Here is a 221661-nt window from a genome sequence, read left to right as displayed (position 1 = left end):
CTCCTGGGTCGTCTTGATGGCGAGCGAATCCTTGAAGAAGGCGAATTCTTCGAGATAGGTCGGCATGACCGTCAGCACGACGTCCTTGTCGGCGAGTTCGTCGAACCAGCCCTTGAACTGCGGGCTCGCATAGAAGGGGTCCTTCTCGGCCGACTTATGGACGGGCAGCGCGCCGGTGCGCTTGTTCCACTCGATATTGCCTTCCGGGCCCTCCAGCGTTTCGATCAGCTTCCAGGAGAGGTCCTTGTTCTGGCTGGCGGCAAGAATCGACCAGCCGGCAAAGCCGATCGTGGTAAAGGCCTTGCCGCTCGGCCCCTTGGGCATGGTGGTCACGCCGAAATCCTCCGGCTTCATGCGCTGGGCGATCGCGATCAACGCGTCCGGATCCTGGTCGAGGAAGGCGCAGGTGCCGCTGTAGAAGCCGGCGACGATCTCGTTGAAGCCCCAGTTGACGCTGTCCTTGGGGGCGAGGCCGTTCTTGTAGAGGTCGATGACCCAGGTGAGGCCCTTGATCCAGCCTTCGCTGTTCATCGTCGAGGTGCCGTCCTCGTTGAAGAACTTGTTGTCGCCGGCCATGGTCGCGCCGAACATCACCCAGCCGTTGAGGCCGCCCGGACCGCCGCGCAGGCAATAGCCCGATTTGCCCGGCAGCTTGGAGACCGCCTCGGAAGCCTTGACGAAGTCGTCCATCGTCTTCGGCGGCTCGGCGACGCCCGCTTCGGAGAGCAGCTTCTTGTTGTAGAACATCGCCCGGAGATAGAAGCCGTAGGGCAGCATATAGGCGGTGTCGTTGACATCGCGGCCGAGTTCGAGCGCGCGCTCGGTGAGGCCGGGCGTGTGCTCCCACTTTTCGAGATAGGGCTCGAGGCTTTCGAGCATGCCGTTATTGGCGTAGAGCGACAGCCAGGTGTCCGGCATCTCCATGACGTCGGGGATTTCGCCGGCCGAGACCATGGTCGCGAATTTCTGGAAGGCTTCGCCCCAGGGCAGCGAAATGATCTCGACGGTCGTACCGGGATTCGCCTGTTCGAACTTGGCGACGATCGACTTCAGCGTTTCGGTGCGCTCGGGACTGGTGATGACCTCGACGAGCTTCAGCTTCGTATCGGCAAGGGCGCTGCCGGCCATCAGCGTGGCAAGCAGGGTGGCTGTGATCAGTTTCCTCATTTTATCGTTCCCTTTGTTCTCGCTGGTTGCGTGTTCGTCAGCCTGACGAAGCGGCTGTCATCGCCGCTTCGAGATCGCTCCAGAGGGCCTCCGTTCCCTCCAGGCCGACATGGAGCCGTACCGACCGCGGTGAAATGCCGAAGGCTGCCGCGGAATTGGGCTCGGCTTTCTGCGCCAGAACGACTTCGCCCGGCACGATGAGGCTTTCGTGGCCGCCCCAGGAGACGCCGAGCTTGAACAGTTTCAGGTGATCGGCGAATCGGCGCACGTCGACGCCTTCGCGGAAGATGAAGGAGAAGAGCCCGGAGGTGCCGGAGAGACCGGGAGGCAGATGGTTGCCGAGGCCCGGGTGGCAGACGGTTTCCACCAGCGGATGCTCGGCCAGGCGGCGGGCGACCGCGAGCGCCGACCGCTCATGTGCCTTCATCCGCACCGGCAGCGTGCGCATGCCCCGGATCAGCAGCCAGGCGTCGAAGGGCGAAAGCTTGCCGCCGAGATAGGGATAGGCTTCCGAACGGATGCGGCCGATCAGCTCGCCCGACCCGGCGACGACGCCGGCGACGACATCGCTATGGCCACCAAGATATTTCGATGCGGAGTGAATGACGAGGTCGACGCCGAGCGAGACCGGCTGCTGAAACACCGGGCTCGCCCAGCTGTTGTCGATGACCGTGACGATCCCCTGCCGGCGTGCAAGAGCCGCAAGCGCTGCGACATCGTGCGTGTCCATCACCCAGCTGGTCGGGCTTTCCATGTAGAAGAGCTTTGCGCCGGGAAGCGCCTTGGCAACCGCCTCTTCGTCGCGCCCGTCGACATAGGTGACCTCGACACGCATGCGCTTAAGATGCGTGCCGAAGAGTCGGAACGCATCGGGATAGACATGCTTCACGGCGACGATGCGGTCGCCCGGCTCGACGAAGGAGAGGACTGTGGAGGAGATCGCCGACATGCCGCTTGCGAAACCGATGGCGTCCTCGGCGCCTTCGAGCTTCGCCAGCATCTCCTCGAAATGCCTGACCGTCGGATTGAGGCCGCGGGTGTAGATGGGCCGCACGCGCTCTCCCCGATAGGAGGCGACCATCTCGTCATAGTCCTTGAAGGTGAAGAGCGAGGTCTGCACGATCGGCGGTACGACGGCGTCGAAAGCGTTGCTCTCGTCATGCGCGACGATAAGGGAGGCTCTCTCGAACGGATCGAGACCGTTGTTCATTTGGACATTTCCTTGATGTCTTCCTCGACGACCGCGAGGATCTTCAGCGTTTCCGCGCGGGCGGCCTCGGCGTCCTGCGCCGCGATTGCGTCGAAGAGCGTCCGGTGAAAGGGAAAGGAGCGCCTGGCGAAATCCGAACGGTCGAAGGGCTCGTCCCAGAAGCGTTCGAAGGCCTCGCGCATCTGCTCGAGCAGTTGTTTGAAGAGCGGATTGTGGGTCGCGTCGTAGATCGCAAGATGGAAGGCGAGGTCTTCCGGGCCGGACGTTCCCTTGGCGAGATGGACCCGCTCCATCTCATCGAGCTTCGTTTCGATGTTGACGAGGTCGGCCTCCGTGCGGCGCCGGGATGCGACCATGCCGGCCTCGACCTCGATGCCGCGCCGCACTTCGAGCGTCTGCAGAAGCGCGTCGCGAAGGTGCTCGGTGTCGAGCGCCAGCGGCATATGGATGGTCGCGTTGGAAATGGCGCGCAGGAGATAGGTGCCGCTGCCCTTACGCGCCTCGACGACGCCGAGCGCCTGGAAGTGGCTCAGCACCTCACGAATGGTGGAGCGGCCGACGGCGAGCGCTGCCATCAGTTCCCGCTCGGCCGGCAGCCGGTCCCCGGGGTTCAGCCCCGATCTTTGAATGAAATCGGCAAGAGCGGATATCACCTGCTGCGCCCGGTCTGCGGGCGGCAGGGGCAGGAGCATCGCTCTATCCCGCAGGGGCATCCGGTTCTCCCAAGACCAGAATTGGTCTGACATCTGAGCAATATGCTGGGAATAGGAGAGGTGGTCAAGGGGCAGATAAGCCGCAATTTTGCCCCTCACCCTAGCCCTCTCCCCGCGCGCGGGGAGAGGGGACACCCTTGTGTTCCGCCTCAGTCTCAATGGGTCAAAAACGGACTCGTCCCCTCTCCCCGCAAGCGGGGAGAGGGTTAGGGTGAGGGGCAAATCTGGGGTTCAGACCTGGTGGAGCAAATCCGAGGCTCATTTACCCCGCCAGCGCGAGCAGCTTGCCGATCGCCTGCTGATCGAAGCCGCCGATGCCCTCGCGGATGTCCGCGGCGATGGCTTGCGCCACGGCGTCCTCGTCACGCCTTCTCAGGGCCTCGATGGCCTCGCGGTGACGGTCGATGACATAGAATTCCGTGACGTGCTCCATGGCAATGCCGAGGATCGGCCCGAGCTGGAGCCAGAGGCTCTCGATGAGCGGCATGGCGACCTGATCGGGATTGGCCGTATAGATCTGACGGTGAAATTGCTGATTGGCGATCAGCGCCTGCGCCTTCTGCCCCGCGAGGATCGCGGCCTCGATCGTATCGTCCAGCGCGACGATGCGGTCTATCTGCCGGTCGGAGAGATGGGCGACGGCCCTGCGGGCGGCGTGGCTTTCAAGCGCGATACGAAGCGAGATCAGCTCCTCGAAACGCGCCGGCGTGATCCGCGGCACGACGATGCGCCGGTTCTCCAGAAATTGCAGGGCGCCGATCGAGGTCAGCTGACGCAGTGCTTCGCGCACCGGCGTAGGGCTGCTCTCCAGCGCGTTTGCGAGCCCGCGTATGGTGACGGAGGTTCCGGGGCGGAAGGCGCCCACCATGATCGCCTGCCTGAGACGCGCAAAGGCATAGTCGTGGGTCGTCATACCTTCCGGCCGATCAAGGGCGGGCAGGGCAAGGGTCTTCAAGACGGCGATTCCTCCCGCATCCAGGCGTTGGAACGAGTCGTTCCTGCCGACCCGGTGCAGCTTGACTTCAAAACTGTAACTATGTCAATTTCCGAAGAATGTGATCACAAAAAGAAATGCGATATGTCAATCGATGCGGACGACCCCGAAGTGTTCCAGTCCTGGCTTGAGCAGAACGGCCCGATAGAAAGTATCCAGGCGGTGATCTGCGACCTGAACGGCATCATGCGCGGCAAGCGGGTGCCGGTGGAACAGGCCAGGAAGGTGCTCGGCGGCGGCATCCGCATGCCGCTCTCGATCGTCGGCGTCGACGTCTGGGGTGAGGACATCATCGGCAGCGCGCAGGTCTTTGCGACCGGCGATCGCGACGGCATCTGCGGCGTCACGGGACGAGGGGCCCTGCCGGTCAACTGGACGTCGCGGCCGAGCGCGCTGGTTCCGCTCTGGCTGTTCGTCGAGAACGGCAGGCCCTTTCTTGCCGATCCGCGCCAGGCGCTAGCGGCGATCATGCGCGAATATCGCGAACTGGGGCTGCGCCCGGTGGTGGCGACGGAGCTGGAATTCTATCTCATCGATCCCGAGCCGGACAGCGCCGTCCCGCCGATCTCGCCCTATACCGGCAAGCGGCTCGATTCCGACGCGATCCTTTCGATCGACGAGCTCGACGATTTCGGCGAATTCTTCTCCGACGTCTACAGGGAGTGCGCGCGGCAGAACGTGCCGGCCGATGCGGCGATCGCCGAAAACGGCATCGGCCAGTTCGAGATCAATCTGCTGCACAGCGACGATCCGCTGAAGGCGGCGGACGACGCGATCTTCTTCAAGCGCATCGTCAAGGGGGTCGCCCGCAAGCACGGACTCGCGGCGACATTCATGGCCAAACCCTACGGCACCCGTTCCGGCAACGGCATGCACGTCCATTTCAGCCTGCTCGACGAGGAAGGCAACAACGTCTTCGACGACGGCAGCGACGAGGGATCGGCCGTGCTCAAGCATGCGGTGGCCGGCCTCCTGCGCGGCATGGCCGAGACGACGCTGATGTTCGCCCCGCACTTCAATTCCTACCGGCGGCTGCGGCCCGACACGCATGCGCCGACCTCGATTTCCTGGGGTTACGAGAACCGCACCTCGGCAATCCGCATCCCGGGCGGCAATCCGGCGGCGCGGCGGATCGAGCACCGCGTTGCGGGCGCCGACGCCAATCCCTATCTCGTCATCGCCGCGATCCTCGGCGCCGCGCTCGTCGGCATCCGCAACAAGTGGAAGCCGCCGGCGCCTGTCGAGGGACGAGCCTATGCGGCGGAGAAACTGCCCAAAATACCTGCCGATTGGGGGCAGGCGGTCGACGCCTTCGAGGCCGGACCGATCGCCGCCGAGATCTTCGATCCCGTGCTTCGCTCCATGCTGATCGCCTGCAAGCGCCAGGAGATAGCCGGCTTCGCCGAGCAGGTCACGGATTACGAATTCAGCGCCTACCTGGAAATCGTATGATGGCACGGAAGCAGAAATCCTATGCCGGCGACGGCAGCTACCCGGCGAGCTATTACGCCGCCTCGCGCAACATCATCCGCAATCCGGTCAAGCTGGAAGGCCGGATCGAAACCGACATCTGCATCGTCGGCGCGGGGTATTCGGGCCTGTCCACGGCCATTCATCTCGCCGAAAAGGGCTACAAGGTCACTGTGGTCGAGGGTGCGCAGGTGGGCTGGGGCGCCTCCGGGCGCAACGGCGGCCAGATCGTCAACGGCCTCAATGCCGGCCTGGCGACGATCGAGCGCCGCTACGGCGAGGATGCCGCCCGCTTCATCGGCGGCCTTGTGCAGGAAGGCGGACGGATCATCCGCCGGCTCGTCAGCCAGTATCGGATCGATTGCGATCTGAAGCCCGGCAATATCTATGCCGCCTATACCGGAGCCCACATGAAGGAGCTCGAGGCCAAGCAGGCGCTCTGGCGCAAATACGGGATGGACGATCATCAGCTTCTCGACCGCGAGGCGCTGCGCAAGCTCGTCAATTCCGAGGCCTATTGCGGCGGCATGCTCGACACCACCGGCGGCCATATGCATCCGCTCAATCTGGTGCTCGGAGAGGCACGCGCCCTCGAGGACCTCGGCGGCGTGATCTATGAGATGTCACCGGTGACCCGTGTCGACCACGAATCGGCCAGGCCGACGGTTTATACGGACGGGGGCGAGGTTTCCGCCCGGATCGTCGTGCTTTGCGGCAACGCCTATCTCGGCGATGCCGTGCCGAAGCTCGCCACCCGCGTCATGCCCGTTTCGACCCAGATGATCACCACCGCGCCTCTCGGCGAGGAGCTTGCCCATTCGCTGATCCCGAGCGACATGTGCGTGGAGGACGTTCGCTATATTCTCGATTATTTCCGGCTGTCCGCCGACAAGCGGATGATTTTTGGTGGCGGCACCGTCTATGGCGGTACCGACCCGGCGGATGTCGTGGCAAAACTCAGGCCAAATCTCGAAAAGGTCTTCCCGCGGCTCAAGGGCGTGAAGATCGACTATGCCTGGAGCGGAAACTTCGCACTTTCCTTCACGCGCGTGCCGCAAATGGGGCGGATAGGCAGCAATACCTATTTCGCCCATGGCTACAGCGGCCATGGCGTGACAGGCTCCCACCTCTTCGGCCGCACTCTTGCCGAAGCGATCGACGGCGACGTGTCGCGCTTCGATGTCTTCGCGAAGCTGCCCTGGTATCCATTCCCCGGCGGACGGATGTTCCGCGCGCAGTATTCCACTGTCGGATCGTGGTGGTACATGCTCAAGGACGCCGTCGGCTGGTAGCCGGGGCGATCGCTCCTGGGCATCAGATTCGCTGAGAAAACCGTGTATTCCGCACTGCCTGGCAGGCCGGTTAAACGAATTTTCATTTCTCGTTTGATCCGTGGGAAAAAATTATCTAGGAATTCGATCAAGAATATAGGAGAACAACGGCAACAGGCCAACGCCCCAACAGCGGAGAGACATAATGAACGCGACCAAGGCGATGACCCAATCCCGCTATACCGTCTACGGGGCTCGACCCGCCCGTCGTCCGACTGCCAGGCACTTTACCCACGCCATCGCGGTGGCTGCAGCCTTCACTTTCATCTGCGCACTCCTCATCGGCGCGTTCTGATTTCGCAACGGCTGCAGGTGCTCATGCATCTGCAGCCGTTCATCGGCCGGTGCCGTTTCTTCGACACGCTCCCTTCCGCTTTTACGCCCTTGTCCGCGTGCAGCCGCCGTCGTAGCCTTGCCGCCGGAAATCAGACGGGATGGAGGAGCGAATGCTCGACAAGCGGAAATTCTACATCGACGGCAAATGGGTTGAGCCGGCCACGCAGAACGATCTTCTGGTGCTCAATCCGGCGACCGAGAAGCCGATAGCGGTCATCTCGCTCGGCACCGCGGTCGACGTCGACCGGGCTGTTGCAGCCGCCAAGAAGGCCTTCGCAAGCTATAGCCGGACGAGCGTCGAGGAACGGCTGGCGCTGCTCGAAGAGCTGCTCGCGATATACAAGCGCCGTTACGATGAAATGGCCGACACCATCACGGCCGAACTCGGTGCGCCCAGAACGATGAGCCACGAGCAGCAGGCGGATGTGGGCGTCGGTCATCTGCAGGGCTTCATCGATGCCCTGAAGCGCCTGAAACTCAGGGAAAAGCTGCCGAATGGCGACACGCTCCTGCGTGAGCCGATCGGCGTCTGCGGTCTCATCACGCCGTGGAACTGGCCGGTCAACCAGATCGCGCTCAAGGTCGTCCCGGCGCTTGCGACCGGCTGCACCTGCGTCCTGAAACCCAGCGAGTTCACGCCGCTGAACGCCATGCTTTACGCCGAGATGATCGAGGAGGCGGGCTTCCCGGCCGGCGTCTTCAACCTCGTCAACGGTGACGGCATCCATGCCGGGGCGGCGCTGTCGAAGCACAAGGACATCGACATGATGTCCTTCACCGGTTCGACCCGGGCCGGTATAGCCGTCAGCAAGGACGCCGCCGATACGGTCAAGCGCGTCACGCTCGAACTCGGCGGCAAGTCGCCGAACATCGTCTTCGCCGATGCCGATATCGAGGAGCGGGTGACCGCCAGCATTCTCGAATGCTTCAACAATTCCGGCCAGTCCTGCGATGCCCCGACACGTATGCTCGTCGAGCGCAGCGCCTATGACGAGGTCGTGGAAATCGCCAGGCGCGTCGGCATGGAGGCGAGGGTCGGCGATCCGACGAAGGTTGGCTCCCATATCGGCCCGCTCGTCAGCCATATTCAGTTCGAGCGGGTGCAGGCACTGATCGAAGCGGGCGTTGCCGAAGGCGCGACCCTGCTGGCCGGCGGCCCCGGCAAGCCGGAAGGCTTCGAGACCGGATATTTCGTCCAGCCGACGATCTTCGCCGATGTCGACAATTCCATGCGGATCGCGCGCGAGGAAGTGTTCGGACCGGTGCTTTCGATCATTCCCTTCGATACGGAAGAGGAGGCGATCGCGATCGCCAACGACACGAATTACGGCCTCGCGGCCTATGTGCAGACCCGCGACCGCGAAAGGGCGGAGCGGGTGGCGTCGCGCCTCCGGGCCGGCATGGTGCACATCAACGGCGGTCCCCACCGCTACGGAAGCCCCTTCGGCGGCTACAAGCAGTCCGGCAACGGCCGGGAAGGCGGGATGTTCGGGCTCGAGGACTTCCTGGAGGTGAAAACGGTTCACCTGCCGGATGCGGCCTGACCGATAGTCTCTCCCACGGCCGCACGTTTTCGCGTGTGGTCGTTTTTCGCCTATCGGGCGAATTCGGCTGTCGCTCGCGGCGCGGTTCTGATAGCTGGCTTGCCGCGCGCCGGTTCTGCGGCGCGCTTCCCAGCCATCGGACATCGCCGTGACCCAAGCCGCCAGTTCCGCCGCTCCCCGTAACAGACTTGCCATGGCCGCGCTCATCATCGGCGGTGCCGCCATCGGCGGATCGCCGATCTTCGTGCGTCTCTCGGAAGTGGGGCCGATGGCCACTGCCTTCTGGCGTGTCGCGCTGGCGCTGATCCCGCTGGTGGCCTGGTCCCGGCTGCGCGGCGGTGCAGCCGCGGAGAAGCCCCCGCAGTGCTTGTCCGATTACGCTCAGCTTATCCTGCCGGGCGTGTTTCTCGCCATCGATCTCGCAGCCTGGCACCTTGCGCTCACCATGACCTCGGTTGCCAATGCGACGCTGCTTGCCAATCTGGCGCCGGTCTTCGTGACGCTGGCGGGATGGGCTCTGTTCCGCTCGGCGGTCAGCGGCATCTTCCTGGCCGGCCTCGCCACGGCGATCGCCGGCGTGGTGGTCCTGAAAGGCGGTCCGGCGGCACTCGGCGGCGGCGATCTCGCCGGCGATGGGATCGCCATCGTCGCGGCCGCGTTCTATGCCGGCTACATTCTCGCCATCGGGCGTCTGCGAAGCCGCTTCAGCACCAACCGGATCATGATCTGGAGCACCGCTTCGGCAGCCGTTTGCATGCTGCCGATGGCCCTGTTGACCGAGCAGTCGCTTTTCCCGCCGAGTGCCTTCGGCTGGGCCATGCTCTTCGGACTTGCCTTCGTGAGCCACGCCGGCGGGCAGGTGGCGATTACCTATGCGCTCGCTTTTCTGCCGCCGGCCTTTTCTTCGCTGACGCTGCTCCTGCAGCCGGTCGTGGCTGCGCTGCTCGCCTGGGTTCTGCTGAGCGAGCCGGTGGGCCTGATGCAGGCGATCGGCGGCGCGATCGTGCTGATCGGCATCCTGATCGCCCGCCGCGGCTGAACCACTCAGATACCCGGCAGCTCGAATCCCGCGAGGCGCTCTTCGAGCTTGAGGATCGTCGCCACGTCCGCATTGGCGAAGGCGAAGCGCAGATAGTTTTCCTGACCCTCGCCGAAATAGTCGCCGGGCAAGCAGAGGACGCCGGCGAGCTTCGCCAGCTTCTCGGCGACGAATTGCGACTCGATATCGGGGAAGGGGTGGCGGATATAGGCAAAATAGGCGCCGACGGCCTGCAGCTTCCATTGCGGCAGCCGGGTCATGATCGTCCTCAGCGCCTCGGCGCGGGCGGCGATTTCGGCGCGATTCGCAAGCCGCCAGTCGGCAAGCGCCGGTATCGCCCTCGCGACCGCCGCCTGCGGGGAACGCGGGGCGCAGATCTGGAGATTGTCCATGATCTTGGCGATCTGCTCGACCACCTGCGGTCCGGCGGTGATCGCGCCGAGACGATGGCCCGGAATGCAGAAGGACTTCGAGAAACTGTAGAGGCCGATGAAACCGTCCTCCCAGCCCGGCGTTCGAAGCAGGCCATGCGGCGCGGCGGCCGCATCCGGCAGGAAGTCGCGATAGGTTTCGTCCAGAATGAGCCAGGTTCCGTTCGCGCGGCAGAGCTCGTAGATGCGCTGCAGCAGTCCGGGCGGGTAAACCGCTCCGGTCGGATTGTTGGGCGAAACGAGCGCGAGTGCCCGGATGCCCGGCCGCAAGGCAGAGGCGATGGTCTCGACTTCGGGCAGGAAGCCGGCGCCCGCATCGAGCGGCGCAAGCTCGACATCGATCCCCAGCATCGCCAGTGTGGTCTCCTGGTTGAAGTAATAGGGATTGGTCATCAGCACCGTATCGCCGGCCCCGGCGACGGCCATCGCGGCACAGATGAAGGCCTGGTTGCAGCCCGAGGTGATGTGGATATTGCCGGCGGCGACCGCCGCGCCATAGAGCGCCGCCACATGCTCGGCATAGGCTTGCCGGAGTTCCGCTTCACCCTCGATCGCTCCGTAGCCCGTAAAGGCCGTCGACGCCGCGGTTTCGCCCAGCCATTTCAGCATGTCGGGATGAGCGGGATAGCCGGGCACGGCCTGGGAGAGGTCGATCAGCGGGCCTTTTGCCCCGTCATAGGCCTTCGCCCATGCGAGCACCGAGGGTATCGGCGGCGGCGAGAGCTTTTCGACCAGGGGATTGAAATGCGGCATGGCGGATTTCCTGTTGTTGAAGCGGACGGGGTTCTCAGCCCCGCATTATGATTTGATTTTGCGCTTCTGCGGACGTTCCGGACGCCGGTTGCGCGGCGCGGAACGGGGCTGAAGGCTCTTCGGCGTGGTGTTGCGGCCGGCATCTTCGGGCTTCGACATGCGGCTGCGAATGATCGTGCGGGCGGACATCTGCAGCTCCGGCATCGGGTCGCTTTCGAGAGCGGCAAACAGCCAGTCGATGAAAACGCGGACGATCGGCGCGGCGCGAACCTCGTTGCGGCAGGCGACGAAAAAGGCATCGTTGGCCGGAACCGTCAGGTCGAAGGGGGCGATCAGCTCGCCGCGGGCGATCAGGCTGCCGGCGGTGATCGTATCGCCGAGCGCAACGCCCTGGTTGTGGAGGGCCGCCTCGGTCGAAAGCCGCGCATCGCTCATGAAATGCTGGCGGCCGCGCTGAAAATCGATCGCGTCGGCTGCGGCGAGCCAGGTGTTCCACTCGCGGCCGTCGTCGCCATGCAGCATCATGTGGTCGCGGATATCCCGGATGGAGCGTAGCGGCCGCATGTTGAGGAGCGTCGGGCTGACGACCGGGAAAAGCTCGAGCCGGCTCCAGAGCCTCGACCAGCAGTCCTGCCAGTTGCCGTCGCCATAGAGCAGGCAGACGTCGACATCCGGGGAGTCGAGGTTCGCCTCGTCATTGGAGGCGATCAGCCGCAACTGGACATCGGGGAACTGCTCGGTAAAGAGGTGCAGGCGCGGAATCATCCAGAAGGAGAGCAGTGCCGGGACGCAGGTGACGGTGAGTTCCCCGCTCGTCGCGGGCCGCGTCATCGCCGCGGTTGCCGCGGCGATCTCGGCGAAGGCATGCGTCACGGCAGGCAGGAGCAGCGCGCCCTGCGGCGTCAGCCTCAGCCGCTTGCCGCCCCGCTCGAAAAGGGGCGCGTTGAAGGAGAGTTCGAGCGCGCGGATCTGATGGCTTACTGCGCCATGGGTGACGTTGAGCTCACGCGCCGCAGCGGAAACGGAGCCGCGCCGGGCGGTTGCCTCGAAGGCGCGCAGCGGATTCAGCGGAGGCAGGCGGCTCGACAAGAAGAGGCTCCGGAGAGGCGGCATTTATGTGAATTTTTCTCACATCAAACGCTATAACAATGTCAATTGCTTTTCCAGAAGAATTGTCTCCTAATATGCGCAACAAAGGCAAAAGCCGGGGAACCTGATCGCGCCGCTTCGGATCGGCACTACGCAAGTCGTGACTTGCGGTGCATCATGTGCCAGCCCCGGCCGAACGATACGGAGGTCCGGCGCATGGCTTGGGATGAACAGAAGCTCAACGAATTGAAGGCGAAATATGGCGAGAGCCATGGCGGCGAGCTCTTCGATCCGACCTTCCGCAAGGTCGCGGACAAGATTTTCACGAAGAGCGGCACGCGGCTGGCGCCCTATTCCGGCATTCCGACATTCCTGACCGCACCCCATATGCCGGTCGATGCCGATGACCCGGATTTCGGCAATCTTCAGGTGGCGATGATCGGCGTTCCCATGGATCTCGGCGTCACCAACCGCCCGGGTTCGCGCTTCGGACCACGGGCGCTGCGCGCGATCGAGCGGATCGGCCCCTATAATCACGTGCTCGGCTGCGCCCCGGTGCATGATCTCCGGGTCGCCGACATCGGCGATGTTCCCTTCCGCAGCCGCTACCGGCTCGAAATCAGCCACGAGGACATCGAGAAGCGGATCAGCCAGATCGTCGATGCTGGCGTCCTGCCGCTCTCCGTCGGCGGCGACCATTCGATCACGCATCCGATCCTCAAGGCCGTGGGCAGGAAGCAGCCCGTCGGCATGATCCATATCGACGCGCATTGCGATACCGGCGGCGCCTTCGACCTGACCAAGTTCCACCATGGCGGCCCATTCCGCAACGCCGTTCTCGACGGCGTGCTCGACCCGACACGCGTCATCCAGATCGGCATCCGCGGCTCGGCGGAATATCTGTGGGAGTTCTCCTACGAGTCCGGCATGACGGTCATTCATGCGGAGGAGGTCACCGGACTGGGTATTCCGGCGATCATCGAAAAGGCGAAGAAGATCGTCGGCGACGGTCCGACCTATCTCTCCTTCGATGTCGACAGCCTCGACCCGAGTTTCGCGCCGGGCACCGGTACGCCGGAAGTCGGAGGTCTGACGACGCGGGAGGTTCTGGAGTTGATCCGCGGGCTGAAGGGCGTCAATCTCGTCGGCGGCGACGTCGTCGAGGTGGCGCCGCAATACGACACGACCACCAATACAGCCCATGCCGGCGCCCAGGTGCTCTTCGAGATCCTGAGCCTGATGGTCTTCAGTCCGGCCGTTGCCGGCAAGGGCTGATGCGCGGATGAACGATCCGAAATCGATGCGCATGGCGGGCACGAGCGGATCACGATAATCTGATGCCAAATCACTCTCTTCGCTGAAGCGCAGCGGGGACAAAGTGCGCAAGGAATCAACTAGAACAAGGGAACGCGGCGCAAGCCGCCAAAAAACAAAGGAGACATGCGATGATCATCAATTCCATCAAGCGCCGCACGCTGCTCGGTGCGGGGCTTGCCGGCGCGTCGATGCTGGCGATGCCGGCAGTGCTGAGGGCGCAGGACAAGTCGCTGAAGGTCGGCGTCTATGGCGGCTACTTCAAGGACTCCTTCGACAAGAACATCTTCCCCGAATTCACCAAGGCAACCGGCATCGCGATCGAATCCGTCGCCGAGCCCACCGGCGAGGCATGGCTCGTCCAGCTCGAACAGGCTGCGCGCGCCGGCCAGGCGCCCGCCGACGTTTCCATGATGTCTCAGGTGGCGATGCTCAAAGGGCAGGCGACCGACCTCTGGACGCCGATCGACATGGCGAAGATCAAGAACGGCTCGAACCTGCTCGACCGCTTCGTCAACAAATATCCGGACGGCCGCATCGCCGGCATCGGCGCCGTTTCCTGGTACATCACGCTGGTGACCAACACCGACGTCTACAAGGAGGCGCCGACCTCCTGGCAGGCCTTCTGGGATCCGGCGAATGCCGACAAGCTCGGCCTCCTGGCGCTGGTCTCCAACTCCTTCCTGCTCGAAGTGACGGCCAAGACCTTCATGGGCGGCACCAATGCGCTCGACACCGAAGAGGGGATCCTCAAGACCTTCGAGAAGCTCGCCGACGTGAAGCCGAACGTCCGTCTCTGGTACCGCGACGAAGCCCAGTTCGAACAGGCCCTGAAGTCGGGTGAAATCCCGATGGGGCAATATTATCACGACGTGACCGGGCTCGCCGCGGCGGATGGTCATCCGGTGCGTTCCACCTTCCCGAAGGAGGGCGGCATCCAGGATTCCGGCTGCTGGGCGCTTTCGCGCGCGTCGCAGAAGGTCGAGGAAGCCCACATCTTCATCGATTACATGTGCCAGCCTGCGGTCCAGGCGACGCTCTCGCGCAAGGTCGGCACCTCGCCGACGGTCAAGCGCGAGTCCACCGATCTGACGGATAAGGAATTTGCCGCCGTCTCTTCGGACATCGAGCCGATCGTTCCGCGCTACGATCTCTACCAGACCAAGTCGGATTGGCTGAACCAGAAGTGGACGGAACTGATCGTCGGCTGAGGCCGGCCACGAGCCGCCGCCTCGGTATCCCGGGGCGGCGCAGCCAATTGCACGGACCTTAAACCGGAAGCGGTTTAGGGATAAGCTGATGTTGAATTTTTCAAAATGTCGCCGAGGCAGCGCGTCTGACGTGGCCGGTGACATCCGCGTATGACGCGCGAAACGGGGAACATATGTCGGGACTTGCCCTTCAAAACGTCGTCAAGGAATTCGGGTCGTTCAGGGCCGTCAACGATGTCGACCTGACGGTGCCGCACGGCACATTCGTCTGCATGCTCGGGCCGTCGGGCTGCGGCAAGACCACGCTCTTGCGCATGATCGCCGGTCTGGACCTGCCGACCTCGGGCTCCATAGGGCTCGACGGCGAGGACATCACCCGGGTTCCGACGCATAAGCGCAATCTCGGCATGGTGTTCCAGTCGCTGGCGCTGTTCCCCCACCTGACCGTCGGCGAGAATATCGCCTATCCGCTGCGCATCCGCGGCGCGCCGAAGGAAGACCAGAAGAAACGGGTCGACGAGCTGCTTTCGATGATCCACCTGTCGGGCTATGCCGACCGGCCGGTCTCGAAGCTCTCCGGCGGCCAGCGCCAGCGCGTTGCGATAGCCCGGGCGCTGGCGATCTCGCCGAAGCTCTTCCTGCTCGACGAACCCCTGTCGGCGCTCGATGCCAAGCTGCGCGAGGCGATGCAGGTCGAGCTCAGGCAGTTGCAGCAGAAGCTCGGCATCACCACCATCGTCGTCACCCACGACCAGCGCGAGGCGATGACCATGGCCGATACGGTCGTGGTCATGAACGGCGGCGAGATCCGGCAGGCTGCCTCGCCGATCGAGATCTACCGCCGGCCGGCCGACAGCTTCGTCGCCGACTTCATCGGACAGACGAACCTGATCGAAGCGGAGGCGGACACTTCGGGCCGCGTGACGGTGCTCGGTCAGCCGGTGCCGGGCCTGCAGTTGCCGCCGGGTGCGGCGAAGGCGATGCTTTCGATCCGCCCGGAAGACGTGCACCTGACCGCGCCGGGTGCCGGAGCGCTTTCCGGCACGGTGACCTTCGTGCGCGATCTCGGGGGCACGATCGAGACATTCGTCGATGTCGCCGGCCGGCAGATCGTAGCGGTCTCGACGCCGCGCGCCCGGCCGCAGGTGACGGTCGGCCAACAGGTCGGCGTCGCTCTCACACCCGATGTCTGTGTGGTGCTCGCCAGATGAGACGCGAACCGCCCCGGACCCTCGGCGACTACCTGCCGATCCTCTTCCCCGCGGGAATGCTGACGATCTTCTTCGTGGTGCCCTTCGGCACGATGATCGCAGTCAGTTTCTTTCAGCGCCAGCAGGGCGGCTTCTATACGCCGGCCTTCGTTTACGACAATTATGCCCGCTTCCTCTCGGCCTTCTTCGGCGGCGTGCTCGGCTTTTCCCTGATGCTGGCGATCGCGGTCGCCGCGTGCTGCGTGGTTTTGGCGCTGCCCTTCACCTACCTGCTCACGCGTATGGCGCGCCGGGTGCAGGTCGTGTGGCTCGTCGCACTGCTCTCCGTGCTTTCTCTCTCCGAAGTCATCATCGGTTTTGCCTGGTCCACCCTATTCTCGCGCACGGCCGGCATCACCAACATCCTCGTGGCGCTCGGGCTCATGGGTGAGGCGAAGGCGCTCACGCCGAGTTTTGCCGCTGTGCTGACCGGCATGGTCTATCAGGCCTTCCCCTATACCGTGCTCGTGCTTTTCCCCGCGCTCGTGCGCCTCGACCCGACGCTGACGGAAGCCGCCCGCACGCTCGGTGCCTCGCCGCTCAGGGCCTTCTTCACCGTCGTCGTTCCGGCGCTGAGAAACACGATCACCGCCACGCTGATCATGGTCTTCATCTTCGCGCTCGGCTCCTATCTCCTGCCGCAACTTCTCGGGCGGCCGCAGCACTGGACGCTGTCGGTGCTCATCACCGATCAGGCGATCTATCAGTCCAACATGCCCTTCGCCGCGGCGATGGCGGTGTTCCTCGTCCTGGTGACGCTTGGGCTGGTGGCGTTAACCGTCATCGCAGGACGGAAGGGAGAGGCCGCATGAGCACCATTTTCCGCAAGGTCTACTTCTCCCTGATCGGGCTCTTTCTCGCTTTGCCGCTGATCGTCGTCGCCGGCGTATCGGTCAACGCCAAGCAGACGCTCGCCTTTCCCCCGCAAGGATTTTCCACATCCTGGTACGGGGAAATCTTCCTGAACCCCGAATGGCGCAGCGCGCTTGTCGCGTCGGTGACGCTCGCGCTCCTTTCCGCCGCACTCGCCGTCGCGATCGCGCTGCCGCTCGCCTGGTTCCTGTGGCGGCGCGTCGCGCCATGGGCGAACATCTTCCAGCTTCTGGGGGTCGCGCCCTTCACGCTGCCGCCGGTCATTACGGCGCTCGGCCTGCTCACCTTCTGGGCGACGGCCGGCTTTTACGGCCAGCCCTGGACCGCCGTCGTCAGCCACGCGATCTTCTTCGTGACACTGCCGCTGGTCACGCTGTCTCTCGGCTTCACCTCGATCGATCGGTCGCTGGTCGAGGCGGCCTCGACGATGGGCGCAGATGACCGCACTGTCTTCCGCACTGTCGTTCTGCCGTTGATCCTGCCCTATATCGTTTCGGGCTATGCCTTCGCCTTCGTGCTGTCGCTCAATGAGTATATCGTTGCCTACATGACCGTCGGCTTCACGATGGAGACGCTGCCGATCAAGATATTCAACGCGCTTCGCTACGGCTATACGCCGACCATGGCCTCGGTGACGATCCTCTTCGTCACGACGGCCGCGGTCATCTTCAGCCTCGTCGCCCGCTTCGGAGACCTGCCGAAGCTGCTCGGCGCCATGTCGTCGGACGGAAAATGATGAAGCTCGCTGCCCTGCAGATGAAGAGCATTGGCGGCGACGTGGCCGCCAATCTCGCCCGCATCGGGCGGGCGGCGATCGGGGCTTCCGGCGAGGGTGCGAGCCTGCTCGTCGCCCCCGAGCTCGCAATCACCGGCTACGGCGCGGGGGAAGCCATTCGCAGGCTCGCGGAGCCGGCGGATGGGCGGATCGTTCGAGAACTTGGGCGCATCTCGCTCAAAACCGGCATCGCCATTGTGGCCGGATTCGCAGAGCAGGGAGCGGACGCCGTCTACAACAGCGCCGTCCATGTCGATGGCGATGCCGTCCCGGTTGTCTATCGGAAGTCGCATCTCTACGGCGATTACGAGCGCTCGCTCTTCACGCCGGCGGAGCCCTCGACGCGCCTGTTCAAACATCGTGGCGTCACTTGCGGCATGCTGATCTGCTACGATGTCGAATTCCCCGAAAACGTCCGTCGCCTGGCGCTTGCGGGTGCCGATGCGGTGCTGGTGCCGACGGCCCTCCCGGCCGGATGGTCCGGGACTTTCATCACCGACCACATGATCCGGACGCGGGCCTTCGAGAACCAGCTCTTCGTCGCCTATGTCAATCACTGCGGTTCGGACGACATGTTCTCCTTTGCGGGCCTCTCGCTGATAGCGTCACCGGATGGCCAGGCACTGGCAAAGGCCGGTTCCTCGGATGAAACCCTGATCATCGCCGAAATCGACCCCCAGGCATTTGCCATTTCGCGAGCGGAGAATACCTATCTCATGGACTTGAAACACGACTGATCTGCCAGATCGTTCTCAATCGGAGAACAATCTGTTCGCGCCGTCCCCTCTTTTGGAAACGCTCGGCCGGATCGATATTGTGCTCAACGGAAATGCCCGCTCTGCAGGCCCGCGCGTCTGACGCAAAAGGCGATGCAGCATAGCGATTAGGAGGCAATCATGAGCTTGCAACTGACTGGTATCCACCATCTGACCGCGATAACCGCCAATGCGCCGGAGAACCTGCGCTTCTACACGGGGACGCTGGGTCTCCGCCTGGTCAAGAAGACCGTCAACCAGGACGACACCACGGCCTATCATCTCTTCTATGCCGACGGGCAGGCGACCCCCGGCACGGATCTGACCTTCTTCGACTGGCCGGTCGGACGCGAAGGACGCGGCACGCACAGCATCTCGCGGACCGGGCTTCGGGTCGGCAGCGCCGAAACCGTGCGGTGGTGGAAGAGCCGTTTCGATGAGTTGGAGGTCGCTTCCGGTGAGGTGGCCGAAATCGACGGCCGCATCTCCCTCGATTTCGAGGACGGCGAGGGCCAGCGCTTCCGGCTCGTCGACGACGGCGGATTGGCGCCGTCCCACCCATGGGAAAGGAGCCCGGTTCCGTCCGAGCATCAGATCAAGGGCCTTGGGCCGATCACCATCAGCGTGCCGGACATCAGCAACACCGCGCTCGTGCTGACGCGTGTCATGAACATGGCCGAACTGCGGAGCTATCCGTCGCCGGATGGTGTCGGAGAGGTGCATGTCTTCTCGATGGGCGAGGGCGGGCCGGCGGCCGAACTGCATGTGGCGGTCCAGCCCGACCTGCCGGCTGCTCGCCAGGGGGCGGGCGCCGTCCACCACGTGGCCTTCCGGGCGCCGGATGTCGAAGCGCTGCACCAGTGGACGGAGCGGCTCGGCGAGTTCCGCCTGCCGTCGAGCGGCGAGGTCGAGCGCTTCTACTTCCGTTCGCTCTACTTCCGCGAGCCGAACGGGATCCTTTTCGAGATCGCCACCGACGGACCCGGCTTCGCCGTCGACGAGCCGATGGAAACCCTCGGCGAAAGCTTGTCGCTGCCGCCGTTCCTCGAACCGAAGCGGGCGCAGATCGAAGCGAGACTGAAGCCTCTCAAGTAACGGCTGCCGCTCTCGTCGGGCCGAGACATGGAGAGCCGGAAGCGATTCCGGCTTTCCTTTTGCCGCGAGCCCGCTAGTTTTTCGACTGACGCGGGATTTGCGCGGCATCGCGCCAGCGAAAGGAAATTGTCGTTCATGACCAAGCTTCTCGGCATATCGGGCAGTCTGCGGAAGGCCTCCTTCAACACCGCATTGCTCAAAGCCGCACAGGCGGTCGCGCCGGACGGGGTCGAATTCGAGACCGCGACCTTGCATGGCATTCCGCTATATGACGGAGACGTGGAGGCCGAAAGCGGCGTTCCAGCCGCTGCGGAGGCGCTGAAGCAGAAGATCGTCGCGGCGGACGGCGTCATTCTCTTCACGCCGGAATACAACAATTCGGTCCCGGGCGTTTTCAAGAATGCAATCGACTGGCTGAGCCGCCCGCCAGCCGACATAAAGAAGGTGTTCGGCGGGCGGCCGTTCGCGCTCGCCGGCGCATCTTCGGGAAGCTTTGGGACCATTCTCAGCCAAAACGCCTGGCTGTCGGTGATGCGGACGCTCGGCGCCGAAATGTGGTCGGGCAAGCGGCTGATGGTGCCGAAAGCCAACACGTTGTTCGACGGCGACGGACAACTGAAGGACGATCAGACCCTGGAGAGGCTGCGCGGCTTCGTACAGGCCTTCGCCGATCACCTGGCAATGAGGAACTGACGTAGCGTTCGAAACTGTGGAGCACGCCGACTTTCCGGCTGCCACCACCATTCCCGGTGAGCGGGGTGAGGGCTCTTGAAGCAAACCCCCTCCCTCTAACCGAAACGCGGGATCGTGATCGTAGCGATTCCCTCACAGGGGCGTCTTCGGCTCAGCCCGAAACAACCGCGGTTCGATCTTTTTGGTCAGGTGATTGGAAGACTGGTATCAAAAACCGCACCATTCAGACGCATCAACTGGTCCGTTCTCGCCGGGTCATCTTCGAACCGCTGTCCCGGCAATGTCACAAGATCACTCGATAAGACACGATCGAATAGGGCGTAGCAAACCTCGCCGTTATTGTGTCGGGACCTATAAGCAAGACCATCCAGATCCGGATAATCCTCATGCAATGCGAGCGCGAGCGCACGAGATGGTGCGTAGTCTGCCCCAGCACTGATGGACGCATCTACGCCGTGAAAGAGTAGCCCTTCGTCCATTAACTTTGCCAGAACTAATTGGCGATGCAGTCGAAGTGGTGTCCACATGCGCTCTTCCACGAACGCTCGCCGAACGATGCGGTTTGCAGGCCTACGAAGAACGGTCTCAACAAATGCCCCTTCGAGGCGTTGCGCGACGTACAGAAAGCGATACTGGCCCGCAGGCGCATCGAACCGGCCTTGGGGTGTCGCACCGGGCGCCGGCCCAAAGAAGATCGCACCATGAATCTTCTGATGGACGCGGACAACGACGTCGCCCGCGTCTAATGCAGCAATTCTTAATCCCGAGGGAAAGCGGGCTGTTGGCGCAGTATAAGCGGGCACTCCTCAAGCCTCGTCCATGCCAAGATAGGCTTTGGCCGCCGTTACGACTTCGTCAACGCGCCCTCCGGCAAGGATTCGCTGTGGTGTATCTGCCAAGTTCGGATCGGTGTCGATCAGAAACTGCAGCATCGACCAACGGCCGGCACCGCTGTCATCAAAGAGTTTGGTCACCTTGGCCAACCCCTCTAGCAGGCGGGTGTCGTTATCCACGGTAATGAACTGGAACTTGGGAAGAACGATTTCCGATCCGTGCATGAGACCGAATGCCGAGCCCAACTTGACCCGCTTGTGGAGGGCCTGCCGGGTCGTGCCGAGCATCTTCGCGCCCTCAGTTAGAGAGACCCCACCGCCGGAACGATCGAGAAGAGCAGTGCTGATGTTGAGGAACCTTTGGTCATCGCTCAATTCAATCGCGCTGGTTCCTCCCTCGACCTCCGCCAAGAGATCGGCCGAGAGCTGAAACTGGTCGGCGGCGAGATCTATGTGCTTGGCAAGCTCCGAGAATGCTCGGGGCCTATCATACTGGCACAACCGCAACAGCTCGGTACGAGCCGGTGTCAACTCGGTCAACAGAACGAAAGCATCGATAGCCAACTGCTCGGCGCGTGGGGTAGGGGTCCACCTGTGCAACAGAGCTTGTCGAACCTCCCTCGAACGCGCGAGACAGTCATCCACAATGTGCGAGTACCAGTTACGCCTTGTCTTGACGCGGTGAACCGATGAACGCTGATGCCGGGGAAGTTCGAAGTCCGACACTGATGCCTCGTGAAACGCAGCCCCCATAAGAAGTGCTGCCGAGTGGAGCCGCGAATTGAATACGAACACAAGTTTCAAGGTAGGGCTCGCCGAAACGTCAGGGAGAAGCGTCTCGCGAACGCGCATGTTCCAGTGACGAAACTCCTCACTGTCTGCCCAATGGTGGTTCAATCGCAATTGATGACCAGCCCACTTCTCAAGCCCTCGATCCATGTCTCCTGCAGTTGGACGGTCGAATACGAGACCGGCAAGGTACTGAGAGAGTGTCTGTCCTGCTTCTCGAGCGTGCAGCTCTGCAGCAGCGCGCACGACCGGATCTATGTCGGTCGCAGATCTTGTGTGTTCGCTCATGGCCTACTCACGGCTCTCGCCGTCACGAGAGCAGCACAGGGTTGATGGTTAGGTTGATATATGCAGTCGTAAGCGTGGTATATCAACCTCGAGCATCAAGCCATCAACAGCACCTCATGGGTAGGTTCCATTCCAACAGGACAGCGTTGGCGAAATGCGCCGGCTGTTCGCCATTTCTGCAGGGTTTCTTGGCGCGGGAGCCTCAGCGGCATCCGGGATTCCGACCGCTACGCTATGGACCCGTGATTTCAAGGCGTCAGGCGTGCAGTCGCCTTGGATCAAACTGCAGACCGACTATTGGGCCGGCCCACATCTAAATGCCGGATTCCGCGAGCCAGGGCCGGATGACGGCGATGTCTTCGACGCCTATTCCGTGACCGGTATCGAGGTCGACTTCCTCGAAATCGGCTCCGCTGGCCCTGAGCGCCGTCTTCAGTTCCGGTGCGTGTTTGCCGTAGGGATCGTCCTTGCCGGTGAGCATCAGCACTCTTGTGCCGGCGAGGTCCGGTTCCGGCGCGCTTTCGAGCGCCGCCATTGCGCGCATCATCACGGCGTTCCTGACGATGCCGGGGTGGAGAAGCAGCACGGCGGCGAGCAGGTTGGCGCCGTTGGAGTAGCCGATGAACACGGTCTTCTCCGGGTCGAGGCCGTAGCTCTCGCGCGCGCCCTCCACGAAGGCGGCAAAGGCTTCCGCTTCCGAGCGAATATCCTGCTGGTCGAATTTCGTCATCGAGAAGCGCCGGAACCAGCGCGGGAAACCTTCCTCGGCGCTGCGGCCGCGCACGCCCAGGAGAGTCGCATGCGGATCGAGCTGATGGCCGAAAGGCAGCATATCGATTTCGTTGCCGCCGCTGCCATGCAGCAGCACGAAGGTGCGATCGTTCGCCTTCTCCGGGCGGTGGAACCGATGGATGAAAGGAAGGTCGCGCTGCGGCACCCTGGGTTCGCCGGGCAGCGCAAATTGCGGCAGCCTGACCAGCGTTGCCGTGGGGTCGCTCGCCAGATGCGGGGGCAGGAACAGCGTCGTGCCGAGAGCATCCGGAGCTTCGTCGACGGTGAAGCCGGGCCCGTCCGTAGCGAGCTCGCAGAGCGCACCGCCAGGCTCGCGTACATAGAGCGAGAAGAAATATTTCCGGTCATGCGCATTGGTGGCGCCGGCGTGCTCCTGCTCGAGATCGGCTCTCACCGCAAGCACGGTCGCCTCATCCGGGGCGCGGAAGGCGATGTGGTCGATCGTGCCGGTGCCGGGGGCGGCACTCCAGAAGCCGCCGGCATCGCGGACATCGATCACGTCCCCGGACGAGGAAGTGAGGCGGCGGATGCTCTCCGTCGCTCCCGTCTCGGTGTAGCCGAAGTGGTTTTGAAGGAAGTGCGCCGTGTCCTTGGGTTTTTCCGTGAGCACCGTTGCGCCGCGTAAGCGGCGGATGGAGTCCGTTTCGGGGATGTCCCGGCCCGCCCAGGGCGCGGGCTCCGCAAGCGCGTTCGTTCCCACCAGCTTGACGATCACGCCGTCCGGATCCTTCAGACGCAGGACCGGTTCGCCGAATTCCTGCGAAGGGCCGGTCGCCTGGATATTGAACTTCAGCGCTCGCGTCATCCAGTAGCCGATGCTTTCGGGCGGAATGGCGAAGGCGATCTCGCTCGGCTGGCCGTAGCCGACCCGGCCCGGAGAGCCGTCCTCCCAGACCAGGAAACTCACGAGAGAGCCCGGCGAGCCCGCGGCGTCGCCGTAGAAGAGATGCAACTGATTGGGATCTTCGTAGCCGCCGGTCCGCTTGACGAGGTGCAGCCCCAGGAAGCCGACATAGAAATCGACATTGGCCTGTACCTTGCGGGCGATCAGGGTGATGTGATGAATGCCGCTCGTCACGGTTTGGTCCTCCCTGCCGTCGTCCCGGCGAGAAACGACTGGAAGGCCTCGCCGTAGTCCGGGTGCCAGCGTGAAAGCGGCGGCCGGTTCTCGACGATGTCTCCCGCTGCCCAAAGGATCCGCTTTTCATCCGTCGGACGCGCGACCTCGTTGTCGGGGCAAAGGATATAGAAGTCGCCGCGGGCAAGGCCCTCCATCATGAAGTCCACCGTCTGTTCCGGCGTCCAGGCGCCGGCCGGCTTTTCCGTGCGTCCTTGCGCGGTGAGGGACGTGTAGACGAAACCGGGGATCAGCAGATGCGCATTGACCTTGCAGTCCTCGGTATTGCGCAGTTCGTGCTGCAGGGCCTCGGTGAAGACCTTCACGCCCGCTTTCGAAAGGTTATAGGCGGGATCGCCGGGCGGCGTGGTGATGCCCTGTTTCGAACCCGTGTTGATGATGAGCGCCGGCTGCCCGTGGGCAATCATGGCCGGGGCAAAGATGCGCGAACCGTTGATAACGCCCCAGAGATTGACGCCGATCACCGCTTCCCAATTTTCGAGCGGGCCGAAGAGGGAACTGCCTGGCTGGACGCCGGCATTGTTCATCAGCACATGGACGTGGCCGAAGCGCTCGCGCGTCGCGCGCGCCAGGGCCACGAGGTCGTCCGCCAGCGACACGTCGGTCTCGATCGCAGCGACATCGCCGGAACCGCCCGGAGCCGCCTTCGCTACCTCGGCTGCCGCTGCCTGCAACTTCTCACCGCCGAGATCCGCGAGCACGACCTTCATTCCGAGGCTGGCGAAGCGCCGTGCCGAGGCAAGGCCGATGCCCGAGGCGGCGCCGGTCACGACGGCGACGTTGTTCTTGTCGATAGCGGAGTAGGACAACATGGGCTTCAATCCTGCTAGATCATGTTCATGAATTCAGGTCGGTCCCCAGCCTAAGTCACGGACCTGATCGACTCCAATATGTCAGAGCGGGATGCGGGCGGAAACCGCGCGCGTTCTTCCAATCCGCTCCAACAACGGGTAGAGGCAGACATAGGGTCTGGCCGCGGGCAAGTCCATGATGCGAGGCGGTGTTCACCAGCTTTCGTCTTCGACCTTGTCGTTCTTTTGCGCCATGCTACCTTGTGAAGTCCGCCCCCATCCGCTCCGGTCCGCCGGGCCTCGAGATACTTCATGATAACCGAAGGAAAATTCACCAAAGGCACGCCCTGCAGGGACTGTCCCTTGCGCCCGCTTCCGCTGTTCCGCCCGTTCAAGGCGGAAGAACTTGCATTCGTCTCCCACTTCAAGATAGGCGAACTCGCCTTCGGCGCGAGCGCGACGATACTCGCAGAAGGGGAGCAAAGCGAACATCTCTTCACGGTACTTTCCGGATGGGGCTTTCGCTACAAGATGCTCGATGACGGCCGGCGACAGATCCTGAACTATGTGATGCCGGGCGATATCGTCGGGCTGCAAGGCACTCTCATGGGCGAGATGCAGCATTCGATCGAGGCGCTTTCGCCGGTCGTTCTCTGCGTCTTCCAGCGTGACAGGCTCGCAGAATTGTACAGGGAGCACCCCGACCTCGCCTATGACCTGACCTGGATCGCAGCGCGCGAGGAGCGGATGCTGGACGAGAATCTGCTGAGCATCGGCCGCCGCTCCGCTGTGGAGCGGGCAGCCTACCTCATCGCCTTTCTCTACCAGAGGGCCGCCACGCTGGAACTCTTCAGCAGCGGTTGGAGCGTTATTCCCGTCACGCAGCAACATGTTGCCGACACGCTCGGCCTCTCGATCGTCCACACCAACAAGACGCTGAAGAAGCTGGCCGCCAGGGGTCTCCTGCGCTGGGCCGAGAAGGGCTGCGACGTCCACGACATCGACGGCTTGCTTGCGCTTGCAGGCTGGGACGGATTGAGCGAGCCGAAGCGGCCGCTGATTTGATGCGAAGCTTCATGCGTCAAATTACGTACAACATGTCTTTTTTAAATGCGCCCGGCCTACCGGGTGTCCTATTAGCCGCTTCTTTGAGGTCTCGAGAATCGAGGAGACCGAGGATGCAGATATAATGCCAGTCAGTCAGGTTCCGCCGGCCATCAAGTCAGTCCTCGTCCTCGAGGATAATTTCCTTATCGCACTGGACATGGAGGAGATGCTCGTCGCTCTCGGGGTGACGAGCGTTGACGTCGCCACCACCAAGTCAAAGGCGATGGAACTCATCGCGGATCATACGTACGATTTCGCAATTCTCGACATCAACCTGGGGGATGACACGAGCTTTGCCGTTGCCGATGCGCTGATGGCACGGGGCATCAGCTTCGGCTTCACCAGCGGCTACGGGGAACTGTTGGCGCTGCCCAGCCATCTTCGCGATGTCCCGAGGATCGACAAACCCTTCAGCGAGGGAACGCTCGGCAGCCTCATCGCCACGGCCGCCCCTTCGAGAGACATGTGACCGCGGTTGCGGGTCACGCCCTGCCGCGCGAGATGAACCAGGGATTGGCGAAGTCGCTGTCATCCGATTGATTGCGCTTGCCGTAGCCAAGCGGATTGCCCGCCATCGTCAGTGTTTCACCGCCTGCCGACCTCAGGATCGCGTCGCCCGCCGCGGTGTCCCACTCCATCGTCCGGCTGAAGCGCGGATAGATGTCCGCAATGCCTTCGGCCAGCAGGCAAAACTTCAGCGATGAGCCGACGGCCTCATGATCGCTGATGCCCTGATCGGTGAGGAAGGAGATCGTCTCGGGGCTGTTGTGCCAGCGGCTGGTAAGCGCCATCGGCCGGTCGCCGCAACGGCGGCAGCCGATGGTGGTCCATTCGCCCGTGACCTGTCCATCCTCGACCACCGCCTTCTTCGCCATGCCGGCGGCCGCCGAATAGATGAGGCCGAGAGCCGGTGCGTAGACGACACCGACGACGGGTGCACCGTTTTCTACGAGCCCGATATTCACAGTGAAATGGCTGTTACGTTCGACGAATTCCTTCGTGCCGTCCAGCGGGTCGACGAGGAAGAACCGCTTTCCGGCGATATCGGGAACGCGACCTGCGGCGACCTCCTCCTCCGCGACGATCGGAATATCCGGAAAGGCGGCGGCCAGATCGGCAAGGATGATCCGCTCGGCACGATGGTCCGCATCGGTCACGGGCGAGGCGTCAGCCTTGTAGGTGACAGCCGGACCGGCACGGTAAATTTCCAGGATGGCTTGTCCGGCGGCGAGTGCCGATGTTTCCAGTATGTCCAGCATTGCTTCCTGTTCTTGCGGTCGAGGCGATTCGCTTTGGAGCGCCTCGCCTCTTATCAGACGGGCAACGGCCACTGTAGCACTTGAATTGCTGCGCGGGTCACTTGCCGCGGCGGGCCCGGGGCTTCCCACCAAAGTAACGCGCCTCACTTCATTGCCGCTTTCAGCCCTTTGCTGCCGAAGTTGGCTATTTCGGAAGCGAATGCTGCTGAAATTTTCATTTTTCTGGCTCCAAAAGTGTCAAATCGATTTTATCGCGGAACAATTTGGTGGTGGCGCATTTTTTAGCTTTCATTTTCATTTGAAAGCGGTATGAAATCGGGCTTAGAGCATGCTCGAAAACGAGTATTAAAAAACAAGAGATCGGACCGACAGGATCCGGTCCAGGGGAAGATTGATGGAGTATTTTGTCCAGCAGCTCGTCAACGGGCTGACGCTTGGGTCTATTTATGGTATGATCGCGATCGGTTATACCATGGTCTACGGCATCATCGGCATGATCAACTTCGCCCACGGCGATATCTTCATGCTTGGCGGCTTTGCCGCATTGATCGTCTTCTTGCTTCTCACGACATTCATTGCCGGCGTGCCGGTTGTACTGGCGCTTTTGATCATGATGGTCGTCGGTATGCTGACGGCTGCGCTTTGGAACTGGACCATCGAGCGCGTGGCCTATCGCCCGCTTCGCGGCTCCTTCCGTCTGGCGCCGCTGATCACGGCGATCGGCATGTCGATCGTGCTGTCGAACTTCATTCAGGTGACGCAGGGTCCGCGGAACAAGCCGATCCCGCCGCTGGTCTCCTCGGTCTATGACCTGTTCGGCATCTCGGTTTCGCTGAAGCAGATCATCATCGTCGTCATCACGGCAATCCTGCTTTCGGTCTTCTGGTACATCGTCAACCGAACTCCGCTCGGACGAGCCCAGCGTGCGACCGAACAGGACCGCAAGATGGCAGCCTTGCTCGGTGTCGATGTCGATCGGACGATCTCGGTGACCTTCATCATGGGAGCCGCACTCGCCGCCGTCGCCGGGACGATGTACCTGATGTATTACGGCGTGGTCGTGTTCACCGACGGTTTCGCTCCGGGTGTCAAGGCGTTTACCGCTGCCGTTCTCGGTGGGATCGGCTCGCTTCCCGGCGCCGTGCTCGGCGGCTTGCTGATCGGCCTCATCGAGTCGCTGTGGTCCGCCTACTTCACCATCGACTACAAGGATGTCGCGACCTTCTCGATTCTCGCGATCGTCCTGATCTTCAAGCCGTCAGGTATTCTCGGACGACCGGAAGTCGAGAAGGTATAGTTCCATGGCAAATGTCGCATCCACAACCGCAAGCGCCGGCAGCGAGCTGACGGCGCGGGCGCTCCGCGAGGCTGTCTTTGCGGGCCTCATCACGCTCGGCATGTTCGTGCTCTTCGTCGGCCTCAAGACCGACCAGAACATCCGCAACGAACTCATCCTCACGCAGCGCTGGGGCCTGCTCGCGACCTTCGTGACCATCGCCATGGTTGGCCGCTTCCTCATGGTCGCCTATGTCCAGCCGCGGCTGGCGCAGCGCAAGGCGGCGAAGGCGGCCGCGCCCGATGTGGTGAAGGAGGAGACGTTCTTCAGCCGCAACTGGTCGAAGATCGCGGTCATCCTGCTGCTGATCTACCCACCGGTGATCGTCGCGCTCGTGGGCGTCCAGGGATCGCTGAAATGGGTCGACAATTTCGGCATTCAGATTCTCATCTACGTGATGCTTGCCTGGGGCCTCAACATCGTCGTCGGTCTCGCCGGACTGCTCGATCTCGGCTATGTGGCCTTCTATGCCGTCGGCGCCTATTCCTACGCGCTGCTCTCCAGCTATTTCGGCCTGTCCTTCTGGGTGCTGCTGCCGATTGCCGGCCTTCTCGCCGCCTGCTGGGGCGTCGTCCTCGGCTTTCCGGTGCTGCGCCTCAGGGGCGACTACCTCGCCATCGTGACGCTCGCTTTCGGCGAGATCATCCGCCTCGTGCTGATCAATTGGACAGAGGTCACGAAAGGCACGTTCGGCGTTTCCGGCATCGCCAAGGCGACGCTCTTCGGTATCAAGTTCGATGCTACGAAGGACGGCTTCGCGGCAATGATGGGCCTGCCGATGTCTTCGGCCTATTACAAGATCTTCCTGTTCTATCTGATCCTCGGCCTCGCCCTGCTGACGGCCTTCGTCACGATCCGGCTGCGCCGGATGCCGATCGGCCGCGCCTGGGAGGCGTTGCGGGAAGACGAGATCGCCTGCCGGTCCCTCGGTATCAACACCGTCACCACAAAGCTGACGGCGTTTGCGACGGGGGCGATGTTCGGCGGCTTTGCCGGTTCGTTCTTCGCCGTGCGTCAGGGCTTCGTCTCGCCGGAATCCTTCGTCTTCCTGGAATCCGCCGTTATCCTCGCCATCGTGGTTCTCGGCGGCATGGGCTCGCTGACGGGCATCGCCATCGCCGCCGTCGTCATGATCGGCGGCACGGAAATCCTGCGTGAACTGACCTTCCTCAAGATGATCTTCGGACCGACCTTCACGCCGGAACTCTATCGCATGCTGATCTTCGGCCTCGCCATGGTCGTCGTCATGGTCTGGAAGCCGCGCGGCTTCGTCGGATCACGCGAGCCGACCGCGTTCCTGCGCGAACGCAGGGCAATCTCCGGCAGCTTCACCAAAGAGGGGCACGGCTGATGGCCTTTGGGACCGACACCATGACAAAAGACCCCATCCTCAAGGTTGAACGCCTGTCGATGCGCTTCGGCGGTCTCATGGCCATCAACGACTTCTCCTTCGAGGCGGAGCGCGGCGAGATCACCGCGCTGATCGGTCCGAACGGAGCGGGCAAGACGACGGTGTTCAACTGCATCACCGGTTTCTACAAACCGACGATGGGCATGATCACCATGCGGCAGAAGTCGGGCGCCGAATTCCTTCTGGAACGGCTGCCGGATTTCGAGATCACCAAAAAGGCCAAGGTGGCTCGGACCTTCCAGAACATCCGCATGTTCTCGGGCCTGACGGTGCTCGAAAATCTGCTCGTTGCCCAGCACAACAAGCTGATGCGGGCATCCGGCTATACCATTCTCGGCCTGTTCGGCTTCCCGGCCTATCGCGAGGCATCCAGGGAATCGATCGAGCTCGCCAGGCACTGGCTCGAAAAGGCATCGCTGACCGAGCGGGCCGACGATCCGGCCGGCGACCTGCCCTATGGCGCTCAGCGGCGGCTCGAGATCGCCCGCGCAATGTGTACCGGGCCGGAGCTTCTCTGCCTGGACGAGCCCGCGGCGGGTCTCAATCCGCGTGAATCGCTCGCCCTCAATGCGCTGCTGCAGGAGATCCGCCGCGATACCGGCACCTCCATCCTGTTGATCGAGCACGATATGTCCGTGGTGATGGAAATATCGGATCACGTCGTCGTGCTCGAATACGGTCAGAAGATTTCCGACGGCAACCCGGACTTCGTGAAGAACGATCCAAGGGTCATTGCGGCCTATCTGGGTGTCGAGGATGAAGAGGTTGAAGAGGTGATCGGAGAAATCGAGGAAATCGAGGGCGAGCGTGGGGGGCCCGGACAATGACTGCGCCCCTGCTGCATGTGAGAAGCGTCGAGACCTATTACGGCAACATCCGCGCGCTGAACGGCGTCGACATGGAGGTCCATCGCGGCGAGATCGTTGCGCTGATCGGCGCCAATGGCGCCGGGAAATCGACGCTCATGATGACGATCTGCGGCAGCCCGCAGGCGCGCACCGGCTCGGTTCACTTCGACGGCCAGGACATCACGCGTCTGCCGACGCATGAGATCGCGCGTCTGAGGATTGCCCAGTCGCCGGAAGGGCGCCGGATTTTCCCGCGCATGACGGTGCTCGAGAACCTCCAGATGGGTGCGAGCCTCGACAATCTGAAGCACTTCAAGGAAGACGTCGAAAAGGTCTTCACGCTTTTCCCGCGGCTCAAGGAGCGGCAGGCGCAGCGTGGGGGTACGCTTTCGGGAGGCGAGCAGCAGATGCTGTCGATCGGCCGTGCGCTGATGGCCCGTCCGAAGCTCCTGCTGCTCGACGAGCCGTCGCTCGGGCTTGCGCCGCTGATCGTCAAGGGCATCTTCGAAGCGATCAAGGTGCTCAACAAGAACGAGGGACTCACCGTGTTCCTCGTCGAGCAGAACGCCTTCGGAGCGCTCAAGCTCTCCGATCGAGGCTATGTAATGGTCAACGGCCGTGTGACGATGAGCGGGTCGGGCAAGGACCTCCTCGCCAATCCGGAGGTTCGCGCGGCCTATCTCGAAGGCGGCCGCCATTGATCCGCCGCGTCTGGAGTTGAGTGAGATGCAGGGAATTCTCTACGAAGAAGCCTCGATCTGGCAGTTTTTATTCATCACCTGCGTTCTCGGGGGCTGGACGGCGTGGCGGACTGGCAAGAGCGTCGCGGAAAGCTGGGGTGGCGTTCCGCGGCTCGTGATTTATGTCGCGCTTTTGGGCTGGGGCATCCGCTTCATCCATCATGCGCTTTTCAACGGGACGATGTTCACCCTGCAATACTATATCGTGGACACGCTCGTCCTTTTGTTGTTTGCTACCGCTGGTTTCCGTTACTATCGGACCAAGCAAATGGCCAGCATGTACTATTGGCTTTATGAAAAAACCTCGCCTTTCTCCTGGAAGGCAAAATAAGGGAACAGCGCGTGCCGGTCCGCGCGGCCGGTGCGAAAGAACACCGGCGCAATGATGGTGGGCATTGCGCAGGCTTATGAAACGAGACCCGCTCGAATAATTGGGAGTAACAAGATGAAAAAGTCTCTTCTGTCGGCCGTTGCGCTGACAGCAATGGTCGCCTTCAGCGGCACCGCGTGGGCTGACATCCTGGTCGGTGTCGGTGGTCCGTTGACTGGTCCGAACGCCGCCTTCGGCGCGCAGCTCCAGAAAGGTGCAGAACAGGCGGCCGAGGACATCAATGCTGCAGGTGGCATCAATGGGGAACAGATCAAGGTCGTACTCGGCGACGACGTTTCGGATCCCAAGCAGGGTGTTTCCGTCGCCCAGAAATTCGTGGCCGATGGCGTGAAATTCGTCGTTGGTCACTTCAACTCGGGCGTCTCGATTCCCGCATCGGAAATCTATGCGGAAAACGGCATCCTGCAGGTGACGCCAGCCTCGACCAACCCGCAGTTCACCGAACGCGGCCTGTGGAACACCTTCCGCACCTGCGGCCGTGACGACCAGCAGGGCGCCGTTGCGGGCGCCTATATCGCGGCCAATTTCAAGGACGCGAAAGTCGCCGTCATTCACGACAAGACCCCCTATGGTCAGGGCCTTGCCGACGAAACCAAGAAGTCGATGAACGAAGCCGGCGTCACCGAGGCCCTCTATGAAGGCATCAACACCGGCGACAAGGACTTCTCCGCACTTATCGCCAAGATGAAGCAGGCTGGTGTCTCGATCGTCTATTACGGCGGTCTGCACACGGAAGCCGGCCTGATCATGCGTCAGATGAAGGACCAGGGCCTGAAGGCGACGATGATGTCGGGCGACGGCATCGTCTCGAACGAACTGGCCTCGATTGCCGGCGATGCGGTCGACGGCACGCTGATGACCTTCGCACCGGACCCGCGCAAGAGCCCGGCCGCCAAGGACCTCGTCGAGAAGTTCCGCGCCGCCGGCTTCGAGCCTGAAGCCTACACGCTCTATGCCTATGCGGCCCTTCAGGTGATCGCAGAAGGCGCCAAGGCCGCCGGCAACACCGATCCGCAGGCGGTCGCCGAAGCCATCAAGGCCAAGGGCCCGTTCAAGACGGCAATCGGCGAGCTCGGCTTTGACGAAAAGGGCGACATCACCCGCCCGGACTACGTCATGTACACCTGGAAGAAGGGTGACGACGGCAAGTTCAGCTACTTCCAGAACGAATAGTTCTTTTTCATAGGCAATCTGGAAGGCCCGGCGGCATACGCCGGGCCTTCTGCTGTTTGGAGCCAGCGAGATTGCTTGGAAGAGCAAATCGGACGATCAGAAGGGTCTAAGTGTTAGAGCGGGCTGAGGAAAAGTGTGTGCGGTTTTCCGGCCGCATCCCGCGTCTCGACTTCTTGGAATAGATCACGGCGATGTTTTTAGGTCGACCCGACCTAAAACATCGAGGCCATTTCTGATGCGCGTGCATGACGGTAATGATTTCGATGTCTCGCCCGACGCGATAGGGAATAATGTAGGGAATGTCTGTAAGCACGATTTCGCGAGTGCCTTTGATACGGCCGACCCGCCCCGTGCCGGGCAAGTCTGCGAGTGAGTCGACGGCCGCCACGATCCGTGCAACGACACGCGCCGCAGCATCGGGATTGTCCTTCTCGATAAACGCGCCGATATCATCCAGCCGCCGCAACCCCTGCAACGTCAGCGGATACGTTTTCCGCTCATGACTGACGGGCGGGCCTGACGTATTTCCTGACGACCTTTGCCACGTCTTCTTCATCAGCGAACTTGCCTCGATCGGCCTCCGCCAATCCGGCCTCGATTTCGGCAAGCTGCCATTCCTCGCGGGCGACATAATCCTCGATGGCCTGAGCGGCCATATAGGAACGAGAGCGGTCCAGTTTCTCAGCGATCTGCTCGAGTTTACTTGCTGTCTCGTCCGAAACGCGCACCGTGAATGCGGTCATGGGTCCAACTCCCGTGGTTCGATAGGACTGTTTGTGAACCACTCTGGTTTGTCAAGGTTCCATTCGAGAGCCGACGCTTCCTGTTCAATGACGCACTTTATCGCAGCAGCGACGCCCGGAGAGCCGCGATTTCTTGTTTCAGCCGGGCGACCTCTGCCGGCTCCATTCCCGTCGCATCGGCAATGCCGATCGGAACGCGGCTTGCTTTTTCCCTGAGCGCGCGGCCGGTCTCGGTCAGTCGCACACGCACTTGCCGCTCATCGGCCTTGTCGCGGTTCCGCAAAATGTAGCCCATGGCTTCCAGCCGCTTCAGCATGGGAGTGAGGGTGCTCGACTCCAGGAACAGCTTCTCGCCCAGACTGCCGACGGTCTGGTCGTCCTTTTCCCAAAGAGCAACCATCACGAGGTATTGCGGGTAGGTCAGGTCGAGCTCGTCGAGGAGCGGCTTGTAGACACGCGTGAAGGCGTGATTTGCGGAGTAGATCGCAAAGCACAGGAAGTTGTCGAGCTTCATGAGTTCCTCCGAGGAGGGGAGGTTTGTCTTCGCCATCGCTTCGGTCCCGGTTGTCGTGCCCACTAAAATAAATCGTTCGCGATATAATCGCAAGGTATTGACATCGGACGGAGCGCACGATAAATATCGCACACGATTTAATCGCCTTCGATATAAAATTGCGTTAGCGGTTGGATCGTGAATTTTGACCGGATTTCAGGGAAAGGAGCATTTCCAATGACCAAGTCTCAGGTGAAGACAACCACGAACGACGTCTCCCGCAGAGAAATTCTGGCAGGCGCAATCGGCGCCGCCACCGCCGCGGCCGCTCTCTCGGCCGCCAGCCCGGCCGGCGCCGGGGGTGAGCCGCCCGCCGGTGCGGCGGCCCCTGGAGCAACCGGCAGCAGGATCATCACGCGTGATGGCGTCGAGATCTACTACAAGGACTGGGGTCCGAAGGGCGGGCCTGTGGTCATCCTCAGCCATGGCTGGCCGCTTTCGTCGGATAGCTGGGAGGCACAGGCCTTCTATCTCGCCAATAACGGCTTTCGGGTCGTCACCCATGACCGCCGCGGCCACGGCCGTTCGAGCCAGCCATGGGACGGCAACGACATGGACCATTATGCCGACGATCTCGCCGATCTGATCGAAACGCTGGACCTCAAGGATATCTTCCTTGCCGGCTTCTCGACCGGCGGCGGCGAAGTCGCCCGTTATATCGGACGCCACGGCACGGCCCGCGTCGCCAAGGCAGGACTGATCTCGGCAGTGCCGCCCTTGATGGTCAAGACCGACGACAACCCCGGCGGTCTGCCAAAGGAGGTGTTCGACGGCCTGCAGGCCGCCAGCCTCGCCGATCGCTCACAGCTTTACCGGGACATCGCCTCGGGCCCGTTCTTCGGCTTCAACCGGCCCGGCGCGAAACCTTCGCAGGGCATGATCGACAGTTTCTGGCTGCAGGGCATGACGGCCGGTCACAAGAACGCCTATGACTCCATCGTCGCCTTTTCGCAGACGGATTTCACGGAGGACTTGAAGAAGTTCGATGTGCCGACGCTCATCATCCATGGCGACGATGACCAGGTCGTGCCCATCGACGCGGCCGCGCGTGCCTCCAAGAAGCTGGTCCCTCAGGCCGAGCTGAAGGTTTATTCGGGTGCTCCGCACGGCATCACGGATACCCACAAGGACCAGCTCAACAAGGACCTGATCGACTTCGCAAGGTCCTGAGACAGCGGGATTGCTGCAGGCAAAGCAGCTGAAAAGGGCACCGCCGGGTGCCCTTTTTGTATCTGACCGGCTACCCATCGGCTCGATTTCATGCACTATCCGGAAGGATTCCGGGAGACATATGATGACCGCCAAGCCGCGCATTCTTATCACTCGCCGCTGGCCGCAGGCCGTGGAGCGGGTTTTGGCCGAAAGGTTCGATACAGTCCTAAACGAGGAGGACCGGCCGCTCGACAGGAGCGCGCTCGCAGACGCCTTGCGCAATTTCGATGCGGTGCTGCCGACCGTCTCGGACCGGCTGCCGGCCGATGTTTTCACGGGCGGAGGTCTTCGCACCCGGATCCTCGGCAATTTCGGCGTAGGCTACAATCACATCGACGCCGGAGCTGCCAAGGAAGCCGGCATCGTGGTGACGAATACGCCCGGCGTTCTGACCGATTGCACTGCTGATCTCGCCGTATCGCTGCTGCTCGCCGCCGCGCGCCGGACCGGCGAAGGCGAGCGGCAGGTGAGGGCGGGCGCCTGGGAGGGGTGGCGGCCGACCCACATGATCGGAACGAAGGTGACGGGCAAGACGCTCGGCATCATCGGCTTCGGGCGCATCGGAAAAGCCATGGCGAAGCGCTGCCATTTCGGCTTCGACATGGACATCGTCTTCTACAACCGCTCCAGGGTAGCGCCGGAGGAAGCGGCGCGCTTCGGGGCCCGCCAGCTCGATACGGTCGAGGACGTGCTCAAGGCAGCGGACTTCGTATCGCTGCATTGCCCGGGCGGCGGCGAGAACCGGCATTTGATCAACGCGGCGCGCCTTGCGGCAATGAAGCCGGGCGCCTATCTCATCAACACGGCGCGGGGCGATGTCGTGGACGAAGAGGCATTGATCGAGGCCCTTGAGAAGGGCGTGATCCGCGGCGCCGGGCTCGATGTCTATGAGGCGGAGCCTGACGTTCCCACCCGTCTGCGAGCGCTCGAAAACGTCGTGCTGCTGCCGCATCTCGGCAGTGCCACGGAGGAGACGCGCACGGCAATGGGGATGAAGGTCGTCGACAACATCACGGCGTTCTTCGCGGGCCTGGAGCCGCCGGACCGGGTGACGTGATCTCGGCACTTCGGCAACGCGGTTCGGGCGAAGACCCGTCCGCAGGGGAGCTTCGGCAAACGTCCATGGAACCGGCAGCGATCATCGCACCGCAGCGGGCGAGGGGAGAGGGGCGGCTCGTCGCCAAGGCTGAAGGCGGCCGCACGCGCATCGCCGAGCTCTACCAGGAAGGCTGCGCCAAGATCCGTCTGCCGAAGACCTTCGATGCCTCGATGGAGGCCGTGCTCATCAATTCGTCGGGCGGCGTGACGGGCGGTGACCGGCTTTCCTGGGAGTTCAGGGCGGGCAAAGGCACGAAACTCACGCTGACGACGCAGGCCTGCGAGAAGGTCTACAAGGCAGCCGCCGGCACGGCCGAGATTGCGACGCGCATATCGGTCGCCGCCGGCGCTCACGTCGACTGGCTGCCGCAGGAGACGATTCTCTTCGATCGGTCGGCCCTGTCGCGGAGCCTCGAGGTCGACCTCGCCGCCGATGCATCCTTTCTCGCGGTGGAGGCCGTTCTGATCGGCCGCAAGGCCATGGGCGAGGAGGTGCGCGCCGGCCTCTTCCGCGACAATTGGCGAATTCGAAGCGGCGGCAGGCTGATCCACGCGGAGAACCTCGCCTTGGCCGGCGACATCGCGGCGCTTGCGTCCCGGCGAGCGGTGCTCGACGGCGCTGCCGCCTTCGCGACCCTCGTCTATGCCGCGCCGGACTGCGAGTCGCAGCTTTCCAAACTGCGCTTGGCGCTCGCGGGACATGCCCTGTCCGGCGTCAGCCATTACGACGTCGGCGGTCGCGGCAAGATCGTCGCCCGCGTTGCTGCGGCCGATGGGTTCGCGCTCAGAAAAATCCTCATCCCGCTCATTTCGCACTTGCGTAAAGACGCGTCAGTGCCGAAAGTCTGGACTCTCTGATCCCTGCAATCGATCTGGACGGCGACGCATGAATCTCACTCCGCGCGAAAAAGACAAGCTGTTGATTTCCATGGCGGCGATGGTCGCGCGCCGGCGGCTCGAGCGGGGCGTGAAACTCAATCATCCCGAGGCGATCGCCCTCATCACCGACTTCGTCGTGGAAGGCGCGCGAGACGGCCGTTCCGTCGCCGAGCTGATGGAGGCAGGCGCCCATGTTCTCACCCGCGATCAGGTGATGGAGGGCATTGCGGAGATGATCCACGACATCCAGGTCGAGGCGACTTTTCCCGACGGGACGAAGCTCGTCACCGTCCACGAGCCTATCCGTTAACGAGGAGGCACCATGCTCAGCCTGCGTCCGAACTGCGAATGCTGCGATCGAGACCTGCCACCCGATAGCGGCGATGCGATGATCTGCACCTTCGAGTGTACCTTTTGCGCCGGCTGTGCGGAAACGAAGCTTGGCGGGACTTGCCCGAATTGCGGCGGCGAACTGGTTCGGCGCCCGGTGCGGCCCGCGGCAATGCTGAAGAGATATCCGGCATCGACGGAGCGCGTCCTGAAGCCTCAGGGCTGTGCGCCCGAACGAGCCGCCTGAGGGGAACGAACATGATTCCAGGTGAGATTATCGCCGCCGCCGGTGAGATCGAGTTGAATGCGGGCCTCGAAACCGTCAGCATCGAGGTTGCCAACTCCGGGGACCGACCGGTGCAGGTCGGCAGCCATTATCATTTCGCCGAGACCAATCCGGGCCTGATCTTCGACCGTGACGCCGCGCGCGGCAAGCGGCTCGACATTCCTGCGGGTACGGCCGTCCGCTTCGAGCCGGGACAGACACGGCAGGTGACGCTCATCCCGCTTTCGGGAAAACGCGAGGTTTTCGGCTTCCGCCAGCAGGTCATGGGGAAGCTATGAGAGCGGCCGCTCCTGCTTTGAGCCTGTTGTTGTGCTGCACGGCTTCCGCCAATGCGCAACAGCCTGAGCCGGATTGCCGGAAGGCCGTGACCCAGATGGATCTCAACATTTGCGCCGATCAGGACTACCGGGCGGCGGATGCGGAGCTGAATAAGACCTACCGCCTTGCGGTCGCGGCCATGCAGGCGACCGACAAGGAGCTTGGCGACATCGACGCGGCTTACGCCGGAGCGCTCGAGGCACTGAAAAAAGCCCAACGGGCCTGGATCGGCTATCGCGACGGCCAATGCGAACTCGCCGGGTTCGAGGCGAGGGGCGGCTCGATGGAACCCATGCTGGTCTCCGGTTGCCTCGCAGAGCTGACACGCAAGCGCACCGCCGAGCTCAAGGAACTCATGGAATCTGCGGAGAATTGATCATTGCAAAGCGGCCGCGTCATCATGATCGTTGGCAATGGTGACGTGCCCGAGGGCGCTGCCGCGACGATCGATGCAGCCGATCTGGTGATCCGTTTCAACGATTGCCGCTCGGTCGGGAAGGGCGGCAGCAGGACCGATATCATCGCCGTCTGCAACACCGGCCGCCCGGCACTGTCCATGCTCGGCGGCGGGCGCTGGAAGACGAGTGCGGCGGTCCGGCAGGCACGCGAGCTATGGAGCGTCCGCTCCGGAGCCAGGTTCGCCGCGATGCGGGCAGCACTTGCCGGGACCCATCCGGATCTCGACGATTTCTGCGACGACTATACGGCCGGCTTCGAGAGCTTCGCGCGGGCTACGGCACGCAAGCACCGGGTCATCGCGGCCGAGACGCATGACCGGCTGGAGCGCGATCTCGCCCGCTTCGCGCCGTCGCCTTATGTCGCGCCGTCGAGCGGCCTGGTGGTGATTGCCGACATCGTGTCGAGCTTTGCCGCAGCCGGCGACGATGTCGTGCTTGCCGGCTTCTGCCATATCGGCTGGCAGTGGCACCCGTTCGCCGCCGAGCGCCGCTATGTCGATGCGCTCGCAGCGCAAGGGCGGCTTCGCCGACTTCATCCATTTGCCTCTTCAGATTTGCCCCAGGGAGCCTGATCCATGTCCTACAGAATGTCGCGCGCGGCCTATGCCAACATGTTCGGTCCGACCGTGGGCGACAAGGTGCGCCTCGCCGACACCGAGCTCTTCATCGAGGTCGAGAAGGATTTCACCACGCATGGCGAGGAGGTGAAGTTCGGGGGCGGCAAGGTCATCCGTGACGGCATGGGCCAAAGCCAGGTGACGCGCGAAGGCGGCGCGGTCGACACGGTGATCACCAATGCGCTTATCCTCGATCATTGGGGGATCGTGAAGGCGGATATCGGGCTGAAGGACGGGCGGATCGCGGCAATAGGCAAGGCCGGCAATCCGGACATGCAACCGGGCGTCACCATTATCGTCGGCCCGGGCACGGAGGTTATCGCCGGCGAGGGCAAGATCGTCACGGCCGGGGGCATGGACAGCCATATACACTTCATCTGCCCGCAGCAGATCGAAGAGGCGTTGATGAGCGGCCTGACCTGCATGCTCGGCGGCGGGACGGGACCGGCGCACGGTACGCTCGCCACGACCTGCACGCCCGGACCGTGGCACATCGCCCGCATGATCGAAGCGGCCGATGCGTTTCCGATGAATCTCGCCTTTGCGGGCAAGGGAAATGCGTCGCTGCCCGGCGCGCTCGTGGAAATGGTACTCGGCGGCGCGACCTCGCTGAAGCTGCACGAGGATTGGGGCACGACGCCGGCCGCCATCGACTGCTGCCTCTCCGTTGCCGACGAATACGACGTGCAGGTTATGATCCATACCGACACACTCAACGAAAGCGGCTTCGTCGAGGATACGATCGCGGCGATCAAGGGCAGGACGATCCACGCCTACCACACGGAAGGCGCCGGCGGCGGGCATGCGCCTGATATCATCAGGATCTGCGGCCAGCCGAACGTCATCCCGTCCTCGACCAATCCGACGCGGCCCTATACGGTGAACACGCTTGCGGAACATCTCGACATGCTGATGGTATGCCATCACCTGTCGCCCACCATTCCGGAAGACATCGCCTTCGCCGAAAGCCGCATCCGCAAGGAGACGATCGCAGCGGAGGATATCCTCCACGATATCGGCGCCTTCTCGATCATTTCCTCCGACAGCCAGGCGATGGGGCGGGTCGGCGAGGTGGCGATCCGCACCTGGCAGACCGCCGACAAGATGAAGCGCCAGCGCGGACGGCTCAAGGAGGAGACCGGCGACAACGACAATTTCCGGGTCAAGCGCTACATCGCCAAATATACGATCAACCCGGCGATAGCCCATGGCCTCAGCCATGAGATCGGCTCGCTCGAGGTCGGCAAGCGCGCCGATCTGGTCCTCTGGAATCCCGCCTTCTTCGGCGTGAAGCCCGACATGGTGCTTCTCGGCGGCACGATCGCCGCAGCACCCATGGGCGACCCGAACGCCTCCATCCCCACGCCGCAGCCGGTCCACTACCGGCCGATGTTCGGCGCCTATGGAAAGAGCCGGACCAACTCCTCCGTCACCTTCGTCTCGCAGGCGTCGCTCGATGCCGGGCTCGCCGGCAGGCTCGGCGTCGCCAAGGAGCTCGTCGCTGTCCAGAACACCCGCGGCGGCATCGGCAAGGCGTCGATGATCCACAACAGCCTGACGCCGCATATCGAGGTCGACCCGGAAACCTACGAGGTCCGCGCCGACGGCGAGCTCCTGACCTGCGAGCCGGCGACGGTGCTGCCGATGGCGCAGCGGTATTTCCTGTTCTAGGTTCTATAGCCCTTAGATCGTGGCACGATGCACGCCCGTGAGGTGCGCGACTTCCGCCACCGGCTCCTTGTCCTCATGGATGAGTTGGCGCGCGTGCGCGATCTGCTCGGCCAATAGGGTAGGGAAAGGGCCGAACCGCACGCCTCGCGCCTTCGCCGCGATCCGGCCGGCCCGCTCTCATCATCTAGCTACTGCATGTTTCCTTTAATCGTATCGGATTAAAGGACAAAAACATGCAGCAAATCAAAGTGCTACAGCGACCTTTGCGCGTCTGATAAGACGCGCGGCGCTGTAGGGCCGTAGGGCCGGCCCAGGATGGGTTTATAGGCTGCAACATTGCCTCTTTGCCGGCAACGCAGCAATCAGGCAATCGCCGCAAGCCCTCTTTTCTGAACAACGGTCAGCAATCGCAGCGCCGGCCCTCCCGGCTTCTTCACCCCGCGCTCCCAATCGGACACAAGTCCCTTGCTCACATTGAGGTAGCGGGCAAAGACAGGCTGCGAGATATGTTCACGCTCCCGAATGGCGCGAATTTCCTCCGGGGTCATTGGCTCCACGGCCGTCAAGCAGGCGTCGTCGAATTCGCGCATCGTCTGCTTGTCGATCGCGCCGGCTTCAAACAGGCTCTCCATGGTTTCATGAATGGCCGCCATTGCCTCACTCTTATACTTCTTCGCCATCTTCAACCTCCGAAAAGCGCCCTTTCCCGATCAGCACGGCCATTTGCGCATCTGATAGCGCAAGGAGTTCCTTCGCCATCTTCTTGAACAGGGCTTCTTCGCCGTCTTCAATGTTGGCCTGTTCACTCTTTGCAAAGCCGAAAACGAAGAATGCCCGCTGTTCCAGCCTAAACAGGATGATCGTGCGATAACCGCCAGACTTCCCTTGCCCCGCCCTCGCGACACGCTGTTTGATCACGCCGCCGCCAAGATCGGCGACAATCTGGCCTCGTTCGGCGCGGCGCACCGCGTCTATCAAGGCGGCGTCCGCGATCCTTTGCTTTCGAGTAAAACGCTCGAACCAAGCGCTCTTAAAAATTCGAACCGCCATCCTATCCGTCCATATATAACACAAAGCGTTACACTTCAAGGTGCGGTGCTGTCTGTGCAAATTGCCTCAATGCCAGCAATTACGTCTGTACTTTTTTCAGCAGTTGGCAAGCGCAGCTCGGTTGGTTGCCCTGCAGCCATGCGCCTTCCGCATGGCTGCCATGAGGGGCGGTGTGAATCGTCGCTTTGATGCTGCACTGCAGCGGAAATTTCGTTAGGAAGGGCACTCGATTTCCGCCGGCGCGCCTGTCCTCCCAAGACTGCGCCGCCGGCAGCCAGTTCTTAGGAGATGATGATGCTCGGCAGAAAAGTTCCCGCTGTAACCTTCCGCACCCGCGTCCGCGACGAGTCCGTCGGCGGTTCCAATCCGTTCCGCTGGCAGGACGTTACCTCGGACGACTATTTCGCCGGCAAGCGCGTCGTGCTGTTTTCGCTGCCGGGTGCTTTCACCCCGACCTGCTCGACCTACCAGCTGCCGGACTTCGAAAAGCTTACCTCCGAATTCCGGGCTCTCGGGGTCGACGAGATCTACTGCGTCTCCGTCAACGACGCCTTCGTGATGAACGCCTGGGGCAAATCGCAGGGCCTCGAGAACGTCAAGCTCATTCCGGACGGTTCGGGCGAGTTCACCCGCAAGATGGGCATGCTCGTCGCCAAGGATAATCTCGGCTTCGGCATGCGCTCCTGGCGCTATGCCGCCGTCATCAACAACGGCGTTGTCGAGCAGTGGTTCGAAGAGGAAGGCTACTCCGACAATTGCGACAGCGATCCCTACGGTGTCTCCTCGCCGCAGAACATCCTCGCGGCGCTGAAGTCCAAGAAGCTCGCCGCCTGATCCCGATTTTACCGAATCGATAAAGCCCCGGCTGCCGCAAGCAGGTTCCTGAAAATCCACGCGATTTTCGCCTTCTTGCTGGTGCCGGGGCTTTTTCTTGCTACAGTGAAGACTTCCAGGAGGAAGCGGATGTGGGGGCGCGAACCATGCACGTTTCCTCGTTTCACCGGTAAGGGAATGCAGAAATCCATGGTTTACATCATTGCATATCTGACGGCGCATGCGGGCAAGGGCGACGAGGTCGTGGCACTGACGACGCCGCTGATCGAAGCGACGCTGAAAGAGGCCGGTTGCGTCAGCTATGAGCTCTATCGCAAGCCCACGGATCCCGATGCGCTGGTGTTCGTCGAAACATGGAAGGACAGGGCGGCTATCGATGCGCATTTCGCCGAGCCGCATCTGAAGGCCTTCCAGACGGCGGCGGCGAATCTTTTGGCGAGCGCCCGCGTCGAGATCGTGCATCCGGAAAAGATCGAGGTGGTCTGACGTGCCCTATCGCTCGACCGAAGTTCTTTCGCCCGGTCCCGGCGAAAGGGCGCCGCTTCATCGCTTGACCCTGACGCATGAGCAGCGCCATCTGCGCCGCAAGCTCCTGCACCTCGAAAACGACGATGTGGTGATGCTGGATCTCAAGGAGCCCGTGATGCTCGCCGATGGCGATCTTCTGGTGCTTGAGGGAGGCGGCCATATCGAGGTGAAGGCGGCAGCGGAAGCGCTTTACGACATCCGCGCGCGAAACCCGCTGCACCTGATGGAGCTTGCCTGGCATCTCGGCAACCGGCACTTCCCGGCGGCGGTGGAAGAGGGGCGGATTCTGATCGCCCGCGACCCGGTCATTCGCGCGATGCTGGAGGGCCTTGGCGCGACCGTCGATGAAGTGAACGAACCCTTCCATCCCCTGCACGGCGCCTATCACCAGCACGGTCACGGCGATCACCACCGTCATGGCTGAGCATGCCGATACGCAGGCGCTCCTGCGTCTCGTTACCTGGCTCTCGCCCGCCTTTCCGGTCGGCTCCTTCTCCTATTCCGGCGGTCTGGAGCAGGCGATTCATGACCGGCTTGTCACCGGTGCCGACGATTTGCGGTTCTGGTGCGAAACGCTCCTGGATCACGGCACGACGTGGAACGACGCGCTGCTTCTGGCAGAAGGTTACCGTGCATGTGACGATGCCGCGCGGTTGATTGCGGCATCGGAACTGGCCGAAGCACTGGCCGGATCGCGTGAGCGGCATATGGAAACCATGCTCCTCGGCGAGGCGTTCCTGGCCGCCGTCGGCCACTGGCCGCACGCGTCGCTCGAATTCCCTGGCGCGAGGGCCGCCTATCCGGTGGCGGTCGGCGCGGTCGCCGGAGCGCACCGCGCCGGCCTCGAAGCGGCGCTCGCCGCCTTTCTCAACGCCACCATATCGAACGCGGTGTCGGTGGCCATCCGCTGCGGCGTTACCGGCCAGCGCGACGGGGTCGGCATGCTTGCGCGAATGGAGAAAACGATAGGGGCGGTGGCAACGCGCGCCGCGCGCGCCTCGCTCGATGATCTTGGCGCCGCGACGATCATCGCCGACATTGCCTCGCTGAGACACGAGATATTGCATTCACGATTGTTCCGCACCTAACGGAACAACGGACGGACTTCGAAAGGATAGAAAAGATGCCATCGAAAAACGGTCCTCTGCGCATCGGTATCGGCGGTCCGGTCGGATCCGGAAAGACGGCGCTGACCGACAAGCTCTGCAAGGCCATGCGGGAGAAATATTCCGTCGCGGTGGTCACGAACGATATCTACACCAAGGAAGATGCCGAGGCGCTGGTGCGCATGCAGGCCTTGCCTTCGGAGCGGATCGTCGGGGTCGAGACGGGCGGATGCCCCCACACAGCGATCCGCGAAGATGCATCGATCAATCTTCAGGCGATCGCCGATCTCAACCGCCGCATTCCCGATCTCGATGTCGTCTTCATCGAGTCGGGAGGGGACAATCTGGCAGCGACCTTCTCGCCCGATCTCGCGGATCTTACGATTTATGTGATCTCGGTCTGCCAGGGCGAGGAAATTCCGCGCAAGGGCGGACCGGGCATCACCAGGTCCGATCTGCTGGTGATCAACAAGAAGGATCTCGCCCCTTACGTCGGTGCCGACCTCGGGGTCATGGAACGCGACGCGGCCCGGATGCGAGCGGAAAAGCCGTTCGTGTTCTCGGATATGAAACGCGGCGACGGGGTGGAGCGGATCGTTGAGTTCCTGACGGTGCACGGGGGGCTCTAGATCACGATGTTTAAAAACATGAACGTGATCGATTCCAAGAGTTAGAGCGGGATGCGGGCGGAAAACCGCACGCACTTTTCCTCATCCCGCTCGGAACAGCTCTCGTCCTATTCCGCAGCCAGCGCCGGATGGCTGATGACCTTGCCGTCGGATTTGCGGCGCTTCTCGTCTTCGAGCGCCTTGATGCGCTCTTCGAGGCTCTCGATCGTGCTGCCCTGTTCGGCGGCAAGCTTGCTCAGCGCCTCCTGGTCGAGCGGCAGTTCCTCCTCGTCCTTCTTGCCGATGAAGCGGCCGAAAGCCCAGGCGAGGAGACGCGACAGGTCGTCCATGATCAGGAAGAAGGACGGAACCACGACGAGGCTCAGGACCGTCGAAACGATGATGCCTCCGATGACGGCGATCGCCATCGGTGCACGGAAGGAACCGCCTTCGCCGACGCCCAGCGCCGAGGGCAGCATGCCCGCGGACATGGCGATCGAGGTCATGACGATCGGACGAGCCCGCTTCCGTCCGGCCTCGATCATGGCGAGCGTCCGGTCCATGCCGTGATGCATCATCTCGATACCGAAGTCGACGAGCAGGATGGCGTTCTTGGTGACGATGCCCATCAGCATCAGGATACCGATCAACACCGGCATCGACAGCGCGTTCTGGGTCAGGATCAAGGCGGCTGCCACGCCGCCGATCGCGAGCGGCAGCGAGAACAGGATGGTGAAAGGCTGTATTACATCCTTGAACAGGAGGATGAGCACGACCAGCACCATCATCAGACCCAGCAGCATGGCGTTGCCGAAGCTCTCCTGCATCTCGGCCTGCACCTCGGCGTCGCCGCTTTCAAGGAACTGGACCGTGTCAGGCAGATCGGCGTCGGCGGCGATTTCCCTGAAGCGGGCCGATGCCGTGTCGAGCGCCACGCCGGCGGGCAGGTCGGCGCCGAGCTTGACGACGCGGTAGCGGTCGTAGCGCTTGATGGAACTCGGCCCTTCCGCATAGTTGATGTCCGCGACGCTCGACAGCGGAACGGTCGCTCCGGATGCCGTCTGGACCTTCAGGTTGCGGATCGCCGCCAGGTCGGTGCGAAAATCACGGTCGAGCTGCACCCGGATCGGGATCAGGCGCCCATCGAGCGCAATCTTCGTCAACTGCGCGTCGATATCGCCGATCGTGGCGATGCGGATCACCTCGGAGATCTGCGCCGTCGTGATGCCAAGGCGCGACATCTGCTCGTCGCGCGGCCGGATCTGCAGTTCCGGTCGGGGCAGCGCTCCCTCAGGGCTAACGTTGGCAAGCAGCGGATCTCGGCGCAGATCCGCTTCCAGGGTGGCGACCGCCTTGTCGAGATCCGCCTCGTTGCTGGAAAGCAGATTGAACGACAGATCACGCTCGCCGCGATCGTTGAGCTTGGTGACGCGGACATCGGGAATCGATCGCAATCGGGCGAAGATTTCCTTCTCGATCTCCGATTGCGGCTTGATCCGACCGGCCGGGGGCAGCTTCGGCAGGTATTCGCCGATCAGCGGTGTGCGGCCGATCACGTCGTTGACGACCTTGTTGATCAGCGAATGATCGAGCTTCTCGAGCAGCACCGTGACGGCAGCGCGTCGCAGTTCGAGGTCGCCCTTGGGCGAGGCGCCGCCGAGTACGAAGACGTTTTCCACGCCGTCGATATCCTTGACGCGATTGTAGATCTCGGTGGTGGTCCGGTCCGTATCCGCGAGCATTGCGTCCGGCGGCAGTTCGATGGACAGGCTGACGCGCGAGCTGTCTTCCGGCGGCAGGAAGCTGCCCGGGACGAAGACGAGCAGCGCGACCACGGAACCGACCGAGACCAGGATCGCCGCAAGCAGGGTGGAGTAGCGCGTGTACCAGCGCTTCGTGGTGAAGCGTACGAGGCGCGTGTACTGGCGCATCATGAAGCCTTCGTCGTCGTGATGCCCGCTGACATCCGAAGGCTTCATCAGGTAGGCGGCCATGACCGGCGTGATCAGGCGGGCGACCAGGAGCGAGAAGAACACCGAGACGGCGACCGTCAGGCCGAACTGGATGAAGTACTGTCCCGGAATGCCAGGCATGAAGGATACGGGCACGAAGACGGCGATGATCGTGAAGGTGGTGGCGATCACCGCAAGGCCGATCTCGTCCGCAGCCTCGATCGCTGCGCGGTAAGGCGACTTACCCATGCGGATATGACGCTCGATGTTCTCGATCTCCACGATCGCATCGTCGACGAGAATACCCGTCGCGAGCGTCATCGCCAGGAAGCTGACGAGGTTCAGCGAGAAGCCGAGCAGTTCCATCACCCAGAAGGTGGGGATGGCTGAGAGCGGCAGTGCGACCGCCGAGATCAAGGTCGCGCGCCAGTTGCGCAAGAACAGCATAACGACGATGACGGCGAGCACGGCGCCCTCGATCAGCGTATGAATCGCCGCTTCGTAGTTGCCGTAGGTGAAGTAGACCGAATCGTCCACCATCTCGATGGAGACATCCGGATGCTTCGCGCGGATTTCATCGAGCGTCTTGCCGACGGTTTCCGCGACCGACACTTCGCTCGCCCCCTTGGCGCGGAACACGGCGAAGGTGACGCCCGGCTGTCCGTTGAAGCGGGAGAACGACTTCGGCTCCTCATAGGTGTCGATCACCTTGCCGAGTTCCGACAGACGGACGAAGCGGCCGTTCGGCAGCGAGATCATCGTACCCGCCAGCGCCGTTACGTCGCGCGTGTCGCCCAATGTGCGGATCGCCTGTTCGCTGCCGCCGACCTGGCCGCGGCCGGAACCGAGGTCCATGTTCATTCGGCGAAGCTGGGCGTTGACGTCGGCGGCGCTGATGCCGAAGGAATTCAGACGGTCCTCATCGAGCTCGACCCGGACCTCGCGGTCGGAGCCGCCGTAGCGGTCGACACGGCCGATGCCGGTTTGGCCCTGGATGGCGCGCTTGATCGTGTCGTCGACGAACCAGGAGAGCTCTTCCAGCGTCATGCCGGGCGACGAGACGGAAAATGTCTGGATCGCCTGGCCTTCCACATCGACCTTGGAAACGATCGGCTCTTCGATCGAGGTCGGCAGGTCGCTTCGTATGCGGTCGATGGCATCCTTGACATCCTGCACGGCCTGCGTCGTCGGGACTTCCATGCGGAAGATGACGGCGGTCGTCGAAATGCCGTCGGTGATCGTCGACTCGATATGGTCGACGCCGGAGACGCCGGCGACCGCGTCCTCGATCTCCTTGGTGACCTGGGTTTCCAGTTCGGCGGGCGCCGCACCGCTCTGTGTGACGGCGATCGAAACGATCGGCACGTCGATGTTCGGGAAGCGCGTGATGGGCAGAGAATTGAACGACTGCCATCCGAGCACCACCAGCACGAAAAACGCCAGGATGGGCGCGACCGGATTGCGGATGGACCAGGCGGAGAAGTTCATGGTCTCATGTTCCCGTCAGTTGGTTGCCGGCTCGGCGGATTCGACCGGATTGATGCGGTCGCCATCGCGCACATAGGCACCGGCCTTCGCCACCGCCTGCTCACCCGGTTTGATGCCGGAGAGTATCTCGATGAATTGTCCGTCCTGGATGCCCGTTTCGACAGGTACCAGGCGCACGACGCCGTCTTCGACCTTGCGGACGATGGACTTGCCGTCTTCCGATGTAACGGCCGTTTGCGGCAAAACCACCGTTTCCTTCTGCTCCGCCACGATCACTGCGCTGGCATACATGCCCGCGCGCGCCTTGGATGCGTCGGTTAGGCTGATACGCACCGTGCCGAGGCGGGTCTGCGGGTCGACCGTGGGCGCGATCAACCGGATCTTCCCCTCGATCGTGGTGGTGCTGCCGGCAAGCTTGACCGTGGCTGTCTGCCCCACGGCAAGCTTGATGACATCGGACTCGGCGACATCGGCCCACATCTCGATTTCGCCGTCGCGAATGATCGCGAACAGCGGCTCGCCGCTGCCGCTGGCGATCGCACCGACCTTGGCGTTCTTTCGCGAGATGACGCCGCTGACCGGCGCCTTAACGGCGGTTCGTGCGAGACGCAGGTCGACGTCGTCTATCTGGGCCTGCACCACCTTGATATCTGCCGTTGCGACGCTCACCGACTGCTCGGCCGAGCGGACGCGTGCGCGGCCCGCGGCAGCGAGCGCTTTCAAGCGGTCGGCCTCGGCCGTCGATACCGTACCGTTCTTGGAAAGCTGCACGGCACGCTCTGCCACACGCGTCGCCTCCTCCGAATTGGCCGTCACTTCGGCAAGCTGGGCGTGCAGCTGGGCAAGCGACGCCTCGGCCTTTGCGAGATTGGCCTCGAGCTGGCTCTTCTGCAGGAGCAGCGCGTCCTCATTGAGCACGGCGAGCGTGCCGCCTTCCTCGACCCGGTCGCCGACATCGACGTTGAGCGATCGGATGGCAAGTCCATCGACCAGCGGAGAGACGTAGATCTCGTCCACCGCCTCGATCGAACCGGTCGCAATGACGCGGTCGGTAATCGCACGCTCCGTCGCTTCGGTCACGACGATGGATGGCGGCGCCTGTTTTTGCGGGGACTTGACGGCCTCTTCGGCCGAAGCGCTTACAAGCGCGGACAGGAGCATCGCTGCACAAGCGCCGACGAGAGGCAGGAGTTTCTGAGCCATAGGCCTGTTTTCCCGAAGCTGAAGCAAACATGCCCGATCACGCCCGCGCAGGGGCGAATATCCGGCCGCAATCACGCTATTTCACCTACAGCGCCGCGCGTCTTGCCGGACGCGCAAGGACCGCTGCAGCACTTTGAATTGCTGCCCGGGGCAGCGGTTTCAAACCACAGGCACCGGACGGGAAGAAAATTCCCTGATGGGCAACCCTAAAGAAATAAAGATTCCTCCATACGCTTGCCCTCCAGTCAAACGTTCCGGCCTATGTAGTCGCCGGAGCAAATGCTTACAAGAGCGGCGAAGCAATGGTGCCTCACTATTTCTACTGTCATGCGTCTTCGGATGCAATACGGGTGCAACCTGAAGGTAGTCTTAACAACCACGGCAGGATGCGAGATTTTCGCCGTTCGACAGCGAACCGTCCACGCTAAGCCATTGGAATCGAGCTTTTCTGGTGCCAGCGGGCTTCGGTCGGTGCGCTTCTCCAGGGTAGTAACGCTGCGACCTTTAACCACGGGGTGCGAGTTCTCGCTGCTGCGGCAAGCGGCACAACTCCGCTGGGGAGCGCGAGGCGAGGGCCACGCGCTCCTTCCGTTCGTGTGGAGTCCTACTTAAGCGCCGCGTCCGTGATGTCGTGCGTCCAGGCGCCTTCCGGCTCCTTGGATATGACCGGGTCGGAGCCGCCGGCCAGCAGCGACTGGACGGTGCGCTTGTAATCCGCCTCGTCGAGGGCGCCGCTGGAACCTGCAGTCAGCTTGGCGACTTCGCCCATCATGCGCTTCTGGTGCTTTTCCGTCTGCGCGCCGGTGGAGTCGTTCTCGAGTACGATATCGGCCGCCTCGTCCGGATTCTCCTCGGCATATTTCCAGCCCTTCATCGAGGCGCGGACGAACTTCACCATCTTGTCCTTGAAGGCCTCGTCCTTGAGCTTGTCCTCGAGCACGTAGAGGCCGTCTTCGAGCGTGGCGACGCCCTGGTCCTCATATTTGAAGGTGACCAGATCCTCCGGCTTGATGCCGGCGTCGATGACCTGCCAGTATTCGTTGTAGGTCATGGTGGAGATGCAGGCGGCCTGCTTCTGGATCAGCGGATCGACGTTGAACCCCTGCTTCAACACGGTCACGCCATCCGGTCCGCCATCCGTCGGGATCTTCAGGTGCGACATCCAGGAGAGGAACGGATATTCGTTGCCGAAGAACCAGACGCCGAGGGTCTTGCCCTTGAAGTCTTCGGGACCCTTCACTCCGGATTCCTTCAGACAGGTGAGCATCATGCCCGATGTCTTGAAGGGCTGGGCGATATTGACGAGCGGTACGCCCTTTTCGCGCGTGGCCAGCGCGGAGGGCATCCAGTCGACGATGACGTCGGCGCCGCCGCCGGCAATCACCTGCGCCGGTGCGATATCCGGGCCGCCGGGCTTGATTTCGACGTCGAGGCCCTCTTCCTCGTAAAAGCCCTTGTCCTTCGCCACGTAGTAGCCGGCGAACTGGGCCTGGGTCACCCACTTCAGCTGAAGTGTGACCTTTTCGGCGGCATTGGCATGGAAGGCGGCGAGCGAAAAGACGCCCGCTGCCAGCAGAGATGCAAGTTTCTTGTTCATTCCAGTTCCCTCTTATCGTTGCTTCATTGTCAGGTCCGGCCACTGCGGATGGACGGATGCCAGAAGGTGACGGCGCGTTCGATGAGCGCGACCACCCCGTAGAAGACGGAGCCAGCCACCGCCGCTACGGCGATTTCGGCCCAGACCATGTCGACATTCATGCGGCCCACTTCCGTGGAGATCCGGAAGCCCATGCCGACGATGGGCGTTCCGAAGAATTCGGCCACGATCGCACCGATTAGCGCCAGCGTGGAGTTAATCTTGAGAGCGTTGAAAATAAAAGGCCAGGCGGCCGGCAACCGGAGCTTGACGAGTGTCTGCCACCAGGAGGCGGCATAGGTGCGCATCAGATCGCGCTCCATGTGGCTGGCGGCTGCAAGCCCCGAAACCGTGTTCACCAGCATCGGGAAGAAGGTCATGATGACGACGACCGCCACTTTCGACTGCCAGTCGAAGCCGAACCACATGACCATGATCGGGGCGACACCGATGACGGGGAGGGCGGAGACGAAATTGCCAAGCGGCAGCAGCCCCTTCTGCAGGAAGGGCGAACGGTCGATGAGGATTGCGACGACGAAGCCGAGGCCGCAGCCGAGCGCGTAGCCGGTCAGCACGGATTTCAGGAAGGTCTGCCGGAAATCGGCCGCCAGCGTCGGCAGCGAATTGATCAGCCGCTGCCAGATCATCGAGGGCGCCGGCAATAGCACCGATGGAACGGCGAAGCCGCGGACGATGCCTTCCCAGAGGACGAGTATGGTGATGCCGAAGAGGAGAGGCACGGCAACACGTGCCGCGTTGTTCGCGGCGTCGCTTGCGAACTGCTTTCGGACCAGCCATTCGTTGACGGCCCAGGCAGCGAGCCAGAAGAGGATGGCGCCCGCGAGAGCGGCAAGGTTCATGGTTTTGCCCCCATGCGCTTCAGGACGGCCGTATGCGCCAGGCCGACGATCATGACGAGGACCGCGGCGAGTGCCGCAGCCATGAACAGCGCCGCCCAGATCTGTACGGTCTGTCCGTAATAGGACCCGGCGAGCAGGCGTGCGCCGAGTCCGGCGACCGCGCCGGTCGGCAGTTCGCCGACGATGGCGCCGACGAGCGAGATCGCGACGGCAACCTTCAACGAGGTGAAGAGATAGGGCATGGACGAAGGCCAGCGCAGCTTCCAGAAGGTCTGAGCGGGCGAGGCGTTATAGGTGTGCATCAGGTCGAGCTGGATCGTTTCGGGGCTGCGCAGCCCCTTGACCATGCCGACGACCACCGGGAAGAACGAAAGATAGGTGGAAATCAACGCCTTCGGAAGCAGGCCGGAAATGCCGATGGCGTTGAGCACGACGATGATCATCGGCGCGATCGCCAGGATCGGTATCGTCTGACTGGCGATCACCCAGGGCATGAGCGATCGGTCCATTGCGCGGTTGTGGACGATACCGACGGCCAGCAGCACGCCGAGCACCGTGCCGATGCCGAAGCCGAGCAAGGTGGCCGAAAGCGTGATCCAGGCATGATAGACCAGGCTGCGCTTCGAGCTGATCGCCTTATTGGCGGTCGTATCCCAGATCTCGGCGATCACTTGGTGCGGAGCAGGCAGCACCGGGCGTTCCTGGGCCATGGTATTGCGGAGGATTTCGGAAAAGCCGATCTCGGTGCCGGCGCGGGCGGCGGTATCCCGTTCGAAAGGTGCGTTCAGGAAGACCGATGCGACGTACCAGCCCGCGATCAACAGGAGGACGACGGTGGAGACGGGAAGGAGCTTGTCCTTGAGGAGGCTTTCCTCGCGCATGGTCAGGCCTCCCTTTCGCGCAACGGTTCGGAGCGCCAGTGGTACAGAATGTCCGGCAGGCCCTCCTCGTTGTCGCCGCCCGTTCTGCGCACCGGCAGGAAGCCCTCACGTTCATAGAAGCGCTGGGCGCCACCGTTGTGTTCAAATGTCCAAAGCGTGAGCTCGGATCTCGCGCGTTTCTTGGCTTCGCGGATGAGGGTGGTTCCGATTCCGACGCCTCTGTGCCGTTCATCCAGATAGAGCGCGGTGACGAAGCCATCCGCGGACAGAGCGAGGAAGCCGGCGATTTCGCCCCGACAGTCGGCGACGATGACGGGTCCGTTTGCAAAGACGCTTTCCCGGTAATGCCGCTCCACATCCTCCTGCGGGTGAATCCGCGGCATCCACGGTGTGGCGTCTATCCAGCGATTGAGAATACCGGCGCATGCCGGCATGTCCGCCAAGGTCGCATCGCGACAGCACACTTGAGCGGCGCGGCTACTCGTCATAGCTGTGCCCCGCTCTCAAGCCCTCGCGCACGCGATGCGCGATCTCGAGGAATTCCGGCGTTTCCCGAATGCCGAGCGGACGTTCCCTCGGAAGGGTCGATTCGATGACGTCCGTCACGCGGCCGGGGCGGGGACTCATGACGATGATCTTGGTCGAGAGGTAGACCGCTTCCGGAATGGAGTGCGTGACGAAACAGATGGTCTTGTCGGTGCGCGCCCAGAGCTTGAGGAGTTGCTCGTTCAAATGGTCGCGGACGATCTCGTCGAGCGCCCCGAAGGGCTCGTCCATCAAAAGGAGATCGGCATCGAAGGCCAGCGCCCGGGCAATCGACGCGCGTTGCTGCATGCCGCCGGAAAGCTGCCAGGGATATTTCTTGCCGAAGCCCGAGAGGTTGACGAGTTCCAGCGTCCGCTCGATCCGCGCCTTCCGGTCCTCGCTGGAGTAACCCATGATCTCCAGCGGCAGCGCGATGTTCTTTTCGATCGTGCGCCAGGGATAAAGGGCGGCCGCCTGGAAGACATAGCCATAGGCGCGCCGCCGGCGGGCCTCCTCCGGCGTCATGCCGTTGACGGAAATGGTGCCGGCCGTCGCCTTTTCGAGATCGGCGATGACGCGCAGAAACGTCGTCTTGCCGCAGCCGGACGGGCCGATGAAGGAGACGAAGTCGCCCTTGACCACGTCGAGATTCACGCCGGTAAGTGCATTGACCGGTCCGTCGCTGGTCTCGAACGTCAGGCCGAGGTTCCGGGCCGAGACCACGGAGGCGGGATTGGATGTCATGGACGGATTCTCATTATCGACTGCCTGTGTCAGACTGCTATCCGGACCCGCAACATGCAATGGCGGATTTGCCGGCGAGGTCGCCTGCTGTTGGTTTTTCAGCGTATTCTGGAGGACGGTCATGTCTCGATCACCCAATCCTGGCTGTCACGTGGTCCGCCCGGGCGAGTCCTTTGCCGGCAAGCAGGGGCTCGATTATTTCGAGGGTATTGCCACGGAAACGGTCGGCTCCACCGGCATCTGCATGCATCTCGTGACCATGCCGCCCGGTGCGCGCGCCAAGGCACATCTTCATGAGACCCACGAAACGGCGATCTACGTGCTCTCCGGCGAAGCGCACACCTGGTTCGGCGAGCGGCTCGAAGAACACGTGATCACCAGGACGGGAGATATGCTCTACATTCCCCCCGGCGTGCCGCACCTCCCGGCGAACCTCTCGGACGCCCCTTGCACGGCGGTGATCGCCCGGACGGACCCGAAAGGAAACGAGAGCGTCGTGCTGCTGCCCGAGCTCGACGGGCTGGTGCCCTCCTGACTGCCCGGGTACGGTTTTTTCTCTAAAGGCACAGGGCTGCGGCATCTCGGATCAGACGCCGCTTGCGGGAATGCCGCTGCGCTGCACCGCCCGTGGCGCCGTCACTTCCTTCCAGGTGGAAAGCGCGGTGCTGACCGCCGGGAAGGGATCGCGCCGGACGAATTCGCCGTGGCCCTCCTGCGTCTTCACGGTTCCTTCCTCGATCGAAACCACGCCGCGCGTCAGCGTGAAGCGCGGCAGACCGGTGACCGTCTTTCCCTCGAAGACGTTGTAGTCGATCGCCGATTGCTGCGTCTTCGCCGAGATCGTCTTGGAGCGCTTCGGGTCCCAGACGACAAGGTCCGCATCGGCGCCGACGAGGATCGCCCCCTTCTTCGGATAGATGTTCAGGATCTTGGCGATGTTGGTGGAGGTTACCGCCACGAATTCGTTCATGGTGATGCGGCCGGTCGCAACACCATAGGTCCAGAGCATCGGCATGCGGTCTTCCAGCCCACCGGTGCCGTTCGGGATCCTGGTGAAATCGCCGACGCCGAAGCGCTTCTGCTCGGTCGTGAAGGCGCAATGGTCGGTCGCGACCACCTGGAGCGAACCGGAGGCAAGCCCCGCCCAGAGGCTGTCCTGGTGAAGTTTGTTGCGGAAGGGCGGCGACATCACCCGGCGGGCGGCGTGGTCCCAGTCCTTGTCGAAATATTCGGTCTCATCGAGCGTCAGGTGCTGGATCAAGGGCTCGCCGAAGACGCGCATGCCCTTGGCGCGGGCGCGCCGGATCGCTTCATGCGCCTGTTCGCACGAAGTATGAACGATGTAGACGGGACAGCCGGCCATGTCGGCGATCATGATCGCGCGGTTGGTGGCCTCGCCCTCGACTTCTGCCGGACGCGAATAGGCATGTGCCTCCGGGCCGCTATTGCCTTCCGCCAGCAGCTTCGCCTGCAGTTGCGCCACCACGTCGCCGTTTTCGGCGTGGACCAGCGGCAGTGCGCCGAGCGCCGCACAGCGCTGAAAGGAGGAGAACATCTCGTCGTCGTCCACCATCAGCGCGCCCTTGTAGGCCATGAAGTGCTTGAAGGTGTTGATGCCCTTGTCCTTTACGATCGTCTCCATCTCGTTGAAGACCTGCTCGCCCCACCAGGTGATGGCCATGTGGAAGGAATAGTCGCAGTTGGCGCGCGTCGATTTGTTGTCCCACATGGTGAGCGCCTCGAGCAGCGACTGGCCGGGCGAGGGGAGTGCGAAATCGACGACCATGGTGGTGCCGCCGGCAAGAGCCGCGCGGGTCCCGCTTTCGAAATCGTCGGAGGAATAGGTGCCCATGAAAGGCATTTCGAGATGCGTATGCGGGTCGATGCCGCCAGGCATCACGTAGCAGCCCGTGGCGTCGAGCGTCTCAGCGCCGGAGAGATTCGGCCCGATTTCGACGACCCTGCCGCCTTCCACCTTTACGTCGGCCTTGTAGGTCAGGTCGGCCGTGACGATGGTTCCACCCTTGATGACAGTGCTCATTGGTTCGTTCCCCTGGATGGTGCTTTCGGCGGCTCGGGCCGCCTGCAGCGCCGCGCGTCTCAGACGCGCAAAGGACGCTGTAGCCTTTGAGTTGCTGCATGTTTTGTCCGTTGATCGGCTACGATCAAAGGAAACATGCAGTAGAAAAGGGCGGAACCACCGTCCCGCCCGCAAAACTCATTCCACGATTTCCGCCGTTTCGAGCACGGCGTGGAACAGGACGTCCGCACCGGCGGCCGCCCATTCCCTGGAGATATCCTCCGCCTCGTTATGGCTGAGCCCGCCGACGCAGGGGCACATGATCATCGTGGTCGGCGCGACCTTTGCGGCCCAGCAGGCATCGTGTCCGGCGCCGGAAACGAGATTCATGTGGCTGTAGCCGAGCTTCTCGGCGGCCCCGCGTACCGTCTCGACCAGCTTGGGGTCGAAGGTGACGGGGTCGAAATGCCCGACCGCCTCGATGGAACAGCCGACGCCGAGCCGCTCGCAGATTTTTGGCGCTTCGGCTTCGATCCGGGCGCGCATGCCGTCCAGTTTGGCCTGGTCGGGCGAGCGGATGTCGACGGTGAACACCACTTTGCCCGGCAGGACGTTGCGCGAATTGGGCGAAAACAACATCTGGCCGACGCCGCCGACGGCGCCCGGCTGGTTTTCCATTGCGACGGTCTGGACCATTTCGAGGATGCGCGCCATGGCGAGGCCCGCATTGACGCGCATGTCCATCGGCGTCGAGCCGGTATGCGCTTCCCTGCCGGTCAGCGTGAACTCCAGCCACCAGAGGCCCTGACAGTGCGTGACGACGCCGATCTGCTTGTTCTCGGCCTCGAGGATAGGCCCCTGTTCGATATGGTATTCGAAATAGGCGTGCATCTTGCGCGCGCCGACCTCTTCATCGCCGAGCCAGCCGATGCGCTTCAGTTCGTCGCCGAAGCTCTTTCCTTCGGGATCCTTGCGGGCATAGGCGTATTCGAGGGTATGGACCCCGGCAAAGACGCCGGAGGCGAGCATGGCAGGCGCAAAACGCGCGCCTTCCTCGTTGGTCCAGTTGGTGACGACGATCGGGTGCTTCGTCTTGATGCCGAGCTCGTTCATCGTGCGTACGGCCTCGAGGCCGCTCAGGACGCCGAGGACCCCGTCGAACTTGCCGCCGGTCGGCTGTGTGTCGAGATGCGAGCCGATATGGACGGGCAGCGCATCCGGATCGGTACCGGGTCGCGTGAGGAACATGGTGCCCATCTTGTCGACGCCCATGGAGAGCCCCGCCTCTTCGCACCAGGACTGGAAAAGCCGGCGACCTTCGCCGTCCGCATCCGTCAAGGTCTGGCGGTTGTTGCCGCCGGCAACGCCGGGGCCGATCTTCGCCATTTCCATTAACGAATCCCATAGACGGTCGGCATTGACGCGCCTATTCTCGCCAGATGCTGCCATGGCGTTCTCCTCTATTGTCGGCCAGTCCCTCCCCGGGATAGACCTCATGTTCCCGTCGGCCAAATCGGGGCCTTGTTGTGATGCCCTTCGATCAGGCGTTGCCTTTGTCGGCAATCTGACTGATAATTTGACCGGTTGGTAAACATTACAACTTCCGTGGCGGCACTCAAGCCGGAAAAAGAAAAAAACAGGAGTTGTTGCTCAAAAAAACGGCGCGTCCGATTTTTGGGCAGCCCGCGCCGGACGTCATATGCCTGGGGGTATGGACAGGGGACGAGATGGTACTTCCGAGAGCGGCTAGAACCCAGAGGCGCACGCGCATTCAGGAGGAGAAGGAGGAGCAGATCCTTGAGGCGGCGCTGGAGGTGTTTTCCGCAAACGGCTTTCGCGGTTCGACGATCGATCAGATCGCTGACGTGGCGGGCATGTCGAAGCCGAACCTGCTCTATTATTTCCGCACCAAAGAGGCGATGCATCGCGCGCTGATAGACCGCGTTCTCGACACCTGGCTCGATCCTCTGCGCGCGTTCGATGCCGAGGGCAACCCGGTCGCCGAGATCCGCAGCTATATCCGCCGCAAGCTCGAAATGGCGCGCGACTTCCCGCGCGAAAGCCGGCTGTTCGCCAATGAGGTCCTGCAGGGCGCCCCGCGTATCGTGGACGAGCTCAAGGGTCCGCTGAAGCAACTGGTGGACGAGAAGGCCGAGGTCATCCGCAGCTGGGCCAAGGCGGGCAAGATCGCAAAATGCGACCCTTATCACTTGATCTTCGCCATCTGGTCGACGACGCAGCACTATGCCGACTTCGACGTTCAGGTGCGCGCCGTGCTCGGCCAGGAGAATGCCGGCGAGGGGCGCTTCGAGGACGCCGCACGCTTTCTAGAGCGGCTGTTCGTCGACGGGCTGCAGGTGCGGGAGTAGGGGCTTTTTTTGGCGAGAAGCTTTGCGGCATGCCCCTCATCCGGCTGCCGCCACCTTCTCCCCGCAGGCGGGGAGAAGGGACAAGCGGCGCCGACTGAACCCCGCATTCACCGCCCGCCCGAGGGAGCGAGCGGGCGCGGCATATCCCTTCTCCCCGCCTGCGGGGAGAAGGTGGCGGCAGCCGGTTGAGGGGCAACAGAGACCGAGCGGGGTTGAGCCGGTTGGGTTCCCGAGGGATCCCCTTCATGAGCAGTATCCGCCGCCCCGGCGCGCAAGAGATATGTGCATGCCGTAGGCTTTCGACGGGGAGAAGGGACTCGCGGCTCGCGTCTTGCGTCTCTCCGTCCCCTCTCTCCCGCGCGAGGGGAGTGGGTGAGGGGCAAATCGGGGCTGGTCAACCCTGCATCGGCAGCGAAAGCGAGAGCTGCGCCGCGTCACCGATGATCCAGATTTCCAGAGTCGCCTTGCGGCCCCGCAGGCCGATTTCCAGCCGTCTGTGGCCTTCGAAGCTGAGGCCGGCGCGCTCGACCAGTTCGGCGGAAACGGCAAGCTCGACGTCGTGCTCCTTCGCGAGGCCTTCCAGCCGGCTCGCCGTATTGATCGTGTCGCCGACGACCGTGAGCGAGGTTGCCTGGCCGTAGCCCATTTCGCCGATGATTGCCGGGCCCGCGTGGAGGCCGATGGCGAGCCTCAGTGGCTGCTCGAGCTCCCCTTCGAAGGTCTGGTTGAGCGCCCGGATTCCCTGCGACAACCGGGCGGCGGCCGAAAGTGCCTGGCGGCAGGCCTCCGGCAGAGGGGTCTTCAGTCCGAAGATCGCGAGCGCCCCGTCGCCGATGAACTTGTCGACGACGCCACCGGAACCTTCGACGGCTTCGCCGACGACTTCGAAATAGCGGTTGAGCAGAAAGACCGTGTCGTAGGGCAACCGGTGCTCGGCGATGCGGGTGAAATCACGCAGGTCGCAGAAGAGCACGGCGACACGGCGCTCGCGTCCGCCGGCGTTCTGGCGGGCAAGCTGCGTCTTGATCCCGAGGCTGTCGGTGTCGAGGATGGGCACGACGCTCACATTGTGCACGGGGCGGAACTGGCAGGCGAGGCGTACGTTCTCGGGAGCGCCGATGCGGGTCAGCGTCGCGAGTTCTGCAGCTTCCGGCGGCGGCTGGCCTTCGAGCCCCTGCGTTATCCGCACGCGACAGGTGGAACAGCGCCCGCGCCCGCCGCAGACGGAAACATGAGGAATTCCGGCCGCCCGGCTGGCCTCCAGAACGCTGAAGCCGAGGCTGACGGCGGCGACCCGGCCGTCCGGATAACGAATGCGAATACGGCCGCGCGCCGGCAGGGCGCGCAGAACGAGGGTGCCGCCGATCAGGCTTGCGAAGCCGCCATAGAATGCAAGCCTGATCTTATCGAGGAGGGTAGGGTCGACGCGAGGCGCCTGGCTGGAATAGGCCCTGTCGCCGTAACCGCCATGTTCCGCGTAGTCGCGCTCCAGCGAACGGGCGCCGTTGACGAAGCCGAGCAGTGCGAAGATCGGCACCAGCAGGGCGACGGTATAGAGCAGCGTTTCGTATTTCGGAAACCAGGCGCGCCCTCGCATCCAGAACCAGGCGCCAAGACAGGCGTGACCCCAGACGACGATGAGCGCAAGCGACTGACGAGAGGTGTTGAACGAGCTTGACCAGAGGGTGCGCAGGATCGCGGGGTAGTCGGGATAAACACCTGAAAGAAGCGGCTCCACGCGGGCGGCGACCACGTGAGGCACGAGCAGAAAGGGCAGACTCAGGCCGAAGATGATCTTCAGGGCTTCGCCGACAGGCATGCGGAACGTTTGCCGCCGGTAGAGACTGTCGAGCGCCATCAGGAAATGCAGCAGCAGCGCGCCGTAGAGGAGGGTCGTTCCGGGAATGCTCTGCCAAACCGAGGTGAATATCCGCCGGCCCGTTTCCATCGCATCGATCGAGACGAGCCCGAGCGCGTGATTCGAGAAGTGCAAGAGCACGAAAACGCCGAGTACGGCCCCTGAGATCAGGTGCATCTTCTTGCGCGTGCTGGCGGATAGGATCGTCAAACAAACTTGCCTGGGTCTGGCGGCCTTGGAGCGGCTCGCTTCGGTGTCCTCCTTATTTACCAGATCATGGGTGCCGGCAACTTACGTTTTCTAAACGAACTGTTTCGCTTTTCGGGTGTTGCGCGGAGTGCGTGTTCCCATGCCGTCCTACTCCATGATGCGCGGCAATCCAGCGGCGAGTTTGTCGATCACCACCCGCAGCTTCGGCAGCATGTGTTGCGTTCGCGGCCAGACTGCATGGGCCTTGAAGATCAGACCCGGCCGGTCGGTGAGGACACGGACAAGTTCGCCTTTCTGCACGCGCTCGCGCACCAGCCAGCAAGGCAGCCAGGCAAGGCCGTGGCCGGCGGCAGCCGCATCGGCGATTGCGGCGAGATCGTCGAGCCTCAGCCGCGTTTGCGGCAGCACGATTTCCGCCGCCTTGCCGTCGGACGGAAAGGACCAGGATAGCGGCTCGCCTCCGCGGGCGTAGACGATGCCTTCATGTGCGGCGAGTTCGGCCACCGTCCTCGGCATGCCGTGCGCTTCGAGATAGGCAGGGGAGGCGCAGACGGTCATCCGCTGTTCCGCCACCGTGCGCATCATCAGGCCTGAGCCGTTACCGAGGGGGCTGTTGCGGATGGCCAGATCGAAGCCCTCGTCGAGAAGGTCTATGACCCGGTCATTGAAGGAGAGATCGAACTCCAGACGGGGATGCGACCGCAACAGGTCGCGAAGCAGCGGCGCCACGCATTGGCGGCCGAAGAGGACCGGCATCGAGATGCGCAGGCGGCCGCGAATTTCCCGCCTCCCGGATTCGAGGAGGTCTTCGGCCGTTCTGATTTCGCCGAGCGCTTTTTGGCAGCTCTCGTAGAAGAGCTGCCCTTCTTCGGTGAGACTCTGCGTCCGTGTGGTGCGATGGAAGAGGCGCACGCCGAGCCGCCGTTCGAGCCGGGAGACCGTCTTGCCCACGGCCGAGCGCGAAAGATTGAGCCGGGCGGCGGCGGCGGAAAAGCCACCGGCATCGGCAACTTCCACGAAAACCGAAATGCCGTCGAAGCGCTCCATGTATTGCGTCCTCCGGGGAACCAACGATGGGAAATCATATCGCAACCGAAGAAGAATATTCAACAGTATGCTCGCCTTACCGCAACAGATGAAAGGAACGAGCATGTCCAAATGGATGCAGGAATGGAGCACGGAGACGGTGGGCCCCCACGATCTCAAGCTTGCCGAACGGCCGGTGCCGGAGGCCGGCGAACACGATATAATCGTGCGCACGCTTGCCGTATCGCTCAACTATCGCGACAAACTGGTACTCGAGACCGGCATGGGGCTCGATCTCGCTTTTCCCTTCGTGCCGGCCTCGGATATGAGCGGAGTGGTCGAGGCCGTCGGCAAGAGCGTAACGCGTTTCCGGCCGGGCGATCGCGTGATCTCCACATTCGCCCCCGGATGGCTTGACGGCTTACGACCCGGCACCGGCAGGACGCCTGCCTATGAGACGCTCGGAGGCGCGCATCCGGGCGTCCTGTCGGAATATGTGGTTCTCCCTGAAGGCTGGTTCGTCGCAGCGCCGAAGAGTCTCGACGCGGCGGAGGCGAGTACCTTGCCCTGTGCGGGGCTGACCGCCTGGTTCGCTCTTGTCGAGAAGGGTCATTTGCGGGCGGGCGACCGTGTCGTCGTGCAGGGTACCGGCGGCGTTGCGCTGTTCGGATTGCAGATCGCAAAGGCGACCGGAGCCGAGGTCATCGTGACCTCGAGCAGCCGCGAAAAGCTCGATCGGGCTTTCGCGCTCGGTGCCGATCACGGCATCAATCGCCTGGAGGAGGACTGGGTGGAGCGCGTCTATGCGCTGACCGGGGACCGTGGCGCCGACCACATTCTGGAGATCGCCGGCGGCGCCGGGCTCGGCCAGTCCCTGAAAGCGGTCGCGCCGGACGGGCGCATCTCGGTGATCGGCGTGCTCGAGGGCTTCGAGGTCTCAGGCCCGGTCGGGCCGCTTCTCCTGAAGTCTCCCGTCGTGCAGGGTATCAGCGTCGGTCACCGCAGAGCGCTCGAAGATCTGGTCGGGGCCGTCGACCGCCTTGGACTGAAGCCCGTCATCGACATGCGTTACAAGTTCACCGAGGTCCCCGAGGCCCTCGCACATCTTGACCGCGGCCCCTTCGGCAAGGTGGTGATAGAGTTTTGACGCGATAGGAACGCGGAAGGCCGCCGGCGATGCCGGCGGCCTTCCGGTCTGACTTGTACGTCCTTCACTCGGCGGCCTGGCGGGCCATCGGGTTGTTCGGATGGGTCGTCCAGTTGGCGTAGTTCGGGTCGACCGGTTTCCCGGTGCGCCGGTCGAGTGTGCCGGCCGCGAGCGGCTCCATGGTGATGCAGTTCTCCACCGGACAGACATTGACGCAGAGGTTGCAGCCGACGCATTCCTCCTCGATCACCTCGAAATGGCGCACGCCATTGACGAATTGGGTGATTGCCTGATGCGAAGTGTCCTCGCAGGCGATATGACAGCGGCCGCATTTGATGCAGGCGTCCTGATCGATCTTCGCCTTGGCGATATAGTTGAGGTTGAGATATTGCCAGTCGGTGACGTTCGGGACGGCTCGGCCGCTGATGTCGTCGAGCGTCCGATGGCCCTTGGCATCCATCCAGTCGGAGAGGCCGGTGATCATCTCCTGGACGATCTTGAAGCCATAGGTCATTGCGGCAGTGCAGACCTGTACGTTGCCGGCGCCGAGCGCCATGAATTCGGCCGCATCCCGCCAGGTGGTCACGCCGCCGATGCCCGAAATCGGCAGGCCGTAGGTCTCCGGATCACGGGCGATCTCGGCCACCATGTTGAGCGCGATCGGCTTCACGGCCGGGCCGCAATAACCGCCATGACTGCCGCGGCCGTCGATCGAGGGCTCCGGCGAGAAAGTGTCAAGGTTGACGCCGGTGATGGAGTTGATGGTGTTGATGAGCGACACCGCGTCGGTGCCGCCGGCCTTGGCAGCGCGGGCGGGCTTGCGGATGTCGGTGATGTTCGGTGTAAGCTTGGTGATGACAGGCATGCGCGTGTATTGCTTGCACCAGCGCACCACCATTTCGATATATTCCGGCACCTGGCCTACCGCCGAGCCCATACCGCGCTCGGACATGCCGTGCGGACAGCCGAAATTGAGCTCGATGCCGTCGGCGCCGGTCTCCTCGACCAGCGGCAGGATCGCCTTCCAGGCGTTCTCCTCGCAAGGCACCATGATCGAGGCGATCAGGGCTCGATCCGGCCAGTTCATCTTCACCTGCTTCATTTCGCGCAGGTTCACATAGAGATCGCGGTCGGTAATGAGTTCGATATTGTTGAAACCCAGCAGCCGCCGGTCGGCGCCCCAGATCGCGCCGTAGCGCGGGCCGTTGACATTGACCACCGGCGGTCCTTCTTCCCCGAGCGTCTTCCAGACGACGCCGCCCCAGCCCGCCTTGAAGGCGCGCTCGACGTTGTAGGCCTTGTCCGTCGGCGGCGCCGAGGCGAGCCAGAACGGGTTCGGGGATTTGATGCCGACAAAATTGTTGCGAAGATCAGCCATTGTTCTCGTCCTCTCGATCCTGTTCTGCTTTCAAGCAACGGCGCTCGCCAGCGGCTGACCCACGGCGAAAGCCCGGTCGATCGATCCGGCGGCATCGCGTCCCATCGCGACGGCCGAAACGGTGAGGTCCTCGCCCCCGAGCACGCAGTCACCGCCGGCCCAGACCTTTTCCAGCGAGGTGCGTCCTTCCGAATCGACGACGATGCGTCCGCTTTCCATGCGAAGGGCGCCGAGGCCGGAGGCCTCGAAGGCCTGGCCGATGGCCTTGAAGATCTGGTCGGCGGCAATGATTCCGGTCTCGCCGGTCGTTGTCAGCTTCCCTTTTTCAAGCGTGGTGTAGTCGAGTTCGATGCCGGCGACCCGGCCATCCTTGACGGCGATGCGCTTCGGCTGCAGCCAGTGGCGGATGGTGACGCCCTTGGAAGCCGCAAGGTCCTGCTCGAATTCCGAGGCGTTCATGTGCTCCTTGCCGCGGCGATAGCAGATCGTCACTTCCTCGGCGCCGAGCAGCTTCGCCTGGACGGCCGCGTCGATCGCAGTCATGCCGCCGCCGAGCACCACGACGCGCCGGCCGACCGGAATGTCGGCTTTTGTCTTCGACTGGCGAAGTGCGGCGATGAAGTCGACGGCGTCCTCGACGCCTTCGGCATTCTCGCCTTCGATCCGCAGTGCATTGACACCTGCAAGACCGAGGCCGAGAAAGACGGCATCGAATTCTTCCGCCAGATCGGCAAGAGAGAAGTCGCGGCCGAGCGCCTTGCCGTGGCTGACCTCGATGCCGCCGACCGAAAGCACGTATTCCACCTCTCTCTGGGCGAAGTCGTCGACCGCCTTATAGGCGGCGATGCCGTATTCGTTGAGGCCGCCGGATTTTTCGCGCGCATCGTAGATCACCACGTCGTGGCCTTTCACGGCCAGCCGATGCGCGCAGGCGAGCCCCGCCGGCCCGGCGCCGACGACGGCGACCCTGCGGCCGGAACGAGCGGCGCGCGAATAGAACTGCTTGTTCTCCCGCATGGCGATGTCCGTCGCGTAGCGCTGCAGGCGGCCGATTTCGACCGGCCGCTCCTCGGCCGTGTTGCGTACGCAGGCCTCTTCGCAGAGCGTCTCGGTGGGACAGACGCGGGCGCACATGCCGCCCAGTATGTTCTGGTCGAAGATCGTCTTCGCCGAGCCGATCGGATTGCCCGTCGCGATCTGGCGAATGAAGAGCGGGATGTCGATGGAGGTCGGACAGGCGGTCATGCAGGGCGCGTCATGACAGAAATAACAGCGGTCGGCGGCGACCAGCGCCTCGTGCCTGTCGAGCGACGGATGAAGGTCGGAGAAATTGGCTTCGTACTCGGCAAGCGGCAGCCGCCCGCCGAGAATCCCAGATTGCGTCGTTCCCATTTTTGGCTCCCAATGTTTTCTCAGGATGAGGGAACGGTAACATGCTTTATTTTTTTATCAAACGGTAAAATTTCCTTCCAAACCGGCGTAAAAGCCTGAAAAACCGGACCTTGCCGGCGGCAAGGTGCGGCGCACATCTCCCCCCGTTTGACAGCGCATGGAAAATAGTGGCAGCAAATCAAGGGAAGGGAGCAGTCGATGGCACGCAAGGCGGAAAGCAGCAACAGGCTGGACGACGCAGCCCGCGCAGGCTGGCTCTATTATGTCGCCGGCCGTACGCAGGACGAGATTGCGTCGGTGATGGGAATTTCCCGGCAATCGGCACAACGCCTCGTGTCGCTTGCCATGGCCGAGCGGCTGATCAAGGTGCGCCTGGACCATCCGATCGCCGCCTGCCTCGAAATGGCGGCGCGTCTCAAGGAAAAATACGATCTCAAGCATGTCGACGTCGTCCCGAGCGATCCAGGTTCCGATTCGACCACCGTGGGCATCGCCGAGGCCGGGGCGGCGGAAATCGAGCGATGGCTGAAATCGGCCGAGCCCGTGGTGCTGGCGATCGGCACGGGCCGGACGCTGAAGGCGACCATCGACCAGCTGCCATCGATGGAATGCCCGCAGCACCGTATCGTTTCGCTCACCGGCAATATCCGGCTCGACGGGTCGGCCGCCTATTACAACGTCATCTTCAGCATGGCGGACACGATCAAGGCGCGGCATTTTCCCATGCCCTTGCCGGTTCTCGTCTCCTCGCCGGAAGAGCGGGAAGTCCTGCACAAGCAGAGCCTGGTGCAGATCGCCCTGGAACTCGGCGCCGAGGCGGACGCTGCCTTCGTGGGCGTCGGCGAACTCGGGCCCGACGCGCCGCTTTGCGAAGACGGGTTCCTGGCGCGCGATGAAATGGCACGGCTGATGGCGGCGGGCGCTGCCGGCGAAATCTGCGGTTGGATGTTCGACCACGAAGGCGTGCTCCTGCCCGACAGCATCAATGAGCGCGTCGCCTCGGTTCCGCTGCCGCCGCGCGACCGCGCGTCGGTCATCGGCATCGCCAAGGGCAGGCGCAAACACGAGGCGCTGCGCGCCGCACTCAAGGGCAGGATCATCAACGGTCTCGTCACCGATGAGGCTACGGCCGACTATCTGCTCCGGGTCTAGATCGCGCAGCCGGTCGCGGGACCGCGGCATCGACGCGCTTCTCCCGAAATCTCCGTAAAAAATGCGAAGCTAAAACATCTTCTTAGCCGCTCCCGCGCATCGCGGCGACAAATGCGGATTGACATTTCAGCTCAATCGGTGAGTAATTGCTCACGAGCAAGGCAAATGCTCAATTTCTTCTGGGAGGAAGTCGATGAATTTGAGAACTTTCCTGCTGGGCACGTGCTCGGCAGTTGCTCTGGCGGGTCTGGCCCAAGCGGAGACCCTGACCATTGCCACCGTGAACAACGGCGACATGATCCGGATGCAGAAGCTGACGGACGATTTCACGTCGAAAAATCCGGACATCCAGCTTGAGTGGGTCACTCTCGAGGAAAACGTGCTACGCCAGCGCGTCACGACCGACATCGCGACCAAGGGCGGTCAGTACGACATCATGACGATCGGCACCTATGAGGTGCCGATCTGGGCGAAGCAGGGCTGGCTCCTGCCGCTCGACGATCTCGGTCCCGAATACGACGTCGACGACCTTCTGCCGGCGATCCGCAGCGGCCTGACCATCGACGGCAAGCTCTATGCAGCACCGTTCTACGGCGAGAGCTCGATGGTCATGTACCGCAAGGACCTGTTCGAGAAGGCCGGTCTGACCATGCCCGATGCGCCGACCTGGGATTTCATCGCCGATGCGGCCCGCAAGATCACCGACAAGGGCAACGAGATCTACGGTATCTGCCTGCGCGGCAAGGCCGGCTGGGGCGAGAACATGGCTTTCCTGACGGCCACCGCAAACGCCTTCGGCGCCCGCTGGTTCGACGAGAACTGGAAGCCGCAGTTCGATCAGCCGGAATGGAAGAACGCACTCGACTTCTACGTCAAGCTGATGAATGACGCAGGCCCGCCCGGCGCCTCGTCCAACGGCTTCAACGAGAACCTGTCGCTGTTCCAGACCGGCAAGTGCGGCATGTGGATCGACGCGACCGTCGCCGCCTCCTTCGTGACCAATCCGAAGGAGTCGACCGTCGCCGACAAGGTCGGTTTCGCGCTCGCTCCAGACACCGGCCTCGGCAAGCGCGGCAACTGGCTCTGGGCCTGGAACCTCGCCATTCCGGCAGGATCGCAGAAGGCCGAGTCGGCGCAGAAGTTCATCGCCTGGGCGACGGGCAAGGATTATCTGAAGCTCGTTGCCGAGAAGGAAGGCTGGGCGAACGTTCCTCCCGGTACCCGCACCTCGCTCTATGAGAACCCGGAGTACCAGAAGGCGGCGCCCTTCGCGAAGATGACCCTGGACTCGATCAATGCCGCCGACCCCAAGAACCCGGCGGTGAAGCCGGTGCCCTATGTCGGCGTCCAGTTCGTGGCGATCCCGGAATTCCAGGGCCTCGGCACGGCGGTCGGGCAGGTGTTCTCGGCGGCCCTGGCCGGTCAGATGAGCGTGGATCAGGCGCTTGCCAGCGCGCAGCAGCTGTCGACCCGCGAAATGACCAAGGCCGGCTACATCAAGTGAGTTCCCAAGGAGCCGGAGCGTCTGCTGGAAACAGTGAACGCTCCGGCTACCTCCAGAGCGGGACGGGGAAAGGGGCAAACCCGCCTTCGATCCGCGTTCCGCTCTGACTTTTCCGATTCATGGCGCGCGTTCGCATGGCGATACGCTTGCCGTTTTTGAAGAACCGCGTCGACTTCACACGGGGGACGCCATGGCGACCTTGCACACCCGCTCCGCCGCGCGACTGATGATCGCGCCCTCGGTGCTCCTGCTCCTGGCCTGGATGATCGTGCCGCTGGCCATGACGATCTATTTCTCGCTGCTGCGCTACAACCTGCTGATGCCGGGAATGGAGGAGTTCGCGGGGCTTACGAATTACACCTATTTCCTCACCGACCCGGCCTTCTTCCAGGCGATATTCAACACGCTCGCCATCGTTCTCGGCGTGCTCTTCATCACCGTGGTCGGCGGCATCGGGCTGGCGCTTCTTCTCGACCAGCCGATGTTCGGGCAGGGGATCGTGCGCATCCTGGTGATCGCGCCCTTCCTCATCATGCCGACGGTGGCGGCGCTGGTCTGGAAGAACATGTTCATGAATCCCGTGAATGGGCTTTTCGCCTGGCTTGCCAAGCTTCTCGGATTGCAGCCCTTCGATTTTCTTGCCAATGCGCCGCTTCTCTCGATCATTCTGATCGTCGCCTGGCAATGGCTGCCTTTCGCCACGCTCATCCTGCTGACGGCGCTGCAGTCGCTCGACGAGGAGCAGAAGGAAGCCGCACAGATGGACGGCGCAGGCGCGGTAAGCCGCTTCATCTATCTCGTCCTGCCGCATCTCTCACGGGCGATCACGGTGGTCATCCTGATCCAGACGATCTTCCTGCTGTCGGTCTTCGCCGAGATCCTCGTCACCACCAATGGCGGTCCGGGTACGCAGAGCACGAATCTCACATTCCTGGTCTACGCCCAAGCCCTTCTGCAGTTCGATGTGGGCGGCGCCTCGGCGGGCGGGATCATCGCGGTCATCCTCGCCAACATCGTCGCATTCTTCCTGATGCGCATGATCGGCAAGACGCTGGAGGCTTGAGACCCATGGCACGCAACGTCTCTACCGGGCGCAAGCTCATCACGACCGTGGTGGCCTGGACGATCGGAATCCTGATCTTCTTTCCGATCCTCTGGACCTTCCTGACGAGCTTCAAGACGGAAGCCCAGGCGATCGCCTCTCCGCCGGTCTTCCTCTTCTTCGACTGGACGACCGAGAACTATTCCGAGGTGCAGAGCCGGTCGGATTACCTGAAGCACTTCATGAATTCGGTGATCGTATCCTTCGGCTCGACCCTGCTCGGCCTGTTGATCGCGATCCCGTCGGCCTGGGCGATGGCGTTCTCGCCGACGAAGCGCACCAAGGATGTGCTGATGTGGATGCTCTCCACCAAGATGATGCCGCCGGTCGGCGTGCTGGTGCCGATGTATCTGATATTCCGCAACTGGGGACTGCTCGACACGCGCACAGGGCTCGTGATCGTGCTGACGCTGATCAATCTGCCGATCATCATCTGGATGCTCTACACCTATTTCAAGGAGATCCCCGGCGAGATCCTCGAAGCGGCGCGCATGGACGGCGCCTCGCTCTCCAAGGAGATCATCTATGTGCTGACGCCGATGGCGATCCCCGGCATCGCCTCGACGCTGCTGCTCAACATCATCCTTGCCTGGAACGAAGCGTTCTGGACCTTGAATCTGAGCGCCGCGAAAGCCGCGCCGCTCACCGCGTTCATCGCCTCCTATTCGAGCCCGGAGGGTCTCTTCTACGCCAAGCTGTCTGCGGCCTCCACGATGGCGATCGCACCCATCCTCATTCTCGGCTGGTTCTCGCAAAAACAGCTCGTGCGCGGCCTCACTTTCGGCGCAGTCAAATAAGGCCGACGCGGTTCAAATAAGGGTAAGACCATGGGAAGCATCACTCTCAAGAACGTATCGAAGGTCTTCGGCGCCCACGCCGTCATCCCCTCGATAGACCTCGATATCACCGACGGCGAGTTTGTCGTCTTCGTCGGCCCCTCGGGCTGCGGCAAGTCCACGCTTCTGAGGCTGATCGCGGGACTGGAGGACGTCAGCGATGGCGAGATCGTCATCGACGGCCGGAACGCCACCGAGCTGCCGCCGGCAAGGCGCGGGCTTTCGATGGTGTTCCAGTCCTACGCGCTCTATCCGCATATGAGCGTGCGCTCCAACATCGCCTTTCCGCTGAAGATGGCGGGTGAGGACAAGGCCTCGATCGACAAGAAGGTCGAGGACGCGGCGCGCGTCCTGAACCTCACCGACTATCTCGACCGCAAGCCCCGCCAGCTTTCCGGCGGCCAGCGCCAGCGCGTCGCGATCGGCCGGGCGATCGTCCGCCAGCCGGAAGCCTTCCTTTTCGACGAGCCGCTGTCTAACCTCGACGCCGCGCTGCGGGTCAACATGCGACTGGAGATCAGCCAGCTTCACCAGCAACTGAAGACGACGATGGTCTATGTGACGCACGACCAGGTGGAGGCCATGACCATGGCCGACAAGATCGTCGTGCTCAACCGCGGCCGCATCGAGCAGGTGGGCTCGCCCCTCGACCTCTACCGCAGGCCAGACAATCTCTTCGTCGCCGGTTTCATCGGGTCGCCGAAGATGAATTTCGTCACCGGTGCGCCGGCCGCGGCCCATCAGGCCCACACGATCGGCATCCGCCCGGAGCATATTGCCCTTTCGAAGGATCAGGGCACATGGCGGGGCACGGTGGGAGTGGCCGAGCATCTCGGCTCGGACACCTTCCTGCACGTGAACGCCGACGGCATCGGTACTTTGACGGCGCGCGTCGGCGGCGACTTCGCGGTGACCCATGGCGATCAGGTCTACCTGACGCCCGATGCTGAGCGCCTCCACAGGTTCGATGAAAAGGGACTGGCAATTCGATGAAACGTCTTGAAGGAAAGAGCGCGCTGATCACCGGATCGGCGCGGGGTATCGGCCGCGCTTTTGCCGAAGCCTACGTGCGCGAGGGCGCCACGGTCGCCATCGCCGACATCGATATCGAGCGGGCGAGACAGGCGGCGGCGGAGATCGGGCCCGCGGCCTATGCGGTCCAAATGGATGTGACCCGGCAGGACTCCATCGACGCCGCGATCGCCGCGACTGTCGAACATGCCGGCGGGCTAGACATCCTCGTCAACAATGCCGCGCTCTTCGACCTCGCGCCGATCGTCGAGATCACCCGCGAGAGCTACGAAAAACTGTTCGCGATCAATGTCGCCGGCACGCTCTTCACGTTGCAGGCGGCCGCCAGGCAGATGATCGCGCAGGGCAGGGGCGGCAAGATCATCAACATGGCGAGCCAGGCGGGCAGGCGCGGGGAAGCTCTGGTGGCGATCTATTGCGCCACGAAGGCTGCAGTCATCAGCCTAACCCAGTCGGCCGGTCTCGATCTCATCAAGCACCGCATCAACGTCAACGCCATCGCTCCCGGCGTCGTCGACGGTGAGCACTGGGACGGCGTCGACGCGCTTTTCGCCAGATACGAGAACCGTCCGCGCGGCGAGAAGAAGCGGTTGGTGGGCGAGGCCGTTCCCTTCGGGCGCATGGGTACCGCAGAGGACCTGACCGGCATGGCGATCTTCCTCGCCTCGGCGGAAAGCGACTACATCGTCTCGCAGACCTATAACGTCGATGGCGGCAACTGGATGAGCTGAGGCTCGTTCGCGAAAGGATTGAAAGGATGGCGACCAAACTCTCCCTTGCCGCGCTCGACGCGGTCAAAGCCAGGGCCGGCGTCCCGAACTACGGCCGGCATGACCTTCGGGCCGGCATCGTGCACTTCGGCGTCGGCAATTTCCATCGCGCGCATCAGGCGGTCTATCTCGATGACCTTTTCAACCTGGGACGCGATCGCGATTGGGCGATCATCGGCGCGGGTGTCCTGCCATCGGACAAGGTCATGCGCGACAAGCTCGAAGCGCAGGATTTCCTGACGACGGTGGTCGAGCAGGACAACAACCGCACGGGCGCGCATGTCACGGGCGCCATGATCGCCTACCTCGAGCCCGGCGACACGCCCGCGATCGTGGCGCAGCTCGCGAGCCCGCTCATCCGCATCGTCTCCCTGACGATCACCGAAGGCGGCTATTTCATCGATCCGGCATCCGGCGTCTTCGACCCGGCGCATCCGGCGATCGTCGAGGATGCGCGCGATCCGGCGGCTCCAAAAACCGTCTTCGGCCTCATCCTGGCAGGGCTCGCCGAACGCCGCGCCAAGGGTATTCCGCCGTTCACGATCATGTCCTGCGACAATATTCCTGGAAACGGGGAGGTCACCCAGGCTGCCGTTTCCGGTCTGGCGCGCCTTTCCGATCCAGGCTTTGCGGACTGGATCGATGCCAATGTCGCCTTTCCGAACGGCATGGTCGATCGCATCACGCCGGCGACCGGTGCCCGCGAGATCGGCATCGTCGCCTCGCAATACGGAATCGACGATGCCTGGCCGGTCTTTTGCGAGGAATTCAAGCAATGGGTGCTGGAAGACCGCTTCCCGCAAGGCCGCCCGGCGCTGGAAGAGGTGGGCGTTCAGTTCGTGCCCGACGTGGCGCCGTACGAGCATATGAAGATCCGTATCCTCAACGGCGGCCATGCGGCGATCGCCTATCCGGCGGCACTGCTCGACATCCATTTCGTTCATGAGGCGATGGAGGAGCCGTTGATCGGCGCCTTCCTGGCAAAGCTGGAGCACGACGAGATCATCCCGGTGATCCCGCCCGTTCCGGACACGGATCTGAAGGACTATTACAAGCTCATCGAGACGCGTTTCTCCAATCCGAAGATCGGCGACACGGTCGCGCGGCTGGCGCAGGACGGCTCTAACCGACAGCCGAAATTCATCCTGCCGTCGACGGCCGACCGCTTGCGCCGCGGCGAAGACGTCGTCGGGTTGTCGCTCGTTTCGGCGCTGTGGTGCCGCTATTTCGCCGGCAAGTCGGACAGCGGCAAGGAGATCGTTTTCAACGACGCCAACGCCGACCGGCTGCATGCCGCCGCGGTTGCAGCGAAGGACGATCCAATGGCGTTCCTTGCGCTTTCCGACATCTTCGGCGATGTCGCGCAATCCGATCTCTTCCGCCGCCGTTTCGCTCACGCGTTGAAAGTGCTTTGGGAAAAGGGTACGCGTGCCACGCTCCAGCTTTATCTGGACGGAAACCTCGGGGAATGACGATGGTGGGGCACGCCTCCAGGCTGGTGATTTTCGATTGTGACGGCGTATTGGTGGACAGCGAACCGATTTCGCTCGGGGTCCTCGTCGACGCGCTCGCGGCTGCCGGCGTTTCGATGACGGCGGAGGAGGCGAGCGAGCGCTTCCTCGGCCGCAGCTTGAAGACCATGTCGACGATCCTGCACGAAGAACACGGACTTGCGACCGACGAGGTATTTCTCGAAGGCATGCGGACCCGGCTCTATGCACGGTTTCGCGAGGAACTGAGGCCGATCGCCCGCATACGCGAGGCGGTGGAAGGCCTGGGCACCGCCCATTGCGTGGCTTCGTCGAGCCAGCCGGAGCGCATCCGCCTCTCGCTGACCGTGACGGGGCTCATCGATCTCTTCGAGCCGAACATCTTCAGCGCCAGCATGGTGGCGCGCGGCAAGCCGGCGCCCGACCTTTTCCTGCATGCAAGCGCGGAGATGGGCTATCACCCGTCCGATTGCATCGTCATCGAGGACAGCCCGGCCGGCATCGAGGCGGCAAAGTCCGCCGGCATGCGCGTCTTCGCCTTCGCGGGGGGCAGCCACGCACGAAACGACCGCCACCGGCGGACGCTCGCCAGCCTCGAACCCGACGTGCTGTTTGACGACATGGGCGAATTGATACAGTTTGTCCGGCAATAGGGAGAGCAGGACGGGGCGGTTTTGCGGCCGCGTCGTCCCGCTCGGCGAAAATCCATCATTTTTCGGGACGGGGGCATCCATTGATGCGCGAATATGTCGTGGCGGTCGATATCGGAACCGGCAGCGCCCGCGCCGGCGTCTTCGATCGGCGAGGTAAGCTCCTGGCGCGGGCCGATCGGACGATTGCAATGAACCGTCCGGAGGAAAACCACGCCGAGCACGATTCAGAGGACATCTGGGCTGCGGTCTGCGGTGCCGTCAGATCGGCGCGCGAGAAGGCCGCTGTGCCGGCCGAGAGCATCGCGGCGATCGGCTTCGACGCCACCTGTTCGCTCGTCGTGCGCGATCGCGACGGCGCGCCGCTTTCGGTCAACCGTCAGGGGGAGGCACGCTGGGACACCATCGTCTGGCTAGACCACCGGGCGTTGGCGGAAGCCGATTTCTGTACGGCGACCAAGCATCCCGTTCTCGATCATTCTGGGCGGGTGATGTCGCCCGAAATGGAAATGCCGAAGCTGATGTGGCTGAAGCGCAACCTTCCGCAGCAATGGGAACGGGCGGGGTATTTCTTCGACCTCGCGGACTACATGTCCTGGCGGTCGACCGGGAGTACGGCCCGCTCGCGCTGTACGCTGACGGCAAAATGGAACTATCTCGCCCACGAGAGACGCGGCTGGCAGCAGGATTACCTGGAGCAGATCGGTCTTGAGGACCTCCTCGAACGTGGTGGATTGCCCGAAGAGACTTTGCCGGTGGAGCGCGCCGTCGGTCGCCTGAGCGCGAGCGCGGCGGAGGAGCTCGGGCTCGACACCGGATGCCAGGTCGCGCCGGGGCTGATCGATGCCTATGCCGGGGCGCTCGGCGTGCTCGGCGGCTTCGCGGACGCGCCGGCGAAGCTGGAGCGCCAGCTGGCACTGATCGGCGGAACTTCGAGCTGCATCGTCGCCTTTTCCAAGGACATGAAGCCGGGTTTCGGCATGTGGGGGCCCTATTTCGAGGCGGTCTTGCCCGGGCTCTGGCTCATCGAAGGCGGTCAGTCGGCGACCGGAGCGCTGCTCGATCATATCGTGCGGCTGCACGGAGGCGGACTGCCGCCGACGACCGAAACGCATGCGAAGATCATCGAGCGCGTGCAGGAAATGCGCGCGGTTCATGGCGTCGACTTTGCCCAGCGCCTTCACGTGCTCCCGGATTTCCACGGCAACCGGTCGCCGCTTGCCGATCCGCATGCACTCGGCGTCATCAGCGGGCTGCCGCTCGACTCCTCCTTCGATGCGCTGTGCCGGCTCTATTGGCGAACCTGCGTCGCGATCGCGCTCGGGATTCGCCACATCCTCGAGATGATGAAGGAAGCGGGCTACGAACTCGACACGCTTCACGTGACCGGCGGGCATGTACGCAACCCCCTGCTGATGGAGCTTTATTGCGACGTCACCGGCTGCCGGGTCGTCGCACCCCAGGCGCCAGACGCCGTTCTCCTCGGCACGGCAATGACGGCGGCCGTCGCCGGCGAGCTCTATCCGGACCTTGCCAGCGCCGGACCGGCGATGTCGTCGGCTGGAACGGAACGGCTCCCCGACCCGGCGCTGCGCCGCATCTACGACCGGGATTATCGGCGCTTCCTCGCGCTCTATCGCCATCGCGAGGAACTGGAGGCGATGGAGTGAACTGAGATGCGGGAAGGTGCAGATTTTCATCTGCAGATCTTGCCGATTGTCCGCGGAACCTTTTTTCGCCTCGTGCATTATGGCGATAACCGGACGGTGACGCACATCGCCCCCAATGTGACGTCGGAGGCATACCGCCGGTTGCCAACTCACATCCCCCCTCAGTGAGTTGCCAAAGCTCAGCCAGTGCCCTTCCCTCGGCACTGGCTGTTTTGCTTCGGGGTATGATCGCCGAGCGTGTTTGGGTTGTTGACGGTGGTTGCCATTGAACCTCATTCCTGTGACGAGCACAGGGATGAGGGTGAAAGCGACAGTTGCAGGGTATAGGGGAAGCTTGCGAGGCGATCCAGGGCCGATCGGCTCTGGATCACGCGCTTCGAATTCAGGCGGCTGCCTTTGTCGTCTCGTTGAAGAACAGCGCCTGGCTGATCAGGGCCTTCACCATTTCCGGATTGAAAGGCTTGGTGACGAGGAACGTGGGCTCGGGACGTTCACCCGTCAGGAGACGCTCCGGGAAGGCGGTGATGAAAATCACCGGAACGGCGGCCGTCTTCAGGATTTCGTTGACGGCATCGATTCCCGAGCTGCCGTCCGCGAGCTGGATGTCTGCGAGCACCATGTTCGGCTTCGTCGTCTCGTAGAGGGCGATCGCTTCGTCCTTGGTGCGTGCGATCCCGGTCACGCTGTGGCCGAGGCTTTCGACCATTTGCTCGATGTCGATCGCGATCAGCGGCTCGTCCTCGATGATCATGATCTCGGTTGCAACCTGACGGGAAATTTCCTGGGATGCGCGGTCGAGAAGTGCGGCCAGCTTGGCGGCGTCTACATCGAGTACTTCGGCGGCTTCCTGTGGCGTGAACGCTTCGACCGATACGAGCAGGAACGCCTGGCGTGCGAGCGGCGAGACCGCCGCGAGGTTGACGGATGCGCGCTGTTCCCAGGCAAAGGGCGATACCGGCTCCGGCACGAGGACGGAAGACGAGCCGAACATGGATGTGAAGAGACGGAACAACGCTACCCTGTCGCTGCTTGCTTCCGGAAAGATCGACGTGTCCGCGATAAGTGCCTCGAGCACGGCCGCGACATAGGCATCTCCAGAGGTCTGCGACCCGGTCAGGGCACGTGAATAGCGGCGCAGATAAGGAAGAAATGGAGCAATACGGGTGGACAATGTCATTCAGGGACTCCCTCGATCCATGGCGAAATATCGTTGCGGAAACGTTTCTCCGAAAAAATGGTTCCGCTTCGGAACATTTCATTTTTCCGAGGCGTTATGGTGCAGGCGAACTTTCAAGGGCGAAATTGCAACAATGAGATATACGACAGGGGCAGGGCGGATGATCGGTAAAAGTCCGTCCTCCGACGATCCGAATGCGCAGATTGCGGTGAAGCTGAAGGCCCTCTACCAGTCGGTGCAGGAGGAAGCGATACCGGCACGCTTTCTCGATCTACTGGAAAAGCTGGAAGCTGCGGAACAGCAATCGGCTCTGCAGGGCAAGGAGTAAGCGCCGGATGTCATCCGAAAACCAAGAGTTCAAGCGTGAGATGCTTGCCGCGCTGCCGAGCCTCCGCGCCTTTGCGATGTCGCTGATCGGGCGGCACGACCGGGCGGACGATCTCGTGCAGGACACGATCATGAAGGCCTGGGCCAAGCAGGATCATTTCGAGATCGGTACCAACATGAAGGCCTGGCTTTTCACGATCCTGCGCAACGAGCTTTACAGTCAGATGCGCAAGCGTGGGCGCGAGGTGCAGGACAGCGACGGCCACTTGACGGAAACGCTTGCACATCACCCGGAACAATACGGCTCGCTCGATCTGCAGGATTTCCGCCGGGCGCTCGAACAGTTGCCGCCCGATCAACGCGAAGCGATCATCCTTGTGGGGGCCTCGGGCTTCTCCTACGAGGAGGCCGCCACGATCTGCGGCTGTGCGCTTGGAACGATCAAGAGCCGCGTCAACAGGGCGCGTCAGCGGCTGCAGGAAATTCTACAGGTCAGGGGAGAAAACGACTACGGGCCTGACGAGACCTCCGCACCCATCACCTCGCGTGCCTTCGTTTCGTGAATCGATCCTGCAGCGCGGTCGTATCGGACGCGCAAGGGCCGCGGTAGCACCTCGATTTGTTGGATGTCCTTGAATCGGTAACGATTCAAGGACATATGCAGTAGAGCGGTGCCGGATAGCGGTGGCTCGGGAACGGAAGCGGGCATTCCGAGGGCTGCGTTCGATCGACGGAGCGCGGTCGCCATATTGCTCCAATTTGCTGTATGTTTTCATCCTTGGATCGGCTCCGGTCGAAGGAAACATTCAGCGGAGCCGAATTTCAGGTGCCTGCGCGAGTTTGGAGTTCAGGCCGGATGCGTGAAAAGACAGAGGCGATGCTTCCAGCGGTAGCGCAGGTGCTCGACGCGCCGGAGCGGCTCGGTGTCCTTCAGGCTGCCGTGCCGGACATGTCGGTCCCCGACGAGGATTTCGACGGGCTGGCGCGGCTTGCCGCGAGCCTTTTCGACGCGCCTATCGCTCTCGTCAGCCTGGTCGATCGCGAATGGCAATGGTTCAAGGCATGCATCGGAACGACGGAAACGCGGTCGCACGTTCGCGAGTCCTTCTGCGTTCATACGATTGCGGCAGGCGATGGCGGCCCCTTCCTCGTGCTTGATGCCTCCCGCCATCCGGCGTTCCGCCACCGCCGGGCGGTCGGCAGCCCGCCATTCGTGCGCTTTTATGCGGGCGCGCCGATTGTTCTGGACGGTCAGGCGATAGGAACCGTCGCGGTTCTCGATGTCGAGCCCCGGTCCGAGGTCTCGGCCAAACGGCAAAGCGAGCTGCAGCGCATCGCAGGTGTCGCCGCCTCGCTGTTCAAGCTGAAGGACGAGGCGCGCCGCCGTGCGCTCAAGGAGGCAGCGCTTTCGCGCGAGGAGCAGCGGCTCGCCATGGCGCTCGACGCGGCCAATGTCGGCAGCTGGCTCTGGGACATTCGCGCGGGTACGGTCTCCGGCAATGGCGCGATGATGCGCATGTTCGGCCTTCCGCCGGAGCGCACCGTCGGCGCCAAGGCGATTTTCTCCGCCATTCATCCCGAGGATCGCATCCCGACCTTCTCGAAGCTCCGTCAGGCGATGGCTGCCAACGAGGAATATGACGGCATGTTTCGCATGGGCACGAACGGGCGATGGCTTCTCGGCCGCGGCCGCGTGCACGACCGCGACAGCAAGGGCGCGCCGCTGAGCTTTCTCGGCATGACGATCGACGTCTCGGACCAGCAGGCGTCGGTAAACCGTACGCGGCTGTTGCTGAAGGAGCTCAACCACCGGGTCAAGAACACGCTTGCAATGCTCCAGTCGCTCGCCCGCCAGACGCTCCGGCAAACGAGTGACCCGGCCGAGTTCATGACCGCCTTTGCCGGCCGGCTTCAGGCGATTTCCGAGGCGCACGGGCTCCTTTCCGACTACGAATGGGGCACGATCCACCTTTCGGAACTGATTTCGAAACAGTTGCTGCCCTATGTCAGCGACTATTCCCAACAGGTCGAGCTGCACAAGGACGAGATCCTGCTGGGTCCCGACCAGGCCGTCGGGCTTGGACTGGTGCTGCACGAATTGGCGACGAACGCCGTAAAATACGGCGCGCTCTCGGTCCCGACGGGGAAGATCGTGCTGACCGCGCGCCGCGTGGTCGAGGACGGCGAGTCCGTGCTGCATCTCACCTGGACCGAAGTGGGCGGCCCGCCCATTCGCGAGCCGCGTCGCCGCGGTTTCGGCTCGATCCTGATCGAGCGCAGCCTGGACAAGATCATCGGGAGCTCGGTGAAAGTCGAATATCTGCCTGCGGGGGTCACGGCGTTGATCCGGCTGCCGCTTTGATGATTTGCCCCTCATCCGCCTGCCGGCACCTTCTCCCCCGCAAGCGGGGCGAAGGGGACTCGCGGCACGGTTCGCCCCTCGGTTATCAAGGAGGATGATTGGCCTGAGGCTTGTCCCTTCTCCCCGCTTGCGGCAGGGCTATCGCATATGAGCGATAAGAGAAGTGAGGAATTCGTCATCCCAGCCCGCCTTTTTAATTTTCCGGCGGATGGAGGCCTTGTCGGGGTGCGATCGCAAGAGGTTGAGAGCGATCTTGCGCAAGAACGCAATGTTCTGCGGGCCGTTGTCCTTGCGGTTTCTGGCGGCGTCCTCGTGGAAGTGGACATCCAGAACCCAATGCAGTTTGTTTTCGATTTGCCAATGGGTTCTTACAACCTCGATCAGCGCGCTCGGCGACATGGTGGTGGAGAGCAGGAAGTAGCGGACATGGCTGGTCAAATGGCCGTTGGTATGACGGCTTGTGGTCTCGACGCAGCCGATGGCCTGCAGGCCCGGAAAGTTGATATCGCCGGCAGCCACAACGCTGGCGCGGCGTGTCTCGGTGCGGTCATGGGCAGTCTCGGCTGCAATCTGGATGCTCTCGACGTGGCCGGCGTCCTCGATGCGGGCGAGCGCCTGGGCCAAGAGGCCGGGCTGGTTGGCCTTCAGTGCCAGAGCATAATCGCCGCCGGCAGCGAGGATGGCGCGGGCGGTGTCGGGCCGGCAATGCAGGGCATCGGCGGTGACGATAGAGCCCTCCAGTGCCAGCAGCGCGAGCGCATCGAGAGCCCCTTGCACCTCATTGCGGCCCGGCGCGAGCTTTTGGCCGATGACCAGACCGGGACCGGCAGCCCAGACATTGACGAAGTGGAGTGGCGTGGCCTTGGCGGCGCGCCGGTAGGCACCGCGCACCGCCTTGCCATCGATCGCTACCACCCCTTCGAGACCCTGCGCAAAGCTCGCCGTGAGACGGCGAAAGGCCGCATCAAAGGCATCCGGATCGAGATGGCGGAAGACGGTGGAGAAGGTGTCATGGCTGGGAATGCCATAGGGCAGCGGCACGATTGTCTTCAGCCATTTCTTCTTGGCAACGCCGAAATCGGCCATATCGGTACAGCTTTCCGCACCGCAGACAATCACCGCAACGGCAATGAACAGGATCGACGTCAACGGATGGCGCGCATTGCGACCGCGCGGATCTGGCAAATCTTCAAAGCAAGCGGCAAATCTACTCATCGAGACCTCCAAGGCAGCGGAGGACTTCATGAATCGATTTGCCGCAACAAAACAACCACTTATTCGCTATATGCGATTCCCCTGCCGCTTGCGGGGAGAAGGTCGCGGCAGCGGGATGAGGGGCCACCCAAGTGCGGAATTCCAAACTAACGATCGTCGCTGCGCTTGCGGCCCCGGCTCAGTCCGAGCAGCGCGGCAACGGCAATCCCGGTCGCCGCGCCCAGCAGCGGCTGCTTGCGCAGGATGCTTGTCACTGCGACGAGCGCAAGATTCGTCCGCATCGCCGAACGGCGCCGGCGTTCGTCGGCAAGCCGGCGGTCGCGGGCGTTCAGCCCGGCCATGACGCCGATGACGACTAGGGCGGTCACCACCAGGGCGGCGGTTACCGTCAGCGCTGCGGCGACGGGCGAATAGCGCGCCGAGAGAAGCAGGGCGATTGCGATCAGGGCGAAGACGTAGGCGCTGCCGAGAAGCACGGCGATGATGGCCCAGAGGACCGCATTGCGCTTATAGCGCGACGCCGCAGCGGCGGCGTCGAACGCAAGCAGGGCCGACAGGACAGTCCCGAGTGTCCCCATAAGGTAGCTCCCCTTCATACTCGGTCAACGCGATGCCTGGCAGGTCCTCATCGGCGCAGCAGAGCGGCTGCGATGAGGCCGATGACGGCTGCGGTGCCGAGTGTCGCAAGAGGATGCTCGCGTATCGTCCGACGGACCTCCCTTTCCGTATCCGCATAGCGGCCGCGCAAGTCGGAAAGCATCTGCTCGCCGCTCTCCATCAGGGCGTGCAGGTCGGTTTCGGCCTGGTCACGGGCGCCGCGCGCCTTGGCCTTTGCGTCACGCGAAGCCGCAGCGCCGCGGTCGGCAATCAGCGCCATGAGCTGCGCGATGTCTTCGCGTATTTCGTTCAGCTGATCCTCTACCGACGGGTCGATCGCGCTGCCGTTGCGCTTGCGGCTGCCCGAGCCTGAGAACATGCCTGTCGCCATTGTCTTCTCCCTCGCTGCTGTGCCGGCGCGAAACGGCCGGCATGTGATCGGTTCATGCGAATCGGCCGGCGAAGGCACACTCCCCGGCTCTTTTGTGCGCCCGATAGGACACGCGGCGGCGCGATGTACACGCCGGCATTGTAGATCAACGCATGAGGGAGGAATTTGTTTCGGTAAATCCTGACGTTGCCGCGGTGAGCTCAGCTTCACATCGTGGCGGACTGCGGCAATACGAACGGGATATCGTGTGCCGGAGCGACGCTCACCCGCATTCGGCAGCCGAAGACCGCTTCCATGGTCTCGTCGGTCAGCACGTCTTTCGGTGCTCCGCGCGCCCGGATGCGGCCGGCTTTCATCATCACGATCTGATCGGCAAACATCGATGTAAGGTTGAGATCGTGCATGACCGCGACGACACCGCCGCCGTCGGCGCAGAATTGGCGCGCAAGCCGCATGATCGTGAGCTGGTGGCGGATGTCGAGGCTCGATACCGGCTCATCGAGCAGGAGATATCGCGGTTCACCGGCTGCGACCGGGGCCGAGATCTGGCAGAGGACGCGCGCGAGCTGGACCCGCTGCTGTTCGCCGCCCGACAGCTCCTGGTAGAAGCGCCCCGAAAATCCGGCAAGATCGACGGCTTCGAGCGCCTGGTCGGCAATCCGGCCGTGGGCGGAAGCCTCGCCGCCGTTGGCCATGAGGCCGAGGCGCACGATCTCCCGAACGGTGAACGGAAAGGAAATGACGGTCGACTGCGGCAGCACGCCGCGCTTGAGCGCAAGCTCCCACGGTTTCAGGCTTGCGATGTCGCGACCGTTGATGGTGACCTTGCCGGCCAAAGGCGTGAGCTCGCCCGAGATCGCCTTCAAGGTCGTGGTCTTTCCCGATCCGTTCGGGCCGACGATTGCAGTCATTGCACCGGGGGCGGCATCGAGGGAGATGCCGTGCAGCACCTGTCTTCCGGCGAGGCGGACGGAAATATCGGATGCTCTGATCATGGCCGCAATCAAAGTCCCATGTTCGACCGGCCCCTGAGCAGCACCCAGAGAAAGAAGGGCGCACCCACGAAGGCGGTGATGATGCCGATCGGCAGTTCGGCCGGCGACACGATGGTGCGGGCGAGCATGTCGGCGAAGATCAAAAGCGTGCCGCCAAGCAGGGCTGAGGCCGGCAGCAGGTAGCGATGATCCGGGCCTATGACCAGCCGCAGGAGATGCGGAACGACGATGCCGACGAAGCCGATGCCGCCGCTGACGGCCACCGACGCGCCGGTGGCGCCGGCGACGCTGAAGACGGCAATGTTTTTCAACCGCTGGACCGGGACGCCCATGTGATAGGCAGCGGCTTCGCCGAGCGTGATGGCGTTGAGCCCGCGCGCCAGGAAAGGGACGACTGCAAGAGACACCAGGATGATCGGTCCGGCGGCGGCGATCTTGGTCCAGTTGGCGCCGGCAAGCGATCCGAGGCCCCAGAAAGTGAGATCGCGCAGTTGCTTGTCGTCCGCGATGAAGACGAGTACGCCCGTGACTGCACCGGCAAGCGCGCCCAGCGCAATGCCCGCCAGCAGCATCGTCGCGACCGACGTCTGGCCGCCGCGGGTCGCGATCCGGTAGAGCAGCAGCGTGGTGGCAAGGCCGCCGAGGAAGGCGCCGAAGGGGAGGGCATAGAAGCCGAAAACTGCGAAGAGCGGGCCAAAGGCAACGTCACCGAGCACGATCAAAAGCACCGCGCCGAGGCTTGCGCCGGAGGAAACGCCAACGAGGCCGGGATCGGCCAGCGGGTTGCGGAAGAGGCCCTGCATCACCACGCCGGAAACGGCTAGCGACGCGCCGACGAGCATTCCGAGCACGGCGCGCGGCAGGCGAATATCGAGGATGATGATGCGGTCGCGCGCGCTCATGGCCTGATCGGTCTCGCCGGAGAGCCAGCGAAAGATACTGGAAAGCGATGCATCCGCCGCGCCGGTCGTTATCGACGTCATGAACGTCGCCGCCGCAAGCACCGCCAGCACTGCGATCAGGCAACGCGCCAGGCCCGCCCGGTCTCCGCTGCGCCAGTCGCGGACGATCCGGGCGGCAAGTGCCGGCCTGCGCATCGCGCCTTCCATGGCCTCACTGCGAGGCATTGGTCTTCTTTCCGTAGATTGCGGCGTTCAGTTCGCGGATGGCACCTGCCGTGCGGGGGCCGAAGCCGAGCAGATGCAGCCCATCCATGCGGATCAGTGCCTTGTTCTTCGCAGCCGGGGTCAGGCTGAGCGCCGGAAGGGCGAAGAGTTCGTCGGGGCCTGCAGCGTGGCTCCCGCCGCGATTCATCATCAGGACTACATCGGGCTTGGCCTCGATGATCGCCTCCTCAGTCAGTGCCTTGTAGCCGGGCAGGGTGCCGACGGCGTTGACCGCGCCGGCAAGCTCGATGATGCCGGCGGCGGCGGTGCCGGTACCGGAGGCGAGAACCCTGCCGCCCTGGGTGCTTAGAATGAAGAGGACACGCTTGCGCTCGCCTTGCGGGCGAGCGGCACTGTCGGCCACGGCGGCGGCGAGATCCTTCTCCACGGATTGCGCGAGCGTTTCGGCCTTTTCCTTCACGCCGAGGAAAGCGCCGACCGCGCGGATCTTGTTGACGATGCCGTCCTTGTCATAGGTCTCGGGGACGCTGGTGAAGGGAATGTTCGCCTCTTTGAGCACAGCGAGCGCTTCCGGCGGGCCGCTGCCCTCGACGGCGACGATTGCCGTCGGATTGACTGCGAGGACGCCTTCGGGCGCCAATTGCCGCATGTAGCCGACATCCGGCAGCTTGGTTGCCGCCTCCGGGTAAACGCTGGTGGAATCGCGGCCGACGAGGCGGTTCTCCTCGCCGAGCGCATAGATGATTTCAGTAATCGCGCCGCCCACCGAGACGACGCGGGAGGTGTCCGGCTGCTCGAGCACCTCGGCCATCGCCGGGCGCAGGAAAGGCGGGGCTCCCGGCGCAAGCGAGGGCAGCACGAAGGGCGCCGACAGCGCGAAGGCCGCGAGGGCCATTTCCCAACGCCGAAGACGGCGGATAGCGAAGCCGTTCATCATTACTTCCTTTGAATCTATGCGTGTCGTCCCAAACCGCCGCCCGGTTGGGTGGCACCATCATGCCGCGACGACGGCTTCCAGACGGGGCATCTCCTCGACCAGGCTGCGCCATTCGGCCCTCTCCGAGGAACCTTCCTTCCGCTTCCCGAAAAACTGGATGATCATCTCGCCCTTGGCGTCGAGCCCTTCGAGGGAGGTCACGTGTCCGTCCGCCGTCGGCTTGCGCACGGCCCAGAGCTCGGCGATGTGGTCGGTGCGCAGATGCAGATGGAAGGTTTCGTCCATCACGTTCAGCCACGGCCCCATCGTGCCGATCTTGACGACCGGACCGGAATGAATCTGGATGACGCCGCCATTGCCGACGAAGCACATGATCGGCAGCGCCGTCTCTGCAGCACTGCGCATCATCATCTCGATGCAGGCCGTGTCGAGCCGCCAGGCGAAGTCGTCGCCGATCGCGTGCAGGGCCCGGCGCCGTCCGATATTGAGCTTGCGCAACATGCCGGGGAACTGATGCGTGTCCGTGAGCTTCGACCAGCGGTCGCGCAGCTCTGCCGTATCGACTGCGGCATCGACTGCATCGTCGGTTGCGGGCGCGCCGGCATCGGCGATGAAGTCCTGCGACTGGTCGTCCAGGCGAAGATCTTCGACCATCTTATCATAGGCGGCAAGGTTCGACTGGGGACGCAGATGAACCTTGTGGACGGCATGACCCCACTTGTCGAAGAACTGCAGGCTGCGGCGAATTTCCCCTTTCGCATCCGTCTTGGTCACGGCGAAACCATGTGCCCAGGCGCCGGGAAAGATGCGCAGGTCGATTTCGGAGCCAAGCACCAGAGCCGCGGCGTGTCCTTGCTTGATGTTCTCGTAGACGCCGACCTTTTCGTGGACGGCGCTTTCGTTGCGGGTAAGCGCAAGGACTTCGCCCAGCTCCTCGACGCGCTCGAGGAAGCGGCCGGCGCTGCTTTCGATCCGGACGGCGGTGAGGCCGCATTCGGCAGCGACGAGCGCTGCCTCCGAAATGCCGAGCTTCGCGGCGATGTCACGTTCGCGCAGCTTCGGATTCTCGGCGCGATAGGCCCGGATTTCGGACGGGGTGGGGCGCATGCTCTCAGTCATCGTCATCTCGCTACTTGTTCAGAATCAGCTTGCCCTGGCGGGTGATCTTCATCCGGTAGATCATCCCGTCGTGGGAAATGAGAATCTCGTTGTGGCCGCGGAAGAGGTCGTGGCTCTCGACGATCGGTTGCGGCCGGTTCAGCGGCGCCACGGTTTGCGGGGATCGTGGACTATCGTTGTCGTTCGGTGTCACGGTCTTGCCAATTCGCGAGTTGGAGACGAGACGAGCGCGTCATCCATTGGTCCCGCCCATTCCATTTAGTATCTTGACTTCATTACTCATATTTCTTTAAGGACGCAATACCGGAATGTTGCGGTCAACTTAAAAGCAACGCGCGCGGGGACCCAATGGACCGACGCGGACAGCGAGTGGTGTCAGGATGACTTATTTTTCCCGTTTTGCCTTTGCGGCCTGCGTAGCTCTCGTCACGGCAGGGGCAGCCCGAGCGCAGGATGCCGCCGCGCCGGCCGGCCTTGCGATCGAGCTCAACGAGATCGCGCCGTCGGAAAAAGGATGCAAGTTGACCTTCGTCGCCGGTAACGCGCTTGCTCAGTCGCTTTCGAAGGTTTCGTTCGAATTCGTGCTCTTCGATCAGAAAGGCCTGGTCGAGCGCATGGCCGTGCTCGATTTCAGGGATCTCCCCGCGGGCAAGACGAAAGTCAGGCAGTTCGATCTGCCGGGTACGAAATGCGAGGCGGTGAAGAGCGTGCTGATCAACGATGCACCGACCTGCGTCGGCGAAGGCGTCGACAAGAGCGCCTGCATGACCGACCTGAAGACCGGCTCGAAATCGGCCGTGGAACTCAAGGGCTGAGGTTCGCGTCCTCGAAATTGCCGGCGGAAGGCAAGACAGAATGAAACACATGGCGAAATGGGCGGCGGCGATCGGCCTTTCCCTACTGGCGCATGCCGGCGGGGCGATGTTGCTTGCGCCCGAAGAGGAAAAGGAGCTGGCGCTCATCGCCGGCGGCTCCACCGTGGAAGTGTCGCTGCTCGGCAATGCTTTCGAAGATACCGTCCAGGCGGGGGACCCATCCGAAGTGGTGGAGCCGGCGGAAGAGACGCCCGAGGAACTGAAGCCGACCGAAAGCGAACCGACGGAAGAGGTGGTCGAAGCCGTGGAGCCGGTGCCGACCGAGCCTGTCTCCCAGGAGCCGTCCGAGATGACGCCGACGGAAGCGGACGTCATCCTTCCCGCGGAAGAAATGCCGGCGAGCCAGGTCGAAGAATCAGACGTGATCGCAAGCATCGCTCCGGTCGAGACCGTCATTCCGCAGGAGAGACCGGACCCTGAGGAAGTCCTGAAGCCCGAAGTCGAGAAGGTTGAGCCGAAGAAGGAGCCGGCGAAGAAAAAGAAGGTCGTCCGGAAAAAGGCAGGTGAGGGCGGCACTCAGGCGAAATCGCAGAAAAAGGGCAAGGCCGACGGCGCAGAGACTGCCACGGCGGCTGCCGCCACGGGAGAAAGCCGGGGCGCCTCGCGGGAAATCGGCAATGCCGCGGTGTCGAACTATCCCGGCAAGGTCAGAAGAAAGCTGACCCGCGCTATTCGCTACCCGGCCGAGGCCAGACGGCAAGGCCTGCGTGGAGTTGCCCATGTCAGCTTTACCGTAACGTCCGGTGGTGGGGTGGCAAGGGTCGGCATAACGAAGAGCGCCGGTTCGCCCGTCCTTGATCAAGCCGCGTTGGAAACCGTGCGCCGGGCAGCACCCTTCCCAGCCATTCCCGCCGGGGCGGGGCGCGACAGATGGGAATTCAACATTCCGGTGGCCTTCACCCGGTGAAATCAGGCTGCGGAATCTGCTTCCGCGAGCAAGGAATATGCCGCGGGAGACAGACGCGAAAAATATGATTAAATCAATCATGTTTATACTTTACTCTCTCTATCAAGTTTTATAGGTTGCCTCCGTCACGCAACCGATCGGTGTGTGCCAAATCTGATTGGCGATGGACCGCAATGCCGGCGTCGCGGAGCAAGACGGAGACGACGGATGGGTGGCAAGCGGCACCAGAATTCAGGCAAGGGCGGCAAGGGCAGGGCGAAAGACGCGGCGAGCGCGCCGCAACCGAATGCCGGCAAGGTAACGCTCGAGGGCCGCAGCTTCCTCTATGTCGGCGGCCGCGACTGCCAGGTCGCGCATCTTCGCCAGATCGCCAGTTCCTACGGTGCGGAACTCATCCACCATGACGGCGGTTTACGAGAGGCGGTATCGCGCATCGATCGTGTCCTGCCCTCGGTCGACTGCGTCTTCTGCCCGATCGACTGCATCAGCCACGATGCGTGTCTTCGCGTGAAGACGGGCTGCAAGAAGTGGGGCAAGGCCTTCGTGCCGCTGCGCAACGGCTCGAAGTCGAGCCTCGAGCGGGCGCTTCAGGATCTGACCGGAAACGGCAGCGAGAATTGAACCTTATACGAGCGGTCAGACGGCATTCCTGCCGGCCGCATGGAGCTTTCAAATGCATGACGAGCGTCCCGATCAGATGACGATGATCGGTCTCCACAAACTCGCTTCTCAATTCGGTGACGGACTGGTCCCCGAGCTCTACGAGCTTCTCACGCTCCGGGCACGGATGCTGGAGGAAAACGACAACGTGACCGAGTTTCCCACCTGGCAGGCGCGCCCGCCGGCGAGGGATCCTCTCGGCCTTGCGCCGCCGAGCGAGGGAGCTATCCTGCCGTTTCCGCGAATGATCGCGCAGCCCGTCTCGCAAAAGAAGGCCTAGGAGAGTTAACGCATGTACTTCGCCATGAACCGTTTCCGTGTCGCAGCCGGTCAGGAGGAGGCCTTCGAGGCGGTCTGGAAGGCGCGCGACTCTTCTCTCTCGGAGATGCCGGGCTTCATCGAATTCCATCTGCTGCGCGGCGACAGCGTGCCGGAGGAAGGCTACACGCCTTTTATTTCGAAATCGGCCTGGGAGAACAGGGACGCCTTCATCGCCTGGACCAAGTCCGACAATTTCCGCGCGGCGCACCGAAGCGCCGGCGAAAACAAGGCAATGTATCTCGGTCCGCCGAAGTTCGAGGGCTTTACCGTCGTCGAGGGTGCCTGATCTTAGGCCTGTTGAGATTCTTCTATCGAAGGACTGCAGTCTCTCCGCTTCCTCATCTCTGTGCTTGTCACAGAGATGAGAGCAGCGCCGCGGCTGCGGCGCGGGGAATGTTTTTTCAGTCCAAGGACTTGGTCTGGCTGGATCCCCGTGACGAGCACAGAAATCGGCCCGCTTTCACCGAGCCGCGAAAATCCAACCCTTTGTTTTGCCAACGTTCAAGTGCAGCCGTCAGGCTTCGCCTTCCCAAAGCGCAATCTCTCATTCTCACGCATAGAATGGAAGAAATCAGGCCCTTCTCCCGCAACCTTGCCTTTCAGCAGCCCGATCGTGAACTTGTTTTGCGGAAGGGCAACGACCCGGGCAACAGGGACTGTTCCCTTGGCGATGACGACTTCTTCGCCCGCCTTCGCCGCCTCGATAAGTTTGGACAGGTTCGTTTTGGCGTTACGGATGGTAACCTGCATAGGAACCTCAATCAGCTAACCGGCCTACACATAGAGCATTTTTCGCCCGGGAATCCAGCCTCACTGCCTTCGAAGGCACCTAGCCTTTGAAGCTGCGCAGCTTTCCGGAAATACCCTACGTCTCACGCGTCCTCATCACGCTTCAGGGGCAGGAATGCCCCGATCGCGACGGCAAGCCAGCCGGCCATCATCGTCAGGCCCCCGAGCGGCGCTGACATTGGAAAGAGGCCGTGGCCCGAGAAATGGCGCATGGTAAGGTCTCCGGCGAAGAGTGCCGTGCCTGCCGCCAGCAGCAAGGCAGCGAGGGCGGCGGTGCGGAAGTGCGCCCATCCGGCATGAAGCGCGACCAGCGCCGGTGCGTGGGCGAGGCACATGGCCGATGCGCCGCCGAGAAGACGCGGATCGCCATGCGAAGCGGCGGCGGCACTCGCGACGCCGAAGAGGCCCATGAGGCCGGCGACGAAAAGCATGGTCGAGCGCAGCCTCCTGTTCGGCATCCTGGCTATTCCTTGTTCTGCATATGATGGGCGAGCCGGGTGATCGGCTCCAGAATGATCTCCCTCAGCTTCGGGTGGGAGACGGTTTCTTCGAGTGCGCGGGTGAAGCAGAAAAGCCATTCGTCGCGCTCGGCAGGCCCGATCCCGGCAATGAAGTGCCGGCGGCGCAGCATGGGATGGCCGCGTTTCTGCACATAGATCGGCGGTCCCCCGAGCCAGCCGGTCAGATATTCGTAGAACTTCTCCTCGCTGCCGGTCAGGTCCGGCGGGTGGACCGCGCGGCAGCGCGCAGCCTCGGGCAGGCTGTCCATCAGTTCGTAGAAGCGCTGCGTCAGAGCACGCACGGTGGCATCGCCACCGATCGCCTCGTAAAGCGTCGTCGTTTGCGGTTCCGTCATGGTCACAATCCTCGCCGGGATTGGTACAGCGCGCGACCCGGGCGGGCAATGGCTCGCCATTCCTTCACTTGCGGCTTTTCGGCGCGGCAGGCCTGCTCGTTAGGAGGAGGCGTGGAAAACGTGTCGCCTATCGCTCAAGCCAGTTTTCCAGACTAAGGCCACGAACGCGGCTGAACTCACGGATATTGTCCGTCACCAGCGTCAGGTCCAGCGCATACGCATGCGCGGCAATCAACAGATCGTTGGAGCTGATGGTCTGCCCCAGAGACTCCAATTCCGCACGAATGCTGCCATATCGGGTGTCGGCCGGAATATCCAATGGCAGCACCGGGACGATTTCCAGCAAGCTTTCGACCTTGGCGAGCAACTTCGCCGATCCCTTTTTTGCGCAACCATACCGCAACTCGGACGCGACGACGATGCTGGTGTAAATCTCCTTCGGGCCGATCCGTTCGATGCGTTGCGCAGCCGGTCCGAACGGATTGTGAATGACGTCGCTGATGATGTTCGTATCGAGAAGATACCCGTTCAAAAGATTTTCTCCGGCCGGGCGGGTATATCCTCAACATCCGGGAACCGGTCTTCAGGTCCGAGGGGAGCTTCCTTCTTCCACTCCGCGAGAAGCTCCACGATATCGGCTGGCCTGGCTATCGGTTCGATAATGAGTCTCGTTCCTTCGCGACGGATCAACACACGGTCTCCAGGCAACTCGAACTCCGCAGGAATACGGACTGCCTGGCTGCGGTTATTGCGGAACAGCTTTACTTCTTTAGGTCGCGATGACGGCAACGGGACGGGCATGGCATTCGTCTCCTTTGTATATGCCTAAATGTATATGCCGAACCGTGTCAGATCAAGTATGATCTGCCTCGGCGCGACAAACATCGCCCTGAAGAAAGTGACTTGACAAACCGTCCAGACGGTATGTTTATGGGCCATGACAAGCGCCCCCTCCAGGAAGAAGCAACCGCAACGCGTCCGCCGGCAATTGCTGGAGGTTGCGGCACGCCTGTCGCTGGAGCAGGGCATCGCCGCGGTGACCCTCGACGCCGTATCGCAGGCGGCGGGTGTCAGCAAAGGCGGGTTGCTGCACCATTTCCCCAACAAGCTGGCTCTGCTCGACGCCCTCTTCGATGACCTCGTCGCGCGCTTCGACAGCGCCCTCGACGAAGCGATGGCTGGAGATGCCGTCGAAAAAGGACGCTTTACGCGTGCCTATCTCGGCGTCTGTTTCGCGCTCGACGCGGAGGCGGAGGCGCAAGGCTGGCAGATGCTGACCATTGCGCTCCTGGCCGAGCCGCATCTCAAGGAGCGTTGGCGCGAATGCGTGGCGCGCCGCTCCGCGCAATTCGCCGCCACGGACAGTTCGCCAAGTTGCCTGCTCGCCCGCTTCGCCGCCGATGGCGTCTGGCTGTCGGATCTGATGCGCAGCCATGACATCGAAGCACCGACCCGGGCGATCCTGCTTCAGAAGCTCAACGCGCTTTCGCTGGAATAGAGGGCCAGACCGGTGCCGCTTTCCCATACTTCGATCGGAGACGTTCCTTGAATCCCGCCACGCTTTACACCGTTCTGGTGATCGCCATCGTCTTCGAAGTGCTCGGCACTTCCGCCATGCAGGCGGCGCAGCACTTCACGCGGCTGACCCCCACCGTGCTCATGGTTTTGTGTTACGCAGTCGCCTTCTTCTTCCTCTCCTATGCGCTGCGCTACATCCCGGTCGGCATCGCCTATGCGCTCTGGAGCGGCCTCGGGATCGTGCTGATCTCGATCGCCGGCTACGTGGTTTTCGGTCAGAAGCTCGATCTGCCGGCCATTCTCGGGCTGGCGCTCATCATCGCCGGCGTGCTCGTACTCAACCTCTTCTCGAAGTCCACGTTCCATTGAGCGCGTGAAGATCGCGGCCGGCTTCCTGCAAGTTTTCGCTACAGCCTATCCACTGAAATTCCCGGATATTCATTGAAATGCGCGATCCGTTTCAATAGCATCGCGCTTCGTCTCCGTCCGGACGCGAGGTGGCGATGTCCCATCCCGATCCCCTTGATATAACGAAGGAATATTTGGGAATGCAGGCGGTTTTCGACGGCCATAACGATGTGCTTTTGCGCCTTTGGCAACATGCACGCGGCGGTGCCGACCCAGTGGCGGAGTTTTCGGAGGGGACCGACAAGGGCCATATCGATGCGGCGCGCGCCAAGGCAGGCGGTCTCGCAGGCGGCCTCTGTGCGATTTACGTCCCATCCGGCGATCTGGTGCTCAAGACGCCGGATGAGAATGGCCATTACGCGACGCCCATGGCGGCGCCGCTCGACCACTTGCCTTCGCTCGCGACCGCCATGGAGCTTGCCGACATCGCGTTCAAGCTCGACCGCGCCGGCGCCTGGCGGCTTTGCCGCTCGGTTGAAGAGATACGTGCGGCGATGGCCGACGAGGTGTTTGCCGCCGTCCTGCATATGGAGGGCTGCGAGGCCATCGGGCCCGACCTCGCGGCGCTCGAGACCTTCCATGCCGCCGGACTTCGCTCGCTCGGCCCCGTATGGAGCCGCCACAACGTATTCGGCCATGGCGTTCCCTTCGCCTATCCGATGTCGCCCGATACGGGGCCCGGCCTTACCGAAGCCGGCTTCGAACTCGTGCGGGCCTGCAACCGGCTCGGCATTCTGATCGACCTCGCGCACATCACGGAAAAGGGTTTCTGGGACGTGGCGAAGACGACCGACCAGCCGCTCGTCGCCAGCCACTCCAATGTTCATGCGCTGACGCCAGTCGCCCGCAACCTGACCGACAGGCAGCTCGACGCCATCCGCGAGAGCCGCGGGCTCGTCGGCCTCAACTATGCGACGACGATGCTGCGCCCCGATGGGCAGGAGAACGCGGCGACGCAGCTTTCCGACATGGTCCGCCACGTCGCCTATCTGGTCGAGCGTATGGGTATCGACTGCGTGGCGCTCGGATCCGATTTCGACGGCGCAACCATCCCCGAGGAAATCGCCGACGCGGCGGGAAATCAGAAGCTCGTTGCCGCGCTGGAAGACGCCGGATATGGTGACGCCGAACTGGCAAAAATATGCCGGGAGAACTGGCTGAGAGTTCTGGGTCAGGCATGGCACGAGCCTGCCTGATCATCATGAAGAAAAGCCCGAGAAGGGTTAAAAGAGGGAAGCGCAACATGATGCATAAGCTCAACGGACGTTTTCGAGTTCTTGCCGCCTCGGCGGCACTCGCCATGGCGATGGGTGCGGCCCAGCCGGCCTTCGCGGAAACGCCGAAGGATACGCTGGTCGAGGGCTTCGCGTTCGACGACATCATCACCATGGATCCGGGCGAAGCTTTCGAGCTCTCGACCGCCGAGATGACCAGCAATACCTACAGCCTGCTCGTCCGGCTCGATCTCAACGACACGTCCAAGGTCGTCGGCGATCTCGCCGAAAGCTGGACGGTCTCCGATGACGGCCTGACCTATACGTTCAAGCTCAAATCCGGCATGAAATTCGCCTCCGGCAATCCGATCACCGCCGAGGACGTCGCCTATTCGTTCGAACGCGCCGTCAAGCTCGACAAGAGCCCGGCCTTCATTCTCACGCAGTTCGGCCTCACCGGCGACAATGTCACGGAAAAGGCGAAGGCCGCCGACGCGGAGACCTTCGTCTTCACGGTCGACCAGCCCTATGCGCCGAGCTTCGTGTTGAACTGTCTGACGGCGACGGTTGCTTCGGTCGTGGACAAGAAGCTCGTGCTCGAGCACGTGAAATCCGTGACGCCGAGCGACGAGTACAAATACGACAACGATTTCGGCAATGAATGGCTGAAGACCGGTTATGCCGGGTCCGGCCCGTTCAAGCTGCGCGAATGGCGCGCAAACGAGGTCGTGGTGCTGGAGCGGAACGAAAACTTCTACGGCGAACCGGCGAAACTCGCCCGCGTCATCTACCGCCACATGAAGGAAAGCTCGGGCCAGCGGCTCGCGCTCGAAGCCGGCGACATCGATGTGGCGCGAAACCTCGAACCCGGCGATTACGAGGCTGTCGGCAAGAATGCCGATCTGGCGACGGCGAGCGCTCCGAAGGGGACGGTCTACTATATCAGTCTCAATCAGAAGAACGAGACGCTGGCAAAACCCGAGGTACAGCAGGCCTTCAAGTATCTGGTCGACTATGACGCGATCGGCGCGACGCTGATCAAGGGCATCGGCGAGATCCACCAGAGCTTCCTGCCGAAGGGCGTGCTCGGTGCTCTCAACGAGAACCCCTACACCTTCGACGTCGCCAAGGCGAAGGAACTGCTGGCGAAGGCCGGCTATCCCGACGGCTTCACGGTCACGATGGACGTGCGCAACACCCAGCCGGTGACCGGCGTTGCCGAATCCTTCCAGCAGACGCTGGCGCAGGCGGGCGTGAAGCTCGAAATCATTCCGGGTGACGGCAAGCAGACGCTGACCAAGTACCGCGCGCGCAACCACGATATGTATATCGGCCAGTGGGGCATGGATTATTTCGATCCGCACTCGAATGCCGATACATTCACCAACAATCCGGACAATTCCGACGAAGGCACGAACAAGACGCTTGCATGGCGCAACGCCTGGGACGTTCCGGAACTCAGCAAGAAGACCAAGGACGCGCTCCTCGAACGCGACAGCGCCAAGCGCGCCGATATCTACAAGGAGCTGCAGAAGACGGTTCTGGAGAATAGTCCGTTCGTCTTCATCTTCCAGCAGACGGAGGTCGCCGGGCTTCGCGGCAACCTCCAGGGCTTCAAGCTCGGACCGAGCTTCGACACCAACTACGTCTGGAACGTATCCAAGGAATAGTCGAAAGGATCGTTCCCTTGAGCATGAGCGGGTTTGAACCCATGAGCGGGCGCCGGCGCGCCCGTTCCCGGAAGGCGTTTGTCGCGGTACTGCAGTTTCTCGTCGTCGTGGCAACCACCTATCTCGGCCTTCTCGCCGTCACCTTCTTCATCGGCCGCGTCATCCCGATCGATCCGGTGCTTGCCGTTCTCGGCGATCGGGCGCCGAATCACGTCGTGGAACGCACGCGCGAGGCGATGGGGCTCAACCTGCCGCTTTACCAGCAGTTCTTCATCTACTGCCGGCAAGCATTCACCGGCGACTTCGGGACTTCGGTGCTGACCACCAATCCGGTCATGGCGGATATCCGCCGCGTCTTTCCGGCGACCATGGAACTCGCGACGCTCGGAACGCTGATCGGTGCATTCATCGGCGTGCCGCTCGGCGTTCTCGCCGCCGTCAAGCGCGGCAGCATCGCCGACCAGGTGGTTCGCGTCATCGGTCTCGTGGGCTATTCCGTGCCGATCTTCTGGCTGGCACTGCTCGCGCTGCTCGTCTTCTATGCGCGGCTGCAATGGGTAGCCTATCCCGGCCGCATCGATATCGTCTACGAATACAGCTTCACGCCGGTTACCGGTTTCTACCTCCTGGACTCGGCCTGGCAGGGCCAATGGGATGTCTTCCGCGACGTCTTCCGGCACATCATCCTGCCGGCTTCGCTGCTCGGCTATTTCTCGCTCGCCTATATCAGCCGCATGACCCGCAGCTTCATGCTGAACGAGCTGCAGCAGGAATATATCGTTGCGGCGCGCGCCAAGGGGCTTTCTGAGGCGCGGATCATATGGACGCACGCGCTGCGCAATGCGGCGGTGCCGCTGGTGACGGTGATCGCGCTCTCCTATGCCGGCCTGCTCGAAGGGTCGGTCCTGACGGAGACCGTATTCGCCTGGCCGGGGCTCGGCCTCTACATCACCAATTCGCTGCAGAATGCCGACATGAATGCCGTTCTCGGCGGCACGATCATCATCGGATCGGTCTTCATCGCCATCAATCTCCTGTCCGATCTTCTCTACCGGACGCTTGACCCGAGGACGCGTGCCCGATGAGCCTTGCCACCGAAACACGCCCGACGACGCGCCGCGAGTGGCTGCTCTCAGATCGCCCGCAGTCGCGGACCCAGGCTCGGCTCGGCCGCGCCTATATGACCTGGCGGCGCTTCTCCGCCAACCGGCTTGCGGTGCTCGGCCTTTGCATTCTGCTGGCGCTCGTATTCGTTGCGATCTTTGCCGATGCGCTCGCGCCTCACTCTCCGGTCATCGGAAACCTTGCCGGCGCGCGGCTTCTGCCGCCCGGCAGCGAAGGTTACCTGCTCGGTACGGACGACCAGGGCCGCGATATTCTGTCCCGGCTGATACACGGTTCGCGGCTGACGCTCCTCGTCGTCCTTCTCGTCGCAATCATCGCGGCACCCGTCGGCCTGATCGTCGGCGCCGTCGCCGGCTATGCCGGCGGATGGGTCGACGCGGTCCTCATGCGCATCACCGACATCTTCCTCGCCTTTCCGAAGCTCGTGCTGGCGCTCGCCTTCGTCGCGGCGCTTGGCCCGGGGATCGAAAATGCGGTGATCGCAATCGCCATCACCTCCTGGCCGCCCTATGCGCGCATTGCCCGCGCCGAAACGCTGACGGTGCGCAATTCCGATTACATCGCCGCGGTGCGGCTGATGGGCGCGTCGCCGCTGCGCATCGTCTTCCGCCATGTCATGCCCATGTGCATGTCGTCGCTGATCGTCCGCGTTACGCTCGACATGGCCGGCATCATCCTGACGGCGGCTGGCCTCGGCTTCCTCGGTCTCGGCGCCCAGCCACCGCTGCCGGAATGGGGTGCCATGATCGCCTCCGGCCGGCGCTTCATCCTCGACCAGTGGTGGGTGGCGACCATGCCCGGCATCGCCATTCTGATCGTCAGCCTCGGCTTCAACCTGCTCGGCGACGGGCTGCGCGATGCGCTCGATCCGCGGGAGAGCGGCCAATGAGCGCGCTTCTGACCGTCGAGGACCTCCGGGTCCGGTTCCCGACGCGCACTGGGGTTTTCGAGGCGGTCCGCGGCGTTTCCTTTACCCTCGGGCGCGAGCGCCTCGGCATCGTCGGCGAAAGCGGCTCCGGCAAGTCGCAGACGGGCCGCGCCATCATGGGGCTGACGCCGCCGCATGCGGAGGTGACGGCGAAACGGCTTGCCTTCGAAGGGATCGACCTTCTTTCGGCCTCCCCGAAACTCCGGCGGGACCTGCGCGGCAAGCGCATCGCCATGATCCTGCAGGATCCGAAATATTCGCTGAACCCGGTGATGAGCATCGGACGGCAGATCGTCGAGACCTTGCGGCGGCACGAGAAGGTCGGCCGCGCGGAAGCGCGGGAGCGGGCGCTCGACATGCTCGCGGCCGTGCAGATCCGCGATGCTTCCCGCGTCTTCGACCTCTATCCGCACGAGGTCTCGGGCGGCATGGGGCAGCGGGCGATGATCGCGATGATGCTGGTTGCCGGTCCGGAACTCCTGATCGCGGACGAGCCGACCTCGGCGCTCGACGTGACGGTTCAGCTCGAAGTCCTCGCGATCCTCGACAAGCTGGTGGAGGAACGCGGCATGGGGCTGATCTTCGTGTCACACGACCTGCGCCTCGTCTCGTCTTTCTGCGACCGCGTTCTGGTGATGTATGCGGGCAGGATCGTCGAGGAGATCGCCGCGTCGGAACTCGGCAATGCCAAGCATCCCTATACACGAGGGCTCCTGAACTGCATGCCGGTGATCGGGGCGGATCGCCATCCATTGCCGGTTCTCGACCGCAAACCGGAGTGGGCGCTATGACCGAGGCCGTATCCGTCGAAAATCTGAGCGTCGTCTTCGACGAGTTCAAGGCGCTCGATGCCGTCAGCGTGGATGTCGCGAAGGGCGAGTCCTTCGGCCTCGTCGGCGAATCCGGCTCGGGCAAGTCCACCCTTTTGCGCGCCGTCGCCGGGCTCACCGCCGCAAGCGAGGGGACGATCCGCGTTTCGGGCCGCGAGGTTCGTGGCACGCGTCGTGACAAGGCCTTTTATCGGGCGGTGCAGATGGTGTTCCAGGATCCTTACGGTTCGCTGCATCCGCGCCAGACGGTCGACCGGCAACTGATGGAGCCTCTGGCGATCCACGGCATCGGAGACGGCGAGCGCCGCATCCTGAAGGCCCTGGACGAGGTGGGCCTCGGTTCCAGCTTCCGCTTCCGCTATCCGCACCAGCTCTCCGGCGGCCAGCGCCAGCGCATCGCGATCGCACGCGCGCTTATCCTGGAGCCCTCGATCCTGCTCCTCGACGAGCCGACCTCCGCGCTCGACGCGTCCGTGCAGGCGGAAGTGCTGAACCTTCTCGAAGAGGTGCGGCGCGACCGCGGCCTGACCTTCATCATGGTGAGCCACGACCTCGGCGTCGTCACGCACATGTGCGAGCGGCTGGCCGTGATGCAGAACGGCCGCGTGGTGGAGCGGCTGAGTTCGGCTGACCTGGTGGCCGGCCGCATTGCCGAGGAATATACGCGCAACCTGATGGTCGCGAGCAAGGGGTTCAGGCGGGAAGCGGTGGCACAAAGCGCGTAGGGAATGGACCCTCTGTTCAACCGGGTTGATACTCGACATTTTAGACCGGGATGATGGTCGACAGATTCTGGGTAGCCGCGGTCTGAACCCCCCCGTTGCCCCTCACCCTAACCCTCTCCCCGCGGTAGTGTGCTGAAGGTTCTGCAAATTCACTGAGAGAGGCGGTCATGGCAGGCTGGTGATGTTGACGTCACCTGATTCCCTGGAAGGAACGCCACCATGACCAAGACTGAAGGTAGGACAGCCAGCGCCGCCGTCAAAGACATTTTGCTTTCGAACCCCGATGGGCTGCGCGAGGTGATCCGCACGGTGATGCAGGAGGTGCTGGAAGCGGAGATGGACGAGGCGCTGGGAGCTGCGAAAGGCGAGCGCACGCCGGAGCGGCTCGGCTACCGTTCGGGCCACTATGGCCGCACGCTGATCACGCGGGTGGGCAAGCTCGAGCTGCGGGTGCCGCAGGATCGCTCGGGGCACTTCTCCACCGAATTGTTCGAACGCTATCAGCGCTCCGAGCGGGCGCTGGTGGCAACCTTGGCGGAGATGTATGTGCAAGGGGTGTCGACGCGGAAGGTCAAGGCGATCACCGAGGAGCTGTGCGGCCATGCCTTCTCGGCGTCATCGATCTCGGCGATCAACAAGCGGCTGGACGAGAGCCTGAAGGCCTTTGCCGAGCGCTCGCTTCAAGAGCCGTTTGCCTACCTGGTTCTCGATGCCCGTTATGAGAAGGTGCGCGAGGCCGGTGTGGTGATGAGCCAGGCGGTGTTGATCGCTGTCGGCATCGACTGGGACGGACGGCGGCAGATCCTGTCGGTCGAGATGGCCGGCCGTGAAAGCCGTTGCGCCTGGAAGGACTTCCTCGTCAGGCTGAAAGGGCGCGGTTTGAAGGGCGTCGAACTGGTGGTCTCCGACGACCATGCCGGTCTCGTCGCGGCAATTGGCGAGGTGATCCCGGAAGCTGCCTGGCAGCGCTGTTACGTGCATTTCCTCAGGAACGCCCTCGATCACCTGCCGCGCAAACATGGCGACGATTGCCTGCAGGAGCTTCGATGGCTCTATGATCGCCGCGACCTTGATGAGGCGAAGGCCGATCTCGCCGCGTGGCTGGGAAAATGGTCGGTCCGCTATCCGCGCCTGACCTCCTGGGTTGAGGAAACCATCGAGCAGACGCTGACCTTCTTTCGTCTGCCGCGCCAGCATCACAAGCACCTCAAGAGCACCAACATGCTGGAACGCCTCAACGAGGAAATCCGCCGCAGAACCTACGTCGTGCGCATCTTTCCCAACACCGAGAGCTGCCTACGCCTCGTCCGCGCGCTCGCCGTCGAAACCCACGAAAACTGGATGGAGGCCAATCGCTACATCAACATGGACGACCTGCGAGAGCACAAGAAACTCGCACTCCGTCAAGCCGCATGACCAGCACGCATGACCGCCCAATTTTGCAGAACTTGACGCACACAACCCTCCCCGCGCGCGGGGAGAGGGTTAGGGTGAGGGGCAGACCGAGGGGCAGGGCCTTGCTTCGGGACAATCTGCCCTGCGGGGGAGATGCGCGGCAGGGCAGAGGGGATATTGCTGATACCCACCCGGATCCCGCTCCAGATCACGATGTTTTTAGGTCGGATCGACTAGAAACATGAAGGTGTTCGGTTCCAACAAGTTGAAACGCGGGATGCAGGCGGAAAACCGCACGCACTTTTCGTCATCCCGCTCTAACCCCGCGGCAGCTTTTCCCGTCCGATCAGCGCGCCATGGTGGCCGATCACAGCGGCCGCAATACGGGCGGCGAAGGCGGCGGCATCAGCCGGACTGTCGCCGCTGGCAAGACGGGCGAGGAAGGAGCCGTTGAAGCTGTCGCCGGCGCTGGTCGTGTCGACGACGGCGGAAACCTGCGAGGCGGGAACGTGAACGCGTTCCTTGCCGGCAAAGCAGAGCGTGACGCCGTTCTCACCATCCTTGACCGCAACGTTTTCGGCGCCGAGCGCGCGATAGCGCTCGATCGTCGCTTCCACGGATGCATCGCCGAAATGCGTGGCCTCGTCGTCGAAGCTCGGCATCACCATCGTTGCCGCCCGGCCACCGGCTTCGATCGTCGCGCGCATCCGAGCGGCGTCGTCCCAAAGGCGCGGCCGGATGTTCGGGTCGAAGACGACCTGCCGTCCGCCCGCCTTTGCCCGCCGAAGCTCCGCAAGCAATGTTTCTGCCGCGTCCGGCGACAGGATCGCCAGGGTGATTCCCGAGAAGAACACCACATTGGCCGCCTCGATCGCCGCCCGGAGCCGATCGGGATCGTCGGCGAGCAGTTTGGCAGCGGAGGTCGAGCGCCAATAGGAGAAGCTGCGCTCGCCGTCCTTGAGATGGATCATATAGAGGCCGGGCGTCCGGCCTTCGATCTTGCGGATGTGCGCCGTGCCGACGCCGGTGCTCTCGATGAAGGCCAGCAGCTCGTCCGAGACGGTGTCGGTCCCCACGGCCGTGAAATAATCGACCGTCCAGTCCGCAGGCAGGAAGAGCCGGGCGTAGTAGGCGGTGTTGAAGGTGTCGCCGGCATAGCCCTTGCGCAGCATGTCGCGTTCCGCCTGCATGAGCTCCACCATGCATTCGCCGATCGAAAGCAGTTTCCCCGTCATTCAGTCCTCCCTTTCCGCTGATCCGAATTAAGCGCATGTCACTGCGCGAGCAAGCGAATGTTGACGGCGGCGTTTACTCGAAGAAGCGGTGAAGATAAATCTGGCATGGCTAAATCAATCATGGAGAGTTGCGCATGCCGGCGGCATCGGGATCTGACGAAAACTGGTGGCGCGGAGCGGTGATCTATCAGGTCTATCCGCGATCCTTCCAGGACACGGACGGCGACGGAATGGGCGACCTTCGCGGCGTCACCCGTCGGCTTCCCCATATCGCCTCGCTTGGGGTCGATGCCATCTGGCTCTCGCCCTTCTTCACCTCGCCCCAGGCGGATATGGGCTATGACGTTTCGGATTATTGCGACGTCGATCCCATGTTCGGCACGCTCGCGGATTTCGACGAGATGCTGGCGGAGGCCCATCGGCTGGGGCTCAAGGTGATCATCGACCAGGTGATCTCGCATACATCCGACCGGCACCCCTGGTTCGTCGAAAGCCGCTCGAGCAGAACCAATCCCAAGGCGGATTGGTATGTGTGGGCCGACCCGAAGCCGGACGGCACGGCGCCGAACAACTGGCTTTCAATCTTCGGCGGTCCGGGCTGGGAATGGGACGGGGTGCGCCGGCAGTACTACCTGCACAATTTCCTCTCCTCGCAGCCGGACCTCAACTTCCACAACCCGGAGGTTCAGGAGGCGGTGCTCGCGACGGTCCGCTTCTGGCTCGACCGCGGCGTCGACGGTTTCAGGCTCGATACGGCGAATTTCTATTTCCACGACCGGCTTCTGCGGGACAACCCGCCGCTGGTGCCGGATCCGGACGCGACGAGCCGCGATGCGCCGGAGGTCAATCCGTACGGAATGCAGGACCACCTATATGACAAGACGCAGCCGGAAAACCTCGATTTCCTGCGCCGGTTTCGGGCGGTGCTCGATGAATATGGCGGCCGCGCGACAGTGGGGGAGGTCGGGGACGGGTCACGCTCGCTGCAGACGGTTGCCGCCTATACGAGCGGCGGCGACAAGCTGCATATGTGCTATACCTTCGACCTGCTCGGACCGGAATTCACTGCGCGCCACTTCCGCCGCTGCGTCGAGAATTTCCAGTCGACGGTGACGGACGGCTGGGTCTGCTGGGCCTTTTCCAATCACGACGTGATGCGTCATGTCAGCCGCTTCGCGCTGCGCGAGGCCGACCGGGAGCGCGTGGCGAAGCTTGCGATCTCGCTGCTTGCCAGCCTGCGGGGCACCATCTGCCTTTATCAGGGAGAGGAGCTCGGCCTGCCGGAGGCGGAGCTTGCCTTCGAAGAATTGCGCGACCCATACGGCATCCGCTTCTGGCCGGCCTTCGCCGGACGTGACGGGTGCCGGACGCCGATGGTCTGGGAAAGAGAACTGTCGAATGCCGGCTTTTCCGCCGGAATCCCCTGGCTGCCGGTTCGCGATGGGCACCGGATGCTGGCGGTGGACGCGCAGGAGGGCGTGGAAGGGGCGGTGCTCGAGCACTATCGCCAGACCCTTGGGTTCCGTCGGGCGCAGTCCGCGCTGGTCGACGGAGACATGGTCTTCCTGGGCACCAACCAGGACCTTCTGGTCTTCACGCGGGAAAAGGACGATGAGCGGCTGCTGTTCGTCTTCAACCTGACCCAGGAGCCGCAGACGTTTCACCTCCCGACGACGCTCGTCGCCGAGCCGCATCCGATGCCCGGTTTTGCGCCGGTTTTCGCTGACAATGCGATAAAGCTCGCTGCGCTCGACGTTTTCTGCGGGAGGTTGCGTTAGAGCACTTCCAGGAAAAGTGTGTAACGGTTTTCCGTCCGGAAGTGCGTTAGATCAAACGGTTAGAGCATTTCAGTTTTTCCATGAAACAGTGAAGTGCTCTAGTGGAGTTGAGGTGCCGCTGCGACAGCGAATGCGGCACCCACTCGGGCCAGAGGGGGCTTTCCGGATGCCGCGCCTCGACCGTCACCCGATCAGCATGAACCTGTCCACATCCACCAACCCGCGGTCGGAAATCTTCAAATGCGGGATCACCGGCAGCGGCAGGAAGGCGAGTTGCAGGAAGGGCTCTTCCAGCGTGGCGCCCAGGGCGAAGGCGGCCTGGCGCAGATGGTGCAGGGTGTCTCGCACGCGCTCGTAAGGTTCGAGGCTCATCAGGCCGGCGACGGGCAGGGCGATCTCGCCGGTGACCTTGCCGTCATGGACGACGACGAAGCCGCCTTTGATCTCGCCGAGACGATTGACGGCAAGTGCCATGTCGTCGTCATTGACGCCGACGACGCAGATATTATGGCTGTCATGCCCGACGGTGGACGCGATCGCACCCTTCTTCAGGCCGAAGCCCTGGACGAAGCCATTGGCATGATTGCCGTTGACGCCGTGGCGCTCGATCACGGCAACCTTGATGATGTCCCGGTCGAGATCGACGCCGGTCCGGTTGCCTTCGGCGGGCAGGCGATACCGGCGGTGTTCGGTGATGATCTTGCCGGGCAGGACGCCGAGCACCGAAGTCTCGCCTTCGTTGTAGGGGAGGCCGAAGTCCGCGGCCTTGACTTCGCGTGCCTTGACGCTGTCGAGCCCCACCGGTTCGACCGGCTTGCGCCCGGCGAAGAGTGCATCCGTAACGCGCCGCCCGGCGGAAAGGACGAGTTCGGCCTTGCAGTTTTCCAGGCTGTCGACGATGACGAGGTCGGCGCGCCAGCCAGGTGCTACGAGGCCGCGATCGCGCAGGCCGAAGGCGCGCGCGGCGGAAATCGAAGCGGCGCGATAGATGGCGAGCGGCTCGACGCCGGCGCTTATAGCCGTGCGGATCATGTGGTCGAGATGGCCCTGCTCGGCGATATCGAGCGGATTGCGGTCGTCGGTGCAGAGAGCCAGATAGGGCGACAGCCGCTCGGTGAGGATCGGCATGAGGGCCTGCAGGTCCTTGGACACGGAGCCTTCGCGTACGAGGATGTGCATGCCCTTGCGTATCTTTTCGAGCGCTTCCTCCGCGCTCGTGCATTCGTGATCGGTGCGGATCCCCGCCGCGAGATAGCCGTTCAGTTCCTTGCCGCGGAGCAGAGGAGCATGGCCGTCGATATGCCCGTCCTGGAAAGCATCGAGCTTGGCGAGGCAAACCGGATCCTTGTTGACCACACCCGGGAAGTTCATGAATTCGGCAAGGCCGATTACCTTCGGGTGATGACGGAAGGGCGTGAGGCGCCCGACCGGCAGGTCGGCACCGGACGTCTCCAGGTGGGTCGCCGGCACGCAGGAGGAGAGCTGGACGCGGATGTCCATGACCGTCTCCATCGCCGAATCCAGGAAATACTGGATGCCTTCGGTGCCGAGCACATTGGCGATCTCGTGCGGATCGCAGATAACAGTGGTGATACCGAGCGGCAGCACGCAGCGGTCGAACTCGTGCGGGGTAACGAGCGACGATTCGATGTGGAGGTGCGTGTCGATGAAGCCGGGAACGACGATGCGGCCGGTAACGTCGATCTCCTCGCGGCCCTCATAGTCGCCGCAGGTACCGACGATGCGCTCGCCCGAGATGGCGATGTCGGAGGCGACGAGCTCGCCGGTGACGATATCGAAGAACCGCCCGCCCTTGAGCACGATGTCTGCCGGTTCACGGCCGACGCCCTGATCGATGAGACGCTCCAGCGCTTCGGACATGTGTGCACCTCGCCCTTGATATTGATTCACGACAATAACCCTCTCCCCGGATCCGGGGAAAGGGCTTCGCATCTGGTGAGGAACGCGTCAGATATTGTTCTTCAGCACGTCGCGCAGCTTGTCGAAAAGCTCGTCGATCTGTCGCTTTTCGATGATCAGCGGCGGCGACAATGCAATGATGTCGCCCGTGGTGCGGATCAGGAGGCCTTTCTCATAGGCCTTCAAGAAGGCCGAGAAGGCGCGCTTCGTCGGCTCCCCTGCGATCGGCTCGAGCTCGACCGCGCCGATCAGTCCGATATTGCGGATGTCGATGACATGCGGGCAGTCCTTCAGCGAGTGCAGCGCCTCCTCCCAATAGGGGGCAAGCTCGGCGGCGCGCGTCAGCAGGCCTTCTTCCCTGTAGGTGTCCAGCGTTCCGAGTGCCGCTGCCGAGGCGATCGGAGTGCCCGAATAGGTGTAGCCGTGGAAGAACTCGATAAGGTGTTCCGGCCCGGTCATGAAGGCATCGTGGATTTCCGATGTCACGAAGACCGCGCCCATCGGAATGACGCCGTTGGTAAGCCCCTTGGCCGTGGTGATGATGTCGGGCTTCACGTCGAAATATTGAGCGGCGAAGGGCGTGCCGAGACGGCCATAGCCGGTGATCACTTCGTCGAAGATCAACAGGATGCCGTGCTTGGTGCAGATTTCGCGCAGCTTCTGGAGATAGCCCTTCGGCGGGATGAGAACACCGGTCGAGCCGGCGACGGGCTCGACGATGACTGCTGCGACCGTGGAGGCGTCATGCAGGGTGACGATGCGCTCGAGTTCGGCTGCGAGATCGGCACCGTGCTCGGGCTCGCCGCGGCTAAAGGCGTTCTTGGCCGGCAGGTGCGTGTGTGGAAGGTGGTCGACGCCCGTCAGCAGCGTGCCGAACATCTTGCGGTTGGCGACGATGCCGCCGACCGAGATGCCGCCGAAGTTGACGCCGTGATAGCCGCGTTCGCGGCCGATGAGCCGGAAGCGCGAGCCATTGCCCTTGGCGCGGTGGTAGGCGAGAGCGACCTTCAAGGCGGTATCGACCGACTCCGACCCTGAGTTGGTGTAGAGAACGTGGTTCATGCCCTCGGGCGCGATATCGACCAGCCGATTTGCGAGCTCGAAGGCTTTCGGATGGCCGAGCTGGAAGGCCGGCGCGTAGTCGAGTTCGCCCGCCTGTTCGCGAATCGCCTCGGTGATCTTCGGCCGACAGTGGCCTGCATTGACGCACCAGAGCCCCGCGGTCCCATCGAGAACCGTCCGCCCGTCATGGGTGGTGTAATACATGTCCTTGGCGCCGACGAACAGCCGCGGCTCCTTCTTGAACTGCCGGTTCGCCGTGAAGGGCATCCAGAAGGCGCTGAGATCGTTGGGCGTGGTGTTCAGGCGGTTGGACATGTGTTTCCTCCTCGTCGAGTCCCGGCAATCCGGATTTGCCAGGCCGGATTCTTTACCCGCTGGTCAAACTATCAGCCCGCCGATGGGCGTCAAGCCAGGCGAAACGATCCGCTTTTCACGGCCTGGATCACGGCACTCAGCGTGTCCTTTCGGGTGTGTCCTTCGGTCGGGAGAACATGCCGTTCAAGGGGGCCGAGCGATGAGAGTTGCTGATGAAGCGCTGCGATGGGCACCGGGTCGGTCAACGTGTCCCCGCCGCGCTGCTGGCAGCGCCGGATGGCGACGTCGAGCGGCGGACGCAGAACGACGTAGTGAAGCGGTGCCGTGATTTTCCTGAATGGTTCCAGGAACCACGGTCCGACGATCCCGTCCACAACGACGAAATAGCCGCCATGTGCGTAGGTTGCGGCCACTTTCGTCAGCACATCGACGACGACGGCGTTTTGTTGGTGAGCTTCAGGCAAATAGGGCGGGATCGCCCCGTTCTTGATGAAATGCCAGAAGTCGTCGCAGTGAAGATGGACCTTCGACGATCCGGGCTCTGCCGCGAGCGCCTGCGCTGTCGTTGTCTTTCCGGAGCCGGGTGGCCCGGTGAGAATAAGAATTTCGCTCTCAAGGTTCATGGCTCGATCATGTAGCACGATGCTGCGGGCCAGTCAGCGACAGGACGGGAGAAGACTGCTCACCCGCCAAAAATGAAGCCCCGCGATCGGATCGGCGGGGCTTGAGGAGGCGGTGCTGTTCGGTCGAAGGACGTCTTGGGAGATTACGCCGATTTGCGAACGAGAGGCTTTTCTTCCACGGCATCGGTGTCGTCGCCGTAAATGTCGGATAGTGCGCCCAGAATCTTCAATACGGCGTCGGACGAGCTCGAATAATAGATCGTCTGTGCGTCACGGCGGGTGCTGACCAGATTCTGCGCACGAAGCTTCGAAAGGTGCTGAGAAAGAGCCGATTGGCTCAGCCCGACCTTATGGGCCAGGGCGCCAACCGCCATTTCCTCCTTGACGAGAGAGTCTAGGATGAGCAGGCGTTTCGGATTTGCCATGGCCGAAAGGAAACCGGCTGCTATCTCGGCGTCCTCGTGTTTTTCAGGCGGAAGAGGCTGCATCGTGTGCTCCATGCGAAAATTCATCACACGTAGTTATGATTGATGAAGCACGATAATTAGCCGTGATGCATAAAAGGGCAACCACCCCCTGCAAGAAATGGGGGTAGCTAAGATGCGATTAACGGTAAAGTTTTTTTAGAATTGGCCGTAATTCGGCCGCGTCGGCAAGGGGCGTCTCAAACTCCAGGCGGCGCAGACGGTCGCCGTCCGACAGGTCGAGCCCTGCCGAATCGATGCCGACGATCTTCCAGTCGCCTTCGGGTGCGCGGCAATGAGTGGTTGCATAATATCTCACGGCTTCGGCGTGATCGGCGTTCATGTGCTCGATCGCGCCGCCTTCCATCTCCGCGATCGCGGCCGCGGCCGGTGACGCGATGGCGAGATCCTCAGCTGTCAGCACATAGGCGCGGCCGAAGCCGCCATTGAGGCTTGCCCGCAATGGGTTGAGTCGGAAGAAGCCGAAGTCCGGAAAATCGACATAGAGTTTGGACTTGGGGTGCCGGCGAAGGAATCGTTCGCGAAGACGCAGGTGGAGCGCGCAATCCCGCGGGACGGCCTCCGCCTCGCACTGGACCGTCAGTCGCGGATGGGCGAGCGGGTCGCCTTTGCCCGGCTCGCCGGTCAGCAGCGAAGCACGCCGGTCCGCCGTGAGCGCTTGAGTATGGGTCGAAAGCCGCGACACCAAGATGACCGGCGTTCCGTCGATATCGATGCCCACGAGTACACGGCTGACGAAGGGGAAACCATCGCTCGCCGGCTCTATCGCGGCAAGCGCGCCGCTTCTCGCCGAACGAAGAAGCACCCGGGCAAGCTTGCGTGCTTCCTCGTCCGTCTCGCGCAGCACATTGGGTTTCTCGCTCATGATCGCCTCCTTCCGGCGGGCCGCGTCAACCTTTGTTGCGGTGGCGCGTCAACCCTTCGACGATGTTTTGCGCGTCGATGGTCCCGACGACGGAGCCGTTGTCGACCACACCTATGCTGCCCGGCTGGCGCGACATGGCGTCGAGAATATCGACGAGCGGCGTGGTGGGCCTGGCCGTTGCCGAAACGCCGGTATTGGCGGCGGCTCGCCCGACGCCGGTCTGCATCACATCCTTCGCCGTCAGCATGGTGATCGGGTTCATGTGCTGGACGAAATCGGCCACGTACTGATTTGCCGGCTTCTTCACGATCTCCTGCGGCGTCCCGCACTGGATGATCCTTCCGCCTTCCATGATGGCGATGCGGTTGCCGATGCGGAAGGCCTCGTCGAGATCGTGGCTGACGAAGATGATCGTCTTTTTCAGCCGCCGCTGGAATTCGAGCAGTTCGTCCTGGAGGCGCGTGCGGATCAGCGGGTCGAGAGCCGAGAACGGCTCGTCCATCAGCAGGATCGGGGCGCCGGTGGCAAAGGCTCTTGCGAGGCCGACCCGCTGCTGCATGCCGCCCGAGAGCTCGTTGACCTTGCGGTCCGCCCACTTGGCCAGGTTGACGAGTTCAAGCTGCTCGCCGACTCGCTTTCTTCGTTCGGCATCGGCAACGCCGGCCAGTTCGAGCCCGAACCCGACATTGTCCGCCACCGTTCGCCACGGCAGAAGCGCAAACTGTTGGAACACCATCGAGACCGTATGCATGCGGAAGTCGCGGAGCGACTTGGCGTTGCAGCGATAGGGGTTCAGCGATCCGTTCGCGGTCTTGACCTCGACCTCGCCGCGCACGACCGGCGCGAGGCCGTTGACGGCCCTGAGCAGCGTCGACTTGCCGGAGCCGGACAGACCCATTAGAACGAGGATCTCGCCTTCATTGATGGTCAGCGAAGCGCCGGCCACGCCCAGCACCAGGCCCGTGGCTGCACCGATCTCGTCGCGCGTCTTGCCCTGGTCGACCATCTGCACGGCAAGTTGCGGGTTCTTGCCGAAGATGATGTCGACGTTCTTGAAAACGACGGCGTCGCTCATGCGCCTTCTCCTTCATCGGACGAGCGGAAAAGACGGTCGAGAACGATCGCGAGAATGACGATACAGAGACCGGACTCGAATCCCCTGGCGATGTTTACCGTGTTCAGAGCCCTGAGGACAGGCACGCCGAGTCCGTCGGCACCGACGAGCGCCGCGATCACGACCATCGAGAGCGACAGCATGATGGTCTGGGTCAGGCCCGCCATGATCTGCGGCATGGCGAAGGGCAGTTCGACCTTGCGCAGCACCTGCCAGGGCGTCGCGCCGAAGGATTCGGCGGCCTCGACCAGCGCCGGCGGCGTCGAGATGATGCCGAGCCGCGTCAGCCGGATCGGCGCGGGGATGGCGAAAATGACGGTGGCGATCAGCCCGGGTACCATTCCCAATCCGAAAAGGATCAGCGCCGGAATGAGGTAGACGAAGGTGGGGATCGTCTGCATCAGGTCGAGGATCGGCCGCATGATCGAGTAGATCCAGGCACGGCGCGCGGCAGCTATGCCGAGGGGCACGCCGACGGCCATGCTGACGAAGGTTGCCGCAAGGACCAGCGCCAGCGTCTCCGTAGTCTCCTGCCAATAACCCTGATTCACGATCAGGAGCAGCCCGAGACAGGTGAAGGCGGCAATGCCGAGGGAGCGCCGGAACCACCATGCGAGCGCCGTCACGACGGCGATGATGATAAGCGGGTGCGGCGTCTGGAGGATGTAGAGCAGGACCGAAATGATCGCCGAAAGCACATTGGCGAGCTGGTCGAAGAACAGGTTGAAATTCGTCGTCAGCCAGTCGACGAAAGACTTCGCCCAGGCGCCGATCGGGATGGGGTTTTCAGTCAGGAATTCCACGAAACAGGGTCCCTCTTGCCAGGGTCAACACTCAGGTCGGAAGACCGGTGGAAAAAAGGCGGGGTGTTTCCCCGCCTCACTGCATTTCCCATATCGGAGCCGATTTGAGCATGGAACATGCAGCAATTCAAAATGCTACGCGTGATCTGCCGCCGATCAGAGGCCGAGGGCGGCCTTGACCGCGGCCAGCCCGTCGCCGCCATCCTTGGTCGTGACCCCCGCAAGCCAGGGTTCGATGCTCTGCGGATTGTCCTTCAACCACGCGGCCGCAGCTTTCTCCGGGTCTTCACCGTCGTTGAGGATCTTGCCCATGATCTCGTTCTCCATCTGGAGGGAGAACGAGAGATTCTGGAGAAGCTTGCCGACATTCGGGCATTCGGTCGTGTATCCGGCGCGCACATTGGTGTGCACCGTCGCGCCGCCGTAATTCGGGCCGAATACGTCATCGCCGCCGGAAAGATAGGTGAGCTTGAAATTGGCGTTCATCGGATGCGGTTCCCATCCGAGGAAGACGATCGGGTCGCCGGACTTTTCGGCGCGGGCGACCTGGGCCAGCATCCCCTGCTCGGAGGATTCGACGACTTCGAAGCCCTTGAGATCGAAGGTGCCTTTTTCGACCATGTCGATGATCAGGCGGTTGCCGTCATTGCCCGGTTCGATGCCGTAGATCTTGCCGTCGAGCTCGTCCTTGTGGGCAGCGATATCCTTGAAGTCCTTGATGCCGAGCTCCGCGCCCTTGGCATTGGTCGCAAGCGTGTATTTCGCGCCTGCGAGGTTTTCGCGCACCGTCTCGACGGATTTATCCTCGCGGTAGGGGGCGATATCCGCTTCCATGGTCGGCATCCAGTTGCCGAGGAAGACGTCGATGTCCTTGTTCTTCAGCGATGTGTAGGTAACCGGCACCGACAGCACCTTCACGTCCGTCTCGTAGCCGAGCGCCTCGAGGATGGTCGTCGCGGTCGCCGTCGTCGCTGTGATGTCGGTCCAGCCGACGTCGGAGAAGCGGACGGTTCCGCAGCTTTCCGGCTCGGCTGCAAAAGCGCTTCCGGCGGTCAGGGTTGCCATGCAAACGGCTCTCGCCAGCATGAATTTGAGAGAAAGCGTCCTTATCATCGTCGTCGTTCCCCTGCCTTGTGTTCTTTTTTTAGCCAAACACCAATGAAGCGCGAATTCAAGCGCCCTGGCGTTTAAAGAAGTGTATTGCCTCAGTACATTAACGGGATGCACAAAGCGACGCCTGATGTCGCAATGCCCGCGAAATGCCGGCCCGCCGAACCGATCAGCACTTGCGGGCCAAAGCATGTGCGTCCTTGCCGAAAACTGTGAGTCGCTGCGGGATGCTCTGGTCATCGGACGCGTGCCCCGTCATGTAGCGGGCACGATGTCCGGAGATGGGACCATGTCCAAACTTTATTTCAGCTATGCGACGATGAATGCCGGCAAGAGCACGCTGCTCCTGCAGGCCGCCTACAACTATCAGGAGCGCGGCATGCGCGTCGTGATGCTGATAGCAGCCTTCGACGATCGCGCCGGCCAGGGTCGCATCGCGTCTCGCATCGGGCTGGAATCGGAGGCGATCCCCTTCCGCGCAGAGGATGATCTCTATGGGCTGATCGAGCGCCTGAACGGCGACGGCTCCGGTGAAATCGCCTGCGTCTTCGTGGACGAGGCGCAGTTCCTCGGTGAAGATCAGGTCTGGCAGTTGGCGCGTGTGGCGGATCGCCTCGGCATTCCGGTCATGGCCTATGGCCTGAGGACGGACTTCCAGGGCAAGCTCTTCCCCGGCTCCATGGCCCTGCTCGCTATCGCGGATGAGTTGCGCGAAGTCAGGACCATCTGCCATTGCGGGCGCAAGGCAACGATGGTCGTCCGCCTCGACGGCTGCGGCAAGGTCATGCGGGAGGGCGCGCAGGTGGATGTCGGCGGCAATGAGAAATACGTCTCCTATTGTCGTCGCCATTGGGAAGACCGGATGCGCGAAGGCTGACGCGCAAGCCGACCGGCGGCGATGCGCCGGCCCTGCTGCCCTGCACTCGAAAAAGCGGCCACCGCCCTTGTCGTTCCGTGCTAAACATCCTTTATATAAGTGCAATCAAGGGCTGAAACGGTCCGGCGTGCACTGCTGGCTGGCTTGAGGGGAGAAGGCAATGGCGACGCTGCAGAATTTTGATACGGAGATCGAGAAGACCAGAACCGTCGTCAAGGACATGCGCAGCAAGCTCGAGCAGTCCGGCGTCGTTCTCGAGCAATTCGCCAAGGCGGACACCAAGCTCGGCGACGTCAATTTCGATATCGAGAACGCCCGCATCCAGGACGTCGTCAACCAGCAGAAGGTGATGGAAGCCAACATCGCCGATCTGATCATCGGACTGGAAGACGCGACCAATGTCTTCGGTGCCGAGTTCGAGAGCATGAAGAGCTATACCGGCTACGAGAAGTTCATCGGCATCTTCTCAAGGCAGAAGATGCAGCGCTTGCGCACCGATCGCGTGCGCAACATGTCGCTTGCAGGGAACCTGCAGGAACTGCTTTCGAAATCGGACACCATCGTCGGCATCCTCAAGGACCAGAAGGCGATCCTCGACCAGCGATACAAGACCTCCGAGCAGAGCCTCATCCAGGTGATCGAGCGCCGCAAGGGCACGATGGCGGCGCTGGAACAGACGCAGAAGCGGATCGAAGAGCTCAACCCGCTGCTGCTCGATATCGAGAACAGGATCGCCGCCTCGACAGACCAGAAGACCCGAACCGACCTCGAGGGCGAGCGCTCGCAGCTTGCGACCGAATACAACGAAAAGCAGGCGAAGGAGCAGGAGCTTCTGGCCGAGAGCCAGACGCTCGAGCGCTACACGGCCATGTTCCAGACCTTCGTCGATTCGCTGAACAACCAGATCGCCGCCCAGAACACGCTGATCAACAAGCTGACCATCGACACGGAACAGCGCATCGTTCTCTACAAGGCGCTGGAAGATTCGTTGAAGACGGCTGCGCAGCAGGACGTGGCACACAAGATCAACACGCTCGGCAGCCAGGTGGACACGGCCGCCGAGGAGACCATGGCCGGGATCGGCGCGGCCGCGCAGCGCCACATCGGCGACTTGCTCGAGATGCATGAAAAGAACATGCTTGCGACGCAGGATATCCAGCGGCGCAAGAAACTCGCCGACGACGCCTTCGCGCGCCGCTTCCAGACGGTGATGGACAAGCATAATGCCGCAAATTATGTGAAGCAGTGATCGGCAAGGCGGCAATGACCCGATTTCCGACCGCCTTTCGGCATTTGCCGGGAGAGCTGCCATGAATACCGCCATTTCTCCGGCCGTCAGGCAATATTTCGGCTCCATCCGCGCGGCGCTCGCAGGGCTCGAGCTCTTCCTCGGAGACCGCAATTCGCCGCTTTACCGTGACACAGTCGTCGGCGAGATCATCGTTCCCTATCTTGCCCGGCTGAAAGCCTCGATCGCCTGCTGGGAAAACCGGATCGGTTTCGTCGAACAGTTTCGCATCTCGCGCGCCGAAAGCGGCTTTCCCGTTTTCCAGAACGTGCTGGAACTCGAGAACGACCGGCAGAATGCGGAGAAGCGGCTTGCGAGCATTCCTTCCGCCGATGCGCTGCGCGAGGAGATGGTCGATTTCATCCTGAGGCAGAAGGCGTTCCCCGAGGCGCTTCAGGCGCGCATGGCCGAAAGGCTCTATCTGGAGCAGATCGGCAAGGGGGATATCTTTTCGCCGTTCGTGCTGCCGGAGACGATCCGGGTCGCGGTCAATTCGAAGACGATGCGGCCCTTGTACGTCGTTTCCTGGGGCGCGTTCGACGGCAGCCAGACGCTGCCGATGATCTATATGGCGACGATCGAGGATTCCTCGGAAAATATCGTCGAGATGCTGGTGACCGAGGATGGCAAGCTCAATCCGGACGTCCAGATTCCGCTGCCGGTCGGCGGCCTGCTCAATCCGGAGCTCGCAAGCCGTTTTGACGATTTCGCCTCCAAGAACAGCACCTATTCGCTGACGCCGGTGACGATCGCCACCAATCTCGACAGGGACTTCCCGGAACTGCATCCGAAGCAGCTTCGGCGGATCGTGCTCGGCCCCTTCTATTCGGCGGGCATCACCGAGAACAATGCGAGGATCAACGACATTCTCTCCAGGGTGCGCAAGACCGAGAATGCGTGGCTGCTCACCTGGACGGTGCAGGAAGTCTTCTCGAAGGCGGAGCGGCCGGCGACGCGCGGCTTCTGGTCCTCCACCCAGGCGCAGGAGGAGTTTCACATCGACACCGCCGATCTGGAGGCGGCGCGCATGGGGGTCAGCGCTTACGAGAAGCATGCCCTGGTGCCGCATGACGCGTACCAGGCGCTCTATGCCTCCGGCGAGGCCGCCCAGGTCTTCGGCGATTACAAGGTGCATGTCATATCCGGCAACCAGGTGGTGAGCGAGGTCTGAGCCATGGCATTGAACACGGGGCTGACGACGCTGCATGAGGACGAGATCGCCAGACATCAGGCGGTGGCGCAGAGCCTGGTCACCAAGCTTGCCATTGTCGAGCGGGACGATGGCGCCGCCGCCACACCGCTGGCAGGAACGGGGCGCCGTTTCGTCTCGACGGTCTCGACCGGCGGTCAGCGCCGCAGCCGCGAGGTCGAACTCGCACGCACCATCCAGGCGGTTCGCAGCGCCGATCCGCTCCTGTCGCCGGTGCAGCATTCGGTACTCTATCGCACCCGCCGCGGCATCCAGGTGGCGATGGCGGTTGCCGATGTCTTCGCGCGGCAGACGAGCCTTGAACAATTGCAGGCGCGTAACGCCACCGCGCCGCTGACCGGCGAGGATGCGGCTCATTTCAAAGCGCTGCTCTCTGCTTCGGCCTATATCGCCGCCTTCACGCTTGCCGCCTATCTCGGCGCGACGCTGCAGGGAGAGGGCGAACCGGTGGACGATGCCGCAGAGCCGGATTTCCTTTTCGACACGCCGCAGGATGCGCTGAAAACCATGATCGCCGGTCTCGACCGCAGCATTGCCGGTGCGCCGGACGAGCTCGCGCTGGTCGCACGGGCCCGGGCCTTTTCCCGCATCGCGATCGAGGGGCTGATTGCGCGCAAGGCGCGTTTCACCGGTCTGCAGAATTTCGAGAGCGTGCACATCCGGCTCGACCAGGACGATTTCACGCTCAACGGTTTCGACGTCGCGCCCGGGCAGAAGCGCAAGCCGCTGGTGATGACCTTCAAGAAGCCCGAGGAGATCATCGGCAACCACATCGCCAAGTACCAGGCGCTGAAGCTCGCCAAGATGCTGATGGCCTACGACTTCGACCGGCAGATGAACCCTTTCGTCGAACTCGGCGGTTTTCTGTTCACCTTCATCGGCGACGGCATGCCGGGCACCGGCAAGACGATCCTGATCCAGATGCTCGCCGGCATGCTGCACGAATATTGCGGCATCGCCGGTTATCCCTTCCATTACGAAAATTTCGGCGTCGACCAGATTTCCTCCTATCAGGGCAAATCGGGCCAGAATTGCAAGGAATTCGTCAACAATGTCGTGAACCCGCGGGCGATCGGCTTCGGCACGATCGACGATGTCGACCAGGTGGCGGCAAAGCGCTCCGACGACCGTGCCTCGGCCGGTCAGCACGAGGTGACGGCGGTGCTGATGGAGAGCTTCGCCGGCGCCTCGACGGTGGTGCGCGGCAACTGCACCTTCGGCATGTTCTCCAACTATCCGGAGAATGTCGACGACGCGCTGCGCCAGCGCGCCGGCGCGCGCTGGCTGGTCGACGGGCCGCAGACGGAGGACGACTATATCGACATCTTCGCGCTGCTCGTCGGCAAGAACCACCAGATCCCGCTCGGCGAGCATGATCTCTATGCCGGTCAGGAGATCAAGCGCGCCGTCTCGCAATCCTATGCCGCGCATGCGCGGCCGCAGGAGGAGGGGCTTGCCGCCGTCTGGGAACGCTATCAGAAGGAGAAGGGCAAGATCGCCACGCTCGCCGATGTCGGCGGCTATCTGCACATGATCAAGGAGGCGGAACCCCGCTTCACCGGGCGCGCGATCAGGAACATCACCGATGCCGTCAAGCTGAGGGCCATGGACGTCGAACTGCCCGACGACTGGTTCAAGGACGCCGGCTCGTTCATGCATAGGCCCTACGACGAGAAGAAGGCGATGATCGAGGAACTGCGAGGCCCGATCACCATCGACATGGTGCTGCAGGAAATCAACCGCTATGCCGATAGCGAGTTCCGCTACACCGACAAATCCGACGATGCGGCCGTCGGCGAGATCATCCGCCGCGAGCGCCAGCGCGAGAGGGCGGTCCGAGAGATCGAAACGATGAAGCGCGAGGGCAGGTGGCAGGGATGAAGGTTGTGTTTGCGGCATTTGCCTTAGGATCTGCTCCTCAGTCGGGTCCGCCCCTCACCCTAGCCCTCTCCCCGCGCGCGGGGAGAGGGGACACCGTTGCGGTCTGCCTCAGCTTTCACGGACAAGGTCGAACTCGTCCCCTCTCCCCGCCTGCGGGGAGAGGGTTAGGGTGAGGGGCATACTCGGCTTGAGGCGCAAACCTAGGGTGAGGGGCAAGAGGGCGGACCAAAAGAAATGAGAGGAGCGAACGAACGCAAGACAGAACGCGCGAGAGGTCTGCGGCAAAGCGACAACGATGCAGAAGCGCTCCTTTGGTCGGAGCTGAGAGACCGGCGTCTAAACGGCTTCAAGTTCGTCCGGCAGGTCGCCATCGGTCCTTACTTTGCTGATTTCGCCTGCCGTGATGAGAGGCTGGTCGTCGAGGTCGACGGCAGTCAGCATCAGATCGGCAGCGGCGATGCGAGGCGCGACAAGTTCATGGTCATGAATGGATGGAGTGTGCTCCGCTTCTGGAATACCGACATCTTCAATGACCGCGCCGCGGTACTGGAGACGATCGTGGCGGTGCTCGAGAGGCGGTTGGTGGGGGAAGTGAGGAGTGCGGATTTGACGTTCATTCCGGGGGAGAGGAAGAGATGAGTCCGGTGTTGAACTTGGCGTCTCGGTCTGCCCCTCTCTTCAGCCTTTTGCCCCTCACCCTAACCCTCTCCCCGCGCGCGGGGAGAGGGGACGCCGTTGTGTTCGATCGCACCCGACAACGCGCCCATGGGATCTCGTCCCCTCTCCCCCGCCTGCGGGGAGAGGGTTAGGGTGAGGGGCAAAAGGTGAGGGGCAAACAGGAGGGCAGAACGCTGAGGAGCATGGCCGCATGAAGCGCCTTTTGGAAGCGGAGCTCATCTATGGACGACTGCTCGATATTTCCGAGCCGCATCTCGTCGCGCGCTACAACAAGGCTCTCAAAGGCTTCGGGCTGAAACCGACGGCTCTCCAGCGGTTCAGCATCGACATGACCGGCTTCTCACCCGAAATCGCCGAGGAAATCGGCGACCGCGACTATCTGGATCCGAACCGGGTCAACCGGCGCTTCATCATTTTGACGCCGGCGCAGGCGGAGCTGCCGGTCGTGCACACGAGCTTCTCCAACACTGCGGCACTGATGCACGAATTCTTCAACGCCAATGGCCGCGCGATCAATGCGATCACCATCAAGGATGCGCTCTACGGCGAGATCGAGGATTCGGTCTCGGTCGTCGAGGACATTGACGATCTGCTTTCCATCAACGAAGTCCGCTTCCGGGTGCTTTCGGCCGAGGACATGCTCGGCAAGGCGACCGAACTGCGCGAGCTCGTGGACCGGCTGAAAAAGGTGCCGAACGCCTGGGCGGACGACGCGATGCTCGATCGGATGGTCGAACTCGCCAGGACGACCGGCGACATAAGGCAGAACGTGCTCGTGCCGGACGAACTCGTCTTCCGCCATGAGGCCTTCTGGGCCAATCACTTCGGCGGCGTCTACGTCTTCCTCGACGAGAAGACGACGACTGTCATCTGCGACCCCTCCGTGCCCGGTTTCCGCCGGTCGCGGCCCTGGCAGGTGAGCTACATCGCCATAACCGACCACGCCCGCATCTATGACTTCCTGGCGACGACCAACCGGCTGCAATTGCCGCAGGCATCCTGGGTGCAGGAGTCCGGCCTCTTCCAGCATCGCGCGGACATGGTGATCCGCGGGCTCGTCGACGCCGCCGACCCGAATGCAGACCTGATGAATGTCGACCGGATATGGCTGCAGACCTGGATCCACCGCAATGCGGCGCTCGTGGCGCGCGACGGGATTTACCCCTTCCTTCAGGAAATGGCGCGGGCGATCGCCGCGACGGGCACGGTCAGGATGCAGGACGTCGCCCCGGAGAACCGGTTCCTGCTCGTCCGGGCCGCCCCGCAGCATCCGGATCAATGGCTCGTCAACCGCCTGATCTCCGAACTCGTCCCGCGCGATTTCGTCTCGCGCTTCGTGTTCGACAAGCAAGGCTTCTACAAAGCCTATGAGGGCTACAGCGAAAAGTTCCGCGAATATGTTGTTGCGACACTGACCGGCACATATCTCAAGGACAAGGCCGCCTTCCGTCACAAGCTTTACGGTCTCAAAGAGGAATAAAACATGTTCGATCCGATCGTTGCGTTCTTCCAGCGTGTATTCACGGCGATCGGCCGTGGCATCGGATTGGCGGTGGCGTGGCTTCTCTGGCCGTTCGTCGCGCTCGGCAACTGGTATCGGGGACGAAGCTGGATCATCAAGGGGCCGATCGGCCTGATCCTCCTCTGCCTCGTGCTCTTCTACGCCTACTTTGTCTGGCAGACGCAAGCCTGGACGAATTTCGACCCGGACTATGTCGACCGATACAAGCTCGCCGACCGCAGGACGCCGGCCGGTTCACCCGTCAGCGGTCCGGGGGCAACAACGGGACAGTCAGGCTCCGCAGCTGACGCAAACCAGGCCGCGGCGGTCGCTCCTGCCGGCGCGGACAGTACGACCGAAGCCCTTGCCGTGGCGCAGCTTCCGGCCGGGACGGTCTGCCAGACTTCGGCCATCGTCGACGTGGCGGCCGACCTCATCGACCTCAATGTCAATCAGAATGCCTGGATATCGTCGATGCTCGGCTACAAGCTCGGCTTTTTCGGGATTGACTGGGACGACACGCCCTGGCTCGACAACAAGGCGTCCTTCCAGCGCGGCGTCAACCAGGCGGTGCGCCGCACGTCGGTGGAACTCGTCGATTCGCTTGGGCGCGTCCGTGGCACGTCGGGGGTCAACAACGAGCTCCAGAACGCGCGCGGAAGCATCCAGTTCGACGAGGAAACCTGGTATTTCGGCCTGAACCCCTTCGGCCCCAAAACCCCGACCCCGAGCTTCTACCGCTCGGCTATGCGCGACCTCAGGAAGTTCAACGTCTCGCTCGGCAAGTGCGAAGCGATCTTCGACGGCCGGTCCGACAACATGGTCGAATTCCTCGACCGGGTCGCGAACGATCTCGGCAATACCTCGGCGATCATCCGCGAACGTTCGGAGTTCCACAATGGCGGTTGGTTCGACACGCGGGCGGACGACCGCTTCTGGTTCGCCTTCGGCCAACTCTACGGCTATTACGGCATTCTCTCGGCCGCCGGTGCCGATTTCGAGAATGTCGTCACCCAACGCGGCCTGGCGCCGATCTATACCGAAACGATGAAGCAGCTTCGCGCGGCGCTCAGGATCCAGCCGCTCATCATCTCGAACGGGCGCGAGGACGGCTGGATCATGCCGACGCACCTGGCGACGATGGGCTTCTACATCCTCCGGGTTCGATCGAACCTCGTGGAGATGCGCGATATTCTTGCCCGTTGACGGGCGGCATGTCAGCGTAAGCGATAGGAAACAGAACTTGCGCATTTTCGCGGAGGAGGCGGGATGCGCGAGGCAAACTGGGGGGAAGCCGTGGGAGAGGTAAAGTCCGACATCGAGATCGCGCGCGCCGCGCGCAAGCAGCCGATCATGGAGGTCGGCGCGAAGCTCGGCATTCCGCCGGAGCATCTGCTTCCCTACGGCCATGACAAGGCCAAAGTCAGCGCCGAATTCATCGCGGCGCAAAACGAGAAAAGGAACGGCCGGCTCATTCTGGTGACGGCGATCAACCCGACGCCGGCGGGCGAGGGCAAGACGACGACGACCGTCGGCCTCGGCGACGGCTTGAACCGCATCGGCAAGAAGGCGATCGTCTGCATCCGCGAGGCGTCGCTCGGTCCCTGCTTCGGTATCAAGGGCGGGGCGGCGGGCGGCGGTTACGCCCAGGTGGTGCCGATGGAGGACATCAATCTCCATTTCACCGGCGATTTCCATGCGATCACGTCGGCGCATAATCTGCTCTCCGCCTTGATCGACAACCATATCTATTGGGGCAACGAGCAGGCGATCGACATTCGCCGCATCGCCTGGCGGCGGGTCATGGACATGAACGACCGGGCGCTTCGCCAGATCGTCGGCTCCCTCGGCGGCGTCGCCAACGGCTATCCAAGAGAGACCGGCTTCGACATCACCGTCGCCTCGGAAGTCATGGCGATCCTGTGCCTGGCTATGGACATCAAGGATCTCGAAAAGCGGCTCGGCAACATCATTATCGGGTACCGTCGTGACAAGAGCCCGGTCTTCGCCCGGGACATCAAGGCGGATGGGGCGATGGCGGTACTGCTCAAGGACGCGATGCAGCCGAACCTGGTGCAGACGCTCGAGAACAACCCCGCCTTCGTCCATGGCGGCCCCTTCGCCAATATCGCGCATGGCTGCAATTCGGTCGTGGCCACCACGACGGCGTTGAAGCTTGCCGACTATGTGGTAACCGAGGCCGGCTTCGGTGCCGATCTCGGCGCCGAAAAATTCTTCGACATCAAGTGCCGCAAGGCAGGGCTCACGCCCGATGCCGCCGTAATCGTCGCGACTGTCCGCGCGATCAAGATGAACGGCGGCGTGAAGAGGGAAGACCTCGGGAGAGAGAGCGTCGAGGCGGTCAGGAAGGGGTGCGCCAATCTCGGCCGCCACATCCAGAACGTCAAGAAGTTCGGCGTACCGGTGCTCGTCGCGATCAACCATTTCACCTCCGATACCGAGGCCGAGGTCCGGGCGATCAAGGATTATGTCAGAACGCTCGGTTCCGAAGCGGTTCTGTGCAAGCACTGGGCCGAGGGTTCGGCGGGCATCGAGGAGCTCGCTTACAAGGTCGTGGACCTCGCCAATGCCGGCCATTCGCAATTTTCGCCGCTCTACCCCGACGAGATGCCGCTCTTCCAGAAGATCGAGACGATCGCAAAGGACATCTATCACGCAAGCGAGGTGATTGCCGACAAGCTGGTGCGCGAACAGCTCCGGACCTGGGAAGACCAGGGCTATGGCGATCTGCCGATCTGCATGGCGAAGACCCAATATTCCTTCTCCACCGACCCGAACCTGCGCGGAGCACCGACGGGCCACGCCGTGCCGATACGCGAGGTTCGGCTGGCCGCCGGGGCCGGCTTCATCGTCGTGATAACCGGCGAGATCATGACGATGCCCGGCCTGCCGAAGGTGCCTTCTTCGGAGCGGATTCGGCTGAACGAGCAGGGGTATATAGAAGGTTTGTTCTGAGGTGATTCAGAGCTGGGCTGCTCCTCTCCTCGGGTTTAACCCGAGGACTAGCCCTCTCTCCCAGGCGGGGAGAGGGGACGAAGGCGGCGCCGCTTGTCCCTTCGCCCCGCTTGCGGGGAGAAGGTGCCGGCAGGCGGATGAGGGGCGGCCGCCCCCCTCAACGGCAATAGCGGTACCCGTTTTTCCGCTCGATGACATCCAGATGCAAGTGGTCTTCATGCGCCGCATCGCTCCCCGGATCGAGCACGGTCGTGAAATAAAGGCAGGCCGACGCCGTGACCGCCCGCTGGAATGCGCCGGTAAGGGTTCCGTCCTCGTCGCGGGGCTGGATCTCGACGGTCTTGCCGTCGCTGAGAGTGAACGAGGCGATGTCGACCGCGTTGCCGCGCGCATGTTCGGAGATCTTCCCGGTGTCTGCATTGTTCCTCAGGCGGCAGACATAGGTCGAGGCCTGGTTCAAGGCGGTAATGCGGGTCTCGGGGCTGAAGGCGCTGCTCGTGGCCGGGGCCGCCGTTTCCTTGGTCCAGCGGGCCAGCGCCAGCGCGGCTTCGCAGCGCATCACTCCCTCGGGCTTCAGGGTCACGCCCGGCAGGATCGCGCGGACCTCAATCGGCTTGTCGATGCCGCACCCCTTGCCGTCGTCGATGCGGTCTACTTCGGAAAAGCTGCTCCCGAGCGATTTGAGTTCGGAGAGACAGGACGCATATTCCTGCGGGTTTTCCTTTTCGATCACCAGGACCGGCACGGCGTCGAGGGCGTCGTCCTTCCAGCCTGGGGGTAGATCCCCGTCGGCGCGAGCATCATTCCCTGCCCGACCATTGGGCTTTTCCTCTGCATCGGCACCATTCGCCGGCGGCGTGGCGGGCTTGGGCGTCGGCGTCGGCTGATCATCGCCGCTCGAGGGTCGCGCCAAAGGCATCGGACCCCGTTCGGGCAGCGTTGCTCCCGAAACGAGAAACGCGACGATCAAAATTATCCCGGCGTGGCGCATGCAGGTCCTCTCCATCTCTCTGCGGCCCCAGTCGACGAAACGCACGAAGGAACGATCCTGTTTCAAATTGTGCTGAAACTGAGGACGAGGGCGGTTCGCAGGCTATGGAGATGGAGATCGGACCCTTAGATTTATATTGACAATCGCACTCATGTTTTCTTATGTGACGAAAATAAGGCGCGAATAGATCGCCTTGCCCAATTCCGCACTGCCCAGCCAGCCCTTGAGTTCGCCGCTCAACAGCAAGCCCGGCCAACACTTTCAAAGGACTGGTCCATGCTCAACCGGCATCATCGCCTGGCGCTTTTGGCTTGCACGGCATTCGTCACCCTCGCCGGAACAACATTTTCCCACGCGCAATCCACTGAAGCGCCAGCGGCGGCCGCCGAAAAGCAGGGGCGCGTGACGGTATTGAAGAAGCTCTCTGTCAAAGGAGGCCAGAAACAAGGCGTGGCCGATACGCCGCTCGCGGAACAGGTGACGGAGAAGGAGCTCGATAACAACCAGATTACGAGCTTCGAGGATCTGGGCAGGAGCCTCGAGCCGGGGGTGAACTTCAACCGGACCAGCGGGAGCGTCAACATTCGCGGCCTCGAAGGACCGCGGGTGCTTACGACGATTGACGGTATTCCCATTCCGTTCATTGATGACGGAGCGCGCGACTCCGACGGAGGCACAGACAGCTTCGACTTCTCGGCGCTTTCGACGATCGACATCGTCCGCGGTGCCGATTCCAGCCGCGCGGGCGGTGGTGCGCTCGGTGGCGCGGTGGTTCTCAATACCCTTGAGCCGGAAGATCTCATCGGCGAAGGCAAGACCTGGGGCGGAATCTTTAAATTCGCCTATGACGGCGAAGACGGCAGCCTTGGTGGGTCCGCTGCCGTAGCTGCGCGCTATGACAACACTGCGGTCCTCTTCCAGGGGGGGTACAAGAAGGGCAATGAGCAAGAAAGCAACGGCGATGTCGGCGGCTATTCCACGACGCGCACCGAGGCCGACCCCGCCGACTACGACCAGAACAATCTCCTGTTCAAGGGCCGGCAATATACCGACAGCGGCCATACTTTCGGATTCACGGCCGAGCGCTTTGATCGCGACAAGGACATCGACTTCTTGTCCGGCCAGAGCCTTACCGGCAATTACCGGCCGGGCGATTACGACAAATTGGACAACACCCGGCGCGAGCGTGTGTCGCTGGACTATGAATTCGAAGCCACCGATGACAACGCCTGGTTCGACAGCGCTTTCGCCACGATCTACTGGCAGCGCCTGCTCCGCGAAAGCGGTGCCGACGCCTACCGCAGCACCTCGGTGATCGGGGAATACTCCCGGCTCAACGAGGCGGAAGAAGAAGACTTCGGCGCCAGCGGCTATGTCGACAAGTCCTTCGACACAGGTTCCCTGCAGCACAAGGTCACGCTCGGCGGCGAGTTTGCCATCGGCAAGCTGCGTCAATATTCCTCGGGCGAGGACAGCTGCGACACGGCGCCCAGCCCAACCTGCAACTTCCTACACACAAACCAGTCGGACAGCCCCGACGTCGACAGCAGGAAGGTCGGTATCTACCTGCAGGACCGCATCTCGATCGGCGACGGGCCATTCGCACTGACACCGGCCCTCCGCCTCGACTGGTACGACTACTCGCCCGAGAATACGGCCGCTTATATGCGCAATCCCCTTTATGAGGGTTTGCCGCCGGGGCAAAGCGATCTGGCGCTGTCGCCGAAACTACTCGCGACCTATCAGGCAGCCGAAGAGGTCGAGCTTTTCGCGCAATGGGCCATGGCTTTCCGGCCGCCGACGGCCGAGGAACTCTATCTGACCTACGGTGCGCCAGGCAGTTATCTGAACATTGGCAATCCCAATTTGAAGCCTGAAACAAGCAATGGCTTCGAGATCGGCGCAAATCTTGGCGACGAGGAACTTGGCGGGGGTCTAAGGGTCTTCTACAACCGGTACAGGGACTTCATTGACGAGCGCCGATCTACCGATCCGACCGGGACCTATCCCCGCGGCATCACAGAGGCGATCAACCGTGCCAACGTCTCCATTCACGGTGTAGAGTTCTCGAGCCACAAGGTCTTCGCCAATGGGATTCATGTCCGCACCGCGCTCGCCTATGCCTATGGTCGGGATCTCGATACGGACGAGGTGCTCGGATCGGTGGCCCCGCTAAAGGGCGTGCTCAATGTCGGGTACGCCACCGAGACCTGGGGGGCAGACGTTATTCTAACCGCGTCGATGGACGTTTCGGATAAGTCGACCAACAATTTCAAGGCGCCGGGCTACGGCATCGTCGATGTCACCGGCTGGTGGGAGCCGGAGCAGATGCCGGGTCTCCGGGTGAACGCGGGCATCTATAACGTCTTCGACAAGACCTATTGGGACGCGATTAACACGCAGCATGACTCGTTTATTCAGCCGGCCAAGTACTATTCGGAGCCGGGCCGCACCTTTAAGATTTCGCTGACCCAGCGGTTCTGAGGAACGAACGGCAACGGCTGAGAGGGCGGCCCGCGGTGGCCGCCTTTTTTTAGCAGAGACAGATTGGGTTGGCGGTTTTCCCGCTTGCGCGTCATCGCAAGCCGCGCTAACACTTCCGCCCATGGCAAACACGCAGAACATTTCGATCTGGTGGTGGGCTCGCTGAGGCGGCCTTGACCAGTCATGCGTGATTGAGAGATGGAGCCGCCCGGAGATTTCGAGGCGGCTTTTTTCGTATTCGGGCCGCGTGGAAAGACCGGGCTTTTACGGAGCGAGACGAATGGCAGCGGTAATTCTGGAAGACGGCGCGGAGAGTTATACCACGAAGGGTGGCATCGTCGTCACCCGCAGGCGGCGTGAGGCATCCTACAGCGACGCGATCGCCGGTTATGTCGACCGGCTGGACGAACGCCGCGGCGCGGTCTTTTCCTCGAACTACGAATATCCCGGCCGCTATACCCGCTGGGACACCGCGGTGGTCGACCCGCCGCTTGCCATCTCCTCCTTCGGTCGCTCGCTCTGGATCGAAGCCTATAACGAACGCGGCGAAGTGCTGCTGGCGCTGATCGCCGAGGATCTGAAGTCCGTTGCCGACATCACGCTCAGCTCGCTTGCCGCCCGCCGCCTCGACCTCACCATCAACGAGCCCGATCGTGTCTTCACCGAGGAAGAGCGGTCGAAGATGCCGACGGTGTTTACGGTTCTTCGCGCGGTGACGAACCTCTTCCACTCGGAGGAGGACTCGAACCTCGGCCTCTATGGCGCCTTCGGCTACGACCTCGCCTTCCAGTTCGATGCGATCGAACTGAAGCTTTCGCGTCCGGACGACCAGCGCGACATGGTTCTCTTCCTGCCGGACGAGATCCTTGTGGTCGATCACTATGCGGCCAAGGCCTGGATCGACCGCTACGATTTCGCCAGGGAGAACCTTTCGACCGAGGGCAAGGCAGCGGACATTGCTCCCGAGCCGTTCCGCAGCGTCCACAGCATCCCGCCGCACGGGGATCACCGCCCGGGGGAATATGCCGAGCTGGTCGTCAAGGCGAAGGAAAGCTTCCGTCGCGGCGATCTTTTCGAAGTGGTGCCGGGGCAGAAATTCTACGAGCGCTGCGAAAGCCGCCCGTCCGAGATTTCCAACCGGCTGAAGGCGATCAATCCGTCGCCCTATTCCTTCTTCATCAATCTCGGCAACCAGGAATATCTCGTCGGTGCTTCGCCGGAGATGTTCGTGCGCGTTTCCGGTCGGCGCATCGAGACCTGCCCGATCTCCGGTACGATCAAGCGCGGCGACGATCCGATCGCCGACAGCGAGCAGATCCTGAAGCTCTTGAACTCGAAGAAGGACGAGTCCGAGCTCACCATGTGCTCGGACGTCGACCGCAACGACAAGAGCCGGGTCTGCGTGCCGGGCTCGGTCAAGGTGATCGGCCGCCGTCAGATCGAGATGTATTCGCGGCTGATCCACACGGTCGATCACATCGAGGGGCGCCTGCGCGACGATATGGACGCCTTCGACGGGTTCCTCAGCCACGCCTGGGCGGTGACCGTTACCGGCGCGCCGAAGCTCTGGGCCATGCGCTTCATCGAGAGCCACGAGAAGAGCCCGCGTGCCTGGTATGGCGGCGCGATCGGCATGGTCGGCTTCAACGGCGACATGAATACCGGGCTGACCTTGCGTACCATCCGCATCAAGGACGGGATCGCCGAGGTGAGGGCGGGTGCGACGCTCCTCTATGATTCCAATCCGGAAGAAGAAGAAGCCGAAACCGAACTGAAGGCCTCTGCCATGATTGCAGCCATCCGCGACGCGAAATCCGCAAACAGCGCCAAGTCAGCGCGCGATGTCGCCGCCGTCGGTGCGGGAGTCAGCATCCTGCTCGTCGATCACGAGGACAGCTTCGTCCATACCCTGGCGAACTACTTCCGCCAGACCGGCGCGTCCGTCACCACCGTGCGCACGCCGGTGGCCGAGGAAATCTTCGACCGGGTCAAGCCGGACCTCGTCGTGCTTTCGCCCGGTCCCGGCACCCCGAAGGACTTCGACTGCAAGGCGACGATCAAGAAGGCGCGGGCGCGGGACCTGCCGATCTTCGGCGTCTGCCTGGGGCTGCAGGCGCTCGCGGAGGCCTATGGCGGCGACCTTCGTCAACTGGCGATCCCGATGCATGGGAAGCCCTCGCGCATCCGCGTGCTCGAACCCGGCATCGTCTTCTCCGGCCTCGGCAAGGAGGTGACGGTCGGGCGCTATCATTCGATTTTCGCCGATCCGTCCAACCTGCCGCGCGAATTCGTGATCACGGCCGAAAGCGAAGATGGTACGATCATGGGCATCGAACACAGCAAGGAGCCGGTGGCGGCCGTGCAGTTCCATCCGGAATCGATCATGACGCTGGGCGGCGACGCCGGCATGCGGATGATCGAGAACGTGGTTGCCCATCTCGCCAAGCGGGCGAAGACCAAGGCAGCCTGACCTCCTGCGCGTCGGCTGGACCGGCTCGAGGCATTCGACCGTTTGACAAGCGGCCCGTGATCGCCCATATGGCGCCCATGATCCGCCTGCGCGAAAACCCGCGCGGGCGGTTTTGCATTTGAATGGCCTTGCATCTGCAACTCGTTTGCATCTGCAGGAGGAATGAAGATGACCGGAACCGACAATAGAACCATCCTGCGCCTCGCCTTCTGGGGCATCCCCCTGTCGCTGGGCGTGATGGGCCTTAAGATGCTCGCCTGGTGGGTGACGGGCTCGGTGGCGCTCCTGTCCGACGGGCTGGAATCTTCCGTCAACGTGGTCGCCGCGGTGATCGCCTATGCGATGATCGGCTATGCAGCAAAGCCGGCCGATGCCGACCACCCCTTCGGGCATCACAAGGCGGAATACTTCTCCGCAGTCATCGAAGGCGTGCTGATCGTCCTGGCGGCGTTGCTGATCATCTGGGAGGCCATTCCCGAAATGATGGCACCGGTGCTTCTGAATGCACCGACGCTCGGCCTCGCCATCAATTTTGCTGCCGGCGTCGTCAATGCGATCTGGGCCTATGTGCTCATCCGCGCGGGCAGCCGCCATCGCTCGCCGGCACTGAGTGCGGACGGCCAACACATTCTCTCGGATGTCGTGACCTCCGCGGGCGTGCTGGTCGGCCTTCTTCTTGCCATCGCCACGGGCTACGCGATCCTCGATCCGCTGCTCGCCGTGATCGTCGCGGGCAATATCCTGTTCCAGGGCTGGAAAGTGATTTCGCGCTCCGTCGACGGGCTGATGGACAAGGCGGTGCCGGCGGACGAGGAGGAGGCGATCAAGGCGGCGATCGCGGCCAATGCCGGCGGCTCTCTCGGCGTCCATGACCTGAAGACGCGTCAGGCGGGCCCGGCGATCTTCGTGGATTTTCACATGGTCGTGCCGGAGGCGATGGCGGTCGGTGACGCGCACGATATCTGCGACCGGATCGAGGACGCGATTCGCGCCGTGCATCCGGGCGCGGGGATCGCCATTCACGTCGAACCGGAAGGCGAAAAGGCGCACGGGGTGCGCGTCAAAGTTAGTGGAGCATCACGGAAATGACCAAGACTGACGTATCGGCACTTTCACAACTGGGGGCAAAGGTCGATCTGCCCCAAAGCCCGGAAGAGGCGGTGCTCGAAAGAGTGCCGAGCGGGCATGGCGGCACGGATTTCGTCGTCCGCTTTACGGCGCCCGAGTTCACCTCGCTTTGCCCGATGACCGGGCAGCCCGATTTCGCCCACATCGTCATCGACTATGTGCCTGACGGCTGGCTGGTCGAGTCAAAATCGCTCAAGCTGTTCCTGCATTCGTTCCGCAACCACGGCGCTTTCCACGAGGATTGCACGATCGAGATCGCCAAGCGCCTGGTTTCGCTGCTTTCTCCGAAGTGGCTCCGGATCGGCGCCTACTGGTATCCCCGCGGCGGCATCCCGATCGACGTTTTCTGGCAGACGGGAAACCCGCCGGAGGGCGTTTGGCTGCCGGATCAGGGCGTGCCGACCTATCGCGGACGGGGATGATGGCGTCTGCGCATTTGCAATGGCGGGCTTCATGAGCAGGCGCCACGCCGGTGACGAAATTCTGCTTCCGAAACTGCCCACGGGTCGGGAATGGACGCCGGTTCGTCACGGCGAATCCGGTGACCGCGTCTATCGTCGCAGCGACGGCGGCGCCTATGCGAAGATTGCGAGCGGCAAGGCCGCAGCACTGCTCGAGGGGGAGCGCGATCGTGTCGCCTGGCTGGCGCCGTTCCGCCTGGGCTCGCCCTCCGTCTGCGAGTGGATCGCGGCAGAGAATGAAGCATGCCTCGTCATCAGCGCGCTGCCGGGTGTGCCGGCAAGCGAGCTCTCCGCGGTCGACCTCAAGAAAGCCTGGCCGTCGATCCTGCGGCAATTGAAGCTGCTGCATGAATTGCCGACGGAAGCCTGCCCTTTCGGGCGGCGGCTCGCGTCGATGTTCGACCGGGCCGCGGATGTCGTCCGGCGCGATGCCGTCAATCCGGATTTCCTGGCCCCGGAGGATCAGAACACTCCGCCGGGCGAACTGCTCGACGCTCTGCGGGCCGAACTGCCGAGGCACCTGATCGACGAGCCTTCCGATCTCGTAATCTGTCATGGCGACGCATGCCTGCCGAACTTCATGGTCGATGCGGATACACACCGCAGCACGGGCGTGATCGACCTGGGCCGGCTCGGAACGGCGGATCGATACGTTGATTTTTCGCTTCTGCTTGGCAACGCTCGCGAAAGCTGGACCGGAGAAGCCGATGCGGAGGCCGCGCGGGACTGCCTCTTCGACATTCACGGGATCTCGGCACCGGACGAAGACCGTCTCGCTTTCTATCTTCGGCTGGATCCGCTGACCTGGGGATGAGCCGCCTGCCGCTTCAGACGGATTGACCTATTGATCAAGCCGAAGTGCTTTTGACAGGCCGATCTTTTCCAGTTCGGTCTGGAGTATCGGGTCGAAAGCGACCTTCCTCCAAAGCACTCGGTAGCCGAGATGCTGGTAGAGCTTAAGCGCCCGCTCGTTCCAGGCCGCCACCTGGATTGCGGCTTGCCTGTATCCACGCTCGGCGATTTGCGCTTCGAGCGCCTTTATGAGGGCCGATCCGGCGCCCCGTCCTTCGAAGGCGGGAGCCACCCAGATATCGCTGATGACGTCGTCATCGTGTTCGCGGGCGCCGAGACCGGCAGGCTCTCCGTCGAGTTCAGCGACGAGAATGCGAGGCCCCAGTTCCCGCACGAACGGCAGGAACGGGTTCTTCTGTTCGGTGGCCGCCGCAACATGTGCTGGTACAAGCGGCTTTATGCCTTTGCGCCAGGCTGCAAGGCCGATTTGAGCGAGAGCGTCCGCCTCCTGCGGCAGCGCGGCGCGAACCAGCATCATCCGACGATCAAGGTTGCGCCGGCTATGGCCATTATTCCGCCGACAATACGAGTGACGACGCCGCGGTCCGCAAGCCGCGCGAGCCCCATGCCGAGACCGATGCCGGCAATGTGCAGGAGAACGGTCGAGATCACGATGCCTGCTGCAAACGACCAGGTGCCGGCCATTCCCAATTCTCCGCCGTGGGCATGGCCATGGAAGAGCGCGAAGACAGAGACGACGGCTGCAGCGGTTGTCGCGTCGAGCCGGACGGCCACTGCGACGACCAGGCCGAGCGCCACGACGGAGGCGAGGATGGCCGGTTCGACAAAGGGCAGGGGAGCGCCCGCCCGGGCGAGGACGAAGCCGAGCACCATCGTTGCGACAAAGGCAGCCGGCACGCTCCACAGCGCCCTGCCGCCGATCTGGGCCGCCCAAAGGCCGACAGCGATCATCGCAAGGATGTGGTCGGCTCCGAACAGCGGATGGGAAAGGCCCGCCATCAGCGACCCGTGTTCGGCTGGATCGAGATGGGCGAAGGCCGGTGCGGATGAGCCGGCGAAGAGCGCGGCTGCGAGAAGGACGGATTTCTTCATTCTGGGCCCCCATACAGACATTGATGACCCGCTGATCTTATTGGGCTCCCATCGGCTGTCCATACGTCATTTGGCGGGCCCTGTTTACCATCGTGCCGAGGCCGGCGGTTCGAACCGTGTTAACGCCGCCGTTTGCATTGTTTTCGCCGTCGAGTCGCATTATCTGGTTGGAAGACATTTCATGAGGAGTCCGAAGAATGCGGAACGACGACGACCAGGAAGAAAAGAAGACCGAATTGCCCTTGGGCAAGGAGACGGAGGCGAACCTTTTCAAGTCGCGTTCGATTTTCATTTACGGGACCATCACCCAGGAATTGGCGCAGAAGGTCTGCTCGCAGCTCGTGGCGCTCGCCGCGGCCAGCGACGACGATATCCGCCTATTCGTCAACTCGCCGGGCGGCCATGTCGAATCCGGCGACAGCATCCACGACATGATCAAGTTCGTGAAGCCGAAGGTCTGGACCATCGGCACAGGCTGGGTCGCGTCCGCCGGCGCGCTCATCTATGTCGCCGCGCCGAAGGAGCAGCGCCTGTGCCTGCCGAACACCCGCTTCCTGTTGCACCAACCCTCGGGCGGCACGCGCGGCATGGCTTCCGACATCGAGATCCAGGCGCGCGAGATCATCAAGATGAACGAGCGTCTGAACCGGATCTTCTCCGAAGCGACCGGACAGCCGGTCGACAAGATCGCCAAGGACACGGATCGCGATTACTGGCTCGGTGCGGAAGAGGCGAAGGCCTACGGTCTCGTTTCGCGCATCGTCACCTCCATCGCGGAGATTTAGTCCGGGCGGCAAGGGGCGGCCGCTCATCCGCCTGCCGGCACCTTCTCCCCGCAAGCGGGGCGAAGGGAGCGGCGGCGCCGCCTCAGTCCCCTTTCCCCGCGCGGGGAAAGGGGCTAGTCCTCGGTTCAAACCCGAGGAGAGGGCACTCTTGCTCCGCTTTACCAAGCCGTGTATAGGCTTTTCCATGACTCAGGCTGACGCACACAAGATCGCAGCGATCTCTTCCGGACACGATGCCAATCGTGCTCCTGCGCGCGCCACCGCATCCCTTCTTCTTCTCGGCCTTATCCGCGGTTGCCGGGTTCGCTGAGGAGCGCCCGGCGGCCGAAAAGCCTTGCCGGCACCTGCTCCTCGAAATCCAGAAAAGCTGAACCAAATCGCGCGGCCCCCGCGGCATCGCCATCGCAATGTCCCGAATGATCGGCTATTGCATGCGGCAGGCTACGCTCAAGTGACGAAGAGAAGCTGCACATGATTTTGAAATCGCATTCCATCAAGACCGGCATGCCCGAGGCGGCTGTGAAATATCAGCCCTATCCGCAGATCGCGCTGCCGGATCGCACGTGGCCGTCAAAGGCGATCACCGAGGCGCCTATCTGGTGTTCCGTGGATCTGCGCGACGGCAACCAGGCGCTCGTCGATCCGATGGGTCACGACCGGAAGGCGCGCATGTTCCACCTCCTCCTGGACATGGGCTTCAAGGAGATCGAGATCGGCTTCCCGTCCGCGTCGCAGACGGATTTCGATTTCGCCCGCTGGTGCGTCGAGGAAGGCAACGTTTCCGAAGACGTGTCCCTGCAGGTGCTGGTCCAGTGCCGGCCGGAATTGATCGCGCGGACCTTCGAGGCGCTTGAAGGTGCGCACCGGCCGATCGTACATTTCTACAATTCGACGAGCGAGCTGCAGCGCCGCGTCGTCTTCGGCAAGGACGTGGCCGGCATCAAGCAGATCGCGACCGACGCCGCCAAGATGATCACCGACATGGCCGCGAAAGCGGGCGGCGGTTATCGCTTCGAATACTCGCCGGAAAGCTTCACCGGCACCGAACTCGAAGTGGCATTGGAGATTTGCAACGCCGTGATCGAGATCGTCCGGCCGACGGCGGACAACAAGCTCATCGTCAACCTGCCCTCGACCGTGGAGATGGCGACGCCGAACATCTATGCCGACCAGATCGAATGGATGTGCCGCAATCTCGACAATCGCGAGAACCTGATCGTCTCGCTGCATCCGCACAACGACCGCGGCACCGGCATTGCCGCCACCGAGCTGGGGCTGATGGCGGGCGCCGACCGTGTCGAGGGGACGCTCTTCGGCAATGGCGAGCGCACCGGCAACGTCGATGTGGTGACGCTGGCGCTCAACATGTTCACGCAGGGCGTCGATCCCAAGCTCGACTGCTCGGACATCGAGCGGATCAAGGAAGTCTACGAATATTCCAACCAGATGGTCATTCCGGAACGCCACCCCTATGTAGGCGAACTGGTCTACACGGCCTTCTCCGGCTCGCATCAGGATGCCATCAACAAGGGCATGAAGGCGATCAAACAGGCGAACAAGCCGACCTGGGAGGTACCCTATCTGCCGATCGATCCGCGCGATGTCGGACGCAGCTACGAAGCGATCATCCGCATCAACTCGCAATCGGGCAAGGGCGGCATCGCCTATATCCTGCAGGAGGACTACGGTATCAATCTGCCGCGCAATCTGCAGATCGAGTTCCGTGAGGAAGTCCAGCGCATTACCGACGAGGAAGGCAAGGAGCTGCCCTCGAAGCGCATCCATCAGCGCTTCATCGAAAGCTATGTCGAGCAGCCGGGCGCGCGCATCAAGTTCGTCGACCATCACACCTACCCGGCAGGCGAGCACAAGGGCCTGCGTGTCGTTGCCGCCGAAATCACTGATGGCGGCGAGACCAGGCAGATCGAGGGCAAGGGCACGGGCCCGATCGACGGCTTCATCAATGCGCTGTCGATCTATCTCGGCGTCGAACTCTCGGTGGCGGATTACTCCGAGCATTCGCTGCAGCATGGTTCCAACGCCGCTGCGATCGCCTATGTCGAGGTCGAGTATCCGGGCGGCAAGCTCTTCGGCGTCGGTATCAACACCAATATCGTGGCCGCCTCACTGGAGGCGATCGTCTCGGCTGCCAACCGCGTGCTGGACGTGACGGGGAAGTGACGCACTTGTCCTCGTGAGGGCCCCTTGCCCTGACCCTCTCTCCGCGTGCGGGGAGAGGGGGAGCGCCATTGAGCTTGATTTTTATAGGTGGGCTATCCGTTTCGGTATATAAGGATATCCGCGAAAGGATATCCTTATGGCTCTCTACATCAAAGATCCCACCGTGGACCGAATGGCGGAAAAACTTCAAGAACGCCTAGGTGTCCGCACAAAGACAGATGCTGTCCGCATTGCTCTTCAACACGAACTGGATCGTGTGGAGGACGAAATTCCGCTGCGCGAAAAGCTGGCCGCGTTGCGGCAACGGGCGCGCGACCGGCTAGGCCCGCCTGTTCACGGGGTTGATATGAAAAAGCTTATGGATGAGCTTTGGGAGGAGGGCGAGTGAGCTTCGTCGACGCCTCCGTCATCGTTGCGATATTGAACGAGGAACCCGGCTTTGAGGAATTGGAAAAGCGCCTGAGCGACGCGGACGGGAAGCTCTGCGTTTCGCCGCTCGTGCGTTTCGAGGCGGTCGCCGCACTCACGAGACTGCGCATCATCGCCACGAAGGGCAAAGCAGATCGCAGCGATTTGATTGGCGAAGCCCGTGAGTTGGTCGACAGCTTCATTCAGGCGCTCAGTGCAAGCGAGGTCACGATCGATTCCCACACGGGCGTTCGCGCCCTCGATGCGATGGCCCGCTACGGGAAAGTCGCGGGCCACCCGGCGGCCCTAAATCTCGGTGATTGTTTCGCCTATGCGGCCGCGAAGGAGTCTGGGCTGACCCTGATCTACAAGGGGAATGATTTCTCGCAAACCGACCTGGGTTAGAGCACTTCCGCCTTTCTCCGAAAAGCGGAAATGCTTCCAACATTGACTCATATGCGATAGCCCTGCCTCCTATGGGCAGAAGGTCGCGGCGGCTCGGGGCAGTTCCTCGGTGTTGATCAGTCTCAAATATTCGCCGCCACCGTTTCGGCAAGGTCCTGCAGAGCGGGATCGGATGACGGTCCGATCATCACGAATGAGACGCCTTCGCGTTCCCAGGAGACCAAGCCGAGGTCGCCGCGGATGGTCTCGCTGAATTCGTCGGATTGCTGTCCATCGCCTTGCTTGAGAAAGCAGATGGTGAAAACTTCTGCCTCGCGGTCACGATAGACGAGCTGGGCAACCGGCCTGCCGTTGGCGGCGAGGAGCCTCGCGCCTTCGAAGGACAATCCCTTGCGGTCGAGGTTGGGGACAGTGAAGCTCACGCCGACGCTTGCGGCAAGCCAGGTCTCGATCTCTGCCGCCTGCGTTCCCGGCACCTCGACCAGATGCTCCTTCTGGCGCGAAAAGATGCGGTGAGATCCGACGATATCGTCGATCCAGGGGCGGTCATCGGCCTGGTTCATCGGCTCGGCGAAATCCGTGGCGCTGCCGAGAATGAAGCCGGCGGCTCCGCCGAGCAGGAAAAGGGCGGTGGAAGCGGCGAGGATGCGCGGCCAGATGCGGGCGCTTCGCCTTGGAAGACTGGCCGTCGTTACCCGCTCCGACTTCGGGTTGATGCCGGGGCCTTGCTTTATCTGGCGTACCAGCGCCAGCGGCACCGGATCATGGAGGAAGTTTTCGAAAGCCCCGTTGCCGAAGGCGCTGCCCGACTTGAGCTTTTCGAGCAATGCCCTTGCCTCGTCGTCGCGTGCGAGAAGAGCGTCAAGTTCGGATTTTTCGCTTTCTGCGAGTTCGCCGTCGATATAGGCGGACAACCGCACCTCAAGCGCTAGCCCCTTCGTTTGCAGCAACGGTCAGGCCCTCCTTTCCGTATTTTCGGACAACATGGCTGCGAGCCTGAGCCGCGCCGTCGACAGTCTGCTCATGACCGTACCGACCGGGATGCCGAGGATCTCCGCCGTTTCCCGATAGCTGTGGCCTTCGACATTGACGAGGAGGAAGACGCTTGCCAGTCCCTCCGGCATGGACAGGATCATCTTCTGCACCTGATTGGCATAGGCGGCCTTTTCGGCCGTTGCTTCGACGTGCGGTTCGTCCCGCTCGAAAACGTCGACCGCACCGGCGCTGCGCACCTTGCGCTTGCGGATTTCGTCCACCCAGAGATTGCGGGTCATCGCATAGACCCAGCTTTCCAGCCGGCCCTCGCCGTTCCAAAGGTGACTGCGCGCGATTGCCCGCTCGCAAACTTCCTGGACAAGATCGTCGGCGTCATTGGCATTGCGGGCCAGCGTGATCGCGAAGCGGCGCAGTTTGGGCAGCAGGCCGACCAAATCCCGTCTGAAATCCTTCATTTCTGCCGCTGGGCGCATTGCTCTTCCAGTGAAACGTGCCGGATCGCGCGTCCATTCGCCATCCGGACGCACCATCAATGATATGGAACATTTGGTCCTAAGTCTGCAAGGGAAGAGCCGGAACGGAAAGAGGTTTTTGCGCCCCGGCAACGGTTTTCCCCACGGCGCCGCGCGTCCTTGAATCGCCCGGGATCGAAAGGCTTCCGGCGTTTCAGAAATACGTCGTTTCGGCGAGCACCACGCCGGTCGCGTCCGGGTTGATCGCGTAGCGCTCCCGGGTCAACCGCCAATCTCCGGGCTCGCCGTCGACGGAAAAGAGATTATAGGCGGCGACGGGCTTGCTGCCGCCGGGACCCTGCGAGGCGGATGCGATGCCGACGACCGGCACCGGCCCCGTATGCCCCTTGAGCCAGTGGAGCGTATTGAGATGCGTGTGGCCGTGCAGAACCAGCTCGGCCCCGCCCGCGGAGATGGTGGCAGCGAAACGGCGGATGCCGATCATGCGCTTGTGCATCGAGGTCGCGCCGCGGATCGGAGGGTGATGGATCATGACGATGCGGAACAATCCGGCTTCGCCGGCCTGGCGAAGGAGGTTGACCGTCGCGCGCGCCTGTCGCGGCCCGAAATAGCCGCTGGCGGCGAAAGGGGGAGTGGCCACAGCCGTCGAGCAGCCGATCAGCGCCACCTTGCCGCGCACCCGCATATAGGGAAAGCAGGCATGCTTCTTCATCCAGCCGCTGGGGCCGTCATCGCCGCGCATGAAGGGATACCATGCATGTGTGATCTTCTCGTATGCGCCGGGCACATAGGCGTCGTGGTTGCCCGGCACGACCGAGATTTCATTGGGGTCGCCCGCTTCCGCAAGCCATTCGGTAACCGCCTCGATCTCCAGGGAAGAGGCAAGGTTGACGAGATCTCCGGTAATCGCCAGGTGATCCGGATTGCGCACCTCGATGTCCTTCATCAGGCAGTCGAGCGTCCCGGGAAAGAGGTGGCGCACCCTGTTCCTGTGCCAGTTGACGAATCCGGTGATCCGCTTGGAGGCGAGTTCGCGCAGGGAGAGATCGGGCAACGGCCCCAGGTGGACATCGGATATATGCGCAAGTTTGAACATTAATCCCGTCTAGCGCATATTCCCGTGAAGGGGAATCAGTAATGGACTATTCCCGGACACCGCGAATGTGAGGAGAAGGCGTATGGACGAGAGCCGCGGGCCGGAGATGCCCTCCTGGCGGCTCCGCTTTCTGACGCGGTTTGCCCATGTTTATTTCGCCCTGGCGCGCGGCATGACGCTCGGCGTGCGGGCTGCCTGTTTCGACGATGAGGGGCGGGTCTTTCTCGTAAGGCATTCCTATCTGCCGGGCTGGCATCTTCCCGGCGGCGGACTCGACCGCAACGAGACGGCGGTGGAGGGCCTTGCCCGCGAGCTCAGGGAGGAGGGCAACCTCGTGCTGACGACGGCACCGCTGCTCTTTCAGGTCTACTACAACCGGCGCACCAGCAAACGCGATCACGTCATCTTCTTCCGCTGCGATAATGTCCGCCAGGAGCGGCCGAAGCGTGCGGATCTCGAAATCGCCGCGGCGGGCTTCTTTCCGCTCGACGACCTTCCGGCGGACACGACCCCTGCGACCCGGCGCCGGCTGGCGGAGCTTGCGGGAGACGTAGTGCCGGACAGGTTCTGGTAACGGCCGCATATCCCCTGACGAGGAATTCAGTGCAAGCTTGAGCAGGCGGCGGGTGTGGAAACCGCCGGCTGTTGGAGTGACTTCCGGTTTGTAAATGGATTACCGCAGAGGCCATCAGCGTTCGGAGTTTGAAAATTCCGACCGGGCAGTGACGGTGATCTTCTCGTCGTGTGGCAATCTTTCCGGCAGGTCCGCGCGATCAGCCACGACGATCCCGTGATCGGTCAGGAGAATGGCAAAGCGATCGCCCTGGCGGAGAACCCGGCCAGTGATGTCTTCGCCGGCGCGAGCAGTGCGGACAGGATGGTGTAGAGGCTCTTCGCCGCTCTCCCGCAAGTCGTCGAATGCGGATCGGATGGCCTCACGGCGGCCCGGCTTTATCGCGTCCTCGATCGCGTGCTTCATCAGGGGACTGGACGGGTCGTTCGTGGTTTCGATCGACGCCTCGATCATGCGCGGCATGGTTATGAGCGAAAAATCGATCGCGTGCCCGTAGTGGCGGCCCAACTCGGAAATAAAAGCCTCTTGAGCACGGCCGTTGCCCTCTCTGAATGGATGCACGTAGTTCGGTTCCGAGAGGACCTTTGCGGCCCGCTCGGCAAATTGCTCCGGCGTTGCCTTGCTAAGGGCCGAGGGATCTGCGATCGGCCTCAGCGCCTCGTTCAGACCCATTTCTATGCGTGAGCCGGGCAGGAAGGATGTGCCGCCCTTGAAGAGTCCGCCGACAGGCTCGACCCTCTGGCCGTCGACAACGGGACTCTCGTTGCGCGTATGCCCGGCCCATTCGTAGACGTCCTGAAAAATGTACCTGTGAACCGCCTTCAGGTGGGCCGTGTCGAAATTGCCGCTCGGTCCACTTCCCTGGTTTATCTCGACCAGCCCGATGTTGGTCAGTGCATACTCGGCCGGTCGAAGTTCGGAATGTGCCGTCAGGTTAGTTTGTTGCGCAAGACGCCCGTGCGATCTGGATCATCGGTAACGTCAGGGTAGGTGTAAGAGCCCTTCGGCTGTCCGCTTGCCATCGATTCCTCATGAAAAAGCCGCCCGGGAATGCAGGCGGCTTGTACAACTCATCGATCGACGATTAGGCGCGCTTGAAGCGCGTCAGCATCTCTTCGCGAAACTCTTCCGTGGTAATGTCGCCGGCGATAAAGCGGGCGTTGGCCGCCTCGAGCACCGGATCGTGAACATAACCCTGCCGGATATTGGCAGCCCGCGCCTGCTCGGTGGCCTTGCGGCGCTTCTCGATGGCTTCCGGAGAACGGTCCGGACGGCGGGAATGAACGTTCATCGGCAAATCTCCAGTTGCATGCTACCTTAACAGGGAAAATGCTGCAAATCCAGCATTTCGCCCGATTTTCCGATGTTTCGAAGGCGGGTTCGACCGTAACGAAACGGCGATGGAAGGCCGTGTCCGAATTCGGCGGGGAGGACGGACGCGTGCTGACCGCGCCGCCTATAGCCGGTCCCGCCCGTGCGGCGCTTCAAGGTCGAGCGCCGGCCCCACCGGCACGATGCCCGTGGGATTGATCGTCGTATGGCTGCGGTAATAATGCGCCTTGATGTGGTGCATATTCACCGTCTCGGCGACGCCCGGCACCTGGTAGAGCTCGCGCAGATAGCCGTATAGGTTCGGATAGTCCGCAATGCGGCGGATGTTGCATTTGAAATGTCCGACATAGACCGGATCGAAACGGACGAGAGTCGTGAACAGCCGCCAATCGGCTTCGGTCAGGCGGTCTCCCGTGAGATAGCGCTTGGACGCGAGGCGGTTCTCCAGTTCGTCCAGCATGGCGAAGAGGGCGGTGACGCTCTCCTCATACGCCGCCTGGCTGGTTGCGAAGCCGGCCTTGTAGACCCCGTTGTTGACCGCGTCGTAGATGCGCGCGTTGAGCGCGTCGATTTCCGGCCGCAGTTCCTGCGGGCAGAAGTCTTCCGTCGAGCCTGTCAGACGATCGAAGGCCGAGTTGAACATGCGGATGATTTCGGCGGACTCGTTCGAGACGATCGTGTTCTTCCGCTTGTCCCAGAGGACCGGCACCGTCACCCGGCCGGAATAGACCGGGTCGGCGCGCAGATAGACTTCCCAGAGCATGCGCGAGCCGAAGAGGTGATCGGCGGTGCCGCCGTTCTCGCCCCCACGATCCTCTCCCCCACGTTCTTCGCCCTTGAATTCCCAGCCGTTGGCCAGCATCAGGGGGTCGACGACGGAAAGCGAGATGAGGTCTTCGAGCTTCTTGAGCTTGCGGAAGATCAGCGTGCGGTGCGCCCAGGGGCAGGCAAGGGACACGTAGAGATGATAGCGGCCCGCTTCGGCCTCGAAGCCACCTTCGCCGGAAGGGCCGGGCGATCCATCTGCAGTGATCCAGTTGCGGAACTGCGATTCGCTGCGCTTGAAGTGACCGTTCGTTGCACGCGTGTCGTACCAGACATCCTGCCAGACGCCATTCACCAGCCTACCCATGGGCCAACTCCTTTCGATCGTTTGCTGGCGCCATAATTAGTGCTGAGAACCGCGGCCGATAGATGTGAAATTCCGAACAGTGCGTTTTACCCTTTGACTGGCGGCGTTTTTCTGCTATCGGCGGAACGGTAGCTCTTTCATCTGGGAAACGATCACCACCATGATCCTGTCGGGAAGCCTGCGACGACGCTGATGCTGCAAACGCCCATTCGGGGCGAGCCATCCTCCATGTCCGTTCGCATGCCGGTTCTCGACACATGAAAAAGCACGATCTCGTCTATCTGACCGAAGACGCATCCCACGACGCAGCCATCGAAATCATCAATGAAGAGGCCTTCGGGCCGGGTCGCTTCACCCGCGCCGCCGCGCGGATTCGCGAGCAGGGACCCCATGACCGGGCGCTCTCCTTCATCTGCGCCGATAATGGCGAAACGATCGCATCGGTCCGGATGACGCCGGTGACCGCCGGTTCGGTGAAAGGACATCTGCTCGGCCCGCTTGCCGTCCGGCCCTCGCACAAGAACCAGGGCATCGGCCGGGAACTCGTCCGCATTGCAGTCGAAGCGGCGCGCCGGAAGGGCTCCGAAGCGGTTATCCTCGTCGGCGATCCGCCCTATTACCAGCCGCTCGGTTTCGAGAAGGTGCGCCATGGCGCGCTCCAATTCCCGGGTCCCGTCGATCCGGCGAGGGTTCTCATCGTGCCGGTCGCGCCGGACGTTCACGCGCGGCTTGAAGGCATGATCGCCTGGCGGGATGACGGCGCCACCTGCCTCACCGCGCGCGCGGAGGCGCAAGGGGCGGCTGCCTGAAATCTCGCCGGCGTTTACCGGCCCTCGCGGTACCAGGTAGCCGAGATGAGGAAGAGCAGTGCCGCCAGGCCGAAGAGCCCCGCGAAAAGCGAAAGAGAATCGATGCCTTTCAGCACCGTCTCGTCGGTCATGCGCAGCGACAGGCGTTGATCGTCGGCGACGCGGACGGCGCCGCGAACGGGGAGGATAGACGGGAGGTCGACCGGTCCGTCGACGCTCGCCAGACGGCGGACCAGGCCCTTCGTCTTCTCCGCCCAGGGTTCGATCTTCTCTTCCGTGGAAATCGCCGCCTTGAATTCGGGCGCATCGACGTTGCCGACATGGACGAGCGTCGTCAGTTCGTCGTTGGCAACTTCGAAGAGGCCGATTTCATTGGTCTCGACCTCAGCCTTGTAGAGCCCCGGCTCGCCTTTCGTGAGCGTGACTTCCTGGGTCCGGCCGGAAGGATAGGTGAGGGTCGCCTGGCCGGGATCTCCTTCGATCGTCTGGCGCGTGATCTCGAGCGTCCGGCCCATCGCGCGGGCGGTAAGCGCCTCCTCTTCGAGCGCCGGTTCCTGCATCAGCCAATGCGCCGTGCGGCGATAGAGCGAGACATGCGGCCCACCCCCTTCGAAGCCGCGCGCCCACAGCCAACCCTGGTCGGAGAGCAGCATGGCGACACGCCCCTTGCCGACGCGGTTGAGGACCAGCAGCGGCTTGCCGTCTGCCGCTTCCATCACCGTCTGGCCGAGCGGCCTGTCCACATCGACGGTACGGAACCAGCGGCCCCAGGCCGGCGGTTCGTCCGCTGCCCCTTCGAGCCCGCGGGTGACCGGATGCTTCTTTCCTTCCTCCGAGAGCCGGGGGAAGAACGCCTTCTCGTTCATGACGCCGGTCGGCGTTGCCGGCAGCACCGCCGCAAGCGGGGTCGCGGCGATCGAATCGTCGCCGGCGTGCTCCGGCCCGGCGGCGATCAGCAACGCTCCACCGTTCTGCACGTATTGAGCGATGTTGTCGTAATAGAGGATCGGCAGCACGCCACGATGCTGGTACCGATCGAAGATGATGAGGTCGAATTCGCTGATCTTGTCGACGAAAAGCTCCCGCGTCGGGAAGGCGATGAGCGAGAGTTCGTTGATCGGCGTGCCGTCCTGTTTCTCCGGCGGCCGCAGAATGGTGAAATGGACGAGATCGACCGCGGCATCGGATTTCAGGAGGTTGCGCCAGGCGCGCTCGCCCGCATGCGGCTCTCCGGAAACGAGGAGCACGCGAAGATTTTCGCGGATGCCGTCGAGCACATGGACGGCGCGGTTGTTCGTCTCCGTCACTTCGCCGGCAACCGGATTGACGGCGAATTCCAGGATGTTGTTGCCGCCGCGCGGTACGGTAAAGGTGAACGGAACGTCCGTGCCGGGCTCCGCCTGCTCCGTGGCGATCTCGTTGCCGTTCAGGCGGATCGTCACCTCGGCGCTGCCGCCGGGAGCCGCGCCGTCGTCCACGACCCGAAAGGTCATTCTCTGCTGTTCGCCGACGATGCCGAAGCGGGGGGCGCTGACGATTTCGATGCGCCGGTCGAACTCGTCCGGCTTGCCGCTGATCAGGGCGTGGACGGGCGCATCGAAGCCGAGCTTCTGGTTGACATCCGGCACGTCGTGGATCTGGCCGTCGGTAATGAAGATGGCGCCGCCGACACGGGCGGGCGGCACGTCTGCAAGCGCCGTTGTCAGGGCGCCGAAGAGCCTGGTCGAGGGCGCCTCGGTTTCCTCGCCGTCGGCGGCTTCGACAATGCGCGCCTCGATCTGGGGGAAACGGGAAAGGCGTTCCTTGAGACCTTCGAGCGCCTGGTCCGTCTGCGCGCGGCGATCACCGTTCTCCTGGCTCTGGCTGCGGTCGACGACGACGGCGACAATGGTGGAGAGGGGTTCGCGTTCCTCCTGGAAGAGGACGGGATTTGCAAGTGCGAGGCAGAATGCTGCCAGCGCCGCCGCCCTGATCCAGGCTCCGCGAACGCCGCGCCAGATGCCGAGTGCCGCCAGAACGGCTGCGACAAGCGTCAGTGCCGCGAGATAGGGCCAGGCGAGAAGCGGCGAGAAATCGATTGTCATCGCCGGGTCCTCATTGTCCGAGCCGCTCGAGCAGGGCGGGCACGTGCACCTGGTCGGCCTTGTAGTTGCCGGTCAGCATGTACATCATGATGTTGACACCGGAGCGAAAGGCGTATTCGCGCTGCATTTCGTCCGGCGGCACGGTCGGCAGCAGTGCGACTCCGTTCGAATCCACTGCCCATGCACCGGCAAAGTCGTTGCCGGTGATGATGATCGGCGTCACCCCGTCGCCCGGTCGCGCCGGCCGGTTGCTCGGTTCCTCGCGACTATCGAGCTGGGATTCGATCCAGAGGGGGCTGCCGGTATATCGGCCGGGAAAATTCGTCAGCAGATAGAAGGCCTTGGTCAGGACATGGTCGGCCGGAACCGGCTCCAGCGGCGGTATGTCAAGATTGCCGAGGATCGCCTGGAGACGTTCGGTGTTCGCGCTGGTTCCGGTCGATGAAGAGCCGAGCGAGGAAAACTGATCACGCGTGTCGAACAGCACCGTGCCGCCCGCCCGCATATAGGCATCGATTCGGCTGACGGCTTGCGGGCTCGGCATGGGCGCGCTGGCGGAAATCGGCCAATAGATGATGGGGTAAAGGCTCAATTCGTCCTTGGAGATGTCAAGGCCGACGGGTGCGCCGGGCTCGAGCGTGGTGCGATAGGTCAGGAAGTCGGTGAGGCCTCTCAGCCCGTCTTCGGAAAGGCGGTCCACCTCTTCCTCGCCGGTGACCACATAGGCGAGGTGCGTGGTGTCCAGCCGCTCGAGGATGCGCTGGTCGTCCGGGCGCGCGTCGTCGGCATAGGCCTGCGGCGGGGCTAGGAAGAAGGTTCCGGCGAGGACCATGATGATTGCCGAAGTGGCCCTTGCCATCCGAGCGCGTGAAAAGACGCCACCCATGAAGAGAACGATCAGGGCGTCCGCGAGCAGCAGCAGGAGGGCGAGCGTCATCAGCGCCGGCTTCAGCGACCAGCTTTCCGCACCGGCCAGCCGCTCGGAGGTATGGGGGCCGGCGGTGGTCATGTCGATCCGCTTGAGCTCGGCGTCGCGCGGTAAGAGATTGAGCGCCGTGAAGCCGTCCTCGGAGCCGTAGAGCCCCGGAGGATTGTCGGCTGTCGCGGCCGGTGCCTTGCCGGGCACGATGTCGAGGGGACGGGCGTTGCCCGTCTCGGCGACGAGCACGCCATCGGCGTTCAGAAGCCGGTAGGGCGGCAAGGTCTGCGCCTTCACGGCCTTGCCGTCGCTGGCGATACCGCCGCCGCGCGAAAGCTGGACACTGCGGCGGAGCATCTCAACGAAATGGCCCGAGATCGGCAGGTTCGACCATGTGGCCTCGGCGCTGACGTGAAAGAGCACGATGCGGCCGGCCCCGCGTGTCGCAGTCGTGACCAGCGGTGTGCCGTCGGCGAGGTTTGCCCATGTGCGCTCCGCCAGATCGGCTGTCGGTTCGGCCAGAACCTGCCGCTTGACGAGAATGTCAGTGGGGCGGGCCATGCCGGCGAAGGGGCTGTTGCCGGGATAATCGGCGAGCGGCTGCGGTTCGGACCAGGAGAGCGCGCCGCCGAGCGCCCGTTCGCCCTGGCGAAGGGTGACCGGGACGAGCGGATCGTCGGCAGGTGCGGCTGCCAGCCGGGGGCCGGCGAAGCGGATCAGCGTGCCGCCATTGTCGATCCATTTCGCAAGCAGGGGGTAGGTCTCTTCCGGCAGCCGGCCGATGTCGGCCATGATCAGAACCGAGGGACGCTGCTCCAGAAGCTCCGGAATCGCAACGGCAAGATCGCTCTGGCGGGGCTCGACGAGATCGGCATAGGGGGCGAGCGCCCGATTGATATAGTAGAGCGGCGAGAGCAGCGGCTGCGACAGGTCACGTGCCTCGCCGCTCAACAGAGCCACGCGACGGCGGCGGAAGCCGTCGTCGAGGAGATGCTGGGCGCCGGCAGTCGCGGCTCCTTCGATGCCGATGCGGGCGAAGTCGTTGCGCAGTTCGAACGGGGCCTCGATCATCCCCTTGGCGGTCGCTGCGCCGGGTGCGAAATCGATCGTACCACTGGCGATCGCACGGCCGCGGGTATCGAAGGCAACGATGGGCAAGGAACGGCCGTCATCGGTCTTCAGCCGGCTCGCCGTCACCGACATGCCGCCGGACTCGTTGCTTGTCGCGGTGAGTGCCACGGCCTCGCTGCCGTCCGCTTCGATCACCTTGAGGCCGGCCGCGCCGATCCCGGCCAGTGCCTCCATCGTCTTGCCGTCGCCCCCTTCGATGCCGTCGGTGAGGAAGGCGACCGTTCCGGGAGGCGCGTCTTCGAAGGCCGCCTGCAAGGCCGCGATTGCGGAACCGCGGTCGGCAGGCAGCGGTTCGGGTCTCGCTGCCGCCAGCCGGTTGCGCGCAGTGCTCGCCGAGCCTGGCGTCGCGTCGTGCTGGCGCTCTCCGGTGAAGACGATCGAAACCGCAACATCCTTCGCCTCGGCGTCGTCGATCAGCGCCGAGGCGGCCTCGACACGCCGCTCCCAGTCGGGCGCCGTTGCCCAACTGTTGTCGATCAGCAGCGCCAGCGGCCCGGAGGTCGCGAGCGTATTGCTGCGCGGGTTGAAGACGGGGTCGGCGATCGCGAAGATGACGGCGGCGGCCATCAGCATCCTGAGAAGGGTCAGCCACCAGGGGCTTTTCGAGGGTGTCTCCTCGCGCTTCATCACCGAGGCCAGGATGCGCAGCGGCGGGAAGATTTCGGCCGCAGGTCTCGGGGGCGTCATGCGCAGCAGCCACCAGATCACCGGCAGTGCCACGAGTGCTGCCAGAATGGCGGGGTTGGCAAAAATGAAGGCGAGGCCGCCGATCATGAGAGCCCCCCATGGGCGGCTCGGCCCGGCATGCCTGAAAGATGCATATGCACCGCGACCAGAGCTTCCGACGCCGCCCGATCGGTTCTGTGCGGAATGAAGGTCCAGCCGAGATGGCGCAGGCTCGTGCCGAGGCTGTCGCGGCGGGCGCGATAGGCACGCTGGTAATCCTCACGCAGGATCTCGGCGCGCCCCGCGGTCAGCTTCTCGCCGGTTTCGGGCTCGGTGAACTCGGTTCTGCCGGCATAGGGGAAGACTTCCTCCGCCGGATCGGCGATCTCCACGACATGGCCTCGCAGGCCCCGGCGGGCGAGTGGTCCAAGTCGTTCCATCACCCGGTCGGCCGGGTCGAGAAAATCGCCGATCAGAACCAGGTCGCTGGCGCCGCGTATCATCCCGGTATCGGGCAGGCCCTCCGAAAGCGGACTATGGATGATTGCGGTTGCCAGCCGCTCGGCGGCATTGCGTGCCGAAACCGGCTCCATCACGCCGGGGCAGCCGATTCGCTCGCCGGAACGGGCGAGAATTTCGGCAAGCGCCAGCATCAGCACCAGAGCGCGGCTTTCCTTCGAAACGGCGCCGAGCGTCGATTTGTACATCATCGAGGGCGAGAGATCGGCCCAGAGCCAGATCGTGTGCGCTGCCTCCCATTCGCGGTCGCGAACATAGGTGTGGTCGTCCTTGGCGGAGCGGCGCCAGTCGATGCGCGAAAGGCTCTCGCCGTCGCTGTAAGGGCGGAACTGCCAGAAGTTCTCGCCGATGCCGCGCTTGCGCCGGCCGTGCCAGCCGGTGATTACCGTGTTGGCGATCCTGCGCGCTTCGACGAGACAGTCTGGCACGAGCATCGCGCGCTGCTGCGCGCGCGACAGGACCTCACCGGACGGGGTACGCGCGACAATGTGCCCGATCGAGGCCATGCGTCAGCCCTTGGCCCGCTTCACCAGGTCGGCGATGACGTCGCGCACCGACATGCCCTCGGCGCGGGCGGCGAAGGTCAGCGCCATGCGGTGCTGGAGAACCGGCTCGGCGAGCGCAAGGACGTCGTCGATCGAAGGGGCAAGCCGCCCGTCGTAGAGCGCGCGGGCGCGGGCGCAGAGCATGAGCGCCTGTCCGGCGCGCGGACCCGGTCCCCAGGCAACATTCTTGTCGGTGTCGGCATTGCCGTTGCCGGGGCGTGCGGAACGTACCAGCGCCAGAATGGCGTCGACCACCTTCTCGCCGACAGGCATCTGACGGATCAGCCCCTGGACCTGCTGCAGGCGGCCTGCGTCGATCACCGGCCGCGCCTCGGTTTCTGCGAGGCCGGTCGTCTCCAGCAGGATCTGTCTTTCGGCAGCAAGCTCGGGGTAGCCGACATCGACCTGCATCAGGAAACGGTCGAGCTGGGCTTCGGGCAGCGGATAGGTGCCCTCCTGCTCCAGCGGGTTCTGGGTTGCGAGCACGTGGAACGGCTGTGGCAGGTCCTTGCGGTCGCCCGCGATGGTGATGTGATACTCCTGCATCGCCTGCAGCAGGGCCGACTGCGTGCGCGGCGAGGCGCGGTTGATCTCGTCGGCCATCAGGAGCTGCGTGAAGATCGGGCCAGGAATGAAGCGGAAGGAGCGATGACCGGCCGCGTCCTGGTCCATCACCTCCGAACCCAGGATATCGGAAGGCATAAGGTCGGGCGTGAACTGAATGCGGCTGTTGTCGAGCCCGAGAACGGTGCCGAGCGTGGCGACGAGCTTGGTCTTGGCGAGCCCCGGAACGCCGACAAGCAGCGCGTGTCCGCCGGAAAGTACCGCGAGCAGCGTCTGTTCCACGACGCTCTCCTGACCGAAAATGACCTTGCCGATCTCGGCGCGGACCAGCGCGATCTCTCCGAGCGCCGCCTCGGCTGCGGCGACGATCGCCTTTTCGTCGGCCAGTTCGGTCGCGCCTCTCATTACACTCATTGCAAGTCTCCCGGTCGTCCGCTTCTGGATCGATCGCCGATGCCGGCTGTCCAGTTCCTGTTTTTCAATTTAGACCCCGCGGGGCGGCTGACAAGCCGCCGCCGTCGCACTATCTCGTGAGCTTGACACCAAAGCCTGAAACATTGCGTTCCAGGCGCGAATGCGGACATATGCGCCGAAGCGAGCTTGTGGTGCATACCCGACGCTACAGCGCCGCGTCTTATCAGACGCGCAAGGCTTGCTGTAGCATTTTTAACTGCTGCATGCTTTGTCCTCGATCGGCTGTGATCAAGGGAACATGCAGCAGGCAACGGCGTCATGCTTCGGACGCAAGATCGAGACCAAACGGGACGGAACGATGGCAGAAGCCAAGATTCAGCAAACGGGCGATGCGGCCGGCCTGGCGGCGCTGATCGCACGCGCTGCCGGGCAGACGGGCGGCGAGGCGAGAGGGTTGCCGCCGGTCGACCGCTGGAATCCGCCGTTCTGCGGCGACATCGACATGGAAATCCGGGGCGATGGAACCTGGTTCTACATGGGCACGCCGATCGGCCGCCAGCCGCTGGTGAGGCTGTTCTCGACCGTGCTTCGCAAGGACGACGACGGCAAGACCTACCTCGTCACGCCTGTGGAAAAGGTCGGCATCCGGGTCGCCGACGCGCCGTTCATCGCCGTCGAGATGAGCGTGACCGAGAAGGACGGCGACAGGGTGCTGACCTTCCGCACGAATGTCGGCGACGTGGCGGAGGCGGGGCCGGAGCATCCCTTGCGCTTCGTCATCCACGGCGACAATCGCGAACTCAAACCCTATCTCCATGTGCGCGGGCGGCTGGAAGCGCTCGTCTCGCGACCGGTGATGTACGACATCGTCGAGCTCGGCGAGACCATCGCGGTGGAAGGGGTGGAGATGTTCTGCGTCAGATCGGCCGGAGCGATCTTCCCGATCATGCCCGCGGCCGAGCTGGAAGCTTTGTCCCGATGAGCAGTCACCCATACTCCGCCGACGAATTCCGTCGCCGCGCGCTGCAGCAGGCGGGGGGGCCGATCGAGACTTCCTGGCGCAATCACGGCGACTTCCTGCTGAACCCGGGCATCGTATCCTATCTCGAGTCCCTGCATCTGAAGGACGCCGCAGTCCTCGTCCCCGTCGTCGACGACGGCGAAGACGCCAGCGTCATCTTCACCCAGCGCACCTCGAATTTGCGCAAGCATTCCGGTCAGGTCGCTTTTCCGGGCGGTGCGGTGGATCCGGAAGACCACTCCATCGAAGTCGCCGCGCTCCGCGAGGCCGAGGAGGAGATCGGGCTCGATCCGCGTTTCGTCGAGACGGTCGCGCGGCTGCCGCATTACATGGCCATGTCCGGCTTCCGCATCACGCCGGTGCTTGCGGTGGTTCAGCCCGGCTTCGTGCTCGAGCCCAATCCGGAGGAAGTGGAGAGCGTGTTCGAGGTGCCGTTGTCGTTCCTGATGAATCCGCGAAATCATGGACGAGGAAGCAGTCACTGGCAGGGCGCTGAGCGCTATTTCTATCGCATGCCCTATGGCGAAAGGAACATCTGGGGGATCACCGCGGGGATCGTCCGCATGCTCTATGAAAGGCTCTATGCATGACTTCCATTGTCGCCGAGCGCTGGTTTCAGGCTCCTCATCTGCGCCGCATCTTCGACCTGTTGAACGCCGATGGCGGCGAGGTTCGGGTCGTCGGAGGCGCGATCCGCAACAGCCTCATGGGTTTACCGGCCGGTGATGTCGACCTGGCAACCACCTGGCGTCCCGAGGAGGTGACCGAGCGGGCGGGGGGCGCCGGCATCAAGGCGGTGCCGACGGGAATCGACCATGGCACCGTGACGCTCGTCATCGAAGGTGTTCCCTATGAGATAACGACCCTGCGCCGCGACGTCGCGACCGACGGGCGTCGCGCCGAAGTGGCCTTCGGGACCGACTGGAAAGCGGATGCGGAACGCCGCGACTTCACCATCAACGCACTCTATGCCGGTGTGGACGGCGAGATCATCGACCATGTCGGGGGCCTCGGGGACATCGAGACGCGGACGGTGCGTTTCATCGGCAGCGCGGCCGAACGCGTGGCGGAGGATTATCTCCGTATTCTTCGCTTCTTCCGTTTCTTTGCGCATTACGGCAGCGGCCGTCCGGACGCCGAGGGCCTGAGGGCCTGCGCCCAGGCCCGCGCGAAGCTCGCCACGCTTTCCGCCGAACGCGTGTGGACGGAGACGAAGAAGCTGCTTTCGGCCGACGACCCGGGTCGCGCGCTCCTGTGGATGCGGCAGGCGGGTGTCCTGAGCGAGATACTGCCCGAGACCGAGAAATGGGGCATCGACGCCATCCCGGCGCTGATCGCGGCGGAGAAGAGTTTCTCCTGGAGGGCGGACCCGCTCCTGAGGCTTGCGGCGATCGTCCCGCCGGACGCCGCCCGGCTCGAGGCCATGACCAAACGTCTGCGGCTGTCGAAGGCGGAGAGCGCTTACCTCGACCGGTTCGCCGAAGCGCCGGAAATCGCCGCTACTCTTGCGGATGCGGCGCTCGACCGCCAGCTCTATCGCCATGGCACAGAAGGCATCGTCGTCCGGCTGAGGCTTGCACTTGCCTCGGCGCGCCGCAAGGCCGAAACCGATCCGGCATTCCTTGCCGACAGCGCGTCCTTTCATCGGCTCCTTGCACGGGCGGAGAAATGGCAGCGACCCGTCTTCCCGTTGAACGGTGCCGATGTCCTCAAACTGGGGGTTCCCGCCGGTCCTAAGGTGGGGGAGGTGCTGGCAGAGCTCGAAGCCTTCTGGGTCGAGCGCAACTTCAGCGTCGAGCGGGCGACCCTCGTCGCCCGGCTCGAGTCGATGGTGCGGTCGGGTTGAAACCGGTTCGGGCCGCGGTCAGGCGACCTTGGTTTCGTCGACGATGCGGGCCTTGATGTTGTCGACCATGTTTTCGCGGATGATCGTCTCGCCATGAGTCTCGCGCATGTGCTCGACGACCCGGCGCACGATTTCCGCATCATTGTCAGCGCGGGTGTGCCAAGCGCAACCCGGGACGAGCGAACCGCATTCGAATAGGCGCATGGTGTTCCTCCTTCCTACAATCGGCAAAGCCTCCCCTAGAAAAGCCTAGCATCAACCCGCGCTCTCGCCAAATTGTTCCGGCCCGGACCCCGAGCGAAGAAAATCCTGTAAACGGGCACTTTGTTGGTGCTATGCCTGTGGCAATAGAGGATCCAGCAAAGGCCGCATTCACACATGACCGCTGTTCAATCGGAACTGATTTCCGCTATCAGAAGCATTCCGGACTATCCGAAGCCCGGCGTCATGTTCCGTGACATCACGACCCTGCTCGGCAACCCGCGGGCATTCCGCCGGGCGATAGACGAGCTCGTCCACCCCTATGCCGGTACCAAGGTCGACAAGGTCGCCGGCATCGAGGCGCGCGGCTTTATCCTGGGCGGCGCGATTGCGCACCAGCTTTCGGCCGGCTTCATACCCATTCGCAAGAAGGGAAAGTTGCCGCACGACACGGTGCGGATCGCCTACAGTCTGGAATACGGCGTGGACGAGATGGAAATGCACAGGGACGCGGTCGCTCCCGGCGACAAGGTGATCCTCGTCGACGACCTGATCGCCACCGGCGGCACCGCCGAAGGCGCCGCCAAGCTCCTGAAGCAGATGGGTGCGGACATCGTCGCAGCCTGCTTCATCATCGATCTGCCTGAGCTCGGCGGACGCAAGAAGCTCGAAGCGCTCGGCGTCAATGTGCGCACGCTCATCGAATTCGAGGGGCATTGAGCCCACCGGTTCATAGGCTAGGACCAAACAGCTGGCCCCGGCCCTTCAAGCGAATTCGATGACCTTGCTCTCGAAGCGGATGACCGGCTCGCCGTGCTGGTTCTCGCCCTCGCAGAGGATCGTGTTGATCCGCCAGCCGGGTCGCGAGGCGACGATCCGGGCCTCCAGTAGAGTGACCGCATAGGTGATCGTGTCGCCGGCATAGACCGGCTTCAACCACCTGAGTTCCTTGAACCCGGGCGAGGGGCCGAGCTTCGGCGCGTGCAATCCCTCGGCTGCAAGGCGGCGGATCTCCTCCTTCCAGAACCGCAGGAAGCACTGCATCCAGCCGGCGCTGGTATGCCAGCCGGAGGCGCAAAGGCCGCCGAAAAGCGACTGTCTCGCCTGCTCCTCATCGACGTGGAAGGGTTGCGGGTCGAAATCGCGGGCGAAGCGGACGATGTCCTCCGCGGTGAATGTCAGGCTGCCGGTGACGACCTTGCGCCCGGCCTGGTAGAGCTCCTCCAGCGTCATCATGCGCGCGCCTCCCCATTGCGGCGCCTGAACATGACGGAGCATTCCGAAACCGCCACGGCTTCGCCGCTCTGGTTCTCGATCTCGTTGCGAAACTTGACGAGGCCGATCGCGGGCTTGGTTTTCGACGGGCGCGCCTCCAGGACCAGGCTGAAGCCTGAAAGGATATCTCCGGCAAGGACCGGCTTCTTCCACTCCATGAAGTCGATGCCCGGTGAACCTTGCGAGGATGAATTGCCCAGAAAAGCCTCGATCATCATCCGCATGCCGACCGCGCTGGTGTGCCAACCGGAAGCGGCGAGGCCGCCGAGAATGCTGCTCTTGCCGACCTCTTCGTCCAGATGCATGGGCTGCGGATCGAACTCACTGGCGAAGGCGATCATGTCGTTGGCCTGCATCAGGACCGGGCTGTAGTCGAAACGCCGGCCCTGAGTGAAATCCTCGAAATACAGCATGCCTCATTCTCTCCTTTACGCCGCGGCGCGTCCTGACAGACGCACGAAGACCCGCCCTTACGTGGCTTCAGCCTGGCCGATTTTCCAGGTTGCGCATGTCGATTGTTCATTGGATCACCTCACTGAAAGTCGTGCGTGGCAACTTTTCCGGCAAGGATCCGCCCGTGACAGATTTGAACAAGGCCCTGGCGGCAGCCGCCGAAAAGGGACTCATATCAGCCGATCGTGTCAATGATCTTGATGCTTTTATTTCGGCGCGGGAGTGATTGCCGGATCGGCAAGGGCCGTAGCAAGGCGGCCATGACGAGACACTTTGGGCATGCCGTCCGGCGTTCGCCGCCCATGCAGGTTCTGCAGCTGGATCACGATGATTTTAGGCCGGGCCGACCTGGAATCATGAACGTGATCGGTTCTGACAAATTGAGACGCGGGACGCGGGAGGAAAACCGCACACAGGTTTTCCTCATCCGCTCTATGTATTGAACCGGAAATGGATGACGTCGCCGTCCTGAACGACGTATTCCTTGCCTTCGTCGCGAGCCTTGCCGGCCTCCTTCGCGCCGTTTTCGCCGCCATAGGCGATATAGTCGTCATAGGCGATCGTGTTGGAGCGGATGAAACCGCGCTCGAAATCCGAGTGGATGACGCCGGCGGCCTGCGGCGCCTTGGTGCCGCGCGGGATCGTCCAGGCGCGCGTCTCCTTCGGTCCAACCGTGAAATAGGTGATGAGATCGAGGAGCTTGTAGCCGGCGCGGATCAGCCGGTCGAGGCCGGCTTCCTCGAGACCGAGCGCCGCGAGAAATTCCTTCGCTTCCTCTTCCGGCAGCTGCGCGACTTCGGACTCGATCGCCGCCGAAATGACGACCGTTTCGGCGCCCTGTTCCCTGGCCATCTTCTCGACGGCGCGCGTATGCTCGTTGCCGGTCGCCGCGTCGCTTTCGGCGACGTTGCAGACGTAGAGCACCGGGTGCGAGGTGAGCAGGTTGAGGCTCTGGAGAATGCGCAGTTCATCGGCGTCGAGCTTGGAAAGCAGGGTGCGCACGGGCTTGCCTTCCTGCAGCAGCTTCAACGATGCTTCCATGATGGGAAGCTGCGCCATCGACTCCTTGTCCTTGCCGGTCGCACGCTTGCGCGTCTGTTCGGCACGCCGTTCGAGGCTGTCGAGATCCGCGAGCATCAGCTCGGTCTCGATGGTGTCGGCGTCTTCGACCGGATGGATACGGCCTTCGACATGGGTGATGTCGTCGTCCTCGAAACAGCGCAACACGTGCACGACGGCATCCACCTCGCGGATGTTGGCGAGGAACTGGTTGCCGAGGCCCTCGCCCTTGGACGCGCCGCGCACCAGCCCGGCGATGTCTACGAAGGAGATGCGCGTCGGGATGATCTCCTTCGACTTGGCGATGTCGGCGAGCTTGCGCATGCGCGGATCGGGCACGGCGACTTCGCCGGTGTTGGGCTCGATCGTGCAGAACGGATAGTTCGCCGCCTGCGCCGCCGCCGTCTTTGTCAGCGCGTTGAAGAGTGTGGACTTGCCGACATTCGGCAGCCCGACGATACCGCATTTGAAGCCCATGGCTGAAACCCGTCGTTCCTGATTGCTTGGCCGTGGCTATGGGATAAAGGAGAGGGACGGTCAAGCTTTTCGCGCATTTCCGATTGCCTCCGGAGGCGAGTTTCACTTGAATGCGCGGGATCGGAGGGCGATATTGGCAATACTCGACGCGGAAAACGCAGCGCGGTTTGCCACCCCGCAGCCGGCGCGGCCGCCAACGCTTTTCTCATGTCATCGACGGCGGATTATCGATGAGCGACAATGATGTAGCCGCAAAGCGCCTGACCAAGCCGAAGCTCGAGCGGCCGAAGCTCTACAAGGTCCTGCTCGTCAATGACGACTTCACGCCGCGGGAATTCGTGGTCATGGTGCTCAAGGCCGTTTTCCGCATGAGCGAGGAGGCGGGCTACCGCGTGATGATGACGGCTCACAAGATGGGCACTTCGGTCGTGGTGGTGTGCGCGAAGGATGTCGCGGAGACCAAGGCCAAGGAGGCAACCGACCTCGGCAAGGAGGCGGGCTTTCCGCTGCTGTTCACGGCAGAGCCGGAGGAGTGAGGCGGCGGCCGGCGCGGTTGGAGCGGATGCGGGCGGAAAACCGCTCCCACTTTTCCTAATCCCCTTTCGGCCCGAACATCTTCTTCAGCATGTCGGCCATAGGGCCCGTCACCGGCAGCTTTTTCGGCTGGGCCGTGTTACGTGCCTGATGGATATGGGATTGCGCCGCCTGCTTCTTCACAGCGACGGGCTTTTCCGTCTCGGGCTTGCCCCCCGTTGCCAGTGCGATCTTGTTCATGAGCTGCGAATCCTCGCCCTTCACCAGCATCGCGGCATTGTCGGCGATGGCCTCGAGAAGGAGCGAAAGCCAGGCCTGGTCGGCCTTGGCGAAATCGCCGAGCACATGCGCGTGGACCAGATCCTTGACCCCCGGATGGCCGATGCCGAGCCGCAAACGGCGGTATTCCTTGCCGCAATGGGCGTCGATGGACTTGATGCCGTTGTGCCCGCCGTGGCCGCCGCCGGTCTTGATCCGGGCCTTGCCGGCGGGAAGGTCCAGTTCGTCGTAGATGACGACGATGTCCCTCGGCGCAAGCTTGTAGAAGCGCATCGCGTCGCCGAGGGCTTCGCCGGAGAGATTCATGAAGGTCTGCGGCTTCATCAGCAGGACACGTTCGCCGTCGATCTCGCCTTCGGAGACCTCCGACTTGAATTTCCTCGACCAGGCGGAAAAGCCCTGGCGCCGCTGAATGGCGTCGACGGCCATGAAGCCGATATTGTGGCGGTTGCCGGCATATTTCGGGCCGGGATTGCCAAGTCCCGCGATGATCAGCATGCGGCCAAACTCCTGCATTCGCCCTGTGGCGAGATATTTGAGTGGGGAGGGGATTTGCCCCTCATCCCGCTGCCGCGACCTTCTCCCCGTCATGACGGGGAGAAGGGACAACCGGCCCGCTCTCAGTCCCCTCTCCCCGCCAGCGGGGAGAGGGCTAGGGTGAGGGGCAATCGCCACACCCAGTTTCCTTCAGCCCAAAATCACCGCCATCACCCAAAGTCAACGGCTATTTTCCGATACCACTTTATCCGGTTCGCGCGCGGGCGCAGCATTTGACGGGCAAAAGAAAACCCGCCCCACGAAAATGGGACGGGTTTCTTTCACTCGGGGCGCGGCATGGCCCGGATCGGGCGGCCGCTTGAAGCAGAGATCAAGCCTCTTCTTCGCCGCCCTCGGCTTCTTCAGTCGGTTCGGCTTCCTGCGTGCGGCCGGTGATCGTGGCGACCGTGAAGTCGCGATCGGCGATGACCGGGGTCGCGCCTGCGGGGAGCTTGACGTTCGAAATGTGGACGGTGTCACCGATCTTGAGGCCGGTGAGGTCGACCGTCAGGGATTCCGGAATGTTGTCCGCGGAAACGTTCAGCTCGACTTCGTGACGAACGATATTCAGTGCGCCGCCCTGCTTGAGGCCCGGGGACTTCTCTTCGTTTTCGAAGTGAACAGGAACCTGAACGGAGACCTGGCTGCCCTTCGAAACGCGAAGGAAATCGACGTGCATGGTGAAGTCGCGGACCGGATCGAGCTGATAGTCCTTCGGCAGGACGCGGATCTTCTCGCCGTTGACGTCGATCGTCGCAACGGTGGTCATGAAACCACCGGCATGGATCTTCATCGTCACGTCCTTGGTGGACAGCGCGATGGAAAGCGGGGGCTGCTTGTCACCATAGATGACAGCCGGAATAAGACCGTTGCGGCGAAGTTCACGGGAGGACCCCTTACCAACCCGATCGCGCGTCTCGGCCTTGAGCTCGTAAGTTTCGCTCATAGGTAGACCTTTCTGTGTTATTTGGAGAGTTCGTCCGTCAAAGGCGGAAAAACCTGAAGCCGCCGGGCGGCTTCATCCGCGTTGCCTCCAAGGGTGTCTGCGCGGACGCGGGGTCCATAGCCGAGAACGGACTTAAATGCAAGGCGCGGCGTTAGGCCGAGCACGCATCACGCCTTACGCTTGGCGAAGCGCGCCAGCGCCAGCATCAGGCCGCCCGCGACAAGGCCCCAAAAGGCCCCGGACACGCCGGCGAAGCCCACGCCCGAGGCAGTGACGAGAAAAGTGATGGCGGCTGCTTCGCGCGTCTCGGCATTCGTGAAGGCGGCAACTGCGGAGCTCGAGAAGGCGCCGATCAGCGCGAGGCCGGCAACCGCCTCGATCAGCACCGATGGCGCGAGGCCGACGAAGGTCGTGACGGCTCCGGCCAGGAGGCCGAAGACGACGTAGGCGATGCCGGCATTGATCGCCGACCAGTAGCGGCGGGCGCGGTCGGGATGGGAATCGGAGCCGGCGCACATCGCCGCGGTGATCGCCGCAAGATTGACCGCATGTCCGCCGAAAGGTGCGCTCAGCAGCGTGAAGAGCCCGGTCGTGGCGAAGAGGGGACCCGGATCGGGGTGGTAGTCATTCACCTTCAGGACCGCGATGCCGGGAATGTTCTGCGAGGCCATCGTGACGATGAAAAGCGGAAGAGCGATGCTGATCAGGGCGGAGGTGCTGAAGGAAGGCGAAACGAACTCGGCCTGCGGAACGAGCGCGGCGGAGAGCCCGGCCAAGGCGCCCTCCGGCATGTCTATCCCAAGCGCGACGACAAGAACGAAGGCGATGAGCGCGGCCGGGACGGCATAGAGCCTGCTGACGCTGCCGACGACCGCCCAGGCAAGAACGATCGGCAGGCCGAAGAGGGGATTGAAGGCGATCGCCTTCACCGGCGCGAAGCAGAGACTGAGGAGCACGCCCGCAAGCATCGCATTCGCCAGCGCCGGCGGAATGGCAGACACGATCCTGCCGAGCGGCTTCCACAGGCCGGCGATGATGATCAGCAATCCGCAGACGAGAAAGGCGCCCACGGCGGCGTTGAATCCGCCCTCCACCACGCCGGAACTCGCGAGCAGGGCCGCGCCCGGCGTCGACCACGCGATGCTGACGGGAAGCCGCGTGACGGTGCTGACGAGGATGGCGCAGACACCCATCGAGATCGACAAGGCCATCAGGCCGGAGGCCGCCTGCGCCTCGTTCGCGCCGACGCCGGTAAGGCCGTGCAGAACGACCGCAAAGGAGCTGGCAAAGCCCACGAATGCAATCAGCACGCCCATGAACAGGCTTTGGACGGAGAAATCACGAAGCATGGCTGACAACCGGATGTTGCGACGAGTCGGGAATATCGTTTCGAGTAGCACATCATCCGGCCTGTCGATACCGCCTGTCGGTACAGCCCTGCCGAGTGCCCTTGGTGCGGGGAGAAAGACTTTAGTCAGGGTGGACCTGCCGCTGGATCGATGTCTATAGTTAGAAAGGGGGAATATGCCGTTGCAGAGTTCGGCGCCCGTTTGCGCCGCAGAACGCTGTCCAAGCGGAGGAGGAAGCGTGGATTCTTTCCGCGCGCTTCGCTTGTGAGCGTCGATCAGCCACGGGTCGGTTGGCCCGGTCGCCGCGATCCAGGGAGGGAGCGAATGCCTTCAATCAGGGACCACTCCGAGCGGGTCTACCGCATCGCACATCAGTCTTCCGCTGCGGTGACTTCGCCGGTCGCTGCATCGTGGCGCCGTTGCATGACGCTGCACGGCCTGGCGCCGGAGGAAGCGCGTTCGCCCTGGCGTCTTTCGGAGATCGAGTTCCGGCAGGCGCGCGAAAGCTCCGGCGCCCTCATCGCAGAGGCGGCCGGCGAGCTCGACCGGCTATTCGCCACTGTCGGCAAGGCCGGGTGCTGCCTGCTGCTTACCGACGGAAAGGGCGTTGCACTGGAACGACGCGGGGCCGGCGGCGACGATGCGGACTTTCGCGGTATCGGGTTGTGGTCGGGAACCGTGTGGAGCGAGGCGAGCGTCGGGACCAATGGCATCGGTACGGCGATCGCGGACGAGCGTCCGGTCCTCATCCAGCGCGACCAGCACTTCCTCAGCCGCAATATCGGCCTGAGCTGCGCCACGGCGCCGATCCGTGACGAGAGCGGCAAGCTCGCCGCGGCGATAGACATCTCCACCTGCCGTGACGACGCATCCGAGGCGACGCTTTCGATCCTCTCGCAGGCGGTGCGCGATGCCGCGGCGCGAATCGAGGCCAATCTTTTCCGCCGCGCTTTCGTCGGCGCCCGCATCGTTCTCGTACCCGTCGACCGGGCGGGACCTGCACTGCTTGCGGTCGACCGTGACGATCTCGTTCTCGGCGCGACGCGGGCTGCCCGGCTGTGGCTCGGGCTCGACGACGAGCGTATCGCCGCCGGCGTCCCGGCTTCCGACCTGCTTCAGGAAGACCTCCCGGGCGAGGGCGGCGAATTGCCGGACGCGGAACGTGCGGCGCTGCGCCGCGCGCTCTCCCGGGCGAAGGGCAACGTGTCCATGGCGGCCGATCTCCTCGGCATCAGCCGCGCGACCCTCTACCGCAAGATGAAGCGATTGGCCCTGAACTGACAGCATCGCGATGGGCGAGGGGACTTCGCGGGGTGCGGCTTGTCCCTTCGCCCCGCTTGCGGGAAGAATGTGCCGGCAGGCGGATGAGGGGCAGCTCCCAGCGGACGATGCTGCGACGCAGCAGCGCAGCAGGCGCCCACCTGTCGCAATTCTGAAACAGTCGGTGCCATCAACCGCGGCGCCGCCCTACCGGAAAAGCGCATTCGGCCTCACTCTCCTTCCACAGCAACCGCACCGCTGTCTTTTCCAAGGGAGGAAGTCCATGCTGCATCAGAAGATCGTCGAGAACCCCTACAAGCAGAAATACGGGAACTTCATCGGCGGCGAATGGCGCGAACCCGTTGCAGGCCGCTATTTCGACAACACGACGCCGATCACCGGCGGCACGCTTTGCGAGGTCGCGCGTTCGGACGCCGCCGACATCGAGATCGCCCTCGACGCGGCGCACGCCGCAAGGGAGAAATGGGGCCGGACCTCGACGACGGAGCGGTCGAACATTCTGATGAAGATCGCCGCCCGCATGGAGGACAATCTGGAGCTTCTGGCACGGGCGGAAACCTGGGACAACGGCAAGCCGATCCGCGAGACGATGGCCGCCGACATTCCGCTGGCGATCGACCATTTCCGCTATTTCGCGGCCTGCATCCGTGCGCAGGAAGGCTCGATCGGCGAGATCGACCACGACACCGTCGCCTACCATTTCCACGAGCCGCTCGGCGTCGTCGGCCAGATCATTCCCTGGAACTTCCCGATCCTGATGGCCGCCTGGAAGCTTGCGCCGGCGCTTGCCGCCGGAAACTGCGTCGTGCTGAAGCCGGCTGAGCAGACACCGGGCTCGATCCTCGTCTGGGCGGAACTCATCGGCGACCTCCTGCCGCCGGGTGTCCTCAACATCGTCAACGGCTTCGGCCTCGAAGCGGGCAAGCCGCTCGCCACCAGCCCGCGCATCGCCAAGATCGCTTTTACCGGCGAGACGACGACCGGACGGCTGATCATGCAATATGCCAGCCAGAACCTCATCCCGGTCACGCTGGAGCTCGGCGGAAAGTCGCCGAACATCTTCTTCGCGGACGTCGCCAGCGAGGACGACGACTTCTTCGACAAGGCGCTGGAAGGCTTCGCCATGTTCGCGCTGAACCAGGGCGAGGTCTGCACCTGCCCGAGCCGGGCACTGGTACAGGAGAGCATCTACGACCGCTTCATGGAGCGGGCGGTAAAGAGGGTCGAGGCGATCCGGCAGGGCAATCCGCTCGATGAAGCAACCATGATCGGCGCCCAGGCTTCGAGCGAACAGCTCGAGAAAATCCTCGCCCATATCGAAATCGGCAAGGAGGAAGGTGCCGAGGTGCTGACCGGCGGCGGGCGCAACGTGCTCGAAGGCGATCTTTCCGGCGGCTACTACGTCAAGCCGACCGTGTTCCACGGCCACAACAGGATGCGCATCTTTCAGGAGGAGATTTTCGGGCCGGTCGTGTCGGTCACGACCTTCAAGACGGAAGCCGAGGCGCTGGAAATCGCCAACGACACGCTCTACGGGCTTGGCGCCGGCGTGTGGAGCCGCGATGCCAACCGCTGCTACCGCTTCGGCCGCGCGATCGAAGCCGGCCGGGTCTGGACCAATTGCTACCACGCCTATCCGGCGCACGCCGCCTTCGGCGGTTACAAGCAGTCCGGCATCGGGCGCGAGACGCACAAGATGATGCTGGATCACTATCAGCAGACGAAGAACATGCTGGTCAGCTACAGCCCGAAGGCTCTCGGCTTCTTCTGATCCGGCCGCTGTATCTTCCCTGTATGCGGGCGGGGCCGTGCAATCGTCCTCGTTCCGCGCCAGCCTGATCCCTCCCGGCGGGCTCCCGATGCTTCATCGGGGGCCTTCCGGCTTCTGCGAATGAGGAGATGCAAATTGAGCGACGGTGCAACGGAGCCGCGCGTGCTTGCGACGGATGCGGCGATCGACCTCATCCGCGAAATCCGGCGCGATCATCCGGATATACTCTTTCATCAGTCGGGCGGCTGCTGCGACGGCTCGTCGCCCATGTGCTACCCGGCGGACGATTACATCGTCGGCGACAACGACGTGAAGCTCGGCGAGATCGACGGCGTGCCCGTCTATATCAGCTCGAGCCAGTACGAGGTCTGGAAACACACGCAGCTGATCATCGACGTCGTGCCCGGCAGGGGCGGCATGTTTTCGTTGGATAACGGCCGGGAGAAGCGCTTCCTCACCCGCTCGCGCCTGTTCGGTGGCGGCGAGGTTTGCCTGGTGCAGCCCCGCGGCTGACCACGGGAAATTTGTTCGCTTTTTGTTCGTTTCATGTTATCGCTGGTCATCTTCAAACGGCGGATGACGGGGCATGGAAAAGCAGCAAGACAAGCATCTGAAATTCCGCGCCTTGCACGATCGCGAGGGCGCTTTCGTAATTCCCAATCCCTGGGATGCAGGTTCTGCGCGCATTCTCGCGGCGGTCGGCTTCGAGGCGCTGGCGACGACGAGCGCCGGGCTTGCCTTTTCCATCGGCCGGAGGGATTCGGCGGCGGCTCTTGCGCGCGACGTCATATTGCAGAATGCCCGCGATATCGTCGAGGCGACCGAACTGCCTGTGTCCGCGGATCTGGAGGACGGCTTCGGTAAGGATCCCCTGTGCTGCGCCGAAACGATTTCGCTGGCGGCAGGCGTCGGGCTCGTCGGTGGCTCGATCGAAGACGCAACCGGTGATGCCGCCGATCCGGTTTTCGAGTTCGGCCTGGCCGTGGAACGTGTTGCCGCCGCCGCGGAGGAAGCCCGCAAGCACCCCTTTATCCTGACCGCGCGGGCCGAGAACTTCCTGTGCGGGCGGGCCGATCTCGACGATACGATCCGGCGCCTCGTCGCATTCGAGGAGGCCGGTGCGGATGTCCTCTATGCGCCGGGGCTTCCTGACATCGAAGCGATTCGCACGGTCTGCTCTGCCGTCAAACGCCCGGTCAATGTGGTCATGGGGCTCGCCGGGCAGGTCTACACAGTGGAACAACTGCAGGAGGCGGGCGTGAAGCGCATCAGTGTCGGCGGCTCTTTTGCACGGGCGGCCCTTGCGGCACTCATGAGCGCGGCACGAGAGGTCAAGGAGCACGGCACTTTCACCTATGCGAAAAGTGCCATGCCCGCCCGTGAGGCAGCATCATATATGCTGGACGTCAAAAGGTGATGCCGGCCGCGTCTTGACGAGACGCTCGGCGTCGTAAACGTCAATCGAACAGGCTCGATACCGATTCTTCCTGGCTCGTGCGGCTGATCGCCTCGCCGAGCAGTGCGGCGGTCGAGATCACACGGATATTGTGCGCCGACTGCACTGCCGTCGTCGGCTGGATCGAATCGGTGATCACCAGTTCTTTCAGCATCGAGGACGTGACGCGCGCGACGGCGCCGCCGGAGAGGACGCCGTGGGTGATATAGGCGGTGACGCTGGTCGCACCGTTCTTCAGCAGTGCCTCGGCGGCGTTGCAGAGCGTACCGCCGGAATCGACGATATCGTCGATGAGGAGGCAGTCCTTGCCGTTGACTTCGCCGATGACGTTCATGACTTCCGATTCACCGGGGCGGTCGCGACGCTTGTCGACGATCGCCAGCAGACAGTCCAGCCGCTTGGCGAGGGCCCGGGCACGCACGACGCCGCCGACATCCGGCGAAACGACCATGACGTTCTTGAGATTGTAGTTCTCCTTGACGTCTCGCGCCAGGATCGGAATGGCGTAGAGGTTGTCGGTCGGGATATCGAAGAAGCCCTGGATCTGGCCGGCGTGCAGGTCGAGGGTCAGAACGCGGTCGGCACCGGCTTCGGTAATGAGATTGGCGACCAGCTTGGCGGAGATCGGCGTGCGAGGACCGGGTTTTCGGTCCTGCCGGGCATAGCCGAAATAGGGGAGCACGGCGGTTATGCGGCGAGCTGAGGAGCGACGAACCGCGTCGATCATGATGAGAAGTTCCATCAGATGATCGTTTGTGGGGAAGGATGTCGACTGGACGATGAAGACGTCCTCGCCGCGCACGTTCTCGCCGATCTCGACGAAGATTTCCTGATCGGCGAAGCGCCTTACTGTGGCTTTGCCGAGCGGCAGGTTGAGATAGTTGCAGATCGCTTCGGCCAGCAGCCGGTTCGAATTGCCTGCGAAAACCTTCATTGACGGTCCGCCTTGAGCTGGCGCGGCCACGTCCGGTCGTCCGGGGGGTGGGTTCTCCGCGCAGATTCCGTGAGCCATTCCGATTGCGGGCAATCACTGCGGACGGCCGCTGTCAGAGCTGATCGGCCGCTTTTTAGCGTCCTTGAAGGTGAATGCAAGGGGATTGCTGCGGCGCAGCGCTCAATATCCGAAAAACTTTGCGTCAGCCGGCTAGGATGACGGCGATTCCGGGCCGGTTGGCCGAAAATCGGAGAACGCGGGCAAGCGGAGCCCGAGCGGAGGCGCTATCCCGCGGTCGACCGACGCCATTCGACATAGGCGTCGATCGTCTGGCTGGCGATCGCCTCCATCGTTTCTGCCGGGACGGCGCTCCAGGGGTCGGCCGCGGTCTTTGCAACGGAGTCCTGTCCCTGGATGCGGTGCAGGCGATTGCCGCTGCCGTCGAGTATGTCCCAGACATAGACGACCGTCGTCTTGCCGCCGTCGTTGAGCGCTGAAAAATATCCCTTGAGGATATGGTCGCTGGTTTTGTCGGTGGAGCTTTTGATCGCGAGCCCCTGGCTGCGCGCCGAGGCGCCGAGCTGCTTCGAGAGCGGCGTGACTGCCTGGACCGGCGCGCCGATGATCGGCAGAAAACGGATTCCGCCCGAGCCCGTCGTAGCTGCTGCAGGCGATGCGGCGGCTTGCTGCGTTTGCGCGGGCGCCTGCGTCGTTTCGACCGGTGTGGGCTGCTCGCCGCCATTCTCTTGCGTCGCTTCTTCCACAGGCGGTGCCTCATGCCGAGCGATCTGGGTCGGCGCCGCCTGAGGCTGCATCGTCTGTACCGGTGCTTCACCGCCGGCGAGACGGTTAGCCTGGCCTTCCAGCGTGCCGGCCGGGTCGGTGTAGTCGCTATAGCCGACATTGCCGCTCGCGTGCTGCGGAGGCGGGCCCGAAATGTTCGGCTGCGCCGCGAAGGCGGCCGAGCGGCCCGGCGGCACGCTTTCCACCGGCATCACCGCGGTCTGCGCCGACATGGCGTCGAGATCCGACTGGGTCACCGGAGGGGAGCGGAAACTGCCTTCGCCCACGTCCACCTGCGGGATCAGGGCGTCTGTCGTGTTGCAGCCGGCCAAGGCTGCGGCAAGGCCAAGGCTTGCGATCGGATTGATCTGCTTGCGCATCGTTCCCACCGTCTCCGCTCGAACATCCCGGCGCCGGATGCGGCGGCTGCAGCGCCGGCGCCCCCTATTGGACGCGCAAAGGTCGCTGCAGCAGGATCAGCCGCCGGCGCGTTCTTCACTTCCGACGGAAATCATAGGGCGATTTCCTTACGCAGATATGAAGTCCAGTCCGTAGCGCGAGAGCGGGCGGGGGGTGTCGGCCGTGGTGAGATAGGTCTGGCCGAGCGTCATGGCGGTGCCGCTGTCCGAGTCCATGATGATCATGTGGACGAAGAGGGACATGTCCGGCTCGATCTCCTGCGGATTGCCGATATGGAACATCTGGTGCTCCATCCAGGAGGGCGAGAAGCGTGCGCCGAGCGAATAGCCGCAGGCGTTCAGACGGTGCCGGGCAAGGCCGCGCTCGTCCATGATCTTGGCATGCACGTCGAAGACGGTACCGAAGGTATTGCCGGGTCGAAGCACCATTTCGATAGCCTGGATCGTTTCCCGGCAGGCGCTGTAGAGCTCGCGGTGGCGGTTGGTGGGCTCGCCGATCACGACCGTGCGCATCATCGCCGCATGGTAATGGGCGCTGACACCGGCCCATTCGAGCGTGAGCTGATCATTGGCGTCGAGGTTTCGCCGGCCCGCCTTGTAGCGGCAGAGCAGTGCGTCGGCCCCGGAACCGATGATGAACTCATTGGCCGGATAGTCGCCGCCGCCGGCGAAAACGGCGCCCTGCATGGCCGCGAGGATATCCGCCTCGCTACCGCCCGGGCGGATGAGCGGCAGCGCCGCGTCGAGCGCGTCGTCGGCAAGGCTCGCCGCCTTCTCGACATGAGCGATCTCCGCCGGGCTCTTGATCAGACGCAGGCGGCTGACGAGCAGCGACGCGTCGACCAGTTCCCCGAAAGTGGAGAGCTGGTGGTCGACGAGGCGCGCCGTTCTTCCGGTCATGCCGTGCGTGTCGTATTCGACGCCGATGCGGCGGCCGAGGAGATCGAGTTCGCTGAGCAGGTTCTTGAGGTCCATGGCCGGATCGGCATTGACCCGATCCACCCATATTTCGATGCGCTCGATGTTCGACGTATGACGCGCCTGGCGCAGGTCGGCCGAACGGGTGAGCAGGACCATCGAACCATCCCGCTTGACCACGAGCGACTGGAAGAAGCAATAGCCGAAGGTGTCGTAGCCGGTCAGCCAGTACATGCTCTCCTGCGCGAAGAGCAGTATCGCGTCGAGCTTTTCTTCCTGCATCTTGGCCGTGAGCCGCGCCAGGCGGGCCGCATATTCTTCTTCGGCGAAATGAAGCGCCATCTCAAACCTCCCGTATGGAAATCGCTGATATCTGCCGCCCGTAATCAGGCTCCTGCCTGTGCGTCGTTCGGCGATAGGAGAAGAAGCGGTCTTCGTCCGCATAGGTGCAGATGCCGAGATTTTCCGCAGTCACGCCGGCCTCGGCCAGCCGCCGGACCGTCAATCCGGGAAGGTCGAACATGGCATGGCCGTCGCGGCCCGACGGCGTGAAAAACGACGCATAGCTTGCCTCAGTGGCGACGAAGCGGGCTACGAATTCGGGGCCGACCTCGTAGTGGCTCCGGCTGATCGACGGTCCGAGGCAGGCGATGATGCGCTCGCGGCGGGCACCGAGCGAGATCATAGCCTCGATGGTGCTTTCGAGCACGCCACCGAGCGCGCCCTTCCATCCGGCATGGGCGGCACCGATCACGCCTGCTTCCGGATCGGCGAAAAGGACCGGGCCGCAATCGGCGGAGAGAACGCCGAGGACGATGCCGGGCGTTGCCGTCACCAGCGCATCGGCATCCGGCCGCGCGCCGTCGTAACCGGCGTCGACGATGATCGCGTCAAGCGAATGGACCTGGTGCACCGTGGCAAGCCGTCGTGGCTCGGCGCCGAACCAGCGGGCGACCCGGGCTCGGTTCTCGCCGACCCGTTCCCGCTCGTCGTTCGAGCCGAGACCGACATTCAAACCGCGGTAGATGCCCTCGGAAACGCCTCCCTGGCGCGTGAAATAACCATGTGCGATTGCCGGGCCTGCCTTTGCGCCGAAGAGCGGGCTCTGCACAGGGGATAGCGAGGCATCATCCTGCATTCGGTGTTTTCGCCCTCGTGTTTTTCTAAGCTTCGTTGGAATTGAGGGCGCGTTGCGGCCCGTCGACTTGCAGCTGATTTGCCGGCGCGATGTTGACCCGGCAGGCGGGGACTGTCAATTGCCCTGCCGGGGCGAGGGACCCGAGGCGGCGCACGGCCGGCTTTAAGACGCCTTCTTCCGGAAGGGCGCCAAGGCGACTTCCGGACTGCTTACCACCAGCACCTTGAACAGCTCTCCCATCTTTCCCGCGCCGGAGCCCGCAAGCCGCTCGGCATCGTCGCGGATGCTTTCCTGAGTCGTCTCGTCCTTGTCCCGGCCGAGGGTCGCGGCGCGTTCCAGGAGGCCGAGGCCGACCAGGAAATCACCCTGACGGGCAAGTCCGTTGATCTGCACGCCCTCCGCTTTCGCACGGCTCGCCAACTGCTCGAAATCGACATGGCTGGTCAGGTCGGCGAGACCGGGATTGGCAAGCGGCGGATCATATTCGTGATTGCGGACGGCCTGCAGCGTGTCGCCGTAGCCGGTCGCCAGATGGCCGTAGTCGATAATGATCGCCGTGCCGCCGCCGGCGCGGAGGCGCTCGCAGAGCGCGGCCATCACCGCGTCGCGGGCGGGGGAGATCTCGAAGATCGTGCCTTCCGCGACGGCTGGCGCGGGAGAGGGCAGCAATGCGGGATCGACGCCGGCAATGCCTGCAGCAAAGGTCAATCGGCCCTCCGCATCGAGGCCGACCATGCGCTCACGGAACCCTTGTGCGGTCCGCACGAACTGACGGATCGGAATTGCGTCGAAAAGTTCGTTCGCAGCCAGGAGCAGGAATCCGGAGGGGAGGCTGTCGAAGCTCTCATGCCAGCGGACCTTGCCTTCGTGTTCGGCCAAGGTCTCGGCCTGCAGCCTGCGAAGCCGGTCGCTGGTTTCGACGAGATGAACGGTCGCTGTCCGGTATAGTGCCGGCGCCAGCCGCCGGATGACGCGGAGCATGTCGGACATCATCGTGCCGCGGCCCGGACCGATCTCGGCGATAATCGCGTCCTCAGGCGTGCCGTGCTGCTGCCATGCATGCACGAGGAATATGCCGATCATCTCCCCGAAGAGTTGGCTGATCTCCGGCGCGGTGGTGAAGTCGCCCGCCCGTCCGAACGGTTCGCGGACGCGATAATAGCCGTGCTGCGGATCGGCAAGGCAGAGGGAGAAATAGTCGGTCACGCTGATCGGCCCGTTGGTCCGGATCAGCGCCTTGATCTTGTCGGCGAGACGATTCGTCATGACTTGTCCAGTCAAGCGGCGGCAGCCGCGCTGCGCGCCCGCGCAATGGCCCAGATTCCGACCAGTGCCATCGGCAGTGAAAGCACCATGCCCATGGTAAGCCAGTCCCCCGCAAGATAGCCGATCTGTGCGTCCGGTTCGCGGAAGAACTCTACGAAAATGCGGCTCGCGGCATAGCCGCAGACGAAGATGCCGGTGACGAGGCCGGGCATTTTCAAGGCTCTGCGGCGATAGACGAACCAGGCGAGCACGACGAGAAGCACAATGCCCTCCAGGGCCGCCTCGTAAAGCTGACTCGGATGGCGGGCGAAGGGGCCTCCCGTCGGGAAGACGACCGCCCAGGGCATCGAGGACAGGCGGCCCCAGAGTTCTCCATTGATGAAATTGGCGATGCGCCCGAAGAAGAGCCCGATCGGCACCACTGCTGCCACGACGTCGAACAGGCTCCAGAGGGGGATCGCGTTCCTTCGCGCAAAGATGATTATCGCCAGGGTCGTGCCGAGAAGGCCCCCATGGAAGGACATGCCGCCGTTCCAGAACTGGATCGCGCGGACGGGATTCTCGAGGATGGAGCCGAGATCGTAGAAGAGGATGTAGCCGATGCGCCCGCCAAGCACGATGCCGCCGGCCGCCCAGAGCAGGAAGTCGTCGAGCTGCGCCAGGTTGAAGGGGGCGGTGCCGTTGCGCCAGAGCGAAGCGTTCTGGATTATGCGGCGCGCATAGAGCCATCCGAGCAGTATACCCGCGACATAGGCCAGCCCGTACCAGCGCACGGCGAGCGGCCCTATCGTGAAGATGACGGGGTCGATTTCGGGGAAGGGTAGGATGGCGAGGCGGGTCGCGATTGTTTCCAAGGTCTTCTCTCGTGCCGGACCGATGATTTCGGCGGAACATGACGAGCGAATCCGGCGCGGTCAAGCACCGCTGCCGCCGCGCAACGACGCCCCAGCCTCTTTCGAACGTAGAAAGGCGGCCGCAGCACGCTATACTGCCCCATTGCCTCATCGCGAATTCAAGGGTCCTGGAGAACGATGAGCGGCGTCGCGGACGTCATTTTCCTTGCATCCTCACTCCGGGGACCCTACCTGAAATCATGAGCTCCGCCGCATGTGGCGGGATGGAAATGGAGACCGGAAAGATGAGCACAGGCGCCAACCGTATTCTCGATGATCTCGCCCGGCTGATGACGGATGCGGCGGGCGCGGCCCAAGGGGTGCGGCGCGAGGTCGAGGCGGCATTCCGGGCGCAAACCGAAAACTGGCTGAATTCGCTCGATGTCGTGAAGCGCGAAGAGTTCGAAGCGGTCAAGGAGATGGCCGCACGGGCACGGGACGAAAACGACGCTCTCCTTGCTCGCATCGAAGCGCTGGAAGCACGTTTGGCCGCGACCGGTCCGGCGGCCGCCGACATCACGACGGGCAAGTAAAAGAACCTGCCTCACGCCGGCCTTCGATCGTCGTCGACCATCGAACCGCGTGCCTTTGCGGTTCTCACGGAGGCGGATGCGGCGCGGGGCCAATCGGTCACCCCGCCGTCGCCCGACGCATTTCACTTCGCTGGCGTCACGGTTAACAAAAACTGAAAAGTTTTCCACCTGTGGACACTGGCAAAAAACCTTTATCGCAGAGTCGTTTAAGCAGCCGCGCTGAATCAGAATCATAGCGCGGGGCGCTATTCTTCCCGGCAATTTTTAGGCTCAGGGGCTGGCACGCTGACTCTGCCGTTATACACTGATTTTAAATGATGATTCGACACGGACCATGCAAGCTCCGGGCAGGGTAAGTAAGCCAGGATAGTCGCAGGTCCAGCAATCATAGTGTGTTCGTATCCGGTACTGGGTTTGCAGTGTTGCGTCCTGTGAGCGTGACTTTGCGCGCCTTAGCCGCGCCTTTAGGGTGATGCATGAGCCTTTTGGAAATGGAAGCCGAGCGCCAGTCCAACCCGGTCGATATGATCGAGTTCGTTGCCGCGAACAATGACTGGTCCTTCGAGCGATCCGGCGAAGACGAGATCGCCATGACCGTCGAAGGCAGGTGGGCGGACTACCATGTTTCCTTTTCCTGGATGGAGGAGTTCGAGGCGCTGCATCTGGCGTGCGCCTTCGACATCAAGGTGCCGGACAGCCGCGCAAACGAGGTGATCCGGCTTCTGTCCCACATCAACGGTCAGGTGCTGATGGGCCATTTCGATCTTTGGCGCCAAGAAGAAGTCATCATCTTCCGGCAATCTCTGTTGCTCGCCGGTGGAGCGGAACCGACCAACCAGCAGGTCGAGGTGCTCCTTTCGAACGCGCTCGACGCCTGCGAGTCCTATTTCCAGGCGTTCCAGTTCGTCGTTTGGTCGGGCATGGATGCGCAGCGCGCGGTCGACGCGGTATTGTTCGAGACCGTTGGGGAGGCATGAAGTGAGCATTGCCGTTTCGGGTCCGATTGTGCTCGTCGGCGCCGGCAATATGGGCGGCGCCATGCTCGCGGGCTGGCTGAAAAGCGGAGTGCGTAGCAGCGACGTTCTCGTCATCGATCCGGGCCCGTCACCGGCGATGGCAAAGCTCCTGGCGGATAGCGGTGTGCAACATGCGACCTCCGCTCCGGCGGGCGGTAAGGCGGGCGTGATCTTCCTCGCGGTCAAGCCGCAGGTGATGGAAACGGTGCTGCCACCCCTGAAAGGGCTCGTCGGTCCGCAAACCGTGATCGTTTCAGTGGCCGCCGGCAAGACGCTGGGTTTCATCGAGCGGCACCTGGGTGAGGCGGCGACGGTGCGCGCAATGCCGAATACGCCGGCCATGATCGGACGCGGTGTGACCGGCGCCTTCGCGAATGCTCGCGTCAGCGAGGCCCAGTGCGCGCTGGTGCATGATCTGCTGAAGGTCAGCGGCCCGGTCGAATGGGTCGGGAGCGAAGCGGATATCGATGCCGTGACCGCCGTCTCCGGCAGCGGCCCGGCCTATGTCTTCTATCTCGTCGAGTGCATGGCGGAGGCCGGGCGCAAGGCCGGACTCGAGGCGGACCTAGCCATGCGTCTTGCTCGGGAAACCGTCGCGGGGGCTGGTGAACTCCTCCATCAGTCCCCCGACGATGCAGCGCGCCTGCGGCAGAACGTCACTTCGCCCGGCGGTACCACGGCGGCTGCGCTGGCGGTATTGATGGCGGATGACGGCATGCAGCCGCTCTTCGACCGGGCCATTGCGGCGGCGCGCAAGCGCGCGGAAGAGCTGGCCGGGTAATTCCTGGCGAGACAGCGTGTCCCGCAATTCACTCTGAAGTTGTCGCAATCGTTCACGCTTTTGGTCGTATGTCGAATCAGCCCATCGACGTGATCCGGGGAACATTCATGACCGAAATCATTTCCTATGCCGATTTCGAGCGCGTCGACATTCGTGTCGGTACAATCGTAGAGGCGGAGCCCTTTCCCGAGGCACGCAAGCCGGCAATCAAGCTCAAGATCGATTTCGGCCCTGGCATCGGCATCAAGAAATCCTCCGCGCAAATCACGGTGCACTACAGGCCCGAGGAACTCGTCGGCAGGCAGGTTCTGGGTGTCGTCAATTTTCCGCCGCGCCAGATCGGCCCCGTTCGTTCCGAGGTGCTCACGCTCGGCTTCGAAGACGAGGCCGGCGCGATCGTGCTCGCATCCACCGACAAGCCGGTGCCGAACGGCAAGAAGTTGATGTGATCTTCCCCGTATTTACGTCGGCACACGCACCGTCGCTCGCAGGCCGCCGAGGGGGCTGTCTGCGAGCGTGACATTTCCGCCATGGCTGCGGGCGATGTCGCGGGCAACGGCGAGGCCGAGGCCGGTGCCGGAACTGTCGAGATTGCGGGCCTCGTCCAGACGGAAGAACGGTTTGAACACGTCTTCGCGTGACCGTTCGGGAATGCCCGGTCCGTCGTCATCGACGGTGATGGTCAACCATTTCGCGCTCTGGCGCGCCTCGATGTGCACGGTGTTCGCATAGCGATAGGCGTTGGACGCGAGGTTGGAGACGAGCCGCGTGAAGGCGTTCGGCCTCACGTGAATTTCGTTCTCGCCCTGGATCGCGGTTGTCAGCGTCTTGCCATACAGCTCCGCCTCCGCCGCAAGCCTGGCCATCAGATCGCTGAGTTTCAGCCGGCCGACATCCTCTTCCGCGTCTCCTCGGGCGAAGGCGAGATAGCCTTCCAGCATGTTCTGCATGTCCTCAACGTCCTGGTTGAGGCTCTCGAGGTCCGGATTGTTGCCCACAAGTGCCAGCTGCAGCTTGAACCGGGTCAGGATCGTCCTCAAGTCGTGGCTGACGCCGGTCAGCATCGCGGTGCGCTGTTCGATCTGGCGCTCGATCCGCTCGCGCATCAGGATGAAGGCGAGACCGGCGCGCCGGATTTCATTGGCACCCCGCGGTGCGAAATCGTCGATCTTCTGTCCCTTGCCGAAGCTCTCCGCTGCGCTTGCCAGCGCCAGGATCGGCCTGATCTGCCCGCGCAGGAAGAGAATGGCGATCGTCAGCAAGACGAGCGATGCGCCGACCATCCAGACGAGAAAGATGTGTGTGTTCGATGCATAGGCCTGATTGCGGCGGGCATAGACCCTGAGAATGCGGTCGTCTTCAAGCTTGATGCGGATTTCCACGATCTTCGAATTGCCGACGGTATCGATCCAGAAGGGACGCCGGATCTGGTCCGAAATCTCCTCGCTGAGGATCTGGTCGAGGATTTCGAAGAAGGGCTTGGGACGCGGCGGCGGCAGCTCTCCGCCCGGCTCGACGGTTATGTTGAGGTCGAGCTGATCGCGGGCGATGCGGACGATCTGGTCGATATCGCCCTCCCGCGGGAAGGTCGTGATCAGGTCGACGATGGCGGCGATGTCGTTGGTCACCGCCGAGGAGAGGCGCTGGGTGACGAGTTGCCAGTGCCGCTCCATGAACACGAAGGCGACCACGGACTGTAGCAGCACCATCGGGATGACGACGATCAGAATCGAGCGCGCGTAAAGACCCATCGGCAGCCGGCGCCGCAGCCAGCGGACCACGCGCTTCCAGCCGCCGTCCGCGGGTGTCGTTCCTTCGCGCTTCAAACCGTCAAAGCTTGCCATGGCCCTTGATCCGGCCCTCGTTTCTGGCCCATCGTCAGTCAACGCTCAGCCGGTAACCGATGCCGCGAACGGTCTGCAGCCATACGGGGTTGGAAGGATCGTCCTCGATTTTACGCCTTAGCCGGTTTATCTGCACGTCGATCGTGCGCTCGCCGACCTCGGCGTCGTCGCCGATCAGCTCGTGGCGCGGAATGGTTTCGCCGGCGCGCTGCGAAAACAGCGTCATGATCTCCTGCTCACGGTCGGTGAGGCGAATATGGTCGGCCCCGCGGCGCAGTTCCTTGCGCACTACCGAGAAGGTGTAGGGCCCGAAAATAACCTGATCGACCTTGTGTGTCTGTGTCGGCTGGTTGCGGCGCAGGATGTTGTTGATGCGGAGCACGAGTTCGCGCGGCTCGAAAGGCTTCGGCAGGTAGTCGTCGGCGCCCGCCTCCAGCCCTTCGATGCGCGAATTCGCCTCCGCCAGGGCCGTCAGCATGATGATCGGCACGGACTTGATCTGCCTGAGACTTTGCGTCAGAGCGATGCCGCTTTCCCCCGGCATCATCACGTCGACGACCAGAAGATCGAAATCGATGCCTATCAGCTTTCGCCGGGCCTCGTCGGCATCGGCTGCCGTCGTTACGCGAAATCCCTGTTCGACCAGATAGCGGTTGAGCAGGTCGCGGATGCGCCGGTCATCGTCGACGACCAGAAGATGCGCCGCATCGTCGGAGACTGTCGCCTTTGCTATCATCATTCGGTACCCTCATTGCCGGTCAAGCCGGAAAGGCTGCGCCAAAAATGCCGGAGACCGTGCAGCACATGCGCCGCGGTCACCCATTCTCATTCAAGGGGCTACCCGTTTTGCCACGAACGACGAGCCGACGTCCAATCAGACGCGCACAGGTCGCGTAACATTTTGAATCGTTGTGTGACTCTCGGGCGCCTTCCCTGCAGCGCCGCACGTCCGGCGGCCGCGCAATGGCCGCTGTAGCACTTAAGCCGCTGCATGTTTTTCTCCTTCAATGGGCGAGGATCAAACGAAACATGCAGTGGATCAGCCCGCAACGTCATTCATCATATTGGCGAGAAACCGCTTCACGGTTTCCCGCGCACCCGGTCCGGCCTTTGCCAATGCATCGGCTATGCGGCGGGACTGTGGCTCGGCAAGCGCCCGCGCCAGGGCCTGGCCGTCCGGTGTCGTGTAGAGCATGCGCTGCCGCCGGTCTTCGGGACCGGTCACCTGCCGGATATAGCCGGAATCGATCAACTGCTTGAGGACGCGGGCAAGGCTCTGCTTGGTGATCTTCAGCGTTTCAAGAAGATCCGCGACCGTCATGCCGGGTTCGCGGTTGACGAAATGCACGACGCGATGATGCGCGCGGCCGAATCCGCTCTTCTCGAGAATGGCGTCCGGGTCGCCGGTGAAGTCGCGATAGGCAAAGAAAAGCAGCTCGATGATCTCGAAATCTATCGTGTCCACATCTTCGCCAGCGCTGTCGCTTATGCTCTTGTCCCTGATCTGGCCGACCACGCGGTCATATCCTTTCAATCGAAATGCCGTTCGAAACATACCGCAATATATGTCAGTCTGGTTGACATATTTCCATCGAGTCGCAGGCATCCAGATCGAAGACGTGCAAATTTACGCATATCGCGCCTCGGCGATACGCAGAAAAGGCGGCCGCAGCCGCCTTTTGCCTTGCGATGGATGTCGCCTGAAGGCTCACGCCTGCTTGCCGACGAACTGCCCGACAATGCCGTTGAGAACGCCGCCGCCGATGAGGGCGCCGATGGCCTGCATGGCCAGACCGGTCGCGGCGGCCTCTCCGCCAAGCATCTGGATCAGGAACCCGCCGCCGAGGCCGCCGATGGCTCCGACGATCGTGCGTGCCACGACTCCGAATGCCTGCTGCTTCAGCATGGCGCTGGCCGCGTTTCCGCCAGCTGCCCCCGCAATCAACTGGGTAATGATAGGCACTAATGCTTCCATCGATCCCTCCGTCCTGCGACCCCTCATCCAGAGCCGCGACATACCGGACAACCCGGCACGGGAAGGTTGAAGCCGAAGGGGAGATTTGTCAATTTTGCCACCACTGGTGTCGGCCACAGGTGACGATCCGGAAGCGGGGCTGGGGGATAGTCGTTTGAGTTGTTTCGGGAATTCGTTTCGGGGCGCGCGAGAGGGCACGAGGAGCCGCGAAGCCGCACCACTCGTGCCCTCTACTCTCGGCGCGTTTTGGACGGGTGATTCGCCGTGACGCAGCGTTTTGCAATTGACGCTGCGCCACCATGCCTTTTCCCTTTTCGCCTGACGCTCAGCGATAGACGTAGACGACCCTTCTTGTGCCCGGATCGACAAGGACGGGCTGGCCATTGATGGTCACGTACTGATACTCGTAATCAGGAATGGGCTGGACGGCCACCGTGTTCGGCAGCGTGGCACCGACCACGGCTTCGCCCTCTACATAGACGGTGTCGACCGGATTCTCGGTGATATAGGTGCGCACCGTGGGAGGCGGAGTCACCGCTTCGACCTCCTCGACCGGACCCACCAGTTCGAGCGGTTCGGACGGCGCCACCACGGTCTCGCCCTCATAGGCGACCGTAGGGACCGAGAGTTCCGTGCGGCGCTCCTGGATAATGGCGGTCGTGCCGCCCATGTCCGTCGCCAGGTAACGGGCGTAAGCCCAGCCGCGCAGGCCGTTGACGTCTATGCGGCACCAGTTGCTTCCCTCCATGCAGCCATCGAGCACGGCAGCGCTGCCGCGTGTGGCGACGCCGACCGCAGGGTATTGGGGGCCCGGTCCGGCACGCACATTAAGGTCCGTCAGCGTCGTTGCGCTCATTTCGGCATAGGCTGCGGGAATGGCGGCGAGCATCGCACCGGCTGCCAAAGCCGCTCTGAGCGAGGCCGCTTTGAACAGAGTCGGAGAGAGAGTCTTCATCATCTTGCTCCTCTTTCATTTGCAGGCCAGAACGCGCCGCGCCTCAGGGATGTTCCCCCCGTGACATCACGAAATGTGAGGATGAAACATATTGCCGTCGTCAAGCGTTGCCCGGGCTGACGGAAGCTGACGAAGTCTTCCCTATATTGTTCGCCGGCAATGCGCGGCCGATTTATCGATTTCTGCCCGACACAGGCTGGCTCCAGCCGGGAGTGACGAGATGCAAGGTGAGTTATCGGACGATGCCAAGCTTGCTGCCAAGCGGTTGCGTCCGCTGGTGGTGGTCGTCGTGACAGCGAAGCTCGTGGTTTCGGTGCTGCTGCTCGCGACGGTGCAATATTCGCCGCCGGCTTCGGAAATCGTGGCACTGCGCTGATTTGCGCTGTCATACCGCTCGCTTATCGCTATAGCTGGGAAAACGGCCTGGATCGGGAAGGGCTTCTCACTTCCAGGCCACCTCACGAGCAAGAGCGAGGCATGGTCCGATGTTACAGGCAGGCATTATCCCGGTAACGCATTTCGAGCAGAACTGTACGGTCCTGTTCGATAGCGAGACCAAGGAAGGCGTGGTCGTCGATCCCGGCGGCGACGTCGACATCATCCTGCAGACGATCCGCGAAAACGGCATCGCGTTGAAGGCTATCTGGCTCACACACGGCCATATCGATCACGCCGGCGGCGCCAAGGAATTGAAAGAAGCACTGGGGCTCGACATTGTCGGACCCCACAAGGACGACCTGCCGCTGCTCGAACGCCTGGAGGATCAGGCGGAGCGCTTCGGCCTCGCGATGAAGGTTCAGAACGTCGTGCCGGACCGCTGGCTTGAAGAGGGCGATACCGTCTCCTTCGGCGACCACGTTTTCGAGGTCTTGCATTGCCCCGGCCATGCGCCCGGTCATGTGGTCTATTTCAACCGGGCACAAAATTTCGCCCATGTCGGCGACGTGCTTTTTCACGGCTCCATCGGCCGTACCGACCTGCCGGGCGGCAATCATCAGCAGCTTCTGGATTCGATCCGGGACAAGATACTGCCACTCGGGGACAATGTGGGCTTCATCTGCGGCCACGGCCCGGGCGGGCAGATCGGCGAAGAGCGGCGCACCAATCCGTTTCTGCGCGGTCTTTGACCGGTGCGAAAATGAAAAGGGCGCATGACTTCTCCAGTCATGCGCCCTTTCGGTTCGTACGCGGCGGCTTTCAGCCGGCGTTGCAGAAATGGCTGCGGCCGTCATAGCCGACGAAGGTTCCGCTGTCCGGATTGAACGAGCGATAGCGCTGCGAGCAATAGCGATACCAAGCCGGTGTCCAGGGCTCGAGGCCGTAGGTCTCGACCGCCACCGGACGATAGACGGGCCGATAAACCGGGCGCGGACGATAGACGGGGCGGGGCTCGTAATAGTCGGGCTCCGGATCGATATAGACCCGCTCGCCGTAATAGCGCGGCGGCGGCGGCGAGGCGATCGCGCTGCCGATGAGCGCGCCCGCGGCCAAGCCAACTGCGCCCGCTACCCATGCATCGTCGTTATTGCGATGGCGGTGCCCTGCCTGGGCGGTGCCGAAGGTCGGGATAACGATGGCGGCCGCGGCGACCGACAGGACGGCTGCTTTGATGAATTTGTTCATGGGCTTCAATCCTATGCATGCGACCGGATGGTTTCCGGATTTCATGATGAACAAAGTCTATATAAGCCAAACTGAACGGAGCCTGAACGAAAAAACCCGGCAGAACTGCCGGGCTCGAACTTAACTTTCAGCAGAGAACAGCGTTAGCCGACGATCTGCAGGTTGACCGCCTTCGGTCCCTTGCCGCGGCGATCCGGCTCGGTGTCGAAGGACACCTTCTGGTTTTCCGTGAGACCGCTCAGGCCCGAGGCCTGCACGGCAGAAATATGTACGAAGATGTCCGCGCCACCGTTTTCAGGCTTGATGAAGCCAAAGCCCTTGTCTGTGTTGAAGAATTTTACAGTGCCAGTCTCGGCCATGCGTCAGGTCCTTTCTCTCCACCCGCGTTGCGGGCAGCATTGCAGTTTTGCCCGATATGGGCGTGGGGGCAGTTCTCGACAATTGAGGAAAGGGTCCTGGTTATCGCGACCAGCCGCAGGAAGGAATAACAGCCTCCCCCCGTTGGCCGCCCGGAGTGGGTTGCGTCTCCGGCCCGCTTTTATTCAAGATCTTCCCGTGTTCGCAGATTGCCCGAACACAGTAAGAGTGATGGGTTTATTTTGAATTGGCAAGCAAAACTTTTCTGACGAGGTATTGCGTCTTCTCATTGCTCAAAAAGAGGTCAGTTGGTCGTTTTGACTCGCGTATTCAAAAAGCATTGCAAGCTGTTGAATTCAAAGCTTTTCGACCTAAGATTAGGGCGCGGCAGGATCATTTGCGCCAAATTCCGTCGCTCATGGGTATGCCGCAACTTTGTGCAGCCTGGTTTCCCGGTCCAAGCGGCTGATATCGCTTGTCGTTCACGCAGCGCACGGTTCCGAGGGACCATCGCCTTCATGCCTACAGAAAAACTGCAGGATATATTGCCGGCTCAAGCGAAATTCGCCGTTCCAAGCAAAATTGAGGGGTTTCGGAGAGTATTAGTAGTATTAACCCGGGCGCCAAGCGCGCGGAGAAATTGCACGGAACGGCCAGCAGAAGCCGCTGTTCAGACAGCGGCTTGCGCGGCCTCGCGACGTTTCTTCGTCAGTTCCGGCACGAGCTCGACCGCAAGCATCGCCAGGAAGATGACGGCGCAGCCGACGTAGCCGACCGGAGTGATGCTCTCGCCGAGCAGCAGCACCCCGAACAGGGCGGCGAAGAGCGCTTCGCTCGAGAGGAAGATGGCAGCCTGCGGCGCCGTCGTATAGCGTTGGCCTACGACCTGGCAGATGAAAGCGATGCCGCTTGAAAAAATACCGGCGTAGAGGATCTGCGGGAGGGCGCCGTTGATCGCATCGAGGCTCAGCGGCTCGAACAGGCCGGCCAGTACGCAGCCTGCAACGGCGCAGACGGCGAACTGCGTCATCGACAGGAGCATCGGCCGGCCCGTGGCCGGAGCGAACAAGCCGACCAACATCAGCTGAACCGCCCAGAACAGGGCGCAGACGATCGTCAGCATGTCTCCGCCGGTCAGCGCCGAGAGCGCGCCGCCGCTCAGGAGAAAGATGCCGAAAGCCGCGAGCAGGGCGGCCGGCCAGATGACCCAGTGCGGCCGGCGGCGCAGGAACACGACAGTCAGTACCGGCACGAATACCACGTAGAGCCCGGTCAGGAAGCCGGAATTGGTGACGGTGGTGGTGAGCAGGCCGTATTGTTGCGTGACGGCTCCGCCGAAAAGCGCCAGTCCGACGAAGACGAAGTTGCGCATGGCGTTTCGCGGCAAGGGCGTAGCGGCCTGCTTCTTTTCAAGGAGTGCCAAGGGCAGTGCCACGAGTGTCGCGATCGCAAAACGCAGGCCGATGAACCAGAGCGGTCCGATCGCGTCCATCGCCGTCGACTGCGCTACGAAGCCCGCACCCCAGATTGCACCGGAGAACAAGAGGAAGAGATTGGCTTGAATGCGAGTCACCGCTTGGCTCCGGGGTCGTGGTCCTGCTCACGGGAGGCGCGCGATCTTCGCGCCATATTCCGCGACTTTCGAGAATCACCCCGAAGCCATGTTGCTCAGGTGATTGCGACCTCGCTCTATCAGTTGCGATTTTTGCGGGCAAGCCGCTCCGTGTTGCCGTCAGGCCCGACAGCCGTTCCCCAGCGGGCTCATTGCGTCGGAGCTTTGGAGACCCTGAGCACTGCGCCGTCCTCCTCGTCGGTGACCATGATCAGAGCCCCGTCGGAAGCGACGATGACGTCGCGGATGCGGCCGAATTCTCCGTCGAACAACCGTTCCTCGTTGGTGACGGCGCCGGTCTCGTCGCGGTCCAGGCGGGCAAGCAACTGGTACTTCAGTGCAGCGACCAAAAGGTCGCCGTTCCACTCCGGAAACATGCTGCCGCGGTACACGGCGATCGCGCCGGGCGCAATCGATGGGTCCCAATAGAAGAGCGGCTGCTCAAGACCTTCCTTCGCGGTGCCTTCGCCGATCTCGACTCCGGAGTAATCCTTGCCGAAGGTGATCACCGGCCAGCCGTAATTTCTGCCCGGCTGCGGGTTGTTCACCTCGTCGCCGCCGCGCGCGCCGTGCTCGACGGTCAAGAGCTTGCCGCCTTCGGGGTCGAAGGTGATGCCTTGGGGGTTGCGGTGCCCTATGGACCAGATTTCCGCCAGCCCGCCGGTGCCGCCGCGATAGGGATTGGAGGCGGGAATGCTGCCGTCGGCGTTGATGTGGAGGATCGAGCCGGCATGGTCGCGGGAGTCCTGGGCGCGTTCGCCTTCGCCGCGATCGCCGATGCCGAAGAACAGGCTGCCGTCCTTGTCGATGGCGATGCGCGACCCGAAGTGCTGCCCCTTCCGGGTGAACTTGTTCATCCGGAAGATCTCCTTCACTTCCGTCAGGCTCTGCTCGTCCTGCGAAAGAGCCGCCCGCACGAGGACGGTGCCGTAGCCGCCATCACCGCGGACGGAGAGAGTGAGATAGAGTGTCCTGTTCGTTGCGAATTGCCGATCGAGGGCGACGTCCAGAAGGCCGCCCTGGCCGTGTGCGGCCGCTGTGGGCACCCCCTTGATCGCAGCCGACAGCTTGCCGTCGCGCAGGATGCGCAGCCGGCCCGGTCGTTCGGTGACGATCAGCGCCCCGTCGGGCATGGCTTCGACCGCCCAGGGATGCTCCAGTCCGGAGGCAAGCGTCTCGACGAGGACGGTTCCTGTCTGCGTGGGAAATTCCCGCGTCTCCTGCGCGGCGGCAGGGGACGAGGCGAAGGCGAGAAAGAGCGAGACTGCAGCCGCCATCGGGAATGCAAATACTGTTGCTATGTCCCTTGAGCCGCCAGCATTCCAGCGCGTGTGCCGCATCGCATTCCTCCGGTCCGTCCGTCTGCGAATATGCATCGTGCCGTCTCGGAGGTCCGAACGCGCGAGCAACGCACAAACTGGAGCGGCACGCACCGGCCTTCAAGTCAAATCGGATCAAAACGGCTTTATCGCACCGACCCTGTGGTGAGCGGTCCCGGCGCTTCTCGGATCGCCTCGAGGCGCGTCGGCTGGGGTTCGCGTTCCGTCGCGGGAGGATGTCGTGCTTCGTTTCTCTGGAGCAGGTACTGCGCGACCTCGTCTTTGGCCTTCATGTAGAAGCCTTTACCGACGAGCATCAGGCCGGCAAGGGCGAAAAGGGCGACAATGGCCACGACGACCGTCTGGATCGCCGACAGTCGTGCGAAGAGGTCGGCGCTCGGCTGCGACCCGTTATCGTTGTCAGCCATGGCGCCCGGCCTCGGACTGGACGTGAGCCGTCGCGGGCTGCTGCCCGATGTCGGCTTGCGTAGTCACCTGCGTCATCAATCCGAGGACCATCACGATGCAGGCCGCAAGTGCGGCGAGCGCGATATAGAACCCCCAGCGTGCCTCGTTGCGGCGGGTGCGCGAGGCGGCGACTTCATCATCGAGAAACATAGCATACCCCCAAGATGCCGATGCATCCGCATCGCGAAATGGCGCTTGGAAATCGGCTCTTGCGGGACGGAATTGCGGCGCGCTGAGACAGTTGTTGTGGCGAAAAAAAGGCACGCTCGGCCGCGAAAAAAGCGGCGGAGTGTCCGGGCGGAGGCGCGTCGACCGGTGTGCGTCGGCAGCCGCTCGGCCGCATGAGGTCAACCGGTTTCGATCGATTGCTTTGATCGCACCTATGAAACTTTGTCATGGTGACGCATTTTGCGCTGCCTTGCCGCCGTTTTTCGCCTGAAGCGCTTGCAAGACCGGGCGTCTTTCGACATAGACCTAACCGCTATGGAACCCCGGTTTTCCGTTCCGTAGCGCCTCACGCCGTCTCGAAACGATCAGGAAACACACCATGGCCTTCCTTGCCGATGCCCTTTCCCGTGTAAAGCCTTCCGCCACCATCGCTGTTTCGCAGAAAGCCCGCGAGTTGAAAGCGAAAGGCCGCGATGTCATCGGCCTCGGCGCAGGGGAGCCGGACTTCGACACGCCTGACAACATCAAGAAGGCCGCGATCGACGCGATCGATCGCGGCGAGACGAAGTACACGCCGGTCTCCGGCATTCCGGAACTGCGCGAAGCCATCGCGAAGAAATTCAAGCGCGAGAACAATCTCGACTACACCGCGGCGCAGACGATCGTCGGCACCGGCGGAAAGCAGATTCTCTTCAACGCCTTCATGGCGACGCTCAACCCGGGCGACGAAGTGGTGATTCCGGCACCGTACTGGGTCTCCTATCCGGAAATGGTGGCGCTGTGCGGCGGCACACCCGTCTTCGTCCCGACCAAGCAGGAAAACAATTTCAAGCTCAAGGCCGAGGATCTCGACCGCGCGATCACGCCGAAGACCAAGTGGTTCGTCTTCAACTCGCCGTCCAACCCCTCGGGTGCGGCCTATTCGCATGAGGAGCTCAAGGCGCTCACGGACGTTCTCATGAAGCATCCGCATGTCTGGGTCCTGACGGACGACATGTACGAGCACCTGACCTATGGCGACTTCAGGTTCGCGACCCCGGTCGAAGTGGAGCCCGGCCTCTACGAGCGCACGCTGACGATGAACGGCGTCTCCAAGGCCTATGCGATGACCGGCTGGCGCATCGGCTACGCGGCCGGGCCGCTTCATCTCATCAAAGCGATGGACATGATCCAGGGCCAGCAGACTTCGGGCGCCGCCTCGATCGCGCAGTGGGCGGCCGTCGAGGCGCTCAACGGTCCGCAGGACTTCATCGGGCGCAACAAGGAGATCTTCCAGGGCCGCCGCGATCTCGTCGTCTCGATGCTGAACCAGGCCAGGGGCATTTCCTGCCCGACGCCGGAAGGCGCCTTCTACGTCTATCCGTCCTGCGCCGGGCTGATCGGCAAGACCGCGCCTTCGGGCAAGGTGTTCGAAACGGATGAGGATTTCGTCTCCGAGCTTCTGGAGACCGAAGGCGTGGCTGTGGTCCACGGCTCGGCCTTCGGCCTCGGCCCGAACTTCCGCATCTCCTACGCGACTTCCGAGGCGCTGCTGGAGGAGGCCTGCCGCCGCATCCAGCGCTTCTGCGCCGCCTGCAGATAATTCTCCTGCAGACCGACATGAAGAAGCCCGCCGTCACCGGCGGGCTTCTTCATGTTCAGAGCTTGATTCAGCGATCTGCCAGTCCGATTCAAGCAGCAGTCCTACCCCATTGAAACAGAATCATTTTCGCTTCCGGATCACTTCGACGACGGCGGAGATGTCGTCGCCGTGGCCGCCACTGTCGACGCGGTCGCCCGCCAGCCGTAACATGGGTCGCATGAAATCGGGGGCGACGCCCTGTTCTTCGCTTGCTCTCACGATGTTCTCGAGCGCGATCTTCTGCATGGCGATGTTGGAGACGACATCGCGGCCGTGCATGCCGCTATCGATCTTGCCGGCGAGATCGGGCAGGGTACCGCTCATCGCCTCGATCCAGGGCAGGAGCAGCGGCAGGAAGTCGACTGCCTTGCCTCCGGCGCTGGTCACCAGCGCGCTCGCGTGCAGGAACCCTGAGAAGAGCCCGTACATGCCTGATAGCAGCGCTATGTCGTAGAGCGAAGCCAAACCCTCGTCCTCACCAAGGTGACGGCTTTCGGCAAGGGCTTCGAGGGTTGAACTGTGCCGATCGAATAGCGCACGCGAGCCGCTGTAAAGGATCAGGGCGCCGGCCCCGCCGATCATCGGCGGGATCGCCATGATCCCCCCGTCGAGATAGATCGCTCCCCTTGCCGCCAGCCACGTGCCGAGTTCCCTGGCGTCACCCGGCGTGCCGTTGGTCAGGTTGAGGAGGTCACGGCCGGCAAGCGCCTCCTGCGCCTGTTCCAGGACCGCACGTGCGGCGGGGTAATCGACGAGGCAGAGGATGGTGAGCTCGCTCGCCGCAATTGCTTCGGTCGGGCTTTCCGCGATCTTCGCACCGGCGCCGGCAAGCGGCTCGGCGCGCGATCGCGTCCGGTTCCAGACCGTGACGGTATGGCCGTTCTTGAGAAGCGTTCGTGCAAGCGCCGTACCCATGGCGCCCAAGCCGAAAATTGAAATGCTGCTCATTGATTGTACCTTTCTCGAAATCATTCAGGCGGCGGTCGAGAGCTTCTGGCCGAGACCGCCGTCCACGGCGAGTTTCGCCCCGGTCGTGAAGGTCGCCTCGAAGGCGAGGAAGAGCACGGCGCACGCCACTTCATCCGCGGTGCCGTTGCGCTTCATCGGCGTGATGTTGTCGCCGAGCGTCTTGAACTCGGCGCGCTCGGCTTCGGTGATGCCGGCGACGCCCTTGGTCGGCGTATCGATGAAGCCGGGGCTGACGCTGTTGACCCGGATACCGCGCGGCAGAAGCTCGGCGGCGAGCACGGATGCGAAGGAGACGAGTGCCGCCTTGCTTGCGCTGTAGACGCTCATGCCCGGATGGCCGCCCTCGTCGGCGACGGAGGAGGTGAAGACGATCGATCCGCCTTCGCGGATCAGAGGCGTCAGCCGCTGCACGGTGAAGAAGGCGCCCTTGGTGTTGACGGCAAACTGGCGGTCATAGGAGGCCTCGCTCACCTGATCGAAGGGCTCCAGTTCCGAGACGCCGGCATTGATGTGCAGGAGATCGATCGCTCCGAGCGTCTGACCGGCGGCCGCACCGAGCACGGCGATTTCGTTGAGATCGGCGATGTCCGAGCGCAGTGCATGCACGCGCGGGCCGAACTCCTCCCTGATGCGGGCGATGTTGCTCTCGTTGCGGCCCGTGAGCAGTACCTCGGCGCCGCCCTCTACAAGCCGTCTCACGGTCGCCAGGCCCATGCCGTGGGTCCCGCCGATGACGATCGCCTTCTTTCCCTGATAGTTGCCCATGTCCGTTTCCTTTCGGTTCAACAATGATGATGAATAGATGCACTTGTGGACGAACTTGTGCTAGATGGCTCTGTGTGGACCTATCGTCCATGTTTGTGGATGATGGAAAGCCATGGCCAATCTCAACGACTTCACGTTCTTCGTTCACGTCGTGGACCACGGGGGGTTCGCGCCCGCCGCGCGCGCGTTGAACCTGCCGAAATCGACGCTCAGCAAGCGCGTGGCCGAACTCGAAAAGGATCTCGGCGTGCGGTTGATCAACCGCACGTCGCGTCATTTCGCGGTGACCGAATCCGGCAAGGATTTTTACCGCCACGCGGCGGCGATGATGATCGAGGCGGAAGCGGCGGAGAATGTCGTCAGGGGCAGACTTGCCGAACCGAGCGGCACGGTGAGGATCACGGCTTCGGTGCCGACCGCGCAGCTGTCGCTGGCGCCGCTCTTGCCGCAGCTCGCACTTGCCTATCCGAAGCTGCGCGTGACGCTGCATGCGACGGACCGCTTCGTCGATGTCATCCAGGAAGGCTTCGATCTTGCCGTGCGAGATCATTTCGCACCGCTGCCGGATTCCGGCCTCGTCCAGCGCCGCATCGGATTCCAGGCTAAGCTGATCGTCGCCTCACCGCTCTATTTGCAAGGGAACGGCACTCCCGAACGCCCGGAGGATCTCGATCATCATGATGGGCTGCTCACGTCGCTGGCGTCCGAAGGCTGGGTGATGGAGCGCGCCGATAGGTCGACCGTGTCGGTCTCGCCGAGGCCGCGTTTCGTGGCCGACGAATCCCGCGTCCTGCGAGAAGCAGCTCTCGCGGGTCTCGGCATCACCACCCTGCCCGGCAAGCTTTGTCAGCAGGAGATCGAAAGCGGCACGCTTATCCGCATTCTTCCCGAGTGGACCGCCGGCAAGGTGATGACGACGATCTTGATGCCGCACCGGCGCGGGCAGCTTCCCTCCGTGCGGGCAACGGTCGATTTCATCGCCGAGCGTCTCGTCGACGGCTGATGCAGGAAGGCCCGCACGAGGCGGGCCTTGAGAACAACTCAGCGCTCGGCGAGTGCCGGTTCGCCTTTCTTCTCGCGAATGAGATTCAGGAAGCGGCGGAAGAGATAATGGCTGTCCTGCGGGCCTGGCGATGCTTCCGGGTGATGCTGGACGGAGAAGACCGGTCTGCCGTCGACGCGCAGGCCGCAATTGGTGCCGTCGAAGAGCGAGATGTGAGTCTGTTCAACACCTTGCGGAAGCGAGTTCGCATCGACCGCGAAGCCGTGGTTCATCGAAACGATCTCGACCTTGCCGGTGGTGTGGTCCTTGACTGGGTGGTTGGCGCCGTGGTGTCCCTGGTGCATCTTCTCGGTCCTGGCACCGAGCGCCAGTGCCAGCATCTGGTGGCCGAGGCATATGCCGAAGACGGGGATGTCCGTCTTGAGAAGGTCCTGAATGACCGGCACGGCATATTCGCCCGTCGCGGCCGGGTCGCCCGGGCCGTTCGACAGGAAGATGCCGTCCGGCTTGAGCGCCAGGACTTCCTCGGCGCTCGTCTGAGCCGGGACGACGGTGACACGGCAGTTCAGGTCGGCGAAGAGGCGGAGGATGTTGCGCTTGACGCCGTAGTCGAGAGCCACGACGTGATAAGCGGCGTCGGTCTCGCCCAGCGTCGAGTATCCCTCGTTCCAGACCCAGGGCTTCTCGTTCCAGCGGTAGGACTGGCCGGAAGTGGCGACCTTGGCGAGATCGAGGCCCTCGAGGCCGCTCCAGGCCTTTGCCTCGGCTTTCAGCGCCTCGACGTCGAAGACGCCTGCCGGGTCGTGGGCGATGACGGCGTTAGGCATGCCGTTTTCGCGTATCCAGGCCGTCAGCGCCCGGGTGTCGATGCCGCAGAGCCCGATGATGCCGCGCGCCTTCAGCCAGGCGTCGAGGTGCTTGGCTGCGCGGTAGTTGGAAGGCTCGGTGATGTCGGCCTTGAAGATGACGCCGACGGCACCGTGGCGGGCGGCAGGCGTCAGATCCTCGATGTCCTCGTCATTGGCGCCGATATTGCCGATATGCGGAAAGGTGAACGTGACGATCTGCCCGAGATAGGAGGGGTCGGTCAGGATTTCCTGGTAACCGGTCAACGCCGTGTTGAAACAGACCTCGGCCTGAACCTTCCCGGTCGCGCCGATGCCCTTGCCTTCGATCACCGTGCCGTCGGCCAGAACGAGCAGGGCAGTGGGTTTCTGGATTGTCCATGCGGGTGTCGCGGTCATCGTCTCTATCCCGTTGTGGCCGAAAGCGAGGCTTGAAAGCCGGTCGGTTCAGGGCCATTTCAGATCGCATGCGGCATGGCGCGCGGAAACCCCGCGGGAGAAAGTTCATGCCGATGTACGTGCAGGTGCCGGAAAATAGCCAAAGGCTCTGGCAAGGTCAACCAGCCGCTGTGAATTGTATGGAAATAAAATGCCTTATAATTCAATCGGTTGCCAAAGACGTTTGATTGTACCTGCCGCACTGGTTTAAGACGATGACAAAAGAACGCATCGAACCGGCCCCGCAGATAAAGCCCTGGGGTCGGTTTCGACATGGAGTTAAGACATGCGCGAGCATTTCGCCAATGCACTGAAAGAAGCCCTCAAGGCCAAGGATACCCGGCGCGTCTCGACCGTCCGGCTCATCCAGGCCGCGATCAAGGACCGCGACATCGCCAATCGCGGCCACGGCAAGGACCCGGTCGGCGACGACGAGATCCTGCAGATCCTTGCGAAGATGATCAAGCAGCGCGAGGAATCGGCCCGCGTCTATGACGAGGGCGGGCGGCCGGAGCTTGCCGAGCAGGAGCGGCAGGAAATCGCCATCATCAACCAGTTCCTGCCGGAGCAGCTTTCCGAGGAAAAGGTCAAGGAAGTCTGCGCCAAGACCGTCGCGGAAATCGGTGCGCACGGGCTGCGCGACATGGGCAAGTGCATGAACGCCCTGAAAGAGCGCTATCCGGGCAAGATGGACTTCGGCAAGGCCTCCGGGGTGGTCAAGGACCTCCTGAAGTAAGCCGCAGCGCCCGCTTCGGCGGGCGCGCCTTCCCTGGGCGGCTGGCGGCAAACGACCCGCGCCGCGCCGGCCGACAAGCGTTACCCCCTTGGCTTTAGCACATGCCTGTGAATAACGGGCAAGGCGCAGGCTGCCTGTGGCTTCCTTCGGCCATGCAGCTTATATGGAGGTTTGCGTGCATGTCGTTGCCCGAAGCCGCTGCACGGGCTCGGGCGACATGCAGTAGAGGTAACCATGCGCTTTTCACCGTCCTTTCTCGACGAGATACGCGACCGCGTCCCCATTTCGGACGTGATCGGCAAGCGCGTCACCTGGGACCGGCGCAAGACCAATGTTTCGCGCGGCGATTATTGGGCCTGCTGCCCGTTCCACGGCGAGAAATCGCCGAGCTTCCACTGCGAGGATCGCAAGGGCCGCTATCATTGCTTCGGCTGCGGCGTTTCCGGCGATCATTTCCGCTTCCTGACCGAGCTCGAGGGCATGAGTTTTCCGGAGGCCGTGCAGCAGATCGCCGATCTGGCGGGCGTCCCGATGCCGCAGCCGGACCCGCAGGCCGAGCAGCGCGAGCGCGAACGTACGAGCCTGCTCGACGTCATGGAACTGGCGACGCAGTTTTTTCAGGATCAGCTTCAGACGGCGAACGGGGCAAAGGCGCGCGCCTATCTGCGCGAGCGCGGACTGACCGGCCGCACGATCGAGACGTTCCGTCTCGGTTTTGCACCCGACAGCCGCAATGCGCTGAAGGAGTTTCTGGCCGGCAAGGGGATCGGCAAGGAGCAGATCGAGGCCTGCGGCCTCGTCGTGCACGGCGACGGCATTCCGGTCTCCTACGACCGCTTCCGCGACAGGATCATGTTCCCGATCCCGTCCGCGCGAGAAAAGGTGATCGCCTTCGGCGGGCGCGCCATGTCGCCGGACGCCCCGGCCAAATATCTGAACTCCAACGAGACCGAGCTCTTTCACAAGGGCAATGTGCTCTTCAATTTCGCCCGCGCCCGGCGGGCCTCGCAGGGTGCCGATGGCGCAGGCACGATCATTGCCGTCGAAGGCTATATGGACGTGATCGCGCTTCATCAGGCGGGGATAGAAAATGCCGTTGCGCCGCTCGGTACGGCGCTTACCGAAAATCAGCTCGATCTATTATGGAAGATGACGACCCAGCCGGTGCTCTGCTTCGACGGCGACGGCGCCGGTGTCCGCGCCGCCCATAGGGCCGTCGATCTCGCGCTGCCCCATTTGAAGCCGGGCCGGTCCGTGCGCTTTGCCCTGTTGCCGGAGGGCAAGGACCCGGACGATGTGGTGCGCCATGACGGACGCGAGCCCTTCGACAAGGTGCTCGCCAATGCCCGCTCGCTGGCCGACATGGTCTGGCAGCGCGAGGTGCAGGGCGGGGATTTCGACACGCCGGAAAAGCGCGCCGAACTCGAAGCGCGGCTGCGGCAGGTGACCTCGGTAATCGCCGACGAGAGCGTGCGCCGCCACTATGGGCAGGACATGCGCGACCGCCTGAATGCGTTTCTCCAGGGGAGCGCGCCGTTCAGAGGCGAAAGGCGGCCGTTCGAGCGGGGCGGGAGGCAGGCGGGCAGGCAGGGCGGCAGGGGCTGGTCGCCGGCTCCCAATCCGGTCATGGGCGCGGCCGTGGAGGCTGGGACCGCCGGTAGTTCCAAACTCAATCAGATGCTGAAGGCCGGCGGCTCGCTTCGCCCGCCGGTACTTCGCGAGAGCGTGCTTGCATTGACGATCGTCAATCATCCGCAATTGCTGTTCGACGAATATGACGAGATCGCCACGATCGAATTCGACCACCGTGATCTGCAGCGCTGCTGGGCTGCGGTTCTGAACGCCGCGGCGGCGAACGGATTGCGGCTGACGCGGGAAACCCTGATGGAGCAGCTTGAGGCGGAGGGTTTCTCAGCGCTGATCGGCGCCCTGGACCAGCAGGTGCGCTATGCGCGGCTCTGGACGGCAACGGCGGCGGCGGCTCCGGAGGATGCGCGCGAAGGTTATCTCCAGGCCCTGACGCTTCATCGGCGGACGAAGGCGCTGCTCTGGCAGAAGCGGGAGCTCGAGCGGGAGATCGCGGAAGCCACGGCCTCCGAAGACGTGGAGCAGGGTCAGCGGCTCGTGCGCGCCATGGAGGAGGTGCAGCTCGAGCTGCACCGGATGGACAAGCTCGAAGCGATCATCGAAGGCTTCGGCGTGCTTTCCGGCCGCGTCAAGGGGCCGGCGGCTCGGTAGCCGATACTCTCACGACGGGCAGGTTGAGCAGCGGACCGAGCGGGTTTGCCTTCGATCAGCCGCGGCTCCATACTGCGTGCTCCCGATGAAAGCGATTCCATGCCCGAAAGCCACAACACCGGCCGCCTGTTCGAAACGGAAGGCGTCAGCAATCCCCTCGATCTCCTGAAGCGTATCTACGGTTATTCCACCTTCCGCGGCCAGCAGCAGGCGGTCGTCGACCATGTGGTTGCCGGTGGCGATGCCGTCGTGCTCTTTCCGACGGGGGCGGGAAAATCGCTCTGCTTCCAGATCCCGGCGCTCTGCCGCCGGGGCGTCGGCATCGTCGTTTCGCCGCTGATCGCCCTGATGCGCGATCAGGTGGAAGCGCTGAAGCAGCTCGGCATCCGGGCCGCGGCACTCAACTCTTCATTGACGCGGGGCGAGGCGATTGCGGTCCGCCGCGCACTTTCGAGAGACGAACTCGATCTCCTCTACGTGACGCCGGAGCGCGCCGTCACCGATGGCTTCGCCGAAATGATCGCCGATGCCGATATCGCCCTTTTCGCGATCGACGAGGCCCATTGCGTATCGCAATGGGGACATGACTTCCGCCCGGAATATCGCGGCCTCGGCTGCCTCGCCGAGCGCTTTCCCGGTGTGCCGCGCATCGCGCTTACCGCCACCGCGGATCCCCACACGCGCGACGATATGATCGAGCGGCTGGGACTCGGCGGGGCGCGCGTTTTCGCTTCCAGCTTCGACCGCCCGAATATCGCCTATGAGATCGTGGAACGCGATCAGCCTCGCCAGCAATTGCTGCGCTTCCTGTCGCGCTTCAAGGATGCAAGCGGCATCGTCTATTGCCTGTCGCGCGCGAAGGTCGAGGACACGGCGGAATGGCTCGATGCACAGGGCATCCGTGCGCTTCCCTATCATGCCGGCATGGAGCGGGCGGCGCGCGACGCGCATCAGGATGCATTCCTCAAGGAGGAAAACCTGTGCCTCGTCGCAACCGTCGCTTTCGGCATGGGAATCGACAAGCCGGATGTGCGCTACGTCGCCCATCTCGATCTCCCGGGCTCGGTCGAGGCCTACTACCAGGAGACGGGGAGGGCGGGTCGCGATGGTCTGCCTTCTGAAGTGTGGATGGCCTATGGCATGGCGGATGTCATTCAGCGCCGGCGGATGATCGACGAGGGCGGAGCGCCCGAGGAAATCAAACGCATCGAGCGGGCGAAACTCAATTCGCTGCTTGCCATCTGCGAGACGGCAGGCTGCCGGCGCCAGGCCATCCTCGCGCATTTCGGGGAGGCTCATCCGGGCGGCTGCGGTCATTGCGACACCTGCCTGAAGCCGGTCGAGACCTGGGACGGCACGGAAGCGGCGATCAAGGCCCTTGCCGCCGTCTACCGCACCGGAGAGCGCTTCGGAACCGGCCATCTGATCGATGTGCTTACCGGCAGCGTCAACGAGAAGACGGAGCGCTTCGGCCATGTCGACATGCCGGTCTTCGGGGCCGGCAAGGACCTGCCGGCGCGCACCTGGCAATCGATCTTCCGGCAACTGCTCGCCGCAGGGCTGATCTCCGTGGACCACGGCGCCTTCGGAGCGTTGAAGCTCGAGCCCGAGGCCCGCAGCGTCTTTCGCCGCGAACGGCAGGTGCTCTTCCGCAAGGACCGTCCGAGTTCCGGCAAGGCCAAAACCGCACGCGGGTCGAAGCCGACCAGCGAACGATCGGACCTCGCGGGATCCGATCTCGAGCTGTTCGAGCGGCTCCGGTCCGAGCGCCTGTCTCTCGCCCGCGAGACGGACGTGCCGCCTTATGTCGTCTTTCCGGATACGACCCTGATTGCGCTTGCCAAACGGCGTCCGCGCGATTTCGAGGAGCTGCTCGACGTTCCCGGCATCGGCGAGAGCAAGCGGGAGAGATATGGCGAAGCGTTTCTCGCTGTGATCGAGGCGTTCGAGGGCTAATGTCGAATGATCATCCGCCCCTCATCCCGCTGCCGCGACCTTCTCCCCGCAAGCGGGGCGAAGGAGAATCGGCATCAGCACGTGGCGTCGAAACAAATTCCATGAGCGGTGCCATCGTGTTAGTCCTCTACGGCGCCGCGCGTCTTATCAGACGCGCAAAGGTCGCTGTAGCACTTTGATCTGCTGCATGTTTTTGTCCTTAATCGTATACGATAAAAGGAAACATGCAGCAGACGGTGATGTCCTTTGATCGCGAGCACCCAGCCATGACCACGGCCTTCCTCTCCCATCTCCGTTCGGAACTCGAAGGCCTCAAGCAGGCCGGGCTCTACAAGTCCGAGCGTGTCATCACCTCCAAGCAGTCGGGCGAGATCGAAGTCGCTTCCGGCGAGCGTGTCCTGAATTTCTGCGCCAACAACTATCTCGGCCTCGCCGACAGCGAGGAGCTTGCACAAGCGGCGAAAAGCGCGCTCGACCGTTACGGCTACGGCATGGCGTCGGTGCGTTTCATCTGCGGCACGCAGGAGGAGCACAAGGAGCTCGAAGCGCGCATATCCTCCTTCCTCGGCATGGAGGACACGATTCTCTATTCCTCCTGTTTCGACGCGAATGGCGGTTTGTTCGAGACGCTGCTGGGCGAGGACGACGCGATCATCTCCGACGCGCTGAACCATGCCTCGATCATCGATGGCGTGCGCCTCTCCAAGGCCAGGCGCTTCCGTTATGCCAACAACGACATGGCAGCACTGGAAGAAGAGCTGAAGAAGGCGGAAGGCAGCCGTTTCAAGATGATCGCCACCGACGGCGTCTTCTCGATGGACGGCATCATCGCCAATCTCCAGGGCGTTTGCGATCTCGCCGAGAAATACGGCGCAATGGTCATGGTGGACGACAGCCATGCGGTCGGCTTCGTCGGCAAGCATGGGCGCGGCTCCGCCGAACATTGCGGCGTCGAAGGACGGGTCGATATCATTACCGGCACGCTCGGCAAGGCGCTTGGCGGCGCTTCGGGCGGGTATACGTCGGCGAAGGCCGATGTCGTCGAGTGGTTGCGCCAGCGATCGCGGCCCTATCTGTTTTCCAATACGCTCGCGCCCGTCATCGCCGCCGCTTCTCTCAAGGTTTTCGAGCTGATCGAAAACGGCGACGCTCTGCGCAACCGCCTTTACGCAAACGCGGCGCTCTTCCGGAGCGAGATGTCCGGCCTCGGCTTCACGCTTGCCGGCGAGGGCCATCCGATCATTCCGGTCATGCTTGGGGATGCGGCGCTCGCACAGGAGATGGCGGCGCGCATGCTGAAGAAGGGCGTCTACGTCGTCGGCTTCTCCTTCCCGGTGGTGCCGAAAGGGCAGGCCCGCATCCGCACGCAGATGTCCGCCGCGCACAGCGAAGCGGATGTCCGCCGTGCCATCGCGGTCTTCGAGGAGGTGGGCCGCGAACTGGGCGTGATCTAATTGGCACAGGCGAGGATCGAGCGATGACCAACATGATGAAGGCACTGGTCAAGACGAAGCCGGAGGTCGGGCTCTGGATGGAGCGCGTGCCGGTGCCGGAAGTCGGGCCGAACGACGTCCTGATCCGCGTCAGGAAATCGGCGATCTGCGGTACCGACGTCCACATCTGGAACTGGGATCAATGGGCGGAGAAGACGATCCCGGTGCCGATGGTCGTCGGACACGAATTCATGGGCGAGGTCGTCGAGGTCGGGCCAGCCGTGAGCAAGCATCATGTCGGCGAGCGGGTTTCCGGAGAAGGTCACATCGTCTGCGGCAAATGCCGCAATTGCCGCGCGGGCAGGGGGCATCTCTGCCGCAACACGCTCGGCGTCGGCGTCAACCGCCCCGGATCCTTCGCCGAGTTCGTCTGCCTTCCCGAATATAATGTCGTGTCGATCCCCGACGACGTGCCGGACGAGATCGCCGCAATCTTCGATCCCTTCGGCAACGCCGTGCATACGGCGCTCTCCTTCGATCTCGTCGGCGAGGACGTTCTGGTCACCGGTGCCGGGCCGATCGGCATCATGGGGGCGATGGTGGCCAAGCGTTGCGGTGCCCGCAAGGTGGTGATCACCGACATCAATCCCGTTCGTCTCGATCTCGCGCGCAAGCTCGGCATCGACCACGTCGTCGACGCGTCGAAGGAAAATCTTGCCGACGTCATGCGGGTGATCGGCATGACCGAGGGCTTCGATGTGGGGCTGGAAATGTCGGGCGCGGCGCCCGCTTTCCGCGACATGATCGACAAGATGAACAATGGCGGCAAGATTGCGATCCTCGGCATTGCGCCGGCGGGCTTCGAGATCGACTGGAACAAGGTCATCTTCAAGATGCTCAACCTCAAGGGCATCTATGGCCGCGAAATGTTCGAGACCTGGTACAAGATGATCGCCTTCGTCCAGGGCGGGCTCGACCTCTCGCCGATAATTACCCACCGTATCGGCATCGACGATTTTCGCGACGGCTTCGAGGCGATGCGCTCGGGCAATTCCGGCAAGGTGGTGATGGACTGGTAGACGGAGCCGCAGCCGCGATCGATTGCCAGGGCATTCTTCCGGAAAAACCGTGCAACCCTTGTCTTTCTTTGGGGCGCTCCTACATGTTGAGCGAAAGCTGATAAACAGCGCAAAAACCCGTCCATGAGCGTTTTTTGCCAATTTAGGCGGTTTTTCGCCGGAAACGCTTGACGGGATCAAAAATTCTGGGAATCACCATTTCAAGCAGAAATGGCGACATGGTACGGCGGATAGGAAATCATGCCAGGGACGTTTCAGTGGCAGGACTGTCGAAGCTTGCCCGTTCATCGCTGTCGTGGTTAATCAGGAATTAAATATCATCCCGTTACGTCAGGGGAAATAATCGGTGGCGGGTACGCGGCGTGCCCGGACCTCCGAGTGGCATTGATTACCGGGCGCCGGCCGGTTGCGACAAGGAAAGCGACGAATAAATGGCAACAAAAGTCAAAGAAAACGAAGAAGCCGACGTTGAACGTGAAGGTGCACCGGACGGTCCGCTTCTCGATCTTTCCGACGATGCTGTCAAGAAGATGATCAAGGCCGCCAAGAAGCGCGGCTATGTGACCATGGACGAGCTCAACTCCGTTCTGCCCTCCGAAGAAGTGACTTCCGAGCAGATCGAAGACACGATGTCCATGCTTTCCGACATGGGCATCAACGTCATCGAGGACGAGGAAGCCGAGGAGGCTGCCGCCAGCGACGACGATGACGGCGCCGACGAGGGCGAAAGCGAAGGCGGCGAACTCGCGCCTGCTAGCGGCACCGCACTTGCAGCCAGCAAGAAGAAGGAGCCGACCGATCGCACCGACGATCCGGTGCGCATGTATCTGCGCGAGATGGGCTCCGTGGAGCTTCTCTCGCGCGAAGGCGAAATCGCCATCGCCAAGCGTATCGAGGCCGGCCGCGAAACGATGATTGCCGGGCTCTGTGAGAGCCCGCTTACCTTCCAGGCGTTGATCATCTGGCGCGACGAGTTGAACGAGGGCCAGACGCTGCTGCGCGAGATCATCGATCTCGAGACGACCTATTCCGGCCCCGAGGCAAAGGCTGCACCGCAGTTCCAGAGCCCGGAAAAGATCGAAGCCGACCGCAAGGCGGCGGAAGAGAAGGAAAAAGTCCGCAGGACCCGAACTGCGGCGAACGACGACGACATCACCAATGTCGGCGGCGAAGGCCAGGCACCCGAGGAAGAGGAGGAGGACGACGACGAGTCGAACCTCTCGCTCGCCGCGATGGAAGCGGAACTGCGCCCGCAGGTGATGGAGACGCTCGACGTCATCGCCGAAACCTACAAGAAGCTCCGCAAGCTGCAGGACCAGCAGGTGGAAGCGCGCCTTGCCGCGACCGGCACTCTGTCGCCGGCGCAGGAGCGCCGCTACAAGGAGCTGAAGGACGAGCTGATCAAGGCCGTGAAGTCGCTGTCGCTCAACCAGAACCGCATCGACGCCCTGGTCGAGCAGCTCTACGACATCTCCAAGCGCCTGACGCAGAACGAGGGCCGCCTCCTGCGCCTGGCCGAATCCTATGGCGTCAAGCGTGAGGCGTTCCTGGAGCAGTATTCCGGCGCCGAGCTCGATCCGAACTGGATGAAGTCGATCAGCAATCTCGCCGGCAAGGGCTGGAAGGAGTTTGCCAGGGCCGAGAACCAGACGATCCGCGACATCCGCCAGGAGATCCAGAACCTTGCGACGGAGACCGGCATTTCCATCGCCGAGTTCCGCCGCATCGTATCCATGGTGCAGAAGGGCGAACGTGAAGCGCGTATCGCCAAGAAGGAGATGGTCGAAGCCAACCTTCGTCTGGTGATCTCGATCGCCAAGAAGTACACGAACCGCGGTCTGCAGTTCCTCGATCTGATCCAGGAAGGCAACATCGGTCTCATGAAGGCGGTCGACAAGTTCGAGTATCGCCGCGGCTACAAGTTCTCGACCTATGCCACATGGTGGATCCGGCAGGCGATCACCCGTTCGATCGCCGACCAGGCCCGCACGATCCGCATTCCGGTGCACATGATCGAGACGATCAACAAGATCGTCCGCACCTCGCGCCAGATGCTGCACGAGATCGGCCGCGAGCCGACGCCCGAGGAACTGGCGGAAAAGCTCGCCATGCCGCTCGAGAAGGTGCGCAAGGTCCTGAAGATCGCCAAGGAGCCGATCTCGCTCGAAACGCCGGTCGGCGACGAGGAAGATTCGCATCTCGGCGATTTCATCGAGGACAAGAATGCGTTGTTGCCGATCGATGCGGCCATTCAGGCGAATCTGCGCGAGACGACCACGCGCGTGCTCGCCTCGCTCACGCCCCGCGAGGAGCGCGTGCTGCGCATGCGTTTCGGCATCGGCATGAACACCGACCATACGCTGGAAGAAGTCGGCCAGCAGTTCTCGGTTACCCGCGAACGCATCCGGCAGATCGAAGCGAAGGCGCTGCGCAAGCTCAAGCATCCGAGCCGTTCGCGCAAGTTGCGCTCGTTCCTGGACAGCTGATCCCTAGACCTTTTCATCGATGACAAAGCCGGGCCCAGTGCCCGGCTTTGTTATTTCGGCTCTACTCCCGGTGCAAAACCGTACGTCATTTTCCTCGAATTGCTTTATACTTTGCGTCCCGAGGCCGCACATGAATGCGCGAATGCGCGCCGGCCTTTTTCAGATACAGGGCATCTTGAGCGCCTTCGGCCGAAGGCGGGATGCTTTGCGGGAGGTGTGAGATGACGACTTACGTTCTGCTTCTCAATTGGACTGAGCTCGGTATCAGAAATGTGCGCGAGTCCCCGAAGCGGCTCGACGCGGCAAGGAGGCAGCTCGAGGAGATGGGCGGTTCCTTCAAGGACTTCTACCTGACGATGGGCGAACACGACATGGTTGCGATCTGCGAAGCGCCTGACGACGCAGTCGCTGCGCGGTTCGCTATCACGCTCGGCATGAACGGCAATGTGCGTACGCGTACGCTGAAGGCCTTCCCAGAGGCCGCTTACCGCGAACTGATCGGCACGCTCTGAGAGAGCGCTTCCGGATCGCCCCTCATCCGCCTGCCGGCACCTTCTCCCCGCAAGCGGGGCGAAGGGGACTCGTGGCGCCTGCCGCAAATATTCTCCCCCACAAGGGGGGAGACGACAAGCGGCTTGACCTTCACCTATCCCAAACGATGCCGTCGGCAGACCGTATTGGAAGCGAAAGCCAGGCGGTTTCTCTCCGTGGCAACGGCTCCCGCCAGAGGAGCAGATCCGCATATGCCCTAGCCCGCAAGCGAGCTCGAGGGTTATTCCTCGGGTTAAAGGGGGTAGTGTGCTGAAGGTTCTGCAAATTCACTGAGAGAGGCGGTCATGGCAGGCTGGTGATGTTGACGTCACCTGATTCCCTGGAAGGAACGCCACCATGACCAAGACTGAAGGTAGGACAGCCAGCGCCGCCGTCAAAGACATTTTGCTTTCGAACCCCGATGGGCTGCGCGAGGTGATCCGCACGGTGATGCAGGAGGTGCTGGAAGCGGAGATGGACGAGGCGCTGGGAGCTGCGAAAGGCGAGCGCACGCCGGAGCGGCTCGGCTACCGTTCGGGCCACTATGGCCGCACGCTGATCACGCGGGTGGGCAAGCTCGAGCTGCGGGTGCCGCAGGATCGCTCGGGGCACTTCTCCACCGAATTGTTCGAACGCTATCAGCGCTCCGAGCGGGCGCTGGTGGCAACCTTGGCGGAGATGTATGTGCAAGGGGTGTCGACGCGGAAGGTCAAGGCGATCACCGAGGAGCTGTGCGGCCATGCCTTCTCGGCGTCATCGATCTCGGCGATCAACAAGCGGCTGGACGAGAGCCTGAAGGCCTTTGCCGAGCGCTCGCTTCAAGAGCCGTTTGCCTACCTGGTTCTCGATGCCCGTTATGAGAAGGTGCGCGAGGCCGGTGTGGTGATGAGCCAGGCGGTGTTGATCGCTGTCGGCATCGACTGGGACGGACGGCGGCAGATCCTGTCGGTCGAGATGGCCGGCCGTGAAAGCCGTTGCGCCTGGAAGGACTTCCTCGTCAGGCTGAAAGGGCGCGGTTTGAAGGGCGTCGAACTGGTGGTCTCCGACGACCATGCCGGTCTCGTCGCGGCAATTGGCGAGGTGATCCCGGAAGCTGCCTGGCAGCGCTGTTACGTGCATTTCCTCAGGAACGCCCTCGATCACCTGCCGCGCAAACATGGCGACGATTGCCTGCAGGAGCTTCGATGGCTCTATGATCGCCGCGACCTTGATGAGGCGAAGGCCGATCTCGCCGCGTGGCTGGGAAAATGGTCGGTCCGCTATCCGCGCCTGACCTCCTGGGTTGAGGAAACCATCGAGCAGACGCTGACCTTCTTTCGTCTGCCGCGCCAGCATCACAAGCACCTCAAGAGCACCAACATGCTGGAACGCCTCAACGAGGAAATCCGCCGCAGAACCTACGTCGTGCGCATCTTTCCCAACACCGAGAGCTGCCTACGCCTCGTCCGCGCGCTCGCCGTCGAAACCCACGAAAACTGGATGGAGGCCAATCGCTACATCAACATGGACGACCTGCGAGAGCACAAGAAACTCGCACTCCGTCAAGCCGCATGACCAGCACGCATGACCGCCCAATTTTGCAGAACTTGACGCACACAACCTTAAAGGGGTGAGGGGCAGACCACCTTCGCCTACGCGTAAAAACCGATCCTTAAGATTTACGTCTTATCAACCTCTCGCAAACGAGAGGTTCCGCGATGCGTTGGGTTTTTGTCGTCGTCCTCCTGTTGTTGGCCGGCTGCGGAACGGTGCCGAGAGAGACCCGGAACGCCTGTGCGGTTTTCGAGCAGCGAGATGGTCTTTTCAACAATTGGCGCCGGGCTGCTTACGCGGCAGAGCGCGAATATGGCGTGCCCGTCCCGGTGCTGATGGCGACGATCTATGCGGAGTCCGGCTTCCGCCATAATGCCAGGCCGCCGCGGACGAAGCTCCTCGGCTTCATCCCGTGGACAAGGGTCTCTTCAGCCTACGGCTATTCGCAGGCGCTTGACGGCACCTGGGCGCGCTACCAGGCCGAGACGGGCCGATGGACGGCGCGCCGGTCGGATTTCGGCGACGCGATCCGCTTCATCGCCTGGTATCACAATCAGAGCCACCAGCGGAACGGCATCGCCCTGAACGACACCTACAGGCTCTATATCGCCTATTATCACGGCCACAGCGGCTATGCCCGCGGCAACTGGAGCGATACGGCAAAGGCCGGCGCCAAGAGAGCATCCGGCATGGCCGCGAACTACGCGCGCCAGCTGCGCGGCTGCGGCTCGTGACGCGAGCGGGTGACGGCAGCCATCAAAATGTCGTTCCCCTGTCGGAACCTGTGCTCTTCGATCGTCCTGGTGATGTCTTTCAACACGTGGAGGAGACGAAAATGGCGTATGTGGACGGTTTTCTCGTTGCAGTACCGACGGCCAACATAGAGGCCTACAAGAAGCTGGCGAGCGCGGCGGGCGCGGTGTGGAAGGAGCATGGCGCGCTCAATTACGTCGAATGCCTCGCAGACGACGTGCCCTATGGCGAACTCACATCATTCCCGCGCGCGGTTCAGGCAAAGGACGACGAGACCGTCGTCTTCTCGTGGATCGTCTACCGGTCGCGTCAGGACCGGGACGCGATCGTCGCCAAGGTGATGGCGGATCCGAGACTCCAGGGCGACGAATGGAAGTCCATCTTCGATGGAAAACGCATGATCTATGGCGGGTTCGAGCCCTTTCTCGAATTATAGGATCGGCGTTGCCGGCTGCTGTACGATCCGCCCATCATGGAGCGAACCGGATGCCGGGCGGGCCCCGTACGTCTCTGGACAAGCGGGGCCACACAAAGCAGGCGGAGGGGGAATGGCGCAGACCGTCATAACCATATCCACGAAGGGGCAGGGGCTTTACGAGTTCACCGCCGAGGCTGACGGCTTCGTGCGTGCGTCCGGCGTGGCCGAGGGATTGTTCACGGTGTTCGTCCGTCATACTTCCGCTTCGCTGATCATCCAGGAGAACGCCGATGCGGACGTGAAGCGTGATCTCCATGCCTTCTTCCACCGGCTGGTGCCGCCGTCCTCCGATCCCTCGATGAGCTGGGTCGTCCACACCATGGAGGGGCCGGACGACATGCCGGCGCATATCAAGGCGGCACTCACGCAGGTTTCGCTCGGCATTCCCGTCATGCAGGGGCGCCTGGCGCTTGGAACCTGGCAGGGGCTTTATCTCTTCGAACACCGCGACCGGCCGCACCGCCGCGAGATCGTCCTGCATCTCGGCAGCTGACGAGGCGCAGGTCCGGCAGTAACCGTCCGGGCGGACGTTGCCATTTTCTCTTTCCGCGCCGCCCGCGCTCTGCGGTAGAGTGAAGCGGAGGCCAATTCGGAGGAGAGAATGACAGACGCCCAGACGATAGCCAGCCATTTCATCGAAGCTCTGAACGACCGCGACTTCGACACGCTTTCACGCCTCGTCGGCGAGGACGTCGCGTTCGACTCGCTGACCGGGGAGCGGACCCTCGGCGCCGGCGCGCTCAGGAGCTGGGTGATGAATTATTTCCGCCATTTCGACGAGAGCTTCGGCGACGTCGTGTTGATGCGAGACGCCGCCGGTGAGCGCGTGGCGGCGGATACGACCGCGCGCGGCACCTACCGCGAGACGATGGCCGGCTTTCCCGAAGCCTCCGGTCAGGCCTATTCCATTGCGAGCGTCTTCGTCTTCGAGATCGAGGACGGCCTCATTGCGCGCCTCAGCCACTACCGCAATAGCCGCCTCTTCGAGCGGGAGCTCGCGGGTTGAGCCCGATCTAGCCGTTTGACCCAACGCACCTCCGGACGGAAAACCGTTACAAATTTTTCCTGGAAGTACTCTTTCCTGCCGGATCAATAACTTAGCCTGCCGGAAAGCGCCGGGGGATGAAGCGATTCGTCGCGCGTCAGGGGCGTGATCAACCTGAATACTGCATGAACGGAGGGTTCCGGTGCCGTTCAGTTTGGCCGGCCTATGTTTGCCTCAATCGTCAACCAGAACCGCTTCGTCACACCGGAGAAAAGCAATGAAAAAGTTCCTCGTTAACGCCGCCGTCGCTGCCGTGATCGGATTGACCGGTCTGGTTTCCACGGCCTCGGCTCAGTCGCTCACCCTGGAATTGGGTCCGGGCGGCGGCGTCCACTACCGCGACCACGACCGCCACGACGACTGGCGCGATCGCCGGCACTACGACCGCCGCGACCGTCGCGGTCGCTGTGCACCCGGCCTCGCGGTCGACAAGGCACGCGACCGTGGCCTTCGCCGCGCCTATGTTGCGGATGTGACGGGTCGCCGCGTCGTCGTCGAAGGCCGCCGTCACGGCCACCGCCAGGCGATCGTTTTCGCCAACGCCCGCGGATGCCCGATCATCGGCCGCTGGTAAATCCACGGATTTCCGTCCCGTTCCCCCGGCCGACGGAAATGGAGCCCTCACGCCCTGGCGTGGGGGCTCTTTGCTTTGCGACCGCGTTACTGATTGACGGCGAAGGTCACGTTGACGGTGACGTTGTAAGCATTTTCGCCGGTCGCCATCGGAACCGAATCGGCGGCGGCAAATTCCTTGGCCATGCTGCGGACCACGGGGATCGGCTCGGGCCGGGAGGGCTGCTCCGCGATCTCGATCACGCGTCCGAGCGAGACCCCCGCCGCCTCGGCCAGAACCTTGGCCTTGTTGATGGCGTCAGCGACCGCGGCTTTGCGGGCTTCCGTGATCACGGCATCCGGCTTGTCGTTGGTGAACTCGATCCCGCCGCCCTGATTGACGCCGAGGGTGACGGACTTGTCGAGGATCTCGCCGAGCTGCCCCAGATCCCGCACGCGCACGCCGACGCCGTTGACGACCTGATAGCCCACCAGTTCCGGCGGCCGATTACCGCCGTCATTGTTCGGCGGATAGTGATACTGGGGATTGATCGAGAAGCCGCTCGTCTGCAGATCGCGCTCGGCGATCCCGGCCTGCTTCAATGCCGAGAGCACGTCTGCCATCGCCTTGTTGTTGGCATCGAGCGCTTCGCGCGCGGTCTTGGCGTCCTTGACGACGCTGAGCTGCAGGATCGCCATATCCGGAGCGGTCGTCGAGCGGCCCTCGCCGGAGACCTTGATCACCGCCTGACGGCCCCTGACGCCGTCCGGACGCCCCTTGCCATCCCCCTTGCCGGCGGTGCTCTCCTGCGCCGCCGCTGCGGCTGCAAAGGCACCGGCAAAGGCGGCTGCGACTGCGGCGACATGAACGGTACGGGCAATGCGTGTAGAAAACATGGACGTTTCTCTCCGGTTGTTTATCCTCGATTCCATGCTTACCGATTGTGTAGCTATTGCGGCAATGGCTTGTCGGCAAAAAGGTTTTACGCTAGAGCCTGCACAGCGGACTGCCATTGGTCCGCAACCGCCGGCGAAGACGGCAGGGCCTGTAGCTCAATGGTTAGAGCCGGCGGCTCATAACCGCTTGGTTGGGGGTTCGAGTCCCTCCGGGCCCACCAAACCTTTAAAAATCAAATACTATCGGCATTTCTTCAGTTAATTTTACGGCGGGAACGCAAACCCCAGATTGTGGTGCCTTCCGCTTCTGAACTCTTGCTCTACCATTGGTTACGGTCGCTTTATTTTTCAATTACTTATGTAAGCCATCCGGACTCACCAAACCTTTATTGACCCGCAGTCCGCGCGGTACTCTTCGTCTTGGCGGGGCTATTTTTATTCCGGCAATAGCCGGCCGCACACGCGCGTCCACGGGTTGCCGGGGTGCATTGGGGCCTCGTGAGGCAAAACGGATAACCCCATTATAAAAAAGTGCAAATACTCCATTACTATCCCCTTTGTCTCCTTGATCTATACCTTTTCTATCCGTACATTTGCCGTATGGATTATGAATTTGATCCGGCTAAGAGCGCCAGTAACCACGAAAAGCACGGCATCGATTTCGAGGCCGCCCAGGAGCTTTGGCGTGACGAGCGGTTGCTCGAGGTTCTGGCGAAAACGGAAGACGAGCCGCGCTTTCTGGCAATCGGCAAGATCGGCGGGAAGCACTGGACGGCGGTTTTCACCTATCGCGGATCGGTCCGGCGGATCATATCGGTTCGGCGCGCCCGGAAACAGGAGACGGAATATTATGAAAGCCTCTGAGTTTGATAAGCGCTTTGACGCTGGCGAGGATATCGACGCCGAGATCGACTGGGGAAAGGCGCAGCGGCCCAATCTGGAGGTTAGGCGCGTGAACGTTGATTTCCCCGCGTGGGTGGTTGACGGACTGGACCGGGAGTCTCAGCGCCTCGGGATCACCCGCCAAGCGCTGATCAAGGTTTGGATCGCCGATAAGCTTGGGGCGCATTGATGGGCACACGCAAGGTAGGCCGACAACCCCGCCGTGCGCTGTCGGCCACGACATGCGGGAAAGCGGGGCGGTTGGTTCTGGTCTAAGGGGTGGGGGATAGACCGGCGGCCGGCATTTGCGAGGGTGTTGGGGGCGGCGGGCGAAATACGCGCTAATAAGTACCCATGGGAACAAACAGGGATGTTGGCGCGATGCCTGAACAGAGCTTGCATGAACGTGGCTTTACTCATCGGTTGCCGCTTGCAAATCACGGGATTTCGATTTTACGCCAGCCGGTTTCAGCAATACGCTTCACCGACGAAATGCTGGAGAATCGCTATGAACCGCGCGCTTGCATTCACAGTAGCCGTCCTGACCTGCTCTCCGCTGTCGGCGCAGGCCCAGGACACCTCCATGAGCTTCTTCGTCACCAGCGCAAATCCGGGCAGGGGTGGCGACCTCGGAGGCCTGGCGGGAGCCGACGCATACTGCAATTCTTTGGCGATGGCGAGTGGTTCGACGGGCAAGACCTGGAGAGCCTATCTATCCACCGACACCGAGAACGCCAGGGATCGGATCGGAAATGGTCCCTGGTACAACGCCAAGGGCGAGAAGATCGCTGACGATGTCGCCTCGCTTCACAGCGACAACAACAACTTGTCCAAGCAGTCGGCTCTCAACGAGAAAGGCGAAGTCATTCCCGGCCGTGGCGACAGCCCGAACCGCCACGACATCCTGACCGGCTCGAAACCCGATGGAACCGCCGCACCGGAAACCTGCGGAAATTGGACAATGGGCGGTGCGGAAGGCGCGGCGATCGTCGGCCACAGCGACCGCACGGGCCTGGACGATTCCGATGCGGCGAAATCCTGGAACTCGTCGCATTCGACAAGAGGCGGCTGCTCGAACGAGGCATTCAAGGGAACCGGCGGAGACGGTCTCTTCTACTGCTTCGCAAGCAATTGAGGATAACATGACTGCGCAACGGCTGCCGGTCCATCGTTGACTACGTCGCGCGGACGACCCAAAGCTGCTCACGGCCATAATGAGGCGGCGACCTAGTCACCCGGAACTGTAATTCGTATCATTAATTAAAGTAGTTCTGAAGGATGATGCGATGGTGGGCCGGGTGGCGGACGAGGTTGTTCTGAGCGCGGAAGAACGAGTCTTCCTGGAGGCGCAGGTTCGACGACACAAAGCGGTGCGGTCGCTGTCGGACCGGTGCCGGATGATCCTGCTCTGCGCCGAGGGCCTTCAGAGCAAGGAGGTCGGCGCGCAGCTCGGGGTGCATGAGCACACTGTCGGTGGCGGCGGCGTTTTGTGAAGGACCGGATCGAGGGCCTGACCGACGAATATCGTCCTGGCCGGCCCCGCACGGTGTCGGACGCGCAGGTAGCCGAGGTGATTGAGCGCACGCTGAACAGCACGCCGAAGGATGCCACGCACTGGTCGATCCGCAGCATGTCCGCCGAGATGGGTCTTTCGCACACAACCATCCGCCGGATCTGGGCCGCGTTCGGCTTGCAACCGCATCGGAGTGAGACGTTCAAGCTTTCGACCGACCCGCTGTTTGTCGACAAGGTTCACGACATCGTCGGGCTCTACCTCTCGCCGCCGAACCGGGCTATCGTATTGTGCGTGGACGAAAAATCCCAGATTCAGGCGCTGGATCGGGAGCAGCCGGTGCTGCCGATGGCACCGGGTGTCGCCGAGCGGCGAACCCATACCTACACCCGCCATGGCACGACATCACTGTTTGCTGCGCTCGACATTGCGACCGGTGCCGTGATCGGCAAATGCTACAAGCGCCACCGGGCGACCGAGTTCCTGGACTTTCTCAAACAGATCGACCGGCACATGCCGGAGGGGCCGGACGTGCATATCGTCATGGACAACTATGCCACCCACAAGACACCCAAGATCAAGGCCTGGCTGGCGCGCCGCCCGCATTGGCATGTCCACTTCACACCGACCTCAGCAAGCTGGATCAATCAGGTGGAACGCTGGTTCGCCGAACTGACACGCAAGCAACTGCAACGCGGCGTCCATCGCTCCACCGCTGATCTGGAGGCGGACATCGCCGCCTTCATCGAGGTGCACAACGAAAACCCCAAGCCCTACAAGTGGGTCAAATCCGCCAACGAAATACTCGCATCCGTCAAACGCTTCTGCCAGAAAAGCCAGCAAAAACAATGTGCCGAACTTTAGATTCGGGTGACTAGCATCAATTCATCCGCACCGACGAGGGCGTTTTGGGATGCTCGCAACCAGAGTTCACGCACTTGCAACATGAGGCAATTCGGGCTTGATATTCGTCAGGATTCCCTTTGTCTCTGAAGCAGCCATGCCAAAATTCGACTCCTACGTGATCTGCACTTCTCCGCGCAGCGGCAGTACGCTTTTGTGCAAGCTGCTGGCGGCGACGGGCATCTCCGGGAACCCCGGGTCCTACTTTCATCGCCCCTCGATTGCCGAATGGCTGGCCTACTTCGAACTGGCCGCAGACGCCTCAAGGCCCGAGGCCGATATTCTGGCTACGATATTTCGAGCGGCAATCGCCAAAGGAAGCGGCGATACCGGCATCTTCGGCCTGCGGCTCCAAAGACATAGCTTTGATTTCTTCGTCCAGAAACTGGCAGTCCTGCACCCGGAACGCTCCAGTGATTTGCAACGAATTGAAGCGGCCTTCGGACGGACACTTTTTCTGCATCTCACTCGGCTCGACAAGGTTGAGCAGGCTGTCTCGTTGGTAAAGGCCGAGCAAACCGGGCTGTGGCATGCAGCTCCGGATGGAACCGAGCTGGAACGGACCGCGCCGCCAAGTGCACCTGTTTACAACTCCGATGAAATCCGAACCTGGTACGAGAGATTTGCAGCCTATGACCGGGCCTGGAACGACTGGTTCGAAATGCAAGGAATTGAGCCTTTTCGGATCGCATATGAGGCGCTGTCAGCCGATCCCCTGGGGAGCCTGCGCAAAGTACTGAGCCGACTGGGATTGAAGTGTGAGGCCGCAAGCGGCATCACACCCGGTGTCGAAAAGCTAGCCGACGCCACCAATCATGAATGGGCAACGCGTTTCCGTTTGGAGCACAATGTCGCTTGAATGGTTGACCCGAAGGAGTTCAGGTCAAAAAGGGCATGATATCTACGCCGTCTCCTGGAAAGACTGTAATATGCGGGTGGTCCTGGAACAGCCGCGCCGCGGCCTCGATGCTTTCCGCCTCGACGACAAGGTAGCCGCAAAAGGGGTTCACGGCAGCGGCGACGCCGTCCTTGGTCACGCGCGTCGTCTTGCCCACCATGCCACCACGATCGAGGATGGATGCGGCGTTTCTGTCCTCCCACGCTGCCCACTGTTCCAGGCCGACGGCATCGATCGCGTCCTGCTCGGCCTTGGGCAGGCTGCGGAAAGAGGCGAGGTCTTCGGGCTTCATGGTGTACACGGCTAGAAAACGGGGCATCGGCGCTCTCTTCGTGGTGGTAGATGGGTACAAACTTACACTCTGTGCGGCCGAAGTCACCCGCTTGCCGCCACCAATCGTGGTCGGGAGATAGGCAGCTTCCGGCCCAAAGGGGACTTTCGTTAGATCAGCACTTCGTCGCGACCGTCCCCCAGCCGTTATATCGCAAATTGAAACGCGTTTCGATTTTCAGCGCATTCACAGTCAGGCGATCAATTGTGGAAGGCATGGCATCCGACTGCACCGATAAGTCGATGGCTGTTTCACCGTCCGGCGTTTGCACGGACTGGATGACAGTGAAGCCGAGGTCAGCAGACCGTGCGGAAAACTCTGATACTCCTGACGTAGAGCCAACAAAGCGAAGGTCGATTGAGCGAACAGCAGAAGCGCAATCCCCGTTTCCGCGCAAGCTGGAGAGCACATCAGCGTCAGCCGCTCGCTCGGCCTTCAGCCGAGCCTCATCGACCCCGACGGGATCGAGTATTGCCGCCATAACTACACCGAACAGAATACCTTGAAGCATTCCTTCCAGTAGAGCGGTTTGACTACCGGTGCAACTGATGTGAATTTCGGACGTCCGCTAATGGCGCAAAGCGGTCGGTTACCGATTATCGAAGAAGTCCATCGCGTCCGAACTCCTCCCACCCGGCCAGGTTGGAGGCGGCGTCTCCGTGTTCGGTTTCGGAATTTGACCCGCCCTTGGTGGTGTTTCTCAACGTCCGCGTCAACTTCGCCTTATACGCAGCCCGTCTGCGATTTTCGGCGGCAGCCGCCGCGTCTTCCTCGCGCCAATCTTCGACGACGCCTCGATCGAGAATGTCTCCGACAATCCTCGGGTCGAAGACGTGAAATGTTATCTTCCTGGCGCGCCCGCGCAGCTTGACCGTTCGCGTTCCGGCGCTTGGCAAGCGACCGTCGGCCAGCCAGCGATGTCTTTCGCTCGTCTTGATCGTAAGGATGTCCTCGATCTCGCGCGGAATCACCGGAAGGGTCTCGATGTTTACCAACGCCTTGACGACGACAGCCGATGCGGCATGGAATTCAGCCTTCTCGCTTGCGGGCATCATAAGCGTGAGCTCGCGACCATCGAGATTGAGCGACTTCTTCGTGGCATGCGGAAGCCGTGCGCGAATTTCCAGAAGGATGCCCTTCATGCGGACAGATGAACCCAATGTTGCCGCTGGCGGCAGCACCCATGTCTTGAGCAGCTCGATGTGGTTCTTGTCGTGTTTCGGCATGACGCCTAGATGGGTCGCTTCCTTTGGATCGTCAATGACGTCATGCTGTGGAGACAGAGCGTCCTCTAGGGTCAAGCCGAAAAATGTGGTAAGCGCCAGCCAACCAGCAATAACAGGAATGTAATGGTGAGCGAACCGACCGTCGCGGATGCAACAAACCGCATTTATGAATCGCTCCAAGCGGACAATGCCGACCTCGACGCGCATATCGCGACCCTCAAGGCAGCGTTGGCGCGGGAGGGGTTGAAAGAGGCCGTCTTTGACCCGGCCAGGCTCGCGCAGAACAACCGTTCTGGCAGGAAGCTGATGCAGGCCTACTTTCGGCAGCGCGGCGTAACGGTCAAATACTCGGCTTCGTGAAGCCGTCCCATGTCGTCAGACAGGCCGTAGTAGACGGTTGACCTGATCACCCAGCTTTGGCCTTCGAACGCGAATTGCTGACCGATCAGCAAGCAAGGCTTCATGACCATCATGTCCCAACCACAGCGGCAGCTTTACGCCATCTCTGACCTTCGTGATCAGCCTGCCTTCTGCGCAACGGTCGCGGACCGGATTTGGAGGGCCTGGTGGCAAGGAGCAGGCCATCCACTGGAACACGTGACAGACCACATGCAGGAAATGCTGAACGACAACGCGCTGCCCTTCGGTCTCGTGGCCCATGATGGGGGGCGATATCTCGGATCGACGCTCATTATCTCCTGCGACCTGGACGAGCGCCCGCAATACGCTCCTTGGGTGGCTGCCGTGTGGGTCGAGGTTGAACATCGGGGTAGGGGAATAGGCAGAGCTCTCGTCGGACGCGCAGCCGAGGCGGCGTTCGATCTGGGCCACGACATCGCCTATCTCTGCGCGTTGCCGGAAAAGCGTTCCTTCTACGAAGGATTCGGATGGCGTCGCCTCGAAGAAAACGTCGGTCCGCATGGACTGACGGTTCTTACGCGTTCCCGCGAGTAAGCTCCAATTTCGACCCGTTGGAGACGTTCCCCCAAAGCAGCTTATCGCTGCGAACGCGGCGGTTACCCACCACGCCTCGATGCAGGCCATGGATGGGCCAAAACGACGATGATCTTGTGCTCGCTCGTTCGCGGATGGATGAGAACTTCCTAACCTAAGCTTCCCCGTAACCTTCCGGAGCGATGACGCTGAGGGAATTGGCTTAGATGTTCGTGAATGATCTTCCAGACATTCGCATCTCTACGAAGGATAGTTGTTCCTCGCCCACCGCCTTCCAGAGCGCTACCATTTAAACTGCCCTCCACCGGAAGTGCTGCGGGGAGCGCAGCCGGCCGATTGGCGTGCTGCATCGCATTCTTCGCACCCTGCCTCTATCGGATGCAGGAAGACGAGTGGATCGCGGGCCAGTCGATCCGAGGCTATCCTCACTATGTCGCGGGAGCGGATCAGGCGGGCTTGAGCATGGCCGACCGGGCCTTCCCGCTGCAAGCCCTCTCGCCTCAGCCAGGCGTCGGCGAGGTTAAAGTTCTGGCAGCAGTGATCGTTCTCGCGATAGTCGACGCGGATCGGCTTGCCGTTATCGAGGACCGTACAGTGTCTCGGCACCCCATAGGGAACCTTCGCGATCAGCTCGGCGAGATGCAGCGTGGTGTCCGAATCGTGTTCGACACCGAGGAGGAGCACTTGTCCATCGAGTTCATGGATACGCCCTATCGGACTTGCGGGAGCGTGCGGGGGCAGGGGCAGGCTGTCTGATGTGATGCGTGCGGCAAGCGGGCCCGTTGCCGCAAACGCGAACGGATGGTCGCTGCGCGTCACATTCTCCAGACGCCAGAAGGTGTCGGCGACTATTCCAAGGTCGGGTGTGGCAGGTGTCGCCGCCGGGTCGAACGGCTCGTCGTCGAGACCCGACCATGATGGCATGACGAGCGTGCCCTCCGGACCAATGGCGGCGCGCAGAGCGGCAATCACGCCAGGCGGCCCGCCTTCGACAGGCCGGACGCTGCGAAAGGAACAGTGAACGAGCAGGACGCCTCCAAGCTTCACCCCGAGCGCAATGAGTTGGTCAACGATTTCCGAAGTCCGCCATTCATTTTGTTGCGTCATGGATTGCCTATTGGTAACCGCGTGGGCTGGCATTCGACAGCAAAAAGCGCGCTTGTTTGGGCCAAGCGCGCTCCGGCGAACGATCTGCAGCGGGGTTACGGCACCCTCGATCGATCCCGTTGATGATAGCATCAAAACGGCCGGCGAACAACGATGCGGAAGCTCCGCGGACGCCGCTCGGGTTGCGCCCTTTGCAGATATAGGCGGCCATGAGTTGCCATGTTCCGGCTTTTCGAGCATCTTCGCATTCGGGCTGCATGCGTTGCCGCATCGGGCTGGGAAGTGAACAATGGGACGGGCAGGTATGGCTCCGGGCGTCGCAGCCGCACATCCGGAGGTATGAACCGTGCCAATCGGTGGCGGATGCCTGCAGAGATCGCGGGCATGCTCGGCGTCCTCTTTCCATTCTCCAGCGATGAGCCGTGGGGCGGCGATTGGTTGCAGCGTGCGCTTTGATGTTCGTGCCGAAGGGGCAGGAGAGGGTTGGGTGAACGAGATGTCGACGGTCTCGCCGGTCGCCGGGGGCGCTTCCACTATTCAAGCCATTTGAGGTTTTCGTGGCGGGGCCGCATTATCGTCTGCAGACATTCGGGGAATTGCGGCTGGTCGATTCCGGCGGCGTGGCTGTGGCGTGTCCCGAGCGGGGGGCGCTGATACTCGCCTATCTCTGCGTGTCCGGGGAGAAAACGGCTTCCCGTGAAAAGCTCGCAATGCTGATCTGGCCCGAGCGGGAAAAGAGCGTCGCCTTCAAGAACCTGCGGTCGACCTTGTGGCGCATGCGCCACCTTGCTGCGGATACGGGACCGCTCATTACGGCAACGGAAGCCGAGGTTACGCTGGGGGAGATTGCCTGCGACGTCGGCGGTTTCCAGGCGCTGGAACGTTCGGAGGAGGCGTTCCGCACCGGGCTTCGGTTATGGCGCGATGGGTTTCTCGCAAGCGCGGATGTGCCGCCGGGCCGCTATGCGGATTGGGTGGGAGAACAGCGGCGCCTGTTCACGCAGTTGCTGCGCGCGGCGCTTATCGGCGGCGAAGAGCGGTTTGCCGACAGGGCGCTGCTGCGGACCGCGTGCATGCACTTCCTCGAGCTCGATCCGACGGATACGGCCGTGCGTCCGATCCTGGAGCGGATGACCGGCGGGGGTCTGGTCGTCGGGAGCGGTCAGCCGGACAGGGCCCGGCTGCGGCAGGGTGCCTTTGCCGGAGAGCCCGCAAGGGAGGCGAGTGCTCCGCCGGTTGCGCCGGCACCCCGTGTCGCGCTGCTTCCGCCGGCGGCCTTCGGCAGCGATCCGATGCTTCACGCAGTCAGCGTGGCCGTGGTCGAGGACATCACGATCGGGCTATGTGCGCAACGATCGATGTCCGTCGTTGCTCCCTACACGGCGGAGCGCATACGGGATGCCGCGGACAAGGCTGCGTTCCTGGAAAAGCATGGCGTTACCTATGCGCTCGACTGCCGCATGTCGGACCAGGGGCTCTTCACGCAGCTCATTTTTCTGCCGTCCGACGCGATCGTCTGGGCGGAGCGGTTTGCGATATCTCCGGTCGGTCTCCTGCAGCAACGCCAGGAAATCGCCTTTCATGTCGCCCGGGCGGTGACGGAGCAGGTCGAGACCGGCCGTGCCGCGCGTATCGACTATCTGGCCCATCCGGAGGCCTATTACGCCTATCTCGCCGGCCTGCGAAACCTCTCCAGCGTGGGTCTTCCCGAAATCCGCAGGGCACGCGGCGATTTCAGGGCCGCGCTCAAGCACAAGCCGGATTTTGCTCCGGCGCTGAGCGGGATGGCGCGCACCTATGCAATCGAGTGGATCCTGACTGCCCGCGGCGACCGGGAACTTCTTTCGGTGGCGGAGCATCACGCCAAGGGGGCGATCGAAAGCAATGAGGACCTGCCCGGAGCACACCGCGAGTTCGGTGTCGTCAAGCTCTATCAGGGTGATCTCGACGAGAGCCTTGCGGCGCTGGATCTCGCCGAAAACTTGAGCCCGCATTATGCCGACGTGCTTTACAGCCACGCCGACACGCTCGTTCATGTCTCCCGCCCGCGCGAGGCGCTCGACAAGCTCGCCAAGGCGCTTTCGCTCAATCCTCTGGCGCCCGACACGTATTTCTGGAGCGCTGCCGGTGCCAGCTATTTCCTCGAAAACTATCAGGACGCGATCGGCTACGTTCAGAGAATGAAGGACAAGTCGCCCGGCGACAGGCTGCTTGCGGCAAGCTGGGCGATGCTCGGCGACCAGAAGAAAGCACGGGCGTACCGGATGCGGGCGTTGAAGAGCAATCCGACGTTCGACGTCGATAAGTGGCTTGCCGTCGTTCCGATGAAGGAACAATGGCAGAAGGACCTCTATCGTGAGGGGCTGAAAAAAGCGGGGTTTTGAGGATGAGGGATAGCGATATGGCGAAAGTTGTTGTGATAGGCATTCCCGGCGAGCCGGGTCTGTGGCTGGCGGACCTGGGGAACGGAACCGTCAGGCCGCTCGATCAGGTGACGGGCGACTTGGCCACGGCGAACAAGCTCCGTGCACAAGGGGGGACGATCGTCAAGAATGTCGACCTCGCAGTGGCTGTGTCCTCCGCCGACAAGGTGTTTTCGGGTCATTTCGACGGGTGACCGGTCCCGACATCGGGGGTGGGGCCGGCTTGCGCAATGAATATTCCGATCGTGTGCTGAGCCCGGAAGAGACCTTCGAACGTGTAAAGCCTCTGCTTTCCGGTTTCGGCATAACCCGTATCGCGAGGCACACGGGACTCGACAGGACCGGAATCCCGGTCTGGTGCGCCTACACGCCGAATGCACGATCCATCGTGGTTGCACAGGGCAAAGGGCTGACGGATGCGGAGGCGAAGGTTTCTGCCGTCATGGAGGCGCTGGAGCGCGCTGTTGCCGGCGAACCCGCGGTCGAAACCATAATGGCCACAACCCGGGCCCTGCGGGCGTCCGGACGGACCGCGGACCCGCTTCCGGGGCTGATTGCGGCCGGGCAGGAGGAAATCGGTCCGGACGAGGAATTGCCATGGGCCGCCGGCTCCGATCTGATCTCCGGCCGCGAGGTGCTCGTGCCGCTCGCAGCGGCGCTGCTGGACCGTACCCGGCCTTCGCGTTTCTGGATGTCGTCGGATGGGCTCGCATCGGGAAATTCCATCCAGGAAGCGACATTGCACGGGCTGCTGGAGCGCATCGAGCGTGACGCTAATGTCCTGTGGGGCGTGTCTGGGCCGGAGAGCCGTTACCAGCAATGCGTTGCTTCCGAGGGGTTCGGCGATGCAGCGCTGAATAGTCTCGTCGAGCGCATAAGAGCCGCGGGTCTCGATCTCCGGCTTTTCGACATTACCAGCGACATCGGTATTCCCTGCTTTCTGGCATTGCTCGGCCCCTCCGACATCGCCATCAGGGACGATGGTCGTTTCGTCGATGTGACAAGCGGCTGCGGGGCGCATGTCTTTGCCGTTCGCGCGGCGATCAGAGCGGTGACCGAAGCGGCGCAGTCGCGGCTCACCTTCATGAGCGGCGCTCGGGACGATGTCTTTCCCGAAACCTTCAGCCGGCCTTTGCCGGACTCGACCCGCCAGGCCTTCCTCGCGGGGCCGTGCCGGCATGCGCCGGCGGCGCCGCCTGCGGGCGGCGATCTGGACGCGCTCATGCGCCACACCATCGATCATCTAAAGGATGCCGGTGTGCAATCTGCAATTGTGGTTCGCCTGTCAGCCGAAGCTCTGCCGTTCGCGGTCGTCAAGATCTTCGTCCCCGATCTTGAGAACCCCGACGGTGAAAGAGCACGCCGTTTCGGTCCGCGCGCGCTATCCAAAGCGCTCGCATTTTGAAGGAGCAGACCCGCAAGGCGCCTGGCGAGATCCGGCGCGAAACTCTACCGATGCGTGTGCAACGCTCGTGCAACGCGCGGAAATTCCGAAGTCGTTTATAGTCGATGTCAGGGAAGCGCACGGAATGGGGGTTCAAATGGGTAATCATCCTTCGTCCTTGACGGACACCGAAACGGAACTTGCGAGCATCGCCAGAATGCTGAGCCACATTCGCGATAGCGCCCGCGCATTGGACGCTCAGGCCGTCGAATATTGCGTCGAGATGGCTCTGCAGGCCGTTGCCAACGAGTTGCAGGATCGCAGCGAGCTCGTCATCGCGGCCGCGGGCTTCAACGCCAGAACGCACTCGTTGCAATAGCAGCGGTCGCGGGCTCGCCTCGCAAAGCGCGGTGCGGACAATGTTGCCGAGCGCGTCGGTCAGCGCGGGGAAGACTGCAATCTCTTCCTCATCTCTGTGCTTGTCACAGAGATCCAGCAGCGCCGCGTCTGCGGCGCGGGGAAGAGTTCTTTCAGCCCAACGACTTGGGCTGGCTGGATTCCTGTGACGAGCACAGGAATGAGGAGATCAAAAAAGCCGCGGCGGGTATCCCGAATCTCAACACGCCTTGGAGCGGAGGCGATCTATGGTCGGGCGGGGAAAAAGCGCGCTGCGGGAAGACCCGCGGCGCGTTGCTCACATCTAGCGATCCAGCTCCGGGTAGACCCTGTCGAGAAAACCCGGCCGCAGCTTCTCGCCTATCATGCAGTCTGCCGCAGCTTCGCCGGCCGCCAAACGGAGCGCCGGCTCGGGTGTCAGGCCGCTTACTTCCAGGATAAGCTTCTGGCGGATTGCGATCGCGAAATCCTCGGGTTCATGGACGGGCAGGACGAAGGAGCCGGGGCCGCCGATGACGCATTCGGCGTAATACTGGTCGAGCGGCCCGGTCGAGACCGACGGGCGGATGAGGATCGCAAGCCCATTGATGATGATCCCGCGCGATACGGCATCGTTGCGGGCAGGCGTGACCGGCGGCCCGGTATTGTTGGGCCCGTCACCGGAGACGTCGATGACCCGTCGCGCGCCCGAAAAGGCGTTCGAATCGATGAGGCCCGTGCCGAAAAGAATCGCATTGGAGATCGAGGTGCCGCGCCGCGTCCCGATCGGCCGCGCCTCCAGCTTGGCGGCGAAGGCTTCGGCGTCGGCAGCATTTTCGATCACCTGCCAGTTTACGACGGAGGCCTCGTTTACGAGCCCTGCCCATTCGAAATAGCCGATGGCGATCCGCCCGAGGAGCCCGCCCTGGACCGCATTGATGAAATCCGGGTGCCGCAGCGCCTGCAGATAGCCGGAGCGCTGCACGCGTGCCTCCTCCATGTCCATCGAGCCGGACATGTCGACAGCCAGCAACAGCTCCACGTCGACGTCGGCGGCCATGGCTGCCGTCTGTATCGGGCTCCCGCTCAGAGCCAGGATCAATGCTATCGTGCCTAACATCGCATCAGCCAATCATCGTGGATCACGCGTCGGGCGTTCTGCCCCTCTATCCCGGGCACCGCGATTTGCCGTAAAACCGGCCTCGGCCTCCGGGCCGATGTAATCCGATGAATGTACCACAGGATTGGAAATCGGCGACTGCCGGCGCGACGCGGGCCTACAATATTCGGTGATCGCGGCAAGAGCTGCGCGACCCGCCGCACCGTCACCGACGTCACCGAAGAATAGGCCACCATGTTTCACACCAGGCGGAACTCGGATATCGCATGCGTCGAGCGGCTGCAGCGCGCGGCGTTCGGCTACTTTCTTCGATATTCCGACACGGCAACCGGTCTGGTGGCCGATACGTCTCGCAAGGGTTCTCCGTCGAGTATCGCCGCCACCGGCTTCGGGCTCGCAGCCTATCCGGTCGCGGTCGAGCGCGGCTGGATCGGTCGGGCGGAGGCCGCCCGGCGTGTGCTGACCGCCCTCGCATTGTTCGCGGCGAGCCGGCAGGAGAGCGACGCGCGGGCAACCGGCTATCGCGGCTTCTATTATCATTTCCTCGATATGCGGTCGGGAGAGCGCGCCTGGCGCAGCGAACTCTCGACGATCGACACCGCGTTGCTCCTCGCCGGTGCCCTGGCCGCGGCGGCGTATTTCTCCGGCTCCGGCGAGCAGGAGAGGGAGATCAGGAGCCACGCGGCGTTTCTCTACGAAAGGGCAGACTGGAACTGGGCGCTCAATGGCGGCGATACCGTCACAATGGGTTGGCGCCCGCCCGGACGCTTCCTGAAGCACCGCTGGCGGGGCTACAGCGAGGCGCTGCTTCTTTATATTCTGGCGCTGGGTTCGCCAACACGGCCGATCGTGCCGCAGAATTACGACGCCTACACCGCGGCGCATGAATGGCTCACGCTCGATGGGGTGGCGCATCTCCACGCCGGCGCGCTCTTCGTCCACCTGTTTCCGCAGGCCTGGATCGATTTTCGCGGCGTTCGCGACCGGGGGATGCGTGAAAGGGACAGCGACTATTTCGAAAACTCCCGCCGCGCCATCAGGCTGCAGCGCGCCCATGCCGAGGAGAATCCTCATGGCTTCGCAGGTTACTGCAGCGATCTCTGGGGGTTCAGCGCCTGCCACGCGCCGAAAGGCTGGCTGAGGCTTCGCGACGGGCGGCGGCAGAGATTGCTCGGCTACGAGGCACGTGGCGCACCATTCGGCGCCGATGACGGTACGCTCGTTCCATGGGCGTCACTCGCCGGTCTGCCGTTCGAGCCGGACGCATGTCTTGGCAGCCTTTCTCACCTGATGTCGCAATATCCCGCGCTCGTTAATGAGGGTTGCCTTCCCGGCGGCTTCAATCCCAGCCTGCCGGGGGACGGCCCCGAGGGCTGGGTGGACGACAGAATCGTCGGACTTGACCAAGGGCTCGTGGTCATGATGATCGAGAACTGGAGAAGCGGCCTGATCTGGGAACTGACGCGCAGCATTCCGGCCTTCAGCCAGGGGTTGAGCAGGGCCGGCTTTGCGGGCGGGTGGCTTTCGTCGACGCTGCCTCGAGTCTGAAACGAGGGAAGCGGCCCGTAGCGGCTTCGTTCCCGTCTGGAGTGCCGCAATGGTTGCCCTTGTTCCTGCGCTGGCTTTTGCCGCCGCGATCGGATCCGGTCTGATGGCCGGGCTCTTCTTCGTCTTCTCGGTCTGCATAATGCAGGCGCTGTCGCGGCTCCCGCCGGATCAGGGGGTCGCCGCGATGAACGCCATCAACGTGGTCATCCAGAATCCGCTGTTCCTCTTCGCCTTCATGGGAACGGCGCTGCTTGGCCTCATCCTCCTCGTCATGGCCTTCATCTGGGGCGGGCAGGGGAGTTATCTGTTGGCAGCCGGCGGGCTCGTCTATCTCCTCGGCACGCTCGCGGTGACTATCGTCATCAATGTCCCGCTGAACGACGCGCTTGCCGCCGCCCCTGCCGGCCGGGCAGCCGCCGAGCTCTGGCAGCAGCGCTACCTGACCGACTGGGTCCGCTGGAACCACGTGCGCACCATCGCCTCGACAGGCGCGCTCGCCCTCTTCGTGCTCGGCTTCGCCCGGATCTAGCGCACTGCCGGACGGTTTTCCGTCCGCAGCCGGGTTGTTTTGAAGAACCGGATCAGCGCCCGGCATAGCGTGGCTCTCGCCGCTCTTTCCAGGCGGCAAGCCCTTCCTTGAGATCATGGCTCGGAACCATCCGTGCGAATTGCTCGCTTTCGCACAGCAGACCTTCTCCGATCGCCATGTTGAGGCCACGCGCCACGGCGGTGATGATGGCGGCGGTGGCAAGAGGCGAATGGCGAATGATGCGACCCGCAAGCGCTCGGGCCGAGGCGATCAGTTGCTCATGCGGCACGACGGCATTGACGAGCCCCATGTCCAGCGCGCGCTGGGGCGAGAACGCATCCCCGGTCAGAAGCAGCTCGAGCGCACGCTTCCGACCCGCCAGGCGAGGCAGTCTCTGAGTGCCCCCGAATGTCGGCGGCATGGCAAGCTTGATTTCCGGCTTGGCAAAGCGCGCCCGCTCGCTCGCGATCGCGAGATGCACCGCTTCGGTCACCTCGCAGCCGCCACCATAGGCGAGACCGTTGACGGCAGCGATCACAGGCTTCGGAAAGGCCTCCAGGCGGTGCGTGAGCTGCTGGCCCCGCCGGACAAAATCGCGGGTGGCAGCGTTCACGCCCTTGGCCACGCTGCCGGAAAATTCGTGGATGTCGCCGCCTGCGGAAAAGGCGCGATCGCCGGCGCCGGTGAGGATGACCGCCTGCACCGTCTCGTCGATCTCGATACGATCGAGAAGGGCTAAAAGCCGACCGATCAGTTCGTAGTTGAGCGCATTCAGCTTTTCGGGCCGGTTGAGGGTCAGGAGGGCGATGCCGGCCGAAATTTCGATGAGAACCGTGTCGGACATGAATTGTCTCCCATCATGTATTGACGAGCGGAGGCTAAGTCGGCGACACAGGAATGTATATTCACTAGTCGGTATACATGGCTCATGACGACGGCACCGAACACACGCGAACGCATCGTTTCCGCCGCTTCCAAGCTGTTCTATGCCGAAGGGATCCGCGCCGTCGGTGTGGACGCAGTCGCCGAGGCGGCCGGCGTGACGAAGCGAACGCTCTATTATCACTTCAAAAGCAAGGACGACCTGATTGCCGCCTATCTCGAAGGGCGTGATCAGCCGAACCTCAAGCTCTTCCAGAAATGGTTCAGCGAAGCCGAGGGCGGCGTGGCATCGAGGGTCGAGGGCATCTTCTTCAATCTCGCCCGCGCCGCCCGACATCCGAAATGGAAGGGCTGCGGCTTCCTGCGCACCTCCGCCGAACTCGCCAGCATGCCGGGGCACCCGGCGATCCGTATCGGCGCCGCGCATAAGAAAAAATTCGAGGACTGGCTCCGGCAGGCGTTCGAGGCGGAAGGGATCGTGGAGGCGGAAGAGCTCGCGCGGCAGGTCCTGTTGCTCCTCGACGGCAGCTTCGCCGTCGTTCTGCTCCACCGTGATCCGAGCTATATGGAGACGGCGGGTGCGGCGGCGGCCTCGCTCGTCAAGCTGGCGCTGTCGGAGCGGACAATCGGGAGGGTCAAATGACTGTACGACGCATCGTGCCAAATCTTCAGGTGTCCGATCCGCTTCAGGCGCATCGGTTCTATGCGGACCTGCTCGGCATGGAGGTGGTGATGGATCACGGCTGGATCGTCACATTTGCGGCGGTAGGCCGCACCGCCATGCCGCAGGTGAGCTTCGCCACCGAAGGCGGGTCCGGAACGCCGGTCCCGGCGCTCTCGATCGAGGTGGATGACGTGGACGAAACCTATCGCCGCGCCGCGGCCGCGGGTGTGGAGATCGTCTACGATATCACCGACGAAAGCTGGGGCGTGCGCCGGTTCTTTCTGCGCGATCCGTTCGGCAATATCGTCAACGTCCTTTCGCACCGGCCGAGGACTTGACCCCCCACCATACGGCAGGTGATCGAGGCGGAACATGGGAGAGCAGCCGCGACGCGGTAATCCATTGGATTGCATATACTGACCCATTGGAGCAGTGTTCGGCCATGGTGAAAAGGGTTCCCGTCAGTGTCGTGGAGACGCCGGAGTTCCTGCTACCCGCAAACTCATGAACGATGACGAGCGCGGCTTGCTGGTGGACTATCTGGCCCACAATCCCACGGCAGGCGATGTCGTTCAGGGAACGGGCGGCATCCGCAAGGTTCGCTGGGCGCTGGACGGGCGAGGCAAACGTGGCGGCGCGCGAGTGATCTATTTCTACCACGACACCGACATGCCGCTCTTTGCACTCACGGCCGCCTATGCGAAGAACGAGCGGGCCGATCTGAGCCAACAGGACAAGAACGACTTCCGCCAGTTGACTACGATGCTGGTGGATATTTTCAAGAGGAGAAAGCCATGAGCAAGGTTGCCGACAGCATCCGGCGCGGCCTGAACGAAGCGCTCGTCTATGCCGAGGGCAATACCGATGCGAACGCCTTTCGCGTCCATGTGCCCGAACGGATCGACGTGAAGGCGATCCGCACGAAGCTCGACATGACGCAGGAAGAATTTGCCGGACGATTCGGGTTCAGCGTCAACACGCTGCGCCATTGGGAACAGGGCTCGCGACAGCCGGAAGGGCCGACTCGCGCTTATCTTCTGGTGATCGACCGCGCCCCGAAGGCCGTTCAGAAGGCTTTGCAGGCAGCGTGACCCGTTGCAGGGCGAGCGGAGCGCGGAGACGTTGCTCAAGACCGATGCCGCGGCGCTCGCGCCGGCCCACATCGTCGGCCGCCGCATGGTTGGTGCGAGAGGATTTCGAGCGGCTGACCGCCGTCAACGACAACAGGCCCGACATTGTCAGCAGCAGCCTCAGATCATCGTCAGCGCGTTCGCGACGTCGGCGACGAGAT

The 221661-nt window shown here is 62.8% G+C and carries 230 protein-coding genes, 1 tRNA gene and 4 pseudogenes (2 of these 235 cut by a window edge); 134 read left to right on the top strand and 101 right to left on the bottom strand.

Going from position 1 to position 221661, the window contains the following annotated elements:
* The 4 genes from PZL22_RS14210 to PZL22_RS14195 form a co-directional block, all read right to left on the bottom strand.
* Nucleotides 1–1167, bottom strand: the 5' portion of a protein-coding gene (locus tag PZL22_RS14210; RefSeq protein WP_004434060.1) for an ABC transporter substrate-binding protein. It extends 96 nt beyond the left edge of the window; only the first 1167 of its 1263 coding nucleotides appear in the window; its start codon is at nucleotides 1165–1167; the stop codon falls past the left edge of the window.
* A 37-nt stretch (nucleotides 1168–1204) separates the two neighbouring features.
* Complete coding sequence (locus tag PZL22_RS14205) at nucleotides 1205–2377, bottom strand: PLP-dependent transferase (protein WP_004434058.1); 1173 nt, start codon at nucleotides 2375–2377, stop codon at nucleotides 1205–1207.
* Entirely contained in the window at nucleotides 2374–3090 is a 717-nt protein-coding gene (locus tag PZL22_RS14200; protein WP_010969986.1) for a FadR/GntR family transcriptional regulator, read from the bottom strand. Before PZL22_RS14200 ends, PZL22_RS14205 begins: the two co-directional genes overlap by 4 nt.
* A gap of 262 nt (nucleotides 3091–3352) precedes the next feature.
* Nucleotides 3353–4045: a GntR family transcriptional regulator gene (locus PZL22_RS14195; protein ID WP_004434051.1), complete on the bottom strand. Its 693-nt coding sequence runs from the start codon at nucleotides 4043–4045 to the stop codon at nucleotides 3353–3355.
* Nucleotides 4046–4168: 123 nt separating this feature from the next.
* On the opposite strand from PZL22_RS14195, the gene PZL22_RS14190 reads away from it, so the two are divergent.
* The 5 genes from PZL22_RS14190 to PZL22_RS14170 all read left to right on the top strand — a co-directional run bounded on the left by PZL22_RS14190 (nucleotide 4169) and on the right by PZL22_RS14170 (nucleotide 9804).
* Nucleotides 4169–5536 carry a glutamine synthetase family protein gene (locus tag PZL22_RS14190; RefSeq protein ID WP_004434047.1) on the top strand — a complete coding sequence of 456 codons (1368 nt, stop codon included), beginning with the start codon at nucleotides 4169–4171 and terminating at the stop codon, nucleotides 5534–5536.
* Nucleotides 5533–6846: an NAD(P)/FAD-dependent oxidoreductase gene (locus tag PZL22_RS14185; RefSeq protein ID WP_033048143.1), complete on the top strand. Its 1314-nt coding sequence runs from the start codon at nucleotides 5533–5535 to the stop codon at nucleotides 6844–6846. Before PZL22_RS14190 ends, PZL22_RS14185 begins: the two co-directional genes overlap by 4 nt.
* A 184-nt stretch (nucleotides 6847–7030) precedes the next feature.
* Nucleotides 7031–7180, top strand: a complete 150-nt coding sequence (locus tag PZL22_RS14180; RefSeq protein WP_004434041.1) for a hypothetical protein — start codon at nucleotides 7031–7033, stop codon at nucleotides 7178–7180.
* Between the two features lie 151 nt (nucleotides 7181–7331).
* On the top strand, nucleotides 7332–8765 hold the full coding sequence (locus PZL22_RS14175; RefSeq protein WP_004434038.1) for an aldehyde dehydrogenase family protein: 1434 nt from the start codon (nucleotides 7332–7334) through the stop codon (nucleotides 8763–8765).
* 148 nt (nucleotides 8766–8913) lie between these two features.
* A complete protein-coding gene (locus PZL22_RS14170) occupies nucleotides 8914–9804 on the top strand; it encodes a DMT family transporter (RefSeq protein ID WP_033048142.1) in 891 nt (296 codons plus the stop codon).
* A gap of 5 nt (nucleotides 9805–9809) precedes the next feature.
* Here the strand turns inward: PZL22_RS14170 and PZL22_RS14165 are convergent, their stop codons facing one another.
* Both PZL22_RS14165 and PZL22_RS14160 read right to left on the bottom strand, forming a co-directional pair.
* Nucleotides 9810–10988, bottom strand: coding sequence for an aminotransferase (locus PZL22_RS14165; protein WP_004434032.1), 1179 nt, complete (start codon nucleotides 10986–10988; stop codon nucleotides 9810–9812).
* A 45-nt stretch (nucleotides 10989–11033) separates the two neighbouring features.
* A complete protein-coding gene (locus PZL22_RS14160; RefSeq protein ID WP_004434029.1) occupies nucleotides 11034–12101 on the bottom strand; it encodes a LysR substrate-binding domain-containing protein in 1068 nt (355 codons plus the stop codon).
* Between the two features lie 192 nt (nucleotides 12102–12293).
* Between PZL22_RS14160 and speB the strand changes: the two genes are divergently transcribed.
* From speB to PZL22_RS14120, 8 genes are all read left to right on the top strand, one after another.
* Nucleotides 12294–13352: an agmatinase gene (gene speB, locus PZL22_RS14155; RefSeq protein ID WP_004434026.1), complete on the top strand. Its 1059-nt coding sequence runs from the start codon at nucleotides 12294–12296 to the stop codon at nucleotides 13350–13352.
* Nucleotides 13353–13522: 170 nt separating this feature from the next.
* A complete protein-coding gene (locus tag PZL22_RS14150; RefSeq protein ID WP_004434023.1) occupies nucleotides 13523–14602 on the top strand; it encodes an ABC transporter substrate-binding protein in 1080 nt (359 codons plus the stop codon).
* A 173-nt stretch (nucleotides 14603–14775) separates the two neighbouring features.
* Entirely contained in the window at nucleotides 14776–15813 is a 1038-nt protein-coding gene (locus tag PZL22_RS14145) for an ABC transporter ATP-binding protein (protein WP_004434020.1), read from the top strand.
* Nucleotides 15810–16664, top strand: a complete 855-nt coding sequence (locus PZL22_RS14140; RefSeq protein WP_004434015.1) for an ABC transporter permease — start codon at nucleotides 15810–15812, stop codon at nucleotides 16662–16664. The genes PZL22_RS14145 and PZL22_RS14140 overlap by 4 nt, the downstream gene beginning before the upstream one ends.
* Entirely contained in the window at nucleotides 16661–17461 is an 801-nt protein-coding gene (locus PZL22_RS14135; protein WP_003525654.1) for an ABC transporter permease, read from the top strand. The genes PZL22_RS14140 and PZL22_RS14135 overlap by 4 nt, the downstream gene beginning before the upstream one ends.
* A complete protein-coding gene (locus PZL22_RS14130) occupies nucleotides 17458–18237 on the top strand; it encodes a carbon-nitrogen hydrolase family protein (protein ID WP_033048141.1) in 780 nt (259 codons plus the stop codon). The genes PZL22_RS14135 and PZL22_RS14130 overlap by 4 nt, the downstream gene beginning before the upstream one ends.
* A 159-nt stretch (nucleotides 18238–18396) precedes the next feature.
* Nucleotides 18397–19350: a ring-cleaving dioxygenase gene (locus PZL22_RS14125; protein ID WP_033048140.1), complete on the top strand. Its 954-nt coding sequence runs from the start codon at nucleotides 18397–18399 to the stop codon at nucleotides 19348–19350.
* Nucleotides 19351–19485: 135 nt separating this feature from the next.
* Nucleotides 19486–20043, top strand: a complete 558-nt coding sequence (locus PZL22_RS14120; RefSeq protein ID WP_003525650.1) for an NADPH-dependent FMN reductase — start codon at nucleotides 19486–19488, stop codon at nucleotides 20041–20043.
* Nucleotides 20044–20228: 185 nt separating this feature from the next.
* Here PZL22_RS14120 and PZL22_RS14115 read toward each other — a convergent pair whose 3' ends face one another.
* The 4 genes from PZL22_RS14115 to PZL22_RS14100 all read right to left on the bottom strand — a co-directional run bounded on the left by PZL22_RS14115 (nucleotide 20229) and on the right by PZL22_RS14100 (nucleotide 24695).
* Nucleotides 20229–20846: an RES family NAD+ phosphorylase gene (locus PZL22_RS14115; RefSeq protein ID WP_234835741.1), complete on the bottom strand. Its 618-nt coding sequence runs from the start codon at nucleotides 20844–20846 to the stop codon at nucleotides 20229–20231.
* A gap of 3 nt (nucleotides 20847–20849) precedes the next feature.
* Nucleotides 20850–21815: a hypothetical protein gene (locus PZL22_RS14110; RefSeq protein WP_003525646.1), complete on the bottom strand. Its 966-nt coding sequence runs from the start codon at nucleotides 21813–21815 to the stop codon at nucleotides 20850–20852.
* 451 nt (nucleotides 21816–22266) lie between these two features.
* Complete coding sequence (locus PZL22_RS14105) at nucleotides 22267–23823, bottom strand: VOC family protein (RefSeq protein WP_003525645.1); 1557 nt, start codon at nucleotides 23821–23823, stop codon at nucleotides 22267–22269.
* A complete protein-coding gene (locus PZL22_RS14100) occupies nucleotides 23820–24695 on the bottom strand; it encodes an SDR family NAD(P)-dependent oxidoreductase (RefSeq protein ID WP_003525644.1) in 876 nt (291 codons plus the stop codon). Before PZL22_RS14100 ends, PZL22_RS14105 begins: the two co-directional genes overlap by 4 nt.
* Before the next feature lie 291 nt (nucleotides 24696–24986).
* Here PZL22_RS14100 and PZL22_RS14095 point away from each other — a divergent pair, with 291 nt between their 5' ends.
* Complete coding sequence (locus PZL22_RS14095; protein WP_003525643.1) at nucleotides 24987–25739, top strand: Crp/Fnr family transcriptional regulator; 753 nt, start codon at nucleotides 24987–24989, stop codon at nucleotides 25737–25739.
* 124 nt (nucleotides 25740–25863) lie between these two features.
* A complete protein-coding gene (locus tag PZL22_RS14090; protein WP_003525641.1) occupies nucleotides 25864–26250 on the top strand; it encodes a response regulator in 387 nt (128 codons plus the stop codon).
* A 13-nt stretch (nucleotides 26251–26263) separates the two neighbouring features.
* Here PZL22_RS14090 and cysQ read toward each other — a convergent pair whose 3' ends face one another.
* On the bottom strand, nucleotides 26264–27040 hold the full coding sequence (cysQ, locus tag PZL22_RS14085) for a 3'(2'),5'-bisphosphate nucleotidase CysQ (RefSeq protein WP_003525639.1): 777 nt from the start codon (nucleotides 27038–27040) through the stop codon (nucleotides 26264–26266).
* 394 nt (nucleotides 27041–27434) lie between these two features.
* On the opposite strand from cysQ, the gene PZL22_RS14080 reads away from it, so the two are divergent.
* From PZL22_RS14080 to PZL22_RS14055, 6 genes are all read left to right on the top strand, one after another.
* Nucleotides 27435–28337 (top strand): branched-chain amino acid ABC transporter permease, encoded by a 903-nt coding sequence (locus PZL22_RS14080; protein WP_003525638.1) that lies wholly within the window; start codon nucleotides 27435–27437, stop codon nucleotides 28335–28337.
* A 4-nt stretch (nucleotides 28338–28341) separates the two neighbouring features.
* A complete protein-coding gene (livM, locus tag PZL22_RS14075; RefSeq protein ID WP_003525636.1) occupies nucleotides 28342–29727 on the top strand; it encodes a high-affinity branched-chain amino acid ABC transporter permease LivM in 1386 nt (461 codons plus the stop codon).
* Nucleotides 29727–30614: an ABC transporter ATP-binding protein gene (locus tag PZL22_RS14070; protein WP_003525635.1), complete on the top strand. Its 888-nt coding sequence runs from the start codon at nucleotides 29727–29729 to the stop codon at nucleotides 30612–30614. The genes livM and PZL22_RS14070 overlap by 1 nt, the downstream gene beginning before the upstream one ends.
* Nucleotides 30611–31336 carry an ABC transporter ATP-binding protein gene (locus tag PZL22_RS14065; RefSeq protein ID WP_003525634.1) on the top strand — a complete coding sequence of 242 codons (726 nt, stop codon included), beginning with the start codon at nucleotides 30611–30613 and terminating at the stop codon, nucleotides 31334–31336. Before PZL22_RS14070 ends, PZL22_RS14065 begins: the two co-directional genes overlap by 4 nt.
* Before the next feature lie 25 nt (nucleotides 31337–31361).
* Entirely contained in the window at nucleotides 31362–31706 is a 345-nt protein-coding gene (locus PZL22_RS14060; RefSeq protein ID WP_003525632.1) for a DUF6867 family protein, read from the top strand.
* A 114-nt stretch (nucleotides 31707–31820) separates the two neighbouring features.
* A complete protein-coding gene (locus PZL22_RS14055; protein ID WP_003525631.1) occupies nucleotides 31821–32939 on the top strand; it encodes a branched-chain amino acid ABC transporter substrate-binding protein in 1119 nt (372 codons plus the stop codon).
* A 214-nt stretch (nucleotides 32940–33153) separates the two neighbouring features.
* Here the strand turns inward: PZL22_RS14055 and PZL22_RS14050 are convergent.
* The 3 genes and pseudogenes from PZL22_RS14050 to PZL22_RS14040 all read right to left on the bottom strand — a co-directional run.
* Nucleotides 33154–33440, bottom strand: a pseudogene (locus PZL22_RS14050) (type II toxin-antitoxin system RelE/ParE family toxin); the annotation flags it as partial.
* Nucleotides 33437–33682 carry a CopG family ribbon-helix-helix protein gene (locus tag PZL22_RS14045; RefSeq protein ID WP_003525627.1) on the bottom strand — a complete coding sequence of 82 codons (246 nt, stop codon included), beginning with the start codon at nucleotides 33680–33682 and terminating at the stop codon, nucleotides 33437–33439. The pseudogene PZL22_RS14050 and the gene PZL22_RS14045, both read right to left, overlap by 4 nt.
* A 97-nt stretch (nucleotides 33683–33779) precedes the next feature.
* Nucleotides 33780–34232, bottom strand: coding sequence for a MarR family winged helix-turn-helix transcriptional regulator (locus PZL22_RS14040; protein ID WP_033048138.1), 453 nt, complete (start codon nucleotides 34230–34232; stop codon nucleotides 33780–33782).
* A gap of 180 nt (nucleotides 34233–34412) precedes the next feature.
* Between PZL22_RS14040 and PZL22_RS14035 the strand changes: the two genes are divergently transcribed.
* From PZL22_RS14035 to ureC, 9 genes are all read left to right on the top strand, one after another.
* Nucleotides 34413–35405, top strand: coding sequence for an alpha/beta fold hydrolase (locus PZL22_RS14035; protein WP_003525624.1), 993 nt, complete (start codon nucleotides 34413–34415; stop codon nucleotides 35403–35405).
* Nucleotides 35406–35526: 121 nt separating this feature from the next.
* A complete protein-coding gene (locus PZL22_RS14030; RefSeq protein ID WP_003525622.1) occupies nucleotides 35527–36504 on the top strand; it encodes a 2-hydroxyacid dehydrogenase in 978 nt (325 codons plus the stop codon).
* 65 nt (nucleotides 36505–36569) lie between these two features.
* Nucleotides 36570–37403, top strand: a complete 834-nt coding sequence (locus PZL22_RS14025) for an urease accessory protein UreD (protein WP_003525620.1) — start codon at nucleotides 36570–36572, stop codon at nucleotides 37401–37403.
* 28 nt (nucleotides 37404–37431) lie between these two features.
* Entirely contained in the window at nucleotides 37432–37734 is a 303-nt protein-coding gene (locus PZL22_RS14020) for an urease subunit gamma (RefSeq protein WP_003525618.1), read from the top strand.
* Nucleotides 37735–37746: 12 nt separating this feature from the next.
* A complete protein-coding gene (locus PZL22_RS14015) occupies nucleotides 37747–38001 on the top strand; it encodes a DUF1272 domain-containing protein (protein WP_003525616.1) in 255 nt (84 codons plus the stop codon).
* A gap of 11 nt (nucleotides 38002–38012) precedes the next feature.
* Nucleotides 38013–38318 carry an urease subunit beta gene (locus PZL22_RS14010; protein WP_003525615.1) on the top strand — a complete coding sequence of 102 codons (306 nt, stop codon included), beginning with the start codon at nucleotides 38013–38015 and terminating at the stop codon, nucleotides 38316–38318.
* A complete protein-coding gene (locus PZL22_RS14005; RefSeq protein ID WP_033048137.1) occupies nucleotides 38315–38734 on the top strand; it encodes a lysozyme inhibitor LprI family protein in 420 nt (139 codons plus the stop codon). Before PZL22_RS14010 ends, PZL22_RS14005 begins: the two co-directional genes overlap by 4 nt.
* Nucleotides 38735–38737: 3 nt before the next feature.
* Entirely contained in the window at nucleotides 38738–39388 is a 651-nt protein-coding gene (locus PZL22_RS14000; RefSeq protein ID WP_003525613.1) for a hypothetical protein, read from the top strand.
* Between the two features lie 3 nt (nucleotides 39389–39391).
* Nucleotides 39392–41104 carry an urease subunit alpha gene (gene ureC / locus PZL22_RS13995; RefSeq protein WP_003525612.1) on the top strand — a complete coding sequence of 571 codons (1713 nt, stop codon included), beginning with the start codon at nucleotides 39392–39394 and terminating at the stop codon, nucleotides 41102–41104.
* Between the two features lie 362 nt (nucleotides 41105–41466).
* On the opposite strand, the gene PZL22_RS13990 is transcribed toward ureC, so the two are convergent.
* Both PZL22_RS13990 and PZL22_RS13985 read right to left on the bottom strand, forming a co-directional pair.
* Nucleotides 41467–41784, bottom strand: a complete 318-nt coding sequence (locus PZL22_RS13990; protein WP_033048136.1) for a type II toxin-antitoxin system RelB family anti-toxin transcriptional regulator — start codon at nucleotides 41782–41784, stop codon at nucleotides 41467–41469.
* Nucleotides 41768–42154 (bottom strand): type II toxin-antitoxin system RelE/ParE family toxin, encoded by a 387-nt coding sequence (locus tag PZL22_RS13985; RefSeq protein ID WP_003525609.1) that lies wholly within the window; start codon nucleotides 42152–42154, stop codon nucleotides 41768–41770. The genes PZL22_RS13990 and PZL22_RS13985 overlap by 17 nt, the downstream gene beginning before the upstream one ends.
* A gap of 294 nt (nucleotides 42155–42448) precedes the next feature.
* On the opposite strand from PZL22_RS13985, the gene PZL22_RS13980 reads away from it, so the two are divergent.
* From PZL22_RS13980 to ureG, 5 genes are all read left to right on the top strand, one after another.
* Entirely contained in the window at nucleotides 42449–42988 is a 540-nt protein-coding gene (locus PZL22_RS13980) for a peroxiredoxin (protein ID WP_033048135.1), read from the top strand.
* 129 nt (nucleotides 42989–43117) lie between these two features.
* On the top strand, nucleotides 43118–43474 hold the full coding sequence (locus tag PZL22_RS13975; protein WP_028009918.1) for a putative quinol monooxygenase: 357 nt from the start codon (nucleotides 43118–43120) through the stop codon (nucleotides 43472–43474).
* A 1-nt stretch (nucleotide 43475) separates the two neighbouring features.
* Entirely contained in the window at nucleotides 43476–43940 is a 465-nt protein-coding gene (ureE, locus tag PZL22_RS13970) for an urease accessory protein UreE (RefSeq protein ID WP_003525606.1), read from the top strand.
* A complete protein-coding gene (locus PZL22_RS13965; RefSeq protein WP_003525605.1) occupies nucleotides 43933–44604 on the top strand; it encodes an urease accessory protein UreF in 672 nt (223 codons plus the stop codon). The genes ureE and PZL22_RS13965 overlap by 8 nt, the downstream gene beginning before the upstream one ends.
* 35 nt (nucleotides 44605–44639) lie before the next feature.
* Nucleotides 44640–45251: an urease accessory protein UreG gene (ureG, locus tag PZL22_RS13960; RefSeq protein WP_003525604.1), complete on the top strand. Its 612-nt coding sequence runs from the start codon at nucleotides 44640–44642 to the stop codon at nucleotides 45249–45251.
* 107 nt (nucleotides 45252–45358) lie between these two features.
* Here ureG and PZL22_RS13955 read toward each other — a convergent pair whose 3' ends face one another.
* The 7 genes from PZL22_RS13955 to PZL22_RS13925 all read right to left on the bottom strand — a co-directional run bounded on the left by PZL22_RS13955 (nucleotide 45359) and on the right by PZL22_RS13925 (nucleotide 54519).
* Complete coding sequence (locus PZL22_RS13955) at nucleotides 45359–48670, bottom strand: efflux RND transporter permease subunit (protein WP_284718694.1); 3312 nt, start codon at nucleotides 48668–48670, stop codon at nucleotides 45359–45361.
* Nucleotides 48671–48685: 15 nt separating this feature from the next.
* Complete coding sequence (locus tag PZL22_RS13950) at nucleotides 48686–49873, bottom strand: efflux RND transporter periplasmic adaptor subunit (protein ID WP_003525602.1); 1188 nt, start codon at nucleotides 49871–49873, stop codon at nucleotides 48686–48688.
* A 604-nt stretch (nucleotides 49874–50477) separates the two neighbouring features.
* Nucleotides 50478–51470 carry an ABC transporter substrate-binding protein gene (locus PZL22_RS13945; RefSeq protein ID WP_003525601.1) on the bottom strand — a complete coding sequence of 331 codons (993 nt, stop codon included), beginning with the start codon at nucleotides 51468–51470 and terminating at the stop codon, nucleotides 50478–50480.
* 29 nt (nucleotides 51471–51499) lie between these two features.
* On the bottom strand, nucleotides 51500–52369 hold the full coding sequence (locus PZL22_RS13940; protein WP_003525600.1) for an ABC transporter permease: 870 nt from the start codon (nucleotides 52367–52369) through the stop codon (nucleotides 51500–51502).
* The gene (locus PZL22_RS13935; protein WP_003525599.1) at nucleotides 52366–53250 is read right to left on the bottom strand and encodes an ABC transporter permease; all 885 of its coding nucleotides are present in this window, start codon (nucleotides 53248–53250) and stop codon (nucleotides 52366–52368) included. Before PZL22_RS13935 ends, PZL22_RS13940 begins: the two co-directional genes overlap by 4 nt.
* Nucleotides 53251–53252: 2 nt before the next feature.
* Complete coding sequence (locus PZL22_RS13930; RefSeq protein ID WP_033048133.1) at nucleotides 53253–53738, bottom strand: GNAT family N-acetyltransferase; 486 nt, start codon at nucleotides 53736–53738, stop codon at nucleotides 53253–53255.
* Nucleotides 53728–54519 (bottom strand): ABC transporter ATP-binding protein, encoded by a 792-nt coding sequence (locus PZL22_RS13925; protein WP_027993125.1) that lies wholly within the window; start codon nucleotides 54517–54519, stop codon nucleotides 53728–53730. The genes PZL22_RS13930 and PZL22_RS13925 overlap by 11 nt, the downstream gene beginning before the upstream one ends.
* A gap of 121 nt (nucleotides 54520–54640) precedes the next feature.
* Between PZL22_RS13925 and PZL22_RS13920 the strand changes: the two genes are divergently transcribed.
* Nucleotides 54641–55054, top strand: a complete 414-nt coding sequence (locus tag PZL22_RS13920) for a cupin domain-containing protein (RefSeq protein ID WP_003525595.1) — start codon at nucleotides 54641–54643, stop codon at nucleotides 55052–55054.
* A gap of 51 nt (nucleotides 55055–55105) precedes the next feature.
* Here the strand turns inward: PZL22_RS13920 and hydA are convergent, their stop codons facing one another.
* The gene (gene hydA / locus PZL22_RS13915; protein WP_003525594.1) at nucleotides 55106–56560 is read right to left on the bottom strand and encodes a dihydropyrimidinase; all 1455 of its coding nucleotides are present in this window, start codon (nucleotides 56558–56560) and stop codon (nucleotides 55106–55108) included.
* Between the two features lie 177 nt (nucleotides 56561–56737).
* Nucleotides 56738–57988, bottom strand: coding sequence for a Zn-dependent hydrolase (locus tag PZL22_RS13910; protein WP_003525593.1), 1251 nt, complete (start codon nucleotides 57986–57988; stop codon nucleotides 56738–56740).
* Nucleotides 57989–58266: 278 nt separating this feature from the next.
* Here PZL22_RS13910 and rutR point away from each other — a divergent pair, with 278 nt between their 5' ends.
* Nucleotides 58267–58908 carry an HTH-type transcriptional regulator RutR gene (gene rutR / locus PZL22_RS13905; protein WP_003525590.1) on the top strand — a complete coding sequence of 214 codons (642 nt, stop codon included), beginning with the start codon at nucleotides 58267–58269 and terminating at the stop codon, nucleotides 58906–58908.
* A 394-nt stretch (nucleotides 58909–59302) separates the two neighbouring features.
* Here the strand turns inward: rutR and cyaC are convergent, their stop codons facing one another.
* Both cyaC and PZL22_RS13895 read right to left on the bottom strand, forming a co-directional pair.
* A complete protein-coding gene (gene cyaC / locus PZL22_RS13900) occupies nucleotides 59303–60976 on the bottom strand; it encodes an adenylate cyclase CyaC (protein ID WP_003525588.1) in 1674 nt (557 codons plus the stop codon).
* Between the two features lie 147 nt (nucleotides 60977–61123).
* Nucleotides 61124–62023: a LysR substrate-binding domain-containing protein gene (locus PZL22_RS13895; RefSeq protein WP_003525586.1), complete on the bottom strand. Its 900-nt coding sequence runs from the start codon at nucleotides 62021–62023 to the stop codon at nucleotides 61124–61126.
* Nucleotides 62024–62126: 103 nt separating this feature from the next.
* Between PZL22_RS13895 and PZL22_RS13890 the strand changes: the two genes are divergently transcribed.
* The gene (locus PZL22_RS13890; protein WP_033048156.1) at nucleotides 62127–63149 is read left to right on the top strand and encodes a zinc-dependent alcohol dehydrogenase family protein; all 1023 of its coding nucleotides are present in this window, start codon (nucleotides 62127–62129) and stop codon (nucleotides 63147–63149) included.
* Nucleotides 63150–63213: 64 nt separating this feature from the next.
* Here the strand turns inward: PZL22_RS13890 and preA are convergent, their stop codons facing one another.
* A complete protein-coding gene (gene preA, locus PZL22_RS13885) occupies nucleotides 63214–64527 on the bottom strand; it encodes an NAD-dependent dihydropyrimidine dehydrogenase subunit PreA (RefSeq protein WP_010969942.1) in 1314 nt (437 codons plus the stop codon).
* Nucleotides 64528–64557: 30 nt separating this feature from the next.
* Entirely contained in the window at nucleotides 64558–65919 is a 1362-nt protein-coding gene (locus PZL22_RS13880) for an NAD(P)-dependent oxidoreductase (RefSeq protein WP_003525581.1), read from the bottom strand.
* A 198-nt stretch (nucleotides 65920–66117) separates the two neighbouring features.
* Between PZL22_RS13880 and PZL22_RS13875 the strand changes: the two genes are divergently transcribed.
* The 9 genes from PZL22_RS13875 (at nucleotide 66118) to PZL22_RS13835 (ending at nucleotide 76125) form a co-directional block, all read left to right on the top strand.
* Nucleotides 66118–67071 carry a sugar-binding transcriptional regulator gene (locus tag PZL22_RS13875; RefSeq protein ID WP_003525579.1) on the top strand — a complete coding sequence of 318 codons (954 nt, stop codon included), beginning with the start codon at nucleotides 66118–66120 and terminating at the stop codon, nucleotides 67069–67071.
* 193 nt (nucleotides 67072–67264) lie between these two features.
* Nucleotides 67265–68575 carry an ABC transporter substrate-binding protein gene (locus PZL22_RS13870; RefSeq protein ID WP_003525578.1) on the top strand — a complete coding sequence of 437 codons (1311 nt, stop codon included), beginning with the start codon at nucleotides 67265–67267 and terminating at the stop codon, nucleotides 68573–68575.
* A gap of 190 nt (nucleotides 68576–68765) precedes the next feature.
* Nucleotides 68766–69638, top strand: a complete 873-nt coding sequence (locus PZL22_RS13865; RefSeq protein ID WP_003525576.1) for a carbohydrate ABC transporter permease — start codon at nucleotides 68766–68768, stop codon at nucleotides 69636–69638.
* Between the two features lie 5 nt (nucleotides 69639–69643).
* Nucleotides 69644–70474: a carbohydrate ABC transporter permease gene (locus tag PZL22_RS13860; RefSeq protein WP_003525575.1), complete on the top strand. Its 831-nt coding sequence runs from the start codon at nucleotides 69644–69646 to the stop codon at nucleotides 70472–70474.
* A gap of 30 nt (nucleotides 70475–70504) precedes the next feature.
* On the top strand, nucleotides 70505–71506 hold the full coding sequence (locus PZL22_RS13855; RefSeq protein WP_003525573.1) for an ABC transporter ATP-binding protein: 1002 nt from the start codon (nucleotides 70505–70507) through the stop codon (nucleotides 71504–71506).
* Nucleotides 71503–72276, top strand: coding sequence for an L-iditol 2-dehydrogenase (locus PZL22_RS13850; protein ID WP_003525570.1), 774 nt, complete (start codon nucleotides 71503–71505; stop codon nucleotides 72274–72276). The genes PZL22_RS13855 and PZL22_RS13850 overlap by 4 nt, the downstream gene beginning before the upstream one ends.
* Before the next feature lie 26 nt (nucleotides 72277–72302).
* Nucleotides 72303–73787 (top strand): mannitol dehydrogenase family protein, encoded by a 1485-nt coding sequence (locus tag PZL22_RS13845; protein WP_003525569.1) that lies wholly within the window; start codon nucleotides 72303–72305, stop codon nucleotides 73785–73787.
* Entirely contained in the window at nucleotides 73784–74458 is a 675-nt protein-coding gene (locus PZL22_RS13840) for an HAD family hydrolase (protein ID WP_003525568.1), read from the top strand. The genes PZL22_RS13845 and PZL22_RS13840 overlap by 4 nt, the downstream gene beginning before the upstream one ends.
* Nucleotides 74459–74541: 83 nt before the next feature.
* Nucleotides 74542–76125, top strand: coding sequence for an FGGY-family carbohydrate kinase (locus tag PZL22_RS13835; protein WP_003525567.1), 1584 nt, complete (start codon nucleotides 74542–74544; stop codon nucleotides 76123–76125).
* 382 nt (nucleotides 76126–76507) lie between these two features.
* Here the strand turns inward: PZL22_RS13835 and rsiB1 are convergent, their stop codons facing one another.
* On the bottom strand, nucleotides 76508–77302 hold the full coding sequence (gene rsiB1, locus PZL22_RS13830; protein WP_003525566.1) for a PhyR-type response regulator RsiB1: 795 nt from the start codon (nucleotides 77300–77302) through the stop codon (nucleotides 76508–76510).
* A 160-nt stretch (nucleotides 77303–77462) separates the two neighbouring features.
* Here rsiB1 and rsiA1 point away from each other — a divergent pair, with 160 nt between their 5' ends.
* The 3 genes from rsiA1 (at nucleotide 77463) to PZL22_RS13815 (ending at nucleotide 79991) form a co-directional block, all read left to right on the top strand.
* A complete protein-coding gene (gene rsiA1 / locus PZL22_RS13825; RefSeq protein ID WP_003525565.1) occupies nucleotides 77463–77630 on the top strand; it encodes an anti-sigma factor RsiA1 in 168 nt (55 codons plus the stop codon).
* Nucleotides 77631–77637: 7 nt separating this feature from the next.
* Nucleotides 77638–78192 (top strand): RNA polymerase sigma factor, encoded by a 555-nt coding sequence (locus PZL22_RS13820; RefSeq protein ID WP_003525557.1) that lies wholly within the window; start codon nucleotides 77638–77640, stop codon nucleotides 78190–78192.
* A gap of 293 nt (nucleotides 78193–78485) precedes the next feature.
* A complete protein-coding gene (locus PZL22_RS13815) occupies nucleotides 78486–79991 on the top strand; it encodes a sensor histidine kinase (protein ID WP_033048132.1) in 1506 nt (501 codons plus the stop codon).
* 138 nt (nucleotides 79992–80129) lie between these two features.
* On the opposite strand, the gene PZL22_RS13810 is transcribed toward PZL22_RS13815, so the two are convergent.
* From PZL22_RS13810 to hemP, 8 genes are all read right to left on the bottom strand, one after another.
* Complete coding sequence (locus PZL22_RS13810; RefSeq protein ID WP_284718693.1) at nucleotides 80130–81206, bottom strand: ISAs1-like element ISRm21 family transposase; 1077 nt, start codon at nucleotides 81204–81206, stop codon at nucleotides 80130–80132.
* 146 nt (nucleotides 81207–81352) lie between these two features.
* Nucleotides 81353–81784, bottom strand: a complete 432-nt coding sequence (locus tag PZL22_RS13805) for a hypothetical protein (protein WP_003536372.1) — start codon at nucleotides 81782–81784, stop codon at nucleotides 81353–81355.
* Between the two features lie 47 nt (nucleotides 81785–81831).
* Nucleotides 81832–82194: an ElaB/YgaM/YqjD family protein gene (locus PZL22_RS13800; RefSeq protein WP_003536371.1), complete on the bottom strand. Its 363-nt coding sequence runs from the start codon at nucleotides 82192–82194 to the stop codon at nucleotides 81832–81834.
* Between the two features lie 206 nt (nucleotides 82195–82400).
* Nucleotides 82401–83189, bottom strand: coding sequence for a heme ABC transporter ATP-binding protein (locus tag PZL22_RS13795; RefSeq protein ID WP_003536369.1), 789 nt, complete (start codon nucleotides 83187–83189; stop codon nucleotides 82401–82403).
* 8 nt (nucleotides 83190–83197) lie between these two features.
* Nucleotides 83198–84316, bottom strand: a complete 1119-nt coding sequence (locus PZL22_RS13790; RefSeq protein WP_013844765.1) for a FecCD family ABC transporter permease — start codon at nucleotides 84314–84316, stop codon at nucleotides 83198–83200.
* Nucleotides 84303–85253 carry a heme/hemin ABC transporter substrate-binding protein gene (locus PZL22_RS13785; protein ID WP_003536366.1) on the bottom strand — a complete coding sequence of 317 codons (951 nt, stop codon included), beginning with the start codon at nucleotides 85251–85253 and terminating at the stop codon, nucleotides 84303–84305. The genes PZL22_RS13790 and PZL22_RS13785 overlap by 14 nt, the downstream gene beginning before the upstream one ends.
* 57 nt (nucleotides 85254–85310) lie before the next feature.
* Nucleotides 85311–86372, bottom strand: coding sequence for a hemin-degrading factor (locus tag PZL22_RS13780; protein WP_003536365.1), 1062 nt, complete (start codon nucleotides 86370–86372; stop codon nucleotides 85311–85313).
* A 10-nt stretch (nucleotides 86373–86382) separates the two neighbouring features.
* Nucleotides 86383–86565, bottom strand: a complete 183-nt coding sequence (hemP, locus tag PZL22_RS13775) for a hemin uptake protein HemP (protein WP_324280299.1) — start codon at nucleotides 86563–86565, stop codon at nucleotides 86383–86385.
* A 187-nt stretch (nucleotides 86566–86752) separates the two neighbouring features.
* On the opposite strand from hemP, the gene PZL22_RS13770 reads away from it, so the two are divergent.
* From PZL22_RS13770 to hmuQ, 5 genes are all read left to right on the top strand, one after another.
* Complete coding sequence (locus PZL22_RS13770; protein WP_003536361.1) at nucleotides 86753–87187, top strand: hypothetical protein; 435 nt, start codon at nucleotides 86753–86755, stop codon at nucleotides 87185–87187.
* A gap of 40 nt (nucleotides 87188–87227) precedes the next feature.
* Complete coding sequence (locus tag PZL22_RS13765; RefSeq protein ID WP_010969930.1) at nucleotides 87228–88154, top strand: energy transducer TonB family protein; 927 nt, start codon at nucleotides 87228–87230, stop codon at nucleotides 88152–88154.
* A 207-nt stretch (nucleotides 88155–88361) separates the two neighbouring features.
* Nucleotides 88362–88775, top strand: coding sequence for a DUF2325 domain-containing protein (locus PZL22_RS13760; protein ID WP_003536357.1), 414 nt, complete (start codon nucleotides 88362–88364; stop codon nucleotides 88773–88775).
* A gap of 52 nt (nucleotides 88776–88827) precedes the next feature.
* Nucleotides 88828–89094: a hypothetical protein gene (locus PZL22_RS13755; protein WP_003536356.1), complete on the top strand. Its 267-nt coding sequence runs from the start codon at nucleotides 88828–88830 to the stop codon at nucleotides 89092–89094.
* Nucleotides 89095–89106: 12 nt separating this feature from the next.
* Nucleotides 89107–89421 carry a heme-degrading protein HmuQ gene (gene hmuQ, locus PZL22_RS13750; RefSeq protein ID WP_003536354.1) on the top strand — a complete coding sequence of 105 codons (315 nt, stop codon included), beginning with the start codon at nucleotides 89107–89109 and terminating at the stop codon, nucleotides 89419–89421.
* 228 nt (nucleotides 89422–89649) lie between these two features.
* Here the strand turns inward: hmuQ and PZL22_RS13745 are convergent.
* The 5 genes and pseudogenes from PZL22_RS13745 to PZL22_RS13725 all read right to left on the bottom strand — a co-directional run bounded on the left by PZL22_RS13745 (nucleotide 89650) and on the right by PZL22_RS13725 (nucleotide 91581).
* Nucleotides 89650–89885: pseudogene (locus PZL22_RS13745) on the bottom strand (type II toxin-antitoxin system Phd/YefM family antitoxin).
* Nucleotides 89886–90007: 122 nt separating this feature from the next.
* The gene (locus PZL22_RS13740) at nucleotides 90008–90382 is read right to left on the bottom strand and encodes a DUF423 domain-containing protein (RefSeq protein ID WP_003536350.1); all 375 of its coding nucleotides are present in this window, start codon (nucleotides 90380–90382) and stop codon (nucleotides 90008–90010) included.
* 5 nt (nucleotides 90383–90387) lie between these two features.
* A complete protein-coding gene (locus PZL22_RS13735; RefSeq protein WP_003536349.1) occupies nucleotides 90388–90780 on the bottom strand; it encodes a globin domain-containing protein in 393 nt (130 codons plus the stop codon).
* Nucleotides 90781–90907: 127 nt separating this feature from the next.
* The gene (locus PZL22_RS13730; RefSeq protein ID WP_003536347.1) at nucleotides 90908–91312 is read right to left on the bottom strand and encodes a type II toxin-antitoxin system VapC family toxin; all 405 of its coding nucleotides are present in this window, start codon (nucleotides 91310–91312) and stop codon (nucleotides 90908–90910) included.
* Nucleotides 91309–91581 carry an AbrB/MazE/SpoVT family DNA-binding domain-containing protein gene (locus PZL22_RS13725; RefSeq protein ID WP_003536345.1) on the bottom strand — a complete coding sequence of 91 codons (273 nt, stop codon included), beginning with the start codon at nucleotides 91579–91581 and terminating at the stop codon, nucleotides 91309–91311. The genes PZL22_RS13730 and PZL22_RS13725 overlap by 4 nt, the downstream gene beginning before the upstream one ends.
* 136 nt (nucleotides 91582–91717) lie before the next feature.
* Here PZL22_RS13725 and PZL22_RS13720 point away from each other — a divergent pair, with 136 nt between their 5' ends.
* From PZL22_RS13720 to PZL22_RS13680, 9 genes are all read left to right on the top strand, one after another.
* Nucleotides 91718–92278 (top strand): TetR/AcrR family transcriptional regulator, encoded by a 561-nt coding sequence (locus PZL22_RS13720; RefSeq protein ID WP_003536341.1) that lies wholly within the window; start codon nucleotides 91718–91720, stop codon nucleotides 92276–92278.
* 47 nt (nucleotides 92279–92325) lie between these two features.
* Nucleotides 92326–92667, top strand: coding sequence for a DMT family transporter (locus PZL22_RS13715; RefSeq protein ID WP_003536339.1), 342 nt, complete (start codon nucleotides 92326–92328; stop codon nucleotides 92665–92667).
* A gap of 179 nt (nucleotides 92668–92846) precedes the next feature.
* On the top strand, nucleotides 92847–93902 hold the full coding sequence (locus tag PZL22_RS13710) for a dipeptidase (RefSeq protein WP_003536337.1): 1056 nt from the start codon (nucleotides 92847–92849) through the stop codon (nucleotides 93900–93902).
* 47 nt (nucleotides 93903–93949) lie between these two features.
* Entirely contained in the window at nucleotides 93950–95590 is a 1641-nt protein-coding gene (locus PZL22_RS13705; RefSeq protein WP_003536336.1) for an ABC transporter substrate-binding protein, read from the top strand.
* Nucleotides 95591–95631: 41 nt separating this feature from the next.
* The gene (locus PZL22_RS13700; RefSeq protein ID WP_028010493.1) at nucleotides 95632–96675 is read left to right on the top strand and encodes an ABC transporter permease; all 1044 of its coding nucleotides are present in this window, start codon (nucleotides 95632–95634) and stop codon (nucleotides 96673–96675) included.
* Nucleotides 96672–97604 (top strand): ABC transporter permease, encoded by a 933-nt coding sequence (locus PZL22_RS13695; RefSeq protein WP_003536334.1) that lies wholly within the window; start codon nucleotides 96672–96674, stop codon nucleotides 97602–97604. Before PZL22_RS13700 ends, PZL22_RS13695 begins: the two co-directional genes overlap by 4 nt.
* Complete coding sequence (locus tag PZL22_RS13690; protein ID WP_003536333.1) at nucleotides 97601–98434, top strand: ABC transporter ATP-binding protein; 834 nt, start codon at nucleotides 97601–97603, stop codon at nucleotides 98432–98434. Before PZL22_RS13695 ends, PZL22_RS13690 begins: the two co-directional genes overlap by 4 nt.
* On the top strand, nucleotides 98431–99198 hold the full coding sequence (locus PZL22_RS13685) for an ABC transporter ATP-binding protein (RefSeq protein WP_003536332.1): 768 nt from the start codon (nucleotides 98431–98433) through the stop codon (nucleotides 99196–99198). Before PZL22_RS13690 ends, PZL22_RS13685 begins: the two co-directional genes overlap by 4 nt.
* Before the next feature lie 219 nt (nucleotides 99199–99417).
* The gene (locus PZL22_RS13680) at nucleotides 99418–100614 is read left to right on the top strand and encodes an IS256-like element ISRm5 family transposase (RefSeq protein ID WP_284718509.1); all 1197 of its coding nucleotides are present in this window, start codon (nucleotides 99418–99420) and stop codon (nucleotides 100612–100614) included.
* A 296-nt stretch (nucleotides 100615–100910) separates the two neighbouring features.
* Here the strand turns inward: PZL22_RS13680 and PZL22_RS13675 are convergent, their stop codons facing one another.
* A complete protein-coding gene (locus PZL22_RS13675; protein ID WP_003535866.1) occupies nucleotides 100911–101828 on the bottom strand; it encodes a sugar kinase in 918 nt (305 codons plus the stop codon).
* A 134-nt stretch (nucleotides 101829–101962) separates the two neighbouring features.
* Here PZL22_RS13675 and bglA point away from each other — a divergent pair, with 134 nt between their 5' ends.
* Nucleotides 101963–103606, top strand: coding sequence for a beta-galactosidase BglA (gene bglA / locus PZL22_RS13670; RefSeq protein ID WP_003535865.1), 1644 nt, complete (start codon nucleotides 101963–101965; stop codon nucleotides 103604–103606).
* Between the two features lie 183 nt (nucleotides 103607–103789).
* Here the strand turns inward: bglA and ade are convergent, their stop codons facing one another.
* The 8 genes from ade to PZL22_RS13630 all read right to left on the bottom strand — a co-directional run bounded on the left by ade (nucleotide 103790) and on the right by PZL22_RS13630 (nucleotide 111906).
* Nucleotides 103790–105487, bottom strand: coding sequence for an adenine deaminase (gene ade / locus PZL22_RS13665; protein WP_003535863.1), 1698 nt, complete (start codon nucleotides 105485–105487; stop codon nucleotides 103790–103792).
* Nucleotides 105488–105574: 87 nt separating this feature from the next.
* Complete coding sequence (gene aptA / locus PZL22_RS13660; protein WP_003535860.1) at nucleotides 105575–106903, bottom strand: omega-aminotransferase AptA; 1329 nt, start codon at nucleotides 106901–106903, stop codon at nucleotides 105575–105577.
* Nucleotides 106904–106992: 89 nt separating this feature from the next.
* On the bottom strand, nucleotides 106993–107526 hold the full coding sequence (locus PZL22_RS13655) for an ATP-binding protein (RefSeq protein WP_003535857.1): 534 nt from the start codon (nucleotides 107524–107526) through the stop codon (nucleotides 106993–106995).
* Between the two features lie 143 nt (nucleotides 107527–107669).
* Entirely contained in the window at nucleotides 107670–108014 is a 345-nt protein-coding gene (locus tag PZL22_RS13650) for an ArsR/SmtB family transcription factor (RefSeq protein WP_013844758.1), read from the bottom strand.
* A 118-nt stretch (nucleotides 108015–108132) separates the two neighbouring features.
* Nucleotides 108133–108876, bottom strand: a complete 744-nt coding sequence (locus PZL22_RS13645; RefSeq protein WP_013844757.1) for a HugZ family pyridoxamine 5'-phosphate oxidase — start codon at nucleotides 108874–108876, stop codon at nucleotides 108133–108135.
* Nucleotides 108877–108901: 25 nt separating this feature from the next.
* Nucleotides 108902–109951, bottom strand: coding sequence for a choline ABC transporter ATP-binding protein (gene choV, locus PZL22_RS13640; RefSeq protein WP_003535853.1), 1050 nt, complete (start codon nucleotides 109949–109951; stop codon nucleotides 108902–108904).
* Entirely contained in the window at nucleotides 109948–110793 is an 846-nt protein-coding gene (choW, locus tag PZL22_RS13635) for a choline ABC transporter permease subunit (RefSeq protein WP_003535852.1), read from the bottom strand. Before choW ends, choV begins: the two co-directional genes overlap by 4 nt.
* Before the next feature lie 156 nt (nucleotides 110794–110949).
* Nucleotides 110950–111906, bottom strand: coding sequence for a choline ABC transporter substrate-binding protein (locus tag PZL22_RS13630; protein ID WP_003535851.1), 957 nt, complete (start codon nucleotides 111904–111906; stop codon nucleotides 110950–110952).
* 286 nt (nucleotides 111907–112192) lie between these two features.
* On the opposite strand from PZL22_RS13630, the gene PZL22_RS13625 reads away from it, so the two are divergent.
* From PZL22_RS13625 to PZL22_RS13590, 8 genes are all read left to right on the top strand, one after another.
* The gene (locus tag PZL22_RS13625) at nucleotides 112193–112780 is read left to right on the top strand and encodes a thymidine kinase (RefSeq protein ID WP_003535850.1); all 588 of its coding nucleotides are present in this window, start codon (nucleotides 112193–112195) and stop codon (nucleotides 112778–112780) included.
* 160 nt (nucleotides 112781–112940) lie between these two features.
* Complete coding sequence (locus PZL22_RS13620) at nucleotides 112941–114029, top strand: hypothetical protein (RefSeq protein ID WP_003535848.1); 1089 nt, start codon at nucleotides 112941–112943, stop codon at nucleotides 114027–114029.
* Between the two features lie 61 nt (nucleotides 114030–114090).
* On the top strand, nucleotides 114091–115239 hold the full coding sequence (locus PZL22_RS13615; protein WP_003535846.1) for a hypothetical protein: 1149 nt from the start codon (nucleotides 114091–114093) through the stop codon (nucleotides 115237–115239).
* Nucleotides 115240–115242: 3 nt separating this feature from the next.
* Nucleotides 115243–117159 carry an AAA family ATPase gene (locus PZL22_RS13610; RefSeq protein WP_003535844.1) on the top strand — a complete coding sequence of 639 codons (1917 nt, stop codon included), beginning with the start codon at nucleotides 115243–115245 and terminating at the stop codon, nucleotides 117157–117159.
* A 234-nt stretch (nucleotides 117160–117393) separates the two neighbouring features.
* The gene (locus PZL22_RS13605) at nucleotides 117394–117798 is read left to right on the top strand and encodes an endonuclease domain-containing protein (protein ID WP_003535842.1); all 405 of its coding nucleotides are present in this window, start codon (nucleotides 117394–117396) and stop codon (nucleotides 117796–117798) included.
* 229 nt (nucleotides 117799–118027) lie between these two features.
* Entirely contained in the window at nucleotides 118028–119317 is a 1290-nt protein-coding gene (locus tag PZL22_RS13600; RefSeq protein ID WP_003535841.1) for a DUF6638 family protein, read from the top strand.
* A gap of 3 nt (nucleotides 119318–119320) precedes the next feature.
* Nucleotides 119321–120544 carry a DUF2333 family protein gene (locus tag PZL22_RS13595; RefSeq protein WP_127516866.1) on the top strand — a complete coding sequence of 408 codons (1224 nt, stop codon included), beginning with the start codon at nucleotides 119321–119323 and terminating at the stop codon, nucleotides 120542–120544.
* A 63-nt stretch (nucleotides 120545–120607) separates the two neighbouring features.
* Nucleotides 120608–122314 (top strand): formate--tetrahydrofolate ligase, encoded by a 1707-nt coding sequence (locus PZL22_RS13590; protein WP_013844754.1) that lies wholly within the window; start codon nucleotides 120608–120610, stop codon nucleotides 122312–122314.
* Between the two features lie 157 nt (nucleotides 122315–122471).
* On the opposite strand, the gene PZL22_RS13585 is transcribed toward PZL22_RS13590, so the two are convergent.
* Complete coding sequence (locus PZL22_RS13585; protein WP_003534423.1) at nucleotides 122472–123305, bottom strand: extensin-like domain-containing protein; 834 nt, start codon at nucleotides 123303–123305, stop codon at nucleotides 122472–122474.
* Between the two features lie 276 nt (nucleotides 123306–123581).
* On the opposite strand from PZL22_RS13585, the gene PZL22_RS13580 reads away from it, so the two are divergent.
* The 6 genes from PZL22_RS13580 (at nucleotide 123582) to PZL22_RS13555 (ending at nucleotide 130662) form a co-directional block, all read left to right on the top strand.
* Complete coding sequence (locus PZL22_RS13580) at nucleotides 123582–125789, top strand: TonB-dependent receptor, heme/hemoglobin family (protein ID WP_003534425.1); 2208 nt, start codon at nucleotides 123582–123584, stop codon at nucleotides 125787–125789.
* Between the two features lie 121 nt (nucleotides 125790–125910).
* Entirely contained in the window at nucleotides 125911–125955 is a 45-nt protein-coding gene (trpLE, locus tag PZL22_RS13575) for a trpE operon leader peptide TrpLE (protein WP_178385068.1), read from the top strand.
* Between the two features lie 114 nt (nucleotides 125956–126069).
* A complete protein-coding gene (locus PZL22_RS13570; protein WP_003534427.1) occupies nucleotides 126070–128259 on the top strand; it encodes an anthranilate synthase in 2190 nt (729 codons plus the stop codon).
* Nucleotides 128260–128427: 168 nt separating this feature from the next.
* Entirely contained in the window at nucleotides 128428–129348 is a 921-nt protein-coding gene (locus PZL22_RS13565) for a cation diffusion facilitator family transporter YiiP (RefSeq protein ID WP_033049152.1), read from the top strand.
* Nucleotides 129345–129809: a preQ(1) synthase gene (gene queF, locus PZL22_RS13560; protein WP_003534432.1), complete on the top strand. Its 465-nt coding sequence runs from the start codon at nucleotides 129345–129347 to the stop codon at nucleotides 129807–129809. The genes PZL22_RS13565 and queF overlap by 4 nt, the downstream gene beginning before the upstream one ends.
* Nucleotides 129810–129840: 31 nt before the next feature.
* Complete coding sequence (locus tag PZL22_RS13555) at nucleotides 129841–130662, top strand: APH(3'') family aminoglycoside O-phosphotransferase (protein ID WP_033049154.1); 822 nt, start codon at nucleotides 129841–129843, stop codon at nucleotides 130660–130662.
* Nucleotides 130663–130689: 27 nt separating this feature from the next.
* On the opposite strand, the gene PZL22_RS13550 is transcribed toward PZL22_RS13555, so the two are convergent.
* Both PZL22_RS13550 and PZL22_RS13545 read right to left on the bottom strand, forming a co-directional pair.
* Nucleotides 130690–131178, bottom strand: a complete 489-nt coding sequence (locus PZL22_RS13550; protein WP_164829034.1) for a GNAT family N-acetyltransferase — start codon at nucleotides 131176–131178, stop codon at nucleotides 130690–130692.
* On the bottom strand, nucleotides 131175–131753 hold the full coding sequence (locus tag PZL22_RS13545; RefSeq protein WP_003534436.1) for a HupE/UreJ family protein: 579 nt from the start codon (nucleotides 131751–131753) through the stop codon (nucleotides 131175–131177). Before PZL22_RS13545 ends, PZL22_RS13550 begins: the two co-directional genes overlap by 4 nt.
* 197 nt (nucleotides 131754–131950) lie before the next feature.
* Between PZL22_RS13545 and PZL22_RS13540 the strand changes: the two genes are divergently transcribed.
* The 4 genes from PZL22_RS13540 to PZL22_RS13525 all read left to right on the top strand — a co-directional run bounded on the left by PZL22_RS13540 (nucleotide 131951) and on the right by PZL22_RS13525 (nucleotide 135532).
* Nucleotides 131951–132538, top strand: coding sequence for an ATP-dependent Clp protease proteolytic subunit (locus tag PZL22_RS13540; protein WP_003534438.1), 588 nt, complete (start codon nucleotides 131951–131953; stop codon nucleotides 132536–132538).
* Between the two features lie 471 nt (nucleotides 132539–133009).
* Nucleotides 133010–134719 (top strand): 2-isopropylmalate synthase, encoded by a 1710-nt coding sequence (gene leuA / locus PZL22_RS13535; protein ID WP_003534442.1) that lies wholly within the window; start codon nucleotides 133010–133012, stop codon nucleotides 134717–134719.
* 136 nt (nucleotides 134720–134855) lie between these two features.
* The gene (locus PZL22_RS13530) at nucleotides 134856–135107 is read left to right on the top strand and encodes a type II toxin-antitoxin system VapB family antitoxin (protein WP_003534444.1); all 252 of its coding nucleotides are present in this window, start codon (nucleotides 134856–134858) and stop codon (nucleotides 135105–135107) included.
* Entirely contained in the window at nucleotides 135104–135532 is a 429-nt protein-coding gene (locus PZL22_RS13525) for a type II toxin-antitoxin system VapC family toxin (RefSeq protein ID WP_003534446.1), read from the top strand. The genes PZL22_RS13530 and PZL22_RS13525 overlap by 4 nt, the downstream gene beginning before the upstream one ends.
* 122 nt (nucleotides 135533–135654) lie before the next feature.
* Here PZL22_RS13525 and PZL22_RS13520 read toward each other — a convergent pair whose 3' ends face one another.
* The 3 genes from PZL22_RS13520 to PZL22_RS13510 all read right to left on the bottom strand — a co-directional run bounded on the left by PZL22_RS13520 (nucleotide 135655) and on the right by PZL22_RS13510 (nucleotide 138097).
* Nucleotides 135655–136482: an anti-sigma factor family protein gene (locus tag PZL22_RS13520; protein WP_003534449.1), complete on the bottom strand. Its 828-nt coding sequence runs from the start codon at nucleotides 136480–136482 to the stop codon at nucleotides 135655–135657.
* Between the two features lie 3 nt (nucleotides 136483–136485).
* A complete protein-coding gene (locus PZL22_RS13515; protein ID WP_033049149.1) occupies nucleotides 136486–137001 on the bottom strand; it encodes an RNA polymerase sigma factor in 516 nt (171 codons plus the stop codon).
* Nucleotides 137002–137194: 193 nt separating this feature from the next.
* The gene (locus tag PZL22_RS13510; RefSeq protein ID WP_003534453.1) at nucleotides 137195–138097 is read right to left on the bottom strand and encodes a metallophosphoesterase family protein; all 903 of its coding nucleotides are present in this window, start codon (nucleotides 138095–138097) and stop codon (nucleotides 137195–137197) included.
* An 82-nt stretch (nucleotides 138098–138179) separates the two neighbouring features.
* Between PZL22_RS13510 and PZL22_RS13505 the strand changes: the two genes are divergently transcribed.
* On the top strand, nucleotides 138180–138671 hold the full coding sequence (locus PZL22_RS13505) for an NUDIX domain-containing protein (protein WP_003534456.1): 492 nt from the start codon (nucleotides 138180–138182) through the stop codon (nucleotides 138669–138671).
* A gap of 114 nt (nucleotides 138672–138785) precedes the next feature.
* On the opposite strand, the pseudogene PZL22_RS13500 reads toward PZL22_RS13505, so the two are convergent.
* The 3 genes and pseudogenes from PZL22_RS13500 to PZL22_RS13490 all read right to left on the bottom strand — a co-directional run bounded on the left by PZL22_RS13500 (nucleotide 138786) and on the right by PZL22_RS13490 (nucleotide 141135).
* A pseudogene (locus PZL22_RS13500) lies at nucleotides 138786–139693 on the bottom strand (Fic/DOC family protein).
* Nucleotides 139694–139755: 62 nt separating this feature from the next.
* A complete protein-coding gene (locus PZL22_RS13495; RefSeq protein WP_003534459.1) occupies nucleotides 139756–139962 on the bottom strand; it encodes an antitoxin VbhA family protein in 207 nt (68 codons plus the stop codon).
* A 165-nt stretch (nucleotides 139963–140127) separates the two neighbouring features.
* Nucleotides 140128–141135, bottom strand: a complete 1008-nt coding sequence (locus PZL22_RS13490) for a glutathione S-transferase family protein (RefSeq protein ID WP_003534460.1) — start codon at nucleotides 141133–141135, stop codon at nucleotides 140128–140130.
* A gap of 257 nt (nucleotides 141136–141392) precedes the next feature.
* Here PZL22_RS13490 and PZL22_RS13485 point away from each other — a divergent pair, with 257 nt between their 5' ends.
* On the top strand, nucleotides 141393–141944 hold the full coding sequence (locus PZL22_RS13485; RefSeq protein WP_003534462.1) for a GNAT family N-acetyltransferase: 552 nt from the start codon (nucleotides 141393–141395) through the stop codon (nucleotides 141942–141944).
* Between the two features lie 14 nt (nucleotides 141945–141958).
* Here the strand turns inward: PZL22_RS13485 and PZL22_RS13480 are convergent, their stop codons facing one another.
* The 4 genes from PZL22_RS13480 to PZL22_RS13465 are packed head-to-tail and all read right to left on the bottom strand — an operon-like array spanning nucleotide 141959 to nucleotide 148786.
* Nucleotides 141959–144028 (bottom strand): hypothetical protein, encoded by a 2070-nt coding sequence (locus PZL22_RS13480; RefSeq protein WP_003534464.1) that lies wholly within the window; start codon nucleotides 144026–144028, stop codon nucleotides 141959–141961.
* Nucleotides 144029–144038: 10 nt separating this feature from the next.
* Nucleotides 144039–146852: a DUF4159 domain-containing protein gene (locus PZL22_RS13475; protein ID WP_003534466.1), complete on the bottom strand. Its 2814-nt coding sequence runs from the start codon at nucleotides 146850–146852 to the stop codon at nucleotides 144039–144041.
* Entirely contained in the window at nucleotides 146849–147769 is a 921-nt protein-coding gene (locus PZL22_RS13470) for a DUF58 domain-containing protein (RefSeq protein ID WP_003534480.1), read from the bottom strand. The genes PZL22_RS13475 and PZL22_RS13470 overlap by 4 nt, the downstream gene beginning before the upstream one ends.
* A gap of 3 nt (nucleotides 147770–147772) precedes the next feature.
* A complete protein-coding gene (locus PZL22_RS13465) occupies nucleotides 147773–148786 on the bottom strand; it encodes an AAA family ATPase (RefSeq protein WP_013844747.1) in 1014 nt (337 codons plus the stop codon).
* Between the two features lie 358 nt (nucleotides 148787–149144).
* On the opposite strand from PZL22_RS13465, the gene PZL22_RS13460 reads away from it, so the two are divergent.
* From PZL22_RS13460 to PZL22_RS13450, 3 genes are read left to right on the top strand one after another with little or no spacing between them, the layout of a single operon-like run.
* Nucleotides 149145–149768 (top strand): DUF1285 domain-containing protein, encoded by a 624-nt coding sequence (locus tag PZL22_RS13460; protein WP_284718692.1) that lies wholly within the window; start codon nucleotides 149145–149147, stop codon nucleotides 149766–149768.
* Nucleotides 149765–150397, top strand: coding sequence for a CoA pyrophosphatase (locus tag PZL22_RS13455; protein ID WP_003534496.1), 633 nt, complete (start codon nucleotides 149765–149767; stop codon nucleotides 150395–150397). Before PZL22_RS13460 ends, PZL22_RS13455 begins: the two co-directional genes overlap by 4 nt.
* Nucleotides 150394–151653 carry a CCA tRNA nucleotidyltransferase gene (locus PZL22_RS13450; RefSeq protein ID WP_003534498.1) on the top strand — a complete coding sequence of 420 codons (1260 nt, stop codon included), beginning with the start codon at nucleotides 150394–150396 and terminating at the stop codon, nucleotides 151651–151653. The genes PZL22_RS13455 and PZL22_RS13450 overlap by 4 nt, the downstream gene beginning before the upstream one ends.
* Nucleotides 151654–151671: 18 nt before the next feature.
* On the opposite strand, the gene PZL22_RS13445 is transcribed toward PZL22_RS13450, so the two are convergent.
* Nucleotides 151672–151857, bottom strand: coding sequence for a DUF1059 domain-containing protein (locus tag PZL22_RS13445; RefSeq protein WP_003534500.1), 186 nt, complete (start codon nucleotides 151855–151857; stop codon nucleotides 151672–151674).
* A 174-nt stretch (nucleotides 151858–152031) separates the two neighbouring features.
* Between PZL22_RS13445 and PZL22_RS13440 the strand changes: the two genes are divergently transcribed.
* Nucleotides 152032–152574, top strand: coding sequence for an adenine phosphoribosyltransferase (locus PZL22_RS13440; protein ID WP_003534501.1), 543 nt, complete (start codon nucleotides 152032–152034; stop codon nucleotides 152572–152574).
* Nucleotides 152575–152619: 45 nt separating this feature from the next.
* Here PZL22_RS13440 and PZL22_RS13435 read toward each other — a convergent pair whose 3' ends face one another.
* Together PZL22_RS13435 and PZL22_RS13430 are read right to left on the bottom strand one after the other, a co-directional pair.
* Complete coding sequence (locus PZL22_RS13435; RefSeq protein ID WP_010969877.1) at nucleotides 152620–153090, bottom strand: MaoC family dehydratase; 471 nt, start codon at nucleotides 153088–153090, stop codon at nucleotides 152620–152622.
* Nucleotides 153087–153542, bottom strand: a complete 456-nt coding sequence (locus tag PZL22_RS13430) for a MaoC family dehydratase (protein WP_003534506.1) — start codon at nucleotides 153540–153542, stop codon at nucleotides 153087–153089. Before PZL22_RS13430 ends, PZL22_RS13435 begins: the two co-directional genes overlap by 4 nt.
* A 95-nt stretch (nucleotides 153543–153637) precedes the next feature.
* Between PZL22_RS13430 and PZL22_RS13425 the strand changes: the two genes are divergently transcribed.
* The gene (locus PZL22_RS13425; RefSeq protein ID WP_003534508.1) at nucleotides 153638–153808 is read left to right on the top strand and encodes a hypothetical protein; all 171 of its coding nucleotides are present in this window, start codon (nucleotides 153638–153640) and stop codon (nucleotides 153806–153808) included.
* A gap of 206 nt (nucleotides 153809–154014) precedes the next feature.
* On the opposite strand, the gene ychF is transcribed toward PZL22_RS13425, so the two are convergent.
* The gene (gene ychF, locus PZL22_RS13420) at nucleotides 154015–155118 is read right to left on the bottom strand and encodes a redox-regulated ATPase YchF (RefSeq protein ID WP_003534510.1); all 1104 of its coding nucleotides are present in this window, start codon (nucleotides 155116–155118) and stop codon (nucleotides 154015–154017) included.
* Nucleotides 155119–155348: 230 nt separating this feature from the next.
* On the opposite strand from ychF, the gene clpS reads away from it, so the two are divergent.
* Nucleotides 155349–155654: an ATP-dependent Clp protease adapter ClpS gene (gene clpS, locus PZL22_RS13415; RefSeq protein ID WP_003534512.1), complete on the top strand. Its 306-nt coding sequence runs from the start codon at nucleotides 155349–155351 to the stop codon at nucleotides 155652–155654.
* Nucleotides 155655–155709: 55 nt separating this feature from the next.
* Here clpS and pth read toward each other — a convergent pair whose 3' ends face one another.
* From pth to PZL22_RS13400, 3 genes are all read right to left on the bottom strand, one after another.
* A complete protein-coding gene (pth, locus tag PZL22_RS13410) occupies nucleotides 155710–156429 on the bottom strand; it encodes an aminoacyl-tRNA hydrolase (RefSeq protein WP_003534513.1) in 720 nt (239 codons plus the stop codon).
* 370 nt (nucleotides 156430–156799) lie between these two features.
* Nucleotides 156800–157414 (bottom strand): 50S ribosomal protein L25/general stress protein Ctc, encoded by a 615-nt coding sequence (locus PZL22_RS13405; RefSeq protein WP_003532863.1) that lies wholly within the window; start codon nucleotides 157412–157414, stop codon nucleotides 156800–156802.
* A 167-nt stretch (nucleotides 157415–157581) separates the two neighbouring features.
* Nucleotides 157582–158763, bottom strand: a complete 1182-nt coding sequence (locus PZL22_RS13400) for a benzoate/H(+) symporter BenE family transporter (protein WP_003532865.1) — start codon at nucleotides 158761–158763, stop codon at nucleotides 157582–157584.
* A 324-nt stretch (nucleotides 158764–159087) separates the two neighbouring features.
* On the opposite strand from PZL22_RS13400, the gene PZL22_RS13395 reads away from it, so the two are divergent.
* The 4 genes from PZL22_RS13395 (at nucleotide 159088) to PZL22_RS13380 (ending at nucleotide 163232) form a co-directional block, all read left to right on the top strand.
* On the top strand, nucleotides 159088–160044 hold the full coding sequence (locus PZL22_RS13395; protein WP_003532867.1) for a helix-turn-helix domain-containing protein: 957 nt from the start codon (nucleotides 159088–159090) through the stop codon (nucleotides 160042–160044).
* A 262-nt stretch (nucleotides 160045–160306) separates the two neighbouring features.
* Nucleotides 160307–161815 carry an aldehyde dehydrogenase gene (gene adh, locus PZL22_RS13390; RefSeq protein WP_003532869.1) on the top strand — a complete coding sequence of 503 codons (1509 nt, stop codon included), beginning with the start codon at nucleotides 160307–160309 and terminating at the stop codon, nucleotides 161813–161815.
* A gap of 135 nt (nucleotides 161816–161950) precedes the next feature.
* Nucleotides 161951–162328 (top strand): DUF779 domain-containing protein, encoded by a 378-nt coding sequence (locus PZL22_RS13385; protein WP_003532871.1) that lies wholly within the window; start codon nucleotides 161951–161953, stop codon nucleotides 162326–162328.
* Between the two features lie 73 nt (nucleotides 162329–162401).
* Nucleotides 162402–163232, top strand: coding sequence for an isocitrate lyase/PEP mutase family protein (locus PZL22_RS13380; RefSeq protein WP_003532873.1), 831 nt, complete (start codon nucleotides 162402–162404; stop codon nucleotides 163230–163232).
* A gap of 40 nt (nucleotides 163233–163272) precedes the next feature.
* Here the strand turns inward: PZL22_RS13380 and PZL22_RS13375 are convergent, their stop codons facing one another.
* The 6 genes from PZL22_RS13375 to lgt all read right to left on the bottom strand — a co-directional run bounded on the left by PZL22_RS13375 (nucleotide 163273) and on the right by lgt (nucleotide 169583).
* Nucleotides 163273–164205, bottom strand: coding sequence for a ribose-phosphate pyrophosphokinase (locus PZL22_RS13375; protein ID WP_003532875.1), 933 nt, complete (start codon nucleotides 164203–164205; stop codon nucleotides 163273–163275).
* Between the two features lie 284 nt (nucleotides 164206–164489).
* Nucleotides 164490–165368, bottom strand: coding sequence for a hypothetical protein (locus tag PZL22_RS13370; protein ID WP_003532877.1), 879 nt, complete (start codon nucleotides 165366–165368; stop codon nucleotides 164490–164492).
* A gap of 147 nt (nucleotides 165369–165515) precedes the next feature.
* Complete coding sequence (locus PZL22_RS13365) at nucleotides 165516–166667, bottom strand: M24 family metallopeptidase (RefSeq protein ID WP_003532879.1); 1152 nt, start codon at nucleotides 166665–166667, stop codon at nucleotides 165516–165518.
* Nucleotide 166668: 1 nt separating this feature from the next.
* Nucleotides 166669–167463, bottom strand: coding sequence for a peptidoglycan editing factor PgeF (gene pgeF / locus PZL22_RS13360; protein WP_003532881.1), 795 nt, complete (start codon nucleotides 167461–167463; stop codon nucleotides 166669–166671).
* A gap of 162 nt (nucleotides 167464–167625) precedes the next feature.
* Nucleotides 167626–168729, bottom strand: a complete 1104-nt coding sequence (locus tag PZL22_RS13355) for a class I SAM-dependent methyltransferase (protein ID WP_003532883.1) — start codon at nucleotides 168727–168729, stop codon at nucleotides 167626–167628.
* An 11-nt stretch (nucleotides 168730–168740) separates the two neighbouring features.
* Nucleotides 168741–169583: a prolipoprotein diacylglyceryl transferase gene (gene lgt, locus PZL22_RS13350; RefSeq protein ID WP_003532886.1), complete on the bottom strand. Its 843-nt coding sequence runs from the start codon at nucleotides 169581–169583 to the stop codon at nucleotides 168741–168743.
* A gap of 284 nt (nucleotides 169584–169867) precedes the next feature.
* Between lgt and PZL22_RS13345 the strand changes: the two genes are divergently transcribed.
* From PZL22_RS13345 to PZL22_RS13330, 4 genes are all read left to right on the top strand, one after another.
* Nucleotides 169868–170155, top strand: a complete 288-nt coding sequence (locus tag PZL22_RS13345; protein WP_010969867.1) for an accessory factor UbiK family protein — start codon at nucleotides 169868–169870, stop codon at nucleotides 170153–170155.
* Between the two features lie 476 nt (nucleotides 170156–170631).
* On the top strand, nucleotides 170632–171132 hold the full coding sequence (locus PZL22_RS13340) for a type III secretion system chaperone family protein (RefSeq protein WP_003532890.1): 501 nt from the start codon (nucleotides 170632–170634) through the stop codon (nucleotides 171130–171132).
* A gap of 1 nt (nucleotide 171133) precedes the next feature.
* Nucleotides 171134–171952 carry a pyrroline-5-carboxylate reductase gene (gene proC, locus PZL22_RS13335; RefSeq protein WP_003532891.1) on the top strand — a complete coding sequence of 273 codons (819 nt, stop codon included), beginning with the start codon at nucleotides 171134–171136 and terminating at the stop codon, nucleotides 171950–171952.
* A gap of 107 nt (nucleotides 171953–172059) precedes the next feature.
* Entirely contained in the window at nucleotides 172060–172401 is a 342-nt protein-coding gene (locus tag PZL22_RS13330; RefSeq protein ID WP_003532898.1) for a tRNA-binding protein, read from the top strand.
* A gap of 12 nt (nucleotides 172402–172413) precedes the next feature.
* Here PZL22_RS13330 and PZL22_RS13325 read toward each other — a convergent pair whose 3' ends face one another.
* From PZL22_RS13325 to PZL22_RS13305, 5 genes are all read right to left on the bottom strand, one after another.
* The gene (locus PZL22_RS13325; protein WP_003532899.1) at nucleotides 172414–173796 is read right to left on the bottom strand and encodes an ATP-binding protein; all 1383 of its coding nucleotides are present in this window, start codon (nucleotides 173794–173796) and stop codon (nucleotides 172414–172416) included.
* Nucleotides 173797–173830: 34 nt separating this feature from the next.
* Nucleotides 173831–174535 (bottom strand): response regulator, encoded by a 705-nt coding sequence (locus PZL22_RS13320; RefSeq protein ID WP_003532900.1) that lies wholly within the window; start codon nucleotides 174533–174535, stop codon nucleotides 173831–173833.
* A 300-nt stretch (nucleotides 174536–174835) separates the two neighbouring features.
* Entirely contained in the window at nucleotides 174836–175351 is a 516-nt protein-coding gene (locus PZL22_RS13315) for a MarR family winged helix-turn-helix transcriptional regulator (protein WP_017263267.1), read from the bottom strand.
* A gap of 153 nt (nucleotides 175352–175504) precedes the next feature.
* Nucleotides 175505–175771, bottom strand: a complete 267-nt coding sequence (locus PZL22_RS13310; RefSeq protein ID WP_010969864.1) for a hypothetical protein — start codon at nucleotides 175769–175771, stop codon at nucleotides 175505–175507.
* 325 nt (nucleotides 175772–176096) lie between these two features.
* Nucleotides 176097–176726, bottom strand: a complete 630-nt coding sequence (locus PZL22_RS13305) for a DUF1236 domain-containing protein (RefSeq protein WP_013844741.1) — start codon at nucleotides 176724–176726, stop codon at nucleotides 176097–176099.
* A 220-nt stretch (nucleotides 176727–176946) separates the two neighbouring features.
* On the opposite strand from PZL22_RS13305, the gene PZL22_RS13300 reads away from it, so the two are divergent.
* Nucleotides 176947–177102, top strand: a complete 156-nt coding sequence (locus PZL22_RS13300) for a hypothetical protein (protein WP_003532904.1) — start codon at nucleotides 176947–176949, stop codon at nucleotides 177100–177102.
* Nucleotides 177103–177211: 109 nt separating this feature from the next.
* Nucleotides 177212–177853: an MBL fold metallo-hydrolase gene (locus PZL22_RS13295; protein ID WP_003532905.1), complete on the top strand. Its 642-nt coding sequence runs from the start codon at nucleotides 177212–177214 to the stop codon at nucleotides 177851–177853.
* Nucleotides 177854–177923: 70 nt separating this feature from the next.
* Here PZL22_RS13295 and PZL22_RS13290 read toward each other — a convergent pair whose 3' ends face one another.
* From PZL22_RS13290 to PZL22_RS13265, 6 genes are all read right to left on the bottom strand, one after another.
* Entirely contained in the window at nucleotides 177924–178349 is a 426-nt protein-coding gene (locus PZL22_RS13290) for a BA14K family protein (protein ID WP_003532907.1), read from the bottom strand.
* A gap of 143 nt (nucleotides 178350–178492) precedes the next feature.
* A complete protein-coding gene (locus PZL22_RS13285) occupies nucleotides 178493–178708 on the bottom strand; it encodes a cold-shock protein (RefSeq protein ID WP_003532915.1) in 216 nt (71 codons plus the stop codon).
* Nucleotides 178709–179376: 668 nt separating this feature from the next.
* Nucleotides 179377–180279 (bottom strand): DMT family transporter, encoded by a 903-nt coding sequence (locus PZL22_RS13280; protein WP_003532917.1) that lies wholly within the window; start codon nucleotides 180277–180279, stop codon nucleotides 179377–179379.
* A 188-nt stretch (nucleotides 180280–180467) separates the two neighbouring features.
* Nucleotides 180468–181658 carry a PQQ-dependent sugar dehydrogenase gene (locus PZL22_RS13275; RefSeq protein ID WP_003532919.1) on the bottom strand — a complete coding sequence of 397 codons (1191 nt, stop codon included), beginning with the start codon at nucleotides 181656–181658 and terminating at the stop codon, nucleotides 180468–180470.
* A 125-nt stretch (nucleotides 181659–181783) separates the two neighbouring features.
* Entirely contained in the window at nucleotides 181784–182065 is a 282-nt protein-coding gene (locus PZL22_RS13270) for a hypothetical protein (RefSeq protein ID WP_003532922.1), read from the bottom strand.
* Complete coding sequence (locus PZL22_RS13265; protein WP_003532924.1) at nucleotides 182058–182255, bottom strand: hypothetical protein; 198 nt, start codon at nucleotides 182253–182255, stop codon at nucleotides 182058–182060. Before PZL22_RS13265 ends, PZL22_RS13270 begins: the two co-directional genes overlap by 8 nt.
* A 397-nt stretch (nucleotides 182256–182652) precedes the next feature.
* On the opposite strand from PZL22_RS13265, the gene PZL22_RS13260 reads away from it, so the two are divergent.
* On the top strand, nucleotides 182653–183855 hold the full coding sequence (locus PZL22_RS13260) for a pyridoxal phosphate-dependent aminotransferase (RefSeq protein ID WP_003532926.1): 1203 nt from the start codon (nucleotides 182653–182655) through the stop codon (nucleotides 183853–183855).
* A gap of 120 nt (nucleotides 183856–183975) precedes the next feature.
* On the opposite strand, the gene PZL22_RS13255 is transcribed toward PZL22_RS13260, so the two are convergent.
* Nucleotides 183976–184842: an NAD(P)-dependent oxidoreductase gene (locus PZL22_RS13255; RefSeq protein WP_003532930.1), complete on the bottom strand. Its 867-nt coding sequence runs from the start codon at nucleotides 184840–184842 to the stop codon at nucleotides 183976–183978.
* A 24-nt stretch (nucleotides 184843–184866) separates the two neighbouring features.
* Nucleotides 184867–185628, bottom strand: coding sequence for an SDR family oxidoreductase (locus PZL22_RS13250; protein ID WP_284718691.1), 762 nt, complete (start codon nucleotides 185626–185628; stop codon nucleotides 184867–184869).
* Between the two features lie 112 nt (nucleotides 185629–185740).
* On the opposite strand from PZL22_RS13250, the gene PZL22_RS13245 reads away from it, so the two are divergent.
* The gene (locus tag PZL22_RS13245) at nucleotides 185741–186631 is read left to right on the top strand and encodes a LysR substrate-binding domain-containing protein (protein WP_284718690.1); all 891 of its coding nucleotides are present in this window, start codon (nucleotides 185741–185743) and stop codon (nucleotides 186629–186631) included.
* A gap of 38 nt (nucleotides 186632–186669) precedes the next feature.
* Here the strand turns inward: PZL22_RS13245 and carA are convergent, their stop codons facing one another.
* Entirely contained in the window at nucleotides 186670–187875 is a 1206-nt protein-coding gene (gene carA / locus PZL22_RS13240) for a glutamine-hydrolyzing carbamoyl-phosphate synthase small subunit (protein ID WP_003532934.1), read from the bottom strand.
* Between the two features lie 325 nt (nucleotides 187876–188200).
* On the opposite strand from carA, the gene PZL22_RS13235 reads away from it, so the two are divergent.
* From PZL22_RS13235 to PZL22_RS13175, 13 genes are all read left to right on the top strand, one after another.
* Nucleotides 188201–188650, top strand: a complete 450-nt coding sequence (locus PZL22_RS13235; RefSeq protein WP_003532937.1) for a GatB/YqeY domain-containing protein — start codon at nucleotides 188201–188203, stop codon at nucleotides 188648–188650.
* A 234-nt stretch (nucleotides 188651–188884) separates the two neighbouring features.
* Complete coding sequence (dnaG, locus tag PZL22_RS13230) at nucleotides 188885–190888, top strand: DNA primase (RefSeq protein ID WP_003532940.1); 2004 nt, start codon at nucleotides 188885–188887, stop codon at nucleotides 190886–190888.
* A 45-nt stretch (nucleotides 190889–190933) separates the two neighbouring features.
* The gene (recQ, locus tag PZL22_RS13225) at nucleotides 190934–192844 is read left to right on the top strand and encodes a DNA helicase RecQ (RefSeq protein ID WP_284718689.1); all 1911 of its coding nucleotides are present in this window, start codon (nucleotides 190934–190936) and stop codon (nucleotides 192842–192844) included.
* Between the two features lie 266 nt (nucleotides 192845–193110).
* A complete protein-coding gene (locus PZL22_RS13220) occupies nucleotides 193111–194298 on the top strand; it encodes a glycine C-acetyltransferase (RefSeq protein ID WP_003532948.1) in 1188 nt (395 codons plus the stop codon).
* 23 nt (nucleotides 194299–194321) lie between these two features.
* On the top strand, nucleotides 194322–195356 hold the full coding sequence (gene tdh, locus PZL22_RS13215) for an L-threonine 3-dehydrogenase (RefSeq protein ID WP_018095615.1): 1035 nt from the start codon (nucleotides 194322–194324) through the stop codon (nucleotides 195354–195356).
* A gap of 431 nt (nucleotides 195357–195787) precedes the next feature.
* Nucleotides 195788–197842, top strand: coding sequence for an RNA polymerase sigma factor RpoD (gene rpoD / locus PZL22_RS13210; RefSeq protein ID WP_003532953.1), 2055 nt, complete (start codon nucleotides 195788–195790; stop codon nucleotides 197840–197842).
* A gap of 221 nt (nucleotides 197843–198063) precedes the next feature.
* A complete protein-coding gene (locus PZL22_RS13205; RefSeq protein ID WP_003532955.1) occupies nucleotides 198064–198354 on the top strand; it encodes a GYD domain-containing protein in 291 nt (96 codons plus the stop codon).
* Nucleotides 198355–198730: 376 nt separating this feature from the next.
* Nucleotides 198731–199927, top strand: coding sequence for an IS256-like element ISRm5 family transposase (locus tag PZL22_RS13200; protein WP_284718509.1), 1197 nt, complete (start codon nucleotides 198731–198733; stop codon nucleotides 199925–199927).
* Between the two features lie 143 nt (nucleotides 199928–200070).
* Nucleotides 200071–200640: a transglycosylase SLT domain-containing protein gene (locus tag PZL22_RS13195; protein ID WP_003537532.1), complete on the top strand. Its 570-nt coding sequence runs from the start codon at nucleotides 200071–200073 to the stop codon at nucleotides 200638–200640.
* 101 nt (nucleotides 200641–200741) lie between these two features.
* On the top strand, nucleotides 200742–201095 hold the full coding sequence (locus tag PZL22_RS13190; RefSeq protein ID WP_003537534.1) for a DUF1428 domain-containing protein: 354 nt from the start codon (nucleotides 200742–200744) through the stop codon (nucleotides 201093–201095).
* A 112-nt stretch (nucleotides 201096–201207) separates the two neighbouring features.
* A complete protein-coding gene (locus PZL22_RS13185; protein WP_003537545.1) occupies nucleotides 201208–201630 on the top strand; it encodes a secondary thiamine-phosphate synthase enzyme YjbQ in 423 nt (140 codons plus the stop codon).
* 108 nt (nucleotides 201631–201738) lie between these two features.
* Nucleotides 201739–202143 (top strand): nuclear transport factor 2 family protein, encoded by a 405-nt coding sequence (locus PZL22_RS13180; RefSeq protein ID WP_003537547.1) that lies wholly within the window; start codon nucleotides 201739–201741, stop codon nucleotides 202141–202143.
* A gap of 256 nt (nucleotides 202144–202399) precedes the next feature.
* A complete protein-coding gene (locus PZL22_RS13175) occupies nucleotides 202400–202756 on the top strand; it encodes a hypothetical protein (protein WP_003537549.1) in 357 nt (118 codons plus the stop codon).
* A gap of 86 nt (nucleotides 202757–202842) precedes the next feature.
* On the opposite strand, the gene PZL22_RS13170 is transcribed toward PZL22_RS13175, so the two are convergent.
* Entirely contained in the window at nucleotides 202843–203631 is a 789-nt protein-coding gene (locus tag PZL22_RS13170; RefSeq protein WP_003537551.1) for an SIMPL domain-containing protein, read from the bottom strand.
* Between the two features lie 145 nt (nucleotides 203632–203776).
* On the opposite strand from PZL22_RS13170, the gene PZL22_RS13165 reads away from it, so the two are divergent.
* From PZL22_RS13165 to PZL22_RS13140, 6 genes and pseudogenes are all read left to right on the top strand, one after another.
* Nucleotides 203777–203852: transfer RNA gene (locus PZL22_RS13165), tRNA-Ile, on the top strand.
* A gap of 379 nt (nucleotides 203853–204231) precedes the next feature.
* The gene (locus tag PZL22_RS13160; protein WP_003537553.1) at nucleotides 204232–204495 is read left to right on the top strand and encodes a BrnT family toxin; all 264 of its coding nucleotides are present in this window, start codon (nucleotides 204232–204234) and stop codon (nucleotides 204493–204495) included.
* Nucleotides 204482–204703, top strand: coding sequence for a type II toxin-antitoxin system BrnA family antitoxin (brnA, locus tag PZL22_RS13155; protein WP_003537555.1), 222 nt, complete (start codon nucleotides 204482–204484; stop codon nucleotides 204701–204703). Before PZL22_RS13160 ends, brnA begins: the two co-directional genes overlap by 14 nt.
* 318 nt (nucleotides 204704–205021) lie before the next feature.
* Nucleotides 205022–205648 (top strand): hypothetical protein, encoded by a 627-nt coding sequence (locus PZL22_RS13150; protein ID WP_003537557.1) that lies wholly within the window; start codon nucleotides 205022–205024, stop codon nucleotides 205646–205648.
* A gap of 151 nt (nucleotides 205649–205799) precedes the next feature.
* Nucleotides 205800–206890: pseudogene (locus tag PZL22_RS13145) on the top strand (IS630 family transposase).
* A 136-nt stretch (nucleotides 206891–207026) separates the two neighbouring features.
* Nucleotides 207027–207788, top strand: a complete 762-nt coding sequence (locus PZL22_RS13140; protein WP_003534163.1) for a Stf0 family sulfotransferase — start codon at nucleotides 207027–207029, stop codon at nucleotides 207786–207788.
* A 19-nt stretch (nucleotides 207789–207807) separates the two neighbouring features.
* Here the strand turns inward: PZL22_RS13140 and PZL22_RS13135 are convergent, their stop codons facing one another.
* The 3 genes from PZL22_RS13135 to PZL22_RS13125 all read right to left on the bottom strand — a co-directional run bounded on the left by PZL22_RS13135 (nucleotide 207808) and on the right by PZL22_RS13125 (nucleotide 209384).
* Nucleotides 207808–208146: a hypothetical protein gene (locus PZL22_RS13135; RefSeq protein WP_003534165.1), complete on the bottom strand. Its 339-nt coding sequence runs from the start codon at nucleotides 208144–208146 to the stop codon at nucleotides 207808–207810.
* Between the two features lie 127 nt (nucleotides 208147–208273).
* Nucleotides 208274–208639 (bottom strand): ribonuclease E inhibitor RraB, encoded by a 366-nt coding sequence (locus PZL22_RS13130; RefSeq protein WP_234841763.1) that lies wholly within the window; start codon nucleotides 208637–208639, stop codon nucleotides 208274–208276.
* Between the two features lie 115 nt (nucleotides 208640–208754).
* The gene (locus tag PZL22_RS13125) at nucleotides 208755–209384 is read right to left on the bottom strand and encodes a hypothetical protein (RefSeq protein ID WP_127517673.1); all 630 of its coding nucleotides are present in this window, start codon (nucleotides 209382–209384) and stop codon (nucleotides 208755–208757) included.
* A gap of 123 nt (nucleotides 209385–209507) precedes the next feature.
* On the opposite strand from PZL22_RS13125, the gene PZL22_RS13120 reads away from it, so the two are divergent.
* On the top strand, nucleotides 209508–209744 hold the full coding sequence (locus PZL22_RS13120) for a hypothetical protein (RefSeq protein ID WP_003534173.1): 237 nt from the start codon (nucleotides 209508–209510) through the stop codon (nucleotides 209742–209744).
* 102 nt (nucleotides 209745–209846) lie between these two features.
* Nucleotides 209847–210338 (top strand): GNAT family N-acetyltransferase, encoded by a 492-nt coding sequence (locus PZL22_RS13115; RefSeq protein ID WP_033049113.1) that lies wholly within the window; start codon nucleotides 209847–209849, stop codon nucleotides 210336–210338.
* Between the two features lie 149 nt (nucleotides 210339–210487).
* Here the strand turns inward: PZL22_RS13115 and PZL22_RS31615 are convergent, their stop codons facing one another.
* Together PZL22_RS31615 and aac(3)-IV are read right to left on the bottom strand one after the other, a co-directional pair.
* Complete coding sequence (locus PZL22_RS31615) at nucleotides 210488–210688, bottom strand: nuclear transport factor 2 family protein (RefSeq protein WP_080573549.1); 201 nt, start codon at nucleotides 210686–210688, stop codon at nucleotides 210488–210490.
* The gene (gene aac(3)-IV / locus PZL22_RS13110) at nucleotides 210621–211445 is read right to left on the bottom strand and encodes an AAC(3)-IV family aminoglycoside N-acetyltransferase (RefSeq protein ID WP_003534177.1); all 825 of its coding nucleotides are present in this window, start codon (nucleotides 211443–211445) and stop codon (nucleotides 210621–210623) included. The genes PZL22_RS31615 and aac(3)-IV overlap by 68 nt, the downstream gene beginning before the upstream one ends.
* A gap of 557 nt (nucleotides 211446–212002) precedes the next feature.
* Between aac(3)-IV and PZL22_RS13105 the strand changes: the two genes are divergently transcribed.
* The 4 genes from PZL22_RS13105 to PZL22_RS13090 all read left to right on the top strand — a co-directional run bounded on the left by PZL22_RS13105 (nucleotide 212003) and on the right by PZL22_RS13090 (nucleotide 215631).
* Entirely contained in the window at nucleotides 212003–213829 is a 1827-nt protein-coding gene (locus PZL22_RS13105; RefSeq protein ID WP_003534181.1) for an AfsR/SARP family transcriptional regulator, read from the top strand.
* A gap of 17 nt (nucleotides 213830–213846) precedes the next feature.
* Nucleotides 213847–214062: a hypothetical protein gene (locus tag PZL22_RS13100; RefSeq protein WP_010969830.1), complete on the top strand. Its 216-nt coding sequence runs from the start codon at nucleotides 213847–213849 to the stop codon at nucleotides 214060–214062.
* Nucleotides 214059–215273 carry a YcaO-like family protein gene (locus tag PZL22_RS13095; protein WP_003534185.1) on the top strand — a complete coding sequence of 405 codons (1215 nt, stop codon included), beginning with the start codon at nucleotides 214059–214061 and terminating at the stop codon, nucleotides 215271–215273. The genes PZL22_RS13100 and PZL22_RS13095 overlap by 4 nt, the downstream gene beginning before the upstream one ends.
* A gap of 124 nt (nucleotides 215274–215397) precedes the next feature.
* The gene (locus PZL22_RS13090) at nucleotides 215398–215631 is read left to right on the top strand and encodes a hypothetical protein (protein WP_284718714.1); all 234 of its coding nucleotides are present in this window, start codon (nucleotides 215398–215400) and stop codon (nucleotides 215629–215631) included.
* Nucleotides 215632–215952: 321 nt separating this feature from the next.
* Here PZL22_RS13090 and PZL22_RS13085 read toward each other — a convergent pair whose 3' ends face one another.
* The gene (locus tag PZL22_RS13085) at nucleotides 215953–216747 is read right to left on the bottom strand and encodes a DUF1194 domain-containing protein (protein ID WP_013844664.1); all 795 of its coding nucleotides are present in this window, start codon (nucleotides 216745–216747) and stop codon (nucleotides 215953–215955) included.
* Between the two features lie 234 nt (nucleotides 216748–216981).
* On the opposite strand from PZL22_RS13085, the gene PZL22_RS13080 reads away from it, so the two are divergent.
* Nucleotides 216982–218295: a glucoamylase family protein gene (locus tag PZL22_RS13080; protein WP_003534193.1), complete on the top strand. Its 1314-nt coding sequence runs from the start codon at nucleotides 216982–216984 to the stop codon at nucleotides 218293–218295.
* A gap of 49 nt (nucleotides 218296–218344) precedes the next feature.
* Nucleotides 218345–218824, top strand: coding sequence for an anthrone oxygenase family protein (locus tag PZL22_RS13075; RefSeq protein WP_003534194.1), 480 nt, complete (start codon nucleotides 218345–218347; stop codon nucleotides 218822–218824).
* Nucleotides 218825–218876: 52 nt separating this feature from the next.
* Here the strand turns inward: PZL22_RS13075 and PZL22_RS13070 are convergent, their stop codons facing one another.
* Nucleotides 218877–219668: a crotonase/enoyl-CoA hydratase family protein gene (locus tag PZL22_RS13070; RefSeq protein ID WP_003534196.1), complete on the bottom strand. Its 792-nt coding sequence runs from the start codon at nucleotides 219666–219668 to the stop codon at nucleotides 218877–218879.
* Nucleotides 219669–219752: 84 nt separating this feature from the next.
* On the opposite strand from PZL22_RS13070, the gene PZL22_RS13065 reads away from it, so the two are divergent.
* The 4 genes from PZL22_RS13065 to PZL22_RS13050 all read left to right on the top strand — a co-directional run bounded on the left by PZL22_RS13065 (nucleotide 219753) and on the right by PZL22_RS13050 (nucleotide 221461).
* Nucleotides 219753–220349 (top strand): TetR/AcrR family transcriptional regulator, encoded by a 597-nt coding sequence (locus PZL22_RS13065; RefSeq protein ID WP_003534197.1) that lies wholly within the window; start codon nucleotides 219753–219755, stop codon nucleotides 220347–220349.
* Nucleotides 220346–220708, top strand: a complete 363-nt coding sequence (locus tag PZL22_RS13060; RefSeq protein WP_003534198.1) for a glyoxalase superfamily protein — start codon at nucleotides 220346–220348, stop codon at nucleotides 220706–220708. The genes PZL22_RS13065 and PZL22_RS13060 overlap by 4 nt, the downstream gene beginning before the upstream one ends.
* Before the next feature lie 166 nt (nucleotides 220709–220874).
* A complete protein-coding gene (locus tag PZL22_RS13055; RefSeq protein ID WP_127517674.1) occupies nucleotides 220875–221168 on the top strand; it encodes a type II toxin-antitoxin system RelE/ParE family toxin in 294 nt (97 codons plus the stop codon).
* Nucleotides 221165–221461 (top strand): type II toxin-antitoxin system RelB family anti-toxin transcriptional regulator, encoded by a 297-nt coding sequence (locus PZL22_RS13050; RefSeq protein WP_003534201.1) that lies wholly within the window; start codon nucleotides 221165–221167, stop codon nucleotides 221459–221461. The genes PZL22_RS13055 and PZL22_RS13050 overlap by 4 nt, the downstream gene beginning before the upstream one ends.
* Nucleotides 221462–221620: 159 nt before the next feature.
* On the opposite strand, the gene PZL22_RS13045 is transcribed toward PZL22_RS13050, so the two are convergent.
* On the bottom strand, nucleotides 221621–221661 hold the 3' end of the coding sequence (locus PZL22_RS13045) for a cystathionine gamma-synthase family protein (RefSeq protein WP_003534205.1). The gene runs 1243 nt beyond the window's last position; the window shows 41 of its 1284 coding nt (coding positions 1244–1284); its start codon lies beyond the right edge, outside the window; its stop codon occupies nucleotides 221621–221623.

Source organism: Ensifer meliloti (assembly GCF_030064585.1).
GTDB classification, from domain to species: domain Bacteria; phylum Pseudomonadota; class Alphaproteobacteria; order Rhizobiales; family Rhizobiaceae; genus Sinorhizobium; species Sinorhizobium meliloti.
Note: the sequence above shows the minus strand (reverse complement) of the source record. Positions and strands in the feature narration are given on the sequence as shown.

Bases quoted from the DNA above. Each gene is read 5' to 3' on its own strand.
- PZL22_RS14205 (WP_004434058.1), bottom strand. From the start codon at position 2,377: ATGAACAACGGTCTCGATCCGTTCGAGAGAGCCTCCCTTATCGTCGCG.
- PZL22_RS14200 (WP_010969986.1), bottom strand. From the start codon at position 3,090: ATGCCCCTGCGGGATAGAGCGATGCTCCTGCCCCTGCCGCCCGCAGAC.
- PZL22_RS14190 (WP_004434047.1), top strand. From the start codon at position 4,169: ATGTCAATCGATGCGGACGACCCCGAAGTGTTCCAGTCCTGGCTTGAG.
- PZL22_RS14185 (WP_033048143.1), top strand. From the start codon at position 5,533: ATGATGGCACGGAAGCAGAAATCCTATGCCGGCGACGGCAGCTACCCG.
- PZL22_RS14180 (WP_004434041.1), top strand. From the start codon at position 7,031: ATGAACGCGACCAAGGCGATGACCCAATCCCGCTATACCGTCTACGGG.
- PZL22_RS14175 (WP_004434038.1), top strand. From the start codon at position 7,332: ATGCTCGACAAGCGGAAATTCTACATCGACGGCAAATGGGTTGAGCCG.
- PZL22_RS14165 (WP_004434032.1), bottom strand. From the start codon at position 10,988: ATGCCGCATTTCAATCCCCTGGTCGAAAAGCTCTCGCCGCCGCCGATA.
- PZL22_RS14160 (WP_004434029.1), bottom strand. From the start codon at position 12,101: ATGCCGCCTCTCCGGAGCCTCTTCTTGTCGAGCCGCCTGCCTCCGCTG.
- speB (WP_004434026.1), top strand. From the start codon at position 12,294: ATGGCTTGGGATGAACAGAAGCTCAACGAATTGAAGGCGAAATATGGC.
- PZL22_RS14150 (WP_004434023.1), top strand. From the start codon at position 13,523: ATGATCATCAATTCCATCAAGCGCCGCACGCTGCTCGGTGCGGGGCTT.
- PZL22_RS14145 (WP_004434020.1), top strand. From the start codon at position 14,776: ATGTCGGGACTTGCCCTTCAAAACGTCGTCAAGGAATTCGGGTCGTTC.
- PZL22_RS14140 (WP_004434015.1), top strand. From the start codon at position 15,810: ATGAGACGCGAACCGCCCCGGACCCTCGGCGACTACCTGCCGATCCTC.
- PZL22_RS14135 (WP_003525654.1), top strand. From the start codon at position 16,661: ATGAGCACCATTTTCCGCAAGGTCTACTTCTCCCTGATCGGGCTCTTT.
- PZL22_RS14130 (WP_033048141.1), top strand. From the start codon at position 17,458: ATGATGAAGCTCGCTGCCCTGCAGATGAAGAGCATTGGCGGCGACGTG.
- PZL22_RS14125 (WP_033048140.1), top strand. From the start codon at position 18,397: ATGAGCTTGCAACTGACTGGTATCCACCATCTGACCGCGATAACCGCC.
- PZL22_RS14120 (WP_003525650.1), top strand. From the start codon at position 19,486: ATGACCAAGCTTCTCGGCATATCGGGCAGTCTGCGGAAGGCCTCCTTC.
- PZL22_RS14110 (WP_003525646.1), bottom strand. From the start codon at position 21,815: ATGGATCGAGGGCTTGAGAAGTGGGCTGGTCATCAATTGCGATTGAAC.
- PZL22_RS14100 (WP_003525644.1), bottom strand. From the start codon at position 24,695: ATGTTGTCCTACTCCGCTATCGACAAGAACAACGTCGCCGTCGTGACC.
- PZL22_RS14095 (WP_003525643.1), top strand. From the start codon at position 24,987: ATGATAACCGAAGGAAAATTCACCAAAGGCACGCCCTGCAGGGACTGT.
- PZL22_RS14090 (WP_003525641.1), top strand. From the start codon at position 25,864: ATGCCAGTCAGTCAGGTTCCGCCGGCCATCAAGTCAGTCCTCGTCCTC.
- cysQ (WP_003525639.1), bottom strand. From the start codon at position 27,040: ATGCTGGACATACTGGAAACATCGGCACTCGCCGCCGGACAAGCCATC.
- PZL22_RS14080 (WP_003525638.1), top strand. From the start codon at position 27,435: ATGGAGTATTTTGTCCAGCAGCTCGTCAACGGGCTGACGCTTGGGTCT.
- livM (WP_003525636.1), top strand. From the start codon at position 28,342: ATGGCAAATGTCGCATCCACAACCGCAAGCGCCGGCAGCGAGCTGACG.
- PZL22_RS14070 (WP_003525635.1), top strand. From the start codon at position 29,727: ATGGCCTTTGGGACCGACACCATGACAAAAGACCCCATCCTCAAGGTT.
- PZL22_RS14065 (WP_003525634.1), top strand. From the start codon at position 30,611: ATGACTGCGCCCCTGCTGCATGTGAGAAGCGTCGAGACCTATTACGGC.
- PZL22_RS14060 (WP_003525632.1), top strand. From the start codon at position 31,362: ATGCAGGGAATTCTCTACGAAGAAGCCTCGATCTGGCAGTTTTTATTC.
- PZL22_RS14055 (WP_003525631.1), top strand. From the start codon at position 31,821: ATGAAAAAGTCTCTTCTGTCGGCCGTTGCGCTGACAGCAATGGTCGCC.
- PZL22_RS14045 (WP_003525627.1), bottom strand. From the start codon at position 33,682: ATGACCGCATTCACGGTGCGCGTTTCGGACGAGACAGCAAGTAAACTC.
- PZL22_RS14040 (WP_033048138.1), bottom strand. From the start codon at position 34,232: ATGGCGAAGACAAACCTCCCCTCCTCGGAGGAACTCATGAAGCTCGAC.
- PZL22_RS14035 (WP_003525624.1), top strand. From the start codon at position 34,413: ATGACCAAGTCTCAGGTGAAGACAACCACGAACGACGTCTCCCGCAGA.
- PZL22_RS14030 (WP_003525622.1), top strand. From the start codon at position 35,527: ATGATGACCGCCAAGCCGCGCATTCTTATCACTCGCCGCTGGCCGCAG.
- PZL22_RS14025 (WP_003525620.1), top strand. From the start codon at position 36,570: ATGGAACCGGCAGCGATCATCGCACCGCAGCGGGCGAGGGGAGAGGGG.
- PZL22_RS14020 (WP_003525618.1), top strand. From the start codon at position 37,432: ATGAATCTCACTCCGCGCGAAAAAGACAAGCTGTTGATTTCCATGGCG.
- PZL22_RS14015 (WP_003525616.1), top strand. From the start codon at position 37,747: ATGCTCAGCCTGCGTCCGAACTGCGAATGCTGCGATCGAGACCTGCCA.
- PZL22_RS14010 (WP_003525615.1), top strand. From the start codon at position 38,013: ATGATTCCAGGTGAGATTATCGCCGCCGCCGGTGAGATCGAGTTGAAT.
- PZL22_RS14005 (WP_033048137.1), top strand. From the start codon at position 38,315: ATGAGAGCGGCCGCTCCTGCTTTGAGCCTGTTGTTGTGCTGCACGGCT.
- ureC (WP_003525612.1), top strand. From the start codon at position 39,392: ATGTCCTACAGAATGTCGCGCGCGGCCTATGCCAACATGTTCGGTCCG.
- PZL22_RS13990 (WP_033048136.1), bottom strand. From the start codon at position 41,784: ATGGCGAAGAAGTATAAGAGTGAGGCAATGGCGGCCATTCATGAAACC.
- PZL22_RS13985 (WP_003525609.1), bottom strand. From the start codon at position 42,154: ATGGCGGTTCGAATTTTTAAGAGCGCTTGGTTCGAGCGTTTTACTCGA.
- PZL22_RS13980 (WP_033048135.1), top strand. From the start codon at position 42,449: ATGCTCGGCAGAAAAGTTCCCGCTGTAACCTTCCGCACCCGCGTCCGC.
- PZL22_RS13975 (WP_028009918.1), top strand. From the start codon at position 43,118: ATGTGGGGGCGCGAACCATGCACGTTTCCTCGTTTCACCGGTAAGGGA.
- PZL22_RS13965 (WP_003525605.1), top strand. From the start codon at position 43,933: ATGGCTGAGCATGCCGATACGCAGGCGCTCCTGCGTCTCGTTACCTGG.
- ureG (WP_003525604.1), top strand. From the start codon at position 44,640: ATGCCATCGAAAAACGGTCCTCTGCGCATCGGTATCGGCGGTCCGGTC.
- PZL22_RS13955 (WP_284718694.1), bottom strand. From the start codon at position 48,670: ATGAACTTCTCCGCCTGGTCCATCCGCAATCCGGTCGCGCCCATCCTG.
- PZL22_RS13950 (WP_003525602.1), bottom strand. From the start codon at position 49,873: ATGGCTCAGAAACTCCTGCCTCTCGTCGGCGCTTGTGCAGCGATGCTC.
- PZL22_RS13945 (WP_003525601.1), bottom strand. From the start codon at position 51,470: ATGAACAAGAAACTTGCATCTCTGCTGGCAGCGGGCGTCTTTTCGCTC.
- PZL22_RS13940 (WP_003525600.1), bottom strand. From the start codon at position 52,369: ATGAACCTTGCCGCTCTCGCGGGCGCCATCCTCTTCTGGCTCGCTGCC.
- PZL22_RS13935 (WP_003525599.1), bottom strand. From the start codon at position 53,250: ATGCGCGAGGAAAGCCTCCTCAAGGACAAGCTCCTTCCCGTCTCCACC.
- PZL22_RS13930 (WP_033048133.1), bottom strand. From the start codon at position 53,738: ATGACGAGTAGCCGCGCCGCTCAAGTGTGCTGTCGCGATGCGACCTTG.
- PZL22_RS13925 (WP_027993125.1), bottom strand. From the start codon at position 54,519: ATGACATCCAATCCCGCCTCCGTGGTCTCGGCCCGGAACCTCGGCCTG.
- PZL22_RS13920 (WP_003525595.1), top strand. From the start codon at position 54,641: ATGTCTCGATCACCCAATCCTGGCTGTCACGTGGTCCGCCCGGGCGAG.
- hydA (WP_003525594.1), bottom strand. From the start codon at position 56,560: ATGAGCACTGTCATCAAGGGTGGAACCATCGTCACGGCCGACCTGACC.
- PZL22_RS13910 (WP_003525593.1), bottom strand. From the start codon at position 57,988: ATGGCAGCATCTGGCGAGAATAGGCGCGTCAATGCCGACCGTCTATGG.
- rutR (WP_003525590.1), top strand. From the start codon at position 58,267: ATGGTACTTCCGAGAGCGGCTAGAACCCAGAGGCGCACGCGCATTCAG.
- PZL22_RS13895 (WP_003525586.1), bottom strand. From the start codon at position 62,023: ATGGAGCGCTTCGACGGCATTTCGGTTTTCGTGGAAGTTGCCGATGCC.
- PZL22_RS13890 (WP_033048156.1), top strand. From the start codon at position 62,127: ATGTCCAAATGGATGCAGGAATGGAGCACGGAGACGGTGGGCCCCCAC.
- preA (WP_010969942.1), bottom strand. From the start codon at position 64,527: ATGGCTGATCTTCGCAACAATTTTGTCGGCATCAAATCCCCGAACCCG.
- PZL22_RS13880 (WP_003525581.1), bottom strand. From the start codon at position 65,919: ATGGGAACGACGCAATCTGGGATTCTCGGCGGGCGGCTGCCGCTTGCC.
- PZL22_RS13875 (WP_003525579.1), top strand. From the start codon at position 66,118: ATGGCACGCAAGGCGGAAAGCAGCAACAGGCTGGACGACGCAGCCCGC.
- PZL22_RS13870 (WP_003525578.1), top strand. From the start codon at position 67,265: ATGAATTTGAGAACTTTCCTGCTGGGCACGTGCTCGGCAGTTGCTCTG.
- PZL22_RS13865 (WP_003525576.1), top strand. From the start codon at position 68,766: ATGGCGACCTTGCACACCCGCTCCGCCGCGCGACTGATGATCGCGCCC.
- PZL22_RS13860 (WP_003525575.1), top strand. From the start codon at position 69,644: ATGGCACGCAACGTCTCTACCGGGCGCAAGCTCATCACGACCGTGGTG.
- PZL22_RS13855 (WP_003525573.1), top strand. From the start codon at position 70,505: ATGGGAAGCATCACTCTCAAGAACGTATCGAAGGTCTTCGGCGCCCAC.
- PZL22_RS13850 (WP_003525570.1), top strand. From the start codon at position 71,503: ATGAAACGTCTTGAAGGAAAGAGCGCGCTGATCACCGGATCGGCGCGG.
- PZL22_RS13845 (WP_003525569.1), top strand. From the start codon at position 72,303: ATGGCGACCAAACTCTCCCTTGCCGCGCTCGACGCGGTCAAAGCCAGG.
- PZL22_RS13840 (WP_003525568.1), top strand. From the start codon at position 73,784: ATGACGATGGTGGGGCACGCCTCCAGGCTGGTGATTTTCGATTGTGAC.
- PZL22_RS13835 (WP_003525567.1), top strand. From the start codon at position 74,542: ATGCGCGAATATGTCGTGGCGGTCGATATCGGAACCGGCAGCGCCCGC.
- rsiB1 (WP_003525566.1), bottom strand. From the start codon at position 77,302: ATGACATTGTCCACCCGTATTGCTCCATTTCTTCCTTATCTGCGCCGC.
- rsiA1 (WP_003525565.1), top strand. From the start codon at position 77,463: ATGATCGGTAAAAGTCCGTCCTCCGACGATCCGAATGCGCAGATTGCG.
- PZL22_RS13820 (WP_003525557.1), top strand. From the start codon at position 77,638: ATGTCATCCGAAAACCAAGAGTTCAAGCGTGAGATGCTTGCCGCGCTG.
- PZL22_RS13815 (WP_033048132.1), top strand. From the start codon at position 78,486: ATGCGTGAAAAGACAGAGGCGATGCTTCCAGCGGTAGCGCAGGTGCTC.
- PZL22_RS13810 (WP_284718693.1), bottom strand. From the start codon at position 81,206: ATGAGTAGATTTGCCGCTTGCTTTGAAGATTTGCCAGATCCGCGCGGT.
- PZL22_RS13805 (WP_003536372.1), bottom strand. From the start codon at position 81,784: ATGGGGACACTCGGGACTGTCCTGTCGGCCCTGCTTGCGTTCGACGCC.
- PZL22_RS13800 (WP_003536371.1), bottom strand. From the start codon at position 82,194: ATGGCGACAGGCATGTTCTCAGGCTCGGGCAGCCGCAAGCGCAACGGC.
- PZL22_RS13795 (WP_003536369.1), bottom strand. From the start codon at position 83,189: ATGATCAGAGCATCCGATATTTCCGTCCGCCTCGCCGGAAGACAGGTG.
- PZL22_RS13790 (WP_013844765.1), bottom strand. From the start codon at position 84,316: ATGCCTCGCAGTGAGGCCATGGAAGGCGCGATGCGCAGGCCGGCACTT.
- PZL22_RS13785 (WP_003536366.1), bottom strand. From the start codon at position 85,253: ATGATGAACGGCTTCGCTATCCGCCGTCTTCGGCGTTGGGAAATGGCC.
- PZL22_RS13780 (WP_003536365.1), bottom strand. From the start codon at position 86,372: ATGACTGAGAGCATGCGCCCCACCCCGTCCGAAATCCGGGCCTATCGC.
- PZL22_RS13770 (WP_003536361.1), top strand. From the start codon at position 86,753: ATGACTTATTTTTCCCGTTTTGCCTTTGCGGCCTGCGTAGCTCTCGTC.
- PZL22_RS13765 (WP_010969930.1), top strand. From the start codon at position 87,228: ATGAAACACATGGCGAAATGGGCGGCGGCGATCGGCCTTTCCCTACTG.
- PZL22_RS13760 (WP_003536357.1), top strand. From the start codon at position 88,362: ATGGGTGGCAAGCGGCACCAGAATTCAGGCAAGGGCGGCAAGGGCAGG.
- PZL22_RS13755 (WP_003536356.1), top strand. From the start codon at position 88,828: ATGCATGACGAGCGTCCCGATCAGATGACGATGATCGGTCTCCACAAA.
- hmuQ (WP_003536354.1), top strand. From the start codon at position 89,107: ATGTACTTCGCCATGAACCGTTTCCGTGTCGCAGCCGGTCAGGAGGAG.
- PZL22_RS13740 (WP_003536350.1), bottom strand. From the start codon at position 90,382: ATGCCGAACAGGAGGCTGCGCTCGACCATGCTTTTCGTCGCCGGCCTC.
- PZL22_RS13735 (WP_003536349.1), bottom strand. From the start codon at position 90,780: ATGACGGAACCGCAAACGACGACGCTTTACGAGGCGATCGGTGGCGAT.
- PZL22_RS13725 (WP_003536345.1), bottom strand. From the start codon at position 91,581: ATGCCCGTCCCGTTGCCGTCATCGCGACCTAAAGAAGTAAAGCTGTTC.
- PZL22_RS13720 (WP_003536341.1), top strand. From the start codon at position 91,718: ATGACAAGCGCCCCCTCCAGGAAGAAGCAACCGCAACGCGTCCGCCGG.
- PZL22_RS13710 (WP_003536337.1), top strand. From the start codon at position 92,847: ATGCAGGCGGTTTTCGACGGCCATAACGATGTGCTTTTGCGCCTTTGG.
- PZL22_RS13705 (WP_003536336.1), top strand. From the start codon at position 93,950: ATGATGCATAAGCTCAACGGACGTTTTCGAGTTCTTGCCGCCTCGGCG.
- PZL22_RS13700 (WP_028010493.1), top strand. From the start codon at position 95,632: ATGAGCGGGCGCCGGCGCGCCCGTTCCCGGAAGGCGTTTGTCGCGGTA.
- PZL22_RS13695 (WP_003536334.1), top strand. From the start codon at position 96,672: ATGAGCCTTGCCACCGAAACACGCCCGACGACGCGCCGCGAGTGGCTG.
- PZL22_RS13690 (WP_003536333.1), top strand. From the start codon at position 97,601: ATGAGCGCGCTTCTGACCGTCGAGGACCTCCGGGTCCGGTTCCCGACG.
- PZL22_RS13685 (WP_003536332.1), top strand. From the start codon at position 98,431: ATGACCGAGGCCGTATCCGTCGAAAATCTGAGCGTCGTCTTCGACGAG.
- PZL22_RS13680 (WP_284718509.1), top strand. From the start codon at position 99,418: ATGACCAAGACTGAAGGTAGGACAGCCAGCGCCGCCGTCAAAGACATT.
- PZL22_RS13675 (WP_003535866.1), bottom strand. From the start codon at position 101,828: ATGACGGGGAAACTGCTTTCGATCGGCGAATGCATGGTGGAGCTCATG.
- bglA (WP_003535865.1), top strand. From the start codon at position 101,963: ATGCCGGCGGCATCGGGATCTGACGAAAACTGGTGGCGCGGAGCGGTG.
- ade (WP_003535863.1), bottom strand. From the start codon at position 105,487: ATGTCCGAAGCGCTGGAGCGTCTCATCGATCAGGGCGTCGGCCGTGAA.
- aptA (WP_003535860.1), bottom strand. From the start codon at position 106,903: ATGTCCAACCGCCTGAACACCACGCCCAACGATCTCAGCGCCTTCTGG.
- PZL22_RS13655 (WP_003535857.1), bottom strand. From the start codon at position 107,526: ATGAACCTTGAGAGCGAAATTCTTATTCTCACCGGGCCACCCGGCTCC.
- PZL22_RS13650 (WP_013844758.1), bottom strand. From the start codon at position 108,014: ATGCAGCCTCTTCCGCCTGAAAAACACGAGGACGCCGAGATAGCAGCC.
- PZL22_RS13645 (WP_013844757.1), bottom strand. From the start codon at position 108,876: ATGAGCGAGAAACCCAATGTGCTGCGCGAGACGGACGAGGAAGCACGC.
- choV (WP_003535853.1), bottom strand. From the start codon at position 109,951: ATGAGCGACGCCGTCGTTTTCAAGAACGTCGACATCATCTTCGGCAAG.
- PZL22_RS13630 (WP_003535851.1), bottom strand. From the start codon at position 111,906: ATGATAAGGACGCTTTCTCTCAAATTCATGCTGGCGAGAGCCGTTTGC.
- PZL22_RS13625 (WP_003535850.1), top strand. From the start codon at position 112,193: ATGTCCAAACTTTATTTCAGCTATGCGACGATGAATGCCGGCAAGAGC.
- PZL22_RS13620 (WP_003535848.1), top strand. From the start codon at position 112,941: ATGGCGACGCTGCAGAATTTTGATACGGAGATCGAGAAGACCAGAACC.
- PZL22_RS13615 (WP_003535846.1), top strand. From the start codon at position 114,091: ATGAATACCGCCATTTCTCCGGCCGTCAGGCAATATTTCGGCTCCATC.
- PZL22_RS13610 (WP_003535844.1), top strand. From the start codon at position 115,243: ATGGCATTGAACACGGGGCTGACGACGCTGCATGAGGACGAGATCGCC.
- PZL22_RS13605 (WP_003535842.1), top strand. From the start codon at position 117,394: ATGAGAGGAGCGAACGAACGCAAGACAGAACGCGCGAGAGGTCTGCGG.
- PZL22_RS13600 (WP_003535841.1), top strand. From the start codon at position 118,028: ATGAAGCGCCTTTTGGAAGCGGAGCTCATCTATGGACGACTGCTCGAT.
- PZL22_RS13595 (WP_127516866.1), top strand. From the start codon at position 119,321: ATGTTCGATCCGATCGTTGCGTTCTTCCAGCGTGTATTCACGGCGATC.
- PZL22_RS13590 (WP_013844754.1), top strand. From the start codon at position 120,608: ATGCGCGAGGCAAACTGGGGGGAAGCCGTGGGAGAGGTAAAGTCCGAC.
- PZL22_RS13585 (WP_003534423.1), bottom strand. From the start codon at position 123,305: ATGCGCCACGCCGGGATAATTTTGATCGTCGCGTTTCTCGTTTCGGGA.
- PZL22_RS13580 (WP_003534425.1), top strand. From the start codon at position 123,582: ATGCTCAACCGGCATCATCGCCTGGCGCTTTTGGCTTGCACGGCATTC.
- PZL22_RS13570 (WP_003534427.1), top strand. From the start codon at position 126,070: ATGGCAGCGGTAATTCTGGAAGACGGCGCGGAGAGTTATACCACGAAG.
- PZL22_RS13565 (WP_033049152.1), top strand. From the start codon at position 128,428: ATGACCGGAACCGACAATAGAACCATCCTGCGCCTCGCCTTCTGGGGC.
- queF (WP_003534432.1), top strand. From the start codon at position 129,345: ATGACCAAGACTGACGTATCGGCACTTTCACAACTGGGGGCAAAGGTC.
- PZL22_RS13555 (WP_033049154.1), top strand. From the start codon at position 129,841: ATGAGCAGGCGCCACGCCGGTGACGAAATTCTGCTTCCGAAACTGCCC.
- PZL22_RS13550 (WP_164829034.1), bottom strand. From the start codon at position 131,178: ATGATGCTGGTTCGCGCCGCGCTGCCGCAGGAGGCGGACGCTCTCGCT.
- PZL22_RS13545 (WP_003534436.1), bottom strand. From the start codon at position 131,753: ATGAAGAAATCCGTCCTTCTCGCAGCCGCGCTCTTCGCCGGCTCATCC.
- PZL22_RS13540 (WP_003534438.1), top strand. From the start codon at position 131,951: ATGCGGAACGACGACGACCAGGAAGAAAAGAAGACCGAATTGCCCTTG.
- leuA (WP_003534442.1), top strand. From the start codon at position 133,010: ATGATTTTGAAATCGCATTCCATCAAGACCGGCATGCCCGAGGCGGCT.
- PZL22_RS13530 (WP_003534444.1), top strand. From the start codon at position 134,856: ATGGCTCTCTACATCAAAGATCCCACCGTGGACCGAATGGCGGAAAAA.
- PZL22_RS13515 (WP_033049149.1), bottom strand. From the start codon at position 137,001: ATGCGCCCAGCGGCAGAAATGAAGGATTTCAGACGGGATTTGGTCGGC.
- PZL22_RS13510 (WP_003534453.1), bottom strand. From the start codon at position 138,097: ATGTTCAAACTTGCGCATATATCCGATGTCCACCTGGGGCCGTTGCCC.
- PZL22_RS13505 (WP_003534456.1), top strand. From the start codon at position 138,180: ATGGACGAGAGCCGCGGGCCGGAGATGCCCTCCTGGCGGCTCCGCTTT.
- PZL22_RS13495 (WP_003534459.1), bottom strand. From the start codon at position 139,962: ATGAACGTTCATTCCCGCCGTCCGGACCGTTCTCCGGAAGCCATCGAG.
- PZL22_RS13490 (WP_003534460.1), bottom strand. From the start codon at position 141,135: ATGGGTAGGCTGGTGAATGGCGTCTGGCAGGATGTCTGGTACGACACG.
- PZL22_RS13485 (WP_003534462.1), top strand. From the start codon at position 141,393: ATGAAAAAGCACGATCTCGTCTATCTGACCGAAGACGCATCCCACGAC.
- PZL22_RS13480 (WP_003534464.1), bottom strand. From the start codon at position 144,028: ATGACAATCGATTTCTCGCCGCTTCTCGCCTGGCCCTATCTCGCGGCA.
- PZL22_RS13475 (WP_003534466.1), bottom strand. From the start codon at position 146,852: ATGATCGGCGGCCTCGCCTTCATTTTTGCCAACCCCGCCATTCTGGCA.
- PZL22_RS13470 (WP_003534480.1), bottom strand. From the start codon at position 147,769: ATGGCCTCGATCGGGCACATTGTCGCGCGTACCCCGTCCGGTGAGGTC.
- PZL22_RS13465 (WP_013844747.1), bottom strand. From the start codon at position 148,786: ATGAGTGTAATGAGAGGCGCGACCGAACTGGCCGACGAAAAGGCGATC.
- PZL22_RS13460 (WP_284718692.1), top strand. From the start codon at position 149,145: ATGGCAGAAGCCAAGATTCAGCAAACGGGCGATGCGGCCGGCCTGGCG.
- PZL22_RS13455 (WP_003534496.1), top strand. From the start codon at position 149,765: ATGAGCAGTCACCCATACTCCGCCGACGAATTCCGTCGCCGCGCGCTG.
- PZL22_RS13450 (WP_003534498.1), top strand. From the start codon at position 150,394: ATGACTTCCATTGTCGCCGAGCGCTGGTTTCAGGCTCCTCATCTGCGC.
- PZL22_RS13445 (WP_003534500.1), bottom strand. From the start codon at position 151,857: ATGCGCCTATTCGAATGCGGTTCGCTCGTCCCGGGTTGCGCTTGGCAC.
- PZL22_RS13440 (WP_003534501.1), top strand. From the start codon at position 152,032: ATGACCGCTGTTCAATCGGAACTGATTTCCGCTATCAGAAGCATTCCG.
- PZL22_RS13435 (WP_010969877.1), bottom strand. From the start codon at position 153,090: ATGATGACGCTGGAGGAGCTCTACCAGGCCGGGCGCAAGGTCGTCACC.
- PZL22_RS13430 (WP_003534506.1), bottom strand. From the start codon at position 153,542: ATGCTGTATTTCGAGGATTTCACTCAGGGCCGGCGTTTCGACTACAGC.
- PZL22_RS13425 (WP_003534508.1), top strand. From the start codon at position 153,638: ATGTCGATTGTTCATTGGATCACCTCACTGAAAGTCGTGCGTGGCAAC.
- ychF (WP_003534510.1), bottom strand. From the start codon at position 155,118: ATGGGCTTCAAATGCGGTATCGTCGGGCTGCCGAATGTCGGCAAGTCC.
- clpS (WP_003534512.1), top strand. From the start codon at position 155,349: ATGAGCGACAATGATGTAGCCGCAAAGCGCCTGACCAAGCCGAAGCTC.
- pth (WP_003534513.1), bottom strand. From the start codon at position 156,429: ATGCTGATCATCGCGGGACTTGGCAATCCCGGCCCGAAATATGCCGGC.
- PZL22_RS13405 (WP_003532863.1), bottom strand. From the start codon at position 157,414: ATGAGCGAAACTTACGAGCTCAAGGCCGAGACGCGCGATCGGGTTGGT.
- PZL22_RS13400 (WP_003532865.1), bottom strand. From the start codon at position 158,763: ATGCTTCGTGATTTCTCCGTCCAAAGCCTGTTCATGGGCGTGCTGATT.
- PZL22_RS13395 (WP_003532867.1), top strand. From the start codon at position 159,088: ATGCCTTCAATCAGGGACCACTCCGAGCGGGTCTACCGCATCGCACAT.
- adh (WP_003532869.1), top strand. From the start codon at position 160,307: ATGCTGCATCAGAAGATCGTCGAGAACCCCTACAAGCAGAAATACGGG.
- PZL22_RS13380 (WP_003532873.1), top strand. From the start codon at position 162,402: ATGGAAAAGCAGCAAGACAAGCATCTGAAATTCCGCGCCTTGCACGAT.
- PZL22_RS13375 (WP_003532875.1), bottom strand. From the start codon at position 164,205: ATGAAGGTTTTCGCAGGCAATTCGAACCGGCTGCTGGCCGAAGCGATC.
- PZL22_RS13370 (WP_003532877.1), bottom strand. From the start codon at position 165,368: ATGCGCAAGCAGATCAATCCGATCGCAAGCCTTGGCCTTGCCGCAGCC.
- PZL22_RS13365 (WP_003532879.1), bottom strand. From the start codon at position 166,667: ATGGCGCTTCATTTCGCCGAAGAAGAATATGCGGCCCGCCTGGCGCGG.
- pgeF (WP_003532881.1), bottom strand. From the start codon at position 167,463: ATGCAGGATGATGCCTCGCTATCCCCTGTGCAGAGCCCGCTCTTCGGC.
- PZL22_RS13355 (WP_003532883.1), bottom strand. From the start codon at position 168,729: ATGACGAATCGTCTCGCCGACAAGATCAAGGCGCTGATCCGGACCAAC.
- PZL22_RS13345 (WP_010969867.1), top strand. From the start codon at position 169,868: ATGAGCACAGGCGCCAACCGTATTCTCGATGATCTCGCCCGGCTGATG.
- PZL22_RS13340 (WP_003532890.1), top strand. From the start codon at position 170,632: ATGAGCCTTTTGGAAATGGAAGCCGAGCGCCAGTCCAACCCGGTCGAT.
- PZL22_RS13330 (WP_003532898.1), top strand. From the start codon at position 172,060: ATGACCGAAATCATTTCCTATGCCGATTTCGAGCGCGTCGACATTCGT.
- PZL22_RS13325 (WP_003532899.1), bottom strand. From the start codon at position 173,796: ATGGCAAGCTTTGACGGTTTGAAGCGCGAAGGAACGACACCCGCGGAC.
- PZL22_RS13320 (WP_003532900.1), bottom strand. From the start codon at position 174,535: ATGATGATAGCAAAGGCGACAGTCTCCGACGATGCGGCGCATCTTCTG.
- PZL22_RS13315 (WP_017263267.1), bottom strand. From the start codon at position 175,351: ATGTTTCGAACGGCATTTCGATTGAAAGGATATGACCGCGTGGTCGGC.
- PZL22_RS13310 (WP_010969864.1), bottom strand. From the start codon at position 175,771: ATGGAAGCATTAGTGCCTATCATTACCCAGTTGATTGCGGGGGCAGCT.
- PZL22_RS13305 (WP_013844741.1), bottom strand. From the start codon at position 176,726: ATGAAGACTCTCTCTCCGACTCTGTTCAAAGCGGCCTCGCTCAGAGCG.
- PZL22_RS13300 (WP_003532904.1), top strand. From the start codon at position 176,947: ATGCAAGGTGAGTTATCGGACGATGCCAAGCTTGCTGCCAAGCGGTTG.
- PZL22_RS13295 (WP_003532905.1), top strand. From the start codon at position 177,212: ATGTTACAGGCAGGCATTATCCCGGTAACGCATTTCGAGCAGAACTGT.
- PZL22_RS13290 (WP_003532907.1), bottom strand. From the start codon at position 178,349: ATGAACAAATTCATCAAAGCAGCCGTCCTGTCGGTCGCCGCGGCCGCC.
- PZL22_RS13285 (WP_003532915.1), bottom strand. From the start codon at position 178,708: ATGGCCGAGACTGGCACTGTAAAATTCTTCAACACAGACAAGGGCTTT.
- PZL22_RS13275 (WP_003532919.1), bottom strand. From the start codon at position 181,658: ATGCGGCACACGCGCTGGAATGCTGGCGGCTCAAGGGACATAGCAACA.
- PZL22_RS13270 (WP_003532922.1), bottom strand. From the start codon at position 182,065: ATGGCTGACAACGATAACGGGTCGCAGCCGAGCGCCGACCTCTTCGCA.
- PZL22_RS13265 (WP_003532924.1), bottom strand. From the start codon at position 182,255: ATGTTTCTCGATGATGAAGTCGCCGCCTCGCGCACCCGCCGCAACGAG.
- PZL22_RS13260 (WP_003532926.1), top strand. From the start codon at position 182,653: ATGGCCTTCCTTGCCGATGCCCTTTCCCGTGTAAAGCCTTCCGCCACC.
- PZL22_RS13255 (WP_003532930.1), bottom strand. From the start codon at position 184,842: ATGAGCAGCATTTCAATTTTCGGCTTGGGCGCCATGGGTACGGCGCTT.
- PZL22_RS13250 (WP_284718691.1), bottom strand. From the start codon at position 185,628: ATGGGCAACTATCAGGGAAAGAAGGCGATCGTCATCGGCGGGACCCAC.
- PZL22_RS13245 (WP_284718690.1), top strand. From the start codon at position 185,741: ATGGCCAATCTCAACGACTTCACGTTCTTCGTTCACGTCGTGGACCAC.
- carA (WP_003532934.1), bottom strand. From the start codon at position 187,875: ATGACCGCGACACCCGCATGGACAATCCAGAAACCCACTGCCCTGCTC.
- PZL22_RS13235 (WP_003532937.1), top strand. From the start codon at position 188,201: ATGCGCGAGCATTTCGCCAATGCACTGAAAGAAGCCCTCAAGGCCAAG.
- dnaG (WP_003532940.1), top strand. From the start codon at position 188,885: ATGCGCTTTTCACCGTCCTTTCTCGACGAGATACGCGACCGCGTCCCC.
- PZL22_RS13220 (WP_003532948.1), top strand. From the start codon at position 193,111: ATGACCACGGCCTTCCTCTCCCATCTCCGTTCGGAACTCGAAGGCCTC.
- tdh (WP_018095615.1), top strand. From the start codon at position 194,322: ATGACCAACATGATGAAGGCACTGGTCAAGACGAAGCCGGAGGTCGGG.
- rpoD (WP_003532953.1), top strand. From the start codon at position 195,788: ATGGCAACAAAAGTCAAAGAAAACGAAGAAGCCGACGTTGAACGTGAA.
- PZL22_RS13205 (WP_003532955.1), top strand. From the start codon at position 198,064: ATGACGACTTACGTTCTGCTTCTCAATTGGACTGAGCTCGGTATCAGA.
- PZL22_RS13200 (WP_284718509.1), top strand. From the start codon at position 198,731: ATGACCAAGACTGAAGGTAGGACAGCCAGCGCCGCCGTCAAAGACATT.
- PZL22_RS13195 (WP_003537532.1), top strand. From the start codon at position 200,071: ATGCGTTGGGTTTTTGTCGTCGTCCTCCTGTTGTTGGCCGGCTGCGGA.
- PZL22_RS13190 (WP_003537534.1), top strand. From the start codon at position 200,742: ATGGCGTATGTGGACGGTTTTCTCGTTGCAGTACCGACGGCCAACATA.
- PZL22_RS13185 (WP_003537545.1), top strand. From the start codon at position 201,208: ATGGCGCAGACCGTCATAACCATATCCACGAAGGGGCAGGGGCTTTAC.
- PZL22_RS13180 (WP_003537547.1), top strand. From the start codon at position 201,739: ATGACAGACGCCCAGACGATAGCCAGCCATTTCATCGAAGCTCTGAAC.
- PZL22_RS13175 (WP_003537549.1), top strand. From the start codon at position 202,400: ATGAAAAAGTTCCTCGTTAACGCCGCCGTCGCTGCCGTGATCGGATTG.
- PZL22_RS13170 (WP_003537551.1), bottom strand. From the start codon at position 203,631: ATGTTTTCTACACGCATTGCCCGTACCGTTCATGTCGCCGCAGTCGCA.
- PZL22_RS13160 (WP_003537553.1), top strand. From the start codon at position 204,232: ATGGATTATGAATTTGATCCGGCTAAGAGCGCCAGTAACCACGAAAAG.
- brnA (WP_003537555.1), top strand. From the start codon at position 204,482: ATGAAAGCCTCTGAGTTTGATAAGCGCTTTGACGCTGGCGAGGATATC.
- PZL22_RS13150 (WP_003537557.1), top strand. From the start codon at position 205,022: ATGAACCGCGCGCTTGCATTCACAGTAGCCGTCCTGACCTGCTCTCCG.
- PZL22_RS13140 (WP_003534163.1), top strand. From the start codon at position 207,027: ATGCCAAAATTCGACTCCTACGTGATCTGCACTTCTCCGCGCAGCGGC.
- PZL22_RS13135 (WP_003534165.1), bottom strand. From the start codon at position 208,146: ATGCCCCGTTTTCTAGCCGTGTACACCATGAAGCCCGAAGACCTCGCC.
- PZL22_RS13130 (WP_234841763.1), bottom strand. From the start codon at position 208,639: ATGGCGGCAATACTCGATCCCGTCGGGGTCGATGAGGCTCGGCTGAAG.
- PZL22_RS13125 (WP_127517673.1), bottom strand. From the start codon at position 209,384: ATGCCGAAACACGACAAGAACCACATCGAGCTGCTCAAGACATGGGTG.
- PZL22_RS13120 (WP_003534173.1), top strand. From the start codon at position 209,508: ATGGTGAGCGAACCGACCGTCGCGGATGCAACAAACCGCATTTATGAA.
- PZL22_RS13115 (WP_033049113.1), top strand. From the start codon at position 209,847: ATGACCATCATGTCCCAACCACAGCGGCAGCTTTACGCCATCTCTGAC.
- PZL22_RS31615 (WP_080573549.1), bottom strand. From the start codon at position 210,688: ATGCAGCACGCCAATCGGCCGGCTGCGCTCCCCGCAGCACTTCCGGTG.
- PZL22_RS13100 (WP_010969830.1), top strand. From the start codon at position 213,847: ATGGCGAAAGTTGTTGTGATAGGCATTCCCGGCGAGCCGGGTCTGTGG.
- PZL22_RS13090 (WP_284718714.1), top strand. From the start codon at position 215,398: ATGGGGGTTCAAATGGGTAATCATCCTTCGTCCTTGACGGACACCGAA.
- PZL22_RS13085 (WP_013844664.1), bottom strand. From the start codon at position 216,747: ATGTTAGGCACGATAGCATTGATCCTGGCTCTGAGCGGGAGCCCGATA.
- PZL22_RS13080 (WP_003534193.1), top strand. From the start codon at position 216,982: ATGTTTCACACCAGGCGGAACTCGGATATCGCATGCGTCGAGCGGCTG.
- PZL22_RS13075 (WP_003534194.1), top strand. From the start codon at position 218,345: ATGGTTGCCCTTGTTCCTGCGCTGGCTTTTGCCGCCGCGATCGGATCC.
- PZL22_RS13070 (WP_003534196.1), bottom strand. From the start codon at position 219,668: ATGTCCGACACGGTTCTCATCGAAATTTCGGCCGGCATCGCCCTCCTG.
- PZL22_RS13065 (WP_003534197.1), top strand. From the start codon at position 219,753: ATGACGACGGCACCGAACACACGCGAACGCATCGTTTCCGCCGCTTCC.
- PZL22_RS13060 (WP_003534198.1), top strand. From the start codon at position 220,346: ATGACTGTACGACGCATCGTGCCAAATCTTCAGGTGTCCGATCCGCTT.
- PZL22_RS13055 (WP_127517674.1), top strand. From the start codon at position 220,875: ATGAACGATGACGAGCGCGGCTTGCTGGTGGACTATCTGGCCCACAAT.
- PZL22_RS13050 (WP_003534201.1), top strand. From the start codon at position 221,165: ATGAGCAAGGTTGCCGACAGCATCCGGCGCGGCCTGAACGAAGCGCTC.